The organism is Alteromonas sp. RKMC-009 (assembly GCF_003584565.2).
In the GTDB taxonomy this organism is placed as follows: Bacteria; Pseudomonadota; Gammaproteobacteria; order Enterobacterales; family Alteromonadaceae; genus Alteromonas.
Map to the genome: position 1 here is coordinate 1,499,459 of NZ_CP031010.1, position 230,686 is coordinate 1,730,144.

Here is a 230,686-nt window from a genome sequence, read left to right on the forward strand (position 1 = left end):
TCGCCATTTTCATTTTATTGTGGGCACAGGAGCCGGATTTCCGGCCGCTGGCGAAAATGGAAACCGAAGAGCTTATCGAAACACTGGATTACCTGGATGCCAGTCAAATCGAATACAAGCTGGAAGGTAATACCATATATGTACGCAGCGACGAGTTTCAGGATGTGCGCCTGGGAATGACCCGTCAGGGACTTACCCGTGCGGGAGATGCCGGCACCGATATCATCATGCAGGACATGGGATTCGGTGTATCTCAACGGGTAGAAATGGAGCGTCTTAAACACGCCCGTGAACAACAGATTGCAGCCACAATCGAAGACATGGCAAGCATTCAGAAAGCCCGTGTTTTACTGGCTATGCCAAAAGAAAATGTGTTTGCCCGCCGGGAAAAGAAAGCCAGTGCTACCGTTGTGCTTACGGCCAAACGTGGCAAAGTGATTGCCGGTGAAGAAGTGGATGCGGTGGTGGATATCGTCGCTTCCGCTGTGCAGGGCATGGAGCCGTCACGGGTTACCGTTACAGACAGCAATGGACGTCTGCTGAATTCCGGTTCGCAGGATTCCATGAGCGCACGGGCGCGGAAAGAATATGAAATCGAGCGTCAGCGTGAACAGGAATATCTGGAGAAAATTGACGCCATTCTGATCCCTGTTCTCGGGATCGGTAACTACACGGCGCAGGCTGATATTTCCATGGACTTTACGGCTATGGAGCAAACCCAGCGTACATACAATCCGGACCTTCCTGCTGTACGCAGTGAAATGACGGTAGAATCAAATTCTGTTGGCTCTATCGCCGGCGGTATCCCGGGCGCGCTGAGTAACCAGCCGCCGCTGGAATCTAATATTCCTGAAAACGCCATCGGACAGGATGGTCAGTCAGCGCCGGTTCCCGGACGCAGCAACCGCGAGTCCACGAAAAACTATGAGCTGGATACCACTATCAGCCATACCAAAAAGCAAACCGGTGTGATCAGACGTCTCAGTGTGTCTGTGGCGGTGGATCACGACCGTACCGTTGCGGAAGACGGCAGTGTCACCACCGCACCGAAAAGTCAGGAGCAACTGTTAAATATCCGCCGTCTGCTGCAGGGTGGTATAGGGTTCGACGTCGCCCGCGGAGATTCCCTGGAAGTCGTCAGTGTGCCGTTCACGCGGATGGATGCAGAAGGTGTTGAAGAAGTGCCTTTCTGGGAACGTCCGGAAATCTTACCTATACTTAAACTGGTAGTGGGTGGGTTGATCATCATTGTATTGATTATCTTCGTGATAAGACCCATGTTACGTCGTCTTATCAATCCTGATGAATCGAAAGACACCGACGAGTTTGATGCAGATGAAAGTCTCGACCTGGGTGATGACACTATCAGCATGCTGAGTCAGGATTTCGACGAAGCACAGGTTGGCTTCGCGCCGGACGGCTCACTGATGCTGCCGGATCTGCATAAAGATGAAGATGTTCTTAAAGCCGTGCGTGCGCTGGTGGCCAATGAGCCGGAGCTGTCTGCACAGGTTGTTAAGGGCTGGTTGACACTGGATGATTAAGGTTCAACGTAATGCCTGATGAAATGGCTCAAAGCGAACAAAGTTACGATATCAGTAAGTTAGAAGGGGTGGAGAAAGCCGCTATCCTGTTACTGAGCTTATCGGAAGAAGATGCCGCGCAAATTTTAAAACACCTGGAGCCGAAGCAAGTGCAGAAGCTCGGTGGTGAGATGGCAAAAATCGAAGACATGACACAGCCGAAAATTACGGCGGTGCATAAGCATTTCATCGAAGAAATTCAGAATTACAGTACCATCGGATTCCAGAGCCAGGACTTCGTTAAACGGGCGCTGACTGCGGCATTAGGTGAAGATAAAGCCGCAAACCTGATTGACCAAATCCTCATGGGCAGTGGTGCTAAAGGCCTGGATTCACTCAAATGGATGGATTCCAAACAGGTTGCCAGCATCATCCGGAACGAGCACCCCCAGATCCAGACTATTGTATTGTCTTACCTTGAGCCGGAGCAAAGTGCCGAGATTTTGTCTCAGTTCCCGGAAAAAGTGCGTCTCGATTTGTTGATGCGTATTGCCAACCTGGAAGAAGTGCAGCCGGCGGCACTGCAGGAACTGAACGAGATCATGGAGAAACAGTTTGCCGGTCAGGCTGGTACTCAGGCAGCGAAAATGGGCGGCCTGAAGTCTGCTGCCGATATCATGAACTACCTCGATACCTCCATTGAAGGTCAGTTGATGGATGCTATCCGTGAGCAGGATGAGGAAATGAGCCAGCAGATCCAGGATCTGATGTTCGTCTTCGATAATCTGATTGACGTGGATGAGAGAGGTATTCAGGCCATCCTCCGCGAGGTTAATCAGGATTCACTGCTCAAAGCGATTAAAGGTGCTGACGAAGAGCTTAAAAACAAAATCACCGGTAACATGTCCAAACGTGCTGCTGAAATGCTGCTGGATGATCTCGAAGCACTGGGGCCGGTTCGCTTGTCTGAAGTGGAAACTGCGCAAAAAGAAATTCTGTCTGTTGCCAGACGTCTGGCTGACTCCGGTGAAATTATGCTGGGCGGCGGCGGTGGCGAAGAATTCCTGTGATAAGTGCTTGTGCAGTTAACGGGTGCCAGATTGTATGAATGATAATTCAACACCAGATGACGAATTTAACGAGGCTAAATCCTGGGATTTGCCGTTTTTGTCTGACGAAAAATCAACGCAGGATTTACAACGCACAAATGCGCTGAATCGCCGCAGCGACTGGAAATATGAACCTCCGGAGCCGGAAGAAGAAGAGATCCTGCCTCCTACTGCTGAAGAAATTGAAGCCATCCGTCAGTCAGCCCATGATGAGGGCTACAACGAAGGCAAGCAGACCGGCTTTGAGGAAGGCAAAGCGCAGGGATATACCGAAGGCAAAGAGCAGGGCCATGGTGAAGGTCTGGAGGCCGGCAAAGCCGAAGGTCTGGAGGCCGCTCAGGCTGAAATAGATGCACTGGCTGCAAACTGGACATCTCTTGCAGATAATCTCACTGCGCCGTTATCGCAGGTAAATGATGATACCCGCAAACAACTGGTCAGGCTGGCTGTATCACTGGCAAGGGCAGTGATCCGCACCGAAGTGAAAACCGGTGAAGACGCTATTTTGCAGGCGCTGGCAGAAGGATTAAAAGCCCTGCCGGTGAACGAAACCCATTATCACATCACCATGCACCCCGACGACATACAACTGGTCACAGAGCATTACGGAAAAGACGTAGTGGAACAGAAAGGCTGGCAGTTTATTGAATCACCGGCAATGTCCCGTGGCGGCTGCGATATTACCACCCAACAGAATGCTGTTGATGTGTCTGTAGAGCGCCGCTGCAAAGACATACTTAACAAATTCCTCCTCGACCGGGGGCTTTCAGATGACTAGTCCCTGGGGCAGTTATTTTGAAGATCTTGTCGACCAGATCCCCCAGCCTCCCGTGGTTGCCGCCGGAAAACTGGTTCGTGGTATTGGTCTCACCCTGGAAGCCGTCGGCTGTCAGCTGCCTGTTGGCAGTCAGTGTATGGTGCAGACCATTGAAGGGGAAATTGAAGCTGAAGTCGTCGGTTTCGGCGACGATATTACTTATCTTATGCCCACTGAAGCGGTGCGCGGGATTGTACCCGGCTCAAGGGTGTTGCCGTTAAACCGTGAAAGTGGTCTGGCTGTGGGTATGGGTCTGCTCGGTCGTGTGGTCGACGGTAATGGTCAGCCTCTTGATGGATTAGGACCGGTAAAAACCGACACCCGCGTGCCCACCACCAAACCACCCATCAACCCGCTGACACGCCGGCCAATCTCTGAACCTATGGATGTGGGTGTACGTGCAATTAACGCATTGAACACAGTCGGCGTAGGGCAGCGGATGGGACTCTTTGCCGGATCCGGTGTGGGTAAATCAGTGTTGCTGGGCATGATGACCCGTGGCTGTGAAGCTGATGTGGTGGTCGTGGGTCTTGTGGGAGAACGGGGCCGTGAGGTTAAAGAGTTTATCCACGATATCCTTACTGAAGAGGAACGTCAGCGCGCCGTGGTTGTGGCTGCACCGGCAGACACTTCACCGTTAATGCGCCTGAAAGGCTGTGAAACAGCCGTGACGATTGCTGAGTATTTCCGCGACCAGGGCATGAACGTATTGCTGCTGATTGATTCTCTGACCCGTTATGCCATGGCGCAACGGGAAATCGCGCTCGCCGTAGGCGAACCCCCGGCAACTAAAGGCTATCCGCCCTCTGTGTTTGCACGCTTACCGGCACTGGTTGAGCGTGCCGGTAATGGCAGTGCCGGTCAGGGCTCAATCACTGCTTTCTATACAGTTTTAACCGAAGGCGATGATTTACAGGATCCCATTGCCGATGCGGCAAGGGCTATTCTTGACGGTCACGTGGTGTTGTCACGTACGCTGGCAGACAGTGGCCACTATCCGGCAATTGATATTGAAGTGTCTATCAGCCGGGTGATGCCTATGGTGACCAGTGACGAGCATTTACAGCAGGCGCGGCGTATTCGTCAGGTGTATTCCACGTATAAGCAAAACCGCGATCTTATTTCTATCGGTGCCTATGCGAAAGGCTCTGATCCCCGTATTGATCTCGCTATCCGTGCGGAACCGGCTATTAATGCATTCCTGCAGCAAGGCATGAAAAACGTTCTGCCCTATGATGAGTGTCTGCAGGGCATGTCGGCACTGGCCGGCGGGTTAGGTAAAGGATAACGTCAATGAGTCAGCTTGCACTGGTTGCAAAATTCGAACTGGAAAAAGAGCAGAAAGCTGCGCAGCAGTTTCAGCTTGCTCAACAGCACGTTACTCAACAGCGTCAAAAACTCAGCAATTTGCAACAGTACCGTCTTGATTATGTCCGGCAAATACAGGCAACCGGTAAAGGTGGTGTGGCGGCGAAAGCTTACCATCAGCATTTGTCGTTTGTCGGGAAGCTGGATAAAGCCTGTCAGCAGCAAATGAATGTGATTTCTCAGGCATCACTGGTCGCTGAGCAGCGTAAAAGGGCTTGGCTGGAGCAGCAAAAGCGCCGTAAAGCGGTGGATATGCTCATTGACAAAAAAGCACAGGAAGCACAGCGTATTGAAGCCCGCCGCGAACAGCAAATGCTTGATGAATATGCCTCGCAGAAATTCTTCAGAAATCAATTAACTAAATCTCCATTCTAACTACCTGTGCCCCTGTTGCGGTATGAACAAATCCGGCGGTGCCGTAATTAATGTCTTCTTTAACGTCTGAAACCGGCGACCTGGAACAGGTTTTGCGTAGTTGTTAACGTGAAAGTAACTAACCCGCAAATACCACTGTTTTTTGACAGAAATACGGGGTTTCCGGGAAGAGGATTAAGATTATGATGCAACAAGTTGCCACTCAGCGTTCAGAAATTGCCGCTTTGCCGATAGATATCGATACATCCGCCGGTGTATCGACGTCTGACGGACAGCAACAGGCCTTTGCTGATGTGTTTAACCGCGCTGCCACACCGGCAGAGCAGGCAAGAAAATCCTCTTCTGCCAGTCAGCGTCCTGATAATACTACAGATGCCAAATCCGTGGACAATAAACGCAGTGTCTCCTCCCGTGATTCACAAACAAGCCGTGAGCCCATGGAACGGAATAAAAACCATGTGGCAGACGAACACAAAGTGACTGAATCTGCGCAAACTGCCGCAAAACAATCTGCTAAAGAAAAGGCAGACGTTGAGAAAAGTAATGCATCTGAAAACGGTGACGCAAATGCCGCAGTAGCAGCAGAGGCTGAGTCAGAAACAAACGCGGAAATCGCCGCTTCTGCAGATACGCAGAGTGCCACTGACGAAGCCGGTGATGCCACAGACTGGCTGTCTTTTGTTGATGCCGTGCGGCGTCTGAACGAAGGTGAACTTAACACCGGTGCACAGGTAGAAGGTGATGTCACTCTGGCTACCAGTGTTGAAGCGTTGCCGGAGGAACTGCACCTTGACGCATTGATCAGCGGCGAAGAACTGTTTGCCGGTAATGGCAGTGATGAGCTTGAAGCGCTGATCGCCGGCTTAAAAGAGGCGCAAAAAACGCAATCCGGAACGGGTGAAAGTAATGAAATTGACGGCAATGAGTCATTACAGGCCCTTGCTGAAGCCCTTAACGAAGCTGTGAACGCGCTGATTGCCGCACAGGAAGAGGAAAGCACTGCCGCCGGGGATGCAGAAATCTCAGATGAAGAGGCAATGAAGCTGGCTGCCGCCATGATTGCTGCTATGAATAAGGCGTCAGGCAAAGATGTGAACAAAGCGGCCTCAGAGACTACTGAAAATGCCGGCTTGACTGAAAGTGAACTGGAAGCAGAAGCTGCCTTGCTGGTTTCTCTGATGAAAGCAGAAATGAGCGGCGAATCCGGTGCGGATAATCAACAAAGCGGGAAAGAACAGCAAACACTGAACAGTAGTGCATCTGCAAATGCTGAAGCGGGCATTGTCGCACAAAGTACAGCCGGCGAGTTTGCCAAAATACTGGCGTCATCATCAGAAGAATCACAGACACTGGTGACAGATAACCTGGCTGATAAGGTGGTGGCTATGTTGCCCGATAACGCCAGTGAAGGTCAGAAAGCAGAAGTAAAACAAGGCGTCATCGATGCTGTTAAGCAGTTTCAGGCTCAGTTGCAAAGCGGCAGTGAACAACAATCAGCGCTGGAAGCGATGATTGCCGGTGCCATTGAAGAAGCGGACGTTGCGCCGGTGGAGAATCTTGAGGTCATGCTGCAAACTGAAATGAGACAACTCACTGCCATTACGGGGACCGCTTCGCAACTGGCGCAGGGCACCACAGTGACAGCTCTGGCATCACTTCATTCGGGCTCAGATACTACCGTAGCTGATATTCAGCAGGCCCGCACAGAACGCTCAGCCGCTCAACAGGCCGCTGATGCAGACAAGCCGGTGAATATTCATCAACCGGAAGGTCAGCAGCAACTGGCTGAGAAGGTACGCTGGATGGTCAATGCCAGAAATTCCATGGCGGAAATCCGCCTCGATCCGCCGGAATTGGGTAGCATGCAGGTGCGGGTAAATGTATCCGGTGACGCCGCGACGGTAAACTTTGTCGTACAGTCAGCGCAGGCCAGAGATGCTCTGGCTCAGGCCGAGCCGCGCCTGCGTGAAATGCTGGCAGAGCAGGGAATTAATCTGGGTGAATCTTTTGTCAGTCAGCAACAACAGGGTGGCAACGGTGAAGGCAGTCAGCATGGGGGCGGAAATGGCCAGCTTGCACAGGAAGCCGGCGAAGACACACAAGTAACAGAACAATCGCTTACCCGCCAGGCACAGGGCGGAATTGATGACTATGCTTAACCATGAGCAGACATACGCAATGGTTATTGCCAATTGTCTGTAATTCACCATAATACTCGCCAAAATGGTTAACGGGGAAAGCGCAATGGCTGATGAAGAGTTACAAATCGAAGAAGAAGGTGGCGGCAAGAAAAGTAAGATGATGTTGATCATCATTATTGCTGTGGTATTGATTGGTGGCGGTGCCGGCGCTTATTTCTTTCTGTTTGCCGGTGGTGATGAGCCCGCAGCAGAAGCATTAGCTGAAGGCGAAGAAGGCGCAGCCGCCGAAGGTGAAGGCGAAGCACCGGAAGCTGCTCCCGCATCAGGTTCAGCGGAAGTGGGAACAGCCTTATATGTTGCTTTACCGCAACCCTTATTGTTTCATATTCCGGGCAGTGGCCGTGAGCGTACGGTACAGATTAAAATTCAGTTGCTGGTCAGGGGCACTGATAATGAAGAAACTGCGAAAGTGAATATTCCGCTTATTCAGGGGCGTTTATTGCAAGTCTTCAGCAGCAGTAATGCCGATGATCTGGTCACAGAAGCGGGCAAAATCGAATTGCGGGAGAAAGCCCTTGAAGAAGTACAGTCGGCCATGAAGGAATATACAGGGTCAGAAGTGGTTGAACAGGTATTGTTCACAGGTTTCGTGATGCAATAACGGGTTATCACAGTGAGCGATTTATTATCACAAGACGAAATTGATGCGCTGTTACATGGTGTCGATGATGTCGAAGAAGAAGAGGTATCGGACGCACCCTCCGACAGATCTGCGCTGGAATATGATTTCTCCTCGCAGGACCGGATTGTACGTGGCCGTATGCCCACGCTGGAAATTGTTAACGAGCGTTTTGCCCGGCATTTGCGGGTGAGCTTGTTTAACATGATGCGCCGGTCTGCCGAAGTCTCTATTAACGGCATCCAGATGATCAAATTCGGCGAGTACATTCACACACTGTTTGTACCCACGAGTCTGAACATGGTGCGCTTCCGTCCGCTGAAAGGGACGGGGCTCATTACCATGGAAGCCAGACTGGTGTTTATTCTGGTGGATAACTTCTTCGGTGGTGATGGCCGCTATCACGCGAAAATCGAAGGTCGCGAATTTACGCCTACTGAACGGCGTATTATTCAGATGTTGCTGAAAATTATTTTCGAAGACTACAAAGAAGCCTGGGCGCCGGTCATGGATGTTTCTTTTGAGTATCTGGATTCTGAAGTTAACCCGGCCATGGCTAATATTGTCAGCCCCACGGAAGTGGTAGTTATCAGTTCCTTCCACATAGAACTGGACGGTGGCGGTGGTGATTTTCACGTGTCGTTGCCCTATTCCATGTTGGAACCTATTCGTGAATTACTCGATGCGGGTGTGCAATCTGATAAAGAAGACACCGATTTACGCTGGAGTAAGGCACTGCGTGACGAAATTCTTGACGTAAAAGTGGCATTAACCACGCATATGCTGGATGTGGACGTGCCGCTGCGTCAAATTATGGAATTTAAAGCCGGGGATATCATTCCGGTGGAAATGCCGGAGCACATTACTGTGCTGATTGAAGATCTCCCCACGTTCCGGGCTAAGCTCGGACGCTCCAGAGATGCGCTGGCACTGAAAATTTCCGATAAGATCCCGCGTCCGACGTCGGTGAAATCGGAACTGCAATTATTAACCCGCGGCGGGCGCGTTATTGATAACGACGCTGAGCTGCAAGTACTTGAAGAAGATCTGTAGTGACGATCTTAGTAAGAGGGCAAAGTCATGAGTGATAATGACGGAATGGACGACTGGGCCGCAGCCATGGCCGAGCAGGCTGATGCTGAAGCTGGCGAAGGTGAAGGTGGTGATGACGTTCAGGTTGCTGAGTTAGATGAGCTGACCGATGATGCGCCGATTACTCAGGAAGAGAAAAAGAAACTCGATACCATTTTAGATATTCCTGTGACCATTTCTATGGAAGTGGGACGCAGCCAGATAAGCATCCGTAACCTGCTACAATTGAACCAGGGTTCCGTGGTCGAGCTGGACCGGGTGGCCGGTGAACCACTGGATGTTCTGGTAAATGGCACGTTGATTGCTCATGGAGAGGTAGTAGTGGTCAACGATAAGTTTGGTATTCGGTTAACGGATGTTATCAGTCAAATCGAGAGAATCAAAAAGCTTCGCTAAAACGCTTTCTAAAACAGGGGGTTGCATTCTGCTGCCCCTGTTATTTAGCCATCAGGTCTGTGCTCAAAGCACCCAGTCAATAACTAATCCCACGTCTGTACTGTCAATTTTTCTATCATTGCTGGTGGTTGTCGGCATTATATTTTCCCTCGCCTGGCTTATGCGCCGGTTTAATGTCACTCATGCTGCGAACGGGCAGATGAAAGTGGTTGCCAGCATGATGGCCGGTGCCAAAGAGCGCATTATGGTTATTCAGGTGGGTGACGAGCAGCATCTCATCGGCGTGACTGCTCACAACATCAATCATCTCAGTAAACTGGAAACGCCATTAGCACCTGCCGGAAACGGACAGGAGAGTAACGGTGCCGATTTTCGTCAGAAACTGGTTAAAGCTATGGCTGGCGCCATGAATCCGGCAGTGAAAGGAGAGGGCAATGATAAACAATAAATGGTTGTGCCGTTTTCTGACACTCTGTCCGCTATTATTTCTTCTGGCTCTGCCTGCCAGTGCCCAGCAGGGGATTTCTGCTGTCACTGTGACCACCAATGCGGACGGCACGCAGGATTATTCAATGACGTTGCAGGCATTGTTCATCATGTCTGCGCTGAGCCTTATTCCTGCGTTTATTATGATGATGACGTCATTCACCCGTATTATCGTAGTGTTATCCATTCTCCGTCAGGCCATTGGCCTGCAGCAGTCTCCTTCCAATCAAATCCTTATCGGCGTGAGCCTGTTTCTGTCTATGTTTATCATGACGCCGGTGTTTGAAGAGGTAAACGAGCGCGCCCTGCAACCTTATCTGAACGAGGAGATGACCTCCCGCCAGGCGCTGGAAGAAGCGGCAGAACCCATGCGGGCGTTTATGTTGTCACAAACCCGGGTGAAAGATCTGGAAACCTTTGTCCGTATTGCCGGCGATGAAGATAAGTATGATGAGCCTGCAGATGTGCCGCTGACCATTCTGATCCCGTCATTCGTGACCAGCGAGCTGAAAACCGCATTTCAAATTGGCTTCATGTTGTTTATTCCGTTCCTCATTATTGACCTGGTCGTGGCATCCATTCTTATGGCGATGGGTATGATGATGCTGTCGCCGATGATTGTGTCACTGCCCTTTAAATTAATGCTGTTTGTACTGGTGGATGGCTGGAATCTGATATTCGGCACTCTGGCAACCAGTTTCGGCATGGGCGTTTAGGAGACAACACATGACACCTGAAGTCTTTGTCCAAATTCTCCGTGAATCCATGTTTATGGTTATCCTGCTGGTGTCAGCGGTGATTGTGCCCAGCATGATTGTGGGTCTGATTGTGGCAGTGTTTCAGGCAGCCACATCAATTAACGAACAGACAATGAGTTTCCTGCCAAGGCTTATCGTGACCTTGCTGGCACTGGCGTGGGGAGGTAACTGGCTGGTGGAGCAACTGATGGACTTTACTTTTCATATGGTCAATCAAATCCCTCAGGTCGTCGGGTAAAGGTTACGTTCCGTGAACGTGGATTTATCTACCATTAATCAGTTTCTGGCTGATATGTTGCTGCCGTTTATGCGCATCAGCGGCATGTTTGCAGCCATGATTGGATTAAGTGCCAAATCTATTCCCCAGTCGGTGAGAGCCCTGCTGGCTATCTTTCTGACTCTGGTGATTATGCCGGTCGTTAAACCGGTACCCGTGGACGATTTGGTCGGCGTAGGATCTTTTCTGATGGTTATTCAGCAGTTGCTGATTGGAATCGCCATAGGGTTTATATCTATGATGGTCCTGAACACCTTTGTTCTGGCAGGTCAGATCATCGCCATGCAAACCGGTCTGGGGTTTGCCTCCATTGTCGACCCGGTAAACGGAATTAACGTGCCGGCAGTCGGTCAGTTTTATCTTATTCTGGCGACGTTGCTTTTCTGGACCGTTGACGGCCATCTTGCCATGATCCAGATGATTGTTATCAGCTTTGATGCGTTTCCCATCGGCGAAGCCTGGTGGACAGCAGACCAGTTCCGCGATATTGCAGAATGGGGCGGCTGGATGTTTGTGTCTGCGATTACGTTATCGCTGGCACCTATCGTGTCACTGTTGATCGTGAACCTTGCGTTCGGGGTGATGACCAAGGCATCGCCACAGTTAAATATTTTCAGCATTGGTTTTTCCATTGCGCAAATCATGGGGTTAATCATTATCTGGATTACCCTCGATAACTTTACGTCCCACTTTGCCACCCAGTGGCAACGTGCTCAGCAATTCATGTGCGAGTTGCTGATGATCTGTCCCGTGTGAGGTAGACGATGGCTGACGAACAGGAAAAAACAGAAGACCCCACGGGGAAAAAACTCGACGACGCACGAAAAAAAGGCCAGCTTGCCCGGTCCAGAGAGTTATCTACGACACTGGTTCTGGTGGTCAGTGGTGTCATGTTTCTTGTCATGGGAGGCACCATCGCACAGGCTATTTTCGGCATGATGAAGAACATGTTCCAACTTTCCCGTGATCAAACCTATGACGCAACTCACATGTTTGGTGCCTGGGTTTACGGTTTTTCTGCGGTGGCAGCGCCTGTTTTACTGTACATGGTCGTGGCGATGGCCGCCGGTATTTACGGCTCTATTGCGCTGGGCGGATACAATTTCACCTGGGAATCGGCGTCGCCGAAAATGAATAAACTGAATCCGCTAAACGGTTTTAAGCGCATGTTCGGTATTAATGGCCTTGTGGAGCTGCTTAAGTCCATTGCCAAGTTCTTTGTTATCGGTGCCATGGCGCTGGTGTCGTTAATGTACTTTCAGGATGAAGCACTGCATCTTGATCTTGAGCTGTACCCGAATAATTTGTTCCATGCACTGAATATGCTCGAATGGGCGTTTTTCCTGCTGACACTGGGCATGATCCCCATCGCTATTTTTGATGTGCCGTACCAGCTGTACAAGCACAACAAAGAAATGAAAATGTCAAAGCAGGAGGTGAAAGACGAACGTAAAAATGCCGAGGGTGATCCTCAGGTGAAAGGACGTATTCGTCGCCTTCAATACCAGGCAGCAGCCCGCCGGATGATGCAGGAAGTACCGAAAGCGGATGTGGTTGTGACTAACCCGACGCACTATTCCGTGGCACTTAAATACGATGATAATGGCGGCAGAGCGCCTGTGGTGGTGGCAAAAGGAATTGATGAACTGGCCATGCACATCCGTAAAATTGCCGGTGCCCATGAAGTGCCTGTTGTGCCGTCACCCATGCTGGCAAGGGCTATTTATTATTCCACTGAAGTTGAGCACGAAATTCCCCATAAATTGTTCATGGCGGTGGCACAGGTACTGGCGTATGTGTATCAGTTGCGGGCGTTTAAAGCCGGTAAGGGCAAACGGCCTAAGCCACTTAAGAAAGACTTGCCCATCCCACCTGAACTCAGACGGTAAACCCGTCAGTACTTTTATCCACAACAATGATGGCGTCGCGGCCTGTTTCTTTGGCCTGATATAATGCTTTGTCGATGGCTTCCAGTTCTGCGGCCATCGTATCAGGTCCTGTAACGTATCCTATCCCGCCGGATACCGTAAGCGGGCCCAATGCATAGGGAAGGGCATTTCCGGCCGTTTTCAGGGCAGCTCTGAATTTGTCTGTAGCAGCTTTTGCCTCTGTAATATCCGCATCAGGAAATATAAGTAAAAATTCTTCACCGCCTATTCTGCCTGTAATATCGGTTTTTCTGAAATTGTCTCTGACCAGAGCACCAAAGGTGCGTAATACTTCATCGCCGGCAGCGTGACCAAAATTATCATTTACCTGTTTGAATAAATCGATATCGAGCAGGGCGACAGCTAGTTTTTTGCCGCAGGCCCCGGCAATGTCAGCCTGTTCTTCCAGTAATTTAAAGGTATGCTGGCGGTTTAGCAGAGATGTCAGGCTGTCAGTCATCGCAATCTGTTCCAGTTTATGCTGATACCTGGCGCGCTTTTTCTGCAAAATAACCAGTGCCACGCACAGACTGAAAAGTAAAACGAGCGCTGATATCATAAAGAAGCCCCGCTGGCGCTCTGTTTTTATCCGCAATTCCTGAGCTTTTGTCATCGCTTTGAGGGCGGCATTTTCCTGACTTTTCTTATCAACGTCGAAAAGAGTCTGCAGTTTGAACAACTTTTCAGCACTGATTTCATTCAGGCGTTTTACTTGTTTATTGCGTGCGTCTTCCAGGGTTTGATAGGCCTCGCCGTAGTTGCCTAATGCCGCCTGAATTCTTGATTCCAGTATCCGTGACTCAATCATTTCTTTAGGCGTAGCTGATGCAGAAATCGTTTCTGCGCGGGCCAGTGTGTCCAGTGCGGTGCCGAAGTTGCCGGTATGATAATGGGCGTTTGATAAGCCCCGTAAAATGTCCCCGTAATACTGTTCAGATGGCAGTATTTCCTGAATCGCTGTTAAGTGTTGGTAAATTGCCAGCGCCTCCTGCAAATAGGGAAGGGCATTGTCGTACTGTTCAGCCTGCTGAAACACCGATGCAATAAGACCAGCTATGTGAGCAGGCAGGATTTGAGTCGCGTTCTCCGATGCAATTCTGTGGGCAATGATCAGTTTTGTCAGCGCGGCCTCACGATTTTGTAGTGATTGCTGAATTAATCCTTCCGTTATTAATGCACCGATGTACAGCTGGGTGACAGTATGCTGCTGTGCCCACTCACTGACGACAGCGACATAATGCAGCGCCAGCACCTGGCGCTCTGTTTTTTCGTAAAGTTGCGATTTTTGCAGCAGTAAACGGTGATATAGCAACGGTTCGCCTACTTGAACTACATTTTCAAGCCCCTGTTCCAGAAGAGACTCTGAGCGGCTGAAATCACCCAGTTTCATGTAAAAGTACGACAGCAGATATTGAATGGTGGCAGGCGTATAGTCGGGCAGGACATCATCAAGCATCTCCTCCAGACCAAGTACGGTTTCCTGCGGGTGCTGATGAAAAGACTTAATGACGTGGATAACCGCATCATCGGGCGCAGATACCTGTGCCGGTGCCGCAAAGGTGCAATAAGACATAAATATCAGGCCTGTCGCGGCGACAACAGGAATAATATTGTTCTTAAATGCAATACGTCGCTGTTTTAACGGGTATTCCGGCACTTGTTGTCCTGAGCATGTCTCATCCGGTTTAACTATAGTTCAAAAAACACCGCCGGGCGCACGCAGGCAAACATTTTCAAACTGGCACATTAGTTGAACTGACACTGACAGACACGAAGTAAGCGTCAATTTTCTGTTAGCGAGAGCAAATTTTATGCAGCTATCCGGCTATCTGCAGCGGTTCGACAAAAACCAGATTCAAAATATCACCAGTGGTCTGGGGGCGCCTGTCGTTTTGCTGGCGATCATGGGCATGGTTATTTTGCCCATGCCGCCCTTTCTGCTCGATGTTCTTTTCAGTTTTAACATCGCCCTCAGTCTGGTCATTATTCTTGTGGCTGTATTTACCCAAAAACCGGTGGATTTCGGTATATTTCCCCTGGTTTTGCTGATTGCTACGGTGTTGCGGCTGGCATTGAATGTTGCCTCGACGCGGGTCGTTTTGCTGTATGGTCATGAAGGCGGCGATGCTGCGGGGAAGGTAATCGAAGCCTTCGGAGCCGTGGTTATTGGTGGTAACTATGCGGTGGGTGTGGTGGTATTCGCCATCCTGCTCATTATCAACTTCAAAGTAGTGACAGCCGGTGCCGGCCGTATATCTGAAGTCAGCGCCAGATTTACACTTGATGCCATGCCCGGTAAGCAAATGGCCATTGATGCCGATTTGAATGCCGGCTATATCGATCAGGATGAAGCCCGCAAGCGCCGAGAAGAAATCACCGCAGAAGCAGACTTCTACGGCTCGATGGACGGTGCATCAAAATTCGTTAAAGGTGACGCGGTAGCCGGTTTGTTCATCATGATGATTAATATCGTCGGTGGCTTATTTATCGGCATGATTCAGCATGACTTGTCGTTTGGAAATGCGCTGGAAGTTTACACTATTCTGACAATCGGTGACGGTCTGGTTGCCCAGATCCCATCCCTGTTGTTGTCGGTGGCAACGGCAATTATCGTCACCCGTGAAAACGAAACCCAGGAAATGGGTAAGGAAATCCGGACACAACTGGGTAATCAGCAGGCTCTGTATATTGCCGCAGCGGTGCTGTTTGTCATGGGGATTGTGCCCGGCATGCCCCACGTGGCCTTTCTGGGTTTCTCTGCTATTGCTGCCGGTTATGCATACTGGCAGGGTGTGCAGGCGAAGAAAGCGGCAGAAAAACCGGCTGTGCCGGCCAAAATGGAAGGTGGTGCTGACCAGCCTGCTCCGGAAATTAAAGAGCTGGGTTGGGATGACGTACAGCAAGTTGACACTATCGGCCTTGAAGTTGGTTACCGGCTCATTCCGCTGGTGGATAAATCACAGGGCGGCGAATTGCTTACACGTATAAAAGGTGTGCGGAAGAAACTGTCTCAGGAACTGGGCTTTCTGGTTCCGCCGGTGCACATCCGCGATAATCTGGATCTCGACCCCAATGCCTACACGATCTCCATGCTGGGTGTGACCATCGGAGATGCGCAAATCAGTCATGATGAAGAGCTGGCGATTAACCCCGGGCAGGTGTTCGGTAAGCTGGAAGGACGGGCGACTAAAGACCCCGCTTTCGGACTGGATGCCGTGTGGATACGGCCGAATCAGCGGGAGCATGCGCAAACCCTTGGTTACACAGTAGTGGATGCGGCCACCGTGGTAGCGACACATCTCAGTCAGTTACTCAGCAACAATGCTTACCAGTTACTCGGTCATGAAGAAGTACAACAACTTCTCGATATGCTGGCGAAATCCAGTCCTAAGCTGGTGGAAGGGCTGGTACCGGATATTTTGCAGCTGAGCACCGTTGTAAAAGTACTGCAAACCTTATTGTTCGAAGGCGTTCCCATCCGCGATATGCGTACTATCGTTCAGACCTTATCGGAATACGGACCCCGCAGTCAGGATCCGGATGTGCTGGTATCTGCAGTGCGTATTGCGCTGAAGCGTTTGATTGTGCAGGAAATCAGTCAGGGAGCGAAAGAAGTGCCTGTCATAACTCTGGCACCAGAGTTGGAACAGATGTTGCACCAGTCACTTCAGGCAGGAGGAGAGGACGGCGCCGGCATCGAACCGGGACTGGCAGACCGGCTCCAGCAATCCCTGCAACAGGCCGCACAACAACAAGAACTGAATGGCGAGCCTGCGGTACTGTTGACGTCAGGCATGTTAAGACCTGTGCTGTCACGCTTCCTGAAGTATTCGGTAGCTGGCCTGCATGTGTTGTCTTATCAGGAAATCCCTGATGACAAACAAATCAAAATTGTCAGCTCTGTGGGTCAATAATCTGACGCCGGGTGAGTGAAGAGGTTGAGATGAAAATCAGACGGTTTTTTGGCAAAGATATGCGGGAAGCATTAAGCCAGGTAAAAGCAGAATTGGGCAGTGACGCCGTAATCATGTCGAATCGCAAAGTGGCAGACGGTATTGAGCTGGTCGCCGCTTACGATAAAGAGCCGGAAGCAAAAATAAAACTCAACACCCGCCATGACGCAGGTAAAACAGCTGCACAAAAGGCGACGCCAAGCCTCAGCGAAATTATCGGTGACGATGGTCCGGATACCTTACGGGCGTTACTTGAAAAGCAGGCTGCAGAAAAAGCTGCGGCTGCCGGAAGTGACCGTCAGAATCCTGCAGTTTCTCCTGCACCACAAACATCGTCTGCATTTGCCGCAGATACCCGTGGGGTCAACCCACAACCCGCTGCATCTCATGACGAAGAGGCGTTTTCATTTGCTGATGTATTTTCTGCAAAAGAACAAAGGCCTGCACCGGTATCTCAAATGAATCCCGATTTTAAAGCGGCGGAAAGTCAGCAGTCTGCCGGTGCCCCGGCCAGTGAGCTGGATGCGATAAAAGAGGAACTGGCCTCTCTTCGCAGCGTTTTACAATATCAGGTCGCAGACTTGATGGATGCTAAAAAGCAGCGTCAGCGCCCTGTACACAGTTATCTGACCCAGTGTTTAACCGGTATGGGGCTGAGCGCTTCACTGGCTGAGCAACTGGTGCACTACACCCCTTCTCAATACACCGAGCGGGAAGCGTGGATTTACCTTCTCAACCTTTTGGCTAATCGCCTTAATGTTTCCGGTAATGATATCCTGACCCAAACCGGTGTGGTTGCTCTTGTTGGTCCAACAGGAACAGGCAAAACCACGACTGTTGCTAAATTAGCAGCACGCTATGCGCAAAAATACGGTGCTGATCAGGTGGCTATGATCACTATCGATACCTACCGTATTGCCGCTTATGAACAGCTGGCAACGTATGGCAAAATTATTGGCTGTACCACAAGGAAGGCGCAAAGCAGTGAAGAATTAGCCGAACTTCTCTTCCAGTTACGCCATAAGCGTCTAATATTAATAGACACGGCTGGTTTCAGTCAGCGCGACAGTCGTTTAATTAAGCAACTTGGTCAATTTAATCACGGACAAATGCAACCTGTCCGTAAATACCTGGTTGCGCAGGCAAATACCCAATATCCTGCATTGCAACGCATCATTGAAGCGTATAATTCCGTTAAGCTTGACGGATGTATCTTCACGAAAGTTGATGAATGCTACAGTTTGGGTGAGGTTTTAAGTGTTGCTGTTGAACAGCAATTGCCAGTTAGTTATGTGACCGACGGGCAGCAGGTACCTGAAGATATTAAAGTTGCTGATGCAAAATCTCTCGTATCTGCCGCTGCAAAGCTTTATAAAAAGTACGGTTTGAATCATACTAAGCGTAATCATGAAGTTAATTCAGTTCAGGCAGTATGATCGAAGATCAAGCGAGTAGCTTACGAAAGATGAATCAATCACGCCTCATAAAGGTTATTGCCGTTACCGGCGGCAAAGGTGGTGTTGGTAAAACCAACATTACATTAAACACGGCGATTGCTATGGCCAAGCAAGGTAAGCGGGTCATGGTACTCGATGCCGACTTAGGATTAGCGAACGTTGACGTCATGCTGGGTTTGCGTGTTGAGAAGAACCTTTCTCACGTATTATCCGGTGAATGCACACTTGATGATGTTCTGGTAACCGGACCTCACGGTATTAAAATAGCTCCGGCGACTTCAGGTACTCAGGCAATGACCGAGTTATCGCCTACAGAACATGCCGGATTAATCCGTGCTTTCAGTGAGTTACGGTCGCAGATTGACGTGCTGATTGTAGATACCGCTGCCGGTATTTCCGATATGGTACTGAGTTTCTCCCGTGCCTCGCAGGACATCATGGTAGTGGTTTGTGACGAACCGACTTCTCTGACCGATGCCTATGCACTGATTAAAATATTGAACCGTGAACACGGTGTGTTCCGCTTCAAAATTGTGGCAAACATGGTTCGGGACATTCGTGAAGGGCAGGAATTATTCAGTAAATTATCAAAAGTGACAGGCAGATTCCTGGATGTGGCACTAGAATTGGTGGCAACTGTACCTTTCGACGAAAATATTCGTCGGGCAGTCAGAAAGCAAACCGCTATTGTGGATGCATTTCCCGGTTCTCCTGCGGCCGTCGCGATTAGTCAGTTAGCCACCAAAGCGCTTAACTGGCCGGTACCGGCTCAGCCGGGTGGTCACCTGGAATTTTTCATTGAACAACTGGTGACGAAGCAAGCAGTAGGAAGCCAACGTTGAATAGTAAAGCGGCAGCTTACCAGCAGCAGACCGACAAGTCGCAGCTGGTCGAGCGCCATGCATCCCTTGTAAAACGTATTGCCCATCACCTGATGGCGCGTTTGCCTGCCAGTGTGCTGGTGGATGACCTGATTCAGGCAGGGATGATCGGATTGCTGGAAGCAGCCAGAAATTTCGACGGCTCGAAAGGGGCCAGTTTCGAAACCTTCGCAGGTATCCGTATTCGTGGTGCTATGCTGGATGAAATCCGTAAGGGCGACTGGACACCCCGTTCAGTGCATAAAAATAGCCGTGCTATTACGGAAGCCATAACACAAGTTGAAAGAGAAACTGGCAGAGACGCGCGTGATACAGAAATTGCTGCTAAGCTAAATGTCAGTATTAATGATTATCATCAAATGCTTAACGAGGTGAATGCCGGTAAACTTGTCGGTATTGAAGACCTGGGTGTATCAGAAGATGTAATCAGCACAGAACAGAATAAAGGTAATGATTCACCCCTCGAAGATTTAATGCAGGGGGCGTTTCAAAAGGCGTTGGCACATGCCATCACAACATTACCTGAACGGGAAGCAATTGTACTGTCCCTGTACTATGATGAAGAACTGAATTTACGTGAAATCGGTGAAGTTCTTGAAGTCAGTGAGTCAAGGGTCAGCCAGATTCATAGCCAGGCCATGTTAAAACTAAAAGCCCGAATGCAATCATGGCAGGCAGAAGAATAAAACATACTAATATTAATAACGATTGATAATCCTCACCGGAGGCTATTTTGGACAAGAGTATGAAAATTCTTGTAGTAGACGACTTCTCTACTATGAGACGAATCATAAAGAACCTGCTTAAAGATCTTGGATTTTCCAATATTCAGGAAGCTGACGATGGAAGTACGGCCCTCCCCATGCTCCAGCAAGGCGACTTTGAATTTGTCGTGACCGACTGGAACATGCCAGGTATGCAGGGTATCGACCTGTTACGCGCTATACGTGCTGACGACAAACTCAAGCATTTGCCAGTATTGATGGTGACAGCTGAAGCGAAAAAAGAGCAAATCGTTGCTGCAGCACAGGCAGGTGTAAACGGATATGTTGTGAAGCCTTTCACAGCCGCTACACTTAAGGAAAAACTCGACAAGATTTTTGAGCGTTTAGGTTGATCCAGCCGCTCCCGCCAGAGAAGAGGATTACTGGATGTCTCCTACTAAAAAAGTCCCTATTTCGCTCGAAGAAGCAAAACAACTGGTAGCATATCTTGAGCAGGGTGATGATGAATCCGCCAACGCCCTGCTTGAGGCCGTATCTGCCAAAGAGTCTGTCGAACTTTTTGCTGAAGTTGGCAAACTTACCCGTCAACTTCATGACGCCCTCAACACCTTCCAGTTAGACGAGCGTATTGCTGGTCTGGCTAATGATGATATTCCTGATGCGCAAACGCGTCTCACCTACGTAATTGAAGAAACTGAAAAAGCGGCTAATACTACAATGGACGCTGTTGAGTCCTGTATGCCAATTGCTGAATCTTTATCAGACCGGATCACAACCCTTGAGCCTGAATGGCAAAAGCTTATGACCCGTCAGATTGAGCTCGGTGAATTCAAGAGTTTATGTATGGATATCGACGCCCTGTTTAAGGACATGTCGAAAGATTCTTCTAAACTTAACAGCCTTTTGACCGAAGTATTAATGGCACAGGGTTATCAGGATTTGACAGGCCAGGTTATTCGCAGAGTGATTGACCTGGTGAAAGAAGTCGAAGACAGCCTTGTGAACATGCTGACCGTGTTCGGTGAACGGGATGCACCTGTTAAAGCACAGAGCACCACGAACAAGCCGGACGCTGTTGAAGCGGAAGGGCCAATCATGAACGCTGAGAAGCGGGATGACGTAGTACAAGGCCAGGATGACGTGGATGATCTCCTGTCGAGCCTTGGTTTTTAGGGGAGCGAATGAATGTCGTTTGATGTTGATGAGGATATATTACAGGACTTTCTGGTCGAAGCCGGAGAAATCCTGGAACAATTACAGGAACAGTTAGTTGACCTGGAGAATAATCCGGAAGACGCTGACCTCCTCAACGCGATTTTCCGTGGATATCACACGGTAAAAGGTGGCGCAGGTTTCTTATCTCTGACTGAACTGGTTGAGATTTGTCACGGCGCAGAAAACGTCTTTGACGTAATGCGTAATGGCCAGCGTACACTGACGCCGGAATTAATGGATGTCATTCTGCAAGCGACAGACGTCGTAGTGGAAATGTTTGAGCGGGTAAAAGCCCGTGAGCCACTCGAAGCCGCTGATTCAAATCTTGTTGATGTTCTGCATAAGTTGAGCAAGCCAGAAGCCCCCGGCGAAAATATTTTTGGCGGGGAAACGGCAGCACCGGCAGAAGAAGTGCCGGTAGCAGAAGAACCTGAGCTGATAGTTGAAGAGGTACCGGTTGCACCGGAAGCCGCCGCTGTTGCAGAGCCTGCCGGTGATAACAGCATTGAAGATATCAGCGAAGATGAATTTGAAGCATTACTGGACCAGCTGCATGGTTCCGGTGCGCCCGGCAGACCGTCGGCAGATGCACCTGCAAAGCCAGCTGCACCTGCGCCCGCTCCGGCAGCAGCCGCTGGCGGAGATGGCGAAGATATCACCGATGATGAATTTGAGGCTCTGTTAGACGAGCTTCACGGTAAAGGACAGTTTGGTGGCGATGCCGCACCTGCCGCTACACCGGCGGCCGCAGCACCGGCAGCGGAACAGGCTGCAGCCGGTTCTGACGGTGACGAAATCACCGATGACGAATTTGAAGCTTTGCTTGACCAGTTACACGGTAAAGGTCAGGGACCCGGCATTGCCGGTGGTGTTGAAGTCGACACTCAGGCAACCAAAGCCGTTCAGGCTGCCAAAGCGGAACAGTCTAAACCTGCAGAGCCTGCCAAGCCGGCTCAACCTGCTAAAGCTGCTGCACCTGCTCCGGCCGCAAAAGCGGCTCCGGCTGCGCCAGCCGCACCCGCTGCCCCTTCCAAGCCCGCAGCACCTGCTGCAAAAGCTGCACCTAAGAAAGAAGAAAAAGCCCCGCAGGCAGAAACTACTGTTCGGGTAGACACCAAACGCCTTGACCAGATTATGAATATGGTCGGTGAGTTGGTGCTGGTTCGTAACCGCTTGTTAAGCCTTGGTATCAATACCAATGACGAAGATATGTCGAAGGCTATCGCTAACCTGGATGTGGTGACCGGTGATCTTCAGGGCGCGGTAATGAAAACCCGCATGCAGCCCATTAAGAAAGTCTTCGGTCGTTTCCCCAGGGTTGTCCGCGACCTTGCCCGTAGCCTGAAAAAAGAAATTACCCTTGAGCTTGAAGGGGAAGAAACGGATCTGGATAAAAACCTGGTTGAGGCGCTGGCCGATCCCCTGGTTCACCTGGTGCGTAACTCCGTCGACCATGGAATTGAAATGCCGGATGATCGTGCCAATGCGGGAAAACCGCGCATGGGTACAGTGAAACTGGCAGCATCACAGGAAGGCGATCATATCCTGCTTACTATCACCGATGATGGTAAAGGGATGGATCCGGAAAAGCTGAAAGAAATCGCTATCAGTCGTGGCGTGCTTGATGCTGATGCCGCCGCCCGTATGTCTGATGTGGAAGCGTTTAATCTGATATTCGCGCCGGGCTTCTCTACCAAGACAGAGATCAGTGATATCTCCGGTCGTGGTGTGGGCATGGACGTGGTTAAAACTAAAATCAACCAGCTGAATGGTACCGTAAACATTGATTCTCATCTGGGTAAAGGCACCCGGTTAGAAATCAAAGTACCGTTAACACTGGCAATCCTGCCAACTCTGATGATTGTTGTCGGTCAGCAAACCTTTGCATTGCCATTGGGCGCTGTTAACGAAATTATCAACATGGACATCAAGAAAACCAATACGGTAGATGGTCAGTTGACGATGATCGTCCGCTCTAAGGCTATCCCGTTATTCTTCCTTGGTGAATGGCTTATCCGCGGCCCGAAAAATATCGAGAAAGAAAAAGGCCATGTTGTTGTAGTGCAAATAGGTACACAGCAGGTGGGCTTCGTGGTGGATGCATTGATTGGTCAGGAAGAAGTGGTGATCAAGCCACTGGATGCCTTGTTACAAGGTACACCGGGTATGGCTGGTGCAACCATTACATCGGATGGCGGAATCGCGTTAATTCTTGATATCCCGAGTCTGCTTAAGCGATATGCGCGCAGGTCATAGTCGCAATTAAAGGAACATCATTACTATGGCTTTTAAAGTCCTTGTTGTGGACGATTCGACGTTTTATCGTCGTCGTGTACGCGAAATTCTGGATGAGGACAGAGAACTCGAGGTTGTTGGCGAAGCCAAAAACGGTGAAGAAGCACTGGATATGCTGATGAAGTTGTCACCCGATGTGGTGACAATGGATGTGGAAATGCCGGTTATGGACGGTATTTCCGCTGTAAAAGCGATCATGCAGAAACGCCCTGTACCTATTCTCATGTTTTCATCTCTGACTCATGAAGGTGCTCAGGCAACGCTTGACGCGCTGGAAGCCGGTGCGCTGGATTTTCTGCCAAAGAAATTTGAGGAAATATCTAAAGAGCGTAAAGAGGCCGTGGGCTTACTGCGGACTAAAGTTCGTTTACTGGCCCGGCGTGGTGTCGGCATACGCCGGCCTGTGATTTCACGCAGAGAGCCAGCGGCAAAGCCCGCTCCACCAATGCCTGCCAATGCCCCTAAAGCGACGTTCTTTAAAAGCTCGTCTATCCTCACCGGACGTACTGAAACTGCATCCCAGCCTACTGTTTCTAAAGTTAAGGCATCAGGAAAGCGGTATAAATGTCTGGCCATCGGGGCCTCTACAGGTGGTCCTGTGGCATTGCAAAAAGTGTTGTCAGGGCTGCCGGCTAACTTTCCATATCCGATTTTATTGGTTCAGCATATGCCCGGCACGTTTACTAATGCGTTCGCCCAGCGGCTGAACAATAACTGCGAGATTTCGGTAAAAGAAGCTGAACACGGGGATATTCTTAAACCCGGTTGCGCTTATCTTGCGCCCGGAGGCAAGCAAATGGTAGTAGAGTCTATGTCACTGCCGAATATTGTTCTCCGTGATGCCCATGAACATGAGAAAGATACCTACAAACCCAGTGTGGATATTACACTTAACAGTCTGGTGGATATTTACGGCGGCGATGTACTGAGTATTATTCTGACGGGCATGGGATCTGATGGACGTGAAGGCTGTGAAGCTCTTCACCGTAAAGGCGCCAAAGTGTGGGCGCAGGATCAGGACACCTGTGTGGTATACGGTATGCCACAGGCGGTTGCGAAAGCGAACATCGCAGAAAAAAGCATAGCCATTGATAATATCGCTTCGTGCATACTCACGGAAATGATGCAGAAATAGTTCAGTCAGCAGGAGTTGAAGGTTGAAAATATGGACGATTGCTAACCAGAAAGGCGGGGTAGGGAAGACCACTACCACCGTGACGCTGGGCGGCATTCTGGCGCAACAGGGAAAGCGCGTTCTGCTTATTGATACCGACCCTCATGCATCGCTGAGTTATTATTTTGGTATGGATGCCGAGGAGTTAAATGCTTCTGTTTACGATATTTTTATTAATCATGAACAGATTACTGCCGATAGAGTGCTTGACTGTTTGTGTCCGACAAAATTAGACAGTCTGTATATTTTGCCTGCCTCAATGGCACTTGCCACGCTGGACAGGCAAATGGGTATGCAAAACGGTATGGGGCTTATTCTCAAAAAGGCACTGGATACTGTACGCAACGAATTTGACTATGTGTTGCTGGATTGTCCGCCGGTACTTGGCGTGTTGATGGTTAATGCGCTGGCTGCATGCCATAAAGTCATTGTGCCCGTGCAGACCGAATTTCTGGCATTAAAGGGCCTTGACCGGATGATCCATACACTTGAGATTATGGGCCGTTCGTTAAGAAAAGAATTTGATACATTAATAGTGCCGACTATGTTTGACCGCCGGACGAATGCGGCCATCCAGGCACTACAAAAACTGAATGAAGATTACGGTGATAAGGTTTGGCACGGGATGATTCCTGTGGATACCCGCTTCCGTGATGCCAGCCAGGCGCAGTCGCCTGCGTCTGTTGTCTATCCGAAAGCGCGGGGCGTTTACGCCTACACCAAATTGTTAGATGAACTGGAGCAGTGAGTCAGCTATGAGTAAAAGTACGCCCTTCGCCCGCGAAGATGTGATGCAGGCGTATCTCGACAGCTTGTTACAAAGCCCGGAAGATCCGGCTGAAGTAACGGCTAACACTGCCCGTTTGCTGGAACAGGCCACGGCGGACATTATCGCCAAAGAACCTGTGGTTGCTCCTGTGGCTGAGCCGGTCATAGCGCCGCCAGTAACTGAAGAGGTTACCGACACAGCCGTTGAACAACTGAGCGGGGCAGTACCTCCGCCGGTTAAAACCACGCCTGTGAAAGACATGCTGGAAAATCGTTTTCAGGCACTCTTTTTCGAGGTGGCAGGATTAACACTCGCTGTGCCGCTCATCACTTTAGGTGGCATTCACCGGATTGAAAAAGTGGGTGGACTGATAGGAAAACCCAAATGGTTCAAGGGCGTAATGCTTCATCGTGATCAAAAAATAAACGTTGTCGATACTGCAATGTGGGTTATGCCAGAAAAATACGACCAAAATCTCGCAGAAACGCTAAACTATCAGTATCTTATTATGTTAGGGGACAGTTTGTGGGGCTTAGCCAGCGACAAACTGGTCAACACCGTTACACTGACCAGGGACGAGGTAAAATGGCGCGAGTCAGGAGGCAAGCGTCCATGGTTAGCGGGCATGGTAAAAGAAAAAATGTGTGCGTTAATAGACGTATATCAGTTAATCGCAATGCTAAATAGCGGCTTAGGCAGTAACGACCAGACGCCATAGCCCGGGGAGCCAGGTTCATGAATGACAAGAGCACAACGAATAACGCGCCGGATAACGATCAGGTGCTTCAGTGGGTTACCTATCGCTTAGGTGACGAAACTTACGGTATTAACGTAATGCAGGTTCAGGAAGTCTTACGCTATACCGAAATTGCGCCTGTTCCCGGTGCACCGGATTACGTGTTAGGCATTATCAATCTGCGTGGTAATGTTGTGACGGTTATTGATACCCGCGCCCGCTTTGGCCTTATGCCAACCGATATTACCGACAACACACGGATTGTAATTATCGAATCCGATGAGCAGGTTGTCGGCATCCTGGTAGACAGTGTTGCCGAAGTGGTTTATCTGAAATCATCTGAAATTGATAGTGCACCTAACGTGGGTACTGAAGAGAGCGCCAAGTTCATTCAGGGCGTGAGTAACCGCGATGGTGAATTGCTGATTCTGGTAGATCTTAATAAGCTTCTCAGTGATGACGAGTGGGATGAACTGAGCAGTCTTTAACTTCATACAGCGCCTGCTAATCCGGCGGGCGCTCATCTATGCCTGTATCTTCGCTGTGCTGCCCGGCACAGTGCTATTACCAAAGGGAGAAAACACATCAATATGGACGTGCCGGCACTATCTTTACTCGCTGTTGCTACAGGGTTACTCGCCGTCATTGCTGTTATATGGATGTACTTTTTCTTCAACCGTCAGTTTAAACAACTCGACGATACTGTCCGCTATCAAAAAGAACACATCGATACCCTGCAACTGGAAATTAATGACCTGGAAAACCAGAACGGTGAAATGCAAACCCGTTCAATGGTACAGGGCAAACACATGCGGGAGCTGGCAGATCAATGCACGCAACTCGAAAACCAGTTACGTGAAGTAAAAAGTCAGGACCCGTCCATGCGCTTATACACCCGTGCCGCTGAACTGGTTAAAGCAGGCGCTGACGTCGAAGAGGTAATGCAAGCCTGCGACCTGCCCCGGGCTGAAGCTGAGCTGCTTATCAGCATGCACCGTCAGCGGGGATAAAGCTCACCGGACAGGTAAACGGGTAGCGCTCTTAATTTCGCGTAGTGACAAACTGGAGCGAATGGCAGTCACGCCCGGCAATTTGCGCAAGTAACTCTCAACAAAGTGGCTGTAATCATCTAAGTCCCTCGCGACTACCTGTAACAGAAAGTCAGACTCTCCGGTAGTATTGTGGCAAGCGAGAACATGTTCTGAAGCCAGTATAATCTGTTCAAACTTCATCGTACTGGTTTCATCATGTTCAGATACCGTAAGCTGAACAAATGCAACAACGCCAAGCCCTAATTTTCTCCGGTCCAGATTAGCCTGATAATCACAGATATAACCATCATCCTCTAGACGCTTCAGACGGCGCCAGCATGGACTTTCGCTTAGCGACAGGTGGCTGGCTATTTTGCTGTTTGTTAACCTGCCATCGTGCTGCAACAGGTTTAAAATAGCCTTGTCTGTCTTATCAAGAGGTTTTACGGGCATAGTCTTCTTATTTCGTGGGTTGAATGAGGGTTTTCTTTCCTATTTTGGCGTGTTTCCTTGCATGAAAGCAAGATAATCCCCTTAAGTATCTTTTAATCTGTTGATAAATCATAATTCTGGAGGAACAACAATGAAAGCTGTCGTATTCGAGAAATTTGCACAGATGCCGGTTATTCAAAATGTGGCCGACCCGACGCCGGCGAGCCACGGTGTTGTTATTAAGGTTGAGGCAACCGGTGTGTGTCGCAGCGACTGGCACTGCTGGCAAGGTCATGATACTGACGTGGTTGTTCCGCATGTACCCGGCCATGAGTTTGCCGGTATTGTTGAAGCCGTTGGAAAAGATGTGAAGCGCTTCAAAACCGGTGACCGCGTCACAGTTCCGTTTATCAATGCCTGCGGGAGTTGCCCGGAGTGTCACTCAGGTAATCATCAGGTATGCGGCAATCAAACACAGCCCGGCTTTACTCACTGGGGATCTTTTGCTCAATACACCACGGTTGATCAGGCCGATGTAAATCTTGTGGCATTACCTGAGCATCTTGACTTTGTAACCGCGGCCAGCCTCGGGTGCCGGTTTGTTACATCATTCCGCGCTGTTGTTGATCAGGGCAAAGTTTCTGCAGGACAGTGGGTGGCCGTACATGGTTGCGGTGGTGTTGGTCTGTCCGCAGTAATGATAGCCAGTGCACTGGGCGCAAACGTTATTGCCGTGGACTTGCAGGATGACAAACTGGCCCTGGCGAAACAGGTGGGCGCGGCGGTTACGATCAATGCATCACAAGTGGCCAGCGTGCCCGAAGCAATCAGAGAGATCACGACGGGCGGTGCTCATGTGTCAATGGATGCGCTGGGTCACTCTGTCACTTGTGTCAATTCTGTCCAGTCACTGCGTAAACTGGGTAAACATATTCAGGTTGGCCTGTTAATGGCAGAGCATGCAACACCGGCTATTCCCATGGGCCGTGTGATTGGTGATGAGCTGGAAATCATTGGCAGTCATGGCATGCAGGCTTTCCGGTACGATGCTATGCTTTCTATGATGATGTCCGGGAAACTGAAGCCTGAAAAATTGCTCGGGCGTACCATTTCTCTGACGGAATCTATTGAGGCTCTGACTACGCTGGATACGTCAAACACTGCGGGAGTTACAGTGATTTCATCGTTCTGATTTCTGCATGGTTGGTACGTTAAGCCGTTTAGACGTCCAGCCGTAAAGATGTTGACATCTATCGGGATTCAGCCACAATATCGTTATTATCCGTTAATTGTTGGAGCTGCCATGCCTATTTGTATTCCCGAACAACTTCCCGCGCAGGATGTGTTGTCAGGTGAGAATATCTTCACTATGGACAGCACCCGCGCAGCGACACAGGATATTCGCCCCATGGAAGTGGGGATCCTGAATCTCATGCCCAATAAAATTGAAACGGAAGTGCAAATCTTACGTTTGCTGTCTAACACACCTCTGCAGGTGAACGTGAACCTGATCCGCGTAGACAAATTAGCGCCAAAGCACACGCCTCAATCTCACATGGACGCCTTCTATCACGACTTTTCTGAAATTGCTGATAAGAAATACGACGGTTTAATCGTAACAGGTGCACCGCTGGCTCACTTGCCTTATGAGGAAGTGAAATACTGGGATCAGATGACAGAGATTTTGGAGTGGGCACAACGTAATGTGCAATCCACACTCTATCTGTGCTGGGCTGCTCATGCGGCGATGTATCATTTCTACGGTGTGCAGAGAAAACTCAGAGAAACTAAACTGTCTGGTGTCTTTGAGCATAAAGTGCTCGACCCTTATAACGAGCTGCTGAGAGGTTTCGATCCGGTTTTTTATGCGCCTCATTCCCGTTTCGGGTATATTGACTCCGGCGAATATAACAGTGTTGAAGGTTTGAAGGTCATTACGGAATCTGATGAGGCGGGTGCATACACCATCGCATCTGAAGATAAGCGTATGGTGTTTGTTACCGGGCATCCTGAATACGACCCGGAAACTCTGCATGACGAGTATTTCCGTGATTTACAGGCGGACGCCCATCCGGCAGTGCCGGCTAACTATTTTACGGACGATGACCCCGCAAAAGCGCCTTTAGTTCGCTGGCGCTCCCATGGTAGTCTGCTGTTCAATAACTGGCTGAACTACTATGTTTATCAGACAACACCTTATGATTTGAGTCAGCTGGCTGAGAAACCCCGGCCAAAGAGGTAATAAGTGACATCAGGTACAAAACAACAACTTCTGGATGCAGCGGCAAAGCGCGTTTTGATTCTGGACGGTGCCATGGGTACTATGATCCAGGAGCACAAACTGGAAGAAGCCGATTATCGTGGTGAGGCATTTGCTAACTGGCATTGCGATGTAAAAGGCAATAACGATTTGCTGGCAATTACTCAGCCGGACATTATTTACAATATCCATTGCGCTTATCTTGAAGCCGGTGCAGATATCATTGAAACCAATACGTTCAATGCTACCACCATCGCCATGGCTGACTACGACATGGAAGCGCAGTCGAAAGACATTAACCTTGCTGCTGCTAAGCTGGCCCGTAAAGCCTGTGATGAATTCACTGCAAAAACACCGGATAAGCCCCGGTATGTGGCAGGGGTCCTCGGCCCGACAAACCGCACTGCATCGATTTCACCGGATGTAAATGACCCCGGCAAGCGGAATGTAACCTTTGACGAGCTGGTAGAAGCCTATATCGAGTCCACAGAAGCGCTGTTAGATGGCGGTTCAGATATTATTTTGATAGAAACTATCTTTGATACCCTGAATGCCAAAGCGGCAGCATTCGCGGTAGAAACCGTATTTGAGAAACGCGGTGAGCGCGCACCGGTGATGGTATCAGGTACTATTACCGATGCATCGGGCAGAACCTTGTCAGGACAAACTGCGGAAGCCTTTTACTATTCCATGCGTCATGTATCGCCGGTTTCCATGGGCCTCAACTGTGCATTGGGTCCGGATTTACTGCGTCAGTACGTTGAAGAAATCAGTATTATTTCTGAATGCCTGGTTTCGGCTCACCCCAATGCCGGTTTACCCAATGAGTTTGGTGAATATGATTTGGGGGCAGAAGAAATGGCAGCACACATTAAAGAATGGGCAGAGTCCGGTCTGGTGAATGTGGTAGGTGGTTGTTGCGGCAGCACGCCTGAGCATATCCGTGCCATGGCTGAGGCGGTAAAAGACGTGAAACCACGTACCGTGCCGGTTTTTGAACCTAAAATGCGCCTTTCCGGGCTAGAACCTTTTGTTCACTAAGGTGTTATTGTGACAGCAGAGTTTTCAACCTTTATTAATGTCGGTGAACGGACAAACGTTACCGGATCGGCCGTATTCAAACGCTTAATTTTAAATGCTGAGTACGAGAAAGCCCTCGATGTAGCCCGCCAGCAGGTGGAAAACGGTGCGCAGGTGATAGACATCAACATGGACGAAGCCATGTTAGATTCTGTTGAGGCCATGCGTACGTTTCTGAACCTCATTGCTTCAGAGCCTGATATTTGCCGTGTTCCGATTATGATTGACTCTTCAAAGTGGGAAGTCATTGAAACCGGACTCAAGTGCGTTCAGGGAAAGGCGATTGTGAACTCAATCAGCCTGAAAGAGGGAAAAGAGCAGTTTGTTCATCAGGCTAAACTGATCAAGCGCTACGGTGCCGCAACGGTGGTCATGGCGTTTGATGAAACCGGCCAGGCCGATACCAAAGCGCGCAAAATTGAGATTTGTCAACGCAGCTATAAGGTGCTTACCGAAGAAGTTGGATTCCCGCCGGAAGATATCATTTTCGACCCGAATATTTTTGCTGTCGCGACGGGCATTGAAGAACACAACAATTATGCGGTGGACTTTATCGAAGCCACCCGCGTAATCCGTCAGACCTGTCCTTACGCCCATATCAGTGGTGGACTATCTAATATTTCATTCTCGTTCCGGGGCAATAACCCGGTACGTGAAGCCATGCACTCGGTGTTTTTGTATCATGCTATCCGCGCGGGTATGGATATGGGCATTGTAAATGCCGGTCAGCTGGAAGTGTATGATCAGATCCCTGAAGAACTCCGTGAAGCAGTAGAAGATGTGATCCTGAACCGTCGTGAAGACGGCACTGAGCGTTTGCTGGACATCGCACCCAAATATCAGGGGGATGGCAAAGCCGCGGCGGCAGAAGATCTTTCGTGGCGTGAGCTGCCGGTGAACAAGCGGCTCGAACATGCGCTGGTAAAAGGCACCACCGATTACATCATTGAAGATACTGAAGAAGCACGGCTGGCGGCTGAACGTCCGCTGCACGTGATTGAAGGGCCGTTAATGGACGGCATGAACGTCGTCGGCGACCTGTTCGGTGAAGGTAAAATGTTTCTGCCCCAGGTGGTGAAGTCTGCCCGGGTGATGAAAAAAGCGGTTGCTCACCTGCAACCGTTTATCGAAGCGGAAAAGGACGGCAAGTCATCGAGTAACGGTAAAATCCTGATGGCTACCGTTAAGGGCGACGTGCACGATATCGGCAAGAACATCGTCGGCGTGGTACTGCAATGTAACAATTTCGAAGTAGTAGATTTGGGCGTCATGGTGCCCTGCGCTACGATTTTGCAGGTGGCCAGAGAAGAAAACGTGGATATGATCGGGTTATCCGGTCTGATTACCCCGTCGCTGGACGAAATGGTACACGTGGCCAAAGAAATGGAGCGCCTGGGGTTAGATTTACCACTGCTTATAGGCGGTGCGACGACATCCAAAGCCCATACTGCGGTGAAAATTGAGCAAAACTACAGCCATCCGGTAGCTTATGTACCTAATGCCAGCCGCGCCGTGGGTGTGTGCCAGAAGCTGATTAACCCTGAGTCCCGCAAAGTCTTTGAAAAAGAGCTGTCAGACGAATACGAAAAAGTACGGGCCCAGCATGCCCGGAAACAACCCCGCAGTAAGCCGGTTACGCTGGCAGAAGCGCGGGCTAATGCGTATAAGCCGGACTTCTCTGTTCTGCCTGTAAAGCCTAAAACGCCGGGCGTAACACCTGTGTCCGTCGATTTGGCGACATTAAGAGATTATATCGACTGGACACCGTTCTTTTTGACCTGGTCACTGGCCGGTAAATTCCCCCGCATTCTTGATGATGAAGTGGTGGGTGAGCAGGCAAAAGAGCTGTATGCCGATGCCAATAAAATGCTGGATAAAGTCATTGCTGATGGCAGCCTGCAGGCAAAAGGGGTAATCGGTTTATTCCCTGCTAACCGGGTTGGCGATGATATTGAAATTTATCAGGATGATAACCGCGATGCCGTGCTGGGCGTTTCCCGTCATTTGCGTCAGCAAACATTGAAAGACAAGTTTGCCAACTATTGTCTGGCAGACTTCGTTGCTGAGAAGCAAAGTGGAATTGCTGACTACATCGGTGCGTTCGCTGTTACCGGCGGTATCGGTGAAGACGAGCTGGCTGAGTCCTACAACAAAGCCGGAGACGACTACAACGCCATCATGGTGAAAGCCGTGGCTGACCGTTTGGCAGAAGCGTTTGCTGAATATCTGCACGAGCAGGTGAGAAAAGACTACTGGGGCTTTGCGCCTGATGAGAACTTCGACAACGATGCGCTCATCCGCGAGAAGTACCAGGGGATCCGTCCTGCACCCGGTTATGCAGCCTGTCCTGAGCACACTGAGAAGCAGTTGATTTGGGATTTGCTCGATGCCGAAGCGCATACCACCATGAAGCTGACTGAAAGTTATGCTATGTGGCCGGGAGCAGCAGTATCAGGCTGGTATTTCTCGCACCCTGAATCCAGATATTTCGCTGTGGCAAAAATCCAGCGTGATCAGCTTGAAGATTACGCACAGCGCAAAGGCTGGAGCACAGAAGAAGCTGAAAAATGGTTAGCACCGAATCTGGATGATTAACCCGCCTGACAGCCGGAGTCACTTATGACTGATGAACTGCCTTTCTCACAGGCATGCGAAAATAACAAAGGGCCCATTTCTGCCATTTTGGAAGTGGCCCTGAGTCAATGTAAGCGTGTGCTTGAGGTGGGCAGTGGCACCGGACAGCATGCGGTGCACATTGCACCCTTGTTACCTCACCTGATATGGCAGACCAGTGATCAGCCGCAGTATCACGAAGGGGTACTGAAATGGATAGCTGCGTACCCGTCTGAAAATCTGTTACCGCCGCTTAACCTCACCGTGGGCAAAGACAGGTTGCCGTTTTCTGAATATGACGGTGTTTATTCAGCGAATACTGCTCATATTATGCAGAAAGCCGAAATTAAAATGATGATGCAGAGCCTGTCTGAATCACTGCCGCAAGGCGCAGTATTTTGCCAGTATGGCCCGTTTACAGACAACGGTGCATTCAGCAGCGAAAGTAACAGAGAGTTTCATCAACATCTGATAGCCAGTGGCTATGGCGGTTACCGGGATATACAGGAATTGCAGGCATGGGCGCCGGCACTCACGCTGGAGAAAATTCATGAAATGCCGGCGAATAATTTGTTATTGCAGTGGGTAAAGAACTGAATGCCGGGTCTGCTTAAAAATCATTGAAAAACGGTGCCCCGGCACCGTTTTTTTATGTCGTCAAATCAATTCTTTTTTCTACAATAACAGGCACACCGTTACGCACTGCAGAAATGCGCACTCTTACCCGTTTATCGTCGCCGTTGCCACTGCGATACTGAATTTGCTTGTCTTCTTTCAGGCGGGTGAGATAAAGACTGTCTCTTCCCATTATCCTTACGCCTTTGCCGGCAATAATGTCAGCTTTCACATTATGATAATCAGGGTGGACTTCATAGCTCAGTAGCAGGTTGGCGCGGTTAAAGGCATCATTAGACACTGACAGCGAAACCCGGATAGGGGCCTGTACCGGCGGACTGAAATGCTGCAACATGACCGGATGCAACGCAGGCTTCAGCGGCGGAAACTGAGGAATGTTATTTTCCGTCGGTTCATGGAACTGACAACTTATCGCATCGGCCGCCATTAAGCTGAGAATGGCTGTCAGACAGTAAATTTTTTTGTTCATAGTGAGGGCTCTGATTAAGTAATGAAGGCGTATGTGCGCCGGTCCTGAGCCTGAAAATGCAAAGCATGAACCCGTTGTCAGTGGCAAACTGCTTTGGTTCTGCAAAAGAATTAATTTATTATATTTGTATTGTATAACCTTAAACCAGCAAAGCCGGAGGGTAAAGTGCTACCGGTTAAGCTTTATCGATGAATGATTAACATCCGACGTATTTTCAGCCGTTTCAGAGCGCAACCCGCAGCGGCGGTGGTGGTGGCAGGAACTGACTATCCGTCATACCAGCTGGCGACCAGAATTCAGCAAAATCCTGCGTTTCATCTGGCTTATTTTATGAATGAAGAGCCCTGGCATCACCGCACCTTTATACTGGGTGTTGAACTGCGTTACGCCAGTGAGCTGCTTTCTCTGGTGAAAAAACACGATATAAAAGCCGTGTTTTGTGCCAGTGAAGATGATTATCACAGCTGGCTTTCAGATATGGGAACGGCGCTGACCCAACATCATTGTCAGGTATTGCTGTGCCGCCCGGGTGAAACGCCGCAACTGCCAGCCGTTTAAAGCGTATCTGTCAGTTTCTTTTTGTTGGCATGCTGTCCGTACTCAGGGCGTTCCCAATGCTCTGGCAAGTCCGATAAAGGCTCTGATAAACGGTGCATCAGCATCACTCTTTCTGAACCCCATGTGCAGTGACTTGGCAATACCGTTTTTCCCGGGCCTGACAGTTGTCAGGTTTAAGCTGCCGTCCTGCTCTTCAATCAGCCATTTAGGCAGTGCACCAATGCCCCGGCCGGCACTGATCATTTGCAACATGATTTCAGTGGTTTCAATGGTTTTGTGCTTTTTCACTGTACAGCCTGCAGGCGTCAGAAAGTGGGAGAAGATGTCCAGCCTGGAAGGCTCTACCGGATAGGTCAGTAAGGTTTCTTCTGCCAGCGCTTGTGGCGGTACCCATTCACTGGCTGCCAGCCTGTGTTCGCGGCTCATTACCAGCACCTGCTCATAGCCGAATACCGGTTCGTATTGCAGAGAGGGCAGGTGAAGAGGGTCAGGTGTTAAAAGCAGATCAATATCATAGCCATGCAGCGCCTGCAGGCCTCCGAACGTAAACTTTTGTCGTACGTCTACGTCTACCCCGGGATAATCCGCCAGAAACGGTTTGACGACCTTCAGGAGCCATTGATAGCAGGGATGGCATTCCATTCCGATGCGCAGCACGCCTTGTTTACCCGAGGCGATCTGACGCAACTGCTCTTCCGTGTGCTCAAACTGGGGTAACAGCCGGTGGGCAAGATTAAGTACTGCATTGCCCGCATCCGTCAGTCGCAGTCGTCTGCCATCTTTTTCCCATAGCGGTGCACCGCTGTGCTGTTCCAGCTTTTTCATACTATGACTCAGTGCAGACTGGGTGAGATGCAGATGTCCGGCGGCTTCTGTGAGCGTGCCGTAGTCATGAATAGCAGCAATAATTTTGAGGTGTTGACGGTCTAACATAGCGTGGATGAGTAAATTTCACTGATTTTGCTAAATGTATCACTTAAATTCATAGATTGTGAAAGGCAGCGGTGAAGCTGCCACAATATCCGGCTAATGGTTCACCTTGATTATGACGGGGAAATATCAGTGACTGATACCGCTGTGGCCAGCCGGTCGCTGATCACACTTCGCATCAGACTCGCCAGTTCTCTGAACGTAGCGCGGGCAGGGGAGGTGTTCCGCCAGGCCAGCATGTGTTGACGTACTACCGGCATATCAGCGAGTTCGCATACATGAAGGGCTTCCGGGTTATGCAATTCAGAATGAACATAGAGTCCGGGCATAAAAGCCATTCCCATGCCCATAACAACCATCTGCCGCAAGGTATCCAGACTCGTCCCCTCATAGTCGCGGTCGACATTTGCGCCCAGTTGAGTACAAATTTCCTGTACCTGATAGTGAAAGTGATGCCGGTCTTCCAGTGCCATAATTTTCTGGCCCCGAATTTCTTCCGGTTCAATAAATTGCCTGCCGGACATCGGATGGTCTGCCGGCAAAACAAATTTCAGCGGTTCTATAAACAGTGGCTGAACCTGAATTTGCGAGTCGCGGTTCGACATGGGAGACAAAGTGATATCGAATTCGCCGGTCAGCAGGCCTTGCAGCAACTGTTTGGGGGCTGCTTCGCGGACATAGAATTTCAGCCCGGGACGCAGACGATGAATGTCCGGCAGAATATGGGGCAGCAGATAAGGGCCCAGCGTCGGCGGGATCCCCAACCGGTAGGTTGTGGATTCGCCCTGAGCAAGTGATCGTGCCATCTCACCAAACTGCATCGTCGACTGAAGCACAGCTTCTGCGTATTCAAGTAACGACTTCCCCTGTGCTGATAACAGTGTGCCTGATCGGGAACGTTCGAACAAAATCAGACCCAATGTGTTTTCAAGCGCACTGATCTGGCTGGTTAACGTGGGTTGACTGATCCCTAAAATATTTGCCGCCCTGCGAAAATTGAGGTGTTTTGCGACGGTGACGAAGTACCTGATCTGGTTCAACGATGGAGTTTTGCCGTTGAATAACATGGTGTAGTCCTGCTAACTCGATTAAAATTCGCTGTCTCTGATAGCTTATGGCTATCTCCATTTACTCTATAATTCTATAAAGCTATCAGTCAATCTTAATAGTATCTGAATGTAGCAGTATTTTATTCAATTTAATTTAGGAGTATTAAATGGACCACGTAATCTCTGGCGTAGCTAAATTCCAGCGTGATGTTTATCCTGAGAAAAAGGAAACTTTCCAAAAATTAGCTAACGGTCAGAATCCGGAAGTGTTGTTCATCACTTGTGCCGATTCCCGTATCGATCCTAACCTGGTTACCCAGACAGACCCGGGTGAACTGTTTATCTGTCGTAATGCCGGCAACATTGTACCTCCACACAGCAATCAAACCGGTGGCATGACTGCTTCTATCGAATTTGCTGTTGCTGCTCTGGGCGTAACGCACATTGTTGTATGCGGTCACACAGACTGTGGCGCAATGAAAGGTGCATTGGCCCCTGAGAAACTGGACAGCCTGCCACATGTAAAGGAATGGTTGGGCCATTGCCGTTGTGCCACTGAAGTTGTGAAAGAAAAGCACGGCGAACTGACTGCCGGTCAGCTTGGCGAAGTAACTAAAGAAAACGTGTTACAGCAGTTACAACACCTACGTACTCACCCTGCTGTTGCTGCGAAGCTGGCTACGAAAGCTGTTCAGCTTCATGGTTGGGTTTATGACATTGAAACCGGCATGATCCATTGTTATGACCCTAAAACGGAAACTTTTAAGGAAATGGAACAGGCCTATGCTGAGCGCACTCTGGTAGCAGGCGCATAAGGATAGCCTATGAAACTTGATTTATCGTTCAAAGAAATTAAAAGCGACTTACCTGCCAGTATTGTCGTTTTCTTTGTAGCTCTGCCGTTGTGCCTGGGTATTGCCCTGGCGTCCGGCGCACCGCTATTTTCCGGCGTAATCGCCGGAATCATCGGTGGTATTATCGTCGGTCTGGCCAGTGGTTCACGCCTTGGTGTGAGTGGTCCGGCAGCGGGTCTTGCTGTTATCGTTTTTGATGCCATCGGTACACTGGGAAGCTGGGAGTTATTCCTTTGTGCTGTGGTTCTGGCGGGTGTGTTTCAGCTAATTCTGGGCTTCATGCGTGCCGGATTTGTCGCGTACTTTTTCCCGACGTCAGTTATCACAGGTATGCTTGCCGGTATCGGTTTGCTTATCGTGCTTAAACAATTGCCATACCTGTTCGGCTGGCACTCTGATTTTCTGGGCGAAGAAGCCTTTAATCAGGTTAACGGTGAGAATACGTTCTCTGCCATTGAGCACGCGGTTTCTATGATGTCTCCGGCTGCTATTGCCATTTCGGCAGTGTCTCTTGCGCTGCTGGTGATTTGGGATAAGTACCTTACAAAAGCACATAAAATCTTCCAGCTGATTCAGGGACCGATTGTCGTTGTGTTACTGGGTATCGTAGCTTCAATCATGCTGGCTCAGGCTGGTATGCCTTTGCAGGCTGATCAACTGGTAAGTTTACCGGTTATCGACAGCTTCGAGGCGTTCAAGGCAGAAATGGCGTTTCCGGCGTTTTCGGAGATGCTGAACATTGACGTATTCACCATCGCGCTTGTTATGGCGGCGGTTGCCAGCATCGAAACTCTGCTTTGTGTTGAAGCGACTGACAAACTGGATCCGCAGAAAAATACCACGCCCACAAACCGCGAACTGAAAGCGCAGGGTATTGGTAACATCGTGTCTGGTCTGGTTGGTGGTCTGCCAATCACTCAGGTAATTGTACGCAGTTCTGCGAACATTGCGTTTGGTGGTAAAACGAAAGCTTCAGCCATTCTGCACGGTGTGTTTCTGTTAATTGCTGTATTTGCCGCTGCGTCTATGCTGAATCAGATCCCGCTGGCTTCTCTGGCAGCTATCCTGATTACTGTGGGTTATAAGCTGGCTAAGCCTGCTATGTTCAAAGTCATGTACAAAACGGGTTGGGAGCAGTTCCTGCCGTTTATCATTACCATTGGCGTAATGTTGTTCACTGACTTGCTGACCGGTGTTGTTGTTGGTCTGGGTGTGAGTGTTTTCTTTACGCTTAAACACAGCTACCGCAACTCGTACCAGTTCACTGAAACAGTGAACGAAGACGAAGGTGGCAGCAAAACGCACCACATTGTTATGGCCGAAGAAGTGTCTTTCTTCAACAAACCAAGCATTCTGAAAAAGCTGAACTCGATTCCCGGCAACTCAAAAGTTGTACTGGATTTCTCCAAGAGTAAGTCTGTAGCCTTTGATGTGAAAGAGCTGGTGAAAGACTATCTTAATCAGGCTGACAGTAAAAATATCAAAGTTGAAACGATTCAGTTTCAACAATAGGTAACTTACCTTTCCCAACCTGCCGGTACTTCCGTACCGGCCTTTTAAAAAGGGGCGGCAATTTGGCCCCTTTGCTTTACCTCCGCTAACTGCGCTATCGTTCATCTGACTGCATTATTGATACTTATCTCATGTTGATAGTTTTTATCTATCGCGAGATACGGTGTTTTTCTATAAAGCTATCAGTTAAAACTTTCTTTAGAAAATAATGATAACAATATGTTAATATGAGGTAATTATCATGGATCATGTCATTTCCGGCGTTGCCAAGTTTCAAAAAGAAGTCTTTCCGAAAAACAAAGAAGTTTTTCAGAAACTGGCAAACGGCCAAAATCCTGAAGTCCTGTTCATCACCTGCGCTGATTCGAGAATCGACCCCAACCTCGTGACTCAAACCGGCCCGGGTGACCTCTTTATCTGCCGTAACGCGGGCAATATAGTGCCGCCGCATTCAAATCATACCGGTGGTATGACAGCGTCGATCGAGTTTGCCGTGGCGGCTCTGGGCGTAAGCCACATCATCATTTGCGGACATTCAGACTGCGGTGCAATGAAAGGCGCACTGGCACCTGAAAAGTTAGACGCCCTGCCGCATGTAAAAGACTGGTTGAGTCACTGTCGCTGTGCCACAGAAGTGGTGAAAGAAAAACACGGAAAGCTGACAGCTGATCACCTTGATGAAGTCACTAAAGAAAACGTGTTACAGCAAATACAGCACATCAAAACCCATCCTGCCGTTGCAGCTAAAATTGCCACTAAGCAGGTGCAATTGCATGGCTGGGTGTACGACATAGAGTCAGGCAATGTACTTTGTTATGACGAAAAAGCTGAAGAATTCAGACTGTTACAAGAGGTTTACGGCGGTAAGCCTTTCGGTAAAAAAAACAGCAAGGGGGAATAACCCATGAAAGGCTTATTTAATAATGTACGTGGTGATCTTACCGGCGGGTTAACGGCCGGTATTGTTGCTCTACCTCTCGCGCTGGCGTTAGGTGTTGCGTCGGGCTTAGGTCCGATGGCGGGTTTATACGGCGCGATTGCCGTAGGTTTCTTTGCTGCTTTGCTGGGTGGTACACCATCGCAAATTTCCGGTCCGACAGGTCCGATGGTTGTCGTTCTGGCTGGTCTGTTTGCATCTCTGTCGGGAGACTTAGGCCTCATATTTACCGCTGTTATGCTTGCCGGTTTGTTGCAAATCATAATGGGCTTCACCGGAGTTGGTCAGTATATCCGGCTTGTGCCTTATCCGGTTATTTCCGGTTTTATGTCAGGCATTGGTGCGATCATCATCATCCTGCAACTGGGACGGTTAATGGGTCATGAGCCTCCGGGCGGTACAATGGGCGCATTAATCTATCTGCCTACCGCTCTCGCTGATATCGATTTTGTGACCCTGGGATTGGGCTTGGGCACGCTCATTATTGCCTATAAGTGGCCTGCCAAACTTGGCAAAATTGTACCCGGCGCGCTGGCTGCCCTTATCATCGGTACACTGGTGAGTTTGTCTCTGGAAACCCCCGTATTAGGTGATATTCCTACAGGATTGCCTGAGTTGCACATGCCGGTATTCGATCAGTCGAAGGCGTTGCTGGTGTTCGAGGCTGCCTTCATTCTGGCCATTCTCGGTGCTATCGACTCATTATTGACTTCGCTGGTTGCTGATAACATGACCCGTACACGTCACGACAGTAATAAAGAACTGATCGGGCAGGGTGTGGGTAACACGGTTGCCGGTTTGATTGGTGGTATTGCCGGTGCCGGTGCAACCATGCGTACTGTGGTGAATATCCGCAGCGGTGGTAAAGACCGTTTATCAGGCATGGTTCACGCACTTGTGTTACTGGCTATTGTGCTGGGTCTGAGCCCTCTTGCGGCTAAGATCCCTCATGCTGTTCTGGCTGGTATTCTGGTGAAGGTAGGTCTTGATATTATCGACTGGAGTTATCTGAAGCGTGCCCACACCGGACCTCGCTGGGACTTCGCGTTGATGCTGCTGGTGCTGGGCCTGACTGTTTTTGTCGATTTGATTACGGCAGTGGGTGTGGGTGTTGTTCTGGCTGCCCTGGCCTATGTTAAGCAGGTTGCACAACTGCAGTTAGATGAAGTGAAGAAGATCCCTGACACACTTCAGGATCCGGAAGAAGATGCGCTGCTTAAGCAGACGAAAGGTAAGGTGCAGATTTTCAGTTTCGGTGGTCCTCTGAGCTTTGGTGCTGCCGCAGACTTAGGGCATCATGTCCGCGAAAAAGTCAGTCGTGGTTCAAGTGCCCTGATCCTCGATTTCAGTCGTGTACCAACCATGGATGTTTCCGCTGCCATGGCCGTTGAGACCATTACTTCTGATGCTAAGGCCGCTGGCCGGCAGGTACTGATGTGCGGTGCTGTTGAAGCGGTTAACACGGTACTGAATAATATCAATGCGCATCAAAGCGGTGTGACAGTATGTGCAACACGTAAAGAGGCACTGGCGAAAGCTGTTGAAATGGTGAATCAGCCGGGAAAGGCTGAGGGTAGCGGTTCAGCTACCCAACATCTTGCCAGCGTGTAACTGAATTAATTAACGTTCAGTAATACTGAAAAAGGCTTCCCGGGGGGAAGCCTTTTTAGTTTGTGTCGTCGTCAGACCATGCCGGATATTTATTATCCGGCAAGGCTGCAATTACATGGTGTATCTGGCCCCCAGGAAGATCTGAGTGCCTGTATGGTTGTATTCACGGATAAGGTTTTGTGAACCGTCACCGGTGGTAAACAAACGCTCATATTCATCAGTGAGGTTAATGCCTTCGATGGTAAATGTGAGGTTCTCGTTGTAATTGTAATAAGCAGACAAATCAACGTATGTCGGGCCGGTAGTGGCTTCTTCCGCGTTACCGTTACTGCCGCTGTAATCCGTAATGTAGTCATCACGTTTGTTCAGCGACAGGCGGATACCGTAATCTTCCCGCTCATAATAGAGGGTCGCATTATAGGTATTTTTTGAAAGCCCGGTAATTTCACCTGCTGACACACGGGTATAGTTCATCACCGTGCCTAAACCGTCAAACGGAGCCGGCAGAAAACGGAAAGGCTGCTGATAAATAATCTCAAAACCATTTACCGTAGTGCCTTCACCGTTTACTGGTGAGGTATGTGTATACGGCACAGTACGCGGGTCGAGGGCCAGTGCAGGATCATACTGCGGATCAGAATCAATAAATGGCAGATATACCGCATCAACCAGGCGCTCTTCTGTTGCTGAGGTGATAAACGTTTCTATATCTTTATAGAAGTAGTTAGCTGCCAGTAAAGACTCTTCCGCAAAGTACCATTCAAGTCCCAAATCGACGTTGTTAGACGTGAACGGGTCCAGATACGGGTTACCGGAACTGACAGTACCGTTTACGTAAGAAAATGAAGGATTACCCGGGTTCAGTGAACTGAGGCTCGGACGGGTCATCGTGCGTGATAAACCCAGACGGGCAATGACATCTTCAGTCACCGACAAAGACAGGTTCATCGACGGCAGGAAATTGTCATAGTCGTTCTCAACAGTGACTTCATCCAGCTGAATGTAGCCCGAGGCCGTGGACGTGGTTTTCACATAACGCATACCGAAGTTAGTGCGTAAGCTCATGTCAGCGATATCGTACTCAGAATTAAACTCAAGGTAACCACCCAGCGTTTCTTCGCCAACTTCCCAGCTTTGCTCTGTACGGGGAGTCCAGGTTTTATCCAGCAGCTGAGACTCGATAGCACCAAAGTCAGCCACAATAAAGCGATTCAGTTCTACGTCAAATCCGTTACCAAAGTCGTCGTAAGGGATGAGTTCTGCAAATCCGACCGCCGAGTCCTGATCAGGAAAACCGTTAATTTGCTCTTCACTGTAGGCGACGGTACGGTCGTTCCAGGCCATACCCATTTTGATTTCTACACTGTCATTGGTATAGATAAAGTCGACTTTCGCGGTGTCGTTCTTGCGTTCCACGTCAGTGGCCCGTAAGCGGCCGTCAGATAAATCGTACAGGCTGGCGTCGGTGATATCGTAACCGTAATCCATTACCGGAACATTGGCATTGCCGCTGAAATCAAAACTGAACGTATGGGGTGTCAGGTTCGTCATGTTATAGCGGTACTGTTCAGAACGGGCGTCTGATTTAGCGGTACCGGCCATAGCATTCATTTTCAGTTCATCAGATAAATAGAATTCACCACTCAGCACATACTGGCTGAAGTCGGTTTCTGATAACTGCTGACGACTCTCTACCCGGGATGTCATATTGTCAAAGGTACCGGCAAGAACCTGATTACCGCTTTCATCCACTGTCAGTGACACCGGTGTGATATCACTGAATGTGCTGCGGAACATTTCAAAGTTGTTGTACATGGTACGCTGGTTCTCCAGCGTGGAGTGCAGGGTGTCGAAAGTGATTGTACCTGCATCTCCGACTGCAAATTGTAATGACCCGGTAATGCCCAGACGGTCCTGATTGTTACCGAAGAAATCATAGCGGGGAAGGCGGGGTGTCCATAAACAGTTTACCGGGTCGACAGCTTCGCCGTCAGCCTCACAGGGACCGGTATTGATTGTACCGTTGATGGTTGTATTCCCGGTGTCGGTATAAATGCCACCTCCGTCCCTTACCGGCGTGGTCCAGCGGACGGTGCCGAAACCTTCCTGGCGGACGGTGCGCTGTGATTTGGCAACGGAAAACAGTGCGCCGATGGTGTCGTCAGCAAAGGTGTTGCTGATCATAAAGACCATACGCGGATCGACTTCTTCCGTAACATCGTTATAGCCGGCCTGACCTGACGCAGCTACGTGAAAGCCCGGATTGGAGAAAGGTTTCGCGGAATACAGGTCGACAGTACCAGCAATACCGCCTTCTTCCGTAGATGCAGACGAGGTTTTCTGAATGTCTACCCGGTTAAATAATTCAGAGGCAAAGACGTTGAAGTCAAAAGCACGTCCACCGTTTACACCACCACCGGAATCGGTTCCGTCGGTACTCGACGGGACTTCCATTCCATTTAACGTGGTACGGGTGAAGTCAGGACCTAAGCCGCGCAGCGTAATCTGGCGACCTTCACCCCCTTCGCGGGAAATTGCCACACCCGGTACCCGTTGCAATGACTCTGCAATATTCAGGTCCGGAAATTTACCAATGTCTTCACTAAGTATGGTTTCTTTTGAAGTCACAGCACTGCGTTTTTCAAACAATGCACGGTTCAGCGCGCCACGAAAGCCGCTGACTTCAATGATTTCATAATCTTCTGCTGTGGTATCTTCAGTTTGTACTTCCTGTGCAAATGCCAGGGAAGAAGTAGAACAGCTCAGCGCAACAATCATCGCGCTGAATACAGGGTTTTTACGGAAACGGTTTTTATTCATGGTGTTCCTCTGCTCAGTTCGTCCTGCATTGTTGTAGGGTGCTTAACAGCGGCACGAAATCAACAATGGGTGTCGTAGGGTATGACAGCCATGTTCACACATATTTATAAATGAAAGTGCATGTGTGAACTGGACAGTGTTAAATTTGCCACCGGTGGCAAATTAGGCGTAACGTTACAGACTTGTTAATGATATTGTCAATAAAAATGTGATCGCGATTACAAAATAGTTAACTAATCTTTCACCGCTTCCGCATCCTTCAACGCAGAGAATTTACCGTTCCAGAACTGGTTGCCAATCTGCACATTCTCAAAGTGAATATTTTCTGCATTTTCCAAAATCAGCGGAATGTCAGCCTTTTTGATACGGATATTCCGGAAAGTGACATCGTGAACAGGGGCTGCATCCGGAGCATGGATTTCAAGCACAGTACCCACATTCTCTACGGTCATATCTTCAATGATGATGTCAGTGTAAGTTGCCGGAAAATTACCGTGCAGATTGCTCGGGTAATTAAGCTGGAACCAGAAAAGATGTTTAAACGAGGCAACTTTACTCCCGCGGATCCGTATCATTTCAACACGTCCGCCACGATCTAAGTTGCTTTGAAACGGTAAGCCGAATCTCCTTCGTGGAGGGTATTATTTTCGAAGAAAACCCGTTTGATACCACCGGACATTTCCGACCCCAGACCAATGCCGTCTTCGCCACCAAGATCATTATTTCTTACGACGATATCAGTGCTGGGAATACCTATGTTACGGCCATCCGCATCGCGGCCGGACTTGATTACGATGCCGTCATCACCGGTGCGGAAATGATTGTTTTCTGCCAGTACAAACTGACTGGATTCAATGTCCAGTCCGTCGTTATTGTACAGGTGGCTGTCTACTTTCACCCTGCGAACCGTTGCGTGAGAGGTGTATACCAGATGGTTAACCCAGAAGGGGGAGTTTTTGGCCGTGTAGTCTTCCAGCAGAACACGTTCGGCATGGAAAAACTGGATAAGTGGGGGGCGAAGAAAATGCCCTTCACCGAATTGCCTTTGTTGCACAGGCACACTGTCAAAACCCATTCTTCTCAGCGCATGCATGTCAGTATTTTGCTTTTCGTACCAGTTGATAAAAGCAGAGTTTGCATTGCCGTCTATCGTGCCTTCACCTGTGATAGCCACATCTTCCACATTGGCAGCATAAATCATTGGTGAGTAAGTAAATACTTCCGTTCCTTCCCAGCGTGTTGTCACAACCGGAAGGAAATCAGAGGGCGTAGCTGAAAAGAGTAGTGTGGCGTTTTTCCCGAGATGCAGATTGATTTTACTTTTAAGGTGCAAAGGCCCGTCAACATGCCAGATACCCTCCGGAATATGAACAATTCCACCACCGGCAGCCGCTGCTTTGTCGATAGTTTGCTGGATGGTTTGTCTGGCGGCCTTTCTGATTGAAGGTGAGTCTTCCACAACAAACTGTTTATCCGGAATGTCCGGCAGGCGTATTTGCTGCAAAATTCCGGTCGCAATTTGCCAGTCTTGCTCAGTGGAGGCGCGGGTTGATAGCGGGATCAGAAAACACAGGATCAGGGTAAGGCGGAATATCATGAAAGCTCCGGTATTCCCGAAAGAGTCATGTCACGACTGCGGGAAGTTAATTGGTTTACAAGATTTACAATCAGTTAATAATGCTACCGGTGGCATTTGGTGTCAAAGTATTTAATAAATATTGGTTTCTCAGGAGTGAGGAAGGAGTAAGGAACAAAGTTTGTTGGAGGGCATTAGAGCTTATTTTGCTCCCCCGTGCGGAGGAGCAAGTCAGTCAGCGTGTTACCAGATCTGAACGCGGTCTTCCGGTGCAAGATACAAGGCATCGCCGGGCTGGACGTCGAAAGCTTTATACCAGATATCCAGATTACGTGGCGCCTGTGTACGGTATCGGGCCGGAGAGTGCGGATCAGAGCGGAGCTGGTTGATCAGGCTTTGCTCAGTGCGTTTCTCACGCCATACCTGTGCCCAGGCGAGGAAGAAGCGTTGATCGCCGGTGAAGCCGTCGATGACAGGGGCTTCTTTGCCATTCAGGCTCAGCTTATAGGCTTCATAGGCCATTGACAAACCACCCACATCACCAATGTTCTCACCCATGGTCAGACGACCATTTACATGGTTGCCGGGGATTGGCTCATACTGATCATACTGAGCACCCAACTGGTCAACTTTGGCAGTAAAAGAAGCTAAATCTTCTTCAGTCCACCAGTTGCGCTGAATGCCTTTGGCGTCTGATTTGGCGCCCTGATCGTCGAAACCGTGTCCCATCTCGTGTCCGATAACAGCGCCGATAGCACCATAGTTCACAGCAGGGTCTGCATTCGGATCGAAGAATGGAGGCTGAAGAATGGCAGCAGGGAATACAATCTCATTAAATGACGGATTGTAATACGCGTTGACCGTTTGTGGTGTCATACCCCAACGTTCGCGGTCAGTCGGCTTAAGTTCTGCTTCCACATCTTTAGCGTTAAAGAATTTGCGCAGGTTACGAATGTTTTGAACCAGCTTATCTGAAGATATTTCCAGACCACTTAAATCTACCCATTCGTCCGGATAGCCGATTTTAGGATGGAAAGCCGCCAGTTTTTCTTTCGCTTCTTTCTTCGTTTCTTCACCCATCCAGTCCAGGTTGTCAATGCGCTTGCCCAGCGCTGCGCGCAGGTTTTCAACCAGTTCAGACATTTGCTCTTTCGAAGACTGAGGGAAGTAACGGTCGACATAAATCTTGCCCAGCGCGAAACCCAGAGACTGCGTACCGGACATTTGTGCAACAGCGCGTTTCCAGCGGGCTTCCGGTTCTTCCTGACCATTCAGCTTTTTGTTATAGAATTCAAAAGATGTCTGGTAAATCTCTTCCGGCAGCAGAGAGGCATTTTCACTCAGAGTATGGAAAGTCAGATACGCCTTCCACACAGCAAGATCCGTTTCGTTGATGATGGTAATGACATCTTTAACGGGTTGCGGGGTAGTGATGTTCAGCTCTGGTACTTTCAAGCCACTTTGTGCGAAAAAGGTATCCCAGTTAAAACCCGGATACGCATCGGAAAGAGACGATCTTTCAATCTGGTTTAATGTCAGATCACGATCCCGGCGTTTTTCCCGCGGCCATTGGGCATGAGCAATACGGGTTTCCAGATCCATAATTTGTTGTGCCTGCTGTGCAGCGTCCTGAACACCGGCAAACGACAGCATTTTCTCGATATGAGACAGGTATGCTTCACGAATATCAACAAAGCGTTCCTGATCACTTAAGTAATAGTCCCGGTCAGGCAGACCCAGGCCGCCAACACTGACACTGACCTGATACTCGTTGGGATCAAGACGGTTGTACCACATGCTGCCCAGCAGAGGCGTTGCTGTGCCGTATAACCAGGCATTCCCGAACACCTCTGTCAGTGCCTGACGGTTATCGATGGCCTGAATTTTCGACAATACATCCGAAACAGGCTCAATACCTTTCGCATTTATGCCTTCCACATCCATGTAAGCGGTGTAGAAATCTTTTACCATCTGTTCTTCAGCATTCAGATCTTGCCTGGTCATCAGGTCGTCGATGATGGCTTTAACCTGTTCTTCGCTGCGATCACGCAGGGCATTAAATGCACCGAAGCGGGTTTTATCTGCCGGAAGTTCATAATTTTTATACCAGGTGCCGCTGGCATAGGAAAAGAAGTCGTCGCCGGGTTTTACGGCTTTGTCCATTGCTGTCAGGTCGATGCCGAAGCTGCCCAGTTCCGCACTGCCTTTTTGTACGGCAGACTGTGCCTCTGATGATGAGGCTGTGGTGTTTTGTTCCGGTTTGCTACAGCCGGTTAAACTTAAGGCCGCTGCAATAGTGGCAGCGAGTAATTTATACTTCATTGTCGTTTCTCTTTTTTGTTGTTGCAGCGTCCGGAGTGACCACTGCTGTACTTGTTGTTTTTAGTGTTGTTTGCATCGCTTCATTGAAAGGTAACACAGTGGCTGCCTGTTGAAAGTAACGGGCAATCTGTGGCGTCTCCTGCTGTAAAAATTGTTCTACAGCATGCTGGAAATCAGCATCATACAATTTGTGAAGAGATACACACCAGGTGGGCTCAAAGCCCCGTAAAATCTTGTGTTCGCCCTGTGTGCCGGGGTTGAATAAAGGTATGCCATGCTCAACAGCAAAAGCAATGCCCTGATTGTAACAAGTTTCGAAATGCAGGCCGTCGACCTCTTTCATTGCACCCCAGTAGCGCCCGTAAAGCCCGTTATCGTCATAGAAAAACAGTGCACTGGCTACAGGTTCCTGTTCTTGTGCGGCGACGACCAGCAAAACATTCGATGCCATAGAGCTGAAGATCTGGCGGAAAAAAGCCGGAGTCAGATATCCCGTGTGGCCGGATCGTTTTAAATAAGTTTGCTGATAGCAGCGGATGAAAAATTCAATGTGTTCAGAGGTGAGGGCATCACCGGTAATTCTTGTCAGCGAAACACCGGCCTGTTCAAGTTTCTCCCGTGACTTACGCAGGGCTTTACGCTTTCTCGATGTCAGTGTGGCGGTAAAGTCACTGAACGTCTGATAGCCATAGTTGTACCACTGGAACTGCACGGAATAGCGCCGGGCAAAGCCCTGCTCATACCAGCTCTTGCTATTTTGGTATGGCGAAAAAAGAATGTGAGAAGATGAGCATCCTTGTTCTGACAATGCCTTCAGAGCAGGCACTGCTACTTGCAGAATGTCCCTTTCTTCATACTCAGGAGATATCAGAAGTCTGTTGCCGGTGACCGGTGTAAAAGGCACTGCACTTATCCACTTGGGATAATAATTCAGCCCGTGCTGATCGTAGGCATGTGCCCAGCCGTGGTCAAAAACATATTCCCCGTAACTGTCTTCTTTCAGGTAACCCGGCATCACCGCAACGAGTTTATCACCGTCGCAGACTCTCAAATGATGAGGTTGCCAGCCTGTTTCAGGACCCACGCAGTGACATGCTTCCATGGCAGCAAGAAACGGATATTGCAGAAAAGGACCTGCATCCCGTGCAAGTGCCTGCCACTGTGATGAATCAATGTCTTTAATCGATGAGGTAAAGGATGTGGTATATTTCATTTTTACTTTCGCAGTAAACACGTTTTTAATTCACTGCTGTATCGTGGTTAGTCACTGCATTGTACTGCGACGAACTCTTCCATGAATGCCGGTACATTTACATTAGAGCTAATTTAAACATTCTTCAACATGACAGACCCTGACCGCAAAATCATTATCGACGCGATTACGCGCATGCTGGCACGACGAGAGCACAGCCATGTGGAGGTACTGACAAAACTGACACAGAAAGGTTTCGACGCCGGTTTGTCGTCGGCTATTTTGCAGGAATTCACCGACGCTGATATTCAAAGTAATGCCAGATACGCAGAAATGCGTGTCCGCGCCTGCGCATCGAAAGGTCAGGGGCCGGCCAGAATAAAGCGTGAGCTGGCGCAGCATAAACTCGATGACGCTACCATCGCGTCTGCGATGAGCGAAGCTGACATTGACTGGTTTGAATTAGCCCTGAAGGTAAAAGAGAAGAAATTTGGCGAAGGGCAGGAGCGGGACTTCAAAGCCAGACAAAAGCAAATGCAGTTTCTCAATTACCGGGGCTTTACTCAGGAACACATCCAATACGCCGTAAATGGTGACTAAATTAACCGCGAATGCCTTAACAACGGCGCGTGTTCCATGATATGTTTGCGCCCTGCGGGCCGTATGCCCGATTTAGTGACTTGTGCACCACAATTCCCGGCATCTGACGAGCCATTTTATCAGAGTAAATTTGTGCTCCCGATGTTCACCGTTAACAAGAGTAGGAAGTTAGGATTTCAATGACATTATCAACTGCTGACATACGCCAAAAGTTTATCGATTACTTTAAAAGTCACGGCCACCAGGCAGTGGCGAGTTCCTCATTGGTACCTGCAGATGATCCTACGCTCCTGTTCACCAACGCGGGGATGAACCAGTTCAAAGACGTTTTCCTTGGCGCAGAAAAGCGCAGCTACTCCCGTGCAGTGTCTTCACAACGTTGTGTGCGTGCCGGTGGTAAGCACAATGATCTGGAGAACGTTGGCTATACTGCCCGTCATCACACCTTTTTCGAAATGCTGGGTAACTTCAGTTTTGGCGATTACTTCAAAAAAGACGCCATTTCCTTTGCCTGGAATTTCCTGACTGTTGAGCTTGGATTACCAAAAGAGAAACTGCTGGTAACCGTTTATTCAGAAGACGATGAAGCCTTCGATTTGTGGGAGAACCACATTGGCGTGCCGGCAGAAAAAATCATCCGGATCAACACGTCAGATAACTTCTGGTCGATGGGTGATACCGGCCCCTGCGGTCCCTGTTCTGAAATTTTCTATGACCACGGTGAGCACATCTGGGGTGGTCCTCCGGGAACGCCTGAAGAAGACGGTGACCGGTTTATTGAAATCTGGAACCTGGTTTTCATGCAGTTCAATAAGCAGGCAGACGGCACCATGGAGCCGCTGCCTAAGCCTTCTATCGATACCGGTATGGGCCTTGAGCGTATTTCTGCCATTCTTCAGAATGTGCACAGCAACTATGAAATTGACCTGTTCCAGAACCTGATTAAAGCGACTGCTGACATTACCGGGGCTAAAGATCTGGAAGACAAGTCTTTACGTGTTGTGGCTGACCATATCCGTTCATGCGGCTTCCTGGTATGTGACGGCGTAATGCCGGGCAACGAAGGTCGCGGCTATGTACTGCGCCGTATCATTCGTCGTGCAGTACGTCACGGCTATCAACTTGGCGCGAAAGACATATTCTTCTACAAACTGGTAGCGGCTCTGGTGCAAGAAATGGGTGAGTTCTACCCTGAACTGGCTGATCAGCAACCTGTCATTGAGAAAGTATTGCGGGTTGAAGAAGAGCAATTCAGTAAAACACTGGAACGGGGCATGAACATGCTCAATGACACGTTATCTTCACTGGAAGGCGATACGATTCCCGGTGAAGTGGTGTTCAAACTGTATGACACTTACGGATTCCCGGTTGATTTAACCAACGATGTTGCCCGCGAGCACAATGTAAAAATTGACGAAGCCGGTTTTGAAAAGGCCATGGAAGCTCAGCGTGCCCGTGCTCAGAAAGCCAGTAACTTCGGTGCCAATTATAATGACCTGCTGAAAATTGAACATGAAACAGCATTCACCGGTTATACCGATGTGGAAGGTGAGGCAAACGTTGTCGAACTTATTCATGACAATCAATTTTGCGAATCGCTCACCGACGGACAGGAAGGTATTGTGGTATTAGACCAGACGCCCTTTTATGCCGAGTCCGGTGGTCAGGCCGGCGACCGTGGTGTGCTTAAAGTAGCTAACGGTGAATTTATTGTTACTGATACCCAGAAAATGGGTAATGCATTCGCGCACAAAGGTAAGGTCGTCGGTGAAATACGTAAAGGCGAAAAAGCGGCTGCGGCTATCGACAACAGCAATCGTGAAGCCGTGAAGCAAAATCACAGTGCGACGCACTTGCTGCATGCTGCACTGAGAGAAATCTTAGGTGAGCATGTCACTCAGAAAGGTTCTCTGGTAGAAGCACAACGCCTGCGTTTTGACTTCTCCCATTTTGAGGGCGTGACGGCAGAGCAGTTGCTGACAATTGAAAACCGGGTAAATGAAGAAATTCGCGCTAACCATGCGCTGCAAACTGAATTAATGGAACTGGATGAAGCCAAAGCCTCTGGTGCGATGGCATTGTTCGGTGAGAAGTACGACGAGAAAGTACGCGTTGTCACAATGGGTCCGTTCTCTGTTGAACTTTGCGGTGGTACTCACGTCAAACGTACAGGTGATATTGGTTTATTTAAGATTGTGTCAGAAAGTGGTATCGCATCAGGCGTTCGTCGCATAGAGGCGATAACCGGCGCAACTGCAGTTGAGTTTGTTCAACAACAACAAATTCAATTACAGACCGCAGCCGGATTGCTGAAAACTGACGTATCAGGACTGGTTGACCGTATCGGTGTACTGCAAACGCAAACGAAAGAGCTTGAGAAGGCATTATCAGCGGCGAAGCAAAAACTGGCTTCTCAACAAGGCGCTGATATGCTGGGTCAGACTATAGAAATTAACGGTGTGAAAGTGTTAATTTCTGAACTGGAAGGCGTTGAGTCTAAAGCGTTGCGTGGAATGATGGACGATCTTAAAAACCGAATCGGCGAAGGGATCGTAGTACTAGGTATGGCTGATGGTGCGAAAGTCAGTTTGATAGTTGGTGTGACCAAACAGCTTACCGGCAAAGTGAAAGCAGGCGAATTGGTAAACTTTATTGCCTCACAGGTTGGCGGAAAAGGTGGTGGGAGACCAGACATGGCGCAAGCCGGTGGTAGTCAGCCAGAAAATTTGGCAAGTGCATTGGCTTCGGTTAACGCATATTTGTCAGATAAGCTATAATCCAGATTGTAAGGTAATCAGTGAGTTTTTGGAGTGACACAAAAACACGGAATCACTGACGTTACCGTCGGGTCGTGCCGGCGAGTGACATAAGGTTAAAGGATATTTTCATTTGTAAGGATCAGGAGCAAGCGAATGCTTATTTTGACTCGTCGTGTAGGTGAAACCCTGATGGTCGGTGATGATGTAACGGTTACCGTATTAGGCGTTAAAGGAAATCAGGTACGAATTGGTGTGAATGCGCCGAAAGAAGTATCAGTGCATCGTGAAGAGATTTACATGCGTATACAGGCTGAGAAAGGCGGGCAGCCGGGTAACAGTGTTACCGAATAATCCCGATAGAAAAAGGCCGGTTGAACCGGCCTTTTTTGACTCTGAGGTATGATAGAGCGGGCTTTTTATCCGATTTGTTTAAAATGGCAGCATACGATTCATTTTATTGAAAAAAGGGTTTGACTCCCTCACGAGTATCAGTAAAATGCGCACCACTGTTACGGAGAGGTGGGTGAGTGGCTGAAACCAGTTCCCTGCTAAGGAACCATACCTATTACTGGTATCGAGGGTTCGAATCCCTCCCTCTCCGCCATTGTTCAAGGTTGGACGTGGTGGCCAACAATAAGTTTTAATGCGCGTGTGTAGCTCAGCTGGATAGAGTACCTGGCTACGAACCAGGCGGTCGGAGGTTCGAATCCTTCCACACGCGCCATCTTATAAAAGCACCACCTTTTACGGTAAAACGTAAAAGTACAGTTAAAGCGTGTGTAGCTCAGCTGGATAGAGTACCTGGCTACGAACCAGGCGGTCGGAGGTTCGAATCCTTCCACACGCGCCATACCGGAAAGCCCACCATCAGGTGGGCTTTTTTCGTTTTTCCCCTTTAAACTCTGCCTTAAGTTTTCTTTAAGCTTATGGTGCTATAATCTGCCAACAATTCTCTCAGATTCGGTTTTATGCGAATTCTACTTGTTGAAGATGACAGACCCCTTTCCGATGCCCTTGCGCAATCCCTGCGGGACGCGAATCACGTTGTTGATTGTGTATACAAAGGGAAAGACGGGATAAATACTGCACTGACCGGTCAGAACGACATTACTATTCTGGATCTCGGCTTGCCCGATATGGACGGATTAGAAGTACTCAAATCACTTCGTCATAAATTGCCGCATATGCCTGTCATTATTCTTACCGCCAGGGATAAAGTCTCTGACAAAATTCTCGGACTCGACGCAGGAGCCGATGATTATCTGCCAAAGCCATTTGAAATGGACGAGTTGTTCGCCCGTTTGCGGGTTGTCGAAAGACGTTTGGGAACGGCAACCAGTGCCGTGGTCTCTATTGGCGAAGTACAGCTTAACACGCAAACCCTGGAACTGAGTGTCACCGGACAATCTGTTGCCTTGCCCCGCCGTGAATTAATGCTGCTTAAGGTTCTGATGGAGAACGGTGGCCGCATACAGCCTAAACAAAAACTTGAATCACGGCTCTATGAGTGGGGAGAAGAAGTAGCCAGCAACACGATTGAAGTGCACATACATCATTTGCGGAAAAAGTTACCGGAAAGCTTTATTAAAACCGTACGCGGTGTGGGCTACTGTATTCCTGTGAAGGCTTCCGGCCAGTGAGATCTATTCGCCGCTTTTTGACGGCAGTTCTGGTGAGCTTCCTTATACTGGTTATATTCAGCGCTGCTATTCATGGGTACCGGGCTGCGACCCGCGTGTCGGGCTCTTTTATGGATGAAGAGTTGCAAAGCGTGCTGGGTACAGTGGCTGTCACTAATGGATTAATCACAGACACAAATCATGAGCCGGGCCTGGTCTATCAAATCTGGCAAAATCAGCAGCTTATTGCGCGGTCAGAGAATGCACCGTTAACTGCGCTTGCCTCCGGAGAAGACGGATACAGTGACAGAAATTTTACCGCTAAACGCTGGCGGGTATTAAGGCAAACACTCCCGGGAGACTATGTGGTACTGGTGGCTCAACCTATTCAGCGTCGGGTCGACTTGTCGGAGTCACTAGTTATTTCGGTCATCATGCCCTTTATTTATGCGGTGCCGATCCTTGCTCTGATTATATTTTTATCGGTCAGCAGGGGGCTGCGCCCGCTTAAAGTGTTATCGGAAAAATTGTCCCGCAGGAAAGGGAAGGATCTCTCGACGATTCTGTTACCGCAAGTTCCCGAGGAAATGCAACCTGTTATGAAAACGCTCAACAGCATGTTTTCGCGGTTGCAGGAAGCGTTTGAGCGGGAACAGCAATTTGCTTCAAATGCTGCCCATGAGTTACGTACGCCACTGAGCGTGATGAAAATAAACTTGCACAATGTGGCTCAGGATATGCCGCAGCAATCTTCAAAGCTCACTGCAATCCGGGAAGATACTGACAGAATGATTCATGTGGTCAATCAGATTTTACTGCTAAGCCGGACCAGTCCCGAACTGTTCCACTTGCAACTGGGCAGAGTTGACGCATTCGAAGTCGCGCAAAAAGTCATTACTGATTTGTACTCAAAAGTTGAGTTTAAAGAACAGGAAATTAGCCTTGAAGGAGAAAGTACCCGGATACATTCTACTGAATTTACACTTTACACCCTGCTGTCAAACCTTGTAGCAAATGCGATTTCATACTCTCCTGTGCATGCGGTGATTCAAATTACTGTTCGTCAGCAAGGAAATAGCGCAGAGCTGCTCGTTGAAGATTCTGGTCCGGGGATTGCTGCAGAAGAAAGAGAAAAGGTCCTTGAACGTTTTTACCGGGATCAAAAGCAGGAGGCCCGCCAGACGAACGGGAGCGGTCTGGGATTAGCTATCGTGCGGCAGATTTTAATGTTGCACCAGGGGACGATAGAGCTTGGGACCTCAGGCCTTGGAGGGCTTAAAGTTCGTGTTCAGCTGCCTTTGAATGAGGTATCTCTGTGAGAAAAATGAGATATCCGGCAGGACTAAGCTTCCTGCTTATCCCATGCTTTACCTTTGCAAAGATGCCTGAGGCTGTAATAGAAATCAGAGACAATTTGTTTGTGCCGCAGACCATCGTGATCCCCGCTAATCAGAAAGTAAAGTTGACTTTCATAAATCATGACACCACGCCGGAAGAGATCGACAGCTTCGATTTAAACAGAGAAAAAGTTATTTTCGGGAACAGTAAAGGCACTATCTTTGTCGGGCCTCTGCCGCCCGGCGAATATCAATATTTTGGTGAGTATCACCCGAATACCGCAGTAGGATCTGTTGTAGTCAGCGCAGAAGGAAAGCCAGATGCTAATTAATACTGTCATCCTGTTTATTCGCGATACTTTGCCTATCTTCCTGCTGATCAGCTTTTTGCTCGTACAGCGACAAACAACAGTAAAAGTGATCCTTACCGGCACAATTACCGGTCTTGCGATGGCAATAATGCTGTATATCAATTTGTCAGCATTATCTGAAGTGGCCGACGGTAACGGACTGGAATGGGCAAAAGGTATTGCTCTCATTGTCGCATTTATAGCCTTTTGTCGTTATGTAGTCGCTGAGCCGGTTTCATTATTTTCTGCATGGGCAGTGTTAAGCAGTATCACAATGGTAAATGCCATTCATTTTATTATTTATAGTGTTGCCTACTGGCCATCTCAGCAAGCTGATATGAGTCTGATGATAGGAACGATTATCGGGCTGGGGATCAGTTGCAGTGTCAGCGTATTGCTATTCTTTGTGCTTGAATCCACGCATTCTTACTTCATCAAAATCAGCATGCTGGCTGTTTTCATTGGCGGCCAGGTGGCGAATATAACGGTGATGGCTGAGCAAATTAATTTACTCAACGAGCAGCCAAGAGTGTGGGACACATCATCATGGCTGGCAGATGACAGTGAGTATGGCCATTTCTTTAACGTGCTGGTGGGCTATGAGGCAACACCGGGCCCTGTTTATCTGGCTGTCTACTCTTTTGCGGTCATTGTGCCTTTAATATTGAAACTTTCGTTGCGTGGACGACAAAGACGTAAAGCAACGGGGAGAAGTGTGTAATGCGGTATTATATTTTTCTTCTTTTCAGTCTGCTGATTTCCGGCTCCGCACTGGCTGATAATTTCATCGTGGACAGAGTTTATCATCCTTATGTACTGCCTTTTGAGCGGGAAGTGGAGTGGCGTCTCATGTCCAGACAGAACGACGATGGCAACCTGCTGCAGCAGCGCTATTCCTTCGGTCATGCTTTGTCGGAGCGCACAATTCTTGAGGCATATATTGTCGGTTCCCGGGATGAGCAGGGGGACTTCGGAGCAAGTTCATATGAGCTGGAATTTCGCTGGATGCTGACAGAACAGGGTCAATACTGGGCTGACTGGGGAATGCTGTTTGAAATCGAGAAGGAACTCGCTTCGAATGACTGGTCTGCAAAATCCGGAGTGCTGACTGAAAAGGAATTTGGCCGGTTCAGTCTGACTACCAACGTATTTCTGGTGTATGAATGGGGCGATAATATAGCCAGTGAATTCGAAGGCGAATTTAAAATGAAATACCGGTACCGTTGGATACCGGAAATTCAGCCCGCCATTGAATTCTATGCCGCAGAGGATTATGTGGGCGCAGGGCCGGGTTTCATGGGGATAAAACGTTTCCCGGCCAGCAGACAATTAAAGTGGGAAGTTGCATTTATCACCGGATTCAATGGTGATAGTAAAGACCATACGTTACGGATGGCGCTGGAATATGAATTCTGAATTATTTGACGTTAACCGGGTATTTTTATCTATATTAAGATTGCCTTAAGTTTTCCCCTTCACACTGTACTTAACAAACAAAAGAGTGTCTTTTATGTTAAGTACAAAAACTACTGCAGATGTTTCCGCAACGGAACTGCCTGCAAATAAACGGTATAAGCCGGCATCGTCGCTTTCGGTGTTTGCGGCTACTCAGGGGGCTCTTAACCGTCCGGTGCTCGAACAGCAAGTGGCAGGAGGTTTCCGGGCAGCATTTGGTGCTGAGATAACAGAATTCATGCCATTGCTGGTCGGGGTCGGAAATACAACCCCGTTGGCCGTTGCAGGGATCAGAACAGGACAGTCCCCCTTTTTTGTAGAAACTTATTTGAAAGATAGTTTGCAAGTGTGCCTGGCGCGCAACGGCCTGGTGACACCCCGCCACCGGATTGCGGAAATCGGCAACCTGTTCAGTCCGTCTTCATATCTTACTTTGCCCTTATTACTTATCACAGCACTTGCACTTTTCAGGCGCGACTATGAAGTCCTGGTTTTTACTGCCACTTCTTCTTTGCGAACCCTGATGGCTAAAAGTCATATTCAATTGACAATTCTGGCCTCAGCCAGGCGGGACGCATTGTCCGATGATGACCAGATAAAATGGGGGAATTATTACGATACCTCGCCACAGGTGGTAGCAGTTAGCTTATCTCACATCGTTAGTCAGCTTTTCAGAAATAGCCGGATCCGGACTTTATTTTCGGGGCTTGCTTCACAATGTGCTCAGCTGTCCACTGAAATAGAGGAGGCCCTGTGATTTTAGGTAACTGGTTATCCCGGGCTGAACTTCCCGCTCTGGAGTGGGAAGAGGGCGTAATGACTTACGGAGAACTGGCTGCTGAAGTTGACCGGTTGTCATTCTGGTTCGAATGTCAGCCAGGCGCTCATTTTGCCATTGAGATCAGCAACAGTCCCGAATGGGTCATTCTTGATCTTGCCTGTCAGGCTGCCGGAAAGGTGCTGGTGCCTGTACCTCCCTATTTTTCCCGGCAACAGCGGGCTCATTTATTCGCGGAAGCCGGTATTGAATACTATTTTTCTGCTAGTCCTGTGACGAATCAAACCTTCAGTTTGAAAGAGTGCCCGTTTCAGCGACTATATCTTTATCAAATTGCCGGAAGTAAGACGCCTCTGGTACCTGACGGTACCGGTAAGATTACTTTTACCTCTGGTTCAACCGGAAATCCAAAAGGCGTATGCCTTAGTCACCAGTCGCAAAAAGTGGTGGCTGAAAGTCTTGTCAATGCGACCGGTATCGCTTCGCCCAGGCATTTGTGTTTGCTGCCATTGTCTACTTTGCTGGAAAACATCGCAGGTATCTATGCGCCACTAATGGCAGGAGGCTGTGTTGTGCTTCGTCGTGCTGAATCACTGGGCTTTGAGGGCGTTTCGCTTACATCACCGGAACGCATGCTTCAAAGTATTTCAGAGGCGAAGCCTTCCACACTCATTCTTGTACCTGAGCTCTTGCAGCTTTTGGTCTCAGCGTGTTCTCAGGGCTGGCAACCTCCTGCTTCATTATTATTTATTGCTGTGGGCGGAGCGACTGTACCGGCGGCACTGATTAAGAAAGCCAGAGATTGCAGATTGCCTGTTTATCAGGGATATGGACTGTCTGAGTGTGTATCGGTTAATACGCTTAATACACCAGCTAAAGACAATATTTACAGTGCTGGCACAGCACTTGGCCATAACAGGCTGGTCATTGAAGATGGCGAGATTGTGATCACCGGAACGCTTTTTCTGGGATACGTAAACATGCCGGAGTCTTTTTATCCCACAGCCGTTTACACCGGAGATCTCGCGGTGCAAACAGATGGATTTTTTCAGATCGCCGGCCGCAAAAAGAATGTGTTTATTAATTCTTTCGGCAGAAATATTTCCCCCGAGTGGATTGAGGGAGAACTCATGGCAACAGGTTTATTCAGACTTGTTGTGCTGACGGGGGAAGCCAGACCATATTGCGGTGCACTTTTGCTGCCCTATGAATCCGGTTTGGACAGCAAAATAACCGGCCAGGCAATCGCTGCGGTAAATCAGCATTTACCCGAATACGCCAGGGTAAGAGTTTGGCAATCCGTGCCGGAACTGGCCACAGATAAAACCCTTTTCACGGCAAACCGGAAGCTTAAACGGGATGCTCTGGCGTCAAAATATCAGTCAGTCATCGACACAATGTATGCCGGGAGCGGCCTTATCTCTGAGGAAATTGAAGCATGAATCTGTATCAACGTCTTGAAAATGAAACCCAGAAAGAACGTGCATATCTGGTCAGTTCTCCGGTTATCCGGCGGTGCTTTGCCGGTGATGTGTGCCTGAGCGACTATATTGCCTTTTTAAGTCAGGCATATCATCACGTGAAACATACAGTGCCGCTCCTCATGGCAACAGGCGCAGCTTTACCTGACGACAAAGAGTGGTTGCGGGAAGCTGTTGCGGAATATATTGAGGAGGAAATGGGGCATCAGGAATGGATTCTGAATGATATTGCCGCCTGTGGTGCCGATAAGGAAAAAGTGCGCAACAGCCAGCCTGCCGCAGCTACTGAACTCATGGTTTCCTACGCATGGGATAGTATCCGCAGAAAATCACCTCTTTGTTTTTTTGGTATGGTGTTTGTACTGGAAGGTACCAGTATCGCTCTAGCTGACAACGCTGCGGTATCAATTCAAGAGCAGTTAGATTTGCCCCGGAATGCTTTCAGTTATTTGCGTTCTCATGGTTCGCTGGATCAGGAACATATCGTTTTCTTCAAAAACTTGATGAACAAAATTGAGGATGTCGAAGAGCAGAATATCATTGTTCACAGCGCCAAGATGTTCTTTCAACTCTATGCAAATATCTTTCGCACACTATCTCAAGATACCGCCATTCAAGAGGTTGCATAATGTCTGTTCAATGGCAAAAGCAAGTTTGTTTACTCACAGGCGCATCCGGCGGAATTGGTCAGGCGATAGCTAAAAGGCTGGCTGATTCGGGCGCGCGTCTTATCCTTACCGGCCGTAATGCACAAAAGCTGTCTGAGCTGGCAGAGGCCTTGCCCGGTCAGCACCGGATTTTATGTGTTGATATTACCAGGCCTGATGACAGGGAGAAGATTGCTAACGTATGCCAGGAGATGGGATTAACCCTGCTTATTAACAATGCGGGCGTGTCTTGTGTTGGAGATTTCCACGGTGTACCCGCACAGGCTATTGAAGATGTGATGACTGTTAATCTGCTGGCACCTGTGGCGTTAACGCAAAGACTTTTGCCGGTTCTGCGAAGAAGTGAGGAAGCGCGGGTTGTTAATATAGGGTCGACGTTTGGTTCTGTAGGCTTTCCATATCACAGCATTTACTGCGCTTCAAAATTCGGATTAAGAGGTTGGACAGAATCACTTAGCCGCGAATATCGCGATACCTCCGTCTCTTTTCATTATCTTGCACCCAGAGCAACGAATACTGCAATTAACAACAAAAATGTTGTCGCGATGAATCACGCTCTTGGCAATGAAACTGATGCGCCGGAGGTTGTTGCTGACGCCCTGATGCTTCAGCTGTCTAAATCCAGACGTCGATGGTTTATTGGTTCACCCGAAAAGTGGTTTGCGCGTCTTAACGGAGCGCTGCCTGAGTTGGTAGATTTCGCGTTAGCAAAAAAGTTAACCACAATCCGTCAGTTTGTAAGTTCAGCGAAAGAGGAAAAATGGCTATGAAGATAACTAAATATATAGTTTCAATAGTGGCTGCCAGTTTTATGAATACTGTGCTTGCCAGTGAAGCAATCAGTTTGTCAGACATTCAGCATGAATGGGCTGAAATTAATTACAAGACGAAGGAAGACAAAGATAAAGCATTTAAGAAGTTGATCACAAAAGCAGAGTGGCTGGTAAAACAGTCTCCGGAAAAGGCAGACAGTCATATCTGGCTTGGCATTGTACAGTCGAGTACAGCTGGAGCGGAAGGTGGCCTGGGGGCACTTTCCTACGCAAAGGCAGCCCGTAAAAACCTGGAAGAAGCGCTCAGGCTGGATGAGAATGCGCTGCAAGGTTCTGCACTGACAAGTCTGGGAGTGCTGTATCACAAGGTACCCGGATGGCCCATAGGCTTTGGCAGTAATAAAAAAGCAGAGCAACTTTTGAAAAGGGCGCTTGTGGTCAACCCTGAAGGCATCGATCCAAATTACTTTTATGCAGAATATTTATATGACGAAGGTGACTACATGCAGGCAAAGCACTTCGCCGCAATAGCTTTGCAGGCGCCGGCCAGAGAAGACCGTCCTGTTGCCGATGAGGGCCGCCGGGCAGAAATTGGCCAGTTAATCAGTAAGATTAATAAAAAAATATCTGATTAGTTTTTCAAACACCCCCGCTATGTGCCTGGCTCCCTTGTTCAGGCACATATTTTCATTAATTCTGAATCAACATCTTCATTCAATTTGCGATTGTGCAAATATCGCCCACACTGAATCATAGCACATGTGCAGGTTCGTCCGGCGTTCTGTCTGATTTTCATCGCAAAATGTTGCTTTTGTTAGTGAATATAAGGCCGAAGTCGCATTGTTTCTGCCTGTTTAACATGTTACTTATTCCTAATACTCACATCACAATATAAACAGGTTCTGACATGGCATCAGATTCGTTAGTTAGTTTGCTTGGTGAAGCTGCCACATTAATGTTAACCGGCATGGTATTTGTGTTCGCTTTTCTGGCACTGCTCATCGCCGGTGTTAAGGCCATTGCCTGGTACTGCCGGCGTTATCCCGGCAATGAAGACGTCGCTGTTCCGGTGAGAACGCCATCTGCACCTGCTCAGTCAGCCGTGAGCGGGCAAACCATAGCTGCCATCACAGCAGCCATTCATCAGCACAGAAACAATCAAAAATAGCATCAAAGAGGATTTTTTATGTCTAAGCCACTGGCACTGACAGAACTTGTATTGCGTGATGCCCACCAGTCTTTACTGGCTACCCGCATGCGTCTGGAAGACATGTTACCCATTGCAGGCGAGCTCGATAATGCAGGTTTCTGGTCTGTTGAATCCTGGGGAGGGGCAACGTTTGATGCCTGTATCCGTTATCTGGGTGAGGATCCCTGGGAGCGCATCCGGGCGCTGAAAAAAGCCATGCCGAAAACCCGGCAACAAATGTTGCTCCGTGGGCAGAACTTATTAGGATATCGCCACTATGCTGATGATGTGGTCACCCGTTTTGTTGAACGTGCCCATGAAAATGGCGTGGATGTTTTTCGCATATTTGATGCGATGAACGATGTCCGTAATCTGCAAACCGCCGTGAAGGCTGCCATTGATTGCGGCGCTCACGCGCAGGGTACCATGTCCTATACCATCAGCCCTATGCACACAATCGACGGCTGGGTGGATATGGCGAAGCAGCTCGAAGACATGGGCGTGCATTCTATCTGCATTAAGGACATGGCTGGTTTGCTTAAACCTTACGAGTGCGAAACGCTGGTTACCCGCCTGAAAGAAACCGTGCAGGTGCCTATTGCCATGCAGTGTCACGCCACCACCGGTCTGAGCACAGCTACCTACCAGAAAGCCATTGATGCCGGCATTGACATGCTGGATACCGCTATATCGTCAATGAGTATGACCTACGGTCACAGCGCCACTGAGACTATTGTGTCGGCACTGGAAGGCACAGAAAGAGACACAGGCTTGTCGCTGGAGGGGTTAGAAGACATTGCTGCTTATTTCCGCGACGTGAGAAAGAAATACGCCAAATTCGAGGGCAGCCTTAAGGGTGTCGATGCCCGCATTCTGCTGGCGCAAGTGCCGGGCGGCATGCTCACAAACATGGAAAGCCAGCTGAAAGAGCAGGGCGCCGAAGACAAATTCGATGAGGTACTCAAGGAAATTCCCCGTGTACGTGAAGATCTTGGCTTCATTCCTCTGGTCACACCTACCTCACAAATCGTGGGGACGCAGGCTGTTTTGAACGTACTCACCGGCGAACGTTATAAAAGTATTTCCAAAGAAACGGCGGGTGTACTGAAAGGCGAATATGGCGCAACTGCTGCGCCGGTGAATGCTGAATTGCAGGCCCGTGTGCTTGATGGTGGTGAGCCGGTTACCTGCCGCCCGGCTGATTTGATCAAGCCGGAAATGGAAAGCCTGACTGACGACCTGGCATCATTGGCCAAAGAAAAAGGCTTCCTGTTGGCGGAAGAGCAAGTTGACGACGTACTCACGTACGCCCTGTTCCCGCAAATCGGTCTTAAGTTTTTGCAAAACCGCGGCAACCCGGATGCCTTTGAACTTGCGCCGGGCAAAGAGCCGGAAGTGGCTACAGCGCCTGTTGCTGCTCCAAAAGCAGTGGGGCAACCCTCAAGCTACGATGTGAAAGTAGACGGCAAAGTGTATCACGTGGAAGTGGCTGAATCCGGCACGCTGACCAGTGTTACACCGGCCGCAACAGCGCGCGCACCGGCTCAAAGCAGCGCAGCCGCACCGGCTGGCGGACAGGCAATCAATGCGCCGTTATCCGGCAATGTGTTCAAAATTTTAGTCTCTGAAGGTGATGCTGTGTCCAACGGGGATGTGGTTATTATTCTTGAAGCGATGAAAATGGAAACCGAAATCCGTTCCGCCTTTGACGGAACAGCTGGCCGTATTCTGGTGAAAGAGGGTGACAGTGTTGCCAGTGGTCAGGCGCTGATAGAGTTGAACTGATGGAAAAATTATCAATTTTGTGGGACAGCACTGCACTGGCGCATTTTCAGGGCGGGCAACTGGTAATGATGGCAGTGGGTTTACTGCTTTTATATCTGGCCATCGTGAAAAAATTCGAGCCGCTATTGCTGTTACCCATCGGTTTCGGCGCGCTGTTAACCAATATTCCGCTGGCTGGCTTCAGTGAACCGGGTGGCCTGTTATATTACATCTATGAAGTGGGCATTCATTCCGGCGTGTTCCCGTTACTGATTTTCATGGGTGTGGGAGCGATGACAGACTTTGGCGCACTGATCGCAAATCCCAGAATGTTGCTGCTGGGCGCTGCGGCTCAATTTGGTATTTTTGCCACATTGTTCGGCGCTATTGCCCTTAATTTCATTCCCGGTTTCGATTTCACGTTAAAAGATGCCAGTGCTATTGCCATCATCGGTGGTGCTGACGGACCCACGGCAATCTTTCTGGCTTCCCGTCTTGCCCCTGATTTGCTGGGGGCAATTGCTGTCGCCGCTTATTCTTACATGGCACTGGTTCCTATTATCCAGCCACCTATTATGAAAGCGCTGACCAGTGAAGATGAGCGAAAAATCGAAATGGCGCAGTTACGCCACGTGTCGCAAAAAGAGAAAATCATATTTCCGCTGGCGGTACTCATTCTGACCATTTTATTCCTGCCTTCTGCAACACCACTGGTGGGTATGTTCTGTTTTGGTAACCTCATGCGGGAATGCGGTGTGGTAGACCGGCTGTCAAAAACGGCGCAGAATGAACTTATCAATATTGTGACCATCTTCCTGGGCCTGGCTGTGGGGTCTAAATTATCTGCCGATAAATTTTTAACTGTGGAAACGTTAGGGATCCTCGGCTTAGGTGCGATTGCTTTCGCTATCGGCACTGCCGCCGGTGTATTGATGGCAAAACTTATGAATAAAATGAGCGGTGGCGGAATCAACCCGCTTATCGGCGCTGCCGGGGTGAGCGCTGTACCCATGGCGGCGAGAGTGGTCAATAAAGTGGGTTTGCAGAGTAACCCGCATAATTTCCTGTTAATGCATGCCATGGGGCCAAATGTAGCCGGCGTACTGGGTTCTGCCGTCGCAGCAGGTATTCTGCTGGCGCTGGTGGGTTAATTGTCTTTCCGGGCAACGTTGACCACTCAGGTCAACGTTTGCTGGGGTACCAGTGACTGATAAGCAAGGATCAGCTTTTTGGTCATATCATGTTGAGGCCAGCGGAAGATTGTTTCCGTTTTGCCGGTTTCAACAATCTGTCCGTTTTCCATCACGATGATCCGGTCGGCAATGTGTCTCACAATGCCTAAGTTGTGGGAGATAAAAATAAACGACAACCCCAGCTCTTTTTGCAGGTTCAGGATCAGGTTTACTGTTTGTGAGCGTACTGAAGGGTCCAGTGCAGCAAAAGGTTCGTCTGCGACCAGAATCTTTGGCTGTAATACCATGGCTCTGGCGATGGCTACACGTTGCTGTTGACCGTCAGACAACATGTGGCGGTAAAAGTAGTAGTGATCACGCAGCAATCCCACTTTAACCAGAATATCTTCGATGACTTTCTTGCGTTCTGTTTCATCCAGTTCAGTATTCAGCGATAACGGCTCATCAAGAATACGCCCTACAGGAATGCCGGGGTTCATGGCTTCGCTGCTGTGCTGGAAAATCATGCGGATATCATTGCTGGCGTTATAGCTCTTAGTCGACTTCTTTTTAGCCGCGTTATACATCACGTTGCTGAGGAATATCTCGCCTTCATCGGCAGGCACTGCACCCACCAGCAGCTTGGCCAGCAGGGATTTTCCGGCGCGGTTTTCACCGATGATGGCAATAGTCTCGCCGCGCTTCACACTCAGTTCTATAGGCCCTAAGGCAAACACTTCCGGCTTTTTCAGCCAGCGTTTCTTATCACTGTGGCGGAATGTCAGGCCGCTGACATGCATGATCTCACTCATAACTTCTCCATGTGCAGAGGGAAGTGACAACTGTAAGTGTGGTCATGGATACGACGCACGCCGGGCGTACTGACACAAGCGCGCTGGGCGCGGGGGCAGCGCGGGCCCAGCCGGCAGCCAATGGGAACGTGTTGCAATGAAGGAATGGTGCCGTCCAGTGCCGGCAACACGGACTTAGGCGGTAAGTCATTCCTGAAACTCGGCGCACTGTCCAGCAGTGCTTTTGTGTACGGGTGCAGCGGCCGTTTACGGATATGCTTCATTTTGCCGGATTCAACAGTTTGGCCGCAGTACAGCACTGTCATGGTGTGAGACATACTGGCGATGGCAAGCAAATCGTGGCTGACAAACAATATGGATAATGACTTTGTTTGATTCAGACGTGTCAGTAACTTCAGTACTTTGGTCTTCGTGGTCGTTTCCATGCCACGAGTGGGATCGTCAGCAATTAACAGTCTGGGCTGTGAAATCAGCGCCATAGCAATCATGAACTTCTGACCAATGTCGGTAGGCACCTGGTGGGGATACGCATTCAGATAGTGCTTATGATTTTTAATCCCGACTTTGTGTACGGTACTGATAGCGGTTTTCCGGCGGTCCTGCTTGCGTTGCCAGAACCATTTACCGTTTACCAGTTCATCCGGGATGGCTTCTTCTAACTGCTCACCTAATGTGGTGGAGGGATCCATGGCTGATACCGGATCCTGAAATACCACGCCGATATCCCGGCGCATCAGTTCACGCCGCTCTTTTGCTGACATGGACAACATATTTTTACCATTCCAGCTCATTCTGTCAGCGGTGATACGCCACTGCTGGGGAAGTGAACCGGAAATTGCCTGAACCATCAAACTCTTGCCGGAGCCGGATTCGCCCACCAGCGCGCGGATTTCTCCGCTGTTAACGGTGAGGTTCACTTTGTCTAACGCTTTAACACGGGTATTCCCGTTATCTATCTCAAGCGTCATATTCTTTATATCGAGCATGGGCATTAGTGTGTCAGCCTCCGTCGAAGTGCAGAGCGCAGTCCGTCACCGACAATGTTCACCGCCAGTACCATCAAAAATATCGTCAGGCCGGGAAGACCCACGTTCCAGGGCGCGATATAAGCCACATCCAGTCCGTCTGCCAGAATTACGCCCAGCTCGGGAAGGGGTGGCTGTGCACCGAGGTTCAGAAAACCCAGTGCGGAAATGTCGATGACAGCAATGGATAACGCCAGTGACCCCTGTACCACCAGCATTTCAATCATATTCGGCAACACCGAGTGAAAAAATAACTGCAAAGGCCGGGCGCCATCCAGCCTGGACGCCAGAATGTATTCTTTTTTCATTTCACTGCGCACATAAGAGCGGGTGTGATGGATAAACTGAGGAATAAGTGCCAGCGTAATCGCCCACATACTGTTGACGAGACCAGTACCCAGAATGGCCACGATAATAATGGCTATCAGCAGAGTAGGGATGGCCATCAGCGCATCCAGAGTATGATTTATCACGCTGGAGCGAACACCGCTGGTCATGCCGGCGATGGTGCCAATTGTTACACCTGCCAGCATAGCGATAAGCACGAGCATCAGGCTGGACCCGAAGGTAACCCGGCAGCCGTACATAATGCGTGAAAATACATCTCTGCCCAGTGCATCAGTGCCGAACAGGTGGGAGATGGTACCGTTCGGTTCCCAGCTCGGCGGCACCAGCAGGGCATCGATATTTTGCTGTAACGGGTCGTAAGGCGCTACCAGCGGCGCAAACAGAGACACGAAGAAAAACAGGCCGAGCACAATGAAGCCGGCAAAGGCCACATGACTGCTGCGGAACTCTTCCCAGGTGCGCTGCCAGGGAGAGGGCTGCGATTCTTCCTGATATAAACTAAACCGTGCCACGTTCGTACTTTTCCCTGCTTGGGTCGATAAAGCGATTAAACAAATCAATCATAATAGTGAAACTGATCACCACTGTAGCTACTGCCAGCATACCAACACGCAGTGCCGGATAATCGCGCTGGTAAATGGCCTGAATCAGCCAGTTGCCAATACCCGGCCAGGAAAACAAGGTTTCAACAATCATGGCATTGGTGATGAGCGTTGTAATCTGGATCGCCATCAGTGGCAAAATGGGGAGTAAGGCGTTTCTCAGTATATGGCGGAAAAAGATTTGCCGCTTGGAAAGTCCGCGGGATTCTGCCGCTGCAATGTACGGGCTTTTCAGCACGTCGATCACTGAACGCCTTGTCAGCCGGACCATGGAGGCGGTGGAAACCAGCGCGATAGATACCGTGGGCAGGAGCAGGTGGATGAGTGCATCGCTGAGTGCCAGGCCGCTGTCCACACTGTCTGCAATGATGATGTCGATGAGGATAAAGCCGGTTTGCGGAGGCACATCAAATAACAAGCTCACACGCCCTGATAACGGCACCACACCAAGATTCAGACTGAAAAACAAAATGAAAACCAGCGCTATCCAGAATACCGGAAATGAGTAACTGACCATACTGGCCGAATTAATCAGGTAATCCCGTTTGGTGTAACTGCGTAACCCCGCATAACAGCCAAGAGGCACACCCACAAAAATAGCGATAAAAAGTGCATAGGCACTGAGCTCTATTGTGGCGGGCATGGCGATACCGATTTCCTGCCTTAACGGCAGACCGGATATAAAACTATACCCCCAGTTCCCCTGAAGCAGTTGCTGCACATAATAGATAAATTGAAACAGATAGGGTTTATCGAGCTGAAACTGGCGGATGAGTGCAGCACGCTGTGCCTCATTTTGCGGCGTGATTCCTGTCAGATTCACCAGTACGTCGCCGGGAAACAAATAAGCAAGGGCGAAGGACAATGCCGCCAGCACGAGCATAGTGGTTATAAACAGGGTCGCATAGCGGATCAGAATTTGTATCACAGGGATTTCGTCACTCCGGCAAAACGTACACCACCGTACGGATTAATACTCATGCCCTTCAGATTTTTACGGTAAGCCTGATACCGGTAAGCATGAGCAATAGGCACGATGGGTAATTCATCATACAGCAAGCGGTTCACTTCTTCATAGATTGCTTTGCGCCGCTCCATATTTTGCGTTTGCAGTGCTTCATTAATCAGTGAATCGTATCGTTCGTTACACCACATTGCGCGATTGGTGCCGGACGGGATTGCGCCGCAACTGAGCAAAGGCCGGTAAAAGTTGTCCGGATCACCGTTGTCTGCGGACCAGCCAATCAGCACGCTGTCGTGTAAGCCTTCCCGCAGATGGCGGCGAAACGTGGTCCAGTCATAAGTGACAATATTCACCTGAATATCCACCGCTGACAAATATCGCTGGATCAGCTCAGCCATCTTGGTGGCATTCGGGTTGTAAGCGCGCTCCACCGGCATTGCCCAAATTGTCATGGTAAAGCCCGGTTCAATGCCTGCTTCCGTGAGTAATTTTTTTGCCAGTACCGGATTGTAAGCGGTATCTTCGGCATCACTCTGGAAAGCCCAGCTGGCAGTAGGAAGCAGGGTTTTTGCCCGTGTGGCACTGTCAAAGTACACAGCTTCAAGGAGGGTATTCTTGTCGATAGCCAGTGCCAACGCTTTACGCACGTCCGGATTGTCGAATGGAGGACGGTTGGTATTGAACGCCCAGAAACCGATGTTCAGACCGGGTTTTTCAGATAACTCAAGCTCTTCACGGTTACGGATCACCTCCAATTCTGTCTGGGCCGGGAAGGCAATAGCATCACACTCTCCGGTGATCAGTTTGGCAAGCCTGATTGAGCTCTTCGGCGTGATGTCGTAAATCAGGTGTTCCGTGTTTGACTGGCCTTCCGGCAACGACTGTTCACCCCAGTAATGCTCGTTGCGCAGAAAACGGATATAGTGGTCTTTGCGGTAGCTTTCAAATTTAAAGGGGCCTGTACCAATGGGGTAATAGTCAATCCTTTCCGGCGTGCCACGGCTCAACAGAAAATCAGCATATTCGGCTGATAAAATAACGGAAAAGTCTGTCGCAAGGTTCGCCAGGAAAGAGCTGTCACGCTGTTTTAAGGTGATCTCAATCCGGTAGCCATTGATGCGCTTCACATCTTCAATATTGGCAGCGATGCCGAGACTTTCGAAATAAGGGTAGCGTCCACCGGACACGCGGTGATATGGATTGGCTTCCAGCCGCCAGCGGTTGATGCTGAAAATGACGTCGTCGGCGTTAAAGCTCCGGGTCGGGGTAAAGTAAGGCGTGGTGTGAAATTCCACATCTTTATTTAACTGAAATGTATAGGTAAGTCCGTCATCCGATACCAGCCAGCTGCTGGCCAGGTTTGGCACAATCTGACCGGTTTCAGGATCGAAATCCATAAGCCGGTCGTAAACCTGGTGGGCGGTGGCATCGGCGGTGGTGCTTGATGTATCGGTTTGCGGGTTAAAATTCACCGGATTGCTTTCAGAACAGTAGATGATACCAGACTGGTAAAAAGCAACCTGCTCTGATTTATCGCAGGCCTGAAGCCCTGTCAGCGCGACCAGTATAGTTGCCCACCGAAAACCCCGTCGCACCGTTATGCCTCCACAGATTCCGCTGAAGAATCCAGTAAATTGTATTTCTTTAAATAGCCTCTGAGCTGATGATAAGTCAGACTCAACTTTTCTGCAGTCTTTTTCTGATTAAACTGACTGTCTTCAAGTGCTTGCCTGATCATATCAATTTCAAATTGCTGGGAGCGTTCTTTCAGATCCAACGGATAAACCGGAGCTTGCGCAGCCTCGGGCACCGGCGTAAATACAGCGTCGTTGGGAGGCGGGGGGAGATCAGGTTGAATGCCGTTGATTTCTGATGCCGGCGGGGGAGCGGTAATTCTGTCCTGAGTCTTAATACGGCCTTTTGGTCTGAAGGGGGATTCAAACGGGTCAAGAATGATTTCGTGGACAGGCAGGTGAGGGTTATTGCAGCGGTACACGGCCCTTTCCACCACGTTTTTGAGCTCACGAATGTTACCCGGCCAGTGATAATCGAGTAAGGTGCGGCGGGCTTTCTCTGTAAAACCACTGAATAATTCCATATCCAGCTCCCTTGCCATATTAATGGCAAAGTTTTCAGCCAGTAACAGAATATCTTCTTTCCGTTCTCTCAGCGGTGGAATGGTAATAACGTCAAATGCCAGTCTGTCGAGTAAATCGGCGCGGAATTCGCCGCTTTCCGCCAGTGCAGGTAAATCTTCATTGGTTGCTGCTATCAGACGCACGTCGGTTTTAAGGGTTTTAGTACCGCCCACACGTTCAAATTCACCGTACTCAATGACCCGGAGTAATTTTTCCTGAATCAGACCTGAGGTATTCGCTAACTCATCCAGAAACAAGGTGCCGTTATTGGCGACTTCAAAACGGCCCTCACGGCGTTTGGCTGCACCGGTAAATGCCCCCGCTTCATAACCGAAGAGTTCACTTTCGAGCAGATTTTCATTCAGCGCGGCACAATTCAGCTTAATGTAATTTTGATCCCAGCGCTGAGACAGAAAGTGCAGACGGGCGGCAATAAGTTCTTTACCCGTCCCCCGTTCTCCGATAACCAGCACCGGCTTGTTCAGTGGTGCGATTTGGGAAATTTGTTCCAGTGTTTCCAGAAAGCTGTTGGCCTGACCCAGCAAGTTATCCTGTTGGCGAAATCTACTCATTTAGTCCCTCAATTGTTAGTCATTTAGACCAATAATTAGTGTAGATGAAAAACTTCGCAGAATCGAACATTAATTTAATTCAGAAAAAATGAATAAATTCAGTGGATTAAAAAGTATTGGCTAGTTGGCAAGCATATTGAATAGCTTAAGACAGAGATGCGTATTAACTACGAGCATTAAAATCCATGCACTTTTGCATGATTCCATACGAGCTGGAGGTAATGAATATGGGTATCTTCTCGCGTTTCACCGACATAGTGAACTCAAATATTAATGCATTGCTGGATAAAGCTGAAGATCCGGAAAAAATGGTTCGTCTGATTATTCAGGAAATGGAAGACACACTGGTTGAGGTGCGTTCAGCATCTGCGAAAACCATCGCCAGTAAAAAGGAAATTACTGCACAAATCAGTAAATACGAAGCCGATGCACAGGACTGGCAGGCCAAAGCGGAACTGGCTTTAAGTAAGGACAGAGAAGATCTGGCACGTGCAGCATTACAGGAACGTAAGAAAGCTGCAGAAGCTGCCGTTGCTCTGGGTAAAGAGCTGGCGGTAGTGGAAGAGCAGATTTCGAAACTGCAGGATGAGGTTGGACAGTTACAGGATAAGCTGGCCGATGCAAAAGCCCGTCAAAAAGCGATTATTATGCGCCAGAAAACGGCAAGTTCACGTTTAGAAGTGAAACGTACGCTGGATAGCAGTAAAGTTGATGCTGCTATGGGCCGGTTTGAGCAATATGAGCGCAAAATCGACGACCTGGAGTCTCAGGTAGAAGCGTACGACTTAGGTAAGAAAACGCTGAATGATGAATTTGCCGAGCTGGAAGCCGGCGATAAAATCGACGAAGAATTAGCAGCGTTAAAAGCTAAAATAAAAGAAAATAAAAGCGCAGAATAATGCGCGCCCGGTGGCGGTTTCCTAGCTCACAGGAAGCCGGACAAGCGGCTTTGTGGGCAGTTCTCACTAGAAATCGGAGGTTATGGTTATGGACGAGGGAATACTGGCACTGCTATTGGTACCCTTATTTTTGTTTTTGATATTTGTCGCACCCATCTGGCTTATTCTGCACTATCGCAGTAAGAAGCAAGTCAATCAGGGGTTAAGCGCAGAAGAGTTCGCAACGATCAATGAACTCGCGGAAAAGGCTGAAAAAATGTCTGACCGCATCAAAACATTGGAAGCCATTCTTGATAGTGAAGCGCCTCAGTGGAGAGACAGAGCATGAACCGTCAATTCTACCGTGACACCGAAAATGCCAGAATTGCAGGGGTATGCAGTGGTATAGCAGACTATTTCGGGTTGGAAAGGTGGCTTGTCAGAATTCTGGTTGTGTCTGCTTTTTTCCTGCTGGCCGGTACCTTCGTGTTCATCGGCTACATTGCCTGCTGGTTTATTCTGGAACCGAAACCTGCCAATGTTTCTGCTCAACAGGATGATCCGTTAAGCCGGTTTAAAGGACATCAGGGTAAAGGCTGGACAAACAGCAGTACCGGCGCACAGCAGCACGAGCAATCCGGCAAAGTGTCGGTAAAGACGAAAGTCTGGCAGGCCGGTGAGCCACCGAAGCAGGCAGTGCATGATATCGCCTCGAGGTTCAAAGAATCAGAATTGCGTCTGCGCAAAATGGAAAAATATGTAACCTCCAGAGAGTTTCAGTTAAACCGTGAAATCAGCCAGCTCTGAATAAAGTGACGGCAGAAGCAGACCGGTAGTTAAAGAACTCAAATGAGGGCCGGTGACACATCAGTGTCACCGGCCTTCTTATTTACTTTCACTAATTCAATGGCTTATATTAATTTGTAAAATTAATGTTACATGGGAAGTCTCAGGCTGAATCAGCCTGAGACTTCCACAGTGTCATAAATTCCTTAGACTAAAATGAGTAACAGCAATTAAGGTTTTTTATGGCGAAGTCATCTGCTTATCAGTCCAGACAACCGGACGAAAACGGTGTGATCTCCTGGTCCGGAGAAGAAAACAAGATTTGGTCTGAGCTTTATCAACGTCAGGATTCGTTATTACAGGGCAGAGCCTGTAAACAGTATATGGACGGGCTGGCACTACTGGACCTGCCAGCGCACCGCATACCACAATTAGGTGAGATTGACCGGATCCTGCAAGCAACAACAGGCTGGCAAACCGCGCCGGTACCGGCACTCATAAACTTTTCATCCTTTTTCTCGCTGCTGGCAAATAAGCAATTTCCGGTGGCAACTTTTATCAGAAGCAGGGAAGAATTCGATTACCTGCAGGAACCGGACATTTTTCACGAGGTCTTCGGCCATTGCCCGCTGTTAACCAATCCTTCTTTTGCGCATTTTACCCATACCTACGGCAAGCTGGGTCTGGATGCGTCGAAAGAAGAACGTATCTATCTGGCCCGCCTGTACTGGTTTACCGTTGAATTTGGTCTGGTAAAAACCCCCGCCGGGCAGCGTATTTATGGCGGCGGTATTTTGTCATCGCCGGGTGAAACCCGTTATGCGCTGGAAAGTGATGCCCCTGTGAAAGTGCCTATGAATGCGCTGGATGCCCTGCGTACACCTTACCGCATCGATATTATGCAGCCGCTGTATTATGAGTTGTCCGATTTCGATGATCTTTTTACCCTGGCTGAAAGCGACATCATGCATTTAGTGCGTCAGGCCATGCGGCTTGGCCTCTATGACCCCCTGTTTGAACCTGCGCCCAGACGGGTGAGTTAAACAAATTTAAGCGTTCCAATGTTAGTATTTTGTGATATCCTGTAAATATATATTTACAACAAAAATGATAGAATACTATGCGCTTAGAAATCAGTTGTCAGGACCGTCTTGGGATCACTCAGGACATCCTGGATATCCTGGTGGCTCATGAAATCGATTTACGGGGCATCGAAATCGATGAAGCGGGCAAAATTTTCCTCAATTTCCCTAATCTTGAATTCGAAGATTTTCAGCATCTCATGCCAAAAATCCGGAGGATCAATGGTATTGATGACGTAAAAACCACGCCGTATATGCCCGGCGAGCGGGAGCGGAATCAGCTTTCGGCCATTTTGCGTACTTTACCTGACCCGGTATTTTCCATCGACAACCGCTGTCGTGTCCTTATGTGCAATGAAGCGGTGATCAGTGGTCTTGAATTGCCGTTTTCCGATATTGAGTCCACAGAAATCAGTGAGCTGGTTAAGGGGTTTAACTTTAACCGCTGGATGGAGAGCAAGGACAATGCGGCCACTTCAGTGAAGGTGAAGTTTATCCAGCAGGATTATCTGGCGGATATTTTGCCGGTGATAGTGCCGGATGGTCAGAACAGTGCCATCTTTGCCGGTGCGGTGGTGATCCTTAAATCAGAAATGCGTCTGGGTCAGCAATTTACGGCTTTCCATCAAACTGAAACGGATTCTTTCGATCACTTCATTATCCGGTCGCCGGCTATGGCGAAAGTTGTCAACGATGCCAAGCAAATTGCCGATCTTGATGCGCCGGTGCTGATCTTCGGCGAAACCGGTACAGGGAAGGAAATGATTGCCAAAGCCTGCCATCAGGCAAGCCGGAGAAACAAAGGCGAGTTCCTCGTACTGAATTGCGCTTCGTTACCTGACAGTGTCGCAGAATCTGAGTTATTCGGTTATGCCGCCGGCGCATATAATCAACCGGAGGGTAAAGCAGGCTTATTAGAGCTGGCAGCAGGCGGTACAATTTTGCTGGATGAAATCGCTGATATGTCTCCGCAGTTGCAGGCTAAGTTGCTTCGCGTACTGGAGCACAACGAATTCAGACGTGTTGGTGATGACAAACCCGTAGCGGTCAACGTGCGTTTCATCTGCACTACCGGCCGGGATCTCGGGCAGATGGTGGAAGAGGGCGTGTTCCGCAAAGATTTATACTATCGCCTGAATGTACTGAGCCTGGTCATGCCGTCATTAAAGGAACGCAGACCGGACATATTGCCACTGGCCGAAGCATTCATTATGCAACACAGCAGTAAACTGGGACGCCGGCCGGCCAAGCTGAGCAAATCCTGTGTGGATTTCCTGCAGCAGTACCCCTGGCCGGGAAATGTCAGGCAGTTACAGAACGCCTTATTCCGTGCGCTGTCGTTGCTCGATGGCAATGAAATTTCAAAAGAAGATATTCAGTTGCCTTCCTGTGCCCCCAGTGTCACGTACATCGATGAAAACTTTGACGGCACGCTGGATGAAGAGGTGAAGAAGTTCGAGCGGGATCTGCTTAAACGTTTGTATCCGTCCTACCCGAGTACCCGTCAGCTGGCGAAAAAATTAGGCCTGAGCCATACAGCCATTGCCAACAAGTTGCGTGAATATGGCATTAATAAAGGTACTGTAAAGTTATAGATACGCTCTGTACTGCCCGCTTTACAAAAATCGCGGGGCAGGGGGCTTCACGGGCGGGCATTTTAATAGTCTCCGCCTGTTGTTCAGTTTTATTTACGGCTTTCCTTAGTCAGACCGTCAATGCTATCCGCAGGCCCTGTCTTTTCTGATTGTTAAATTTGGTGTTTATTTATCACATAACTTTTACAAGTGTGAGGAAACACCATGTCACAAGTCGATTACTCTTATAATCCGCTGGGCTCAGACGGTTTCGAATTCGTTGAATATACTGCTGCCGATGAAAAAGGTATTGCGGCCCTTAAAGATCTTTTTTCATCACTGGGTTTTGCTGAGGTAGCCAGCCACCGTTCCAAGCGTGTGTGGTTGTATCGCCAGGGTGATATCAATTTCATTGTTAATGCTGAACCGGCATCTCAGGCTGAAGAGTTTGCCAAATTGCGGGGCCCCAGTGTTTGCGGCATGGCCTTCCGCGTTAAAGATGCAGGAATTGCGATGAAGCACGCACTGGCAAACGGCGCGAAGCAATTCGTGGGCAATCTGGGACCCATGGAACTGAACATTCCTGCCGTTTATGGTATCGGCGAGAGCACGCTTTACTTTGTTGACCGCTACGGTGATGACAGCATTTACGACGTAGATTTCACCTTTTATGACGACTGGCAGGCAAGAATGGAAAAAGCCGGGGCCGGCCTGAGTTTTGTCGATCATCTCACTCACAATGTCCGCAGAGGTAACATGGCGTTGTGGGCCAATTTCTACGAGAACATCGGCAACTTTCGCGAGATCCGGTACTTTGATATAGAAGGCAAACTCACCGGCCTGGTGAGCAAAGCGATGACGTCTCCCTGCGGTAAAATTCGTATTCCTATTAATGAATCGTCTGACGATAAATCACAGATTGAAGAGTTTATCCGTGAATATAACGGCGAAGGTATTCAGCACATCGCATTAGCCACTGACGACATCTATCAGACAGTCAGAGATCTGAAAGCCAGAGGAATGCGCTTTATGGATACGCCGGATACTTACTATGAGGGCGTGGATGCCCGTGTGCAGGGGCATGGTGAAGATTTGAATATGCTCAAAGAATTGCGCATTTTAATCGATGGTGCACCAATGAAAGATGGCATTTTGCTGCAAATTTTTACCGATACAGTCATTGGCCCTGTGTTTTTTGAAATTATCCAGCGCAAGGGCAACGAAGGATTTGGCGAAGGGAATTTCAAAGCGTTATTCGAGTCTATAGAACTCGACCAGATCCGTCGTGGCGTTTTAGACGGCCAGGCGCAGGACGTGAAAGAAAATGCGTAACTGGATCCGGTTTCCGGCTGCGCAGGGGACGCACTCAAAGCAGGCCCACGCCGATTTTCCGGAAGAGGGCATTTATGAACGTGAAATTGGTCGCAGTGGCTTTTTTGGCCCTGCGAGCCATTTACATCATAAACATGCGCCGACCGGTTGGATTGACTGGGAGGGGGATTTACGACCCCGCGCCTTCGACCTGAATAAGTTGCCCCGTGATGCAGAGCAGGGGCCTTTTTCAGCTCCTCTGATCCTCGGCAATGCCCACTGTAAATACCGCTTATGGCATTGCAATACTGCCATGCCGCGCCTTGCCCGTAATGCTGACGGTGACGACTTATTGTTCATACATGAAGGTGAAGGTGAACTGTTCTGTGATTACGGACATCTGCCGGTGACCGCCGGTGACTATGTGCTTATTCCCCGCTCCACGCTATGGCGGCTGGAGCCGGCAAAGCCCATGACCATGTTAATGATTGAAGCGACTAACGAAGCGTATCAGTTGCCGGATAAAGGCATGCTGGGGGGGCAGGCTATTTTCGACCCCGCCGTGCTGGAAATACCGCAAATCAATGACAGGTTTATCGGCCAGCAAGACGAGAATAACTGGCAGGTAGAGGTGAAACGGGGCAATAAGGTGTCTGTGATCACTTATCCGTTTAATCCCCTCGATGCCATTGGCTGGCATGGTGAAGTGTGTGTAGTCAAGCTGAACTGGCGGGACATCAGACCTTTAATGAGTCACCGTTATCACTTGCCACCGTCAGCGCATACCACCTTTGTGGCCCCGCGTTTTGTTGTCTGTACCTTTGTACCACGGCCAATAGAAAGTGACCCCGGCGCTTTGAAGGTGCCGTTTTATCACAATAACGACGATTATGATGAAGTACTGTTCTACCACGAAGGTGACTTTTTCAGCCGTGACAACATTGAAAAAGGCATGGTGACTTTTCATCCGGCAGGGTTCACTCACGGCCCCCATCCAAAAGCCTTTGCAGCCGGTCGTGCCCATAAGAAGAAATTTACTGATGAAGTCGCCGTGATGCTGGATACCCGTGACGCGCTGGAGATGGGGGATGCCGCGCTGGCGACAGAAAATCCGGAGTATGTGAATAGCTGGAAGACACCGGTGAAGGAGAATGAACAATGAAATTTGCGACCTATAAAAATGGCAGCCGTGACGGTCAACTGATGCTGGTTTCAAGGGATTTGACCCGTACTGCTGCGGTACCGGATATCGCACTGACATTGCAACACGCTCTGGACAACTGGGCGCAGGTTGCCGGCGCATTGCAGTCACGATATGAGCAATTAAATGATGGATTAGTTGACAGTGAGGCGTTCAAAGAAGAGCGCTGTGAGTCGCCTCTGCCACGTGCTTATCAGTGGGCTGACGGCAGTGCCTACGTGAATCATGTGGAACTGGTGCGTAAAGCCCGCGGTGCAGAAATGCCGGAGAGCTTCTGGACAGATCCGCTGATGTATCAGGGCGGGTCTGATGACTTCACCGGCCCCCGGGATGACGTTATTTTACCCAGTGATGATTGGGGTATTGACTTTGAAGGGGAGGTGGCGGTTGTCACCGACGATGTGCCAATGGGATGTTGTGAAACTGTCGCGGCTGAACGCATCAGGTTGATTATGTTGGTGAATGATGTGTCACTCAGGGGGCTCATTCCAGGTGAACTGGCTAAGGGATTCGGATTCTTTCAGTCTAAGCCTGCCAGCAGTTTTTCACCGGTGGCGGTAACACCTGACGAACTGGGTAGTGCATGGAACCAGGCACAGGTTTGCCTGCCATTACGCTCAACCTATAACGGCGAGTTATTCGGCATGCCCCATGCGGGCACCGACATGACATTTAACTTCGCGCAACTGGTTGCGCATGCCGCGAAATCGCGTAATCTGGGAGCAGGAGCTATTATTGGCTCAGGTACCGTATCCAATAAACAGGGTACGGACCATGGCAGCGCTGTAAAAGAAGGTGGTGTGGGTTATTCCTGTATTGCCGAAATCAGGATGATTGAAACCATCCGTGACGGCAAGCCATCCACTCCCTTTATGCAGTTTGGCGACAGGATCCGCATAGAGATGCTGGATGAGCAGGGACACAGTATCTTCGGCGCGATCGAACAACAGATTAAACCACTCAGCTAACAAGAAGTGGCAAGCAAAAAAGGGCAAAACATGAGTCTGAAACTTTATGGTTACTGGCGTTCTTCGGCAACCTACCGGGTGCGCATTGCAATGAACCTGAAGGGGTTGGATTACGAATATGTACCGGTTCACCTGGTAAAAGAAGGCGGTGAACAAACTCATGAGGTGTTTAAGCGTCTGAATCCGGCGCAACTGGTACCTGCACTGGTGGATGACGACGAAGATTTCGTACTCAATCAGTCTCTCAGCATCATCGAATATCTGGATGAAAAGTACCCAGATACTTGCCGTCTGATCCCCGAACACGCGCTTGAAAGAGCACGGGTTCGCGGACTGGCCCATGATATTGCTATGGAAATGCAGCCGTTAGGAAACTTACGGGTGCTGAATGCATTACGGGATGATTTCAATGCGGATGATGAAGACATTGCCGCATGGGTGCGTAAGTGGTCAGAAAAAGGCTTTCAGGCAATTGAACGTCGCCTGCAAACACAGGCAGGGAAGTACTGCTTTGATTTTAATGTCACCATGGCTGACGTTTGCCTGGTGCCCCAGGTCTATATTGCTAAGCGGTTTAAACTGGACATGACGCCATTTCCGCTTATCTCCAAAATTGTTGATAACTGTCTGGCGCTGGATGCGTTTGAAAAAGCGAGACCGGAGAATCAGCCGGACTGTCCTGAATAACCATGACATAAAAACAAAAAGCCCGTTGATACTGCCATGTATCAACGGGCTTTTTCGTTTGTGATAACCGGTTACTGACTTTTTATTGGTAACTCTGTGGTGTTTTTCACCTGCTTCAATGCAAAAGTGGAGCTTAAGTGATCGACCAGTGGCAGATGGGTCAGCTTGGTTTTCAAAAGATATTCATACTCTTCAATGCTTTCAACAACCACTTTAAGAAGATAATCCTTCTCACCGCTGGTGGTATGGCATTCTACGATTTCATCGATTGACTGTACCGCCGCTTCGAAATCGGTGAGTGAATCTCCGTCGTGGTTTTTCAACGTCACGAAAATGAAAACCGATACGCCGAGATTCAGCTTTTTGCTGTTCAGCAGCGTCACTTTGCGAAGAATAATTCCTTCTGATTCCATGCGTTTAACACGGCGCCAGCACGGCGTATGTGACAATCCGACCTTTTGACTCAAGTCGGCCATGGAGACAGTGGCATCCTGTTGAAGCACGCGAAGAATTTCGCGGTCAAATTTATCTAATTTCATTAATCAGGCATCTCGTCAGGTGTATGATAATTATTATAACACTCACATAATACTAGGATATATATCCTAGTCTATAGTTCTTGTGAATAACCATATTTCCTCTTGTAAACATAGCTTGAAATTAATGCAAAATCTGTCCTCGTGATGTTCGGATAAGATAGCCGGGTTATCAGTCACGATCAGAAGAAGAAAATCCATGTCAGTTTTTGAACATCCAGAGTTTGACAGTCACGAACATGTGGCATTTTTCCACGATGAAGCTTCGGGCTTAAAAGCGATTATTGCAGTGCATAATACGAATCTCGGTCCGGCATTAGGCGGTTGCAGAATGTGGCCGTATATCAACAGTCATGAAGCGCTGACAGATGTTCTCAGGCTTTCAAAAGGCATGACCTACAAGTCAGCTATGGCCAATCTGAAGCTGGGGGGCGGGAAGTCAGTGATAATCGGCGATCCCCGTAAGCACAAGTCTGAAGAAATGATGCTGGCTATGGGAAGGTTTGTTGATTCTCTGGGCGGCAAGTATTTCACAGCTGAAGATTCCGGTATTGCAGTGACTGATTTGAAAACCATGGCAACGCAGTCGGAATACATCACCGGTGTAAGTGCTAAGTATCATTACAATAATGAGCAGCCTGACGGCAATCCTGCTCCTTCAACAGCTTATGGTGTCTTCACCGGCTTGAAAGCAACAGTGGAACACGCGCTGAAAACAGATTTGAAAGGAGTGCGGGTGGCCATTCAGGGTGTTGGTCACGTGGGTTACCGTCTGGCGCAACATCTTCATGCCCACGGCGCTGAATTGTTTGTCACCGATATTTTCCCGGAAGGAGTTGAACGTGCCGTTTCTGAATTAGGTGCGACGGCGGTGAAGCCGGAAGAACTGTACGGACTGGACGTGGATGTGATTGCACCCTGTGCGCTTGGCGCATCCATTAATGATGAAACGGTGCCGGAAATAAAAGCTAAGGTGATTGCCGGTGCTGCGAACAATCAGCTTGCCAGAGAATCTATGGGAGAAGTTCTTCGTCAAAAGGGCATTGTTTATGCGCCTGACTATGTGATTAATGCCGGTGGTGTGATTGATATTTATCACCAGCGCATGGAGTCATCCAGTGAAGCTATGCGTGAGCACATTGAGCAGATTGGCCTGACGCTGAAAGAAATCTATCAACGTGCTGATTCTGATGAAAAAGCCACCAACATTGTGGCAAATGTCATCGCTGAAGAACGATTTAATCACAAGGCTTGAAACTTCGTCTTCAAATCGTCATAATTCGCCGCTCCTGAGGACAGCCGTCACGGCACAGTATCCGTTTTCAGGAGCACGCAAAGTTCAATGGTGGGCCCTGGTCCTCTCGCAATGATACTCTGTGAACCCGGTCAGGCCCGGAAGGGAGCAGCCGCAGCAGACGACTCATGTGCCGGGATGTGGCTGGGGCCCGCCACCCAATCTCCTCACTCATCTGTTCGTTTCGATTTTGCCTGGTCCAGATACTTTATCGCCTTGTCCACGGCGTGTTCCACATTCATTTCCATTTGTTGCCTTTCACTCTGAGGAAGATAAAACGCCATATCAACTTCAAAGCGGATATACCGTGGCGGTACCTGATTCAGCGCAAGGCAGCAAATATCTGCCAGATAGTCTGATGATTTAGTTTTATCAAGCTCCAGTTCGCTAAGCCGCTGCAAAACAAGGTGCTCATAATAGTTATGGATATCATCATCTAACTTCATAATTTTTCCTTTTTACTGGTAATTACTAAACTTACCCATGTTGTCATGCTTACCTTAACAGGGTGTAAACCTGTTCTGCCAGCACAAAAATGCCCTGAGTCTGGCGCACAGTTCCCTCTACTGTTTATAGTTTGTTTCGTCTAAATGTCGAGAATTATCCGCCACATCAGCATGTTTAGCGGTGCGGCAATCAGTTTGATGTTCACGACAGTCGAACTCTCCTTACCAATAAGGCAGGAATATGAAAAGGAATACCACGCCGGTTTATTACGGCGATTATCTGCAACTGGATAAAATTTTAGGCGCACAGGGCCTGCAAAGTGAAAAGTATGGTGCTGCGGCCCACGATGAAATGCTATTCATCATTGTCCATCAGGTTTATGAACTGTGGTTTAAACAGGTACTGCATGAATTAAATGCGGTCATAGATACCTTCTCTCAGGACAAGGTAAAAGACGAACAACTTATCGAAGTGGTTCACCGTCTGCACCGTATAATTCAAATTCAGCAACTGATGAATGATCAGATATCAGTAATGGGAACCATGACGCCGCAAGATTTCATGTCCTTCCGCGATTACCTCGTGCCTGCTTCGGGTTTTCAGAGTATTCAGTTCAAACGTCTGGAAATATCTCTTGGATTAAAGAGAGAGTTCAGAATCGACTTCGATAAACAGAGCTTTTATAACCGTCTGACAGATCAGGATCGTGCGTTGCTTGAAGCGCTGGAGTCAAAGGACAGTCTGTTTGAACTGATTGACCGCTGGCTAAGCAGGCTACCGCTTCTCAAAAAAGATGAATTCACCTTCTGGCAGCATTATCAGGAAACTGCAGAAGCGCTGTTACTGCAAGACAAAGCCACTATCGAATCGACAGCACCCGATGAAGCATCACGGCGTCAGGAATTACATGACTGGCAGACTACAAGAGATGATTTTGCCGCGCTGTTCAACAATCAAAAATATAATGCGCTCAGAGAGAAGGGGACATTCAGACTCAGCCATGACGGCATGCTGGCAGCCTTGTTTATCAAGCAATATTCTCAGGAGCCTATATTTAATCTCCCATTTCAGGTGATTACCGCATTAACGGAGATTGATGAGAAGCTGACGATATGGCGATACCGCCATGCGATGATGGTTCAGCGTATGATTGGCAGTAAAATAGGAACCGGAGGTTCGTCCGGACACCACTATCTCAAGCGGACTACAGAGTCGAATCGCATTTTTACTGATTTTTTCAACATGGCGTCTTTCTTATTACCTAAGGCAGCGCTTCCTCCATTGCCGGAAAATATCCGGAAGTACTGTGGCTTTTATTTAAGCGAATAGCATTGATTCGTATTACCTGCACGCTTGCTTCATTTTTTGTATAGATAAATTTACGATATGATCAAATATATCGTATTAAGTTATTAAAATGTTACTTGATCGTGACTTCTATTTAACGCTGCAATGAAGAATATTTCCGAAATTTGCTTTTATAAGGATGAATGTTTTACGTAGTTGTATTTTTTAGTGTTTTCATCTCATTAAGTGTGGCTTTAATGTCCTTAAAGATGATTGATTTCCTAATAATGTAAAAATTCAAAAAAAATTTGAACTTTTGGAACTGACCCCCGCAAAGTAAGTTGACCGTCTGATAAGTATGTGGTTATTATCATCGCTGAGGTGTTATACCTTTTAATAATAAGTCGTGAAAAAACGATTTAATAACACACACACTAATTATTTTAGTGGTCCAGGGAGACAATACATGTTTGAAAATACAAGACTGGCGAAGTCAGTGAAGCTTGCTTGTGCCTTCGGTGCAGTAACTGCTGCCTCAATGACCAGCAATGGCGCATTCGCGCAAGAGGAAGCCACGGCAGATGGTGAAAAAGTTGAGAAAATCCAGGTAACTGGTTCTCGTATTCGTCGTACAGACATCGAATCTTCCAGCCCGGTTCAAATTACATCAGACGTTGAAATCAAACTGTCTGGTTTTACCCGTGTTGAAGACCTTCTGAACAGCCTGCCTCAAATCGAAGCTGGTCAAACAGCTTTCCAGGCTAACGGCGCCTCAGGTACTGCATCTGTTGACCTTCGTGGTCTTGGCCCGAGCCGTACTCTGGTACTGGTAAACGGTCGTCGTCTGCAGCCGGGCGGTGTTTATTCTCAGTCTGCTGACATTAACCAGATTCCTGCTGGTCTGGTTAAGCGTGTTGAAGTACTGACTGGTGGTGCATCAACCACTTACGGTGCTGACGCAGTAGCGGGTGTTGTTAACTTTGTAATGGATACTGACTTCGAAGGTTTCGAATTCACTGCCGGTGCACAAGGTTACCAGCACGACAACTCTAATGCCTACATCCAGGGTCTGATGGACGAACGTGACTTCGAATACCCTACAGGAAGCTCTGGTATTGACGGTACGTCATTCAACTACGACCTGGCGATCGGCGGTAGCTTTGACGGTGGTAAAGGCCACGCAGTTGCTTACGCAACTTACCGTCGTGATAATGAATTACGTCAGGAAGCCCGTGATTACTCCTCATGTGCTCTGAACGCTGCTGGTACTGCCTGTGGTGGTTCCGGTAACGCTGAAGTACCTAACTTCTACATCGGTGGCGTAGCTGACGGTGCGTTTGACTGGGATAACTCAGGTTATTATACGCTGGACACTAACAGTGACTTCATTGATTCTGTTGGCAATGCTTATAACTACGCGCCTATCAACCACTTCATGCGTCCGGATGAGCGTTACAGCATCGGTGCTTTCGTTAACTATGAAGTTAATGAGCACTTTAACCCGTACATGGAAACCATGTTCATGCGCGACGTAACGCGTGCACAGATCGCGGAATCAGGTACTTTCTTCGCAGAAACTTACCTTATCGATTACGACAGTGAGTTAATTAATGATTCACAACGTGCTTTCCTGACATCTGAACTGGGTATTACCAGTGGTCAACAGTTTGCGACTTACATCGGTAAGCGTAACACTGAAGGTGGTCCACGTTCTTCTAACCTTGAGCACAACTCTTTGCGCATGGTTGTGGGTACTCGTGGTGCGATCAACGACATGTGGGAATATGATGTGTCTGCACAGTACGGTACTACCGGTTCTTCTGCTGCATACATCAACGACTTCTACCTGGAAAACATCGCTGCAGCACTGTCTCCGGACTGTGATGGCGACTGTATCCCTTACGAAGTATTCACTTATCAGGGCATCACGTCAGAAGCTGCAAGCACCTTAACCGGTACTGCCATCCTGAACGGTGAAACTGCTGAAACTATCGTGAACGGTTACGTAAGCGGTGAGTTCGACTACACACTGCCTACTGCTGATGCGCCAATCGCGGCTGTATTCGGTGCTGAGTACCGTAAAGAAGAGTTCTCACGTACTTCTGACACCGTATTCGCAACCGGTGCACTGGCTGGTCAGGGCGGTCCTACGCCTAGCATCTACGGTTCTTACAGCGTTAAAGAGCTGTTCACAGAATTAAGCGTACCTGTTCTTGAGTCACTGACTTTAGACCTGGGTTACCGTTACTCTGACTACAGCACTTCAGGCGGTACAGATACGTATAAAATCGCCGGTGAATTCCAGGTCAACGATGACTGGATGATCCGTGCTAACTATAACCGTGCGGTTCGTGCACCTAACGTTGCAAACCTGTTTACTCCTCAGGAGCTGGGTCTGTGGTCTGGTGTTGATCCATGTGCCGGTGCAACGCCTGAATACAGCGAAGCACAGTGTGCTCTGACTGGTGTTACAGCTGCGCAGTACGGTAACGTTGTTGCAAGCCCTGCGAGCCAGTATAACGATTACACTGGTGGTAACCCTAACCTTGACCCTGAAGTTGCTGATACTTACGGCTTAGGTGTGGTTGCTAACCCAATCGAAAACCTGAACTTCTCTGTTGATTACTGGTTAATCGAAATGGAAGACGTTATCGGTACAGTTGGTTCTGAGCTGACAGTTCGTCAGTGTGCTCTGACCGGTAGCTCTACTTTCTGTGATAACGTTGTTCGTTCAGGTTCAGGCTCTCTGTGGTTAGGTACTGAAGGCTATGTTTCTGCAACTAACATCAACCTTGCCGGCCGTACATGGGAAGGTATCGACTTAGATGCGAACTATGAGCTGGAAGTGGGTGAAGGCACAATCACTACCCGCTTAATCGGTACATACTTCCTGACCAAGGAATACGATACAATTCCTGGCGTAACTGAAGCGTATGACTGTTCTGGCGAGATCAGCACTGACTGTTTTGCTCAGCCTGAGTGGCGTCACACTCTGACAGTTAGCTACACCACTGGTGACTTCTGGTCTTTACAGGCTAAATGGCGTTACTACGGTGAAGTTAACTACAGCGGTACTACAGATACACTGCTTGCAGACGGCATTTCTGCACAAAGCTACCTTGACCTGAAAGGTACTTTTGATGTGAATGACCACGTTGGCGTATTGATTGGTGTGAACAACGTTCTGGATAAAGAGCCGCCTCTGGTTGGTGGTAGCTTGTCTTCTAACGGTAACGCAGTTGCTGGTTTCTACGACACACTGGGTCGTTTCCTGCACGCTAGCGTAACTGTTCGCTACTAAGATAAAGTTTATCTTTGTAAAAGCCCCGACTTAGTCGGGGCTTTTTTGTTTTTATATCGTTAAAAAAGTGTTATTGGTCGCAATTGACTTGCTTAAAGTACTTGATTTGTGTGTCGCACTGTTACAAAAATAGAGAGGTTGAAGAATCCGGAAAATAAAATAATAAATATAAGCAGGTAGTTACGTGGAAACACTCAATCACGGTCTGAAGGAAATTCAGCTGCTGATGCAACAGCAGCACTACGACAAAGCACTTCATGCTATAAATGAACTCGAGCGGGCATTCGGGCCATCAACTGACACAACATTGTTTCGCGCCAGAATCTGTTTATACACCCACAGGTATGCTGACGCAGAGAAAAGCTACCTTACAATCGGGGTCCCGGCGCTCATTAAATGTAATGAGATCTACAACTTTCTTTTTGTTCTGAAAAAGCTAAAAAAAATACACACAGCTATCAATCATTATGAGCAGTATAAACTTGCAGACCTGTCTCTGAACCTTGCATTACTGTATTGCCAGTTGCTTCATGAAGCTGGCATGGCTGAGTACCTTTTGAAGCATCTGAGAACTGCTACAGTTAAATTTCAACATGATGAACAGTTTTTGATTACCAGTGCTTTCTATCATCGCCTGGCTAATCACCCGTCCCCCTCTTTCGAAGCGTTAGAAGCAAAATCAGGGACTTCAGAGCATTATTTTCTGGAGCTCGCACACGGTTACCTCCATCAACAACAGAACGCAAAAGCAATAGAGGTTTTGCATCAGGGGTTGAATGGTCATCCTCAAAGTATTGCCTTGCACAAGATGCTGGCAGAGACATTACGCACTATCGACCCTGACGGGAATATTTTTGAGGTACTGGATGAGCACATTGCCCGTCTCAATCAAAATAGTGTGCAGGTACTACCACTGGCTTTTCTTAAAGCAGAAATACTCATTACCATCAAATCATTCAGTGAAGCCGGTAAATACCTAGCATCTCTGAGCCAGCGTTATCCCTCGCAACTCAGGCTGATTTATTTGAAATCTGTGGTTGCTTGCCGGCTGGAGAAATATGCTGAAGCCGAGCAATTACTGGATATTTGTATCAATGGCAGCGGTCCTGACAAGCGGCTCTTTATTGATAAGTCTTTTTATCTCATGCGAAGAGGGGATTTTCCCGCTGCAGAGTCGTTTTTGATGAAGGCTGCTAATATTGCGCCATTTGATCAGGAAGTATTGGGGTATCTCAGTGTTTGCTGGCAGCAGAATAAAGCACAACACCGCAACTGGCTGGTTAATCAACATGAGTTCGTGAAGTGCATTCAGGTTAAAGACGATTTCGAACAGCTTGTACAATCAGAGGATGCCTGGCATCAACTCACCGGGTTTCTCAAACAGTTACACTGCAATCAGCAAGACCCTCTGGATCAGAGTGTTAATGGCGGTTCACAAACAACCGGCAATTTGTTCTCGTTAACTGATCCTCTCGTCCTCAATCTCAGGCAGGTTCTCGAAAGGGCTGTTGATCAGTATCTCAAATCCTTGCCAAATGATCCCAATCATCCGTTTTTAAAACGAAAAGGCTCCGGCTTTTGTTGTTCGGGAAGCTGGTCAGTAAGATTACGGGGTGAAGGCTTTCATACCAACCATGTCCATCCGGTAGGCTGGCTTTCAGGTTGCCTGTATGTCGATGTGCCATCGTCACTATTAAATAGCCATGCTATGGAACAAAAAGCGGGCTGGATAAAATTCGGTGTTTCAGAAATTGTGCCGGATGTTGCGCCTGATGCCTCGTACCCGCCGGTGCCGGGCAATCTGATGTTGTTTCCGGCGTATTTCTGGCACGGCACTAATCCGTTTAAGGTGGAGGAAGCAGAGCAGGGGGCTTCACGGTTAACCGTGATTTTTGATATAGAGCCGGTTTACGGTTAGTTGCCGAATAGTTCGCTGTAATGTTTCCAGCGTCCGACGGACCGGTTATGAAGGGGCTGACGGACCTGTTCCATAGAAGCTGTGGTAATAATCCCGTTATCATCTGACCCGCTGTTGCGGGCTGCGGGGTCAAGACCAAGCCATCTGAGCACGGTATCAACGGTGTCCGCCTGATTTGCAACCAGGTCTTCGTAAGACACAGTTAATATGTCCTCTTCATAGTGTGTTTGCCAGTAAGACAGTAATATCTGTTGACGGTCGAGGTAATCCAGCGCAGTTTCTGTCGTCAATGAATAAGACATTGCCGGACCAAAACGGTTAAACAATAAAGATGTCGCAATGTCCTTATGATTACGCCGGGTACATATAAACCGCGCACGGGGAAAGAGGGCTTTAATAAATCCGATTTTTTCAATATTGTCCGGTCGTTTATCAAGCACGGTAGCATTACCGGTTGTTCGTAAAGCATCGAGCCGCTCAAGGTAGGTTCGTCTTATCCGGTCAATAGACTCTGATGTTATTTCAGCAGCAGGTGGAAATCCTCCGCATATCAGAGGCGCGAATTTGAAGAAATGATCAATCTCTCCACCTGAACAGAGAAGAGGGTGAGCTGACAGTTGTTTTTCGAGGAGTGTTGAGCCACTCCTGAAAGGGCCGCAAATAAACACAGGCGACACATCATCCAACTCTGAGACAGGGTTCTGCGGAATCCTGCAATATGTTTTGTGCCAGGCCTGTATGCCGGTCAACCGTTTCCGGTGACATTCTTTTATCGACTGAATATTTAAATGTGACTGGGCCAGGTCGGCATTGTTAGCCTGTACTATTAACCGGGAGGCTGTGTCGTAATGATGTCTGCTGTCAAACCAGCGGGCAACTGCATAAACAAGATCAACGTCATCGTTATCTTTAAATGCGCCCGGAGACACAAAATGGGAAGATACCTGATAGGCAAGCCGGGCAATATCCGCAGACTGATGATCGCCCGGAAATTCAACTAATCTGGCAAGAGCACGCTTTTTATATTCCTGAGTTGAAAGCAACGACTCAAACGTGTCTTTTGCCGCAGGATAGTCTCCGGTTTTCTGTAAATATCCACCGTAGTCAAATAACCCCGCTTTGTAACCGGGGGATAAAGACAGCGCCTTACGGTAATGTTTGAGTGCCGTGAGTTTATCAAGGTAGTGATCTGTATAGACAACCGCGAGCTTAAGATGCACTTCTTCCGGTTGCTCAATATTTTTTTCAAGACACCGTTTGTAGAAGCGAATTGCTTTCCCGTAATCTCCGCAGCCTTCTGCATACCACGCAATATTAAACAAAATATTATGGTTATCGGGATGGCGTTGATTAAAAGTTTCCAGTACTTCAACGGCTTTAAAAATCTCGTTATTGGAAGCATAGGTTTCGGCCAGTTTTTCACTCCACAGAGGATTGTCACCTTCACGCTCTGATTGTTGTTCATAGAAACCTATTGAAAAAACGGAACACGGTTGTGCATTTGCCAGTTCAAAATAAAAGGAAATCCTTTCACGTTCTGTCAGAGAGTGCTCCTCATCTACCATACGCCTTGCTTCATCAAATTGTTGCTTATCAAGCAATTGGCGGAAACTGGAAAGAAGTACAGCTATATTCATCGGGTTCTCTTTTGCTGAAGCGCACTTTCAGGGAATGCGGGTAAATGCATTAAGCAGGGTAACATTTTTCCACGGGAATCCGAATTGGTAAACCTGCTATTTACGTGCGGTGAGTGGTTGAAAATCGGCCATGAATAACCGAAGTTAGCTTGTAGCTTATTTGTAACACTTGAGAAAAAATGCCGGAGTTAAAACAAAAAAACTGCTCTAAACGGCCTCTTTCTCCAGAAAAGTAAGAAAACAGAGCAAAGTTACAATAACTGAATAACGTTTTATTAACGTCAAATCCTGAAACGCTTTAAACACGGGTATTTTGATCGGGGAGGCTGTATTAAGGAAAAAGCGATATCCGACAACATTTATCGCAATTTTACGCCTTTTTATCTACAAAGGAGGGCAAAATATGCCGGTTTTCACAAGTTATTCTGGTAAGACCATTGCAAAATTGGTTATTCAGTAATCGTTCAGTCATTTTAAAATGCGGTGTTAAGACTGTGTTACTTGACTCATTCTATTAATCCGTGTGAGTATTAGAGTTCGTAGTGTTGGCGTTTTACGACAATCACTACCTTCCTTAAAAACATTGATAAAGTTTTTACGCCCCTGGCTCGAACATATTTTTATGTATCGCGCGAGGATTCAAATAAGAAATTTGGTTGGGAACTATGTCCAAGATGAGCAAGAGAACTCTTATTGCTTCTACTGTGATCGGTGCTTTCGCACTAACTGGTAGTGCAGCTGTCTCTGCAGTGGAGCTATCCGATCTTCAAAAAGAAGACGCGAAGATTCAGGCTGCTGCAGCGAAATCTCAAGAAAAAATCAACACGCTGTTCGAACAGTCTCAAGAACTACTTGTTGAATACCGTCAAGTTGTAGATCAAACAGAAAACCTGAAAATCTACAATGACTACATCGCTAGCCTGGTTGCTGACCAGCAACGTGGTATCGATTCTTTGCAACGTCAAATCGACAGCATTGAAGCAACTAAGCAGGGCATCGTTCCTCTTATGTTCCGCATGATCGATAGCCTTGAAAAATTCATCGAGCTGGATACGCCTATCCACCTGGAAGAGCGTCGCGAACGTGTTCAACGTCTTCGTGACCTGATGGCTAACTCTAACGTAACGGTTTCTGAGCAGTTCCGTCAGGTAATTGAAGCCTATCTGGTAGAAGTTGAGTACGGTACGAAGATGTCTTCTTATCAGGGTACTATTGAAGCTGATGGCGCGGAACAGACTGTTGATTTCTTCAACTTGGGTCGTACTGCACTGCTGGCTCTGTCTCTTGACCAGACACATGCCTGGGTATGGAACAACGATGCCCGTTCATGGGAAAAATTAGGTGACGAATACCTGGCCTCTACTGTTAATGCAGTAAAAATGGCTCAGGGAACTATTCCACCTGATCTGATCAAGTTACCAATCAAAGCAGCGGAGTAAGCGTTAATGAAACCAGTATTCAAATCTCTTGTAGCCGCTGCAACATTAGCAGTGGTAGCTTCCGGTGCGCAGGCACAAGAAGCAGTGAGCCTGCAGGATCTACTGGAGCAGGTTAAGCAAAACCGTGTCTCTGAATCTCGCATTAACCAGCAGCGTGAAGCAGAATTCCAATCTGCACGTGCTGATAAGCAAGCATTGCTGAAAAAAGCCCAATCTGACCTGACTGCAGAGCAGAATCGTGGTGACCGTTTAGCACAACAATTCTCTGACAACGAAACTACGTTGAACGACAAAGCTGCTGAGCTGGACCAGGCAACTGGTACACTGGGCGAAATGTTCGGTGTTGTTCGTCAGGCTTCTTCTGAAGCATTCGGACGTATTTCTACGTCTATCGTAAGTGCACAGTATCCTGGCCGTGACGATTTCCTGGCAGAAATGTCAGAAGAATCTAAAGGTCTGCCAAACATCAGTGAACTGGAAGATCTGTGGTTTGCTCTTCAAACTGAAATGACTCAGTCTGGCGAAGTTGTTCGTTTCAACACTGAAGTTGTGAGCCTTGAAGGTGGTTCTTCTGAGCAGGAAGTTGTTCGTGTTGGTGCATTCAACCTGATCAGTGATCAAGGTTACCTGGCTTACGATGCAGAAAACGAAGTTGTTCAGCCTCTGGGTCGTCAACCTGACGGTTACCTGGTTGCGTCTGCAAAAGACCTGGTTAACGCTACTTCTGGCCTTGTAGCTTTCAATGCTGACCCTTCTCAAGGTGCAATCCTTGGTCTGTTGAAGCAAAAAGCGACAATGTCTGAGCGCTACCATGCAGGTGGTGTTGTAGGTTATGTAATCACAGGTATGTTGGTTATCGGTCTGTTAATCGGCGTATTCAAGATGATTCAGCTGGGTGCAGTTGGTGCGAAAATTAAATCGCAACAGAAAAACCCTGGCAATCCTTCTACCAGCAACCCTCTGGGTCGTATCCTGACAGTTTACAAAGAAAACAAAACTGTTGATGCAGAAAGCCTTGAACTGAAACTGGACGAAGCAATTCTGAAAGAATTACCGACTATCGAAAGCGGTATCAACGTAATCAAGATTTTCGCTGCAATCGCACCTCTGCTGGGTCTGTTAGGTACAGTACTTGGTATGATCGCGACGTTCCAGACGATTACATTGTTCGGTACTGGTGACCCTCGTATGATGGCAGGTAGTATCTCGATGGCACTTGTAACTACTGCTCAGGGTATTATCGCGGCTCTGCCTCTGATCCTTACTCACAGCATTGTAGCTTCACGCAGCAAGTCTATCGTTCACATCCTGGACGAGCAAACAGCGGGTATCATCGCTGCTCACTCAGAGTCGGAGAAGGCGTAATATGATTTACCTGATTGGATTATGGGAATCTGTCAGGGATTTTATCGCTACCGGTGGTGACGTACTTTATTTCGTCGCCCTCGCGCTCTTTCTCATGTGGGTACTTATGATTGAGCGCTACTGGTATATGACTTCAGTGTTTCCAAAGGTGAAGAAAGACATCATCGCCAAATGGGACGCTCGTAGTGATACTACCTCTTGGTATGCGCATAGAATCCGTGACGCATGGATTTCTCAGGCGTCAGATGATCTGGACGCCAGGATGCTAATCATTCGCACGTTAGTGGCAATGTGTCCACTAATCGGTCTGCTGGGTACAGTTACCGGTATGATTACAGTATTTGAGACTATGGCAACGCAGGGAACCAGTAATGCACGTTTGATGGCATCTGGTATCTCAATGGCAACAATCCCGACAATGGCGGGTATGGTTGCGGCATTGTCCGGACTATTCATTAGTTCTCGTCTCGAAGCTAAAGCGAAGATGGCAAAAGAAGGCTTAGTTGATAGCCTGCCACATCACTAGAGAGAACGATTATGGCTCGAAAAGTCAGAACCGAAGAGGAAGATGCAGCAATTGATATGACGCCGATGCTCGACATCGTGTTCATCATGCTTATCTTCTTCATCGTTACTACTGTTTTCGTTAAAGAAGCAGGCATTGAAGTTAACAAGCCTGAGGCGAGCCAAGCGTTTCTTCACAAGAATGCCAACATTTTCATCGCTGTAACAGAAGATGGAACTGTATGGCTAGATAAACGTGAAGTCGCTGTGGACACCGTAAGGGCTAATTTAGAGCGATTACTTACAGAGCAGCCAACGGATTATGTATTTATCCAGGCTGACGTCAAAGCCAAGCATGGTATCGTAGTCAAGGTTATGGACCAGGTTAAAGCCGCAGGCATTGACCGTATATCGGTAGCGGCAAGGGGTTAAGATGGTAAGGATAATCGTTTCTATATTATTAGGTGCGTTAGTTGCCTTTGGTCTGTTTGTTGTTATGGCAAAGCTAATTGAGAACTCTGCCAGACCTGCAGACGAGGTACCGGAAGCACCAGTTATTGATATCGTGATGCAGGAGCCGGATGATGAGACGCAAACGCGTACGCGTAAGCCACCTCCGCCTCCGCCGCCACCTCAGCAGCCACCTAAAGTTCAACCTGTTGAACCAGAAGCTGCTGAACCAAACACAGATGGTTTCAGTCTGGCAATTCCGTCAGTTGATACCGGTGGTGTTGGTGTAGATATTGGCGGTGTTGGTGCGATGCAACGCGATGGTGACGCTACACCAATCGTACGTATCGATCCTAAGTATCCACCTGATGCTGCCCGTGATGGCCGTGAAGGTTGGGTAAAACTGCAGTTCACTATTAATGAACAGGGTGGTGTTGATGACATCAGTGTTATCGATGCAGATCCCAAGCGTATCTTCGACCGTGAAGCGCGTCGCGCGCTGAGCAAGTGGAAGTACAAGCCAAAAATTGTTGACGGTAAAGCGGTTAAGCAAGAAGGCATGTTCGTTCAACTGGACTTTAAACTGGAGCAATGATCATGAAACTACGTACATTTAAAATGTCCGCCGTTGCTTTGGTCATGGGTATTGGTGCTGCGATTGCAGCGCCAATGGCCGCAGCGCAGGAATCCGCACCAGCGGCTAAACCTGCAGCGGCTAAACCTTCTGGCCCTGTGCTGTGTCCTGGCTATGTCAAGGGTAAAACTACTCTTGTCGGCGAGCGTACCGGTAAGAAAGTTCAGGCTGCTTTTGAAGCCTACAATGAAGACCGTGTTCAGGAAGCTATCGATATCCTTAAAGAAGTGGATCCAAGTGACGACTTCGATAAGGCATACGTAAACCGCTTCCTGGGTAACCTGATTGCGTCTCAGGAAGGTAAGGGTGCAGAAGCATTCGGTTACCTTCAGTCAGCAGTACAAACTAAAGTACTGAATGACTTGGAGCACGCAGGCACGCTGAAGTTACTTGGTGACTTAAGCATGCAGGAACAAAAGTTCGATGAAGCTGTTAAGTACTATGACAAGTGGATGGACTTTACCTGTAAAGAAGATGCTCAGGTTTACACACGTAAAGCACAAGCATTGTATGAGCAGAAGAAGTTTAGCCAGGTTGCAGCAACTGCTGACAAAGCTATCAAACTGAATTCTGAAGCTGGCAAGCCAGATAAGAACCCTTATCTGTTGAAACTTTCTGCTTTCTTTGAAGACAAAAAGTATCCTGAAACAGTAAGTGTTGCTGAAGTGCTTGTTAACATGTTCCCTGAGAATCCAACTTACTGGGTTCAGTTGGGCAGCTTCTACATGATGGTTGAACGTTTTGATAAAGCTGTACAAACGCTGGATATCGCTTACACGGCGGGTTATCTTGAGAAAGACAGCCAAATCAAACAGCTTGCTTCCCTGTATGCAAATGCGGGTAATCCACATAAGTCTGCTGAACTTCTGTCTAAGTATGTTAAGAGCGGCCTGCTGAAGAAAGATGCGGAGATGTATGCAAACATCGCTAACTCTTATCATCAGGCGAAGGACTATAAAGATGCGGCCAGTTATTACGGCAAAGCTGCAGAAGTCGATAGCGATCCTGAATATTATCGTAAGCAGGGTACTTTGTTACTCGTAGCTGAAGATTATAAAGGTGCTATCAAAGCTCTGAACAATGCTCTGGAACGTGGTGCTGAAGATCCCGCTAAGATTCACTTCTCATTAATGGAAGCGAACTTCTATATCGGTAACTATAAAGCAGCTTACGATCACATTCAGATTGCTAAGAAAGATAAGTCTTTACGCAGAAATGCGATGGCGTGGGAACCTTATATTAAAGATAAGGCTAAAAACCGCGGCATTAAGATTTAATGCTTAATTAGAATTAAAAAACCCTGCGACAGCAGGGTTTTTTGTTTTCAGTACTTCTCATTTTAATTTTTATATCAGGCTCAGAACCTGATTTCACACCTGACCTCCGTCATGCCCTGAAGACAGTAGTTTTTCACACCGGTGTCTCAGATCATTAACCATCTCTTTCTTACCTTGTAAGCCCATGCGGTACGCTAACTGTTTCAAAGAGTCCCCTGCAGATAACCTGCGAAGTATTGCAGCTAATTCAACATCAGAGTCGGAATGGGCTTTATCAGTCAGTTGGGTTAAATAATTCAGCGAGGAATAAAGATGATCGATACTCCGGCTGCCTTCAACGAACTGGCGAATCCTTAATAAATGGCGCTTACGCAGAAGTGGGGGGAGCTCACCGTTTTCTTCCAGTGCCAAAAGCAGGTCAATGGCTTCTGCTGCCCTCTGAGAGACCGGATTGACGACCAGTGCACTAGGCAATCCTGATGCTTTGTCCGGTTTATTACCCCGTTTTACAATGGTATAACCATTAGTTGTCCAGAATCTCAGTAACTTGTCATCAGCGCCAAAAGATGAAGTGATCAAATCAGCACCTTCAGTCTGGCAGGTGAAAACAATTTGCTTTAGTAATTTTGACCCGAGACCTTTTGACTGCCAGTCAGGACTTACCGCAATGCGGTTAATCCGCCTGATTGTCATGGATGCAAAATTTTCATCAGTGCTCATCAAAGCCAGACTCTGCGCCGTCAGATGGCCTTTTACGCGACGTTTTCCTTCTGCAATATGCTCAGTGAGGGTTTCCGGCGCAATGCCGCCTTCATGCTCTACTACTGCGGCAGCAATAATCTTGCCCTTCACAATTAGCAGGTGAAAGTTGTTTTGAGGAGAGTCTGTCAGTCTTAACATGTCATCGGGACTACTCTGGTAATGCGCAGCAGTGAGCATTTCCAGAACCTGACGGAGTGTTGACGGTTCCATGTCTCTTGCCGGCAGGACAAAGTGCTCCGGTGAAAAAGGCTCCCGCGGGTCGCCCGGTTCTTCACGGCACAGGGCTTGTCTGAATGTCAGCTTCGATACCAGAGCTTCCAGTTGGTCGCCACCGCGCCAGCGTACAGGCTCTGACAGCTTTCTCACCGGAATATTGTGAGGCTCGAGAAACTTGGTTCTGAATCCTTGTCCACTGCCTTCGTAACCCTCTGTGGTAGAGCTTAAAATAACAAACGCAGGTGTTGATAATAAACGCTGTAGCAGCGGCAGTGGCAGCGCTGCTGCTTCGTCTATGACAAGAACATCAATGTTATCTTCGGACAACCGGGGGCTGTCCGTAGCCATCCACTGCGCTTTGTTTCCGCTTTCGCATTCCGAGGACGCGAGTAATCCTGAGACAGAGGCTTGCGAATACGCTGTAACAGCTACATTTAACTCCAGTTTCAGAAAGTGGGCGATAATTTTACCGGATAAAAATGACTTTCCTCTGCCTCTGGCTGCCTCAATACAAACACACTTGTAAGTGCTGCAGTCATCCTGCGTGATCTTGTCAAACACCTTCTGCTGGGTAGCGGTCAGTCTGTCAGACTCAGATATGCGGGAAACTTCCACAGCCTGCGGGGAGGGCAAGTACACGCTGTCCCGGCTGACCATGCCCGTCTCCGGAGTGTCTGTTAAAGGGCGCAGAATCTTATCTATATATACACTGCTATTCAGTGTTTGTCCGTAGCTTAAAAAATAGGGGCGGGTAACCGACGGATGAGAGTGCCAGGTATCTGATGGCGGTGTCAGAAGTATTAGTGTTCCGGATACTTTTACTGTACCGGCCAGAGCCGTCAGCACAGATGGCCTGAATTGCTCAGAGAAGTCGATGATGACAATGTCATACTCACTGCCTAAACACTGCCGGTACAAATTGAGTGGCGTGGTCTTCGCTATCCTGGTCTTTGCTATATCAGCAAGCCTGGCGTTAAGTTCGCCGGCAATGCAAAAAGAAATATCTTCAGGCAGTGATGAGAGTATGTCTTCAACTGTGGTGGCATGGTGATGCTTATCGCCATGGATCACTAGTCTTTGCCGGTGATAATCGCTGGTATTACAAAACAAGGGTGCTGTAAGCCAGTCAGTCACAGTTGTCTGAGCCATTTGATATCATTTCACGTATAATCCAGCCGCTATTTTATCTATTGTTTACGAGGAATTCGAATGCGCTTTTTATCCCGCCGGCTTGTCATGCCCAATGATCTTAACTACGCCAATGCTTTATTTGGTGGCCGGGCGATGGAATGGATTGACGAGGAAGCGGCAATTTTCGCGATTTGTCAGCTGGAAACAAATTGTCTGGTCACTAAGCATATTGGTGAAATCACGTTTGAATCCCCGGCATTACAGGGCGATATCGTGGAGTTTGGTCTGGAAACTAAATCGGTGGGGCGTACGTCGATTACGGTAACATGTCTGGTGAGAAACAAAGCGACCAAGAAAACCATATGTCTCGCTGATGATATTGTTTTTGTAACTCTCGATCCGGATTCCCGTACTCCGACGCCCCATGGTAAAACGATGGAGATATTGAAAGCACAAACAGAGGCTGAAATCCGCAGCCTGAATCTGAATGCAGAATAAACGGTTAAAGCCGCCTGCTCACAAGTTCTGATGCGGGTAAGCGGCACTGATCATAGATATCAGGCCGCTGAAACCCGCCAGCTCGTCACGATCTCTTCCAGCATCTCACTTTGCACCTTAGTCAGCGTATCCTGACTGTATTCAGGTGTTTCCTGTGAATTCAGCAGATTGAATGCGATGGTATGACACAGTGTGATCTGACCCGTCAGGCTGTCAGAATTTCCATTTTCGTCGTTGCTGCACAGTTTCCACAATTGCTGATTCACTGCACTGTTAAAACCCCATCTCAGTAACATTAATGATGTGGCACCATACAGGCAAACGCCGTATTCATCATTGATACGGTTAAAGAAAACGTCAAATGAAGCGCTTTCATCCCAGTGAGTGACTGCGCCGTCGGAAAACAGACATTCGTCGTGAAAAATTAGAAACAGGGATAACGTGCCAAACAGTAAAAGCTGTTTGACCTGCTCAGTTTGGTCTTCGTTTAAGCGGTTGAAACCGAACAGGCGCTGAAAGATAGTCAGGCTCAGCAGCATCGCATCAGTGAGCAGGTTAACTTTTTCAAACCGGCATTGAGAGGTTAGCAACTGCTGCGCTGCGAAAATTACAGCAAGATTCCGGATATTGCCTAGCCCGAGATTCCGGCCGATTGCCTGTTCAAGATTTTTGGGTACAGAGCCATAAACCGCTCTGCTGGCCTTGCTCATAACGTGGGCCTGAAAAATTGGATCTTTTTCAATCAGTGAGACCACATCTGCCAGCGTCATTGTTTCACAGTCCATATTCAGCAGAGTCTGAATTGAATTGGGCAGGGGAGGCAGGTTCTCCACCACATTAATGAGATTACCGTTACCTTTTTGAAAACGCAGGCGGTTGCCAAGCTGGCGTAGCTGTCCTGCACTGATCCCGGCATGTTCCTTAAAACTGCGCTCAAAGGATCGGCGGTCAGAGAAGCCAAGGTGGGCGGCGGTGTCTTCCGTTTTTTCGCCACTGAGTAACCGGTGACATGACTGGTCATGAATGTACTCTTTGAGTAATGCGCTGAAAGAAATGGACTCTTGCCTTAACTGGCGACGAAACGCGGACTCCGTTTGACCTAGTTGCGTTGCTACCCATTCCGAACGGATCCTTGCCGGGCTCGGGGCTTTGAGAAATGCTTCTTTAACCTGCTGCTTTAACGGCAAATCATTGCTGGTGTCGAGGTTTCCCGCCAGCATTTTTTTAATCGACTGAGAATAGTAAAATGATGCCTGTTTACACCATTTATTATCGAAAACAAGGCATACAACAACTCCCTCATGTCTGATATCACCGCTGCTGACCGGCCTTAATAAGCTGACCGGTTGTTCGCCGGATGGCGGTAAGGTGACCGTTGTGAAGTCGAATTTTCTGCCGGCCAGGTGACGGCACAAAGCGAGGAGGAAATAACAGCGGAATTCGGTAAGAACAGGATGTGATGATGGCTGAAACCGGAGACAGGTTTCATTTCCGTCAGTTTTTACTGTCAGTGCCGCACTGTTACCCAGAATATAGTGGTAGTGTTTTCCCAGTACATGGAGTGCGTCATCAATATGCTTACTGGCCGTGAGATACACCACCAGATTACTCATTTTGTTGAAATCAAAATAGCCAATCAGGGAGCGGCCAATTGTCTCATATTCGTTGGCAGGACAAAGAGAGTGAAGAATAGACGCCAGTCCGTCATCGTCCATTTTCTCATTTTCTATTTGTGTGACGCTTTCGAGCATCGTTGTGTCATATTCGTTATCAAGTCCGTTATCCCTTCTCAGACTCAATAAAGCGCGGATGACTGCCGACCAGAAAAAACCGTGATACTGCACGTTTGCTCCCTATACCGGATCCCTTCAGTCAAGGATATAAGAATTACCTGTGGCTTGACAGAAAAAGGGTGAATTTTGTGTTGGTACAAATTTGTACCGGATTTCGTTCAGAAGTGTCCTTTTTTACTTGCGGGCCTCTCCCTATCATTACAACCGTCGACTCATTGGTGGAAACGTCACTTCCACAGAGTAGATTCGCCAAACCTGTCGTGAGGCAGGGACGGAAAGCCACGGGTCTTATACCGCCATAAGACAGCCGGGTTGCAGTGAAGTTGTTTAACTATTTTCAGGCACACACTGCTCAAGGAACATAAATGAAATTTAGCATCAAAACTGCAGCCCTGCTAACCGGCTTCTGTGCGGCATTCACGGCTAACGCCAACATTATCAGCAGCTACGATATCGACTTCGCTGCCCAGACTCTGACTGCACATCAACAAAGCGGCACGTCTAACTACGGAACCTGGACAAACAATGGCAGTGTACTGAACCTGCGCGAAAACAGCTGGTTCACACTGAACCTGGATGATGCTTTCGGGATCCAGAGCCTGGATTTAGATAATTCTGCTTCAGATATTTTGTTGTCATTTGAATTTCGTATGACGCCGGGCAACAACAATACTAATGCAAACCCTTACTCTGAGATTGGCGGGATCTGGCTGGCAGATTTCTCTGCCGGTGAACAGAATAACGATGCCAGCCGCACGTTTGCTCTGGGTGGCACACAGAATTTCGGTCTGGATGACTTTACTTATACCAACGAACCAGCCTGGGAAACCTTCTCTATTACTCTGGATGATTACATGTCAGGACTTATTACCGACATCGTATTCATTAACGATTGTGATGCAGCCAGTGGTTGTGGAGATATGAAGGTTCGCTTCCGGAATGCCTCTATTACAGAAGTCAGTGAGCCAACCGCCATGTCACTGATCCTTCTGGGAATAGGGTTTATGGGATGGCGCACAAGACGCCAGAATCAGAAGGTCGCCTGATCTTCATTGCCCGCCACGTCACATCGCGGGCTTTTTTATTGCTTTTTCGGGGCTGCCGGCAACTTGACTAAGTCACTGAAGTTGTTAGACTGCCCTCGCTTAATTTGCGGACTCCGCAATAAGCATTAGGCCAAGGGGTGCCGTCTTTACGGCTGAGATCCATTCCATGGGAACCCTTAAACCTGATCCGGATAATACCGGCGTAGGGATGGTGATAAAAGCAATCTGAAAACCTCAATACCTGCCGTAAAGCCGGATCTTTTTGATGATTAAAGAGATCCTAATGAAAAAAAACGCAATTCTTCTCGCACTACTTGCACTTCCTGCCTTTGCTGATGACACTGCAGACATCGAACGTATTACCGTCAGTGGTGATTTCCGCACAGCGACTCTCGATCAACTCAGTGCCAGCGCTTCTGTGTTATCAGGCAACCGCCTGGACAGCCGTCAGGCTACCTATATTGACAATGTATTAAGTATTGCGCCGAATGTGAATTTTGCGGCCGGAGCATCCCGTGGACGTTTTATTCAGATCCGGGGGATTGGTGAGCGCAGCCAGTTTGCTGAACCGATTAATCCTTCAGTCAGTTTCCTGGTCGACGATTTTGATTTCTCCGGTCTTGCTGCAGCAGGTGTACTTTTTGATACACAGCAGGTAGAAGTTTACCGCGGACCACAGGCGACAGTATTCGGAACCGGTGCTCTGGCCGGTGCGGTTAAGATTGTCAGCAATGCTCCTTCAGAAGAGAGTGAGAGTCATTTTGAATTGTCTGTGGGAAACAAATCTTTCTTCCGCGCTGAAGGTGCTCATGGCGGACAAGCGTCTGATTCTCTGGCCTGGCGTGCAGCGTTTGTGCACAACAGCAGTGACGGTTTTATTGAAAATGACTTTTTGGGTGCCGACGATACCAACGGGATTCATGAGAATGCAGTAAGGCTGGGAACACTGTGGGATGTGACTGACAAAACATCCGTTGCGGTGGATTTCCGCTGGTACGATATCAATAACGGTTACGATGCTTTCTCACTGGATAACAACCGCCACACGTTGTCGGATGAACCCGGCTTTGATGAGCAGGAAACCAAAGCGGTCAGTGCACATATCAATCATGAAACCGCCGGTGGTTTGCTGGAAATCATTGCGACTATGGCCGGTCATGATATCGCTTACGGCTACGACGAAGACTGGACCTACACTGGTTTTCACCCCTGGGGCTATACATCCTTTGATGCATATTACCGGGATGTTTCCCAACAATCTGCCGAGGTGCGTTTTACTTCTGCTGAAGATAAAAAAATCTTCAATGACACCACGACCTGGGTTATCGGTGGCCGCATCAATCAGAGTGAACAGGATTTACTGCGCCAGTATACCTATGCTGACGGCGACTTTATCAGTACCTTCGAACCGCAGACAACAGCGGTTTACGGTCAGCTTGATACTCAGCTGACTCCGTCTTTATTGCTGACGTCCGCCCTGCGTGTTGAAAATTACGCCTATGATTATGCTGATAATGCGCAGGTGGTGTACGACGATGACACGACCATGACCGGCGGCAAACTGGCACTGACCTGGGATATGGGAGGGGACTACCTGTATGCCAGCGTATCCAGAGGTTACAAAGGTGCCGGCATTAACTATGATGAACAGGTCAGCCGGGAGCGCCGTTTCTTTGATGCGGAATACAACTGGAACTATGAAGCAGGCTACAAAGGCAAACTGTTTGTTCCTGAGTTGACTGCCCGCGCAGCAGTTTTCTTCATGGAACGGGAAGATACCCAAATCAGCGATTTTGATGTTCAGGAACGTGAAGACGGTTCTGCCGCCTTTATCGATATCACGGCGAATGCCGATGTGGGCACAAATAAAGGGGCAGAACTGGAGCTTTCCTGGCAGGCAACGTCATCCTGGACAGTGCAGGCCAGCGCGGGTTACCTCAGTGCCACCTTTGAAGGTTACGAGACTGCCGACGGTGAATATGTCAGTAAGCAGCGTCAGGCTCAGGCACCTAAATATACAGCGAACCTGTTCAGTGAGTTGTGGCTGACTGATTCTCTGGTATGGCGCGCTGATATGGACTTTAAAGACGAATACCGCTTCTCTGATGGCCATGATGAAACAGCACCGGCCACAACGTTGTACAACACTGATATTACCTGGGTAAAAGGCATGTTGCGCACCACACTGTGGGTAAAGAACGTGTTTGATAAAACCTGGTACACCCGCGGTTTCGGTGGATTCAGTAACGATCCCCGTGATTACTATGAGTTTGCTGAACCTTATTATCAGTTGGGTGATGGCAGACAGTTCGGCGTCACAGCCCGTTTTCAATTTTAAGGAATCTCTATGCAGGTCATGGTTGAGCTATCTCTGTATCCTCTGGTGAATGAGTACATTCCACCCATAAAGTCGTTTATTGACAGACTGAACAGTTACGACACCCTTGATGTGACGACCTGTTCTACCAGTACACAGGTCACCGGCGAGTATGCCGACGTTATGGCGGTACTGGGAAAAGAAATGCAGCGCACCCATGAAGAAGTCGGGCAGGCCATTTTTGTGGCCAAGTTTCTGAACTTCGATGTGATGCAGGCCCGTAAGGATCAGGATGACTGATTTCATCCCGCATTTCTTTGAACAGATAGCCGCGACATCACTGGCCGAGTGGGTTGCTGTAGTGCTGGCACTGGCCTATGTCTGGCTGGCTGCCAGGCAAAACCGCTGGTGCTGGCTGTGTGCATTTATCAGTACGGCTATTTATACCTGGCTCTTCTGGCAGGTTACACTGCCATTTCAGGCCATCCTGAATCTGTATTACATGATGATGGCCGGATACGGGTATTATCAGTGGAACCGTCAGGCTGCCGGCGACGACCGGGTGCATTCCTGGCCATGGTATACCCATGCCATGCTGGTGCCGGGACTTCTCCTGATCGCCTGGGGCTTATCCTTCTGGGCACAGGGGCAGTTCAACAGCGAACACCTGCTACTCGATGCAAGTATACAGGTGGTCAGTGTGGTGACTACCGTGATGGTGGCCCATAAGGTTTTACAGAACTGGTTGTACTGGATAGTAATCAATCTGGCTTCAGCTTACCTTTACGCCCAAAGCGGCCTGATGTTGTCGGCGTGTCTGTTTCTGGGATATGTCGGATTTGCCGTATTTGGTTATGCACAATGGCTGAAACAATGGAAGATGCAGGAACATGACGCCCGCGCTTATCGTTAAAGCGTTAGCAGAGCCGTTGAAGCTTAGCGGTAATGCAATCTGTGAATCACGGCAGGGCGGGGATGTGAATCGTCTGTTCAATATCACTGACGGTGAGCGTGAGTTCGCTGTTAAGTGGTCTGCCGGTGAGAGTTTTACCGGTGTAAACAAACATGCTCAGTTTACGCTTCAGCATAGCCTGTTCCGTCAGGGCATTGCGCCTGAACCTGTGTGGCTGAGTCCTGACTGCACGCTGTGGGCAGAACGCTGGGTCACCACGGATGCGGAACCGGCGAACAACGCAAACAGTGAAGACAGTATCATCCTGCTCGCCTTTGCGTTACACACCATTCACTGCACAGCTATTGACGCGCCACCTCTGTGTCTTGAGCCCAGACTGGTGCGCTATTTTGAAAGTGCAGATCTTGAGAGCAGTCATCCCCTGGCTGAAGCATTGAGAAACGTGATTGATTCCGGTGATGCACAGCAGCCGCCTGCTGAACAGGCGGTGCTTTGTCACAACGATCTGTCTTTGCCGCACATTGTGAGAACCGGAGCCGGTGGCGCTAAACCCGTTATCGTAGACTGGGAATATGCTGCCAGCGGCAATCGTTATTTTGATGTGGCATCCTGTGCTGCGATTAATCAGTTAAATGACGAAGCCGCTTTGCGCTTGTATAAACACTACGCCGCTTTAAGCGGGGCCGCTGAAGAGAAGGTCATCTTTGCCTGTGAACAGCAACGCCGGGTGGTGAATGTCACTGCTGCACTCTGGCAGGCAGCACTGGAAACCACTAACCGGCAGAAGGTGAGTGAACCGGAGTAACAGCCATGCTGTGCGCTTTTTGTGCGTATTGTGCGAATGCCAGGCAAAGGCACTGGTTTTGCTGTTTTTTTGCCACAAAAAGGCTTTACCTTTGTTAATGCATACGTATAATGCACAGCGCGCTAGGGGTGTAGTTCGAATTGGTAGAACAGCGGTCTCCAAAACCGATGGTTGGGGGTTCGAGTCCCTCCACCCCTGCCACTTTTCCTCTGAGTAAGTTATAGTGTTCCTACTTTCTTCCACTCAAAAGTAAATCCATTTTCATGACGTCCGGTTTAAATCCTTATCAAATTGCTGTTCTTCAGGAAATGGGTATCTGTGTATGGCAATCTCAGGCTGTATCACAGACTCAGGCAACATCTGCTGCCGGTAACAGTCACACTGCTGAACTAACGCCTTCCGGCGCTGCCGTTCCATCTCAGTCTTCTGTTCAACCCGCCGCAAGTGGTCAGGCACGCATTGCGCAGCTTCGTTCCATGCTGGGGAATAAACAGGATAAAAAACCATCTGCCCCGGAAAAAGTGCAGGACGATGAAGCAAAACCGGCATCACCGGCGGTTGAAACCATTGATCCCCGCAGCTTCGGAGCTGCCGGACAGGACATATTACAGGCGTTGTCTCTTTTTTACGATGCAAAGTCTGTTCGCTGGCAATTTGGTTCAGAGTTGTCCCTGAAAAATAATATTCTTTCATTACCTTATAAAACTGCGCCATCAGACGCTGCGGAAAAGCGCCGTCTGTGGCAGGTCATTTGTGCCGGTCAGTAAGTGATGCCGTCGTTCACACTCCAGCCACTTTCTGACACTCTGATCAATGACGCCCATGCTATTCATCAGCAGGCCACTTATAATCCCTGGTCCTTATCTACCTTTGCGGACTGTCTTACACCGCCCTATGCAGGTTTGGCAGCACTTAACAGTGAGCTTAAGCTCACCGGTTACGCCGTGATATTACTGGTTGCCGGCGAAGCCACGTTAATGGACATTGCAGTTGCTGTTTCTGACCGGGGGCAGGGGGCCGGAAAACAGTTATTAGACGGTGTGATTGCATGGTGCCGGCAACAACAGGCTGAGTCACTGTGGCTCGAGGTAAGAGCCGGAAACCTCAAAGCCATTTCACTGTACGAAAAAGCCGGTTTTGAAGACATTGAAGTGCGTAAAAATTACTACCCTTGTGATGGCGGTAAAGAAGACGCGCGGATAATGCGTATGTTGCTGGTATAGGGCGTCAGCGATTATACCCGGCGGTTGTATCCTACAGAGTAAACCATCTCCCGGTGAGAAAAATAATCTGAAATCTCATCCAAAATCCTCTCTTCACGTATAATTAACAAAAGTGTGTTTTGTTCAATTAGCAGGTGAATATGATGGCTGACAGCAATAAAAAAGCCCGTGAACATGAACGGGAAATCACGCTGGCGGAAGAAGACTTTCGTCATGACGAAGAAGAATTCGACTCCGTCGCCGGGGAAGAGGATCCCGGGGCTGCATTAGAAGAGCTGGTGGAATACGATAAATCCATACCGGAGAAGAAAAAGTAAGACCTCCGGAGTACAAACTTTCTGCCTGCCGGTGCAAATGCGCCGGCGGATTTGCACCGTAGAGAAAAGGGCGGCAATTTTTCTCAATTCTGGTATCATGCGCGCCAATTTTTGAAATTCAAGGTGGCGCCGCCCGCAAGCTCTGAACCCGCGTCTACCCTCACACAGTGACAGATCAGAATATCCATGAGTAACCTAACCAGCGAAATCAGCAAACGCCGTACGTTTGCGATTATCAGTCACCCCGATGCGGGTAAAACTACCATTACTGAAAAGGTCCTTTTGTTCGGACAAGCTTTGCAAAAAGCCGGTACCGTGAAAGGGAAGAAGTCCGGTCAGCATGCCAAATCTGACTGGATGGAAATGGAAAAAGAGCGGGGGATCTCAGTTACGACCTCGGTCATGCAGTTCCCTTACTGTGAAAATCTGGTGAACCTGCTGGATACGCCGGGACACGAAGACTTCTCTGAAGATACCTACCGCACACTGACTGCCGTTGACTCCTGTCTGATGGTTATCGATGCGGCAAAAGGTGTTGAGGATCGTACCCGTAAGCTGATGGAAGTTACCCGTCTGCGCGATACGCCTATTATTACCTTCATGAACAAGCTCGACCGCGATATCCGCGACCCGCTGGAGTTGCTTGATGAAGTTGAAAACGAGCTGAAAATCCTGTGTGCGCCGGTGACCTGGCCAATCGGTTGTGGAAAAGAATTTAAAGGTGTTTATCACCTGCACCGTGATGAAGTGATTTTGTACAAATCCGGTCTGGGTCACATGATTCAGGATGTACGCATTATCAAAGGTCTGGATAATCCGGAACTTGAAACTGCTATTGGCAGCGGTTTGCTGGAAACATTGAAAGACGAACTGGAGCTGGTTCAGGGGGCGTCTAACGAGTTTGATCAGGAACTGTTCCTTGAAGGCGAACTGACACCGGTATTTTTTGGTACAGCACTGGGTAACTTTGGTGTTGACCATATGCTGGATGGTCTGGTTGAGTGGGCACCTGCGCCGCAGGGACGCCAGACAGAAGACGGTGAAATCAGTGCTGATGCGCCTGAGTTCAGTGGTTTCGTGTTTAAGATCCAGGCGAATATGGATCCTAAACACCGCGACCGTATTGCGTTCTGCCGCATCGTTTCGGGGAAATACGAGAAGGGCATGAAAATGCGTCATTCACGGATTAATAAAGACGTCCGTATTTCTGACGCGCTGACCTTCCTGGCCGGTGACCGGGAACTGCTGGAAGAAGCCTATGCCGGTGACATTATTGGTTTGCACAATCACGGGACTATCCGCATCGGTGATACGTTCACGTCCGGCAATAATTTCCGCTTTACCGGTATTCCTAACTTTGCGCCGGAACTGTTTAAGCGTATCCGCCTGAAAGATCCTCTGAAGCAAAAGCAATTGCTTAAGGGACTGATCCAGTTATCTGAAGAAGGGGCTGTGCAGGTTTTCCGTCCTCTGATCAACAATGACCTGATCGTCGGTGCGGTAGGTGTACTGCAGTTTGATGTGGTTGTGGCCCGCTTAAAAGCGGAATATAACGTAGATGCAATCTACGAACATATCAGTGTGAGCACAGCACGCTGGGTGTACAGTAAAGATGCGAAGAAGCTGGATGAGTTCCGCCGTAAAGCTGAACAAAACCTGGCGCTGGATGGCGGTGACAACCTTGCCTACATTGCACCCACTATGGTGAATCTGCAACTGGCTAAAGAGCGTTACCCGGATATCGAATTCAAAGAAACCCGCGAACATTAAGAACAGACAGAAGACGAAGAAACGATGAACATACATGCTTTATTAGTCAGCCGTTTTAGCGAAGCACTGGAAAAATTAGGTGCTGAAAATGCGCCGGTGCCTGTGGCACGCAGTTCGCGGCCTGAATTTGGTGAATATCAGTTCAACGGTGCGATGGCACTGGCGAAACAATTAAGACAAAAGCCCCGTGACATTGCGGAGAAAATTGTTGAGCTTGTTAACCTGGATGACGTTGCCAGTAAGCTGGAAGTGGCAGGTCCCGGTTTTATTAATGTGCATCTCAGCGATTCCTGGCTGGCGAATCAGTGTGAACTGGCACTGCATGATCCGCGGATGGGCGTGGCAAAAGACAGCCAGCAGACCATTGTGGTGGATTACTCTTCCCCGAACCTTGCTAAAGAAATGCACGTGGGCCATCTGCGTACCACTATCATTGGTGATGCGGTAGTTAAAGTGCTGGAATTCCTTGGTCATAAGGTTATCCGCCAGAACCACATGGGCGACTGGGGGACACAGTTCGGCATGTTGCTGGCACACCTTTCAGACAAGCTGGAAAGTGAGGTAGCGGAAACTGCACTGTCTGATCTGGAAGACTTCTACCGTGAAGCGAAAGTGCGTTTCGACGAAGAAGAGGGCTTCGCAGACCGTGCCCGTGAATACGTGGTGAAATTACAGGGTGGCGACGAGCAGTGCCTCACGCTGTGGAAACAGTTCATTGATGTATCCGTTCAGCACAGCGAAGAAGTGTATAACAAACTGAATGTCAGTCTGACCCGTGACGATATTATGGGTGAGTCTGCCTATAATGATGATCTGGCAAATGTCATCCGTGACCTGAAAGAAAAAGGCATTGCGGTAGAAGATCAGGGCGCGCAGGTTGTGTTTATTCCTGAACTGGCGGACAAAGAAGGGAATCCGGCGGTGTATATTGTGCAAAAATCCGGTGGAGGCTACCTGTATTCCACTACCGATCTTGCAGCCATGCGCTACCGCAGCGGCAAACTGAATGCTGACCGTACGCTTATTCTTACTGACGCCCGCCAGGCGCTGCACTTTAAGCAAACTGAAATTGTGGGCCGTAAGGCCGGTTTCATGAAAGCAGAACAGACTTATGAGCATTGTCCTTTCGGTATGATGCTTGGCAGTGACGGCAAGCCATTTAAAACCCGTACCGGTGGCACGGTGAAACTGGTTGAGTTACTTGACGAAGCGGTAGAGCGCGCCGGCAAACTCATCAGCGAGCGGGACAACGACCTGTCAGAAGCTGAACTGGCTGAAGTGGCCCGTAAAGTGGGTATTGGTGCGGTTAAGTACGCTGACTTAAGTAAAAATCGTACCACAGATTACGTGTTTAACTGGGACACCATGCTGAGCTTTGAAGGTAATACAGCGCCTTATCTGCAATATGCGTTTACCCGCGTGAAAAGTATTTTCCGTAAATCCGGTATTGCGGTGGCAGATTTGAAAGGTGCAATGACCTTTACCGAAAAGCAGGAGCATGCACTGGCTGTGCTGTTACTGCAATTTGAAGAAGTGATTGGTCTGGTATCCCGTGAAGCAACGCCTCACGTGCTGTGTACTTACCTGTACGATGTGGCAAGCGCATTCATGAGTTTCTACGAAGCCTGCCCGATCCTGAAAGACGGTATTGATGAAGCGGTGCGTAACAGCCGGCTTGAACTCGCCGCGCTGGTGGCCAATACACTGGAACAGGGCCTCAGCCTGCTGGGTATCGAAACACTGGAAAAAATGTAAGTTTATCAGGCAGTACTGATATCAGAGAAACCGGCAGTCGCTTTTAGCGCCTGCCGGTTTTTTGTTTCCGGTCAAATTTGTACGCCGCATCAGGCAAACTGCTCAGTGAGCCAGTTTATGAAGGTGCTGATTCGTTTAGGCATATGGCGTCTTGATGTGTAAACCACCGAAAGAGGCAGGGGCGGGCAGGTAAAATCATCCAGAATTGTTACAAGTTCGCCACTGGCCAGGTACTGCTTAACCCCGTGATGAGGAACCTGAATGATTCCCAGTCCCGCCAGGCAGGAGGTCAGGTAGGCGTCTGTAGTGGCCACCGATACCCGGCTTGTCATCGCTACCTGATAGTTATGCCCGTTGTGGAAATAATCAAAGGAATCCGCCGCAGGGCGCATATCTGGTGAGTAGCCCACCACGAAATGCTTGCTCAGAGCCCTGTCATATTTGCATTTAAAAGCGCCGTACTTTCTGACGCAGGCATTGCTCAGTGATATTGAAGATAACGGGCATATTCTGAATATCTCATCGGGTCTGGCCCGGTTCAGCTTGCCCGGCTCAAGTGCTTATGCAGTGATGAAAGGTGGCGTGGAAGTACTGACACGGTATCTGGCAAAAGAACTGGGCGGTCGCGGGATCAGCGTAAACACCATCGCGCCGGGTGCCATTGCCACAGATTTTGCCGGCGGAACGGTAAGAGATAACGCGGAAGTGAATCAGTTTGTCAGCAGCGTGACAGCAAAAGGCAGAGTAGGAGAAGCTTCAGATATCGGCCCGGCAATCGCCAAAATACTCAGTGATGATTGTGCATGGATGACCGGTCAGCGCGTGGAACTTTCCGGCGGCATGTTTTTGTAAAATCACCAAATTTGTTTGTTTTTATACCGTCCGGTAAAGGCTTCAAGGCATTTGCCGGACACATCCCTTCGCCGTAACCGGTCATAACCACTGAAAATCTGGTGAAATTCGCCTGATTCCCGGCGCGCCCACTATCAAAATCCCGCCAGATTCGGTACTATCCGCCGTCCTGTTTTTTAATTTATCTCCTGGCGAAATCATGTTTGAAGTAAATCCTGTCAAAAATGCCATAGCAGATATCCGGGTGCGCTCTGAAGCACTTAGGGGGTATCTTTGACTTCGATACGAAGTCTGAACGTTTAGAAGAAGTTAACCGTGAGCTTGAAAGCCCGGACGTCTGGAATGAGCCTGAGCGCGCACAAGCCTTAGGGAAAGAAAAAGTAGCCCTGGAGCAGGTGGTTGAAACCATTCAGAAGCTCGAACAGGGTGCTGAAGACGTTGAAGGCTTACTGGAACTGGCCATCGAAGCGGAAGATGAAGAAACCTTCGAAGAAGCGAAATCTGAACTTAATTCGCTCGTTGAAGCGTTGGAAGTACTCGAATTCCGCCGTATGTTTGCAGGTCCTAACGATGCCTGCGATGCGTATATCGATTTGCAGGCGGGCTCCGGTGGTACGGAAGCTCAGGACTGGGCCAATATGCTTCTGCGTATGTATTTGCGCTGGGGTGAAGCACACGGCTTCAAAACAGAAATTATCGAACTGTCAGAAGGCGAAGTGGCTGGTATCAAGAGTGCCACGATCCGTTTTGAAGGCGAGTATGCGTTTGGCTGGCTGAGAACGGAAACCGGTGTACACCGCCTGGTGCGTAAGTCACCGTTTGACTCCGGAAACCGCCGTCACACGTCGTTCTCTTCTGCGTTCGTCTATCCTGAAATTGATGACAATATCGAAATCGATATCGATCCGTCTGATTTACGTATTGATACTTACCGCGCCTCCGGTGCCGGTGGTCAGCACGTTAACAGAACGGACTCGGCGGTTCGTATTACCCACGAACCCACGGGCATCGTAGTGCAGTGTCAGAATGACCGCTCACAGCACAAGAATAAAGATCAGGCAATGAAGCAACTGAAAGCCAAACTTTATGAGTTTGAGCTGCAGAAGCAGAATGCTGAAAAGCAGGCGTTGGAAGATAACAAGTCTGATATCGGCTGGGGCAGCCAGATCCGCTCTTACGTGCTGGACGATTCCCGCATTAAAGATTTACGTACAGGTGTAGAAACCCGTAATACGCAAGCCGTCCTCGACGGTGATTTAGATAAATTCCTGCAAGCCAGTTTGAAATCTGGCCTGTAAATTACACTTAAAAGTGAACAGGTTATGACCGACCAACAACTCGACGAAAATAAACTCATTGCCGAGCGCCGGGCTAAATTGAGCGCGATTCGGGAAAACTGCCGTGCCAATGGTTTCCCTAACGACTTCCGCCGCGAAAACTACGCTGAGGAACTGCAGGCGCAGTTCGGTGAAGTGGATAAAGAAGCGCTGGCGGAACAGGGCAATAAGGTTTCCGTTGCCGGCCGTATTATGGCCAAGCGCGGTCCGTTTCTGCTGCTGCAGGATATGACCGGTCGTATTCAGGCTTACGCCGACAAAGAAACACAAAAAGAAATTAAAGCGAAATTCGGTAGTCTGGACATCGGTGACATCATCGGTGTAGCCGGCGACCTGCACAAGTCAGGTAAAGGTGACCTGTACGTGAACATGGAAAACTGGCAACTGCTGACCAAATCACTGCGTCCGCTGCCAGAGAAATTCCATGGTCTGAGCGATCAGGAAACCAAATACCGTCAGCGTTATGTGGATCTGATCACCAGTGAACATACCCGCCGCAACTTCAAAATCCGCAGTGCCCTGATTAACGGCATCCGTCAGTACCTGACCGAGCGTGATTTTATGGAAGTGGAAACGCCAATGCTGCAGGTCATTCCCGGCGGTGCAACGGCCAAGCCTTTCGTGACTCACCACAATGCGCTGGACATCGACATGTACCTGCGTATCGCACCGGAACTGTACCTGAAGCGTCTGGTTGTGGGTGGCTTCGAGCGGGTATTCGAAATCAACCGTAACTTCCGTAATGAAGGTTTGTCGACCCGTCACAATCCTGAGTTCACCATGCTGGAATTCTACATGGCGTACTCTGATTACAATGACCTGATGAACCTGACTGAAGACATGCTGCGCAAGCTGGCTCAGGACATTCTTGGCACGACAGAACTGGTTAATACTACCCGTGACAGCGAAGGCGAAGTGACGTCTGAAACCCGCTATGATTTCGGTAAGCCTTTCGATCGTCTGAGCATGGGCGAGGCTATCCTGAAATACTGGCCAGAAGCCAACGAGGCTGCTATCCGCGACCCGGAAGCGCACCTTGATGAAATGAAAGCCATGGCGAAACAGCTGCACATTAAAGAGCCTGAAGTAGACGGGATCTGGGGTGCAGGTAAGTACCTGTGTGAAATCTTTGAAGCGACAGCTGAAGAGAAACTCATCCAGCCCACCTTCATCACTGAGTATCCGTGGGAAGTGTCTCCGCTGGCCCGTCGTAACGACGATAACCCGTTCATCACAGATCGCTTCGAGTTCTTCGTAGGCGGCCGTGAACTGGCTAACGGTTTCAGCGAACTTAACGATCCTGAAGATCAGGAAGCCCGTTTCCGTAAGCAGGTTGAAGAAAAAGATGCCGGGGATGATGAAGCCATGCACTTCGATGAAGATTACATCCGTGCACTGGAATATGGTCTGCCGCCAACAGCGGGTCAGGGGATCGGTATCGACCGTCTGGCTATGTTGTTCACTGACAGCCCGACAATCAAAGACGTTATCCTGTTCCCGCACATGAAGCCGGAAGTACAGGAATAAATCTCTATTCTGCTTGCTAAAAAACGGTATGCGCGAAAGCCCATACCGTTTTTTTATGTCTTTGATTCAATCGCTTTACTCCGGCCTGTCGTATCACTCGTAACAAGGCGTATTTAAGAACACTTTTGCAGGAGCCGGATATGACAGGGAAAGAGAAAAACGAAGACGAGCGTCATGTTGACTCGCCGCTTACGAAGGAAGAAGAGCAGGATGTGCGTGATCACCAGAGTCTGAGCTCAGTTTCTCTGTATGCGGTGATTCACCGTGAGGGGCTTGAAGAGCTTGAGCGGCCGGGTATGTCGCTGTGGTGGTCCGGCGTGGCCGCCGGCATTGGCATATCAACCTCAGTACTTGCAGAGGGCATTCTGCATACGGTGTTTGAAGGTTCAGACTATCAGTTTGCGCTGGAGAACTTCGGGTATACCGTGGGCTTTGTCCTTGTGATCATGGGCCGGCTGCAACTGTTTACTGAAAATACTCTCACTGTCATTTTACCGCTGCTTAACCACCGCTCTCTCACCATGCTTGGCTGTACCGCAAGGTTGTGGGCTATCGTGTTTGCCGCCAACATGGCGGGTACTCTACTGGCCGCGACGTTAATGTATCAGTTACATACCGTGCCGGTGGAATACATTGAGGGGATGAACGCTATTTCAAGACATTATGTGGAGCTGGAATTCGGGCAGGCCTTTTCCTACGGGGTCATTTCAGGCTTCATTATCGCCGGTATTGTCTGGATGAAACCGTCGGTGCAGAGTGCCGCTTTCTTCGTCATCGTTATGTTTACTTATCTCATTGCTATGGGGAATTTCACCCACGTGATTGCCGGGTCTACGGAATTGTTCCTGCTTGCGATGCAGGGGGAAGTCACACTATATCAACTCTGCTCACTGATTTTTGCTACGCTGCTGGGGAATATTGCCGGTGGGACAGGGTTATTTGCCATGCTGGCTCACGGGCAGGTCGCCCATGAAATCGATTAAGCCGGAAAACGGTCTGTCAGTGCATCAAACAAAGACTGATGAGCGGGAACCGGGATGTGATGCGCTGCAGCTTTCTGTAACAGGTATCCGGTAATCGCACCGGTTTCCAGCGGACGGCCATGAGCAGCGTCCTGGTGCATACTGGAGTAGTTGGCTGCCGTGGCCCCGGCAACCCGCAATACACGGTTTTTCAGAAAGTCTGCACTTTCCTTGTAACCGCAAGCCTCCATGACCAAGCTGGTTTCGCGACATAACGATGAAATCACTGCGTCATATGCCGGCTCTGTAAGTTGCCCGTTGCGGATGTTATGCAGTGCCGTGAGCGGATTAATCACCAGATTGACAGACAGCTTCTGCCAGAGAGCGAGAGCAATATTGTCGCAGCGTGTTACCGGCGGAAATGCCTGCCCGAGGATTCGAAACACTTTTTCATCCGCACTGTCATTCCTGTTTTGTCCTGTTGCCGGGCCTGCCAGCGTTTCACCAAAACCGGTATGGCGCACAGCGTTCTGCTGACGCAGAGCGCCGTGGCTGGTGGTTGCCTGATAAAGTCTTACAGAAGGCAAAACAGAACGAAAGATCTCATCTCCCCCCATACCGTTTTGCAGCAGCAAGGCCGGCGTATTATTCGTAAAAACGTGAGACCACTGTATCAACGCTTCTTTCAGTTGATAAACCTTCACAGGAATAACAATCAGATCGAACAGAATATCCACCGGGCTGTCCGAAGTAATGATGGTGTCAGGCAAGGAAACCGTGCTGTCATTTTGCAATGTCACCGTCTTAACGGTGGTCTGTTGCGCACCAGAGCGGGGCTGTCTCACTGCACGGGTGACATCAAAGCCGGCTTCCAGTGCCTTTGCAGCAAAGAGTGAACCTACAGCGCCGCTGCCTATAACACAGAGCCTGACTGACATTACCGGCTCTTTATTTCCGGCAGGGTGAAAGATGGCCAGGGCAGTGACCGGTTGTCCGGCTGTTCCGCAAGCCAGCCGGAAAATGCCTCAGAGACAAAGCGCGAGCCTTCCTCAGGCGTACAGGTGATGCTGAAATCCTCACCGTTATAGCAAAAGTGTAATTGCCACGCGTGCAGATAGACACGGTCAGCCTCTTGGCCGCCATATAACGTGTCACCCAGAATAGGCGCACCCAGACTTTTCATGGCAACTCGTATCTGATGGGTTTTCCCGGTAAGCGGTTTAACCAGCGCAATGCGTCCGGTTTCAGCACGGTGATAACTGAAGAACTGGGTGACAGCCGGATTTTCGCGGGTTTTCATCAGCACATGCTGTCCACGGCGCCGGTTTTTCATATCACCGGCTATGGTGCCCTGTTTCTTCGCCGGTTTTCCCGACAGGATGGCCAGATAATATTTTTGTATGTCACGACCGGCAAACAGCCCGCTTAACTGTGCGGCTGCAGAAGCATTGCGGGCGATCAACAGACAGCCCGAAGTTACAGTATCGAGACGGTGACATAAGTAAAGTTGCTGTTCACCGGTGAGTGCCCGGACAGCATGTATCACGCCCAGCGCGTCATCGTGCATAGGCATGCCGACGGGTTTATGAATGACATAGAAGTCGGGATGTTCAAAACACATCCCGACAGAGGTAGCGGGGCTATCCACGGATCAGGTTCAGTGCGGTATCGTAATCAAGTTCGTCAATGGCATCACGCAGGGTTTGCTGTAATGCCGGATCCGGCGTGGTGGCGGCCAGCCAGCTGTCCAGCTGATCCTGTGCAATAAATTCACTTTGTTCCAGCGCCTGAATAAAGGCAGCAGGCGCCTGACCGGTTTGCGGAGCAGAAGCCGGGGATTCAGCGGTACCGGTGGTGGCTACAGCAGGCTCACTGTCCTGTTGACCGGCTGCCGGCGCATTCATAGCGGCTTCTGCGGCTTGCAGGTCGTCAAGCAAGGCCGGATTAGCCTGTAATGTTGCGATAGCGTCCAGGGTAACAACCACTGTTTGCTTGAGGGCAGGGAGGGAAGCCGGCACCGTTTCCTGCGCTTTAAGCTCGTTTTCTGTTTCTTTACAGGTCAGGTGAAGCTGGTTAATCCCCAGATTACTCGATACCCCTTTGATGGTATGAATATACACTCTGGCTTCCTGCCAGTCACAGTTATCGAGTAAAGTTTGAAGTTTATCTGAGGCGTGCTGGTATTCGTCGGCAAACTTTTGCAAAAGTCGCAGAAACAGCGTTTTATTCCCACTTAACTGAGAAAGGCCAAATTCGAGATTGATTATCTTTTCGGCAGAATCCATACAGTCTCTCCAGGTGTTTACACCAGTGTATTTCATTAATAAATAAATTGATACAAAGGGGTTAAGGAGACCTGGGCTTTCTGAGCCAAATTCTGGTAGTCTCAGTAACAATCTGTATTCTGTTCCGGCACAACGGGGCAGACCTGTTTAAGACGGATTGTCTTAACAGTGACGAACTTACAATGAAAAAAGGAAGCCTGATGGCGTTATCTCTGGCCACAAAAGTTTTAGTGTGTGCGAGCGTTGCAGTGTCATTAAGCGGATGTCAGTCTCAGAAGCCTGCTGAGCAGACAACCGTTGCGGTGCAGGAGCAGCAAGTCCATATCCCCTACGAAAAATATACGCTGGATAACGGCCTGACCGTTATTTTGCATGAGGACCATTCTGATCCACTGGTACACGTGGATGTGACGTATCACGTAGGCAGTGCGCGGGAAGATGTCGGTAAGTCCGGCTTTGCCCATTTCTTCGAACATATGATGTTCCAGGGCTCAGAGCATGTTGCTGATGAAGAACACTTCAGGATCATCACTGAAGCCGGCGGAACCCTGAACGGAACCACCAATACAGACCGGACCAATTACTTTGAAAGTGTACCGGCTAATCAGCTTGAAAAAGTACTGTGGCTTGAAGCCGACCGCATGGGCTTTTTGCTGCCGGCGGTAAATCAGACCAAGTTTGAGAACCAGCGCGATACCGTGAAAAATGAGCGGGCGCAGCGGGTGGATAATCAACCTTACGGATTGCGGTCTGAGAAAAATGGTGAAGCCCTGTATCCGGCAGGCCATCCTTATTCCTGGTCCACCATCGGTTATGTGGAAGATCTCGACCGGGTTGATGTAAACGATCTGAAAGCCTTCTTTAAGCGCTGGTATGGTCCTAACAATGCCGTGCTGACCATTGGTGGCGACATAGATGTCGCGCAGACCAGAGCGTGGGTGGAAAAGTATTTTGGCCCGGTGCCCCGTGGTCCTGAGGTGGCAGATCCTGAGCCACAGCCGGTAACCCTGAAGGAAGACCGGTACGTGACGGTAGAAGACAAAGTGCATCTGCCTTTACTGCAAATCACGTTTCCTACGGTTTACGCCAGGCACCCTGATGAAGCGCCTCTTGATGTACTCGCTGACATTCTCGGCGGCGGTAAAACATCGCTGTTCTATAAAAACCTGGTGAAAGAAGGCGTTGCGGTTCAGGCGGGTGTTTCTCACCCCTGTCGTGAACTGGCCTGCGAGTTTCAGTTACTGGCACTGGCGAATCCGCAGAAGGTAGAAAAGCTTGCTACGCTGAAGACGCTGGTTGATGAGACACTGACAGAGTTTGAAACCCGCGGCGTTAATGAAGATGATCTTCAGCGCACCAAAGGCGGGATTGAAGCATCAACCATTTTCGGTCTGCAAAGTGTATCGGGTAAAGTCAGTGCCCTGTCCGGCGGGGAAACCTTTTACGGCCAACCTGACCTGGTTCAGGCTGATCTTGACCGTTACCGTAACGTGACAGCAGAAGATGTTATGCGGGTTTACCGTCAGTACATTAAAGGCAAGCATGCTGTGACCGTGTCTGTGGTACCTCAGGGGCATCCGGAAATGGCGGCTGCCCCGCAAAACTTCACGCTTCCGCCCCGTGATATTCCCGGACCTGACGAGTCTGCCGGTGACGTGGTGACGGCGGAAATTAAAGATTCGTTTGACCGGACAGTGGTTCCGGAAGCGGGTCCTGCGCCGACGGTGCATGTGCCTGAATTCTGGAAAACTAAATTAGCGCCGGGTATCGATATGCTTGGTGTAACCAGCGCTGAAACGCCAACGGTGACACTGACGCTGAATCTGGAAGGCGGCATGCTGCTCGACCCGCAGGATAAGGCCGGTCTGGCTTATCTCACGGCTGCGATGATGAATGAATCAACGGAAAATTATTCCAACGAAGCGTTATCAAATGAACTGGCGAAACTGGGCAGTTCGGTGAGCTTCAGCGCGTCAGGCCGTTACACCCAGGTGTCAGTATCGTCGCTGACAAAGTATCTGGATGAAACCATGGCACTGGTGCAGGAAAAGCTGTTTCATCCTGCATTCAATGAAGAAGATTTCAACCGGCTGAAAGCCCGCATGGCGCAGAGTCTGCAGCAAAGTATGCGTAATCCGGATTACCTGGCAAACCGTGCAAAAGAAAAAGTGTTATACGGAGAAGAAAACCGGGTAAGCCTGCCGGCTTCCGGTACCCTTGAAACACTGGCTAATATCGAACTGGCCGACATCAAAGACTTCTACAGCAAGTATTACACGCCGTCCCATGCCACCATTGTGGCAGTCAGTGATTTAACTCAGGTCCAGATGGCTTCTGCTTTATCTTTCCTGTCAACGTGGCAGCCTGCGGACTACACCATTCCTGTGTTCAGCGACTTTCCTGAGTATGATAAAACGCAGATCTTCGTGGTAGATAATCCTCAGGCCGTACAGTCGGTGGTATATCTGGTGAAACGGGCGCTGACCTTTGATGCAACCGGCGATTACTTTTTAGCACGACTGATGAATTTCCCGCTGGGCGGAGCATTTAACAGCCGTATTAACCTTAATTTGCGGGAAGATAAGGGATACACCTACGGCGCGTCCACGTCTTTCATTGGCGGTAAAACCTTAGGCTGGTTTGAAGCCCATGCAAATGTGACGGCGGTGAATACCGCTGACTCCATCAAAGAAATGATGAAGGAAATTAAGCTGTACAGAGAGCAGGGCATGACGGAAGAAGAACTCCGCTTCATGCAGAACGCCTTTACGCTCAGCGATGCGCTGGAATACGAAACACCGAGCAGCAAGGTAGCATTTCTGCGTCAACTGCTGGCCTACGATCTGGCAGATGATTACCGTGAAACCCAGACCAGCCTTATCAGGAATATGACAACGGACAGGTTGAATGCTGTGGCGCAGCGGGAATTGAATTTGGACGAGATGCAAATTATTGTGGTAGGGGATGCTGAGGCACTGGCGCCACAGCTTGCTACACTGGATTTGCCCGTTGTCCCGCTGTCACTGAATTAATTTTTATTGAAATTTGAGGGTTACGCCCCACATCGTGGTGCTGACCCTCCTCTATGGATGAATACATTGACCTCATCAGAGCCAACTTTCTCCCGTCGCCTTGCGGCGATGAACGCGACTGCGTTTTCAAGTGCACTAAAAGACATTAAACATGGCGTCGAACGTGAAGGCCTCCGTATACAGTCCAATGGCCGGCTGGCGGAAACAGCCCATCCTCAGGCTCTGGGTTCGGCACTGACCCACGAGTGTATCACTACCGACTTTTCTGAAGCCTTGCTGGAATTTATTACGCCGCCGGTGGCAGACAGTCAGGTAACAGAAACCCAGTTAAGGGATATCCACAAATTCGCCAGTGAAAATATGAACGGCGAAATGTTGTGGCCCATGAGCATGCCGTGTTTCATTGATGATGAAAATAAAATTCAGCTGGCTTATTACGGTGAATCTAACGTTGCACAAATGAAGCGCGTGTACCGTATGGGACTTAAAAATCGCTATGGCAGTATGATGCAGGCGATTTCCGGTGTGCATTTTAACTTTTCATTGCCGGATACATTCTGGCAGGCGTGGGCAGAACTGAACGGTGTAGAATACTCTCAGGATCAGGTTTCTGCTGATTATTTCTCGCTGATCCGTAATTACCGCCGTTTTTGCTGGTTACTGCCGTATCTGTACGGGGCATCGCCGGCGCTGTGTCAGTCCTTCCTGAAAGGGAAGCCGACGACGCTGAATTTTGAAAAAGTCGGTAAAGGCACGGTTTATCTGCCTTATGCGACCTCTTTGCGTATGAGCGATCTGGGTTACACCAACTCAGAGCAGTCAGCTTTACAAATTTGCTATAACCACATCGATACCTATGTGGAAAAGCTTCGTAGTGCCATGTACACGCCGTCCTCACGGTTTGGCCAGTTTGCCGCCGGAGAGGGCGGGCATTTTCAGCAGTTATCTAAGAATATTCTGCAGATAGAAAATGAACTGTATTCGCCTATTCGTCCCAAGCAGCCCACGCGCTCCATGGAAAAACCTACCGATGCCCTTGTGCGCCGCGGCGTTAACTATGTGGAAGTGCGGGTACTGGACGTGAATCCTTTCTCGCCTGTGGGCATTGACAAAGGCCAGATGGATTTCCTCGATGTCTTCATGCTTTCATGCCTGCTGACAGACAGCCCTGAAATGACGGCAGAGGAGCTCACCGTTTGCCGGGAGAATATGGATAAAGTGGTCCTTGAAGGACGTAATCCTGACCTGATGCTGGAAAACAAAGACGGCAGTGTTGCATTTCGCGAATGGTGTGAAGGGCTGTTTGCTGTATTTGAGCAAACCGCAAAAGTGCTTGATAACGCCAACGGAACATCGGCATACAGCGATGCTGTCAAAGCTGAGTGGCAAAAAGTACTTAATGCTGATGAAACGCCATCCAGTAAAATTCTGGCAACGTTGCTTGAAAATGATATGGATAACGGTGTACTGGGGCTTAATCTGGCCAGACAGTACGCGGAAGCATTTAAAGGCTATGAATATCTGCACTATGATTTGAAAACATTTGAAAAAATGGCCGCTGATTCACTGGCTGCGCAGCACGCTGTTGAGGCGACGGATGAAGTACCTTTTGCAGATTTTATTGCCGGTTATTTCGCAGAACCGATGGCTACACGGGACAGCTGAAGCCTGAATTGACCTTGCCGGGGATAAAAAAATGCCTGGCAAGGGGGCCAGGCATAAGAATGTTCCAGGGAAACACACACATTTATTACCAGAACACTTATTAAGACAGCGGGCAGTGAGAAAGTTCAACAATTCACAACGATTTTTTGCAGGTGCCGGAATTGTACTGCTTTTAAGTGGTATTACCGGTTGTGCCACGTCGCCTCCGCAGGACACCAGTAACATTTGCGAAATCTTCTACGAGAAAGAAGACTGGTATGATGCGGCCGCTGATGCCCGCGATAAATGGGGCGTGCCAATCCATGTTCCCATGGCAATCATGTATCAGGAAAGCTCATTCCGGCATGATGCACTGCCACCAAAAGATTATGTATTTTTTGGTCTTATTCCATGGGGCCGGGTCAGTTCCGCTTACGGATATTCTCAGGCGAAAACGGTTACCTGGTCTGACTATGTCAACGAAACCGGCAACAGCTGGGCGGACCGGGATGATTTTGATGACGCCATGGATTTCATGGGCTGGTTTATTTCCAAGTCGTACAAAATTAATGGTGTATCAAAGTGGGACGGTTATGCCCAGTACCTGAATTACCATGAAGGGTGGGGCGGGTATAAACGTCGTACCTACAACAGTAAGCCCTGGCTGAAAAAGGTGGCTGGTACGGTTAAAGCACGCTCATTGCGTTATGCTACCCAGTTAAAAACCTGCGAAGAAGACTTGCAGAAAAGCTGGTTTTGGAAACTGTTCACATAATGATGATGTGATTGCGTAAAGGGCTGGCATTATTGGTGTGAAAGTACCGGACGCGGCAGTTTTTTCCTTACGAAGGATTCAATACGAAGTTTACTGAGAGAGAAAAGAAGTAGGCAGGCGCACCACACACCTGCCTACAATCGACGCTAAGCCAAGACCGTTAATCACCCAACGTCGAACAGGCAGGAACAATATAGTGTAAATGATAATGATTTGCAATAGCGTTTTGTGAATTAAATCCTATTTTTTTAAAAGCCTCTTTTTGATCTGCATCACGGGTCTTATTTGCATCGACTGTTCCCATTGATTCAGATCACAGATTTACCTGCCGCAGCCATGCACACTAGCACTGTAAAAAGTTATCAATGTTAGGGAGTAATCTGATGTGGCTGACCATGCTTAAAGACCCTGTAGTATGGGGTTCACTTCTGGGTATTTTTATTGTTGTTTTGATGATGTGTTATTACACATGGCTGTTTATGCACAACAGCGCGGGACCGGATAAATAGTTTGTTATTGTTTACTGAGGCCCGGATCAAGGGTTTCGATAAGCACCAGTAACGCGCCTTGCCCGCCATACTCCAGGGGAGCCTGGTGAAACGCTTTGACATGGGGGTGTTGAACCAGGTAGTGAGGCAAGGCGTTTTTTAGTACGCCGGAACCGATGCCATGCACAATGGCTACACAATCAATAAGCTCCTTGCGCGCGGTGTAAATGAGTGCGGATAATTCCAGTTTTACGTTTTCGCGGTTCAGACCGTGTAAATCCAGTACAAGCTCAGGATAGAAATCTCCCCGCCGTAATCGCTTCAAACTGTGTGTCGGTTCATTTTCGCGGCAATACCGCATGGGACCCTGATGGGGCAGGCTGGCCTGATAGACATCTGAAAACGCAAAACTGGCATCCAGCAGCTTTTGCTGACGGCTGTCCGGGCGGGTGGCGGAATGCAGTCGCTTCGCCGGCACATGACGGCGTTTATGCACAATTTTGTCCTGTGACAGCGGCTTTATACCACTTACCGCTTCCCGGAATAATGACATGTCATTGTCGTCGTCTTCCGGTTTCCACTGATCAGCCAACCATTTTCTCCTGTCTGTTTTAGCCTGTGTTCATCTGCACGTCTGTTATCGCGCAATTTGTGTTGGGTGTCATTGCGAGTTTCGGTATGATACCAGCTTTATTTCTGGCGATGTACCACACTCCATGACCGATAAGATTTATTTAGACGAAGCCATCCGTGAACTGCACACCATGCTGGACATGGTGAGATGGTCTGTGAGCCGTTTTAACGATGCGCACCTGTACTACGGGCATGGCACTGATAACAGCTGGGATGAAGCTGTTTGCCTTGTGATGCATGCATTGCATCTGCCTCAGGATATTACATCGCAAACCGGTGACGGCTTATTTTCAGCCCGTCTTACCACTTCAGAAAAAGAGAAAGTTGCAGATTTAGTCTTAAAGCGGGTACAAACACGCATGCCATTGCCGTATATTACCCGTGAGGCATGGTTCTGCGACATGCCATTTTACGTTGACGAAAGAGTGTTGATCCCCCGTTCACCGTTTGCCGAATTGATCAAAGATCGCTTTTCCGCTTATCTGTCATCTGAGCCGGCCAGTATTCTGGACATGTGCACAGGTGGGGGTTGTATTGCTATTGCGCTGGCCCATACATTTCCTGAAGCCCAGGTGGATGCCGTGGATATTTCCCACGACGCCCTGGAAGTGGCAGATTTCAATATTCAGGAACATCAGTTAGGCGACCGTGTTTTCCCTATTCATTCAGACTTATTTACCAGTCTGGAAGGCCAGCGGTACGACTTAATCGTGTCGAACCCGCCTTATGTCGATGAAGAAGACATGAATGATTTGCCGGACGAATATCAGCATGAGCCTGAATTAGCCCTGGCGGCAGGAGAAGATGGTCTGGATCTGGTTGAGCAGATGCTGAAGCAGGCACCGGTGTATTTAAAAGAAAATGGCTGGATGCTGGTGGAAGTCGGCAACAGTCAGGTGCATATGGCTGAACGTTTTGCCGGGTTAAACGTGGAATGGGTAGCACTTCAACACGGCGGACACGGTATTTTTGCCGTCTCCCGTGCGTCTTTGGTTTCATATCTTAACGGGAAGGAAAGTTAATACAGATGTCTGGTAATAGCTTTGGAAAATTATTCACTGTCACCACATTCGGTGAAAGCCACGGGATTGCAATAGGTGGCGTGGTTGATGGCTGTCCTCCGGGACTGGAAATCTCAGAAGCCGATCTGCAAGTAGATTTAGATCGCAGAAAACCCGGCACTTCCCGTTACACCACCGCCCGCCGGGAAGGTGATGAGGTACAAATTTTATCGGGTGTGTTTGAAGGTAAAACCACCGGTACCAGCATTGGCCTGTTGATCCAAAATACCGATCAGCGCAGTGGTGACTATTCCAATATCAAAGACCGTTTCCGTCCCGGTCATGCGGATTACACCTATCATCAAAAATACGGCATGCGGGATTACCGTGGTGGTGGCCGCTCTTCTGCCCGTGAAACGGCTATTCGTGTTGCGGCAGGCGGTATTGCCAAGAAATTCCTGAAAGAAAGTTGCGGCATCGAAATTCATGGCTATCTTTCCCAGCTTGGACCGGTCAAAGTAGAGACCGTTGATCACAGCGTGACGAATACCAATCCGTTTTTCTGTCCTGACGAAAGTAAGCTGGACGAATTAGACCAGTACATGCGTGACCTGAAAAAATCAGGCGACTCTATCGGTGCGAAAGTCTCGGTAGTGGCGACGGGAATGCCTGTCGGATTGGGTGAGCCGGTTTTCGACCGCCTCGATGCTGACATTGCCAGTGCCATGATGGGCATTAACGCGGTGAAAGGCGTTGAGATTGGCGATGGTTTCGGTGTGATTGAACAGAAGGGCAGTGAGCACCGCGATACACTGACACCGGACGGCTTCAGCAGCAACCACGCCGGTGGTGTGCTGGGTGGTATTTCCAGTGGCCAGGATCTGGTTGTGCACATGGCGCTTAAGCCAACGTCCAGTATTTCAGTGCCCGGTAAAACCATTGATGTGGACGGCAACGAAATCGATATCGTGACGAAAGGTCGTCATGACCCGTGCGTAGGTATCCGTGCTGTGCCCATTGCTGAAGCAATGCTGGCGATTGTGTTAATGGATCACGTGCTGCGCCACCGCGCACAGAATGCCGGTATCATGTCCGGCACACCTGTCATTCCGGGCAACTCTGCGAAATAAGCGCCTCTCTTTGAACAATTCCAATCTGTGGTGCGTGTTATGAATGCTCATTCGCGCACCAATATCATTCTGCTAGCTGTTACCTACTGGTTGTATTTTGGTCAGCTTGGTGTACTCACACCCTATTTAGGCATTTTTCTTGATGGCCGCGGGTTTACCTCGTCAGACATCGGCGAATTGTGGGCAGTGATTACTTTATCCCGAATTGTCGGTCCGTCTCTGTGGGCCAGTGTGGCAGACAAAACCGGTAAAGCGGTAAATGTTGTCCGCCTCGGTTGCCTGTTGTCTGTGGTGTGTTTTACATCTGTATTCTGGTTTAGCAGTTTCTGGGGCCTCACGCTGGCCTTCGGATTAATGATGATGTTCTGGACGGCGGTGTTGCCTCAACTTGAGGTGATCACCATTCAGTCGGTAAAACCCACCAGGATAAGTTATGGCCAGGTTCGCCTGTGGGGCAGTATCGGTTTTATAGTACTTACAGTGTCCACAGGAAAAGCGCTGGATATCTTTTCCTCAGAAGCGCCGGTGTATGCCAGTTTATTTGTGCTGACCGGGTTGTTTCTGGCTTCTCTGTTTATTCGTCAGCCGGACAAAGTGCCGTCTAAGGATGAAGAAACCGGTACGCTGTGGCAAATTGCCCGCAACAGAACCTTTTTGTTATTTCTAGCCTCCGCCGCTCTATTGCAGGTAAGTTTTGGCGCTTATTACGGGTTCTTCGCTTTGTACATGCGGGATCTCGATTACAGCGGTCAGCAAACCGGTATGCTCATCGCCATTGGCGTTGTGGCTGAAATCGGCATTTTCCTTATCGCCCGCAGACTGATTGCCAGAGTGGGTGTGTGGCAATTGTTATTGTGGTGTATGGTGTTAACAGCAGGCAGATGGTACGCACTGGCGGCGTGGGCAGAGCATGGCGTGGTTGTGGTGATAAGTCAGCTTATTCATGCGCTCAGCTTTGGCCTGGCGCATGTTACTGCTATGCACTTTATCACGCACTTTTTTCCGTCCCGTTTCCAGAGTCGCGGTCAGGCCCTGTACGTCAGTATTGCTTTCGGTATGGGCGGAGCGCTGGGCAACTATGTGGCAGGTCAGTTGTGGGACCAGGGTGTTCATGCTTATGAAACCTTTGCCTTTGCGGCCGGAGCGGCGTTTCTGGGGGCTGTTTGCTTGCTGTTCTGCCATCGTCCGACAATTAATACACAGGGCGCATCCTAGCGTTCCTGTGCTTTTTTGCCACTATCCCCGTTGATGACAATTTGTTGCATTTAAAATAGCCATACAGGTTGAAATAAGTCTGTAAATCCCTCAGTGTAGATTGCACCTGGCGGTGAAATTTGTGTCATTCTGACTCTGATCATCGCCGTATTTTCTGGCAAGGGAGTGCATATGAAAAGGTTTTTTGTTTTACTGCTGGCTTTCGCAGCGTGGGGCGTTTGTGCACAGGATTTTGACAGTGCAAAACTGGACAAATACTTCGCGTTACTGGAAAAAGAAGACAAGGCGATGCTGAGTGTGGCGATTGTTGATGGCGGTGAGCCGGTTTATCAACGCTCCATTGGCTTTGCTGATGTCGCCTCTGGCCGTAAAGCCGGAGCGGATACGCAGTATCGCGTGGGCTCGATCACCAAAGTGTTTACCGCAGTGATGATTTTTCAATTAATTGAAGAAGAAAAACTGAGCCTTGATACACCCCTCTCCACATTCTTTCCTGATATTAAAAATGCCGGTGCTATCACTATCGGCATGTTGCTGAGTCATCGCAGCGGCCTGCACAATTTCACAAATTTACCGGCATACCGCACATACATGACATCTCCCCGGAGTAAGGCTGAGATGCTGTCTGTATTTGAAGCGCTGGAAGCTGATTTCCCGCCTGGTACAGACACACGTTATTCCAATACTGGTTATGTTTTGCTGGGGTACATCATTGAAGAGCTCGGAAACGACAGCTATGCCAGCCAGCTGCAAAGCCGTATTGTGAAAAAGGCGGGATTAAAGCGTACGGCATACGGTGATGCCATTGACGTTGAGCAGGGGCAGGCTAATTCGTATTACTATGACGGTGGCTGGCAGCCGGCTACCGAAACCAACATGAGTGTGCCCCATGGTGCCGGTGCAGTTATTTCCACGCCCACAGACGTAGCGACGTTCCTGACGGCATTGTTTGAAGGCAAATTAGTATCATCGTCATCACTGGCTATGATGAAGAGGGTGCAGAAAGGATTGGGTCACGGCTTGTTTCCGTTTCCTTTCTACGAAAGAACTTTGTGGGGCCATAATGGCAGCATTGACGGCTTTGCTTCCCAGTCCGGCTATTTTGAGATGGGGAACGTAGCGTTTGCCTTAACTGCAAACGGCGTGAACTACACCCTGAATGAGATCAGTGTTGCGGTGCTGAGTATTTACTTCGGACTGCCCTATGAGTTACCGGATTTTTCAAAAGAACCTGTGACGCTAAGTGAGTCGCAACTGTCCGGCTATGAAGGCACATACAGCTCGGATGCTATTCCTCTTAAAATCACGCTGACGGTCAAAGACGGGATATTAATGGCGCAAGCCACAGGCCAGAATGCCTTTCCGCTGACAGCGTTTTCGCCAACGGAGTTTCAGTTTGAGCCTGCCGGTATTGTGATGATGTTCAAATCATCCGGTAAAGAAAATGAGAAGCCCGCCTTTGACTTATTGCAGGGGGGCGGGAAATATCCATTCGTCAGAGAGTAAGGTTCGCCGGGTATCTGCAGATTAAGTGCAGCAGGCAGACATTCATCAGCCTGCTGCTGGTGCTCATCAGGCGGCGTTAGCCGGGCGGGTGCAGCTGGCAATCACCTCAGCGCCTTCCGGTCCGTCCTGTTCTAAAAATACATCAAATTTCCACAGGCGGAATAAATGCCGCATGACTTCCTCTTTCGATTCTGCCAGCGGAATACCCCGTTGCGGAATGTACCGCAGCGTCAGGGAGCGGTCGCCCCGGACATCTACGTTGTATACCTGAATATTGGGTTCCAGGTTACTCAGGTTGTACTGGGCGGACAATTTCTCACGGATCTTTAAATATCCCTGCTCATCGTGAATGGCGCTGACACTGACAAAATTATCGCGCGCATCATCTTCAATGGCGAACAGCTTAAAGTCCCGTATGAGCTTGGGAGACAAAAACTGGCTGATGAAACTCTCATCTTTGAAGTTATGCATGGCAAAATGCACAGTTTCAAGCCAGTCTTTTCCTGCAACATCCGGTAAGTAGTATTTATCCTCCGCCGTGGGGTTCTGGCACACACGTTTGATGTCCATGAACATATTGAAACCCAGGGCATAAGGGTTAATACCGGAATAGTAAGGACTGTTATATTCAGGCTGCATCACCACGCCGCTGTGGCTGTGCAGAAATTCCATCATAAAGCGGTCAGTGACCAGTCCTTCATCGTACATCTGATTCAGAATATGATAGTGCCAGAAGCAAGCCCAGCCTTCGTTCATTACCTGAGTCTGTTTTTGCGGATAAAAATACTGGGAGACTTTTCGGACAATTCTCACCAGTTCCCGCTGCCAGGGCTCAAGCAGGGGGGCATTTTTCTCTATAAAATAAAGCAGGTTTTCCTGAGGTTCTGACGGAAAACGCTTTTGTTTCGGTTTTTCACTGGCGTTAGCATCGGGCAGGGTACGCCACAGTTCATTTACCTGAGATTGCAGATATTTCTCCCGCTGCTCCTGTCTGGCCTGTTCTTCCTGCATGGATATTTTTTGCGGGCGTTTGTACCTGTCTACACCGTAATTCATCAGGGCGTGGCAGGAGTCCAGAATACTCTCTACTTCATCGGTGCCATAGCGTTGCTCGCATTTGGCGATGTAGTTTTTGGCAAACACCAGATAATCGATAATAGAGCTGGCATCCGTCCACGTCTGGAACAGATAGTTGCCTTTAAAAAAGGAGTTATGACCATAACAGGCATGGGCCATGACCAGTGCCTGCATGGTGATGGTGTTTTCTTCCATCAAATACGCAATGCACGGGTCGGAATTGATAACAATTTCGTAGGCCAGTCCCATCTGGCCGCGACGATAATTTTGCTCGGTTTGAATGAATTTTTTGCCAAAAGACCAGTGTGCATAATTAATGGGCATACCAATACTGGCATAGGCATCCATCATTTGCTCAGCAGTAATAACTTCAATTTGATTCGGGTAAGTATCCAGTTTGAAATTTTTGGCGATGCGATCGATGTGGCTTTCGTACTGCTCTAGCATATCGAAAGTCCAGTCCGGACCGTCACTCAAAGGGGTCTTAGCCCGCTTCGTCGTTTTTGCCATACTATCCTCCCGGGGCTGCTTCCTGTTCCGACTTTTTAAAGAGTTCGCGGAATACAGGGAAAATATCGCTGACACTTTGAATGTGTTTACAGACAAAATTATCGCAACTGTTCTCGACCTGCTGGTATTCCCGCCACAGGCTCTGATGTTGCCGCTCTGTTATTTCGATATAAGCAAAATAGCGGGTTGCCGGTAGCAACTCCTTCATGAGTATTTGTTTGCATTGCGGCGAATCATCGGCCCAGTTATCACCATCCGATGCCTGTGCAGCATAGATATTCCAGTCGCTCTCTGTATACCGCTCTTTGATGATTTCATCCATAAGCTTCAGCGCGCTGGACACAATGGTACCGCCGGTTTCCTGTGAGTAGAAAAACTCCTGTTCGTCGACTTCTTTAGCCTGAGTGTGATGACGGATGTACACCACTTCAACGTTCTCATAGGTACGGGTAAGAAACAGGTACAGCAAAATGTAAAACCGTTTTGCCATATCCTTGGTTGCCTGATCCATTGAGCCGGATACATCCATCAGGCAAAACATTACCGCTTTGCTGGTGGGCACCGGGCGCCGGTCATAGTTTTTGAAGCGTAAATCAAACGTATCAATAAATGGCACTCTGGCAATTTTTTGTTTCAACGCTGATATTTCTTTTTCAAGCTCCATGATGGCCAGCGCATTGTCATGCTTGTCAGCTTTCATGGCTTCAAGTTGTGCTTCTTTCTCGCGGATTTTCTTCCGGTCACTGCCGGTCAGCGCGATACGCCTTGCAACTGACCCTTTCAGCGAACGGACAATGTCGAGGTTACTGGGGACACCATCAGTCTGATAGCCGGCACGGTAGGTTTCGTACTGTACCACCTTATCAAATTGATTTTTTTTGAGGTTGGGAAGGGCGAGATCGTCAAATAACAAATCAAGGTATTCATCTTTGGAAATTGAGAATACAAATTCGTCCTGGCCTTCGCCACTGTCACTGGCATCACCTTCGCCCTGTCCTTGTCCGCCGCCCCCGCCGGGAGGACGTTCAATTTTGTCCCCGGCCGTGAACTGATCGTTGCCGGGGTGAACGATGGTGCGCTGGCCGCCCTGGCCGGTATGAAATACCGGCTCTTTGATGTCACGAGCGGGAATACTGATCTGCTCGCCGGTCTCCAAATCGGTGACTGAACGCTGGCCGACCGCATCGGATACCGCCCGCTTTATTTGCTGCTTGTAGCGGCGTAAAAAGCGTTGACGGTTTACCGTGCTCTTTCCCTTACTGTTTAATCTTCGGTCGATAAAATGCGCCATAGATACCTACTATTTGGTTGCAACAACAATGCGTGAGTCTGGTTTGCCTGAAGCGACAAATCAGGACGCTTTGCGTACCCGCAGATACCATTCGCACAGCAATCTGACTTGTTTGGAGGTATAGCCTTTCTCCACCATACGGTTAACGAAGTCATCATGTTTTTTCTTATCTTCAGTGGAGCCTTTAGTGTTAAAAGAAATCACTGGCAATAAGTCTTCTGTGTTGGAGAACATTTTCTTCTCAATCACAGTGCGTAGTTTTTCATAGCTCGTCCAGGCTGGATTTTTGCCCCCGTTATTAGCACGGGCCCGCAACACAAAGTTGACAATTTCGTTGCGGAAATCCTTAGGGTTACTGATACCCGCCGGCTTTTCTGTTTTTTCCAGTTCGGCATTCAGTGAGCTGCGGTCAAACAGTTGACCGGTTTCCGGATCGCGGTATTCCTGATCCTGAATCCAGAAGTCAGCATAAGTGACATAACGGTCAAACAGGTTCTGGCCGTATTCAGAATAGGACTCCAGATAGGCTGTCTGAATTTCTTTGCCGATGAATTCCACATAGCGGGGAATAAGATAGCCCTTCAGATATTCGCGGTATCTGTCCGCCGTATCCTGAGGGAACTGCTCACGCTCAATTTGCCGCTCAAGCACATAGAACAGGTGTACCGGGTTTGCTGCCACTTCCTGATGGTCGAAATTGAACACACGGGATAAAATCTTAAAGGCGAAACGGGTAGAGAGCCCTTCCATACCTTCATCTACGCCGGCGTAATCACGGTATTCCTGATAAGACTTAGCTTTCGGATCGGTATCTTTCAGGCTTTCACCATCGTAAACCCGCATTTTAGAGTAGACACTGGAGTTTTCAGGCTCTTTAAGACGGGACAATACTGTGAACTGTGCCAGACACTCCAGCGTGTCCGGAGCACAGGGCGCACCGCTGAGCTCACTGCTATCGAGCAGCTTGCGGTATATCCGCATCTCTTCTGATACCCGTAAACAGTAGGGCACTTTTACAATGTATACGCGGTCGAGAAATGCCTCGTTGTTCTTGTTATTGCGGAAAGACTGCCACTCGGATTCGTTGGAGTGAGCAAGGATCAGGCCGTCAAAGGGCAGGGCAGAAAACCCTTCAGTCGGGTTATAGTTGCCTTCTTGTGTGGCCGTCAGTAGCGGGTGCAGCACCTTAATTGGCGCTTTAAACATTTCAACGAATTCCATCAGGCCCTGGTTAGCCTTACACAGTGAACCGGAATAGCTGTAAGCGTCCGGGTCGTTCTGTGCGAATTGTTCCAGACGGCGGATATCCACTTTGCCCACCAGTGATGAGATATCCTGATTGTTTTCGTCACCGGGTTCTGTTTTAGCAATACCCACCTGATCGAGCACAGACGGATAAACCCGCACTACTTTGAATTTAGAAATATCGCCACCAAATTCATGCAACCGCTTACGGGCCCAGGGTGACATAATGGTTTTGAGATAGCGTTTTGGAATGCCGTATTCTTTTTCCAGAATATTGCCATCTTCGGCAAGGTCGAACAGTGAAAACGGATGGTCGTTGGTCGGTGAGCCCTTGAGCATGTAAATCGGTACTTTTTGCATCAGCTCTTTAAGCCGTTCAGCAAGAGAGGATTTACCGCCCCCGACGGGACCAAGCAGATATAAGATTTGTTTCTTTTCTTCCAGGCCCTGAGCAGCATGCTTCAGATAAGAGACAATTTGCTCTATCGCTTCTTCCATACCGTAAAACTCATGGAAGGCCGGATAGCGTGCAATGACCCTGTTCGAAAAAATGCGGCTGAGTGCCGGGTCAGTAGAGGTGTCGACCATTTCAGGCTCGCCTATTGCCTGTAACAACCTTTCTGCGGAGTTCGCATAGGCTGTCGGGTCGCTTTTACAGATATCCAGAAATTCCTGGATGGTGAATTCTTCTTGTTGGCGCTCTTCGTAACGTTGCTGGTAATGCTCGAAAATACCCATAGATTTCCCCAAAAAACGGATTCCCGTCTTTACAGCTTAGTCCTCTTTGGCAACTTTAAAAGGAAATTTTCAGGATATTTGGTAATAAACGCTCAATAATTAGTCTAATAAAAGAATGAACCTTTTCGAATAGATTTTGTCTTTTATGCCAGTCAGTTGACGTTAAATTTGTGTAACAAAAAACCCGCAAGCGATTGCGGGTTTTTTCTTTAGATTCAGCTTTCGCTCAGTAATTACTTCGCGAAGTTTTCGTTCGCGAATTCCCAGTTAACCAGTTTCCAGAAGTTTTCCAGATACTTAGGACGGGCATTGCGGTAGTCGATGTAGTAAGCGTGTTCCCACAGGTCAACTGTTAAAAGAGGTGTTACACCTTCTTCAGTAATTGGCGTACCTGCGTTGCTGGTGTTTACGATGTCCAGAGAGCCATCAGCAGTTTTCACTAACCAGGTCCAGCTTGAACCGAAGTTATTTACTGCTTTGTCATCGAATGCAGCCTGGAAGTCTTCGAATGAGCCCCATTTTGCTTTAATCGCTTCAGCAACAGAACCTGTGGCTTCGCCGCCACCATTTGGGCTCAGGCAGTGCCAGTAGAACGTGTGGTTCCAAATTTGAGCAGCGTTATTGAAAACACCGCCTTCTGAAGTTTTGATGATTTCTTCTAAATCTTTGCTTTCCAGGTCTGTGCCTTCCACTAAACCGTTCAGTTTAGTTACGTAGGTGGCGTGGTGCTTACCGTAGTGGTATTCCAGCGTCTCTGCTGAAATGTGCGGTTCAAGTGCATTTTTTTCGTACGGCAGTGGTGGTAGTTCAAACGCCATTTGAATTCTCCATTCTTTTCAATGTATTAACGTCGATATTCCCACTTTGTTCACAACATGGGCGCGGGAAAACGACAACGGTCAAAGCTGTATACAGATATAAGGGTAGATTTTGATAACTCAATGACAAATTTATGCATTTTTAGTGGTGCAATGCAAAAAAATCATCATCTGATTTGCCAAAAAATAGTGATATCCACTGGTAAGGTTAACAGGCCATTTCAGATCACATTAATGAAAAGATAGTCATGCTATGACAGAAAAACCGCTCTCAGCCCTTGAATCCGGCGCTAAGATACCCATAATGCACTGAAAGTATCTCCCACCACCAGAGAGGATCGGATGGAAAACAGTACCGAATCAACCGTAGACAGAATTAAGCAGCAAATTGGCGAAAACCCAATTCTTTTATACATGAAGGGTTCTCCTAAACTGCCTAGTTGTGGTTTTTCTGCACAAGCCGTTCAGGCGCTGATGTCATGTGGTGAACCATTTGCATATGTGGATATTCTGCAAAATCCGGATATCCGTGCGGAATTACCTAAATACGCTAACTGGCCAACTTTCCCACAGCTATGGGTAGATGGCGAACTGGTTGGCGGTTGTGACATTATTATCGAAATGTTCCAGCAAAATGAATTACAACCTTTGATCAAAGACACTGCTGCAAAGTATAAAACTGAAGAAGAATAATCCGGTTTTCAGAGTCTGAAAAAAGTAAAAAAATACCCGGCATTTGCCGGGTTTTTTGTGTCAGAAAAACACAATACGGTCGAAAGGGAGATAACCAAAAATTGTATGTAAATTAGCCGGATCGGGCTGATTTTCACTGCGCTTAAACCCCGCCAATATTGTAATAGACAGGTCAGAAATCAAAATCCTCCATCACTTTAAAAAATATTTTTAATTTGGCTAAAAAGGTTTGTTTTCTATGGGTTTGCGGTCTATAAGTTCCCCAACTAACGCGGTAAAAGTTAGTGTGTGTATTATTAAAAATAAAAAAATTCCGGCTAAATTGACACGTCATATTCAGTGCTGATTCAGCCGGGGAAAAATCGCAAAATCCAGGAAACCACTATGAAAACGTCAATGTCAAAACTGACAAAAAATGTGCGTACTGCACTGGCAGCTTCTGCTGCTGTAAGTATGCTGGCCTCTGTGAATGCTTATGCGCAGGAAAGTGAAGAAGCTGCAGCGAAAGATGTTGAAAAAATCGCTGTTGTCGGTACCCGTGCCGCTCCCCGTTCAGTCGGCGACTCTCCTGTTCCGGTAGATATCATCTCCAGTGATGAGTTCCAGAACCAGGGCGCAACGGACATGGTATCGATGATGCAAACCGTCGTACCTTCTTTCAACGTAAATGACCAGCCTATCAACGATGCGTCAACACTGGTTCGTCCGGCTAACCTGCGTGGTATGGCTTCAGACCACACTCTGGTGCTGGTAAACGGCAAGCGTCGTCACCGCTCTGCAGTCATTACCTTCCTGGGTGGTGGTTTGTCTGACGGTGCACAGGGTCCAGATATTTCTGTTATTCCTTCATCTGCTCTGAAACAGGTAGAAGTTCTGCGTGACGGTGCTGCTGCACAGTACGGTTCTGATGCGATTGCCGGTGTTGTTAACTTCGTACTCAAAGACGCTGATGAAGGCGGCATGTTCGAAGCCCGTTACGGTTCATACTATGAAGGTGACGGTGACATGATGCAGGTTTCCGGTAATATCGGTTTACCGTTAAGCGAGAACGGTTTTATTAACCTGTCTGCTGAATACCGTACTTCTGATCCAACGTCACGCAGTGTGCAGCGCGATGACGCAGCTGCGCTGATAGCTGCCGGAAACACATTTGTTGAAGATCCTGCACAAGTTTGGGGTAGCCCTGAGATCAAAGACGACATCAAAGTTTTCGCAAACTTAGGTCTGGAACTGAGCGACAATGCCGAAGCCTACATGTTCGGTAACTACGCTGAGCGTGAAGTAGAAGGTGGTTTCTACTACCGTAACCCGCATAATCGTAGCGGTGTTAACGACGGTGGTACAGATGCTGACGGCAACCAGTTACTGCTGGTTGGTGATCTGACCGGCGATATGTCCGGTAACTGCCCGACTGACATTCTGGTCGGTGACAATGTATTGCAGAACCCGCGTTATATTGAAGAAGTAGCAAACAATCCTGATTGTTTTGCATTCAACGAAATGTTCCCGGGCGGTTTCACGCCGCGCTTCGGCGGTACTGTTCAGGATATGTCACTGGTATTCGGTACCCGTGGTGAATTGGCTAACGAAATCGGTTATGACGTCAGCTTGAACCTGGGTCAGAACGAAATTGATTTTGCGATTTCAAATACCATCAACCCGTCTATGGGTCCGGAAACACCTACGTCATTCAAGCCGGGTACGTATGTACAGTCTGAACAGACTCTGGATATTGATCTGACTAAGCCAATCGAAGTGGGTCTGAATGAGCCGCTGTACCTGGCAGGTGGTTTCCAGTACCGTCATGAAAGCTACGAAGCGAAAGCCGGAGACATTGCGTCTTACACTATCGGCCCGCTGGCTTCTCAGGGCTTCGGTATCGGTTCAAACGGTTTCCCCGGTCTGTCTAACAAGAGTCAGGGTGAAGCGTCACGTCACAACATCGCATTCTACCTGGACGCAGAATTATATCTGACTGACGACTTCCTGGTTGCAGCAGCGGTGCGTTATGAAGACTTCTCGGACTTCGGTAATACCACGAAAGGTAAACTGTCTGCCCGTTATCAGCTGACTGACAGCATTGCATTCCGTGGTGCGTACTCAACAGGCTTTAAAGCACCAACGATTGGTCAGAGCACAGTACGTAACGTAACCACGGCATTCGGTTCAAGTGGCCAGCTGGAAGATCAGGCTACATTGCCTCCTACAGATCCTATCTCTGTTCAGAAAGGCGGTACGCCGCTGACGCCTGAAGAGTCTGTATCCATGAGCTTCGGTGTGGTTGCTGAGTTTGATAACGGTCTGTTCCTGACTGCTGACTACTACAACATTGAAGTGACTGACCGTATCAGTACAACATCTGCTATCGCATTAACAGAAGAAGACATTGCTGCGCTGCTGGCCCAAGGCGTTTCTGATGCATCAAGCTTCTCTGCGGTGAAGTTCTTCACCAACGACTTCGATACCACTACTGAAGGTCTTGACGTTGTTGCTAACTACAGTCAGGACATGTTCGGCGGCGAGACTAAGTACTCTCTGGCATACAACTGGACTTCGACCACTGTAGACCAGGCGTCTGAGAACATCACACCAGAGCGTGTACGTATGCTTGAAGACAACCTGCCGGCAACCCGCTGGAGCTTCACTGCTAACCACACCAATGGTGACTGGCGCGTACTGGGTCGTGTGAACTACTACGGCAGCATCTTTGAAGATCACCTGGATTCAGGCTTACCAATCGATAACATCGGTTCTGAGCTGTCTCTGGATGTTGAAGTGGGTTACAGTGTAAGCGAAAACCTGCAACTGGTTGTCGGTGCGAAGAATGCGCTGGATGAATATCCGGACCGCAATACGCAGTATGACAATGAGATTGCCGGTGCAGCTTATCCGGTTACCTCTCCGCTGGGTATCAACGGTGGCTTCTACTACGTTCGCGGTATTTATACCTTCTAAGCGTAGCAAAGGGTTATAAAAAGGGGGCATCTGCCCCCTTTGTACCCTACTTAAGTATAAAAAATAATGCATGACTTCATGAGCAAAAAACTGGCATCATAGAGCGACTTGTAACGGTTTAGCTACATTGCCTGTAAAGAGATTATGTCCAACAAATCGACTATCGCCGCCACTTTTATAAAATACCGCACAAAGATGATGCGGGCGGTGAGTGCTATTGTCAGTTCGGATGATATTGAAGACATCGTGCAGGAAGCCTTCATTAAAAGTTATGAGGCTGAATTAAAACAGGAAATCCGCTATGAGCGGACCTACATGCTGAAAACGGCCAGAAATCTCGCGCTTAATCATGTGAACAGTGCGGCGAGCCAGTTAAACCAGCCGGTAGATGATATGGATATGCTTCCTCACGATTTAGTGGGTTACAGCCTTGAGAAGCATGTCGAAAGTAAAGAGCGCTTTATTCATTTTTGCAGAGCAACAGAATCCTTGTCGCCTGAAGTGAAGCGGGTGTTTTTATTAAAGAAAGTCTATGGCATGAGCCAGCGGGATATTGCAGATCTGACGGACCTGAGCGAAAGTACCGTCGAAAAACATGTAGCCAAAGGGCTATTGCAATGTTCACGTTTTCTGGCAGCCAGTGCCGGTACCGGTGCTAAAGGTACAACAGGGCAGACAAGATCAGGACAAACAAGTAGTTAAGCCATGAGTAATGTGAGCAAATTCACCAGTAAGGATGACATACACGAGGAAGCTTGCCTTTGGGTAAGCCGTATTGATCGTGGCTTAACCAGCGAAGAAACAGACACGCTCAGGGACTGGCTGAATGCCAGTCAGAGTCACCGCCGTATTTTATTTGACGTGGCGCGTGTCTGGGATGATTTAAGCGTGCTGAATGAATTAAAAGGCATGTTCCCCCTGCGTCCGCAGATTAAAGGGGAAACGGGCAAAGCCAGAAAAGTACTTCGCCAGGCACGCTGGAGCGTGGCAGCCGGTTTTCTGCTTATGGCAGCGGCCGCTGCCATGATGGTTGATTCTTACTGGCTGGGTCAGAATGACACCGGCTATCATCTGGCGCAACGTATTGGAACGGCCATTGGCGAACAGAAAACACTGACCTTAAATGATGGCTCAGTGGTGCACATGAACACTAACTCGGCTATTCAGATTAACTTTGACGGCGAGCGCCGCCTTATTGATTTAATTAAGGGCGAGGCACATTTCACTGTGGCTCACGACGCTTCCAGACCATTTACCGTAACAGCCGGCATAAATACGGTTACAGCCATTGGTACTGCTTTTAATATGCAGTACACAAACAACGAAGCATTTGAGCTGGTGGTGACAGAAGGTAAAGTGCTGGTGCAGGACAAACAAAATTCTGTGAGCCGGGAAGAAATTGCAGAAATGATTCAGAAAGGCAATGCATTTGGCAATCTGAAACTGCTCACTGCCGGCGAAAAAGCCAATGTCGACGGCGAACTCAGCGACCTTAAAAATCTCGATACCGATGCAATGGAACAGGACCTGGCCTGGCAACAGGGTATGATTGTGTTTAAAGGCGAGGCGCTGGAAGATGCTTTACGTGAAATTGAACGTTACACCGCTGTTGATTTTACCATTGAAGGTGAAGCGCTGAAGCAGAAGCGGGTTGCCGGATATTTCAAAGTGGGCGACATCAGTGGCTTATTGTCGGCGTTGAAGAACAGCTTCCACATTGAACATAAACGTGTTGACGCGATGACCATTCAGTTGTCTGAACAACAGGGATAACACAATTTACACTGCCCGCTAAGACGGGCAGTGTTGTATTTAACGCTTTGACTGTCATATGAATATTCCGGAGAAATAATACCGGGTCCGCCGTTTAACCCTATATTTCCGCTTTATACTCTTTATTCCCACTTTTCCTGCTGTTTCCATATTGTGTAAAAGCACAGAATTCTGTAGCGTTGCGTATAAAGGAAGTGATCCGGCAAGGCGGGAAAATATTTAACTGAGCGGTTTGATGTTTTCGCCGCTATTATTGTATCGGGTTCTGGTTTTACTATTATTAACGAATAAAAGAAAAGTAGTTGTGTTGCTAAACGTCCTGTTTACTCACAAAAATAACAATAAAACGGGCTGAAAACGGGCCCCCCGGTATGGGTGGCGGTTTTTTTTACAACACAGATATAGTCGACAGTCAGATTTTCATGCGCAAAACACTTCTTCGCTTATCGCTAATCCGCGTGTTGACTGCTGCAAGCTTTTGCGCAGCCAGTTATACCGCGCCTGTGTTTGCGCAGCAAAAAATCGATTTTGATATTCCCCCTCAAAGTGCAGACGCTGCTCTCACTGAATTTGCCAAACAGGCAAATACCACATTACTTTTCCCCTACGAACTGGCAGAGAAAGTCCGCGCCAATGGACTTACCGGCTCGTTTACTTTGCAGGAAGGGTTATTGCAGCTGCTCCGCGGCACCGCACTTGCTGTACAGATTGACGCAACCGGCATGTTAACGGTGAAAGCGGTCAACGAGCTGAAAACACCGCCACCGCGCCCGCCACGCCCCAGAGTCAATGACGATATTGGTTTTTCTATTGAACGGATTGCTATTGTGGGCACCCGCAGTGCGCCACGTTCAGTTGTTGAATCTCCGGTACCTTTAGACATTATTGCCGGAGATGCACTGCAGGCGCAGGGCAGCACAGATGTATTAACCATGCTGGCCGGCGTGGTGCCGTCGCTGAATGTTAACGACCAGCCCATTAACGATGCCGCCAGTCTTGTCCGCCCGGCAAACCTGCGGGGAATGGCGGCTGATCACACGCTGGTATTGTTGAATGGCAAACGCAGACACCGTTCTGCAGTGATCACATTTTTAGGCGGCGGGCTGTCAGACGGCGCTCAGGGACCGGATATTTCAGTGCTGCCGGCAGGCGCCATGCGTCAGGTGGAAGTACTGCGCGACGGCGCTGCTGCGCAATATGGCTCTGATGCGATCGCCGGTGTTATCAACTTTGTACTGGATAACCGCCGTGAGGGCGGGTATGTCGCCGGCAAAACCGGACAGTATTACGAAGGTGACGGAGAAAGCGTGCAGTTGCAGGCGAATACCGGTCTGGCACTGGGTGACGGTTTTTTTAACATTACGGCAGAATATCAGCAGCAGAATGCGACCAGCCGGTCTGTGCAGCGCTCTGATGCACTGGCACTGACCGAAGCCGGCAATCCCTATGTTACTGACCCCTCGCAAATCTGGGGCGCGCTGGATGTGGGCAGTGATATGAAACTGGCTTTTAATGCCGGCGTGCCTTTGGATGATCACACTGAATTGTATTTTTTCGGCACCGCGGCACGGCGTGCTGTAGATGGCGGCTTCTATTACCGCCATCCGCATACCCGGCTGGGTGTGTTCAGTGATCCGGAGTCGTCAGAGAATAAACTGTTAGTTGCCGATAAAGACGGCATAGGACAGGGGATAGCCTGCCCGGATATTTTCATTACCGGCGCAAATGTGCTGGACAATCCTGCTTATCAGCTGATTGCGGATAATACTACGCCTACAGGGGCAAACTGTTTTGCATTTAATGAGTGGTTCCCGGGTGGTTTTACTCCCCGCTTCGGGGGCGTGATCAAAGACGGGTCTTTATTCGCAGGGGTTCGGGGCGAACTGAACAAGCACTGGCTATTTGATCTCAGTGGCAGCGTCGGATACTCCAATGTGCGTTTTCGACTGGAAAACACGGTCAACCCGTCCCTGGGCGATGCGTCTCCTTTGTCCTTTTCCCCCGGCGCAGTAAGCCAGGTCGAGCGGACGGTAAATCTTGATTTTTCCCGCTTCTATGATGGCTGGACGTCCAAACCGGCCAGCGTGGCTGTCGGCTTCGAATGGCGTCGGGAAACCTACGGTCAAATCGCCGGCGATGAGGCATCGTGGGTGGAAGGGCCTTTTGCCAACGACGCTTCCCGCAACGATTCCGCCGGCTTCAGTGTGGGGTCCAATGGCTTTCCCGGCTATCAGCCTATGTCTGCGGGCCACTGGAGTCGTCACAACTGGGCCATGTATGCAGATCTGGAGTTACATCTGACTGAAGATTTGCAGGTAGCAACGGCGTTGCGTGGAGAGCATTTTTCAGATTTCGGCTCAACGCTGGACGGCAAGATTAATCTGCGGTATGTCCTCAACGATGTGATTTCTTTTCGCAGCTCGCTGAGTACCGGTTTTAAAGCGCCTACGGTAGGGCAGAGCAACGTCATTAATATTACCACTGCCTATGCCTCTTCCGGTCTGGAAGATCAGGCAACCCTGCCGCCTACCCATCCTATTTCCGTGCAACTGGGAGCAGAACCTCTGACGCCGGAAGAGTCTGTGAACGGTAGTGTGGGCTTTGTCGCTTTTTGGGATGAAGATTTTTACCTCACGCTGGACTATTTCAATATCCGTCTGCAGGACAGAATAAGTACAACATCTGCCATCCCTCTTACTGACAGTGATATCGACCTGCTGTTAAGTCAGGGTAACCGTGAAGCGGATAATTTTAATGCGATAAAGTTTTTTGCCAATGATTTCGATACCGAAACACAGGGTATAGATGTAGTAGTGAATTACCGTTTTGATGTCGCCGGTATTACCCATGCGCTTACTACCTCGATGAACTGGACTGACACCAAAGTGAAGCGGTTATCAGCATTCCCGCAACGAAACCGTGACGGTGAAGTGGTACTGGTACCCAGTCTTACCCCACAGCGGGTCAGAATGCTGGAAGATAACCTGCCAGCTGTCCGGGTAACCAGCACGTTAAAACAGCACTGGCAGGCCTGGTCACTGTTGTGGCGCCTGAAATATTATGGTGGTTTTTATGAGGATCATGTAGACGCCGCAGCAGACATGGACATTAACAGTGGCAGTATGATTACGCTGGATACAGAAATGAGCTGGCATTATTCAGAAAATCTGACCTTCGCGTTAGGCGCATCTAATCTGTTTAATACGTATCCGGACCGGAATCCATACAGTGAGGTCGTCGGCGCGTTGTATCCGCCTACAGCGCCGTCCGGCATCAATGGTGGTTTTTATTATCTGCAGTCGCGATACGACTTTTAAGAAAGAAAGGGAAGAATAAACGTCAGAGAAGTGTGACTATGAGGATCAGCACACTTCTTTGAAAAGAGATTCATCGACAATGGTCGAATCGATAATTTGCTGGGCCATCTGAATGCATTTTCCGCACTGGTTTCCCAGTTCCAAATGCTGACGCAGTTCACGGATGTTACCCACACCGTCCTGTTCCACTGCATTCATGATGTCTTTATCCGTCACGCCGTAACACATACAAACGAACATACAACAAACCTTATTAACTTCAACGTGAATGATAATAGTTGTTATTTGTATAATTAGCAATACTTCTGCAACAATCTTTCGATTAATCTTTAGTCTACATTAAGAAAACAAAGGGATTTATTTTTGATTTAGGCCTGAAAAACCTTGGCTTTCAGATAACTGCACCTATATTGGTTATGCCTGCGGGCAAACAGATAATATTTAAAAGATTAATGGAGCGAACAATGAGCGTACTGGTAGGCCGTCCGGCCCCTGACTTTACTGCAGCAGCTGTTTTAGGAAGTGGTGAAATTGTAGATTCTTTCACGTTAAGTGAAGCTATCAAAGGTAAGAAAGCCGTTGTGTTCTTTTACCCTCTGGACTTCACTTTCGTATGTCCTTCTGAGCTGATCGCATTTGATAAGCGTTATGAAGAATTCCAGAAGCGCGGCGTGGAAGTGATCGGTGTTTCTATCGATTCTCAGTTCTCACACAATGCGTGGAGAAATACACCGGTAAATCAGGGCGGTATTGGTCCGGTTAAGTACACTCTGGTTGCTGACGTTAAGCACGAAATTTGTCAGGCCTACGATGTGGAACATCCTGAAGCGGGTGTTGCTTTCCGTGGTTCATTCCTGATTGATGCTGAAGGTAACGTACGTCACCAGGTCGTTAACGATCTGCCTCTGGGCCGCAACATTGATGAGATGCTGCGTATGGTTGACGCGCTGACGTTCAATGAAGAGCACGGTGAAGTATGTCCTGCTGGCTGGACTGAAGGTAAAGCGGGTATGGATGCATCTCCTGCCGGTGTTGCTAAATACCTGTCTGAAGAAGCAGACAAGCTGTAAGCAAAGCCTGAAATACCGGAAAACGCCGCACGGAGCACTGCTCCTGCGGCGTTTTTTTATTTCTGCTGTGGCGTTATCACTTAACGCTGTGAGCGGGAAAGTGTATCTCCCAAATCTTCCAGCGTTTCTCCTCTTGTCTCGGGGAAAAAGGTAATCACACAGATAAGCTGGCAGGCCATCATAACCGTAAAGAACGCAAACAGAGCGGATGCTGAAAACTGGCTCAGCAACCAGGGCATCAGCAGGGCAATCAGCGCTGCGAACACCCAGTGAGTACTGCTGCCCAGGGCCTGACCTTTGGCGCGGACGCTATTAGGAAATATCTCTGAAATAAACACCCATATAACAGCACCCTGGCCCATGGCATGAGAAGCAATGAATAAAAATATCAGACCCACCACGAGTATTCCCTGCCATTGCAACCAGAACGCGCAGGTGAGCAGGCTCAGAGACACCAGATAGCCCAGTGAGCCGGCAAACAGCAATTGTCGTCTGCCCATTTTATCAATCAGTGCCAGTCCGGCGAGGGTAAACACCAGGTTTACCAGACCAATGCCTGCACTGGATAACAAAGCCGAAGAAGCATCCAGGCCGGCCAGTGAGAATATTCTGGGTGCAAAGTAGATAACAAAATTAATGCCTGACAACTGATTAAACATCGCCACCAGAAAAGCCAGCAACACCGGTAAACGGTAGGCAGCATTAAACAGTGACGGACTGCGATGATTCTGAACATCCCGCTTTACCGCAGCCAGCACAGCATCCGGGTCAGTTTCACCGGCGCGGAGCAAAATATCACGGCTCTGTTTTTCATCATTCCGGTGCAGAAGCAGCCAGCGCGGGCTTTCCGGTACATTAAGTACTAATAACAGATAAATCATTGCCGGAATGGCTTCTATACCCAGCATCCACCGCCAGTCGAGGCTGAACCAGGCGGAGAGTATAAAATTTGAAAGAAAGGCGATGAGAATACCAAACACAATCTGGAACTGATAGGTGGCTACCATACGGCCCCGTTTCTGCGCCGGCGCAATCTCAGCAATGTAGGCGGGCACCGCAATGGACGACACACCGACCCCAAACCCGCCAATAAAGCGCATAATGCTGAAAAACACAGGATCGGTTGCCAGTGCTGAGCCTATGGCTGACACCACATACAAAATGCCAATGCCAACAAGTACTGGTTTGCGTCCAAACTTATCGCAGGGAATATTGGCGGTGAGGGCGCCGGCAACGGTACCCCACAGGGCAGAAGACATGACCAGCAATCCGTGAGTCAGATCTGAGGTTTGCCATAAAGCCTGAATGGGTTGATCAGCGCCGGAAATAACAGCGGTATCAAACCCGAAAAGAAAACCGGCGAAGGCGACGGTCAGGGTCCAGAGGACAACGGGATGTTTCATAACGTACACGACTTAAACGATTCAGTTATTCTCAGTGTACGTTACAATTTGTTAACAAGGAAGAGGCGGCGTCAAATAGAAACAGGATAACTGTCCCTGTGACCGGTCATTCCGCAGGCGCGACTGGCCAGCCACCTAAATGTTTGTAGCGGTTCACAATGTAGCAAAACAGTTCTGCTGTCCGCTCTGCATCGTAAAGGGCACTGTGTGCTTCACTCTGGTCAAATGCAATCCCGGCTTCGCGGCATGCCTTAACCAGTACCGTCTGACCAACGGCTAACCCTGCCAGTGTCGTTGTATCGAAAGACACAAACGGGTGAAACGGAGTGCGCTTAATGTTACTGCGGGCAATCGCGGCATTCACAAAGCTCTGATCAAAGGTGGCATTATGGGCCACAATCACTGAGCGTTGACAATCTGCATCTTTTTGCAGTTTGCGGATTTGCTTACATACGTCTTTCATGACATCGGCTTCATCCAGTGCGCCCCTTAACGGACAATGAGGATCGATACCATTAAACTCCAGTGCAGCCGGCTCCAGGTTCGCGCCCTCGAAGGGATTGACATGGTGATGCACGGTTTTGTCGGGGTGCAAATCACCTTGTTCATCCATACGCAAAGTGACAGCAGCGATTTCCAGCAGTGCATCAGTTGTAGCATTAAAACCGGCAGTTTCCACATCAATAATGACAGGAAAATAACCACGGAAACGGTGCTTTAACAAATTCGCGTTTTCAGACATAGAACGAAGAAGCCTCTGAATAAACAAGTGCATGGGCAAAGGAAAAGTGGATTATCGCAAGATAAGCCGTATGTATCTACCTTTGTTACCTGTGAGGGAAGGGGATTATACTGACCATTGTGCTAAACTTTTTTCGCAGGGCGGCGATAAAGAAAGAGCCACCTCTTTTCTCTTTGTTTCAGGGCATATTATGTTTCGACAGGCTTTATTGTGTTTTTTGCTGATAAGTGCACCGGGTTACGGCGCAATGCGCCAGTATTCTGCGACTGTGGAATCCTCTGACTGGCAATTGAAAGATGAAAGCCGTCTGCAGTGCACTTTATCTCATGCAGTGCCCGGTTACGGCGATGCCGAGTTCTCCAGCGTAGCGTCGAAGCAACTGAATATGGAATTCGAACTGGACATGCAACTGCTGCCGAAGAAATTTGGCGTAGCCGCCGTTTATTCCGTCCCTCCTTCCTGGATGCCCGGCGCAGCACCTAAAAATATCGCTGATATGACCCTGCGAACCCAGTACAACGGCGACCTGCCTGAGCAGGCTGCCTGGACAATGCTCAGTGAACTGGAAAAGGGCTACTGGCCGACTATCTACTATCAGGACTGGTACAACGAATACGACAAAGTGGCTGTTGCCCTGAATGCCAGCAACTTCACACCGGTATACCGCAACTTCGTGAAGTGCGTGTCACAACTGTTGCCCTACAGTTTTGATGATATTGCGTACACTGTGCTGTCTTACGAGAAAAACAGTGTGGATTTAACCAAATACTCAGAAAAGCGTCTGAACATGATTGGGGAATATCTGAAAGAAGACAGCGGACTCGAACTGGTGCTACTGGACGGTTATACCGACAGCTATGGCGGACGCTGGAGCAATGAGCAGTTATCTGTCCGCCGAGCTAATCAGGTGAAAGAGTACTTTACAGCCATGGGGGTGGATGCCTCCCGTATCGAAGTCACTGGCCACGGCGAGAAGCGTCACATCTCGCCCAATGACAACAGTGACGCCCGTGCGCTCAACCGTCGCGTTGTGGTGCGGTTGTCCAGGGGATAGGCGTCGGGTTATTTTCCGCTGTGTTGTAAATAGCTTTTTACCGGCGGGACCTGATCGGTAAAAACGCCATCAACCGCCAGCGGCCCTGTCAGCAGTCCGAGGATCTGTTCTGCTGTCATACCTGTTGGCAGTGCATCAATTCTGAATGTATAAGGGTGAATAATCAGCCCTTCTTTTTTCGCAGTTGCCAGCCAGGAAGCAGGGACAACTTTACCTTGCTGCATTGCCTGCATGTCCAGTAACTGTGGTAACCAGGGACCAATGCCATCAGCATATTTTGCGATATCATGCATGCCCTGTTCAGTCAGAAGTGCCTGGTAATCAGTGGGAGACTCACCCCAGCTGTTGTCAGCCAGCAATAAGACTACCTTGCCTTTAAAACCCAGCTCGTCGCGCAGACGCTTAACTTCAGCAAAATCAAAACACTGTACATAAATATTGGCATTCCCGCCATTGAGGTCATAGCGCGCCAGTGTATCAAGCAGAAGTTGGCTGATATCTGTGCCTTCTTTTTTATGCCAGGCTGGCGACTTGATTTCAGTATAAAAGCCAATGTTGCTGTTAAATTCGCGGTTTAACTCACTGATGAGTTCTATATGTTCATCTAACGTAGCAATGGTAAACAGCGCTTTACTGCCATGATAGCGATTGGCAAACACTTGTTTTCCAGCGGTATCCGACCGTTCTTTTACTTGAAGAGTGCGCAATTCCGCTAACGTGAAATCCAGTGCATACCAACGGCCATCTTCACGGGCGCGGTCAGGAAACTTCGCGGCCACATTGGTTACTGTATCCAGATGAATATCATGAAGTACAACCAGTTCACCATCTTTGGTGGCTACCACGTCCTGTTCGATGAAATCCGGTTGCTGGGCGAACGCCAGTGTTGCGGCTTCCAGCGTATGCTCGGGAAGATAGCCAGATGCACCTCTGTGAGCAATGATATCGAATGCAGCGGCACTGGTACTCAAACACAGCGTAGAAAAGGTGAAAGAGAGCAAAGTGTTTTTTAACACAAACAGATCCTTTATTGGTGAACGACACAGGTAACGACAGCAAAAGAAAAGCATACAGGATGTTTTTGCCGGAACCAAAACCTCTATTCTGGCGGGGAAAGAAGACATTTGTGTGACGTAGATCTGTAAAGGCGGAAGGTATGGTTAAAATGGTCAGTGAGGAAAGAGAACAGGGCGGCTCAGTAAATTCTGCGCCGCCCTGACATATGTTCAGAAGCGCTTAAACGGGGGACGACTGCCCTGTTTTTGACTTTGCTGTTCCGTTTCCAGCAGTTCAAACTGAGCGACATCGTATACAGGCATCGTTGTTGTGATGCGACGGTACGGAGGCTTACCCCGCATGATGACCTCTTTCACTTCCACATATTCTTTAGGTTCGCCACCTGCCAACTCAAGTTGAGCCACATCATGTACCGGCAGGCTGACTATTTTGCGTTTAAACGGTGGTTTACCGGCATAATCCACAACCTGGATATCAATCATTTCATTATTTCGTGTTTCGCCGGCAGCCGCTCCGGTAAACAGGGCCGGTAAAACACATAAGCTCAGCAGAGAGAGGGTTCTTTTCATAACAGTGTCCTTTTATTTGCATTAAAATGGTGCTTTATTCCATTGTATGGCTGAATAAAAATGAAACAATACTATCTGGAGATAGCTTTATTCTATCAGTCATGAAGTTTGAACAATGGTTAGCTATCAAATGTGGAGGATTTCACTGCATTTTTATCTTTTTGTGCTTTTTGGTGGTGCAATTTAGCTGGATGTGCACTTTTTTGGTTTGTTAAATAGACACTGAGAGGTACGGGACAATGACAAATCAGTAACTTACCGGAATGGCGTTTAAGTTGCTGTAACTGTACAGGTATCGTCAGCAGGGCCGGAACAGTTATGAAGTACATCATTTTATGGGTAGCAGCAATGCTGCTTACAACTGCGGTAGTTGCCAGTGAACAGGCGGTGCCACTTGACCAGAGTGCTGGCGGTACACTGTATCTTGAAGCGACGCTTGAATCGGCAGTCACAGCTTCATTTCTTCTCGACACCGGCTCCGGCTTGCTGACCTTAAATAAAGCAACTTTTGAGGCGTTAACCAAAGGCCGGAAGCTTGAACAAACGGGGAAATCGGCAGCCAGACTGGCGAACGGAAAAATTCTCACTGTGTCGCAGTATCAGCTCAGTTCAATCCGTATCGGACAGGCTTGCGAACTGGGTCCGGTAGAAGTTGCCGTGATGCCCGGAGGAAACAATATTCTGGGTATCAATACACTGCTTAAAGCGGCACCTATGACCATCACGGCTGAATCCGTCACCCTGTCCGGTTGCCGCTGATAAATCAGACTTCTGTTTTTTCCTTAAACTCACACAAGTCTTCAATAATACAGGAACCACAACGTGGTTTGCGGGCGATGCAGGTGTAGCGGCCGTGAAGGATCAGCCAGTGGTGAACGTCGACCTTAAATTCAGCAGGCACGACTTTTAACAGCTTTTCTTCCACTTTGTCCACGTTCTTGCCCATGGCAAATTTAGTGCGGTTTGATACCCGGAAGATGTGAGTGTCCACAGCAATGGTGGGCCAGCCGAATGCTGTATTCAGTACTACATTCGCCGTTTTACGGCCAACGCCCGGCAAAGCTTCCAGCGCCTCCCGGCTTTCCGGTACCTCGCCATTGTGCTTTTCAACAATGATCTGGCTGAGCTTGTGCACGTTTTCGGCTTTGGCATTGTAGAGGCCAATAGTTTTGATGTATTCCTTTAAACTATCTACGCCCAAATCTGCGATAGCCTGCGGCGTATTGGCCACGGGAAACAATTTGGCCGTCGCCTTATTCACACCCACATCGGTTGCCTGTGCGGATAAGGTCACTGCGACCAGCAATTCAAAGGGTGTAGTGAAGTTCAATTCAGTCGTGGGATGAGGATTAGCGTCTCTCAGCCGGGTCAGAATTTCCTTTCTTTTAGTATTATTCATAGCAAAACTTAACTTTCAGCAGTTACCCTGATTCGGGTGACGGTTTTGGCTTCCGGAACCTTTTTGGCAGCCATCCGCGCGTCGATAACATTTTTAAGAGCAATGAGCAGACCCATGCCAATGAATGCGCCCGGCGGCAAAATAGCGAGCAGGAAAGGCTGGTCTGTATCAAACAAAGTAATGGTCCAGTTGGTCGCTATGCTGCCAAAAAGACGGTCGGCTCCGCTTAGCAGGGTACCGGAACCCAGCGCTTCGCGCATGGCGCCTAGTAACATCAGCACAGCAGTAAACCCTGCACCCATCATCAGGCCGTCAAGGGCTGCCGGCAGGACCGGATTCTTCGAGGCAAAGGCTTCAGCCCGGCCAATGATGGCGCAATTTGTCACAATTAACGGAATAAAAATGCCCAGTGTTAAATAGAGTTCGTAAGTAAAGGCGTTCATCAGTAGCTGAACAACGGTTACAAAACCTGCAATTACCATCACGAACACCGGGATCCGGATTTCGTTCCTGACAATATTTCGTACCAGACTCACGGTAATATTTGAACCAACCAGCACCAATGTGGTTGCCAGCCCCAGGCCAAGCCCGTTAATAACTGTTGCGGTGACCGCAAGAAGGGGGCATAAACCCAGAAGCTGAACCAGTGCCGGATTATTTTTCCATAAACCTTCGATGGTCAGATTTTTCCACTCACTCATTCTGAACCTCCGGGTTGCTTAGCCATGCAATTAACTGGCAGGGCAAATAAAGACTCACGGTTTGCTTCCACATACAACAGGGCCCGTTTTACTGCACCTGTAACGGCACGGGGAGTAATCGTTGCGCCGGTAAACTGGTCAAATTTGCCACCGTCTTTTTTTACCTGCCATTTGTTCAGCGCCGAATCATCGAAGGACTCACCGTTGAAAGACGTTATCCAGTCACTGACTGACAATTCAATTTTGTCACCCAGCCCTGGAGTTTCCTGATGTCTCACAGTCCGCACGCCGGTTACCGTCATGTCATCAGTGACACCGATAACAATGGCAATATCCCCACTGTAACCGTCCGGTGCCACAGCTTCAATAGCAAGGGCGGCGGGCTCTCCGTTTAACCGTGCACGGTAAACGTGGCGTAAAGTGCCCGGCTTACCAAGCAGCGGATCAGTGACGGCGGTGCAATCTGCATACAGTTCATTATCATAAAGCGACTGGGGTACCACTGCGTTCAGCAAAGACATCAATTTTTGCTGTTCCTGCTCTGCAATGCGCGACTCAGTGCCGAAAAAAGTAGTGGCAATTAAACCGGTGGTCACAATGGCAAAAGCGCCCAGCATCACGCCATTTTTCACAATACTGTTCATCATGCTTTACCCCGCGGATGGCCGTAGGTGCGCGGACGGGTGTAATAATCGATTAGCGGCACAGCCATGTTCATGATAATGACCGCAAAGGCGACCGCATCAGGATACCCGCCAAACGTACGGATAATCACAATCCAGAATCCGATGAGCGCGCCAAATACTATCCGACCTCTTGCTGTGGTGGAGGCGGAAACCGGATCAGTGGCAATGAAAAACGCACCGAATAATACGCTGCCGTTGATAAGGTGAAACACCGGTGACGCGTAGATATCCTGATTGAGCAGATGAAGAAATAAAGCGCACAGGGCAACGCTGGCGATCATGCTGCCGGGAATGTGCCAGCTGATAACCTTCAGACGCCACAGCGCCAGCCCGCCAAGGGCCCAGGCTGCGCTTACCCAGGACCAGCCTGCGGCACCGCTGTCAAAAAGGCCGCCATCGTAAATTGGCGATGCCAGTAACTCAGAGTGAGTTGAAGAACGGGTCAGGCCGGTTTTCAACTGATCCAACGGCGTCGCAGATGTCATGCCGTCAGCCACATCCCTGATTTGAGTAACATCCAGACCGGTTTGCGTATAACCGGTAAAAATCAGGCTCAATGTATCTGCAAAGGATAATGCTGCCGCTCTTACGCCTTCCGGTGGCAGCCACTGAGTCATTGCCGCAGGGAAAGATACCAGCAGCACGACATAAGCCACCATCGCCGGATTGAACAGGTTATAGCCCAATCCGCCGTAAAGCTGTTTCACGATTGCTATGGCGAAAAAAGTGCCGGTGACGGTCATCCACCAGGGCAGAGTAGGAGGGATACTGACTGCCAGCAGGCAGGCTGTGAGTACGGCACTGTAATCAGACAGATTGCGTTTAACCTGTTTGTTACGCAGAGACAAAATCGCGGCTTCTGTTGCCAGTGCTGTAGCAACAGCAAGGAACGCCTGAATGACGACGCCCCAGCCAAAGAATACAACCTGACAAGCAATACCCGGCAACATGGCGTACAGCACCAGGCGCATGACCTGACTGGTATCACGCTTTGCGCGTAAGTGAGGGGAACTGGCAAGATTTAGTTTCATTTAGTCATTATTCCCGTTGTCTCTGGCGGCTTTTTTCGCTTTTGCTTTTGCAACCGCAGCAGCAATACGGGCTTTCTTTTCATCCGCAGGATCTGCTTTTTTTTGTACTGTGTCTGAATCAGCCTGTGCATCTGTTTGCTTGTCAGCGTCGGGTTTATCAGTCGTTTCCTGAGCCCCTGCTCCGGTTTTTGCATCCTGTTCCGGTGCGCCATCATTGTCTTTTGCCGCCTTTTTCGCTTTTGCTTTGGCAACAGCGGCTGCGATACGCGCTTTTCTGGCTTCTTCAGCAGACGGTGCTGCAGGGGAGGATTGGGTTGCTTCAGGTTCTTTTTGTGCCGGTTCTGTTTGTACCGGCGGTTTTTCGCTGTTGTCGTCTGCAGACTGTTGCGCTTCTCTGGCCGCCTTTTTGGCTTTAGCTCTGGCTATGGCTGCTGCAACTGCAGCTTTCTTATTGTCAGTTTCGCCTTCCGGTGCAGGAGCGGCGTCAGCGGGATCAGCAGGAGGCGTTGCATTTTGAGCTGCTTTCTTAGCTTTCGCTCTGGCTATGGCTGCTGCAACTGCGGCTTTCTTATTGTCAGTTTCGCCTTCCGGTGCAGGAGCGGCGTCAGCGGAATCAGCAGGAGGCGTTGCATTTTGAGCTGCTTTCTTAGCTTTCGCCCGGGCGATGGCTGCTGCGACTGCGGCCTTCTTATCAGTTGCAGCAGGAGTTTCGTCCTGTGAAGCGGGGGCCGTTTCCGGTTGCGCTTCTGCTTTTTGTGCTGCCGCTTTGCGGGCTTTGGCACGTGCCAGTGCGGCCGCTACTTTATCTTTGGGTGCTGTATCGCTGCTTGGCGAGGCAGGAGCGTCAGTTACCGGTTGTGCGGCAGCTGCCAGCCTTGCTTCTTTGGCTTTACGATGCTTCGCTTCCCGCTCTTCTTTTTCCCGTTCAAGACGGGCCTTGCGGGCTTCGAAACGTTCTTTGGCTTTGTCTGCTTTCGCTTTTTCGTCAAGCTCCAGGCGAATGTCAGCTTTGGCTTTACGGTAATAATGAACCAGCGGTATTTCACTGGGGCATACATAAGCGCAGGCACCGCATTCGATACAATCAAACAGATTATATTCCTGTGCCTTATCGTATTCTTTCGCTTTACTGTGCCAGTACAATTGCTGCGGAAGCAATGTTGCCGGACAGGCATCAGCACAGGCACTGCAACGGATACAGGCGCGTTCGTCGTCACCGTTGGTGAGTTCACCTGTAGCCGGTACCAACAGACAGTTGGTGGTTTTTACCACTGGTACCGCGGCGTCATTTAAGGTAAAGCCCATCATCGGGCCGCCCATGATGACCTGTGGCGTTGTCTGCTTTTCACCGAGGTAACCCGCCTGAGACAACACGTGATTCACCGGTGTCCCAAGGCGAACACGATAGTTTCCGGGGCGTTTAACTGCCTGACCTGTGACAGTGACGATCCTTTCGATCAGGGGTTTACCTTCAATAACGGCTTGAGCAACTGCAAAGCAGGTACCCACATTGAACATGGTCACACCCACATCAAGAGGTAATCCTTTGCGGGGCACTTCACGGCCGGTAACGACCTGAATAAGTTGTTTTTCACCGCCGGCAGGATACTTTGTCTCTACTGTTGCCACACGGATGTGGGGCAGGGTTTCAACCTGTTTTGATAAAACCCTGATGGCTTCTGGTTTGTTGTCTTCAATGGCGATCACCACGCATTTGGGTGACAGCAGGTGTACAAGAATTTCAATACCGGCCATGATGCCGTCAGCGTGCTCACGCATCAGCCTGTCGTCTGACGTGATGTAAGGCTCGCATTCCACGCCGTTGATGATCAGAAACTCAACTGGCTTGTTGGTATTCACCTTAATGTGGCTGGGAAAGCCGGCGCCTCCCATACCTGAAATTCCTGCATCACATAACCTTTCAGTCAGTAACACCTTTTCTTCTTTTACATAGTCGGGGCAGGGAGAAAGAGGATACCAGGTATCATGGCCATCGGCTTTCAGCGTCACACAAAGTTCATCCAAACCACTGGGATGAGCGGTAACATGCTGCGATATGCTGGCTATGGTACCGGAGGTGGGCGCATGGACAGGCACAGAAAAAGGCTGGCTGGACTGAGTCAGTGGCTGACCTTTGAGAACCTTATCGCCGGGGCGCACCAGTAACGTGCCTTCTGTACCAATATGCTGGCGTACCGGCACGACGTATTCCTTTGCCAGCGGCAGATCCACTATTTGAGTCTGATTCGAAAGCCCTTTATGACCTTCAGGATGTACGCCACCGGGAAAGCTGCTGAGCTGACCCTTATCCAGCCGGGCCAGAACATCTTCATAAACAGGAAACATCACGATTACGACACCATCTTAATTGGAATATCGCCTTTGGGCGTTTTATCAAAATCCCATTTCCATGACGCCGTTGTGGTTTCAACGGGCACCATGTCGATACAGTCAACAGGGCAGGGGTCCACGCAGAGATCACAACCCGTACATTCCTGAGTCAGCACCGTGTGCATATGTTTTGCAGCGCCCAGAATGGCATCTACCGGACATGCCTGAATACATTTGGTACAGCCGATACATTCATCTTCGCGGATGAAGGCGACTTTTTTCACGTCTTCTTCACCGTGGGCTGAATCGAGGGGTTTGGCTTCTTTACCGGTCAGGTCGGCAAGTTTTTTAATCGTGGACTCGCCGCCGGGCGGACATTTATTAATGTCATCACCGTTCGCAATTGCTTCTGCATAGGGGCGGCAACCCGGATAACCACACTGACCACATTGCGTTTGCGGTAAGATTTCATCGATTTGCTCAACCAGAGGGTCGGCTTCAACTTTAAAGCGGATACTGGCGTAGCCTAAAAGCAGGCCGAATGCGACGGCAAGTACGCCGATGGCGATAAGTGCTACTGATATCGTCATTATAATTTCACCAGACCGCTGAAACCCATAAATGCCAGCGACATAAGGCCGGCGGTAACCATGGCAATAGAAGCGCCTTTAAAAGCCACCGGAACATCTGCTGCGGCCAGACGTTCACGCATTGCAGCGAATAAAATAAGCACAAGAGAAAAACCAACAGAAGCACCGAAGCCGTAAATCAGGCTCTCAATGAGATTATGTTGCTCTGTCAGGTTTAGCAGCGCAACACCCAAAACCGCGCAGTTGGTAGTGATAAGAGGCAGAAATATTCCGAGTAGCCGGTATAAGGTCGGGCTGGTCTTGTGCACGACCATTTCAGTGAACTGTACCACGACGGCAATCACCAGGATGAATGCCAGTGTACGCAGATAACCGATGCCCAGGGGCACAAGCAGCCACGTTTCGACCAGATAACTGGTGACAGATGCCAGTGTTAAAACAAAGGATGTCGCCATGGCCATGCCAATGGCCGTTTCAAGTTTTCCGGACACGCCCATAAAGGGGCATAAACCCAGAAACTTAACCAGCACGAAATTGTTAACGAGTACTGTACCCACAAGGAGTAACAAAAAATCTGTCATAGTAAAAGCAGTGAACGCATATTGGACATTAGAAAATTTAAAAAACAGCAGTGTCTGTCACGTTGCGTATTATCGCTTTTTGTCGCGCGATTAACAACTTAATACAAATGAGAATAATTTAAAGAAATGAATTTCTGCGATGAAACAAAGAGGAGAAATAAGAGTGGCTCCCCGCCCCGTCCTTACTGGGAACTATTAACGTTCCATTCATCCAATTTCGCCGCAAACTCCCGCCATCATTGAGAAAGGCGGCATAAGGACAATTTCTTCTAATAGTTCCCCTGTACCAAAGTTGCCCTAACCCTGCTGCTGGGGCAAAACGACAATACAGACATGAAAACAGATAAAACGCAGTATCTTCAACCGCGGACGGACATTACATTTCGATGTGATGCCTGTCAACACGTCTGGGATGCAGAGCCGGACGAAGTAAAAGAGGATAGCGGATTATCTCATCCTTACCGGTATTTTGCTGATTGTCCGGAGTGTGATTCCCGTTCTCAGCAAATACCCTGGCAGCGCGGTTTATTCTCCAGCTATGTAAAAAGCACTGGCCCTAAAACGCTGGAAGGTAAAGCGGCATCAGCTGCAAACCTTGATGGCCACCCAACGCCTGAAGAGGCAATGCGAACCCGCTTCAATGCGCTAAAGCACGGCGCAGCCGCCAAGCAGGCAATGTACTTTCCGGCTAAACCCGGTAAATACGATGCCTGTAAAACCTGCACGATTGATTTTGAATATTGCGCCAGTCAGGTTGCCTGTGCCCGCCGCACAGAACTGTTTATGCGCCATCTCATTGCGATAGAAACCAATGACCCCAGAGTGCTGCGCGAACATCACGCCATTACTCAGGCCAATCTGGCCACGCTGATGGATGACATGTTGCTCAGCGTGATCAGCAAAGGGGTATTGTTAGAATCTCCAGCTTATGCATTCGATAAAGACGGTAACTTCCATTTAGCGCAGTACATTGATGATGAAACCGGCCAACGCCGCACCATCATGGATGCCAAAGCCAACCCGCTGCTGAAACATATTTTTGATCTGATGAGTAAAAACAACCTGTCGCTTTCTGACCTCGGCATGACACCAAAAGTACAGGAAGAAAACGAAATTCAGATGGGCCGGTTACAGCAGGATGACAAACAGAAGGCTGATTTGCTCAGTTTCCAGGAGTCTCAGGCAAAGAGTCTGGAGAATTTGCAGCAGATGCTGAAGAACTCACAGGATGCACTGAAGAAAGATCCTATCCTAATCGAACACCAGCAAGCGAACGGCGATGGCTGAACGGGTTACAGCCAAAGAGCGGCGCAGACTGCAAAATTTGGCAGAAACGGAAATTCTGCGATACCAACATGACCATGCCCTGTGGCACAAACACGTTCATGATGTGACACTCGACCCCATGCAGGTACTGAAGTGTCTGGAGATGGACAAACACCAGAATACTGTAGACAACAGCTGCCGCCGTACCGGTAAAACAGCAGTGAAAGAAATGTGGATACAGAAGTATCTGGCGTGCAACCCTGATCAGGAACTGGGCATCGTTGCCCCTAAAGAGGCGCAGAGTCTGGTAAACCTCGGGTATCACCTCGACGCAATCCGCCGTTCCGACATTCTCAGTAATTTCATTGAATACCGTAACGGCCGTAAACAGATGAGCGACACGTATTACCGTTTCGCTAACCGCAGTATTGCGCGGGGTTACGGTATCTTCAGCCAGATAGACGGTGGTGACTTAACGATTGCCAGTATTGAGGAAGTGGACGACCTTGATCAGGAGCGTCTGAATTCCCGTTTCTTACTTACCATGGGGTCAACACGCCGGCTGGGTGCGGATGAAGATGCCAAGAATGATCCGATAATCCGGATTACCGGTGTATTCAAAGGTGCATCAGTACTGTCTAATTTGCTTGAAACGAAAAAGTATCATCTTCTGCCTACAGTAGACTGTCATCTGGGAGTCCAGCTGGGCATTCTGAATGGCAAGTTTATCGACGACATGAAAGTGCAACTTTCTCCGGAAGAGTACATTCGCCAGCTGCTCTGCATTAATACATCTTCCACTAACCTTATCTGGGAAAAATACATTCGTGCCGCCATTCAGACCGGTGCAAAAGTGAATGTTGAAATGGTGGTCCCCGAGCCCGGCAGCCGTTACAAAAAACGCGGCCTGCTCAGTTTCGGCTATGATGCCGCCGGTCACGGTGAATCGGCCAACGCATCGAAGCATGCTTTTATCGTGTCAGAACAGGTTGGAAACTACGTTGTGATCCTGTTCGCCAAAACGTGGGCACCCGGTACCGATGACACCGTTGTGAAAAATGACCTGCTGGCGTTCTGGCGTTACTTCCGTCCGGATTACGCTATCGGGGATGCTTACGGACTGGGTATGCTTACCCAGCTGAATCACGACTTATTTGCCGAAGGGCTGACAGATATCAATATCCGTGCAGTGAATGATGGTGAGTCAAACGCCAGTGCGTGGAATGAATGGGCCTTTGCTCCTCTGCGTTTTGAAGGGTCAATGAAACACAACATGGCGCAGGCGCTGCGGGCTATATTTCATCATCTTCATGCAGTGATCCCTTACGTCGACCATTTAAACCCAACCGGACTGGATGCCGAAAGCCTGGCGGTCAGCGATATGCAAACTTTCATTAAGCAGCTGTCGAACATTCGTCCTGAAGAAACAACAAAAAGCTATTCCAGCTACGTTATGGTGCTGAAGAAAATAGGCGATGACTTGTTTGATGCGGCCATGGCCAGCATCTGGGGTCTGGCCACGCGGGGTAACCCCAAGCCGGCCACAGTGGTTGCCACCACTTCACGTACCCGCGACGAACTGCTGGGCACTCAAATGTATATTGCGGGGAATTAACACATGGGCATATTCAGTAAAATTTCTGGCATGCTGGGCCGTCATCCGTCCGGTGATGCGGTGGTATCACCTGAAAATGACCAGGCAAAAGAAAATGACACACGGGGCGGTACCACCGTTGACTCCGGTAATTACCTGCGCCGTATGTACGATGAGTTGTTTATCTCTCCGGAATATAAATCGTCAGTACTGAATATCCGGTTGATGGACAAACAGGATGGCCGTGTAAAGAAAATTCACAAGCGCATGGCCCGCGATGCCACAAAGGGCGGTATTCGTCTGCAGTGGAAAGGTGCAGAGAATAAGCGGATTGCCAAATTGTTCAAGCAGTGGCAAAAGCGGCTGGGGCTGGATAATGCACAAAAACTGCAGTCTGATGCACGGGGTGCAGTCATGGAAGGCCAGCTGGCGCTGCAATGGGTGATTAATAATCGCCGTGAGGTGACACTGGGTTTACGGATGCCGGGTGAAACTATGTATCCGGATACCGATGCCACAGGCCAGTTCAAAAGTACCCGTTCTGCGTATAAGCAACTGGATCCTGTCGGCGGGCATCAGGTCATTGCCGAATTTGCTTTCTGGCAGATTTCTATGGTCCGGCTGGACCCTGATAACTACGATGATTACGGCGCACCTGGCCGCCCGTATCTGGATGCGTCCCGCAAGTCATGGAAGCAGCTCACCATGACAGAAGATGATTTGGTTATCCGCCGCCGCACCCGCGCTCCCCAGCGCTTCAGTCATGTACTGGAAGGTGCCAAGGACGAAGAACTACAGAAATACAAAAATGAACAGGAAGCCGGCAAGGGCTTAATCACTACTGATTTTTATTCGAATTACAAAGGTGGCGTAAACGCACTGGGCGGTGATGCCCAGTTAGATGCCATTGCCGATGTGGTGCATCTGCTTGATACATTCTTTGCCGGTGCACCCGCGCCAAAAGGCCTGTTCGGTTACTCGGAAGGGCTGAACCGTGACATTCTTGAAGACCTGAAAAAAGACTATTTTGAAGAAATAGACGGTCTGCAGGACACATTATCCCAGGCATATTACGAAGGGTTCCGTTTGCAGCTGCTTCTGAACGGGATTAATCCGGATGCCTATGATTTTCAGGTGCAGTTCTCAGAACGTAAAACGGAAACCCGCAATCAGAAAGCGGATCTGGCACTGAAGTATCAGGCCATGGGCGTACCTGACTCGCTCATCTGGGAAACGGCGGGCCTTGAATCAGCAAACGTGATAGACCGCATCAAAGCCCAGAAAGCCAGCAAAGACCCGTACCCCGGCGAACAGGACGATGATGATGGTACCGTCACCAATGACGGTACCAAACAACGTGTCAGTATTACTCCGGGAAATCAGCCCAAAGGGGAATCGGCCACCCATGTGTCAAACTCTTAAGCCACTGGAAGACAGAATTATTATTTCTGACGATGCCAGAGAAAATGATTCCATTATTGAAGTGACAGACAAACGGCCGTCGAACATTGCCACTGTTCTTGCCGTGGGCCCGGGGCGTGTTCTGAAAAACGGCCGCCGTGCTCCGGTGGGGGTAAGCGTGGGTGATAAAATCTTCATCAGCTGCTACGCCGGATACCGCTACGAACTGGACAGCGGCACAGTACGCATTATCCATGAAGCTGATGTGCAGGCGGTGTTATGAGCGAACTGTCACGTAAAAAAGCAACCATCCGCCGCGCTCAGGCCCTCGCTCTGGCGGCTTACTTCGCACTGGACAAAGAAACCCTGTCCGCGCAGCAGGAACACTATGAAAGCAGCTTGTCTGAAATACTCACCGTACTGGCCTTTCATACAGACAGCTCAGGCATTGTGAGGTTACAGCAGTTGCAGGCGCTGCGCCGTGATGTGGAATCGGTACTGGATAACCTTGCCAGATTACAAACCTCGTTACTGAACAGCAGTATTCAGCAGGGTGCGGAAATAGGTACCCGTGCTTTCCAATCGTATAAAACTGTCGAAGCGGCTGTGGATATCAGCCAGCGCACTACACGGTATGTTCAGCAGTTTACCGGCGCTGACGGGCTGCAACTGTCTGATCGTCTCTGGATTGTTAACGACAGCAATAAAACTGCAGTGGTACGCGCTATCAACCGTGCCGTTATTCAGGGGCATTCTGCCAGTGAAGCAGCAGCGCAGCTGATCGCCAGTGGTGAAGTGCCGGCGGCGCAGATGCAAAATAAAGTGCAACAGGGCAGCGAACAAAACATTGGCAATGTACTGAAGGCGCAGGCAAAGGATCCTGACGCGGCTTACTGGCAGGCCAGACGGTTGTTCCGTACTGAAATCAACCGTGCACACGGCATGGCTTATCAGAACAGCCTGGCAGATGATGACGATGTGATCGGCACACGCTTTATGCTCAGCCCCAATCACCCCCGTGTCGATATTTGTGATATGCATGCCACAGTGAACCGGTATGGCCTTGGCCGTGGCGTATATCCTAAAGGAAAAAGCCCGTGGCCGGCACACCCCAATACCTTAAGTTATGAAGAGGCGGTTTTCGAAGACGAAGTGTCAGAGGAAGACCGTTCGGGGAAAGAAGACCGCATCAGCTGGCTGGCTAATCAGCCCGGCAATATTCGGGTGGGCGTGCTGGGCGTGTACAAAAATAACCTGCTGCAGTCCGGTGTACTCAAAGAAACCATGATTAATTCAAAAGTCAGAGCGTTGAAAAAGCGCTTCGGATAACCTTTTGCCCTAACCCTGCTGTTACCCCCTTGCCACACTGCTGACAGGTATTGTTAGAAGAGTGTGGACATGAGCCAACACAACAATCGTCGAATCCAATTGGAAGCACCTGCGGAAACCCGCACGGTGCGCTTTCTTGCCTCTGCAGTCTCGGTGGATGCCGAACGGCAGAGCAGTGTCGTTACGGTTACCCGCACCGGTCAGTTTTTTGACCCCCGGTACGGCCAGTTTGAAATTACCCCCGTGATGCTACAAAGCATGGTGGATAACTTCAATAAAGGCGTATTCGGTCAGGACATCTCAATTGACCGTGCGCACAATCCGGCTGACGGCGCGGCAGGTACCATCACACGCTTATTCCTGGACAGGAACAAACTGCGTGCAGAGGTGGCGTGGACACCCTTTGGTCACGACCTGATCAAGCAAAAAGGGTATCGCTATCTGTCGGCAGAATTCATGGAGAATTTTGTCACCAATGAACACCCGTTCACTGAGCACGGGCCAACCCTGTTGGGTGCTGGCTTAGTTGTTCGTCCCTGTGTCAAAAACCTAGACCGGGTTGAACTCTCTGAAGGCGATGCTGCATTTACCGGCATGCAGCTTATCAGTGAGCAGCTCGCTACCGAACTATCCGAGGAATCAAACGTGAAAGAATTAATCAAATTGTTCACCACTGCGCTGCAGAATAAGAAACTCAGCGAAGCGGCTATTAATAAGTGGGTTGCTACTGCAACAAATGCCCTTGAAACGGTTTCTGATGAAACCCAGCAAAGGCAACTGATGGCACAACTGCAGGAAACGGCGTTATCGCTGGCAGAATCTGCGCCTGAAACGGTACCGGTTATTAATTTGAGTGCGCCATCTGCCGGCTTATCGAAAGATGACGTTGTTGCATTGATGCAGCAAATGAAAACGGAAGAGGCCAAAGCACTCAGCGAAGCGCAGCAGAAGAAAGATGCGAACATTAAACTGTTCAGCGATCACATTACTGCCACCAAAGCGCTGTCTGAAGAAACCAAAGCCAAATTGCTGAAAGCGGCAGACCTTATCACCGGTGATATGACTGAAGGCCAGGTGAAAGCCATGGCAAACCAGCAAATTACCCTGGGTGAAGAACTGGACTCACAAACCAAACTGGCAGGTATGGGCTTTACCGGTGCACATGGCCCGATGGGTTCAGTCATGCTGGCATCCGGTCACAACGCAAATGCAATGAAGCTGGCACAGGATGTCCGTAAACAGTTAAAACTGACATCTGCATTTGCAAACGGGGCAATCCGTTTGTCTGATTCTGTTGACCCGTTCGTGGATAACGTACTGACATTGTTTGATGGTCAGTATAACCAGCAACTGATGCGTGAACACAAAGTGCTCTCCGGCGAAGAAGGCAGCATGAGTGACACATCTTTACCGTATGCCTTCCGCCGTGAAGTAATTCGTGAAGCGCTGCACGACTTAAACATTCTGCAGCTGGTTGCCACTACCACTGACCCGTCTGCCCAGACAACCACCCAGATCCCTTACGAAGAGCGTAAAGCGTTCAATGGCCGTACTGATGGCCTGGTATTTGAACGCGGCGGTATTCCTAAGGCCGGCGTAAGTCAGAAAATGGACACCGCGTACGTGAACGCCATGAAGATTGCGTTCAACGTGTCTAACGAAATGATGCACTTTACCCGCGTTTCCGGTGTGAACTGGGATGCATGGGGCCGCCATGTGGCAACCTGTTCACGTATTCTGCGTGAAATTGTGGTGCGCCGTCTGGCTAACGAAATGCTGCGTATGTCTGACAGCTTCAATGCAGGCACTGTCACCAGCGAGAACATTGCGTCACAACTGGATGGTTCAACCAGCCAGATTAAAACGGCCCAGTTCCCTGTTGTCCGTCCGCATCAGGTTTATGACCTTCAGGGTACGGCAGTGGGTTCTGCTTCTAATCCGCTGGTACTTACTGTTGACGGTGCGAACATTGCGCCATTCGACGGTACCGGTAAGCAGGCAACCGGCACTTACTATGTGATCACTAACGCCAACTTGGGTTACATCACACTGGTTGATGAAACCGGTGCAGCGGTCACACCAAATGCCTCTGCCGCCACGCTCAGCTACAGCTATGCAACCAATGTCAGCAAGTTTGATATTGACCTGCCGTCTGACACCAAGCTGGAAGCGCACTTAAACGGCCTGTTACGTAAAATTGGCAGCCGCAAGGCCACCATGAAAGACGACCGTTACATTACGCCGAACTTCCTGCTGATGAGCAACACCCTGAACGACACCTGCACTAACGCTGACCAGTTCGTGGTGAGCCTGAAGCGTGACGGTGCAGACACCAACAGCATGGGTGACCTTGAAAAAGTGAAAGGCTTGCCATCATGGGCCACTAACGCCCCGGGCATCGACTTAGGCGATGAGCGTATTCTGATGGGTGAGCGCGGAACGTCTCACTACGTAGTAGCCAAAGCATTTGCGATTGGTGAAATGCAGGAAGGGCGCGACCCGGTAACCGGTGAAATGAACGGTACCAAAGAAGCATACGGTGAAGAATACAACGCGATTCATACACCCAAGCCGCTGGCGAACCGTTACACCTCTGTACTGGTTTATTCAGCAACGGGCCGTTAATCCGGTTCACTTACCCCAAAAGGGCAGGCATTTGCCTGCCCTTTTTCATGGAGCGCATTATGCAAAAGCTATTTACCAACAACACTGACAAAATTGTTTTTGAAAGCGGTGTACTTATTCCCCCGGGTGAAAGTCGTCCTGTAACGGTTATTCCCTCTTCATCAAAGAAAAAATTCGACCCTGTTCCCATTTTGGACAGACCTGTAAATGCATTAGAGAATAGTCTGGCTGGTTTAACATTGGACCAGCTTAATCAGGTGAAGGGCGCGGAAGAAAGTGGCGCAAACCGTAAAACGGCCCTGACTCTGATTAGTCAGGAAATCGAAAAACGGGAATATGACGCGGAATTAAGTGATTTCGCCAGAGAACTGTCTTCAGTGACCAATCTGGACGAATTATTACTTGCAGTTGCTGACGATGAAGCCAAGGTAGCCATGGTGGAACAGGAACTACAATCCCGCGCAGAGAAAACTAAAGATGACAATAAGTAGAACCACACTGATTACAGCGGTGACGGATGCTTTGTCGGGCAGCGCTAAGCTGCTCGACTTCACCAGCGACAGCAGTTTTGCCGATACCATGATTGATAACGCACTGGATGCACTGGCGAAGCTGGCCCCTAACACCGGTATCGATACTATTACGTTGCAACCCAATGTGCTGACGTATGCCGCCCCGGCAGATGCCTGGGCATACAAGTCTTCACCGTGGGGGACAGAACAGAATGTAGCGCCGTGGGAATCGGGGTTTGTGTCCAGACTGCCCAACGTGGAAATGAACAACGGCAACCTGTATTTCAGTTTTGCCCCGACCGCCAAAATGCTGGCCAGCCTCGGCAGCAGCTTCACTTATTATTACTACGCCACTTATGCCTACGATGGCACCACCATTACGGTTGAGCCACGCAAACAGGGATTATTGTTACTGCTTTGCCAGATGGAGTGCATGAAAGCGCTGATGATCCGTGAAGCCGGTACACAGGTGACAGCGAAAACATCAAACGGCCGCATTCAGTTCGGCAGCCCGAAAAAGGCTTACGACATTCTGGATAGTGAAGCCAGCGCACTGGCCCGTTCGCTATGAATGAAGTGGTGCTGCAGCTGAACACCCGTGCTCTGCTGAATTATTTGCAGAAGAGCATGGGAGATATCGACGCTACTGCAGCGAAGATATTACGCCGTGGTACCAATGAAGGGGTACGTGAAGCAAAGCGTGCTGCGCCTAAAGCAGAGTCAACGCTGACAAATTCAATAAACGGTAAACAGGTTTCTTTAAGTCATCAGCAAATCGTTGCCGGCGCTCATTACTCAGCGTATGTGGAAAAAGGTACGAAGAAAGGTGGCTGGGTACCGGAACAAACACTGATGGACTGGCTGAATGTAAAGAACATCACACCCGCCGACAGTGAAATGAGCATGGAAGAACTGGTGTACCTGATCCAGACAAAAATTTTCTATCACGGCACACAGGCTCAGCCTTTCATGAAACCAGCAGCAGAACATGTACGAAAAATACTGCCGGCCACTGCAGTTCGTGTTTTGAAAAATGACTTAGATATTCGGAATGCTAAAAGATGAAGCCATCTGACAACCTCAACAAGATAAAAGCCGATCTGCAATCACTGGTACCGACTGCGTATATCACCCGCAGCTATGAAGAACTGAACACCCGCGAAAATGACTCACGCCCGATTTATGCGGTGGTGTCTGCCGGCTTTCCCCGTTTCGGTGACTGGTTGCGCACTAACGACCGCAACCATAAATTTATGATCATCGCCCAGCAATGGGTCAATGACACCGTAACCGGTGAAGAGCGGGAAGAAATGGAATTCGCCATGCTGGATATCATCACCACGCTGGTTCAGCAGGACGGTGTATCCGGCGATGAAACCAATATTGAAATTACTGAAGCCCACACATCCAGACAGATGGATCCTAATCATGCCTGGGTAGTGGCAGAACTGCAATTTAACGACCTGTAAGAATTTGCCCTAACCCTGCTGAACACCTGTTGCGACACTGGCCCAATCAAAAAAGGGGGCCAGTATGCCTGTTATCAAAAATTCCACATCCAAACCGGTACGCAGTGCCGGTGTCGATTTTAAACCCGGTGAAAACAAGTTTGCTGACGGTGCGCTAACACCTGCTCAACTGGCGCAAGTGAATGCTGCGCCGGCACTGGAAATTATTGCGGTACCAGCGGATGAAAAAGCCGCGCTGCCACAGAAATCACAGGAGTCCAAAGCATGAGTGCGACTTTCCAGAAGTACAAAGTAAAACGTCTGCTGCTTACCATGGCCGTGTTTGCGTCCGGTCAGAGCTTAACGGTAGGTGAAGATTACATCGCTGCGGGCCAGACGCCGGTTCATATTCAAACCAAGAATGCCACCCTGACCCTCAATGTCGATACCCTCGACCGCGAACTGGACGATGCCACACTGGGTTATAAGCCTCAGATGCTGGTTGGCCAGCACTTCGAAATCTCTACGGAAATTGAAGTGGCCGGTGCCGGTACCGCAGGCAATGCGCCGGTATATGGCGGCATGTTCAAAACGGCAGCTTTCGGTGAAACGCTGAATGCCGGTACGGATGCCACTTACGAACAGCTGGACGATGATAGCTGGCCGGATGCCACGTTCTACTTTTTCCATGCTGGCCGGAATCACAAATTGCTGGGTGCCCAGGCTAACATCAGTTGGTCGCTGGCGAACGGTGCAGTGCCTACCTATACGCTGACCATCAAAGGCATTTATGGCGGGGTACTGGCGGCAACCATGCCAACACCGTCATTCAATCAGATCACGCCGGTGAAAGTGGGCAGTCAGTACACCACGTTCATGCTGGACGGCACAGAATACGCCATGATCAATTACTCCTGTGACCAGTCGATGGAAGTGAATTACACCGACATTCCGGGCTATGAAGGCATCAGTATTGATGACATCAAGCCGGAAGGCTCTATCGAAATTCTGGCGCCGGAACATGGTGATTTCGATCCGTTTGCGCTGGTTACCAGCGAAGCACAAACATTCATGCCGGTGTCGTGTGTGCACGGCGGTACTGCCGGCAACATCGTCACGTTCTCAAACCCCCAAATTCAAATCCTTGGCGTCAGTTACGGTGAATTTGAAGGTAAACGCACCTTCATTCTGCCCTACGGCGGCATTGGTAAAAACACAGTTACGGTGGCCTGATGAAACTGCAAATAGTCAAAAAAGAAAGTGTGGTATGGCCGGTGACTGTGAATGTTCCGGCTGATGGCGGCGGTACCGAGCAACACAAGTTTTTTGCCCGCTTTAAGCGCCTGTCAGAAGAGGAATTCGACAGCGTGTCAAAAGGCGGTCAGAACCTGCTGCTTAAGAAAGTGGTGATGGAAGTAGGTGACACGGAAAAGGACATGGAAGTCGTCTCCGCTGCTGATCACAAAGAGCTGCTGGCAGACACCAATTATCGCGTTGGCCTTTACAACGCTTACCTGCGGATGGATGCCGGGGTAGAGGAAAAAAACTAACAGAGGCCGCCCTGTTCTGGGTCGGCCCTTCTGTAACCAGCAAGGACAAAGACGAATACATTGCGCAGCTGCGTGACGGCTACGGCATGACAGAGGCGCAAATTAAGGAGCACCTGCAACAAGATGATGACTTTCAGGATCGCACACTTGAACTGCTTCCGGAAAACCAGGCTGCTTTTTATTGGTTTCTGGATGTTGATGACCTCTGGATTTTTTCCGAAGGCATTCGTGTGGCGCTGGATATCCGCGCCGTTCTGGCAGATGCAGAAGCTATCGAACGCCGTTACACCAAACAAGATTACGTGAAGCTGCGGCAACTAAGCCGCCATGTAGTCGCTACTCTGGCAGAGCGATACCGTGAGCAAAAGTGATTTAGACATCATGATCAACCTGCTGGCAAATACCAAAGGTATGCGCAAAGAGTATCAGCAGGCCATTACCGAGCAGGTTGCCCTGAATAAAGAACTGACCCGTGGTCAGTCTGCATCAGCAGGACAGGCTGCGGCATTCACGCTGGTTGAAGCCAGCGTGAAGAAACTGGACAACCATGTTCAGCAGCTGGTGAACCAACAGAACCGGCTGAACAAAGAAATCAATGAATCCCGTCAGCAATCCACCACAGCCACAGCCGGCATTACTCAGTATGAAAATGCTTTGCAGGAAGTGGAACGCGAGCTGCGGCAGGTTATTGCACACCAGAACAACCTGAACAGCACCTTACGCAACACTGAGGTTAGCGGCAGAGCGGCCAGCCGGAATATTAAAGATATTGAAACCAGCAGCCGCGGCTTAGGTGATGCCGTTCGCCCTCTGGCTGGCTATATGGCCGGTGTGTTCGGCGTGTTTGCCGCCACCAACGCTGCCGTGAACATCAAAGACACGCTGGCAGATTACCAGCAGTTCCGTACCCGGCTGCAGTACTTAAGCGAAGATACCCGCGACTACGCAAACAGCATGGCATTTCTGACGACTCTGGCTGAAGAACACGGTAAATCAGTACTTACCATGGGTGAAAGCTACGCGTCACTGGCGGCTCTTCGTAAAGGTGACATCATCGACCAGCAGCAACAGCAGCAGCTGATGACTGGCCTGAGTAACGCACAAAGCGCACTGGGCGTATCGACCGACCAGCTGGGCAACCTGATGTACGGTTTAGGGCAGGCATTGTCCCAGCCTAATATTCAGGCTCAGGAATTTAATCAGGTCATGGAACCGTTACCGGGCCTGATGCAGGCGATGACCCGTGCGGCCGGACTGCAAGGGCAAACATATCGGGATCTGGTACTGGCCGGTAAAGTGACCAGCGCCATGTTCCGTGACGACTTGATTAAAGCGCTGGGTGAGTATGACGGCGCGGCCAAAGCGAATATCAACAATATTACCGCACAGGAAAACGCCCTTGAGAACCTGCGCGTTCAGACCATCGCTGCCTTTGAAGAGCCCATAAACAACGTATACGGCACGCTGCTTGAAACCACGGCAGATGCAATGACATTTGTTCGGGACAATGCAGAAACACTCACCTCTGCAATCGAAACACTGACAACCGTGGGCCTGATCCGGGGCGTGGCTGCTGTTACCAATTACACGACAAGTCTGGGTAAAGAAGCTATTGCGAAAAACGCCAGCGCACAGGCTACGTTAATCGCAGCCAAACGGCAGCATGAGTACAACCTTTCTGTACAGGCAGGCGCTCAGCGCTCACTGGCAGTAGCCACATCTGATACAGCCAGAGCTGCAGCACTGACACGCCTGGCAAAAGCTAATCAGGCGGTGGTGGCCAGCCAGACGGCAGTGAATGTGGCCACAGCGCAATACGCAGTGGTTGGCAGAGCTGCTACAGCAGTAGCCCGCGGACTATGGGCCGCTATTGGCGGTATTCCGGGACTTATTCTGCTGGGGGCTTACGCGGTATATGAATTTGCCAGCAGCACTGATGAAGCCACATCCAAAACCGGTGACTTAAAAACAGAAACTAAGGATTTAGCATCAGAGATTAACGACCTGATAGCCAAATATAAGCAGCTGGATGATGCCGGCAAAAATATCGAACTGAAGAAACTGGATGCGCAGGAACTCTCTGCGCGTCAGAAAGTACTCGAGTTAGAAAACAAAATTCGTGAAACACGGGATAAGTATTACCAGCCTGGTACCGTCCGGTATCAGGAACCGGCTGAACTGGTTGCTTTGAGAAAGTCACAGGCCGAATTTCAAAAACTTGCCGACGACACGGCAAAGAAAAAAGCAGAACTGTTCAATATTGATTTATCCAGTGTCCAGTGGGTGAAACCAGACCCTGTTGTTGAAGTAAACAGTGAGCTGGAGAAGTTGCTGGCTAATCTGGAAAAACAACGTGCTCTGTATGGCGAAACGAGCGAAGCGGCAAAAGTTGCTTATGAAACCACCTATGGTTCATTAAAAAGCTTAACAGCAGAAGAGAAAGCACAGCTTATTCTGGCCGCATCAAAACTTGATGCGAAAAAAGCTGAAGCAGATGCCAATCGCACTCTGCAGGCGGAAGTAGACAAACTGCTTGAGAAACACCACGAAGAATTGGAACTTTACGGCGATACCAGCCGGGAAGCACAGGTGCGTTACGACATCGAATACGGTGCTTTGAAGAACGTAAACGATGAGCTGAAGAAAAAACTGATCCTGCAGGCGCAGGAACTGGACAACCTCGCAGAAGCAAAAACGATGCAAAGCAAGGTTGAACGTATTGCCGCCGCCACGCAAACCCCGACCCAGCGTGAGAACAGTACTTATCAGGAAAACATTATCACGCTGGAAACCTACCGTGATTCTCTGCCGGAAACAGACCTGACCAAACGACAGGAAATAAACCAGCTGATTGAAGCAGAGCAACGCCGGCATGATCAGGTTCTCCGTGAAATTGAAGACAGCCGGAAAACTGACTTCGACATGATGTGGCAGGAATCTTTCGATCGCTTCGCAGCCGGTGTCGGGCAGGCAACAGTTTCTGCACTTGATGACTCTGAGAATTTAGGTGATGGCCTGAAGAATGTCATTACTGCGGTGGGTAAACAGTCTCTGGCCACACTGGTTGAAATAGGTGTGAAAGAGGCAGGGAATTTCGCTATGCGGGCCTTGCTACGTAAAAGCGATCTGGCTGACGATGCAGCCACGCAAACAGCAGGTAATGCCCTTGCAGTGACTACGGGGGTTACCACCGCTGCCGCGCTGACGGCAGCATGGACTCCCGCTGCTGCAATGGTATCGCTGGCAACAATGGGAGCCAATGCCGCTGCCGCCAGTGCCGGTATTACCAGCACTATGGCATTAACAAAAGGGTTGGGTTACGCAGGCATGTTCGACAATGGTGGCCGCATTCCTGCCGGCCAGTTCGGTATCGCCGGTGAGTTTGGTCCGGAAATCGTCAGGGGCCCTGCGTATGTTACCAGCCGCAAAGATACCGCTTCTATGCTCAGTTCTGCGCAGTCGCAAACCAGCGCGGGCAGCACAGTCGTTAATTATACAGATAACTCCGTTACCAACATTTCCGGCGGCAACACTGATGAAGTTGTTGAGAAAGTACGCCCCATGCTTAAAGCACAGAAAGAAGAAACATTAGCTGAAGTCGGTATGCAACTTAAGCGCGGCCGTGGTGTTGTGTATGACGGACTGAGGGCTTCACGATGAGCAGTATTCCGGTTTTTCCCCGCCATATTTTGCCGGGTTCCCTCAAATTTCGCATTCAGCCTAACAGCCATGTGACAACCGGCCCCAACAGAATGAGTGAAGTGTGGGTACGCCCCGGAGCAATCTGGACGTTCTCGGCTACATTCACCAAAATTCGCTATACACCGGCCCGTGAGCTGGACACATTCATAGACAACCTCGACGGTTCAGCCGGCCAGTTCATGATGTGGGATTCCACGCACCGTCAACTGGGCGAGTGGGGCGGCACACCGGTGGTAAATGGAAACAATCAGTCCGGTACCGTGCTGACCATTCGCAATGCTGAGCCAAACAGCCTGATTGCCCCTGCCGGTGACCGTTTTCAACTGGATAACTATCTGTACAAACTGATGGAAGATGCGGTTGCAGACAGCAGCGGTAATTGCACACTGCGGTTCAGGCCGCAGCTGTTTACTGAGCCGACAGACGGCACAAGCCTTATCGTCACCGACCCCATGTGCAAAATGATGCTGCCGGATAACGCGCAGGGTCCGAATTTCGCCAGCCGCAAACTCATCCTGACTGATTTCACCATCAGCGGTTACACGAGTTTACGCCGATGAGTACCCGTGTTCTTGATCCGCAAATGGAAAGCCTGCTGGAAGGCGAAGAGAAAAAAGCCTGCCTGATGGGTTCGATTGTCTGGCCGTCCGGTGTGGTCCGCTTTCACAACGGCATAGGCACTCTGCGCTGGGATGGTGAAGCATGGTACGGCGTAGGCGAATGGGGAAACATCGACAATATCCGTGAAGGTACGCCGGGCGCCATGACACTGAATCTGCGAACGGCTGATGCCGCACAGGTGGAAGAGGCATTGCGGGAAGATGCCGGCGGCGGCGAAGTGCGCATTTATCTCGGTGCGTTTAACGACGATTTTCAACTGGCCGCTGTGCAGCTGATGTACATCGGCGAAGTAAACCGTACCCCGGTGAAGTACACAGCGCCCCCTACCATTTCTGTTGAAGTTGTCAGTATTTCCAGCCGCTGGAACATGCCCAAGCGGTACACCAATTACAACTCTGCATCACAACGCGCCCGTCATCCGCAGGACAGCTTTTTTGATGATGTGGAAAACGTAGCGAAGGGCCCGCTTTCTTCTTACAGCGGCAGCAACACTATCACTACCGGACGTTCATCTGCAGGGGGGCGCAGCAGCGCTGGCGGTGGCGGCGGATCAGGACTTGCGAAAAAATGAAGAGACTCACTACCTGGACACAGCAACTTACGCAATTTATTACCGGCAAAAAGCATCAGCCCTTTGAATGGGGTGTCAATGACTGCTGTTTGTTTGCCGCTGATGCAGTACTGGCCATCACGGGAGAGGATCCAGCCATTCAGTTCCGGAACCGTTACAGCACCCGCCTCGGCGCGGCCCGTGTGCTTAAAAATGAAGGACACGACAACATAGAAAGCGCGATTACGGCGATGCTGGGCGAACCGGTACCGAGACTCAGTGTGCGCCGTGGCGATGTGGTACTGGTGGATCTTAACGGCGATATGACCGCCGGCATTATGTTTGGTCAGGTGCTGGCTCCTGGTGAGCAGGGTATTGCTACCGTGTCACCGCTGGATATCACTACGGTCTGGAGGGTTGGCTGATGCCTACGGTCATTATTGGTGTAGCGGCAGCCATCGCTGCAAGTGCAGTTGTTACCTCTGTAGTGTATGCCATTGCCATCGGGGTTGCTGTAGCCGTAGCTGCGAATTCCATGATTCCCGATATACCGTCTTCAATGGGCGGCGTGGATACATCTAACCAGAACCTGCGCACAGAAAGTAACCCGCCACGACTGATGATTGTCGGCGAGGCGGTGACCAGCGGCCCTATCACGAAATATGAAAAGCTCATCGTTAACGAAACCGAGTTTCACCTGTTCGTTACCCCGCTGGCCGACCATCCCTGTGAAAGTGTTGAGTTGTACCAACTGGACGGAGTGGAACGCACCAGCTGGATTGGCTCCGGTTACCGGCTGATTTACGAACTGGGCAATCAAACTGAGCCGAATACCATTCTGTCGCAGGAAATGGTCACTGTTGATGAAAACTTTGTCGGCTTCGGGATCACCTATGTGTATCACCGCTACGAAATAAACCCCGACATTTTCCCCAACGGTGTGCAGGACGTTAAATTCAAAGTAAAAGGCATTGCGGTTTATGATCCCCGCAAAGATTCCACCGTTGGCGGTAGCGGTACCCATCGTGCAAACGACGAAACCACATGGGAATGGAGCGACAATGCAGCGCTGGTTAACCTGCACTGGAAGCGTTTCGGTGGCGATTACGAAATTCCGGTGGAAATGTTCGATATCCAGAATCTGGCATACGAAGCGGGTTTGTGTGACGAGGAAGTCACCTTCACTGATGCACAGGGCACTGAACACACAGAGAAGCGCTGGACGTGTAACGGTATTATCGACCTGAACCAGGGCCAGCGTCTGGTTGAAGAGGAACTGCTGAAAAGTTGTGGTGGCCGCTGGGTTGAAGCCGGCGGTAAATTCTGGCTGCTGACAGCTGCTTATCGTGGCCCTGCCACAGTAACGCTCACAGATGACGACCTGAAAGACGACATCAGCCGCGAACCGTACACCGCCATGGAAGATCGCTGTAATGCGGTAACGGCAACGTTCATTAATCCTAAGGCGTTTTATCAGCAGACAACCTGTACCGAAATTAGCAGCACGTATTATGAAACCGTGCGTGATAAGCGCTATTTGCTGCATAAGCGTGAGCTGGGTTACACAAACTCTGACACAATGTGCCAGCGCCTGAACCGTATCTTCATGGAGCAGGTCGGGGCAGGTGACACCCTGAAAATTGTGGTCGGCTGGCGCGGAATTAAATGTCCGCCCGGCACTGTGGTATCGCCGGATTTCAAGGAAGCCGGAATCAGTGGCAAGGAATATGAGGTTATTGATTACGACCTCGACCCGAACGAATTTCTGTGGACACTGACACTGAAAGAAACCGGTGCAGCACTGTATGACGATTCCGTTATTCCGGCAGAAAAAGACTTACTGCCCAATACCACAATCGACAACACGCTGATTTCTGAACCGTACAATGTCCAGTACACAGAAACCCCCGCTGACAGTTTCCGGCAGGGTGTATTGACTTGGCAACATGAAACCCCGTTAAGCCTGCGCCGGTTCTCTGTGGAAATCACCCGTGTTCCGGACGATGGCTTCAGCCGCAAGTACTACCCGACAGACCCGGAGCAGAATATAACCAACCTGCCAATTGGCACGTATCAGGTAGCTGTGCGGGCGCAAAACCGGTTTGAGAAAAGCAGCGACCCGGTTTACAGAACGTTTGCAGTTAACAGCACTGCCACACCATCCGGTGTAACCACACAGGTTCTGACCGGTAAGGTCATTGTGACCGGCCCGCCACTTCCGCACGATGGTGCTACGTATGACTGGCGGTATGCCTTCGATGGCGTGTGGGGTTCGTCGTACGATGGTGGCCGCAATGTTTCTCTGACCATCACCAATACGCCGCAGGGCGGCACTGTCACAGTGTGGTACAGGCTTATCGACGGTGAACGGGCCGACCCGAACTGGACCAGCTTTCAGATTGGCGGGTTGCTGAGCGAAACCATTTACACATGGATCCGCTACGCAGATGACGAGCAGGGGAACGGCATTTCCGCTGACCCGACCAATAAGCAGTACATCGGCTTTGCCTATAACAAACCGGTACCGACCCCATCTGAAACCCCGACAGATTACACGTGGGGTTTGATGACAACGCAGGGTATTCCGGGAGACCCCGGCGCGGACGGTGTAACCACATACACGTGGATCCGCTATGCAGACAATGCCGCCGGCACTATCGGATTCAGTAATACACCACTGGGCACGACACAGTACATAGGTATTGCGCACAACAAAACCACTGCAACGGAATCGACAGACCCTGAAGATTATGTGTGGGCACACTTTAAAGGTGATCCCGGTCCTCAAGGTGTGGCCGGTGCCCCCGGTGCTGATGGACAAACTACCTACACATGGATTAAGTACGCAGATAATGCCAGTGGTGGCGGGCTAAGCAATGACCCTACCGGCAAAGCGTACATAGGCTTTGCGTACAATAAAAACACGCCGTCTGAATCATCGAACGCCGCAGATTACACATGGGCGAAAGTGAAAGGCGATCAGGGCGATACCGGTGTGGCCGGTGCACCTGGTGCTGACGGCCAAACCACTTACACGTGGATTAAATACAGCGCCAATGCTGACGGAACCGGTCTGACCGACGACCCGCAAAGCAACACGGCTTATATTGGTATCGCCGTGAATAAACTGGTTGCCGCAGAGTCCAGTAATAAAGCCGATTACGTATGGTCAAAGTGGAAAGGTGATCAGGGTCCGCAGGGTGTGCCGGGTGCTCCGGGTGCCGATGGCCAGACGACTTATACATGGATTAAATATGCTGATGATGCTAGCGGTACCGGATTAAGCAATGACCCGTCCGGTAAAGAATTCATCGGATTTGCCTACAACAAAACCACGCAAACTGAATCAACGTCACCCGGGGATTATGTCTGGTCGCGTATGACCGGTCAGGGTGTGCCAGGCGCTCCGGGTGCCGATGGCCAGACGACTTATACATGGATTAAGTATGCTGCCAATTCAGATGGCACATCCGGCTTTAATGACGCCCCGCAGTCCAATACAACGCACATCGGTATCGCCGTTAATAAAACCACTGCCAGCGAATCTACCAATCCGGCAGATTATGTCTGGTCTCGGTTCAAAGGTGATACAGGCCCGCAAGGTAATACGGGTGCGAAAGGGGATACAGGTTCACCTGGCGCAGACGGACAGGACGGCGTAGCTGCGCCGAACGTCATTCCGACAAGAGGGTTGATATGGCATTTCCGGAACAGCAATAACGGCGGCTGGGTGCCTTATAATTCAAGCTTCGGCTACGGAGTCGACACATTAATCGTAAACGGAACATCCAGCTCTCCCTACATCGTAAGGAATTCAATAGGGCCTTTTGCAGGCCGCGACAGCTATGCAATAGTAGTTAAAGTGCGCTGTCTGGATACGGATATATCCAGTACAACAGCAAGGCTATATTACACCCGCTCCGGCGACACTGGTTACACGTCAGACAGGCGCAAATTTATTACTCAGAAATATGTTCAGAACGAATACACTTACCTGATTTTTGACATGCGCGATGATGCCACATTCACTGCTGCCGATATCATCGGACTGCGTGTTGACCCCGGCAGCGGTGAACACGACTGGGAATTTGATCAGATATGGGTTGGTTACACCGGCGCCGCTGACGAAACAGATTACGAAGACAGCCGTATCAGCAATGATGCTCTGCAAGCCGGTACTGTTCTGTATTACAACGACCAGCGCAGCTCTTCAGTAGGCTGGAGCGATGGCAGTCAGAATAGTGGCGGTAACGCATATTCTGTGACATCCAGCTACACCGGTGATGCCTATGTTCATGTTTTATCTGCCGACTCAGAAGGCGGGCATTTCATATCAATGAATGGTATTCAGGCCGGTAACGGACTTTCCGGCGCAGACGATGAACTGCGCTGGTATACACGTAAAGTGGCTGTGACTGCGGGTAGTAACACACTCAGACTATACCGGTTGAACTCGGATGGCGGTTCATTCTATGCCGTGGTAGTTACTAACACCCAGATATTCGATCCTGAAGCGTTTTTGTCATCACGTGATGCCTATCTAAACAACCGGATCGGCGCTGTACGACCCGACAGTTACTACAAAAATTCCAACACAACTAAGAGCGATGTTGGTTTACCCAATGTTGATAACGTATCGCAGTCGACAATTATTGCAGGTGCGAACGCAGCTGCGCTTCAAAATGAATTATTGCGCAATCCATCGGGGCTGGGTGTTAACTTCTTTCCGGCCATGTATGTAAATCCGCTTGATGGAGTGCCGTTCGGGAGTAAAAGCGGCACAGCAACAGTAGGTAGCACAACATACAACTACGATCAGCCATCCGGCGGTTCTGTACTCAGTATCGACGCCTATGGCAGTGACGCATGGGTGAATTTGTCTGTTTCAGGCTACAACATAAAAATACCGGCTGGAAAAAAATGGATAGTGAGTGCGTGGATTAGTAATCGTTCTGCCACCGAGGGGTCAAGGAATGGTCAATTCTATTTCGGTCACCCTAATGATTCAGGCGGCACGTCACACATGGCAGGGTCGTTTCAGTTAAAAGACGATTCTAACTACCAGTGGCATCGCTATTCTGCGGTTATCGATATGACCAGCTCAACAAATGGCCGCAATGATGCGAAGGAGGTGTATTTCCGCATCGACAACGATGCAGGGTCTGGAACAAAATGGCGCTTCGACCAGATTATGATTGAAATCGCAAAGGACGGAGATACTGACTTTATTCCGAGCCCTTATACGCTGCCGCCGGGAATGCCTGTCCTATCATCCCGAAACCTGCCCACTGCCACATCAATGGGTTATGCGGCGGTAACCACAACTGTCAACCTTTCAAGCAGCGTGGATAGTGGTAATTCATCAAAAGCCCGGATTGATATTTCTGCGCACTCAGTGAATGCCAGTGGCGGCAGCATCAGCTACAACTCAGGTTCGATATCTAACCTGTCGCAGGGCACTTATCACTACGTCTATTGTGATGACCCTTACGGCGTGGGCGGTAATGTGTCGTACAGCGCGACCACATCAACAGCGAATCTTGCACAGGATGGGCGTTATGTACTGGGCCGCATCAAAACATATTCAACAGGCGGTGGTACAACAGCGCCTGATATGGGGGATTGTCCGCATGCTGATACATGGCTGACCGACACCCTGCAGGCGAAAGATGTTCAGGTAGGTGATGTGATTGATGCTGCTGTCGATGGCAAGCCGCAAAAGGGTGTTGTCATTGCGGTAAAAGCGGAAGTTGAGGACTGCGTAACGCTCACTACCGAGTCAGGTAACACAAAAACCGTATCCCTGCTGACGCCTGTTGATATGCGCTATGGCAACTCTTTGCTGGCTGTGAATATCAGATTAGGCGATGAAATGCTGGCAGAACAGCCGGATGGTTCTCTGGTATGGGAGCAGGTGATATCAAAAGTGATTATCCCGCAACAGCCGGTAATGCACATATCTCTGGGCGGCAAGAACTTTCTGGGCGGTGCAGACCCGTCACGCCGCCTGGTAACTCACAACTTAAACAAACCTTAGGAACGAACATGTCAGATTTACAATGGCAGGCTGTATCGAAAACCGGTTATGCATGGGCAAACACCGGTGACCGGCTGATTCAGATTTTAAACGGTGCCAGTGCCAACGAACTGGTACGTGTGATAGTGCTTGAGAAACCGACCGATGATGATTTGGACGGTGATATTGACCACATCCACACCCTGGTCACCGCATCTATTGTCGACGAGCTCACCGGCGAACCCGTGGTAATTAATAATGCACCTGTGCAGGTAAACTTTAACGCCAGCGTGAATCTGGATGAAATGGAAGATGCAGACGCTGAAGTCCCCGTGTTCGTAGCCAGTGCAGTCGAAGATGCGGTTTACAAAGCGCTGCGCCGAAAACAAACGCTGATTGCCAAGAATGCAATTTAATATATTGCCCTAACCCTGCCACACACCGCCCGCCAGAATAAGTAAACTCTGGCGGGTACTACGCCCGCCGCGGTCAGGACAAACTGACGAAAAACGCGGGGGCGCGGATGTCATACAAAACTCACATATCAAAAAGTGGACGGGCTGTAGAGATACAGACCGTGATGTCTGTCGTTGTGAATGCAGTAGACGGACAGCCGCTGACGATTCAGCAACTGAACATCCGCACTCCGGGCAGACCACTGCCACGGGATTTCACCTGCTCTGCAACTGTCGTTAGCGACCAGGCTTATGTCTGTCTCGGTGCCGGGCACACAAAAAAAGCTAACCCCCGGGAAATATACCGCGCTATCGATGAAGCGCTGGCGCAGCTAGGTGTTACAAAAATCATTTACGACCACGAAGGTAAAAGCGTAAAGCGCAACGTTCGTGGTGCGAACAAACTATCAGTGCCGCCGGTCAGCGCGGTTGTGTAGGAAGGAATTACCATGCCCTCAGCTCAGAAAATACAGCGGTCGACGGCCCAGATTAACGCGATAAACGAAACTGCAACAGTCGTTAAACAGACCCTCGCTGATGCCATAGCGGCATGCTTGGCAGGTGATGTGGCGGTGGGTAATAGTGTTGAATGGCGTGAATATCATGCTAATACTGGGGTTGGCGGGAATACTGGGCCTCTTATAGATGCTGGCAGCCCCGAAAACAGGCCGGATGAAATGCCTGGCTACATTTCGTGGGTTGGCGATCAAGGGCTATACATTGAAAGCCTATTTCCCAGCGGCGCAGTTATGCCGGAGCATTTTGGTTGGGTTCAGGCTACGGGCAACACGTATTTAGTAGATGATTCAGAATTCCTTAACAACGCGGATTTTGTCGCACGAACGCTTAATAAATCCTGTGACTTTGGTGACTTCAATCGAAATTACTATCTACTTAATCCATTTTTATTCAATAACGGCACAACAATAAAGGCCAATGGTGCTAAATTCTGGCGAAACCCAATGTTTAACGGGGGCGGCGAAGCGCTAGGGGCAACGTTTAGAAATGAAAATCAGGTGCTCGGCAATACGCAGATGACAATGCTTGGATTTTTTCGGTTTGCCGATTTGAACGATGGCACATCAGGAAAGACCCGCCCAGGCAAGCATATTGGGCTGGATGGTACTGGCTGTGATGGCTTTAGTTACGAAAAAGTGCAATTCGACGAATCCCATACGTTTAGCACTTCAATATCGTGCAACAACGTCACGTTGATGAATACGATCCTAAACCACCAGGATGGGGCGGCGGGTGGTGACGACGGTATTCATATACGCGGTGGTAAGCGTGGTTATATTGGCACAGTAACCGGCGTATCTGGTGATGACTGTGTTGCATTCACAGATGAAGGGGATGGGCGTGGCGCGGATATAGAGGATTGGACTGTCTCTTCTATTAACGCGGATTCCCGTTCTGCTGCGCTTTTTAAAGTGTGGATAGACCCTGCGGGCACTCATAGTATAAAAAATATCGAGGTACTGAATATTTCTGGCAAAGCTGGGTATAACGGGAAAGGTATCAAATTAGAAAACGCTACTGCGGATCGTACGTTAATGTCCGGAATATCGTTTAAGGGGCGGAAGCTGGATTGTTCACAAGTTACGGATAATGGCATTGCAGTTATTAACGGGGAGTCCATTTCATTTGGTGGATTCAGGATAACAGAATCTTTAGCCGCAGCCGTGCGGATCACAGATTGCTATGATGTGCAGATGGATAACGTCTACATCCGAGACTGCAAACACGATAGAAACGTGCATGTAGAGAATAGTCAGAATATACGCATAAATAAAGGAACGGACTACAACGCCCGAGGGTGTGGGATTATCGCATTTGAGTCTACAAACGTTACCGTAGACGGTAGAACCCTCCGAGCATTCGGCTCTGCTGCGTATCGGGCTTGGTATTCCGGCAACGCCGTTGCTGTGGGTGAGCGTAGACTCAGCAGTGGGAAGGCTTACGAGGCGTCTACAGCTGGAACTACTGGGGCAACTGCTCCAACGCATACCAGCGGTACTGTCTCCGATGGCGGTGTAAACTGGTTGTATCTGGGGACTGCAACTAACTGGGGCGCAGGCTCGGTTAAATCTATCGGGGATATAGTAGTACGAAATGGGCGCATCTACAGCGCAGCGACTTCTGGCACTACTGGGGCAACTGCTCCAACTCACAAAACGGGCACAGCATCAGATGGCGGTGTTGATTGGTCGTTTGTAGATTTATACGCAGGGGTTAGTCTGCGGAGTGCTACGCGCAGCAAGGTTATAAACTGCGACATCGAAAACGGCGCATCCACTTCCGTTGAGGAACGCTGGTCAGCAGTTAAAAACTCCATCGTTAATAACTCCATTCCATTGGGCGAGGTCTTAACAGTTAGCGCAGGCACCGTTAATAGGGATAATGTCGCATGATCTACCCCCTAAAGAAAACCCAGAAACTCACAGTCAACGTTAGCTATCCCCACGTTGGCATCATCACATATGCTGACGATACAACGCTAATGTATGCCGCCAGCAACGAACCTAGCGGGCCGGTCGCGGTCGCGTATGATGATAACTGGATGCAGTCGGAAAGCGGTTCTGTGTTTTTTAGCAATGAAGACACACTGATGCGCAATGACTCAACGCCGGTAGAGGTGCTGACCGGCATTACTATCAATGCGACATCAACAACGTTCAGTAATATGCCAAAGGGCATTAAATCTATCCAGATGGATGCCGCGTTGCTCGACTTCACGCTGGCCGGTATCAGTGCAATTGAATCGGCATCCGGACGCAGTCTGGCGCTGGCAGGGTTTGCGAATGAGGCGGAAGCGTTTACAGACCCGAACGTTACATATATGGCGCTGCGGGAAGCGATGGAGCAGTGCCGGTTCACCATGTCCACAGACACTGACATTATGATTCTGGAGGGGCGTTCGAACCGTCAGGCCTTATCGTGGACACCGAATAAAACTGCAAACCTGCCGCTGCTGGATGGCAAGCTGGACACTTCAGATCCCCGTTTCGAGAGATTTGAAATCATCAGCGGTGAAGATTCTATGATTTCCTCTGCAGACGATTCACGCATGCGAAGAGGTAACCAGCTGGTCGCTGAACTGGGCAGCCTGAAGGTTGATTCTTTGTCAGGTGTCGAAATCTCCGTAGTGGCGTTTATTTACGGTGATGAAAAAGGCATTGTTCTTACCACATCAGAGAAAGTGGCGCTGGCAAAGGCGTCAGTCGTGAAAAGGCGGTACCGTGGCTCTGTGATGTAGCACATTGCCCTAACCCTGCATCATCAATTATCACACGATACCCGAAACTAATTCGGGTATTGCTTCATGCCAAATTCAGACAACAATCAATCGCCGTTCGAACATGGATGGCTTTATCACAACATCGGCACGTTAGTACTGGCCCTGATGATGTTTCTGATGAATTTCGTGTTCAACGACATGCAAAGTAACGATTCACAGCTGAATACCGAAGTGAAGAACCTGAACATTCAGGTGGCTGAACTGAAAGCGGTAATAACGCCGGTGATCACCAGTTTCAATCTGGCCAACCAGAAACGCTATACCAGCGACGATGCCGCCCGCGACCAGGCACGGTGGCAGCAGCAGATTGACGAAATGAAGAAAGAACTGCGCGAGAACAAAACCACTGTTCAGCAAATCAACGACCGGTTGTTTCGTGTCGAGGCAAAGTTTTGAAACTCTGGTTAAACCGTCTGAGTACGGACAATCAGGGCACACCGGGTCATCTTTTCCTGGGGCCATGGACGGCCCATACTTTGGAATTACCGTGGCGCGATAATCAACCGAATATTAGTTGCATCCCTGCAGGTGAATACCCCATCCGGTTAGTTAAAACCCGCAAACCCATTGGCGGTCGATCGCATTTGTACCTGATTGAAAATGTACCGGGCAGAACAAGTATTTTATTTCACGCCGGCACATTCGCCGGCAATAAAGACGAAGGTTTTAAAACCTCTGTGCTGGGCTGTGTTCTCACAGGCTACCGCACAGGCAGTTATCAGAATCAACGCGCCATTTTCGATACCCGCCGCGCCGTGGGAGACATGCTGGCGATACTGGGCGGCAAGCCCTCAACGCTTATCATCACGAACGGCTGGGAGAAAACACATGATTGAATGGTTAGGCGATACACTAATGGCTGTCGTCACAGGCGGCGCCACAGGCATTCTGGGCAGTGCCGTGCAAAGTTATTCCAACTATAAGAACAAGCAGTTGGAGGCAGAGCAGGAGAATCGCCGGCTGGAACACGATGCGAAGATGGTGCAGCTGGAGTCTCAGGCGCAAATCAACATCAGTCAGCAGGAAGCGGCAGCGCAGGCAGAGCAGAGTGCGTTTGTGATGCAAACGGCCAGCTACGGCCACGATGCACGAAGCTATATGCCGGATACCGGTGCGCCGGCATGGATTATTGCCGCGCTGGGTGTGGTTGATGTACTCAGGGGGCTGATACGTCCGGGCCTGACGGCTTATTTTGCGGTGGCTGTGTCGTTTATCTTATTCGAGGCAAACGGCCTGTTGTCTGATATCGACGGGATCACGGCAACAGAACGGCTGGCCACCACAACCAATATCTGGGCCACACTGCTCTATGTGGCCACAACTATCTTTTTCTGGTGGTTTGGTCAGCGCCCGCCTAAACGAAATTAATTGATATTGGCTAACAGGGCGAAATGGATGTCGTCTTTAGTCAGCTGGTCCGGAGTTTTACCGCTTTCTTCCAGCATGGCGAGTGTTTCGAGTTTAGTCTCTTTGTCGAGTTTGGATTGCAGATCATGTTCTGCAGCGACATCCAACATCAGGTAAATGACATCTGTTTTCTGTTTGGCCGTGAATGCTTTGATTTTCTCGGCCATTGCGGAAAACGAAACAGAAGATTTCCCTTGTTTCATTTCACCAATAATAAGGCCTTTGTCCGATTGGAAAGCGAAATCTACACCTTCTGTTTTTTCATTTTTCTGAATAATCCCTTTCTTATCCTCACTACCCAACATTTTGTAGGTACCGTACTGGCCACGTGTATATGCGGTGAAATCTAACTCATTCATTGAAAAATAACGGACATTACAACCGGACAGCATTTTATCAATCTCTGCAATAGCAAACGGGATAGGACCGGTCAGCATTTCAACATGGCTATATTCAATGGTCTTATTCTTAAATGTGAAGGTTGCCGGTTCAGAGAGAACCACAGCCATTTGATTTCTTTCAAAATTGAGGCATAACCATGCATCGTAATGCGCATCCTGTGCATGAATTCGCAGCATATTTTCGAACTCTTCTGCGCTTGTGTAGTGGTCGAGCATAAACGGTGTGCCATGACCGCCCAGTAACCAGCTCAGATTCACATGCTCAGTACGCATGATCATCGTGAGAATATCGGTTCCCGGAGGCTCATTATTCAGCATTCGACTGGATGTCCCGCCTGAAATCCCCAAAGACTTTGCCCATGGAGTCATTTTTCTATCGGCAAGCATCCACTTCAAACGGTCTGAAAAATCACTTTTGTTGTCAGATTGCATAAGTTAATAACTAAATAGACTAATAAAATTCAATATAAGTATTTAAAAATCCAAATTTGGATCTTAATATCACTACGAACGATACGTTGTAGTGATGTTACCCCAAATACGGAGTTTTTACAGTGAAAAAGCGTAATACAAAATCCCCGAAAGTGCCTGTTACATGCAGAGTACCAGCGGAAGTACACCAAAGAGTGGCTGAGATAGCGACAAGAGATAACCGCACAATTTCACAAGTGATGGACATGTGTGTGGCGGCAGGGCTGGAAGCGGTGGAACAGCGAGTCATTCAACCAGCAGTGCAGGGCGCGTGATGGTTGTTATCAAGCTACGCCACAACAGCGAATTGGTTAAATTCAGTGGTGAAGATTTCACGTTTTTCTTTAACGGTGGTTGGGCTCATGGCACTTCGGTCGCGCTTTCAAGTAGTGACCACACAGGCGAGGAACGTTGTTCTTTGAATTTGCTGGTTGAAAAGAAAGTTGTGCTGAGCAAATCGCTTAAACCCAGTGAGTTTCGCCACATTTACGCAGTGTTAAAACCGGAGACAAACGATGAACTGAACATATTAAACAGAGCAGAAGTGAAAACCGCTGACACGGACCAGGTGCCAGCGGCAGGAACTAACAATGCAGCAATCGTATAGGAACGAAACAATGCAAAGTCAAAGGAATTATAACGCTGTTTTACATTCAGCGCACCTGTTGCTGAAAAGCAAACCGCAGGCCGCAGAGGAATTTGCTTATCACCTTGGCAAAACGGCCAACTCTGTCCGCAATGAATTAAACCCCAACCTGCCGAACCACAAACTGGGTGTTGTCGATGCACTGGAAATGATGAATGTGGCCGGCGTGTACAGCCTGCTTTATCAGATGGCAGCAGCATGCGGTTTTGCAGTGGTACCGGTGCAATATCTCAATATCAGCGACGACAGCCGTTTGCTGGACAACTTCTGTAAATGGCAGGCCGCTGTTGGCAACACCTGTCAGAGCATCTTTGAAGCCATCGAAGACGACATGATCACCCCCCACGAACTGAACAACATCACGAAGGCCGGCAACCAGAAAATGGTGCAGTGGTTCAACGTTCAGCATGCACTGGAAGCGGAGGCGAAGAAACACCATGCAAAACGCACATAGCTTTGAAAAACAAAACGTCGATGTGAATGCATCAATGACTGAAATCGGCCATATGTCACCTGCACAGGCACAGTTAATCATTCAGAAGCTGAAAGCTGAACGCCGCATCCTGTCTACACTGGCCAGTTGCTTAATCAGCCTGCATTTCAAAAAGCTGGGCGATAAGAAACAGCGCAGTCTGGAACACCTGGTTCGCATTCAGGCCAACATGGCCGGATTAGAGGTGCCGGACAATGAATGAAGATATCCCTGCAGCGTTGAAACGCAGCGGCATAAAACGCGTTTCCACTAACCGCAGTGCCGGTGAAGACATCGTGCTGAAACCCGGAGTACTGGGGTTGTTCTTCGGTGACGAACTGGCAGAAGCCCTGTTAAAGCGGCAGCAGAAAAAGGAGCGGGCACATGGCTGAAGTAAAAAGTTTCACCAAAGAAGAAGAGCGCAGCCTGTTTTCTACTCTGCGCAAATTCAAATGCATCGAAGCTGAGCGTGATCTGAACTGGATGCTGCTGATGCGTTACACCGCCCGCCGTGTGGAAACCGTTCACCTGATGGACATTCAGCATGCAATGGATGCCCTGGAAAGCGGTTATCTGGATATTGAAAGCCACATGCAAAAAGGCGGTAAAGCCGGCAATGCCAGAGGCCTGAACAAATCACAGGAAATTTATCTGGTAGAACCTGCACGTAAGGCCCTGGAAGCGCTGCTGCGCATCAACCGCAAAATGAAAGCAACCTTTGCCGGTAAGTCTGTGAACGATGAAGCACTGATTTTAAGCCGCAGACGCCAGCGTATGAGCAAACGGGCATATCAGCAGCGCATGACGTACTGGTGCAATCTGGCCGGTATTAAAAAAGCTACGCCGCACTGGTTACGGCACACATGGGCAGTTCGCCGGTTACAGAACGCCACGAACGGGGCAGCGCTGCGCGAAGTGCAGGAAGTGCTGGGCCATCGTCATATCACCACCACGCAGGTTTACACCCAGCCAAGCAGGGACGACCTGAAGCGCACCATGCAGGAAGCCTCATTATGATTTTTATCCGCAAAAGTTTTTCTCCGTTGCACAAAGCCATCAAAGAGCAGAAGCAACGTTTACTGGCCGACAAGGCCCGCCGTGAAAAAGAAGATGCTGAACGGAACAAGGCTGTAAGCAATGGATGATTTCACCACGCTGAATCAGGAGCAGCTGGCAACACTGGAATACACCATCGCCATGCTGCGTGATGAACTGAAATCACAGATTGCCAGAGAGCTGCTTTCCAGACAGTCCGATTTGTCACATTTCGGTTTGGGTTCACAGCAGTTCAGTGACCTGGTGATCACCTTAATGCCAACACTTGAACGTTTGGCGGAATATCTGATTTCGCACCTTGTGCTTGAACTGCTTGTAGATATCGCCGTCAGTCAGCCGTCACGGCCAGACCAATAAAAAAGAATTTTCAGAGGTTACAACATGCTGACGTTAGATCAGTTACGTGAACGTATTGCTTTACCAGACCTTGCCGGACGGCTGGGAATGGTGCGCTGCAGTCAGAACGGTGATGTTCAGCTGTGGCGCAGAAAGGACGCTGAGCGCCCCGAGATATCCATAAACCTGATGCACGCATTCTGGCGTGATGCCAGGGGGCAGGGCGGCGGCCATGTGCTTGACCTGGTGATGTGGGCAATGGATCAGGATTACCCTACGGCGAACCGTACCTTGCACAACATGTATTACCTGCATTATCTGCCGCTGCGTGAGGATGAAGAGGAAGATACCAGTGATACAGACAAGCTGCTGTACATTGCTAATAAAAATGCAGAGCAGGCCGGCAATGCTTATAAATATCTGAACAGTGAACGTGGTATTCCGGATCATGTGATTAAAGCCGGCATTGAAAACCGTTCACTGGGCTGGACTAACTATATCAATCCGAAAGTGGCTGCCGGTGAGCCGCACCACGGCGGCGAAGCCGTCAGTTTTAATACTTTTCATCCCCATACCAAAATGCTGGCCGCCGTTGACTACCGGTACTATGACGCCGAATTAAACGGGGGCATGAAAACCAAGTCTCTCGGACAGAAAAACGGTGTGTTCTGGATGCTGGATCCCCGTGCATTGCGTGAAGCGCAAACCGTCTATGTAGTGGAAGGGCCGCTGGATGCATTAAGCATTGAAGCTGCATTCTGGGGCAACCCTACAGTGTGCGCCATTGCGCTGCGCGGTACGCAGGTGCAGGTTAACTGGCAGTTGTTTCGTGGCAAAACCATCATGAGCTGCTACGACAAAGATGAACCCAAGGAAGATAAGCGCAACCCGAACGGCCCTTATCGTTGTTACTCTGCAGAGGCAGAATGGCGCATTCATGAAGGTTGTCTGGCGGCAGGCGTGGCATGTTTCTTTGTTGACCGCAGCGAGTGGGAATACGGGCAGGATGCTAACGATATCTGGAAAGAACACAAAAGCCGCCTGAAGTTTACCCGCAAAGAATCATGGCTCATTCCGGGTCTGGCCGGCAGAGATAACGATGACGACCAGCAGCAACGGGCAAAGCCACGTATTTATCTGCCGCATCACGATCAGCAGCAATACTGGCGCTTCCGTGTAAAGCCGGATTTTATTTCCTTCATCAAAATTTCAACTAATGATGAGGGTGAACAAAAGGAAAGCTATGAAGATGTAGCCGGCTACCGCGTGGCCGGTATCAGTAAAGTAGAGATTGCCAGTGCTGCCGCCACCATGAGCGGTGAAGATGACAATGCCCCCCGGGTGCAGTTCGTGGCGCTTATCCAGAACCCGCGCCATAAAGCAGAGCTGCAGCGCAAGGTGATGGAAGACGAGCAGCTGCACAACCTCGACACATGGCGCAAACTCGGACCCATTTTCAACGCCAAGATGTTCTCCCGAATGCTGAACATCTTTGAACGTACCATCGGCATCGGTTCTGTTAACGCTGCCAACTTCGTCGGGCTGTGTTACCTGAAGGGTAAGCCGGTTGTGAATGAAGGCAAAGACTGCTTCTTTACCGAACCAAAGCAGCAGTGCCCTTATTCAGATTTCGCCTTTCCACGTGGTATGCGCGGTCATGCGGCACAGGTCATTGAAGCGTATCAGACAACCTTCACCGATAACGCCGCAGCGCGGGCCCTAATCTGGGTAATTGGTGCTCAGTTGAAACTGTTTCTCGGATTCTGGCCACACCTGATAGTACAGGCCGGTAAATCGTCTGGTAAAACCACACTGGTAAAGCGTATTGAACGCAGTACCGGTATGAAAATGCTGTCCGGCCAGAGCATGGGTACTGAATACCGGTTAATGACCAGCGTGTCCGGTACCAGCCATCCTATCGGCTGGGAAGAGCTGTCGGCCCGTAAAGCTGAAATTATCCACCGTGCAGTGAGTCTGCTGCAGGAATCATACAACTACACCGAAACCACACGGGGCAGTGCGCAAACACCGTTCCTGATTGCAGCGCCTGTACTGCTGGCCGGTGAGGATGTGCCCGTAGAATCACTGACCGGTAAAACAGTGCGTACAGACCTGAGCAACCGCAAAGGGCCGCTGATGCCCGAGAACCTGCCCAAGTTTCCTATGTACGAATGGATGCAATGGCTGGCGCAGCTTAACAAGGCTACCGTCCAGCAGGTGTTCTCTGTATGTCTGGAGAAATGCAAAGTGTACTGCCGTTCCCGCGACAACGACCGCGGGGCAGAGCGCATGGTAAACAACTACGCAGCGCTGATGACTGCATGGCGGCTGGCCCGCAGTTTTGCCGGCATCGAAGACTTCACTGAAGAATTCGAACGTGACCTGATCACCGAAATGAACGCCCATATTGCAGACACCAACAACGACCGCGACCCGTGGATATGGATTGTTGAAATCATCATGGATGAAATCGCTGCAGGCCGTTACCCGTTCCCGTATTGCTTCGAAAAACAGACCGACTTTTCCAGTAACGATGCTGACTTCCTGTGCATCCGTGTGCCGCAGATGATGGCGCACCTGTCCACCTCAGTGGCCCTGCGGGAGAAGTACAACAACATGCCGGTTAAAACCCCGCGTGTGCTTAAGCAGCAGCTGGAGCAGGCTGGCTGCATTGAAGCAGACGGCAAGGTACGGGGAATCGATGGCAGACGCGTTGCCAACATGCAGCGCCTCGACCTCAAAAAGCTGGAGCAGTACGGGATCACCGTTACCGTTCCTGAAAACACACGTGCAGAGAGAAGTGAATTGCTATGAACGCCACGTATTTCAACAAAACCTATCCAGTGGGCACACAGTTCCGGTACTACCCGGTGAAGGGCAATTACACCTTCGTCATTGTGCGCACCACATCACAAGCATGGGATATCCCGAGTAGCCGCCATGCCGTTGTAAAAGTATCCGGACGCAGCGGGGGTGTCTGCGTCTCTCACCTAAAACAGGAATGACACAATGAAAGATTTAGCGCGAGCAAAGCCACCGTACATGGACCTGATTAATTTTGTGGTGTACTTCAGGTCAGCTAGTAACGAATTATTAGCTCATTATCTCGGTGTTCCTGAAACAGAAGTGGCTCATGTCATAGATAGTTATGAGGAACCTAAGGTTGTAATCAAAAATGAAGAAGGTAATTGGACTTTCGATATCAATGTTCTTAATCAAGAAACTGAATTTTCGGAAGGCCTGCGGCCGCTATGGGTAAATAGTAGTGCCCTGATACAGGATTTTCCATTTACCTACCAAGCTGCTTTAGCTGCAAATCGTGCGCACTCGTCTGCGATAAATAAGTTCCCATTGTGGCCTCAAAACCCCTTTCAGGCGCTCGCAATAGTGGGTGAGGAATTCGGTGAACTTCAGAAAGCGGTACTCCAATACAGTGCGGAACCTGAAAAGGGAGTCACTTTAGAAGACATTGAAATTGAAGCGGGCCAGTTAATGGCCATGACGTTACGATTCTTCAATGGTTTGGCTTCATATCGTTATCAGAATTCAGATGGTACTTCTGAATTAGATAACGCCGCGAAAATTGAAAAGTATCTGTCGGAGAGTAAATAGCATGCTCGCATTCTTACCCAACTTCGGAAAAATGCCGGTACCGGCAGAAAAGAACGTTAGCGTTATTTTAAATAACGAAGCGTTTCATGAAGGCCCGGCCAGTGATTTTGACTGGTCAGGCGAAAAACCTACCTCTGTACAAGGCTGGCGCGAAATGATGCCTGGCGAAACGCTGCACAGCGAACACCGCCTGGCGCATCGTCGTGGTAACCATAAGCTGGTAAAGCATCCGGGAGTCAACGCATGAACGCACTCATTGGATTATTTGGCCTGCTGATTGTTACCAGCGTCGACTTTGAACAGGCGCCGCTTTATGCCTTCATCATCCTGCTTTTATTCGTGCTGCTGGTAATTGAACGCAGAGCCCGCCGGAACGAATGCAGCAAACTTTGGAGGGAAGTACACCGTGGCAACTAAAGGTGTTAATTCCGTGACCCTCGTGGGCAACTTAGGTTCAGACCCGCAACTGCGTTACACACAACGCAACGTGGCCGTGTGCAATATCTCACTGGCCACTTCAGAAGTGTACAAAGACCAGAATGGCAAGAAGGTTGAGGAAACCGAATGGCACAAAGTGGTGGTGTGGGGAAAAAAAGCTGAAGTCGTAGCCCAGTTCCGTGCCAGCGGCGATCAACTCTATGTGCGCGGTAAGAACAAAACCCGCAAATGGACCGACGAAAACGGACAAGATCACTACGTGACCGAAGTTATCGTTGACCAAAACGGAGACATTCAACTGCTCGGTGGCAAAAACCCACAGAGCGTGTAACTAACGCCCGCGGACCAGGCGGGCTTAATTAAACAAAACAAGGAACTAACAATGACAGACTATAACCCTTTTCGCCTGGTAGGTTCATTACGTAGCCATACCACCAGTTCGTCTAACACCATGCCTAAACGGGACAAGGCTGACCGCGAGAAAGCCCTGAAAACCCGTCATGACATCGAAGATTACCGGTTGGCTAAGGAGTGCGGTATCAGCCTCGAGGAGCTGCGCTCATGAGCTCTGAAAAAACCACCGTCAATGTGAGCATAGAACTGTGTATAGGCCTGTATGGCGTATGCATTATCGGCCTGCTGGGTGACGAGTACGACTGGGTAGATCAGGACATACTGAACTGGGACCCTGAAAACTGGCTCGACCGCCTGCCAGAACACCCACAGCCTGTTCAAGGTGTTTACACCATCGATGCCAGTGTGGCTTACCTGGAAGATATTGATGAATGCGAATATGAAATTGTTGCAACCAGCTGGGATGGAATCGAAACCGCCAGCGCCGGTGAAGAAAGCCTGTGTACAGCAGAATCGCGGGTTGCGTAACAACGAAATTGATATTGCGCTGGAAGTGCTTTGCCGGTTGGCGAAGCCCGGCCAGTGTCTGAATACACGTGAAATCGCAGAAGTATGCGGCTGCTCGCAAGTGACCATTTCACAAATTATGCGCGAAGCATTAAAGAAAGCCCGCATCCGGGCAGAACGACTGCAGCTGCGCGATTACTTGGAGTGAGGATGCTGTTTATGACATTAGATTGCCCAACATGTAACGAATTAACCGACTTTACCTTTGTGGGTGAGGACCCGAACACCGGCGCAGAACTTTACGAGTGCATGGTGTGTGAAGAACGTGTCGAACTGCATGGACCTGAGCAGTTCGACACGATGATTAATCAGTAACAACTAACAGGAACTACCAATGACCGAACCAACAGCAAAATTTAAGACCATTATCGAGTTTCACGGCATGCTTCTTACCGTGATCACCTATGAAAATACAGATTATATTCCGCTAAAACCAATAGTAGAAATGCTAGGCCTGCAGTGGAAATCGGCCAGAGAAGCAGCCATTTCTGGCGATAATCGCGAATTGTATGGCTGTTGCGAGTTAAAAGAGCCAGTTTTTAATAGTTTCGACACCCTTAAGGGTGCGAAAAACACGATGTTCATTCTGCTTGAATCGTGTGAGATGTATCTTGCGAGAGTAAACACTACCAGAGTTCGTGCTAACGGTAACGAAACTGTGGCTGATAACTTGCTGGCCCTGCAGAAAGAATGGCGCAAGGCACTGCACGACTACGAAACCAAGGGTATTGCTTTCAAAGCGAGCAAAGGCAGTGACCTGGTCAAGCTGGATAAAATCAAAGACCCTCACATCAGAGCCGAATATGCGCGAGACATCAACGAACGCTATGGAATGAATATTCCCATTGGCCGCCAGACCGTTATGGATGTGTGAGGGAATATCTATGTCAGACGAACTAAATACAACACTAACCGTCCACGGCTACCATCCGCAGCACGGTGCACTGGTCTCTGCCGCCGAAGTTGAAAAGCTGATGGAGCCGATCATTACTGAGACATCCAGCCTTAAGGATTCATTTCTCGAACAACTGGAGTTCACTAAAAGCATGGGCGAGAAAGTCAAGGCTATGCAACAGGAATTGGGCCGACTTGAAGGTGAGAATAAACGCAGCAATGAGCTACTAAGTGAATGCTGGAATATGGTGGGGAATGATATTGATTTCGAGCACGGAGGATTCTCAACAATCTGCGAACATGTTAATGCGCAGCGTGAAGCCCTGGCAGCAGCAGAGCAGCGTGTGAAGGAGTTGGAGAAAGCCTGCTTAAACCCAAAGGTTACAGACTTGATCAGATGCGGGATAGGCGGGAATTATGGCGGCGACTGTTACGACAAGGCGATAGCTGAAATTTATGAACCCGTGATCCAACTCCGCGCAAAGGTAGGTGAATAATGTTCAAATTCACATGCGAGATATGCAACAAGCAGGTAAAGCGGGGTAGAAAGTTCGATTGCAATATGTTCGAAATGGATAGCGATAGCACTGGGAACGGTCATATTTGCTTTGATGAAATCTGCTTTAGTTGCGCTAAGAAAATCGAGAATAAAATCGAAACGATGAGACGTAAAGGACGGATTGTCAATGAATGAAACTAAGTGGTTAATTCTCCTCGGTGTGGTGATATTTGCATCTTGGGATCTCTATACTGTGCCTGAAGGAAACCTCACAATTGGTAACTGGGCGGCGGTATTTATTGTGCTTGGCGTGGTAACGTGGTTGTTAGCTATTACAGCCGTGAGTTGGAAGGTAACCACAGTCATCATGGGATTTGTTTTCAGTAAGCGGAAGGGCAAGTGATGGATATTCAACGATTGCGTAATTTAACTACCGGCATTCTTCACACAGACATTGGACATGTCTATGAAGATATTGAGGCTGTCACCGGTAAAAATGGCTTGATGACTCACATGATACCGAACATGTTGAAGGCTATAGAGCCCTGGCTAAAAGAAAATGTTACAGATGAACGTTACTGGAACAAAGTTTTCGATACTGAGCATCAGGGCGAATACTCGTTACCTCAGCCCTCTGAAAGTGAACGTGATTTAATGATTCAGCGGTTTCAGGCCATGCCGGATCCGTTATTAAGTCAATTTACGTAACCAATACCTATCATTGAAACCCTGGGAACGAAAAACTGATTCGCTCCAAACTCCCAGCCCGCTGAAGCGGGCTTTTTGTTGCGCTCTCTACTTTATAGAATTATTGTTAACGGGAATTTTATGGAGTAGAGCTTTATGGATGAAAAAATAAAACAGGAAGTCAGGCGTAATGAAGAAATCTTAGATAAGGACACTATTCATTATCCTGAAGTTGCAGTTGCCACAGGATGGCTGGCGTTAATTATATGTTGGACTGTCTCTTTTTTTGCTTTGCCGGATAATCCGTTTATCGGAGATCACGAGTTTGTAATGTACCTTGGAGCCATCCAATGGTTTGTAACTGGAATATTTGTTTCCGTGGTTCTCGCAGGATTAGGGAAAATTGTCACTGCAATTAATTTAGCTAAATAAATGAAAAGGAATTCATAATGAAATCAGTCTGTATAATTTTTCTCTCCCTCGTAATTTTTGCGTGTGCCTCTTCTGGTACCAAAGTTGACCAGAATTATGTGAGTCAAATAGAAAAGGGTGTCACTACTGAAGCTGATGTTGTTGCAAGGCTCGGTCAGCCCATGGGCGTGGCGTTAAGTTCTAACGGAGAAAAGATTTTAACGTACATGCATGTGTCGTCGCATGCTACGCCCGAAAGCTTTATTCCTATCGCAGGTATATTTATTGGCGGAGCCAAATCTGAAGCGACAATATTCACTGTAACCATTAATAAAGAAACTGGAATTGTCAAAGATTGGAACTATTCTCAGAGCAATAACACTGTAAAAACTGGATTGGCCAACAGAGACTGACAGCCGGCTTTTATATTTTAGTGTAAACAGCCTCATATTTAATAAACCAAGCCCCTCAATTGAGGGGCTTTTCTTATTTCACGTAAGGTGAAACTATCTGTTCGCACTGGTCAATTAAGCAGTGCAACCCCAGCGAGTGGTCTGCGCCGGTTTCTTCCATCATGATCAACATGGCACGAATAGAAGCCAGAAGTGCTGCAACGGTGATTATATCCTTATTCATAACTACTCCATTTATTATTAGATAACGGCATCCACCGGAGTCCATATTATCAGCAGTTCATCGGGTAATATGTGAATCCAAATCCACATTCAATAATAAATAGTTATATGTGGGCGAACTAATGTTTATTTTTTAGTTACTTGCCCGACCAGGTACTTGGTAAAGGTGTTCATAGTTTCATAGCGCACTTTACCTTTGCACACTAAACACCAGTTCCTCACCGTCTTCCATTTCAATCCGTCGATGGCCGACTGCTTGTTGTTCTCTATTGCAACTACCGTTTCCCTGCTTAAGCAAACTGCATCGGCGATCTGCTGCTGGGTAAAGCCAGCTTCGAGACGCAGTTTACGTAGCTGCCTGCCATCAAATGAAGGTGGAAGGCTTAACATGTCATCCTCTGAAGAAGGGCTCATTGCCCGTGCGTTTGTACTGCGAATACTAGCAGGCCGTTCAATATGGGGGCGTATATGCCTTTTCAGAATGCCGGGGTCGGAGGTAAATGTTTTTGACATCAGACATTTTCAGTAATTTATCAGTTATTTTTGCTGCAAATTATTGTTATACGGTTTGTTTTTGGTTATTTCGCTTTTTATTTGTGTCAATTTTGGTGTTTGGTTTGTCAAATTTCATGTCAATTTTGTCCATTTTCGGTTTTTGCGGTTTCCGGCCCTTTTATTCCTTTTTATTATTTTTCTTTAAGAAAGAATTAGTTAGAGAGAGATCTAAAAAATACAGAAAAAGGGGGAATGTCCATTTTCATTTTGGCAACTGGTCTGAGTTGTCCAAAATGAAAATCGAAATTTCGCGTTTTTGGACAAAGTTGGACATGCACAATCCCTTTACTTATGCGGGCTGCAGGGGTAAAAGAGGGTAAATGTCCAAAATAAAGCGGGAAATGCCCCCCTGGGATCTTTTTTATGAAAACGCTGGTTAAAGATTGGCTGCAGTTCAAACTGATGAACGAAGGTAAGTCTGCAGAGACGACAAAAAAGTACGAATATTACCTCTCTCTGCTGGAAGAGTTCTGTGAAGTCACCGGAGCCAACCCGCTGGCCATCACTATCCGGCAGCTGGAGATGTTCGTAGGCCACTTCCTGCATAATAAGAACCTGAAGCCCAGCTCACGGCGAACCGCTGTGGCCGCAGTAAAAGGTTTCTACAAATGGCTGCATAAAGATGAGCACATTACGCAGGATCCCGCATGCAATCTTCCTTACCCGACTTCTGATAAGAAAATCCCTGTGGCCATGGGCCTGAAGAACTTCGAGAAGCTGCTGCAGCAGTGCGACCTTGATACATTCTTAGGTGTGCGTGATGCCGCAATCATCGCCCTGCTTGGCGGCTGTGGATTCCGTGTAGCCGGTATTTCGGGCCTGAATCAAAGCAACATCGTGAAATATGACTATCTGGATACAGAGCGCCTGGCTATCCGGGTGTTTGAGAAAGGTAAAAAGGAACGGATGGTACCGGTGCCCCTTGAAGCCCAGATATATCTGCGCGTTTATATTGGCCATCCGGAATTAAAAGACATCAACCGGACACTGGCCAATGGTGATCAGGTGCTGTTCGTCAGTGTGCAGAACCGTAAAGTAAATGAATGGGATTATTACGGTGAGAACCGTCGCATGGGCATCCGCTCTATTCAGAAGATGATAGAGCAGCGTGGTGAAAAGGCTGGTGTGCCTGCCAATCAGTGCCATCCTCACGCCCTGCGGCATCTTACCGGTACTGAGTATGCAGAAGATGACCTCGATCTGATTACCCGGCAGATGCTGCTTGGCCACACAGACCCGAACGCTACCGCTATTTACACACAGATGGCCATGCGCAAGCTGACTGAGCAGATTGATAAAGCCAACCCGCTTGGAAAGGTGAGTTCAGCAGCCGGAGCCCTGATATCACAGCTGCGCTAATAGCGTGATATCTCCGGAAAGATGTCTATTCAGGCATTATTTGAATCGTGGAAAACAAATAGTCTGTACCGCCTATGTTCAATATATCTATGTTTAAAGGGGTGCGTAGCAGCCCCTGAAACTCACCTTTAAAACGGACAATAGCATACAGGTTCGTGGAACTCAGTATTGCGCCTTATATACAAATAGCGCAACAACTCAAAGCGACACACAAGTAATACAGTACCCACAGAGCAGCTTATTTAATAAATAGCGCAATAAAATATAAAAATATTCATCTATCTCATTGCTACTGTTCAAATAAAGCACACAGTATGGTTATCCTTTAGTATGATTAGAGGGGTGGGGGCTCGGCAGACAGCTATTGCACCATCAGCAGGATAGGGTGGGTACCAGCATATCTGCACAGGTTTCAAACTCGCTATTTAGGCAAACACTATGACTAAAAAACTGTGCCCCAGCCATGAACTGAAAATGGCTGAACTTGAACAGTTAAATCTGCCCAAATTGTGGCGGGATATCGCCAAAGCGACCGGACCAGACATATTTTTGAAAATCTGGCGTATTGTCAGCGCCCCTGAATATCAATGGAAAGCCAATTCCATTTACGTACCTTCCATAAACCGTTACTACGAGTTTCAGCGCATCCAGATAACCAAAACCCTGCTGATGCAGAAAAAATCGAAACATGATGTCGTTAAGGCTCTAAATACGCACGGAATTAAAACTTCTTTAAGCACAGTCGAGCGTATTGCGAAAAAGCACAATTTAAAGTTTCCTGACTCTGATGAAATTGAAATAGATGAAGTATCAGGCACTAATTACCAGATGAGTTTGTTTTAGAGAAAAGCATCCCATGCGTGACTTTAATTTCACTTTAATTTTTATCACGGCAATTTTGTCAGTTGAAGGTTTATACCTCAAACGCAAAATAGTAAGCAGAAGGGTCTTGTATGCATGAATCAAAACATTGCTGTGAAGAGTATGGCGTGGATGTAACGACTATTGAGGATGAAAGTTCGGGACATAAAGTCCGTTTATGCCCGAAGTGTGGAACAAAAACGAAACAACCATTCAGATACACGGATTATCGAAAAGAGCTGTTTACCATCTTCACCAGAGGGCATAGACAATGATTGAATTAAAGGCGTGCGGATGGTGTGGCTCACCGGCACATAAATACTTTAGTCATTTACACGAAAACAGAGTTACTTGCTCAAACAAAGAGTGTGCTGTTAGAGGGATTTCTTTTACCAGAGATAAATGGCAAGCAGAGCGCCCCGCAGAAGCCAAAATCAAGGCTAAGGGGGTTCGGGAGGCGATAGAAGCCGCCTACAGTGACAATGTTGCAGATACAAAAGGTGAATACTACGTCATTAGCTATTTTGAGGGATACGCCAACAAACTGGAGAAAGGCGATGTTTGAACATTTGTCAGATAAATTAAGGCTTATTCTCGCCATAATCATTGCGGTATCCTCGCTTTCGGTGGGAGTTAAGTATTTGTATGACGCTTTACAGTGCGATGGTACGGCAGTTCGCGGGGCTGTCTGGGTTGAATGTGTGGAGAATAAAAAGTGAAATATCTAATTGTCATTTCTATTCTGTTAGTCGCGTTCAGTTTGGTTGAAGCGCTGTATTACGCTTTTAAGCCTCATAGTGATGTCAAGCGACATGATTGAAATTATCCTGTACGAATCGTTCCCGCTAAACGAAATCCCATTTCTGATTGTCAGCGCTAAAACTGGTGTCTCGTATGAGAACCAAGTGGGCGGGCATTCCTGTGCCCATGTTAGCTATGAGGGTTTTCTTGTGCCCTTTGCTGATATTGCACCAAGATTTGATGATTGCGAATTGGGTTGTGGTGATATAAATCCTGATAACCCTGGGACGCAGAGGTTCGCGGCAAACCAGATCGCAAAGGCTATTTTGGATTACAACGACAGCGGCGACTGGAAGCTGAAATTTGATTTTGATTACTCGCGGTTATCAGAATTGAAAGAGGACTGGTGGCCGGTTGTCATCACCGGCACTATTGGTAATACCCGTTTCGATAAGCATCCGGCAATTTATACAAGGATGCAGAATTGTGACTGAATTAATGGTTAGTGATGAGTTTATCAGGGATTACATAACTTATAATGCGGAAGTAATTATTTACCAGCAGGGGAAATGTGTATTGCTAATTGATGGCAGGTATTACTGCGGAAGTTCTGCAGAACGCTGCATTTCAATGTATGACGACTGGCTTTACAGAAATGAATGTTATTTCTTACCTGTGGTCATTGGTGGTATTCCCTTGCCAGTGCTTTCTGAAAACGCGGTATTTTATGCAATAGCTTCAGTTTTACTTATTTTTGTTACGACAATGGCATATATGACATGGGGATTTTTCTTTCGCTGAACTAAATTCCCTGCCCCTGATAATCCCAGCGTTCAACCTCTTCCGGCCGTGCATACTTCAGCGCCCAGTGGTCGTGGATTTCAAACACACCGTTGCGGAATACACCGCGACAGAAAATAACCGGTGACTTCAAATAGAATATCACCTGGGTTTCTTCCTCTGGTAAACAAAAATCACTATCCTCTGTCATAGGAACTCTCAGGAACTATAAAAATGACCACTTGTGTAATATACGCCCGTGTCTCTACGGTCAAGCAGGCGGAAAAAGAACTTCCCGTACAAAGCCAAATCGACAAATGTAAAAAACACGCAGTCTCACTGGGTGCCGACATTAAGAAAGTTTTCACGGATGAAGGTATTTCCGGCACCTCTGATAACCGTCCAGCTTTCCAGCAGGCAATTACTTACTGTGAAAACTTCGATGTGGATTACTTTATCTGCTGGAGTACATCCCGTTTTGCCCGTAACGCACTTGAAGCAAAGCTCAACAAGCGACGATTAGCAAACAGTAATACGAAGATAGCCTATGTGTCACAAAACATCGATGAGGGCGATTCTGGCTTCATTTACGAAGGTATTCTGGAACTGTTTGACGAATATTATTCCCGTCAGGTGTCGCAGGACACAAAACGCTCAATGATAGCCAATGCCCAGAAAGGGTACTTTAACGGCGGCTTTGTCACATTCGGGTACCAGCAGGAACCTGTGGCCGGCCAGAAAAAGAAAACCAGACTAATTCCCAATCCATTAGAAACGGGTACGGTAAACCGGATATTCGAATTGAAGCTGGCCAGCTACGGTGGAAAACAGATTGCCGAACTGATGAATGCTGAAGGGCGCCTGAATCGTGGTAAGAAATGGAACAAAACAACCATACTGGAGCTGCTGCGCAATGAAAGGGTAGTGGGTAAGGTGGCATTCGGTAAAAAAGGCCGTAACGGGTCACTGCCGCGCTCAGAATGGATTGTCGTGGATAGCCATGAACCGATCGTAAGCACTGAAACATTCGATGCTGTCCAGACGATGATGGACAAGCAAACAAACACTGCCGTTCGTGAAGAGGGTTCCGCAAAGAGCACCAGGTTCTTTACCGGTATCCTTAAATGCGGCAAGTGTGGTCAGTCAATGAAAATTGAACGGGCCAAAGGTGCAACCAAAGTTTATTACTACTACAACTGTGGTACTAAAAAGGCCGGACTGGGCTGTGAGAACAGGAGAATCAATTCAGCAATATTCGACCCCTGGATGGTAGACGTTATTTGCTCTGAAGTGCTTACAGAGCGAAATCTGAAAGACTTACTACTGCAGTTGAACGATTTATGTGGATCCTGGGCAAAGAAAAAACGTGAACGGTGCACCGATTTGATTCAGCAAATCAGAGAAATGGAAAGACGTAACTCGCGTTTGTACGAAATGCTGGAAGATGCATCAGGAGTTTATAACCTGCAGGATTTAGCACCGCGTCTTCGCTCAAATAACGAAGCAATCAGAAAATTGAATACTGAACTGGCAATTGCTGAAACGGAAAAACCACCAACACTGGAAATCACAGAAAGAGATCTGTCTGAATTGAGTGAACTGCTGGTAGATATAATTAAAACGAGTAGCAATCCGGGAAAGGTGAGGGAGTTTTTCAAAACGTTCCTACACTCAGTAGAAGTGCAAGATGATGAAATTAAAGTGAAATATCGACCTGAAGCCTTACTCTCTGCGCATTCTGGAATAGTTCCCAGTAGAGAAGAGTGGCTCCCCCTCCCCGACTCGAACGGGGGACCTGCGGATTAACAGTCCGTCGCTCTAACCAACTGAGCTAAGGGGGAACCGGATTTGTCGAAAGTTGGCTCCCCCTCCCCGACTCGAACGGGGGACCTGCGGATTAACAGTCCGTCGCTCTAACCAACTGAGCTAAGGGGGACCGGCTTTCAACGGAGGCGAATATTAATGACGTATGTTGTCACTGTCAACAAACGTTTTAAGGTTTTTATTCCGTTCGCTCAAAAAATAGCTTTTTTCAGATTTACGAGCCAAAAATTGCTCAAAGCGCTTAAAAAATGCACTTGTTTACTCCAGGTACAGACAGGTTGTTGAAAAATAAGTCAGATTTTTGACTATGCCTGAAATCGAATAAACACAAATAAAGCTTATAACTAAAAAGTTAGCCGAGTAATTTAAAGGGTATTAAAAAGGCTTTGACTACTGTATTAAAGTACAGTTATTAATGTAACGGTAACGTGCATCAGCCAATCATAAGGTTAGTCTTCACTTACAAAAAAATCGGCGGGATCCCGGAAAATACACGTGAATACTGGCCTTTACGCACTTATCCACTAAATCTGTGGATAACTATGTTGATAGGTGGGGGGATCGTTGGAATTTGCAGCAATAAATCAGTTTGATTCGTTGATGTGATGGCATGAGTTTGTTTGATTTATTTATTAAATTCAACTGCTTGTATTGTTTGATCGTGCCCGGTGGATAATATGATCTGCATTGGTCACACATTAACACACTTGTGTGTTAATTCGCTAACAGCGGTTAATAAGGCAACAGGATTTTGACGATCTTTTTTAGTGTTAACGGATAATTAACATAGTTCGCCGGATCCGCACAGGGATTAAAAGGGTTTTCCCACGCCGGTTATATGACACAAGCTGTCAAATAGCTGTCATCCCACTGTCATTTAAAATTGTGGAAAATCATAGGTGTTTTTCATTTATAAAAGACGAACTTTTGACGGCTTAGTGACTGACAAGGCGATAAACCAAAATCTGTCAAATAAAAAAATAAAAATATTTCTTAAAAAAGAATAAAGGATAAGACGGGTGTTCACCGTGGCGGATAGTCGTGCAACCGGGCAGTCACTCAAGTAGACTAAGCCCGTTTTATTTCCCATCGTCACTTCATGGCGAATCAGTAAAGAGACCGACGTGACCGAATCAAAAAATAACACGCGCGCTTCCAGTTTAACGCAAGGTAATGTAGCTACTATATTAAAGCGAATGACCGTACCGATGATCATGGGCATGGTTATGATGATGAGCTTTGGCCTTGTTGATACGTTCTTCGTCAGTTTACTGGGCACTGAACCTCTGGCAGCCATCAGTTTTACGTTTCCGGTTACCTTTACGGTTATCAGTTTAAATATCGGCCTCGGGATTGGAACGTCAGCCATTATTGGTAAGTTGCAGGGTAGCGGGAGTTATTCTGAGTCCAGGGAGTATGCAACCAGCTCGATAACCTTGTCCTTCGTGATGGTGGGTTTGCTTGCCGTTGCGGGGTATTTTTTGATTGACCCGATATTTAAAGCACTGAACGCCAGTGAAACATTGATGCCCTACATTCATGACTATATGTCATTGTGGTACTTATCAAGTGTGTTTCTGGCGCTTCCCATGGTGGGGAACAGTGTGTTGCGGGCATGTGGCGATACACGCACTCCCAGCATCATCATGGCCGTTGGCGGCGCATTGAATGCAGCCCTTGATCCCATTTTTATTTTTGGCTGGGGACCGGTACCGGCGATGGGGATTCAGGGAGCGGCACTGGCGACGTTCCTCGCCTGGGTGGCGGGAGCCAGTTATATCATCTGGTTGCTGGCAGTGAAACGAAACCTGATGGTACCCCGTTTATTGACCATTACGGAACTGCGCAGGAGCTGTGCGCCCATCCTGAAAATTGGTCTGCCGGCTGCAGGGGCGAATATGCTTACACCTGTCGCCGGTGGCGTGATGACCGCAGTAGTGGCGAATTATGGTGCGGAGGCCGTGGCTGCATGGGGAGTCGGGAACCGGCTTGAGTCCATTGCGTCTATCGTTATTCTGGCATTGTCCATGACCCTGCCGCCCATTATTTCGCAAAATGTGGGAGCCGGTTTGTATCAACGGGTTGAAGAAGCTTACCGGTTAACGGTGAAATTTGTTATTGGCTGGCAACTTGTCGTGTTCGCTATCATGTGGTTGCTTTCCGGCTGGATAGCCCAAATGTTTGCTGAGGAAGCTGAAGTGGCCTGGCTCATTCATCTGTTCCTGATGATAGTTCCGCTGGGCTACGGGATGCAGGGCATTGTGATTTTAACGAATTCGTCTTTGAATGCCATGCACAAGCCAATGGCAGCGTTGATCCTGAGTGTCATCCGGCTGTTTGTTTTTTACGTACCTGTATCCTATGTGGCAAGTTTGTTCTTTGGTTTGAAAGGCTTGTTCTGGGGCGTCGTCATTGCCAATTTGTGTATGGCGACCATCTCTTATGTTTATTTTAATCGGGCGCTGTCTGAGCATCGCCGGCAACCGGGAGAAGAAGTAGCACAATGAGTAAAGGTTTCGAACTGGAATCCAAATATCAACCGGCAGGGGATCAGCCAAAAGCCATAGAAGCTCTGGTTGACGGGCTGGAAAGCGGTCTTGCCAGTCAGACATTGCTGGGGGTTACCGGCTCCGGTAAGACCTTCACCATGGCGAACATTATTAAGCAGGTGCAGCGTCCGACATTGATTATGGCGCACAATAAAACCCTGGCGGCCCAGCTTTATGGTGAAATGAAAGAGTTCTTTCCGAACAATGCGGTGGAATATTTCGTTTCCTATTACGACTATTATCAGCCTGAAGCGTACGTTCCCAGTACCGATACTTTTATAGAGAAAGATGCGTCAATCAACGACCACATTGAACAAATGCGGTTGTCAGCGACGAAGGCACTGATGGAGCGGCGCGATGTTGTTATCGTGGCCAGCGTGTCTGCCATTTATGGTTTGGGTGATCCTGAGTCCTACATGAAAATGCTGTTGCATTTGCGCCAGGGCGACACTATGGATCAGCGGGATATTCTGCGCCGTCTTGCCGAACTGCAATATAAGCGTAATGACCTGGCCTTCGAGCGGGGCACATTCCGTGTACGGGGAGACGTGATTGATATCTTCCCTGCGGATTCAGAGAAGCAGGCCGTGCGGGTAGAATTGTTCGACAGTGAGATTGATAAAATCAGCCTGTTTGACCCGTTGACCGGTGCGGTGGATAAATCGGTGATCCGTGCCACGGTGTTTCCTAAAACCCACTATGTCACACCCAGAGAAAAAATTCTGGCTGCCATTGAAGAGATTAAAGTTGAACTGAAAGATCGCAAGGCGCAGCTACAGGAGAGTAATAAGTTACTCGAAGACCAGCGGATTTCCCAGCGCACCCAGTTTGATATCGAAATGATGCTGGAGTTGGGCTACTGCTCCGGCATTGAGAACTACTCACGCTATCTCTCCGGCAGAGCGCCGGGTGAGCCGCCCCCGACACTGCTGGACTACTTTCCTGCTGACGGCCTGATGTTTATTGATGAATCACACGTTACTGTGTCGCAAATCGGGGCGATGTACAAAGGCGACCGGTCGCGGAAGGAAACGCTGGTGGAATACGGCTTCCGGTTACCATCGGCACTGGATAACCGGCCTCTGAAGTTTGAGGAGTTCGAGCAGATCTCTCCCCAGACGATATATGTTTCCGCGACGCCGGGTGAATATGAGCTGAAAAAATCTGACGGCGAAATTGTGGAGCAGGTGGTACGTCCCACTGGCTTGCTCGACCCGGAAATTGAAGTACGTCCGGTGGCGACGCAAGTCGATGATGTACTGTCTGAAATTCAGAAAAGGGTTGCCGTAGACGAGCGGGTGTTAATTACAACGCTGACCAAGCGCATGGCCGAAGATTTAAGCGAATATCTGAATGAACATGGCGTGAAAGTGCGTTATTTGCATTCCGATATTGATACCGTTGAACGTATTGAAATTATCCGCGATCTCCGTCTGGGTAAGTTCGATGTGCTGGTGGGCATTAACCTGCTCAGGGAAGGTCTGGATATGCCTGAGGTATCGCTGGTTGCGATTCTTGATGCGGATAAAGAGGGCTTTCTCCGCGCTGAGCGCTCACTGATCCAGACCATTGGCCGTGCAGCCCGTCACGTTAATGGCCGCGCCATCATGTACGCAGACGTGATCACTAAGTCGATGAAAAAGGCCATTGATGAAACTAACCGGCGCAGGGAGAAACAGGAAGCCCACAATAAGGCCAACGGTGTAGTCCCTCAACGGTTAAACAAACCCATTACGGACATTATGGACTTAGGTGACAGTGCCCATCCTGCTTCCGGCAAAGTGAAACTGCGTAAAGTTGCCGAGAAGAAAAAAGAAATGCAGGCTGCCAGTGCCACGGAACTTATGGCGCAAATTGCTGATCTTGAGAAGAAAATGTTTGAGTTTGCCCGTGAGCTTGAATTTGAAAAAGCCGCGTCAGTGCGTGATGACATCGAAACATTACGTAAGCAGGTCGTCGCCGTGTCTTAAGGGGTTTGTCAGATATATCAGAAGCGTCCTTCGGGGCGCTTTTTTTGTTTCAGTTTAATTAAATCGTTAATTCCGGTGAATAAACTTACAATTTGCCGTTGTAATCGGGCAAACAGTTACCTATTATGATTCTAAAGTATTTATAACTATACCTATAATTTCACGGATTGCGCCATGTTGAATCGTTTACAAGAATCAGATATTAAGCTGTTACGGGTGTTTTATGCGGTTGCGAGTTGTAATGGATTTACTGCCGCTGAGCCGGTGTTACGTATGCAACGCCCTAATATCAGTGCTGCGATTAAAAAGTTAGAAGAACGTCTGGATCTGGTGCTTTGTCACCGGGGCCGTGGCGGTTTTCAGATGACAAAAGAAGGTGAAGTAGTTTTCCAGGAAACCAAACGAATCTTCAATGCATTCGATAACTTTGTTTTTAACTTGAAATCGCTTCACGACGATTACTCCGGTCACATTACCCTGGTAATGATGGCAGGCCTGCCGCTTTCCATGCATCTTGCAGTCAGTAAGGCTGTTAAGAGCACCATGAAGAAATTTGATGATATCCATGTCAATATTCAAACCCGTCTGTACAACGAAGTAGAGCACGTTGCGTTATCCGGTGAGTGTCACCTCGTGATTTCTACTTACGACATGGTGAAACCCGAATCTGTAACGTTCCATCCGGTTGGCATTTCCTGCAAGGGCCGCCTGTACTGCTCACCGACACATCCGCTGGCAAAATTCCGCGATGTGTCACTGCCGGAAGACGTGAAAATTGGTGAGTATCCGGCTATCGGCATATCCGGTCTGTCATCTGCCAATTATATTGAAGATGATCAGCGTCTGGCTATTCAGACGTTCTCCGATTCTTTCGAGGCGGCGCTCTCTGCCATTATGACCGGTGAATACATTGGTTTGCTGCCGGACTATATTGCTAAAGAGCAGGGCGCAAGTTTAGGACTGGTGCCTATTGCTAAAGGCAGTCTGTTTAACTTTAACCACGAACTGTTTGTGATGAACGGTAAAAATACCCGCCTGAATCCGGTACTCCGCCACTGTATCAAAGAGCTGACTTACTTTATTTCAGAAAGTCAGAAGTAACAGGCATCATGCCGGTCAGATTGAATTGAAAAGGCCCCGCAATATTGCGGGGCCTTCTTCTTTCATTTCAGGACAACATTACTCATAGGTGAGAGGGTCCACAGCACCGTTATCACGAAACGCTTCCAGCCGCTCCTGACAAGCACCGCAACCACCGCAGGCATGTTCTCTGCCGTTATAGCAGGTCCACGTTTTACCGTAATCCAGTCCCATTTTAAGACCATCGGTGAGTATGGCTGTTTTGCTTACTTTTAGATAAGGGGTGACAATTTCAACCGCTTCATAATTCGCAATGGCGCACACGTCATTCATCTTCTCAACGAATTCAGGGCGGCAGTCCGGGTAAATAGCGTGATCACCCGAGTGAGCACCGTAATACACTTTGGTGGCATTTTCGCTGACCGCATAACCCACAGCCAGTGACAACAGGATCATATTTCTGTTCGGCACCACGGTGGTTTTCATTGACGGCTCTTCATAATGTCCTTCCGGCACATCAATGTCATCAGTCAGTGCCGAGCCGCCAACCAGTGAATTAATGACAGAAATATCCACCACTTTATGAGGCACATTCAGCTCAGTACACACGGCCGCAGCATAATCGAGTTCTTTTTTATGCCGCTGACCGTAGTTAAATGACAGGGCATAAGGTTTTTTCCCGTCAGCGATGGCTTTGTGCAGTACGGTGAAAGAATCCATACCGCCGGAATAGATAACAATGACTTTTTCAGACATAAGTTCGTTTTTTTCGCGAAAAGATGCCAGAATTTTATGTGATTCTTGGTAAAATCCCAAGCCGAATCAACAACAGGTACACCACATTGCATCACACCCGTCTTAAAATTAATGAAATGTTCGAAACGATTCAGGGCGAAGGCGTAAAAACCGGCGTTCCGTCAGTGTTTGTGCGTTTACAAGGGTGTCCGGTGGGTTGTCCCTGGTGTGATACCAAACATACATGGACGCTGGACGAGGCGTTTTTGACAACATCAGATGAAGTCCTGTCGAAAACTCAGGAGAGTGAAGCGTGGTTCAGTATTGAAGATGAAGCGTTACTGACCTTATTTAAAGAAAACGGATATCAGGCCAAACACATCGTGATCACCGGCGGTGAGCCGTGTATGTATGATTTGCGTCCGCTCACCTCACTGCTGCATGCGCGGGGGTACACCACGCAGATAGAAACCAGTGGTACCTTCGAGGTACTGTGCCATGAAGACACCTGGGTTACGGTATCGCCTAAAGTCGACATGAAAGGCGGCATGCCGGTGCTGACTCAGGCGCTGGAGCGGGCGGATGAAATTAAGCATCCTGTGGCTATGCAAAAGCATATTGATGAGCTGGATAGTCTGCTGGCACGGCTGGACGGAAAGCTACCGGCAAATATTTGTCTGCAACCTATCAGTCAGCAGCAACGTGCGACGGATCTTGCTATCGCCACCTGTATTGCGCGAAACTGGCGCTTATCGTTACAAACACATAAATATATCGGCATTGAATAGATTTATGCTGTCTGTTCAGGCACGACACTAAGGATTTTAACGATGGGAAAATGGTTGTTTCCGGTTCTTCTGCTCTTAAGTGCGAATGTGCATGCTGCACTATGGTCGATAACCTATCCGCGGCCTATAGATGAGCGCGATTTGCGCAATGAATATCCGCTGGCTTTACTTACCCTGGCGCTGGAAAAGACAGGCGTAAAATACAGTTTACTGCCGTCAGACCGGATCATGCTGCAAGGGAAAGCACTGCGTCAGCTGCGGGAAAACCGCGAAGTGAACGTAGTCTGGAGTATGACAGACGCCCAGCGTGAAAAAGACCTGTTACCAGTGCGCATCCCGCTGGCGAAAGGACTGATTGGCTGGCGCGTATTTCTGATCAATGAAATGAACCGCAGCCGCTTTCCACAAGCGCTGAGCAAATCTGCCTTGCTTAAACTGGTGCCTATTTCCGGTGAAGAGTGGCCGGATACCAAAATTTTGCAGGCAAACGGGTTTAACGTGTTCACCGTGCCGGCGTATGGTGATGCAGCGGAAGTACTGGAAACGAACAAGGCTGACTTCTTCCCCCGTTCAGTGATGGAAGCGCTGAATGAGCTTGAGAAGGGGAATTTGTCTTCAGACATCGTACTGGAAAGCAATACAGCGATTTACTATCCCACGGCGTTGTATTTTTTCGTAAATAAAGGCAATACCACACTGGCACGGCTTATCGAGACGGGTCTGCAGATGGCAATTGAAGATGGTTCTTTCGACGCTTTGTTTTTGTCTACCTATGAAGATACGCTGAATGCACTGGAGCTCGAAAAGCGCACCACGATAGAGCTGGATAACCCGCTTTTACCACCTTTGACACCTGTGCAAAACGAAGCCCTGTGGTATAAGCCCGCCAGTATTGATGCCACCATCGATGCTACGGAAGAGAATCCCTGAAATCTGGTGAAGCTGGCGGTCAACGCGCCGGCTTTATTAGCAGAGCTTGTTACTAGCTGATACAAAAAAGCCCGGATTCACCGGGCTTTTGCATTTTTAACTCATGAATCAGTGGCTTTTGCCTGAGTGCACGTCTTTCATCGAACGACCTGACGGGTCAGCATTGTTCTTGAAGCTTGCATCCCACTCAAGTGCCTCTACGGTACTACAGGCGATGGACTTACCACCCGGTACACAGCGCGCAGCACTTTCCTGCGGGAAGTAGCCTTCAAAGATAGTGCGGTAGTAATAACCTTCTTTGGTATCAGGTGTGTTCACCGGGAAGCGGAATTCTGCTGTCGCCAGTTGCTGATCAGACACTTCTGTTTCTACGAAGTCACGGATAGAGTCGATCCAGGAATAACCTACACCGTCACCGAACTGTTCTTTCTGACGCCACAGTACTTCTGGTGGCAGCGTTTTGCCATCGTCGAAAGCTTTACGCAGGATCCATTTCTCCATGCGGCCATCAACACACATTTTGTCCTGCGGGTTCAGGCGCATTGCTACGTCCATGAAGTTCTTGTCGAGGAATGGCACACGGGCTTCAACACCCCAGGCGCTGGTAGCTTTGTTGGCACGGGCACAATCGAACATGTGCAGACGATCCAGTTTACGTACTGTTTCTTCGTGCAGTTCTTTTGCGTTCGGCGCTTTATGGAAGTACAGATAACCACCAAAAATTTCGTCAGAGCCTTCACCGGACAATACCATTTTGATACCCATTGCTTTGATCTTACGGGTCATCAGGTACATTGGCGTTGCCGCACGGATGGTGGTGGTATCGTAGGTTTCCAGATGATAGATAACGTCACGAATCGCATCCAGACCTTCCTGAATCGTGAAGTGGATTTCGTGGTGAACAGTACCAATCATATCAGCAACCTGTTTAGCTGCTTTTAAGTCCGGTGCACCTTCAAGGCCAACTGCGAAGCTGTGCAGGCGTGGCCACCAGGCGTCAGACTTGTCTTCGTCTTCAACACGCTTGGCAACATACTGAGCCGCAACGGCAGAAACCAGCGATGAATCCAGACCACCGGACAGCAGCACTGCGTAAGGTACGTCAGACATCATGTGCGACTTAACGGCTTTTTCAAAAGCCACTTTCAGGTCGTCCAGATTCGTTTCGTTATCTTTTACTGCATCGTAGCTCATCCAGTCGCGCTTGTAGTACTTAGTCAGCTCGCCGGTTTTGCTCCACAGGTAATGACCCGGAGGGAATTCACTGATGGTTTTACAGATAGGCGCCAGCGCCTTCATTTCTGACGCAACATAGAAGTTGCCATGTTCGTCGTAACCGGTATACAGCGGGATAATGCCGATGTGGTCACGGGCAATCAGGTACGCATCCTGAGACTCGTCGTACAGGATAAAAGCAAACATGCCCTCAAGCTCATCGATAAACTCAATGCCTTTCTGCTCGTACAAAGGAAGGATTACTTCGCAGTCCGAGCGGGTTTTGAAATCATAAGGCGTTGCCAGATCTTTGGCGAGTTGCTTGTGGTTATAGATCTCACCGTTAACGGCCAGGATCTTATTATTATCCTGGCTGATGAGCGGCTGTGCACCAGTGTCTACATCGACGATGGCCAACCGTTCATGGCACAGGATGGTATTGTCATTATTCCAGATACCCGACCAGTCAGGGCCGCGGTGACGCAGCAACTTTGTATAATCCAGCGCTTGGGTTCTGAGTTCAGACACATCGGTTTTGATATCAAGGATACCGAAAATACCACACATAAAACGGGTTCTCTCTTGTCACTTGTTGAAAAAAAGGATTGTTTATTCTGTCGGGTCGCTTAACGCGGCCGCGGGTGAGACTTTATTGTTTTTGAAGGGTGCAAACTCCGCGTCTGTTGAATGTGCCAGTATGAGAGAAAAAAGCAAGGAATAACTTGCCGGAAACTCAAATTATCCGTTATTCAGGGCGGGTAGTGGCGGTTTTCGCGGAATATTGAAAGAAATGTTGCAATACGGGAGGCTAAAAAATCAACAGGCTGCCCGGAGGCAGCCTGTTTGCGTAAATGCTTAGCGCTGGAATTCGCTGGCTGCATTCCATTTCGGCCAGCTGTCAGCATTGGCCACATCGGTACCCACTTCAAACAGCATTTGCGTGTCCTGGGCGATGCCTGATAAATCCCACTCCTTGCGGAATTCATCACAAACCTGGTGATAACAACCGGTTACGATGACATTCATGCGTTTGCGGTAGGTAGCCGTTTCAGCATCCCAGGGTTCGTCTCCGCCTTCTGCGTACAGAGCCGGTACGCCTTTCTTGGCGAAGCTGAAGTGATCAGAACGGTAGTAAGAGCCGGCTTCCGGACGGTCTTCCTGTGTCAGATAACGGCCCTGACGGGTTGCTGCTTTTTCCAGATAGGTTTCCATTTCTGATTTACCCATACCGACAACACTGACATTTTTCGTTTTACCCAACACGTTCATGGCATCCATGTTGATGTTTGCAACGGTTTTCTCCAGCGGGATTACAGGATGATCAGCATAGTATTTTGAACCCAGCAGACCTTGCTCTTCAGCCGTCACAATCAGAAACGTTACTGAGCGGGCAGGGCGGGGCGTCAGTTCACCGAATGCTTTCGCCATCACAATAGCGGCTGCTGAACCGGTGGCATTGTCATGGGCACCATTGTAAATCTGATCACCTTTCAGGCTTTCATCTTTACCCAGGTGATCCCAGTGAGCAGTGTAAATGACGTGTTCATCAGGCTTTGTAGCGCCGGGAAGGGTGGCAATCACGTTATGGCTGACAGATTTCTGAAAGGTGTTCTTCACTGTCACAGAAGCGGTTAAGCCCATGTCTTTGTGATAGGGACCCTGCAAGGCTGCCTTTTTCTCAGTATCGAAATCCAGGCCTGCGTCAGCAAAGACTTTCTTTGCCGCATCCAGTGTGAGCCAGCCTTCTACAGCAACCCGGCTGGCGCCGCCATCCTGAGATACCAGGCCGTATTGAGGGCCACTCCAGCTGTTGGCAACCACTGACCAGCCGTAAGAAGCTGGTGCTGTTTCATGCACAATAATCGCACCGGCAGCACCCTGACGGCTGGCTTCTTCATATTTGTAACTCCAGCGGCCGTAGTAGGTCATGGTCGTGCCCTGGAACTTACCGGACTGAGGATTTTCGAAACCCGGGTCATTCACCAGAATCACCACAGTTTTGCCTTCTACATCCAGACCTTCATAGTCATTCCAGTCATATTCCGGTGCATTAACACCATAGCCGACGAAGACGAGTTCGGAGTCTTTCAGATCGATAACTGATTGTTCCCGTTTAGAACCGGCAACCATGTCTTCTTTATAACGGAACGTGTTATCACCAATGGTCATCGTCATGTCGGGATCGGCAGTGATTTCCATTAAATCCACAGGTTGCAGGTAGCTGTCACCGTTACCCGGTGCTAACCCGGCGGCTTTGAATTCTGAAACCAGAAAGTCCAGTGTTTTCTGCTCACCCGGAGTGGTGGGAAGACGGCCTTCAAATTCATCAGAGGCCAGTGTTTGCAACGGTCCGCTGATGTCTTCAGCAGTGATCCCTGCGTATACGCTGTCAAAATTGGCCGTGCTGCCAGCCTGCGCGGTATCCGCCGGTGCGGGTTGATCGCTGCTGCAGGCAGAAAGTCCTGCTGCAGAGATTCCGACCAGCGCCGGTACCATAAATGGCAAAAGAATTTTTTTCATTGTTAGTCTCTGTTTGCTCTACAATAACCTCCCAGTATAGAGAATCAATCACACCGAACCAATACATCGCTTATGAATTCCACCGCAGAGAGTTGGTCATCTGCCATAAATCGTTCCAATCTTGCTTTTTCTGTCCGTGAGCTGTTAACCCGCACCGGCCTCGACGGTGAAACAGAATTTCCGTCAGCGGCTGTTTTGAATGACGTTGTCCGCCGGCATCACCCCGTGAACTGGCCGGGTCCTGAATTTAAGGGGCAGTCTTCTTTTCCGCTTTCTGAACAACGTTATTATGAACAGATCATCTTTGAAGATAATGTTGTGCCCACCAGGGAAAACAGCTGGCATGACTTATTCAATGCATTGATCTGGTTGCAGTTTCCACGTACGAAGCGATGTCTGAATAATCTGCATATGCAGGATATCAGACGTTTCGGCGTTAGCCCCCGTACACCGGCAAGAAATCGTATTACTCATTTTGATGAATGTGGTGTTGTGATTGCTGTACCGGACGATATGAAGGTTCAGGCTGAACCTTTACTCAATGCACTGGCGATGCATAACTGGCAACAGGTTCTGGTTGAGCACAGAGACAAATGGGGTCAGTTATTGTTTCCGGTGATATTCGGCCATGCCAATCTTGAAATGTTATTGAACCCGTTTACCGGCCTGACGGGTAAATGGATGGCGGTCACAGTGCCCCCGGGATTTGCTTCTATGTCATTCGAACAACAATGCAGGGAGACGGATTGCGCAATAGAGCAGAAAATCGCTTCCTGTGATGTCTTTCAGAGTAAAGGCATGCTTCATCCTTTACCGTTACTGGGCGTGCCCGGCTGGTACCCGGTGCAGGACCGGCAGTTCTACGCTAACACGGATTATTTTCGGGCTGTATCCTCTAAAAAGCAACTGCAGATGCCACTGATTTAGTACTGTCCGGCGGGTTAAAGCGTACCTGCAGTGCTTTCAACCCGCCAGTACAAGGTTACAGCAATACGAAAACCAGCCAGATTCCGTAAATGATGGTGACAGGAGCGGCTGCAACCATCCAGGCTTTTTTGTTGCTGAAACTTGTCCACTGACCAATTGCCACCGCGGTGAGATAAATTGACCATAGCATATCGAGCCGGAACTGACCGATATTGTAAAACGCTGAGTCCGGTGTCAGTCCAAATATCCATGTAAAGGTAAGCGGGCTGAGACTGGCCGGGTCTATTTCGTGGGTGCTGGCCATCACCAGTACCAGCAGTGCCGCAAAACTGGTAAGCAGAGAGGGAAGTGCGGTCCACCATGTCATTCCGTACCAGTCGGTAAAACCCTGCACTGATTTTTCATCATTGCGGGCCATGAATGTGAGGTATCCGGCATAGATGGCATTCAGGATTATGACGCCAAGGAATACGCTGACAATCGTGCTCCACATCACGAATCCCTGAGTCATCCGTTCTGTAAATGCCTCTTTTTCTGCCGGACTCACGTCACCCAGTTGCATGTCTGCAATAAAGTTTCTGTACCAGTCGAAATCAATGGTCTGGAAATACAGATAAACCGGAACAAGGCTCATACTCATTAAGATGAAAAACGGAACCCATGACCAGTTGTCAGTGGTAGCCAGCTTTCTGAAAACGCCGTTCGGGCGAAAGAAAGTCTCGCTGATGGCCTGAAAGGGATTGGATATTTCCTGCATAATTACTCCTTTATTTGCGTACAGATGCCATTTTTTCCTTAATTAACAATGCTGGCACAGGGAATTTTCTTTGTTACCTTAGAGAAAAATGCTGCCTTTGTATACTGACCCTGTACAGAAATATTCTGTCGCATTTTTTTGCTTGAAGAGTGTAATAAAGTTGATTCAAAGTAGACTAGGTTTACTTCTCTTCCGGTAAACGGATAACGGAATTAATAATATCAACAAAGGAAACGCGATGATTGAAATCAGTCAACTGGCGAAAAAATTCACCATCGAAAACCCGAAAAAATTGAGTGAACAGGAGAAAAAGGATCCCCGGCTGAAAGGGAAATTTTTCCATTCTGTGCAGGATGTGTCGCTAAATTGTGCTTCCGGTGAAGTACTCGGGCTACTCGGGCCTAACGGTGCCGGCAAAACCACCACATTACGTATGCTATCAACAGCGCTGAAGCCCGATACAGGAAGCATCACCATTAATGGTGTTGATGTACTTAAAAAGCCGGTGCTGGCACGCCAGAAAATCGGTTTTTTATCCGGCTCAACCGGCCTGTATGGTCGTCTTACCGGCAGAGAGAATATTGCCTATTTCGGCCAGCTTCACAATATGTCGAAAACCCGTATTGAAGAAAGAATTCAGTCGCTGGCCGATTTGTTGGATTTGCACAGTTTCCTGGACAGACGGTGTGAGAATTTTTCTACCGGCATGAAACAAAAAACGGCAATTGCCCGGGCGGTGATTCATAGTCCGGAAGTAGTCATTCTGGATGAACCCACCACGGGACTGGATATCATGGCCGCGCAGACAGTACTGAATTTTATCCGTGGTCTGAAAGAGCAGGGGATCCCGGTGATTTTCTCCACTCATCACTTAGAGGAAGTCTCGGAACTGTGCGATCGGGTGACCATCGTCAATCATGGACGTACGGTATTTAATGATGATATCGCCACTTTCAGAGCGCTGTCGCCGGGCTCAATGAGCAGTGCATTTTTATCAGCTTTAAGGACGGAGGCGTAATATGTGGTTAGTATTTTTAAAAGAAATTAAAGAGTTAGTACGGGACAGAAAAACACTGTTTTTTATGATTGCTCTGCCTTTGCTGGTGTTCCCGGCTATTTTCGGGGTGGTAACATTTGTGTCTTCAAAGGCCATATCAGATGCTCAGTCTGAAGTGCTTGATTATGCCATCCGTGGTGCAGAATACGCGCCTGAACTGGTATCAAAAATTGCGGAGTCAAAAGACTTTAATCTGGTAACGTTACCGGAAAACGAAAACATAGAAAGCTGGGTTAAGAGTGAACAGGCTGATTTCGTGCTTGAGATCCCGGAAAACTATAATGACGATATTCTCTCCGGCGGACAGATTACCCTTAAGGTTTACTTAAATGATGCTGGTCTCAATTTAGTCCTCTCACGCCTGCAGGCTATTGTAAACGACATTTCAGAACGCAATCAGCAGACTGCTTTTGCACAACTGGGTCTCATTGAAAGTCAGCAGACAGCGCTCATTGAGCCTATGGTTATTGAAAAAGTAGATGTGGCTGACCAGCGGGAAAACTGGGGTGAGAAGATAGGCGGTTTTATTCCCTATATTATTTTTATGTTGTGCCTGCAGGGGGCCATGATACCGGCAACAGATTTAGGCGCCGGGGAAAAAGAAAGAGGTACCCTGGAAACACTGCTCATATCGCCTGTACCCCGCCATCATCTGGTGATGGGGAAATTTTTTGCCATTGCCCTTGCCGGGGTGACCTCAGCCATGGTCACGGTAGCAAGTATGGCTGTATGGGGCATTGTCCTGAGTCAGGGCATGGCCATACAACTGGTGGCTGAATTTATGGGGGCCATCAGCGGCACGGACTTTTTACTGATTTTCTTCATGCTTATTCCCGTGGTGGCAATTTTCTCATCCATTCTTTTAAGTTTGTCTATTTATGCCAGAAGCTTCAAAGAAGCGCAGGGCTATATGACACCGCTGGTGATGTTTACCATCGTGCCGGTGATCATGGCAATGTTACCCGGTGTCGAGTTGAAAGGTGGCTGGGCATGGGTTCCGCTGACGAATGTGGCGCTGGCGATAAAAGAGCTTATTAAAGGCACAATGGATTATGTGCAGTTGATAGCCATTTTCGGTTCCACCGCACTCATTGCAGCGGCGCTTATCGGTTTTTGTGTTTACTGGTTCAACAAAGAAAAAGTGTTGTTCAGATAATCAGATAAATTGTTACCGGCAATAAAAAGCCCCGTTCACCATTGTGAACGGGGCTTTTTGCTATTCAAACCGTTATCAGAAATACGTCATGTTCAATAACACCAGCACAATGGTGCTGTATGTGATGGAAATGGGTAGTCCGATTTTGATGAAATGTGAGAAACGATAATTCGCCGCATTAAATACCAGCAGGTTAGTCTGGTAGCCGTAGGGCGAAATAAAGCTCGCACTGGCAGCAAATGCAACAGCAAGAGCGAATGGCATCAACGGGGCACCGATAAGTCCGGCAACGCCATAGGCGAAGGGGAACATCAGGGCTGCCGCAGCATTGTTGGTCACAAATTCTGTTAACACCAGGGTAGCCAGATAGACCGTACACAGGGCGACAAACCAGTTTGTATCAGAAAGGTACGGCATCAGAAAATCAGTACTCAAACTGATAACCCCGGCATTTTCCAACGCACTGGCCAGACTGAGGGCTCCGACAATAACTACAATCAGATTCAGTGGCAGATTACGTTTTATCTCTCCGTTACTGGTGACTTTCGCACCAACCAGTACGGCAGCAAAGAACAGCAATCCGATACCAAGGTTTAATGTATCCGTCGCTGACAAAGCCACCACCAGTAAGAAACCACCCATAGTGATCCATTCCTGCCAGTTGGTCAGTGGTCTGGAGATTTTCTGCTCAGACAGTATGAAGAAATTCTTCGACAGGTTCTGTCTGGTCTGGAAATCCGGACCGGTTGCCAGTAACAGGAAATCACCGGCTTGCAGCTTAATTTCCCCCAGTTTACCGGAAAGCTGCTCACCATCACGGCGAATAGCCACAACGGCGGCATCAAACAAAGCCCTGAAGCCCAGCGCTTTAATCGTTTGTCCGATAATCTGCGCACGGTTAGAGATGATCACTTCCGTGAGGTTTTCCCGCAGTATGCCGTCAGCTTCAGCGAACATGGTTAAGCCTTTAATGTGGCTTAAGCTGTCCAGCTTCTGTACATTGCCGGAAAAAATCAGCTTATCACCCTGATGGATAATAAGTTCCGGTGAAACAGGGCTGATAAGTTGTCCGTCCCGCACAATTTCTACCAGAAAAAGCTCAGGCAGGTTCCGCAGATGGTTTTCCTCGACGGTTTTGCCAATCAACTCAGAGCCGGGCTCCACTTCTGCTTCCACAATGTAAGCGCGGTAGTCGGTTTTCTTATTGGCGATATCCGGCAATAAGGTCGATAACACAAACATCAGGAAACCACAGCTTAATCCGGCAGCCAGACCATAGAGTGTGAAATCCCAGAATGCGAAACCCGGATGACCGTGTTCCTGCAAAAATGAGTCTACGATCAGGTTCGTTGACGTACCAATCAGCGTGACTGTGCCACCTAAAATGGCCGAGTAAGACAACGGAATTAACAGGCGCGATGCCGGGTGATACTGGTTTTGTTTTACCGGCCCGATCAGGCTGGCCACAATCGCGGTGTTGTTCAGCAGGGCTGACGAGAAAAACGACAGACCGAACAACCGCCAGTAGGAAACAGTAAAACTGGGCGTGATGAGCTTACGTCCTATTTGCTTAATCAATGCTGTTTTATCAATAGCACTGCTGACAAGCAGTAAAAGGACCAGTGTGATCAGGCCTTTATTGGTTAAGTTATTGAGGATCTCATCGAAGGTGATTTGTTGGGATACGAGTAAAATAAGCATCGCCACCGCGAAAATGGTGGAAGGACGCATATTCGACGCAACTAGTGCAAAAATGGTGCTGAAGAAAACCCCCAGCACCATCAATTGGTTGACATCCATATAAACCGTTCCGGCTCGTTACAGTTTACTGATGTCGAGCGCGTTCCAGTGTGGGAAGTGCTTGCGAACCAATTCGTTGAATTCCAGCTCAAAAGCAGAGAACTCAGGCGTTTTGTGTTGCTTGTCTTCGGCCAACTGGTCGATGATCATACCTGCACCAACGGTTCCGTTAGTCAGGCGGTCAATTACAATGAAAGCACCGGTCGCACGGTTGCGCTCGTAGCTGTCACAGGCAACTGGCTGAGTAAATTTCAGGTCAACTACGCCAATTTCGTTCAGATTAAGATGCGCACCCGGCTTCTGTTCCATGGTGTTTACATCAATCTGATACTCTACTTCTGATACAGAACCTGAAGTCGATTTGGTCGCAAATTTAAACAGATACTGTTTATGCGGCATCATCGGCTCTTCAGACATCCATACCAGGTGAGATTTAAACTGGCTGGACAGCAGCGGCAAATTGTCAGACTTAACAATCATGTCACCACGGGAGATATCGATTTCATCTTCCAGTGTTAACGTAACGGCCTGTGGTACGTAAGCACGCTCCTGATCGCCTTCAAACGTTACGATAGATTTGACTTTTGAAGTCTTCATGGAAGGCAGGGCAGTGATTTCGTCACCGGGCGCAACCTGACCGGATACCACGGTACCGGCAAAACCACGGAAGTCCAGGTTAGGACGGTTTACATACTGAACCGGGAAGCGGAAATCTTCTTTATTGTCATCGTTACCGATTTCAATGGTTTCCAGCATTTCCATCAGCGGCTTGCCAGTATACCAGGGCGATTGTTCGCTGCGGTTTACCACGTTGTCACCTTCAAGAGCTGACAGCGGGATGAACTGAATATCAGGAATGTTCAGGTTTTCAGAGAACTTCAGGAAGTCCGCTTTGATGTCTTCAAATACTTTCTCGCTGAAGCCCATCAGATCCATTTTGTTCACTGCAACGATAACGTGCTTGATACCCAAAAGGCTTGCGAGGAACGAGTGACGGCGGGTCTGAGTTTTTACTCCGGCGCGGGCGTCAACCATCAGGATGGCCAGGTCACAGGTAGACGCACCGGTAACCATGTTACGGGTGTACTGTTCGTGTCCCGGAGTATCCGCAATGATGAACTTACGCTTATCGGTAGAGAAATAGCGGTACGCTACGTCGATAGTGATACCTTGCTCACGCTCAGACTGCAGACCGTCAACCAGCAGCGCCAGGTCAACTTTGTCACCGGTGGTGCCGCTCTTTTTGCTGTCTTTTGTAATAGCAGCGAGCTGATCTTCATAAATCATTTTTGAGTCATGAAGCAAACGGCCAATCAGCGTACTTTTTCCATCGTCTACGCTACCGCAGGTCAGAAAGCGCAGCAGGTCTTTCTTTTCGTGCTGTTCCAGGTAGCCCAGAACGTCTTCTTTCAATAATTCGTTATCTACATTCATTGCTTATGCGCTCACTAAGAAATAAGGGTTCAACACAGATTCTTTCTGGTTATATGTCAGGTCAGGGGCATCCTCGGCCAGCGGGTTTGCGCCATCCAGCACAGTGACTTTCGCACCCGCCGCAGTGGCAACCGCGTGGGCTGCGCCGGTATCCCATTCAGATGTCGGACCTAAACGGGGATAGAGGTGGGCTTCGCCAGAAGCGACAAGGCACAGTTTCAATGAACTGCCCATGGCAACCAGTTCCGCTTCACCGCCGAGGTCTTCCAGCAGTTTCTGGATTTCAGGGCTCTGGTGAGAACGACTGCCAACCACTTTCCAGACTTCACCGTCTGCGTGTTTCTTCGCGGAAATTGGAGTGAATTCGCCATTGGACTCCATCCACGCACCCTGACCATCAATACCCACGTAAGAGCGTTTCAGGGCAGGCGCGTAAACCACACCCATCACAGGCTTACCGTTATCGATAAGCGCGATGTTCACTGTAAACTCACCATTTTTCTTGATGAATTCTTTAGTGCCGTCCAGAGGGTCAACCAGCCAGTATTTATCCCAGCCACGACGCTCATCCCAGGGAATATCCGCAGATTCTTCTGACAGGATTGGCAGGTGAGATACTGCTTCCAGGCCGGCAACAATCACTTTGTGTGCGGCAAGGTCCGCTTCTGTCAGCGGGCTGGTATCTTCTTTTTCATAAATAGCGAAATCTTTTTCGTAGATTTCCATGATTTTGTCACCAGCTTGTTTGCTGATGGCGAGAATTTTTTCTGCTAATGGATCAGGTAATGCCATTACACAAGTCCTTTTTCTTCAAGCATGGCGTACAAACGTTCCGCAGTTTGTTCTGCCGGTTCGTCTTTATACGTCAGGTGGATCTCCGGGTTCACCGGTGCTTCATACGTGGAAGAGATTCCGGTGAAATGTTTGATTTCACCTGCACGGGCTTTCTTGTAAAGCCCTTTTGGATCCCGTGATTCACACACGTCCAGCGGGGTATCGATAAACACTTCCACAAACTCACCTTCTTCAAGCAGATTGCGGCAATAGTCGCGGTCAGCCTGAAATGGCGAGATAAATGCGGTGAGTACAATCACACCGGAATCGACAAACAATTTAGCCACTTCACTGACACGGCGGATGTTTTCAACGCGGTCTTCATCACTGAAGCCCAAATCGCCACATAGACCGTGGCGTACATTATCGCCATCCAGCAGATAAGTGTGTTTGCCCTGTTCCTGGAATTTTTGTTCCAGCAGGTTCGAAATGGTGGATTTACCGGAACCGCTGAAGCCTGTCAGCCACAGTACACGAGGCGTCTGACCAAGGCTTTCGGCACGGGTCTTTTTATTGACCTCGTACTTGTGCCATACGATATCCGTCGACATCAGAAGTATCCTTCCATTTTCTTCTTCTCCATAGAACCGGAGCTGTCGTGGTCGATAACACGGCCCTGACGCTCAGAAGTCTTGGTCAGCAGCATCTCCTGAATAACTTCAGGCAGGGTCGCTGCAGTAGACTCAACGGCACCGGTCAGCGGATAACAGCCTAAGGTACGGAAACGTACTGAACGCATTTCCGGTGTTTCACCCTCTTCCAGAGGCATACGGTCGTCATCAACCATAATCAATACACCATCACGCTCTACTACAGGACGAGGTTTCGCCAGGTACAGAGAAGGAATATCGATGTTTTCCAGGTAGATGTATTGCCAGATATCCAGCTCAGTCCAGTTAGACATAGGGAATACACGGATGCTTTCGCCTTTGTTTACTGATGAGTTGTAGATGTTCCACAGCTCAGGACGCTGGTTTTTCGGATCCCAGCGGTGGTTGCTGTCACGGAATGAGTACACACGCTCTTTCGCACGTGATTTTTCTTCGTCACGGCGGGCACCACCGAATGCAGCATCAAACTTATACTTGTTCAGTGCCTGCTTCAAAGAAGCGGTTTTCATGATGTCTGTGTGCTTTGCACTACCGTGGCTGAACGGACCAACACCGGCATCAACACCTTCCTGGTTGATATGCACTAACAGATCAAAGCCATGTTTTTCCGCTTGCTGGTCACGGAACTCTATCATTTCGTGGAATTTCCACGTGGTATCAACGTGTAACAAAGGGAAGGGGATTTTGCCAGGCGCGAAGGCTTTGCGGGCAAGGTGTAACAGCACTGAGGAATCCTTTCCGACAGAATATAACATGACCGGATTATCAAATTCCGCAGCAACTTCGCGGAAAATGTGGATGCTCTCGGCTTCGAGTTGTTTCAAATGGGTAATAGACGGTATATCAAGTGTCATTTTCGAGTCCGATAGTTAAGGTTATATGCTAAACGATTATATATATAGAACCCTAACATATTTAGATCACAAAGTAGTAATTCCGATTTGCTATACGAAATAGCCGTTTTATTACCTTGAAACGAATTTGTCATAACAAAAAGCCGCTTATAAAAAGCGGCTTTCCGGTTGCGTATTAACGGTGTAATTTCTGCCTAAGCTAGACGTGCTTTGAGGCCTGAAGCTTTTCATTAAAGCTGTCGAAAACCTCAGTAACTCCTTCCCGGGGGGAACCGCTCTTACTGAGCACAATGATAGTTAAGCTGGATAAAATAAAGCCCGGTACGATTTCATACATCCAACTGCTTAAACTTTGTCCGTCAATGGTGAAAGGCAGGTAAATCCAGAGCAATACAGTGACGGCGCCCACAATCATACCGCCCAGTGCTGCACGGCGGGTCATATCACGCTTAAACAGGCTGAACAGCACCAGCGGGCCGAATGCCGCACCGAAACCTGCCCAGGCATTACTGACCAGCGAGAGAATCGTGCTGTCACGGTCGTAGGCAAGGTAAATAGCCACTAATGCAACAATAACAACGGAAATCCGCCCGGCAAGTACCAGCTCTTTATCTGACGCATCACGTCGCAGGAACGCTTTGTAGAAATCGCTGGTGAGGGAACTGGATGTCACCAGTAACTGTGATGAGATGGTACTCATGATTGCGGCAAGAATAGCTGCCAGCAGAAAACCACCCACAAGAGGATGGAACAGTAACTGAGATAAATAGATGAATATGGTTTCAGGATCGATGCTATTACCGTTTTGCGTCACGTAAGCCAGTCCGAACAGGCCTGTCATTAACGCACCGATAATGGAAACGATCATCCAGCTCATACCAATGTTACGGGCAGTGGGCACATCTTTGACTGAACGGATAGCCATGAAACGCACAATGATGTGAGGCTGTCCGAAGTAACCAAAACCCCATGCCATCAGTGACAGAATACCTATCAGTGAAAGTGCTTCACCACTTTTGGCGTCGGTAAAGGCGTCAAATAACGCAGGATCGATGGATTTAACTGCATCTACCGCTTCGCCCGGACCGCCTAACTGCATCACGACGACTACCGGTACCATCACCAGAGACACAAACATAATACAGCCCTGGACGAAGTCAGTAATACTCACTGCCATAAAGCCGCCGAACAGGGTATAAGCCACAACCACACCGGTAGTGACATACAGTCCGGTTTCATAGCTCAGACCAAAGGATGATTCGAACAGTTTACCCCCTGCAACCACGCCGGATGACGTATAAAGGGTAAAGAATATGACAATCACCACCGAGGCAATAACACGGAGCAACCGTGAGTTGTCTGCGAAACGGTTTTCGAAATAGTCGGGGAGGGTAACAGCGTTGTTAGCAATTTCTGTGTATAAGCGCAGGCGCGGGGCAACGAGTATATAGTTGGCGAAAGCGCCGATGGTGAGACCAAGCGCAATCCAGCCTGCGGAGATTCCGGAAACATACATGGCGCCCGGCAGGCCCATCAGCATCCATCCGCTCATATCAGACGCACCGGCAGACAGTGCGGTTACCGCCGGGCCTAATTGTCTTCCGCCCAGCATGTAACCTTCCACGTCACTATTGGTCTGGCGGTAAGAGAAAAGTCCGATGCCGAGCATGGCCGCAAAATAAATGCCCAGAGAAATCAGCGTACCTGTTTCCATATTATTCCTTCCTGTTTTTTCTTTTATGCTAACAGGAAGTAGATACAGTCTCTATGGCAGTCTGGTTTATCTGTCTTTACAATCGGGCAATTAACTTTGCACCTGACCGGTTTGCGTGAAATTCACACAAGCCGGCAGATTATGCAGAAAAGCTGATGCTGCTTTTTACTTTTTCCACCAGCGGATTCAGATCAGCACCTTTATCGCCTACCACCATAATGCTGGCGTTTTGCAGAGACCAGCTTTCGCCGTGATACTTTTCATCGGCGAAGGCAGGCGGCACCGGATTACTGTCATTATGGGGCATAACAAACACCGACATTTTCCCCTGGTCTGTGTTTAAAATCAGGTGCAAGGTTTGCTGGCGGTTAAGATGGCAGTAGTTGGCCACAGCCACATCACCGATAGACTGTGAAAATGTACCGCCGAAACCGGCCAGTTTCGCATTGACCTGCTGCATGTTAACCTCAATGCCGGAATGGGGTGTTTCAATTTCAGCGTAGCGCATGTGTGCCAGAGCTTCTGTGCCGATATCTGCAGGCGCCTGATTGAATACCATGGTGCCGGTAACACCGGCCATAAATGCCACGGAAGCAGCCATGGCAATAAACCACCGGCTACGGCGCTTATGGCGGTTGAATTCACCGGTAGCCTGTTGCCAGATGAGCTTATGCGCCAGATCGTCGGGTACAGGCACCTTGACTGCCTGGAGCAATTTACCGTCAAGTTGCTGAAGTGACGATTTCAAAGCGGCTTTGTCGCTGTCGCCTTTAATGGCGGCCAGCATGTCTTTGTCTGTCGTATTGGGATCGGCATAAATACGACGGCGGAATTCTAAATCATCCATTATGGCGACCTCTCTGTTGTGCTGAATCACTCTCCAGCATGTCTCTGAGTTGATTACGGGCGCGGAATAACCGCGTCATCACGGTATTTTTATTCAGCGACAGTTGTTCTGCTATTTCCTCACCGGAATAGCCGAAGATAAGCTGCAGGATCAATGGCTCCCGGTAATCTGCCGGTAATCTGGCAATGAGTATCCGGAGTTCTTCTGTGTCATCCCCGTTTCCGGCATGAAATGCTTCGTCAGCCACCGGCACATCATCAATGTCCACCGTCTCGAGCTGTTTGCGTTCAAATCGTCTGGCATTCTCCCGCCTGACAATGGTGATAAGCCAGGACTTAGCTGACTTCTCATCCTTCAAACTGTCCAGTGAGCGCCATGCCCGCAGGAAGGTTTCCTGAACAATATCTTCAGCTACCGCCGGGTCGCGGGTGAGCCAGTACGCATAGCGATAAATATCGCCATGAAATGCGTGAACCAGTGCTTCGTAACGTTGTTGTTTTTCTTTCATGACAGTTAAGACCTGTCGCATGTCAGAAAACTTTCAGTGTGAGAGAATATTTTTAGCCTGGCAGGACAGAGAGAAGCAGGCAACCTTAATGGTTGCCTGTTTATCGTGGTTGCTTTTTTACAAAGATTGTTGCTGTTCAACCCAGCGGTTAATCTTTTCTTCCAGTACTGACAAGGGCACCGGACCGTCTTTTAACACTTCATCGTGGAAGCCCGCATAAGTGAATTTATCACCCAGCGCCTCTTGCGCCTTACTACGCAGTTCCATGATTTTCAGTTTGCCAATCATATACGCAGTGGCCTGGCCCGGCATGGCGATGTATCTCTCAATTGCTTTAACCACGTCAGGTTCAGGGTTGGGGGTGTTTTCCAGTAAGTACTGAATCGCTTCTTCCCGTGACCACTGTTTAGCATGCATGCCCGTGTCTACCACCAGACGGCATGCGCGCCAGAGCTCCATAGCAAGGCGGCCGAAATCTGAATAGGGATCTTCATAAAAGCCCATATCTTTCGCCAGCTCTTCCGTATAAAGGCCCCAGCCCTCGGTATAGGCTGTGGCACTCAGGTACTTTTGAAATTCAGGAATACCATCAAGCTCCTGAGCAATAGCCCGCTGCATGTGGTGACCCGGGATCCCTTCATGATAGGCCAGTGCTTCCAGCTGATAGGTGGGCATGGCGTCCATGGTGTAAAGGTTGGCGTAATAGATACCGGGGCGGCTGCCATCCTGTGAAGGGCTTTGATAGAACGCCTTACCGGCAGATTGTTCGCGGAAGGGTTCAACACGTTTTACTATCATGTCTGCTTTCGGAATTAAGCCGAAATAATCCGGTAGCGCTTTTCGCATTTCGTCAACTGCCTGCGTGGCCGCCTGCAAGTATTCTTCACGGCCCTCATCCGTGTCCGGGTAATAAAACTGAGGATCGGTGCGCATGAATTCGAAAAATGCCTGTAACGACCCGTCGAAACCGACCTTGTCTTTGATGGCTTCCATAGCTTTGTGGATTCGTTCTACATTATCCAGCCCGATCTGATGTATTTCTTCAGCGTTAAGATCTGTCGTCGTGAACCAGGCGAGGCGGTTTGCATACCATTTGTCACCGTCGGGCAGGCGCCACACGCCGTCACCTTCCGGTGAAAGGGTTTTCTGGTGAGCGAAAGCGGCCATAATCGCTTCATAAGCCGGCTTAACAGAGGTAACCAGAGCCGCTTTGGCTTCGCCCAGCAGGGTCTGTTTTTCAACATCATCAATGGGCAGCGCGTTTACCTTGTTCTGAAAATCTTCCCAAATGGTCGAAGGTGTTTCTGAAGTATCGAAAGGCGCGCCGGTAATGACATTTTGCGCGGCGGCAATCATCTGGTCGTAGGCCCATTTCGGCGGATACACGCCGGCTTTTTCACGCAGTGCCATCTGCTCTATAACCTGATCGAAATATTCATCTACCTTATCCAGACGGGAAATGTAGGCTTTAGCGTCAGACACATCACTGACGCGATGAATATTGATCAAAAAACTTGGTACGCTGGTGTGCGCCGCACGGAATTGATGAACAATATAAGTATGGTGTCTGAATTCATCGTTAGCGAGGTCACGCTCTATGCCCATACGGTAAAGGCGTAAACTGAGCTTTTCCTGCTCAGTGAGCGTTTCAGGGTTAAAGCTGTCCAGTTCTTCAAGACGATTTTTCTTAATGGCGATGGTCTGCTCTTTATGCTCTTCGCTTAGATCATTCCATTCGCCGTAATTCCATTTTTTCCCGAGCCGGCTTTGAAATTCCGGTGAGCGCTTCAAATCTTCTTCAAACGTCCGTTCAAAAAACGCGTTCAAACGCTCAGATTCGCTTTGATTGGCTATGGTGCCGGCTGGTGGCTCCGGTTGCGCTGGTGCAGCCGTTTCCGGTGCCGGTGAACAGGCCGTCAACGCTGCAACAAGCAGCGCCAGCGGCGTAAATTTAAATGATGAAAGTGTTTTCAAACTGAGTCTCCCGGTAAATATTGTGCTTGTACGGAAGACGCAGAGATCAGGATGACTGGCCTTCCGGATACAGAGGTGGCAGCGCTGAATTGCTCTGCTTCGTGTTCTGTTGCCTGATGGCCTGAATACTCTGTAACAGTGCCTTTCTATCCCATTGTCGTGGCTTATCGCTATATTGACTCGATAACATGGCATCAATTTGCGGTTGAAGACCGGATTTTCTGAGATAAACGTTTGCCGGCACGGCGGGACTATGTTGTTTGCCAGCCAGAAATGCCCACTGTCTGAGCGCTTTTTGTACCTCTCCCGGTGCACCGGACTGAATGACGTTTTGCAGCGTATTAAACGCCTGCTTTTCGTCATTGCCTGCAGAGCCGCGAACATCTGATGGCTTTTCACCTTGCATCACCGGACGACGTCTGAAGTAAATAACAGTAATAATCCAGCCGGCAAGCGTCACTATCCACAATGCAGAGACAATCCACAGCAGGGTATCGTTACTTTCTGCCGGTGCAGATTGCGGCACCGTTCCTTGAACACCTTGCGGTATATCCGGCTGTACAGCGGGGGCGGGCAGGGCTGTATTATCAGATTGCGCCTGAGTAAGCGGTGCAGGCTGAACTGGCGTTGCCGTTGCTGAAGCCGGTGCTACGGTAATTTTCTTCGCCGGTAACCGGGCGGTTTCCGTTTTTCCGGTCAGCACATTAAACCAGGGCACAGTTACCTCAGGTAAAATGAAGTCGCCGGCCTGAGTGGGGATCATCGCCAGTGTCTCGACCCGCTGGGCGATGAGGGTATTGTTTTTGTTTACGGTAGCCGTACTGGCCTGGTCAGGGTAGAGCTTGAATCCGGGCGGATACATCTGAGGTAGTTCAGGTAACTGCTCTTCCACTACACCCATTGCTGTCAGGGTGATAGTGCGGGTAACCGGTTCACCTACTGTAAAAGACGATTGTTGCGGCCACTCTTCGTTCAGTGACACATATTCGCTGGGTAACCAGTGGTAATCAATATCAGCAGGAACGGGCTTAACGTGAATAGTAATATCCGGACCAAGGCGGTTGATTTGCTTCGTGCGGTTGAAGAAACCAAAGCGGGTATTCGGATCCTGAGCCAGTACTTCGCCGGCGAATACCGGTCCCTTAATAGTAAATTCGCCTGAGCTTTGCGGCACAATTGCAAATGTGCGCTCAATAACCTGATACCGCTTACCGTTCACAATATCAGAATATTGCTTGTCGTCACCTAACTGCTGAATTTGCGCATCTTTAAGTTCCGGTGCTTGCAGGCTGCCACGTTCAATATTTGACGCCAGATATAATTTGGCAGTGTAAAGTAACTGCTGGTGAAGATAGACCTCACTGGTGTCCACATCCGTCGTTAAATAATAATCTCTGGCGGGTTCATCCTGACCGGCCTGTACCGGAATCACGTTTACCGTCAAAGGTTTTGTTTGCTTTCCTTCTACAGTCAGCGCAGGGATCGTAAAGTTACCTTCACCACGGGGAAAC

225 protein-coding genes, 6 tRNA genes, 1 other RNA gene and 2 riboswitches (2 of these 234 cut by a window edge) are annotated in these 230,686 nt (G+C 49.0%); of the genes, 170 read left to right on the plus strand and 62 right to left on the minus strand.

From position 1 onward, the window contains the following. From fliF to flhB, 14 genes are all read left to right on the plus strand, one after another. On the plus strand, nt 1–1,544 hold the 3' portion of the coding sequence (gene fliF, locus DS731_RS06500) for a flagellar basal-body MS-ring/collar protein FliF (protein WP_119500564.1). It extends 160 nt beyond the left edge of the window; the window shows 1,544 of its 1,704 coding nt (coding positions 161–1,704); its start codon lies beyond the left edge, outside the window; its stop codon occupies nt 1,542–1,544. Between the two features lie 11 nt (nt 1,545–1,555). After that, a complete protein-coding gene (gene fliG, locus DS731_RS06505; RefSeq protein ID WP_119500565.1) occupies nt 1,556–2,593 on the plus strand; it encodes a flagellar motor switch protein FliG in 1,038 nt (345 codons plus the stop codon). 34 nt (nt 2,594–2,627) lie between these two features. Next, a complete protein-coding gene (fliH, locus tag DS731_RS06510; RefSeq protein ID WP_119500566.1) occupies nt 2,628–3,410 on the plus strand; it encodes a flagellar assembly protein FliH in 783 nt (260 codons plus the stop codon). Beyond that, the gene (gene fliI, locus DS731_RS06515; RefSeq protein WP_119500567.1) at nt 3,403–4,737 is read left to right on the plus strand and encodes a flagellar protein export ATPase FliI; all 1,335 of its coding nucleotides are present in this window, start codon (nt 3,403–3,405) and stop codon (nt 4,735–4,737) included. The genes fliH and fliI overlap by 8 nt, the downstream gene beginning before the upstream one ends. 5 nt (nt 4,738–4,742) lie before the next feature. Then, nucleotides 4,743–5,192, plus strand: coding sequence for a flagellar export protein FliJ (gene fliJ / locus DS731_RS06520; protein WP_181013656.1), 450 nt, complete (start codon nt 4,743–4,745; stop codon nt 5,190–5,192). A 182-nt stretch (nt 5,193–5,374) separates the two neighbouring features. After that, complete coding sequence (locus DS731_RS06525) at nt 5,375–7,351, plus strand: flagellar hook-length control protein FliK (protein ID WP_119500569.1); 1,977 nt, start codon at nt 5,375–5,377, stop codon at nt 7,349–7,351. An 85-nt stretch (nt 7,352–7,436) separates the two neighbouring features. After that, nucleotides 7,437–7,994 carry a flagellar basal body-associated protein FliL gene (gene fliL / locus DS731_RS06530; RefSeq protein ID WP_119500570.1) on the plus strand — a complete coding sequence of 186 codons (558 nt, stop codon included), beginning with the start codon at nt 7,437–7,439 and terminating at the stop codon, nt 7,992–7,994. Nucleotides 7,995–8,006: 12 nt separating this feature from the next. Beyond that, entirely contained in the window at nt 8,007–9,065 is a 1,059-nt protein-coding gene (fliM, locus tag DS731_RS06535; RefSeq protein WP_119500571.1) for a flagellar motor switch protein FliM, read from the plus strand. A 27-nt stretch (nt 9,066–9,092) separates the two neighbouring features. Continuing rightward, on the plus strand, nt 9,093–9,500 hold the full coding sequence (gene fliN / locus DS731_RS06540) for a flagellar motor switch protein FliN (RefSeq protein ID WP_119500572.1): 408 nt from the start codon (nt 9,093–9,095) through the stop codon (nt 9,498–9,500). A gap of 28 nt (nt 9,501–9,528) precedes the next feature. Further along, a complete protein-coding gene (gene fliO / locus DS731_RS06545) occupies nt 9,529–9,948 on the plus strand; it encodes a flagellar biosynthetic protein FliO (protein ID WP_119503332.1) in 420 nt (139 codons plus the stop codon). After that, nucleotides 9,935–10,702 carry a flagellar type III secretion system pore protein FliP gene (gene fliP / locus DS731_RS06550; protein ID WP_119500573.1) on the plus strand — a complete coding sequence of 256 codons (768 nt, stop codon included), beginning with the start codon at nt 9,935–9,937 and terminating at the stop codon, nt 10,700–10,702. Before fliO ends, fliP begins: the two co-directional genes overlap by 14 nt. Before the next feature lie 10 nt (nt 10,703–10,712). Further along, entirely contained in the window at nt 10,713–10,982 is a 270-nt protein-coding gene (gene fliQ / locus DS731_RS06555) for a flagellar biosynthesis protein FliQ (RefSeq protein ID WP_119500574.1), read from the plus strand. Between the two features lie 12 nt (nt 10,983–10,994). After that, a complete protein-coding gene (gene fliR / locus DS731_RS06560; RefSeq protein ID WP_119500575.1) occupies nt 10,995–11,777 on the plus strand; it encodes a flagellar biosynthetic protein FliR in 783 nt (260 codons plus the stop codon). Between the two features lie 8 nt (nt 11,778–11,785). Next, complete coding sequence (gene flhB, locus DS731_RS06565; protein WP_119500576.1) at nt 11,786–12,910, plus strand: flagellar biosynthesis protein FlhB; 1,125 nt, start codon at nt 11,786–11,788, stop codon at nt 12,908–12,910. On the opposite strand, the gene DS731_RS06570 is transcribed toward flhB, so the two are convergent. Next, nucleotides 12,900–14,606, minus strand: coding sequence for a sensor domain-containing diguanylate cyclase (locus DS731_RS06570; RefSeq protein WP_119500577.1), 1,707 nt, complete (start codon nt 14,604–14,606; stop codon nt 12,900–12,902). The two genes, flhB and DS731_RS06570, sit on opposite strands and share 11 nt — an antisense overlap. Before the next feature lie 154 nt (nt 14,607–14,760). Between DS731_RS06570 and flhA the strand changes: the two genes are divergently transcribed. The 12 genes from flhA to DS731_RS06630 all read left to right on the plus strand — a co-directional run bounded on the left by flhA (nt 14,761) and on the right by DS731_RS06630 (nt 27,164). Next, complete coding sequence (gene flhA, locus DS731_RS06575; protein WP_119500578.1) at nt 14,761–16,863, plus strand: flagellar biosynthesis protein FlhA; 2,103 nt, start codon at nt 14,761–14,763, stop codon at nt 16,861–16,863. 29 nt (nt 16,864–16,892) lie between these two features. Then, nucleotides 16,893–18,338, plus strand: coding sequence for a flagellar biosynthesis protein FlhF (gene flhF, locus DS731_RS06580; protein ID WP_119500579.1), 1,446 nt, complete (start codon nt 16,893–16,895; stop codon nt 18,336–18,338). Further along, on the plus strand, nt 18,335–19,201 hold the full coding sequence (locus DS731_RS06585; RefSeq protein ID WP_119500580.1) for a MinD/ParA family protein: 867 nt from the start codon (nt 18,335–18,337) through the stop codon (nt 19,199–19,201). Before flhF ends, DS731_RS06585 begins: the two co-directional genes overlap by 4 nt. Further along, entirely contained in the window at nt 19,198–19,926 is a 729-nt protein-coding gene (locus DS731_RS06590; RefSeq protein WP_119500581.1) for an RNA polymerase sigma factor FliA, read from the plus strand. Before DS731_RS06585 ends, DS731_RS06590 begins: the two co-directional genes overlap by 4 nt. Nucleotides 19,927–19,973: 47 nt before the next feature. Continuing rightward, nucleotides 19,974–20,357: a chemotaxis response regulator CheY gene (gene cheY, locus DS731_RS06595; protein WP_119500582.1), complete on the plus strand. Its 384-nt coding sequence runs from the start codon at nt 19,974–19,976 to the stop codon at nt 20,355–20,357. Nucleotides 20,358–20,391: 34 nt separating this feature from the next. Continuing rightward, nucleotides 20,392–21,138 (plus strand): protein phosphatase CheZ, encoded by a 747-nt coding sequence (locus tag DS731_RS06600; RefSeq protein ID WP_119500583.1) that lies wholly within the window; start codon nt 20,392–20,394, stop codon nt 21,136–21,138. A 12-nt stretch (nt 21,139–21,150) separates the two neighbouring features. After that, on the plus strand, nt 21,151–23,436 hold the full coding sequence (locus DS731_RS06605; RefSeq protein WP_119500584.1) for a chemotaxis protein CheA: 2,286 nt from the start codon (nt 21,151–21,153) through the stop codon (nt 23,434–23,436). Nucleotides 23,437–23,461: 25 nt separating this feature from the next. Further along, on the plus strand, nt 23,462–24,610 hold the full coding sequence (locus tag DS731_RS06610) for a protein-glutamate methylesterase/protein-glutamine glutaminase (RefSeq protein WP_119500585.1): 1,149 nt from the start codon (nt 23,462–23,464) through the stop codon (nt 24,608–24,610). 22 nt (nt 24,611–24,632) lie between these two features. Further along, the gene (locus DS731_RS06615; RefSeq protein ID WP_119500586.1) at nt 24,633–25,397 is read left to right on the plus strand and encodes a ParA family protein; all 765 of its coding nucleotides are present in this window, start codon (nt 24,633–24,635) and stop codon (nt 25,395–25,397) included. A 7-nt stretch (nt 25,398–25,404) separates the two neighbouring features. After that, nucleotides 25,405–26,136 carry a chemotaxis protein CheW gene (locus DS731_RS06620; protein ID WP_119503333.1) on the plus strand — a complete coding sequence of 244 codons (732 nt, stop codon included), beginning with the start codon at nt 25,405–25,407 and terminating at the stop codon, nt 26,134–26,136. Between the two features lie 17 nt (nt 26,137–26,153). Next, entirely contained in the window at nt 26,154–26,642 is a 489-nt protein-coding gene (locus tag DS731_RS06625; protein ID WP_119500587.1) for a chemotaxis protein CheW, read from the plus strand. 102 nt (nt 26,643–26,744) lie between these two features. Next, nucleotides 26,745–27,164 carry a DUF2802 domain-containing protein gene (locus DS731_RS06630; protein ID WP_232373500.1) on the plus strand — a complete coding sequence of 140 codons (420 nt, stop codon included), beginning with the start codon at nt 26,745–26,747 and terminating at the stop codon, nt 27,162–27,164. A 3-nt stretch (nt 27,165–27,167) separates the two neighbouring features. Here DS731_RS06630 and DS731_RS06635 read toward each other — a convergent pair whose 3' ends face one another. After that, nucleotides 27,168–27,638: an Lrp/AsnC family transcriptional regulator gene (locus DS731_RS06635; protein WP_119500588.1), complete on the minus strand. Its 471-nt coding sequence runs from the start codon at nt 27,636–27,638 to the stop codon at nt 27,168–27,170. 130 nt (nt 27,639–27,768) lie between these two features. Here DS731_RS06635 and DS731_RS06640 point away from each other — a divergent pair, with 130 nt between their 5' ends. The 5 genes from DS731_RS06640 (at nt 27,769) to DS731_RS06660 (ending at nt 34,167) form a co-directional block, all read left to right on the plus strand. Beyond that, nucleotides 27,769–28,809 carry a zinc-dependent alcohol dehydrogenase family protein gene (locus DS731_RS06640; RefSeq protein ID WP_119500589.1) on the plus strand — a complete coding sequence of 347 codons (1,041 nt, stop codon included), beginning with the start codon at nt 27,769–27,771 and terminating at the stop codon, nt 28,807–28,809. 111 nt (nt 28,810–28,920) lie between these two features. Continuing rightward, nucleotides 28,921–29,859, plus strand: a complete 939-nt coding sequence (gene metA, locus DS731_RS06645; RefSeq protein WP_119503335.1) for a homoserine O-acetyltransferase MetA — start codon at nt 28,921–28,923, stop codon at nt 29,857–29,859. A 3-nt stretch (nt 29,860–29,862) separates the two neighbouring features. Further along, complete coding sequence (locus DS731_RS06650) at nt 29,863–30,918, plus strand: homocysteine S-methyltransferase family protein (protein WP_119500590.1); 1,056 nt, start codon at nt 29,863–29,865, stop codon at nt 30,916–30,918. 9 nt (nt 30,919–30,927) lie between these two features. Continuing rightward, the gene (gene metH / locus DS731_RS06655) at nt 30,928–33,552 is read left to right on the plus strand and encodes a methionine synthase (protein ID WP_119500591.1); all 2,625 of its coding nucleotides are present in this window, start codon (nt 30,928–30,930) and stop codon (nt 33,550–33,552) included. Nucleotides 33,553–33,576: 24 nt separating this feature from the next. Then, a complete protein-coding gene (locus DS731_RS06660) occupies nt 33,577–34,167 on the plus strand; it encodes a DUF938 domain-containing protein (RefSeq protein ID WP_119500592.1) in 591 nt (196 codons plus the stop codon). Between the two features lie 52 nt (nt 34,168–34,219). Here DS731_RS06660 and DS731_RS06665 read toward each other — a convergent pair whose 3' ends face one another. Next, nucleotides 34,220–34,675 (minus strand): hypothetical protein, encoded by a 456-nt coding sequence (locus tag DS731_RS06665; protein WP_119500593.1) that lies wholly within the window; start codon nt 34,673–34,675, stop codon nt 34,220–34,222. Nucleotides 34,676–34,867: 192 nt separating this feature from the next. Between DS731_RS06665 and DS731_RS06670 the strand changes: the two genes are divergently transcribed. Beyond that, complete coding sequence (locus DS731_RS06670; RefSeq protein WP_119500594.1) at nt 34,868–35,233, plus strand: hypothetical protein; 366 nt, start codon at nt 34,868–34,870, stop codon at nt 35,231–35,233. Nucleotides 35,234–35,275: 42 nt separating this feature from the next. Here DS731_RS06670 and DS731_RS06675 read toward each other — a convergent pair whose 3' ends face one another. Continuing rightward, entirely contained in the window at nt 35,276–36,166 is an 891-nt protein-coding gene (locus DS731_RS06675; protein WP_119500595.1) for a LysR family transcriptional regulator, read from the minus strand. A 110-nt stretch (nt 36,167–36,276) separates the two neighbouring features. Further along, nucleotides 36,277–37,230 carry a hydrogen peroxide-inducible genes activator gene (locus DS731_RS06680; RefSeq protein ID WP_119500596.1) on the minus strand — a complete coding sequence of 318 codons (954 nt, stop codon included), beginning with the start codon at nt 37,228–37,230 and terminating at the stop codon, nt 36,277–36,279. A 149-nt stretch (nt 37,231–37,379) separates the two neighbouring features. Between DS731_RS06680 and DS731_RS06685 the strand changes: the two genes are divergently transcribed. From DS731_RS06685 to DS731_RS06700, 4 genes are all read left to right on the plus strand, one after another. Next, a complete protein-coding gene (locus DS731_RS06685; RefSeq protein WP_119500597.1) occupies nt 37,380–38,027 on the plus strand; it encodes a carbonic anhydrase in 648 nt (215 codons plus the stop codon). Nucleotides 38,028–38,036: 9 nt separating this feature from the next. Beyond that, entirely contained in the window at nt 38,037–39,578 is a 1,542-nt protein-coding gene (locus tag DS731_RS06690; protein ID WP_119500598.1) for a SulP family inorganic anion transporter, read from the plus strand. A 241-nt stretch (nt 39,579–39,819) separates the two neighbouring features. Further along, entirely contained in the window at nt 39,820–40,479 is a 660-nt protein-coding gene (locus DS731_RS06695; protein ID WP_119500599.1) for a carbonic anhydrase, read from the plus strand. Between the two features lie 3 nt (nt 40,480–40,482). Then, complete coding sequence (locus tag DS731_RS06700; protein ID WP_119500600.1) at nt 40,483–42,126, plus strand: SulP family inorganic anion transporter; 1,644 nt, start codon at nt 40,483–40,485, stop codon at nt 42,124–42,126. Between the two features lie 111 nt (nt 42,127–42,237). Here the strand turns inward: DS731_RS06700 and DS731_RS06705 are convergent, their stop codons facing one another. The 5 genes from DS731_RS06705 to DS731_RS06720 form a co-directional block, all read right to left on the minus strand. Then, nucleotides 42,238–44,946 carry a TonB-dependent receptor gene (locus tag DS731_RS06705; protein WP_119500601.1) on the minus strand — a complete coding sequence of 903 codons (2,709 nt, stop codon included), beginning with the start codon at nt 44,944–44,946 and terminating at the stop codon, nt 42,238–42,240. A gap of 233 nt (nt 44,947–45,179) precedes the next feature. Further along, nucleotides 45,180–45,521 carry a hypothetical protein gene (locus tag DS731_RS22225; protein WP_232373501.1) on the minus strand — a complete coding sequence of 114 codons (342 nt, stop codon included), beginning with the start codon at nt 45,519–45,521 and terminating at the stop codon, nt 45,180–45,182. A 20-nt stretch (nt 45,522–45,541) separates the two neighbouring features. Continuing rightward, entirely contained in the window at nt 45,542–46,543 is a 1,002-nt protein-coding gene (locus DS731_RS06710; RefSeq protein ID WP_232373502.1) for a glycoside hydrolase family 28 protein, read from the minus strand. A gap of 222 nt (nt 46,544–46,765) precedes the next feature. After that, nucleotides 46,766–48,844: a M13 family metallopeptidase gene (locus DS731_RS06715; RefSeq protein ID WP_119500602.1), complete on the minus strand. Its 2,079-nt coding sequence runs from the start codon at nt 48,842–48,844 to the stop codon at nt 46,766–46,768. Then, nucleotides 48,834–50,057, minus strand: a complete 1,224-nt coding sequence (locus DS731_RS06720) for a GNAT family N-acetyltransferase (RefSeq protein ID WP_119503336.1) — start codon at nt 50,055–50,057, stop codon at nt 48,834–48,836. Before DS731_RS06720 ends, DS731_RS06715 begins: the two co-directional genes overlap by 11 nt. 129 nt (nt 50,058–50,186) lie before the next feature. Here DS731_RS06720 and DS731_RS06725 point away from each other — a divergent pair, with 129 nt between their 5' ends. The 19 genes from DS731_RS06725 to DS731_RS06815 all read left to right on the plus strand — a co-directional run bounded on the left by DS731_RS06725 (nt 50,187) and on the right by DS731_RS06815 (nt 65,960). Further along, nucleotides 50,187–50,636 carry a regulatory protein RecX gene (locus tag DS731_RS06725; protein WP_119500603.1) on the plus strand — a complete coding sequence of 150 codons (450 nt, stop codon included), beginning with the start codon at nt 50,187–50,189 and terminating at the stop codon, nt 50,634–50,636. 179 nt (nt 50,637–50,815) lie between these two features. Further along, complete coding sequence (alaS, locus tag DS731_RS06730; protein ID WP_119500604.1) at nt 50,816–53,413, plus strand: alanine--tRNA ligase; 2,598 nt, start codon at nt 50,816–50,818, stop codon at nt 53,411–53,413. 135 nt (nt 53,414–53,548) lie between these two features. Continuing rightward, nucleotides 53,549–53,746 carry a carbon storage regulator CsrA gene (gene csrA / locus DS731_RS06735; RefSeq protein ID WP_119500605.1) on the plus strand — a complete coding sequence of 66 codons (198 nt, stop codon included), beginning with the start codon at nt 53,549–53,551 and terminating at the stop codon, nt 53,744–53,746. A 162-nt stretch (nt 53,747–53,908) separates the two neighbouring features. Then, a tRNA-Ser gene (locus DS731_RS06740) sits at nt 53,909–53,999 on the plus strand. 43 nt (nt 54,000–54,042) lie between these two features. Next, nucleotides 54,043–54,119, plus strand: a tRNA-Arg gene (locus DS731_RS06745). A 49-nt stretch (nt 54,120–54,168) separates the two neighbouring features. Then, a tRNA-Arg gene (locus DS731_RS06750) sits at nt 54,169–54,245 on the plus strand. 118 nt (nt 54,246–54,363) lie between these two features. Then, a complete protein-coding gene (locus DS731_RS06755) occupies nt 54,364–55,035 on the plus strand; it encodes a response regulator transcription factor (protein WP_119500606.1) in 672 nt (223 codons plus the stop codon). Next, complete coding sequence (locus tag DS731_RS06760) at nt 55,032–56,333, plus strand: ATP-binding protein (RefSeq protein ID WP_119500607.1); 1,302 nt, start codon at nt 55,032–55,034, stop codon at nt 56,331–56,333. The genes DS731_RS06755 and DS731_RS06760 overlap by 4 nt, the downstream gene beginning before the upstream one ends. Nucleotides 56,334–56,338: 5 nt before the next feature. Beyond that, nucleotides 56,339–56,683 (plus strand): cupredoxin domain-containing protein, encoded by a 345-nt coding sequence (locus DS731_RS06765; RefSeq protein WP_119503337.1) that lies wholly within the window; start codon nt 56,339–56,341, stop codon nt 56,681–56,683. Then, nucleotides 56,673–57,422 carry a hypothetical protein gene (locus tag DS731_RS06770; RefSeq protein WP_119500608.1) on the plus strand — a complete coding sequence of 250 codons (750 nt, stop codon included), beginning with the start codon at nt 56,673–56,675 and terminating at the stop codon, nt 57,420–57,422. The genes DS731_RS06765 and DS731_RS06770 overlap by 11 nt, the downstream gene beginning before the upstream one ends. Then, entirely contained in the window at nt 57,422–58,117 is a 696-nt protein-coding gene (locus DS731_RS06775) for a hypothetical protein (RefSeq protein WP_119500609.1), read from the plus strand. Before DS731_RS06770 ends, DS731_RS06775 begins: the two co-directional genes overlap by 1 nt. Before the next feature lie 94 nt (nt 58,118–58,211). After that, nucleotides 58,212–58,913 (plus strand): thermostable hemolysin, encoded by a 702-nt coding sequence (locus DS731_RS06780; protein ID WP_119500610.1) that lies wholly within the window; start codon nt 58,212–58,214, stop codon nt 58,911–58,913. After that, nucleotides 58,910–60,376 (plus strand): AMP-binding protein, encoded by a 1,467-nt coding sequence (locus DS731_RS06785; protein WP_119500611.1) that lies wholly within the window; start codon nt 58,910–58,912, stop codon nt 60,374–60,376. The genes DS731_RS06780 and DS731_RS06785 overlap by 4 nt, the downstream gene beginning before the upstream one ends. Next, nucleotides 60,373–61,044 carry a TenA family transcriptional regulator gene (locus DS731_RS06790; RefSeq protein WP_119500612.1) on the plus strand — a complete coding sequence of 224 codons (672 nt, stop codon included), beginning with the start codon at nt 60,373–60,375 and terminating at the stop codon, nt 61,042–61,044. The genes DS731_RS06785 and DS731_RS06790 overlap by 4 nt, the downstream gene beginning before the upstream one ends. Continuing rightward, nucleotides 61,044–61,853: an SDR family oxidoreductase gene (locus DS731_RS06795; protein WP_119500613.1), complete on the plus strand. Its 810-nt coding sequence runs from the start codon at nt 61,044–61,046 to the stop codon at nt 61,851–61,853. The genes DS731_RS06790 and DS731_RS06795 overlap by 1 nt, the downstream gene beginning before the upstream one ends. A gap of 41 nt (nt 61,854–61,894) precedes the next feature. Continuing rightward, complete coding sequence (locus DS731_RS06800) at nt 61,895–62,491, plus strand: tetratricopeptide repeat protein (RefSeq protein ID WP_232373542.1); 597 nt, start codon at nt 61,895–61,897, stop codon at nt 62,489–62,491. Nucleotides 62,492–62,763: 272 nt separating this feature from the next. Further along, nucleotides 62,764–63,024 carry an OadG family protein gene (locus DS731_RS06805; RefSeq protein ID WP_119500615.1) on the plus strand — a complete coding sequence of 87 codons (261 nt, stop codon included), beginning with the start codon at nt 62,764–62,766 and terminating at the stop codon, nt 63,022–63,024. A gap of 18 nt (nt 63,025–63,042) precedes the next feature. Beyond that, nucleotides 63,043–64,830: a sodium-extruding oxaloacetate decarboxylase subunit alpha gene (oadA, locus tag DS731_RS06810; RefSeq protein ID WP_119500616.1), complete on the plus strand. Its 1,788-nt coding sequence runs from the start codon at nt 63,043–63,045 to the stop codon at nt 64,828–64,830. After that, entirely contained in the window at nt 64,830–65,960 is a 1,131-nt protein-coding gene (locus DS731_RS06815; RefSeq protein WP_119500617.1) for a sodium ion-translocating decarboxylase subunit beta, read from the plus strand. The genes oadA and DS731_RS06815 overlap by 1 nt, the downstream gene beginning before the upstream one ends. Before the next feature lie 26 nt (nt 65,961–65,986). On the opposite strand, the gene DS731_RS06820 is transcribed toward DS731_RS06815, so the two are convergent. The 6 genes from DS731_RS06820 to pspF are packed head-to-tail and all read right to left on the minus strand — an operon-like array spanning nt 65,987 to nt 72,442. Further along, a complete protein-coding gene (locus DS731_RS06820) occupies nt 65,987–66,793 on the minus strand; it encodes an ATP-binding cassette domain-containing protein (protein WP_119500618.1) in 807 nt (268 codons plus the stop codon). Further along, on the minus strand, nt 66,790–67,785 hold the full coding sequence (locus DS731_RS06825; protein ID WP_119500619.1) for a peptide ABC transporter ATP-binding protein: 996 nt from the start codon (nt 67,783–67,785) through the stop codon (nt 66,790–66,792). The genes DS731_RS06820 and DS731_RS06825 overlap by 4 nt, the downstream gene beginning before the upstream one ends. Beyond that, a complete protein-coding gene (locus tag DS731_RS06830; RefSeq protein ID WP_119500620.1) occupies nt 67,785–68,678 on the minus strand; it encodes an ABC transporter permease subunit in 894 nt (297 codons plus the stop codon). The genes DS731_RS06825 and DS731_RS06830 overlap by 1 nt, the downstream gene beginning before the upstream one ends. Next, entirely contained in the window at nt 68,665–69,696 is a 1,032-nt protein-coding gene (locus tag DS731_RS06835; protein WP_119500621.1) for an ABC transporter permease, read from the minus strand. The genes DS731_RS06830 and DS731_RS06835 overlap by 14 nt, the downstream gene beginning before the upstream one ends. Further along, nucleotides 69,693–71,327: an ABC transporter substrate-binding protein gene (locus DS731_RS06840; protein ID WP_181013657.1), complete on the minus strand. Its 1,635-nt coding sequence runs from the start codon at nt 71,325–71,327 to the stop codon at nt 69,693–69,695. Before DS731_RS06840 ends, DS731_RS06835 begins: the two co-directional genes overlap by 4 nt. Before the next feature lie 2 nt (nt 71,328–71,329). Next, on the minus strand, nt 71,330–72,442 hold the full coding sequence (gene pspF, locus DS731_RS06845; protein ID WP_119500623.1) for a phage shock protein operon transcriptional activator: 1,113 nt from the start codon (nt 72,440–72,442) through the stop codon (nt 71,330–71,332). A gap of 227 nt (nt 72,443–72,669) precedes the next feature. Between pspF and pspA the strand changes: the two genes are divergently transcribed. The 9 genes from pspA to maiA all read left to right on the plus strand — a co-directional run bounded on the left by pspA (nt 72,670) and on the right by maiA (nt 80,929). Further along, a complete protein-coding gene (pspA, locus tag DS731_RS06850) occupies nt 72,670–73,341 on the plus strand; it encodes a phage shock protein PspA (protein WP_119500624.1) in 672 nt (223 codons plus the stop codon). Between the two features lie 88 nt (nt 73,342–73,429). Further along, a complete protein-coding gene (pspB, locus tag DS731_RS06855; RefSeq protein WP_119500625.1) occupies nt 73,430–73,669 on the plus strand; it encodes an envelope stress response membrane protein PspB in 240 nt (79 codons plus the stop codon). Beyond that, entirely contained in the window at nt 73,666–74,127 is a 462-nt protein-coding gene (pspC, locus tag DS731_RS06860) for an envelope stress response membrane protein PspC (protein ID WP_119500626.1), read from the plus strand. The genes pspB and pspC overlap by 4 nt, the downstream gene beginning before the upstream one ends. 221 nt (nt 74,128–74,348) lie before the next feature. Further along, nucleotides 74,349–75,149, plus strand: coding sequence for a phenylalanine 4-monooxygenase (phhA, locus tag DS731_RS06865; protein WP_119500627.1), 801 nt, complete (start codon nt 74,349–74,351; stop codon nt 75,147–75,149). Between the two features lie 77 nt (nt 75,150–75,226). Next, on the plus strand, nt 75,227–76,783 hold the full coding sequence (gene tyrR, locus DS731_RS06870) for a transcriptional regulator TyrR (RefSeq protein ID WP_119500628.1): 1,557 nt from the start codon (nt 75,227–75,229) through the stop codon (nt 76,781–76,783). Between the two features lie 204 nt (nt 76,784–76,987). Beyond that, complete coding sequence (gene hppD, locus DS731_RS06875; RefSeq protein WP_119500629.1) at nt 76,988–78,094, plus strand: 4-hydroxyphenylpyruvate dioxygenase; 1,107 nt, start codon at nt 76,988–76,990, stop codon at nt 78,092–78,094. Continuing rightward, nucleotides 78,087–79,235 carry a homogentisate 1,2-dioxygenase gene (locus tag DS731_RS06880; protein WP_119500630.1) on the plus strand — a complete coding sequence of 383 codons (1,149 nt, stop codon included), beginning with the start codon at nt 78,087–78,089 and terminating at the stop codon, nt 79,233–79,235. Before hppD ends, DS731_RS06880 begins: the two co-directional genes overlap by 8 nt. Next, nucleotides 79,232–80,242: a fumarylacetoacetate hydrolase family protein gene (locus DS731_RS06885; protein WP_119500631.1), complete on the plus strand. Its 1,011-nt coding sequence runs from the start codon at nt 79,232–79,234 to the stop codon at nt 80,240–80,242. The genes DS731_RS06880 and DS731_RS06885 overlap by 4 nt, the downstream gene beginning before the upstream one ends. Nucleotides 80,243–80,272: 30 nt before the next feature. Next, entirely contained in the window at nt 80,273–80,929 is a 657-nt protein-coding gene (maiA, locus tag DS731_RS06890; RefSeq protein ID WP_119500632.1) for a maleylacetoacetate isomerase, read from the plus strand. Nucleotides 80,930–81,000: 71 nt separating this feature from the next. Here the strand turns inward: maiA and DS731_RS06895 are convergent, their stop codons facing one another. Beyond that, nucleotides 81,001–81,468, minus strand: coding sequence for an Lrp/AsnC family transcriptional regulator (locus DS731_RS06895; protein WP_119500633.1), 468 nt, complete (start codon nt 81,466–81,468; stop codon nt 81,001–81,003). A gap of 196 nt (nt 81,469–81,664) precedes the next feature. On the opposite strand from DS731_RS06895, the gene DS731_RS06900 reads away from it, so the two are divergent. Continuing rightward, entirely contained in the window at nt 81,665–82,720 is a 1,056-nt protein-coding gene (locus tag DS731_RS06900) for a Glu/Leu/Phe/Val dehydrogenase dimerization domain-containing protein (protein WP_119500634.1), read from the plus strand. Nucleotides 82,721–82,815: 95 nt separating this feature from the next. After that, an RNA gene (ffs, locus tag DS731_RS06905) (signal recognition particle sRNA small type) lies at nt 82,816–82,912 on the plus strand. Nucleotides 82,913–82,926: 14 nt separating this feature from the next. On the opposite strand, the gene DS731_RS06910 is transcribed toward ffs, so the two are convergent. Continuing rightward, on the minus strand, nt 82,927–83,205 hold the full coding sequence (locus DS731_RS06910; RefSeq protein ID WP_119500635.1) for a late competence development ComFB family protein: 279 nt from the start codon (nt 83,203–83,205) through the stop codon (nt 82,927–82,929). A 241-nt stretch (nt 83,206–83,446) separates the two neighbouring features. Between DS731_RS06910 and DS731_RS06915 the strand changes: the two genes are divergently transcribed. From DS731_RS06915 to DS731_RS06925, 3 genes are all read left to right on the plus strand, one after another. Continuing rightward, nucleotides 83,447–84,535: a tryptophan 2,3-dioxygenase family protein gene (locus DS731_RS06915; RefSeq protein WP_119500636.1), complete on the plus strand. Its 1,089-nt coding sequence runs from the start codon at nt 83,447–83,449 to the stop codon at nt 84,533–84,535. Between the two features lie 424 nt (nt 84,536–84,959). Further along, nucleotides 84,960–87,794 carry a TonB-dependent receptor domain-containing protein gene (locus DS731_RS06920; RefSeq protein WP_119500637.1) on the plus strand — a complete coding sequence of 945 codons (2,835 nt, stop codon included), beginning with the start codon at nt 84,960–84,962 and terminating at the stop codon, nt 87,792–87,794. A gap of 184 nt (nt 87,795–87,978) precedes the next feature. Beyond that, complete coding sequence (locus tag DS731_RS06925; protein ID WP_119500638.1) at nt 87,979–89,712, plus strand: putative 2OG-Fe(II) oxygenase; 1,734 nt, start codon at nt 87,979–87,981, stop codon at nt 89,710–89,712. On the opposite strand, the gene DS731_RS06930 is transcribed toward DS731_RS06925, so the two are convergent. Continuing rightward, on the minus strand, nt 89,709–91,349 hold the full coding sequence (locus tag DS731_RS06930) for a tetratricopeptide repeat-containing sulfotransferase family protein (protein ID WP_119500639.1): 1,641 nt from the start codon (nt 91,347–91,349) through the stop codon (nt 89,709–89,711). The two genes, DS731_RS06925 and DS731_RS06930, sit on opposite strands and share 4 nt — an antisense overlap. Nucleotides 91,350–92,023: 674 nt before the next feature. Here DS731_RS06930 and DS731_RS06935 point away from each other — a divergent pair. From DS731_RS06935 to DS731_RS06960, 6 genes are read left to right on the plus strand one after another with little or no spacing between them, the layout of a single operon-like run. After that, complete coding sequence (locus DS731_RS06935) at nt 92,024–92,788, plus strand: DUF3450 domain-containing protein (RefSeq protein WP_119503338.1); 765 nt, start codon at nt 92,024–92,026, stop codon at nt 92,786–92,788. A 6-nt stretch (nt 92,789–92,794) separates the two neighbouring features. Beyond that, entirely contained in the window at nt 92,795–94,153 is a 1,359-nt protein-coding gene (locus tag DS731_RS06940) for a MotA/TolQ/ExbB proton channel family protein (protein WP_119500640.1), read from the plus strand. A 1-nt stretch (nt 94,154) separates the two neighbouring features. Then, entirely contained in the window at nt 94,155–94,679 is a 525-nt protein-coding gene (locus DS731_RS06945; RefSeq protein ID WP_119500641.1) for a MotA/TolQ/ExbB proton channel family protein, read from the plus strand. Nucleotides 94,680–94,690: 11 nt separating this feature from the next. Next, nucleotides 94,691–95,089, plus strand: a complete 399-nt coding sequence (locus DS731_RS06950) for an ExbD/TolR family protein (RefSeq protein WP_119500642.1) — start codon at nt 94,691–94,693, stop codon at nt 95,087–95,089. Between the two features lies 1 nt (nt 95,090). Further along, nucleotides 95,091–95,702, plus strand: coding sequence for an energy transducer TonB (locus DS731_RS06955; protein ID WP_119500643.1), 612 nt, complete (start codon nt 95,091–95,093; stop codon nt 95,700–95,702). A 2-nt stretch (nt 95,703–95,704) separates the two neighbouring features. Then, nucleotides 95,705–97,018, plus strand: coding sequence for a tetratricopeptide repeat protein (locus DS731_RS06960; RefSeq protein WP_119503339.1), 1,314 nt, complete (start codon nt 95,705–95,707; stop codon nt 97,016–97,018). Between the two features lie 93 nt (nt 97,019–97,111). On the opposite strand, the gene DS731_RS06965 is transcribed toward DS731_RS06960, so the two are convergent. Then, nucleotides 97,112–99,145 (minus strand): GNAT family N-acetyltransferase, encoded by a 2,034-nt coding sequence (locus DS731_RS06965; protein ID WP_119500644.1) that lies wholly within the window; start codon nt 99,143–99,145, stop codon nt 97,112–97,114. A 60-nt stretch (nt 99,146–99,205) separates the two neighbouring features. Between DS731_RS06965 and DS731_RS06970 the strand changes: the two genes are divergently transcribed. Next, complete coding sequence (locus DS731_RS06970; protein ID WP_119500645.1) at nt 99,206–99,625, plus strand: acyl-CoA thioesterase; 420 nt, start codon at nt 99,206–99,208, stop codon at nt 99,623–99,625. Between the two features lie 59 nt (nt 99,626–99,684). On the opposite strand, the gene DS731_RS06975 is transcribed toward DS731_RS06970, so the two are convergent. After that, on the minus strand, nt 99,685–101,469 hold the full coding sequence (locus DS731_RS06975; RefSeq protein WP_119500646.1) for a helix-turn-helix domain-containing protein: 1,785 nt from the start codon (nt 101,467–101,469) through the stop codon (nt 99,685–99,687). A gap of 187 nt (nt 101,470–101,656) precedes the next feature. Continuing rightward, nucleotides 101,657–101,738, plus strand: a riboswitch (cyclic di-GMP riboswitch). 45 nt (nt 101,739–101,783) lie between these two features. On the opposite strand from DS731_RS06975, the gene DS731_RS06980 reads away from it, so the two are divergent. From DS731_RS06980 to argS, 11 genes are all read left to right on the plus strand, one after another. After that, entirely contained in the window at nt 101,784–102,464 is a 681-nt protein-coding gene (locus DS731_RS06980; protein ID WP_119500647.1) for a hypothetical protein, read from the plus strand. A 123-nt stretch (nt 102,465–102,587) separates the two neighbouring features. Then, nucleotides 102,588–102,690, plus strand: a riboswitch (TPP riboswitch). 57 nt (nt 102,691–102,747) lie between these two features. Then, nucleotides 102,748–104,802, plus strand: a complete 2,055-nt coding sequence (locus DS731_RS06985; protein WP_119503340.1) for a TonB-dependent receptor — start codon at nt 102,748–102,750, stop codon at nt 104,800–104,802. A gap of 9 nt (nt 104,803–104,811) precedes the next feature. After that, nucleotides 104,812–105,081 carry a hypothetical protein gene (locus DS731_RS06990; protein ID WP_119500648.1) on the plus strand — a complete coding sequence of 90 codons (270 nt, stop codon included), beginning with the start codon at nt 104,812–104,814 and terminating at the stop codon, nt 105,079–105,081. After that, the gene (pnuC, locus tag DS731_RS06995; RefSeq protein WP_119500649.1) at nt 105,074–105,694 is read left to right on the plus strand and encodes a nicotinamide riboside transporter PnuC; all 621 of its coding nucleotides are present in this window, start codon (nt 105,074–105,076) and stop codon (nt 105,692–105,694) included. The genes DS731_RS06990 and pnuC overlap by 8 nt, the downstream gene beginning before the upstream one ends. After that, nucleotides 105,672–106,499 (plus strand): phosphotransferase, encoded by an 828-nt coding sequence (locus DS731_RS07000; RefSeq protein WP_119500650.1) that lies wholly within the window; start codon nt 105,672–105,674, stop codon nt 106,497–106,499. The genes pnuC and DS731_RS07000 overlap by 23 nt, the downstream gene beginning before the upstream one ends. Nucleotides 106,500–106,623: 124 nt before the next feature. Continuing rightward, nucleotides 106,624–106,700 (plus strand) — tRNA-Trp (locus DS731_RS07005). Between the two features lie 62 nt (nt 106,701–106,762). Further along, complete coding sequence (locus tag DS731_RS07010; RefSeq protein WP_119500651.1) at nt 106,763–107,266, plus strand: hypothetical protein; 504 nt, start codon at nt 106,763–106,765, stop codon at nt 107,264–107,266. Nucleotides 107,267–107,269: 3 nt separating this feature from the next. Continuing rightward, nucleotides 107,270–107,722 carry a ribosomal protein S18-alanine N-acetyltransferase gene (gene rimI / locus DS731_RS07015; protein ID WP_119503341.1) on the plus strand — a complete coding sequence of 151 codons (453 nt, stop codon included), beginning with the start codon at nt 107,270–107,272 and terminating at the stop codon, nt 107,720–107,722. 140 nt (nt 107,723–107,862) lie between these two features. Next, nucleotides 107,863–108,039: a hypothetical protein gene (locus DS731_RS21885; RefSeq protein ID WP_161599114.1), complete on the plus strand. Its 177-nt coding sequence runs from the start codon at nt 107,863–107,865 to the stop codon at nt 108,037–108,039. A gap of 186 nt (nt 108,040–108,225) precedes the next feature. Further along, nucleotides 108,226–109,809 (plus strand): peptide chain release factor 3, encoded by a 1,584-nt coding sequence (prfC, locus tag DS731_RS07020; RefSeq protein WP_119500652.1) that lies wholly within the window; start codon nt 108,226–108,228, stop codon nt 109,807–109,809. Between the two features lie 24 nt (nt 109,810–109,833). Then, the gene (gene argS, locus DS731_RS07025; protein ID WP_119500653.1) at nt 109,834–111,564 is read left to right on the plus strand and encodes an arginine--tRNA ligase; all 1,731 of its coding nucleotides are present in this window, start codon (nt 109,834–109,836) and stop codon (nt 111,562–111,564) included. 89 nt (nt 111,565–111,653) lie between these two features. On the opposite strand, the gene DS731_RS07030 is transcribed toward argS, so the two are convergent. Then, nucleotides 111,654–111,974, minus strand: coding sequence for a LysR substrate-binding domain-containing protein (locus DS731_RS07030; protein WP_150154255.1), 321 nt, complete (start codon nt 111,972–111,974; stop codon nt 111,654–111,656). Nucleotides 111,975–112,005: 31 nt separating this feature from the next. Between DS731_RS07030 and DS731_RS07035 the strand changes: the two genes are divergently transcribed. The 4 genes from DS731_RS07035 (at nt 112,006) to DS731_RS07050 (ending at nt 116,263) form a co-directional block, all read left to right on the plus strand. Beyond that, on the plus strand, nt 112,006–112,416 hold the full coding sequence (locus DS731_RS07035; RefSeq protein WP_232373503.1) for an SDR family oxidoreductase: 411 nt from the start codon (nt 112,006–112,008) through the stop codon (nt 112,414–112,416). 199 nt (nt 112,417–112,615) lie between these two features. After that, a protein-coding gene (prfB, locus tag DS731_RS07040) for a peptide chain release factor 2 (protein ID WP_119500656.1) occupies nt 112,616–113,714 on the plus strand; the annotation gives its coding sequence in 2 pieces (ribosomal slippage) (nt 112,616–112,690 and nt 112,692–113,714; 1,098 coding nt in all). 24 nt (nt 113,715–113,738) lie between these two features. After that, the gene (gene lysS, locus DS731_RS07045) at nt 113,739–115,280 is read left to right on the plus strand and encodes a lysine--tRNA ligase (RefSeq protein WP_119500657.1); all 1,542 of its coding nucleotides are present in this window, start codon (nt 113,739–113,741) and stop codon (nt 115,278–115,280) included. A 140-nt stretch (nt 115,281–115,420) separates the two neighbouring features. After that, the gene (locus DS731_RS07050; RefSeq protein ID WP_119500658.1) at nt 115,421–116,263 is read left to right on the plus strand and encodes a formate/nitrite transporter family protein; all 843 of its coding nucleotides are present in this window, start codon (nt 115,421–115,423) and stop codon (nt 116,261–116,263) included. Here DS731_RS07050 and DS731_RS07055 read toward each other — a convergent pair. From DS731_RS07055 to DS731_RS07065, 3 genes are read right to left on the minus strand one after another with little or no spacing between them, the layout of a single operon-like run. Next, complete coding sequence (locus DS731_RS07055) at nt 116,260–117,180, minus strand: ketopantoate reductase family protein (RefSeq protein ID WP_119500659.1); 921 nt, start codon at nt 117,178–117,180, stop codon at nt 116,260–116,262. The two genes, DS731_RS07050 and DS731_RS07055, sit on opposite strands and share 4 nt — an antisense overlap. Beyond that, the gene (locus DS731_RS07060; RefSeq protein WP_232373504.1) at nt 117,180–117,890 is read right to left on the minus strand and encodes a TIGR01621 family pseudouridine synthase; all 711 of its coding nucleotides are present in this window, start codon (nt 117,888–117,890) and stop codon (nt 117,180–117,182) included. Before DS731_RS07060 ends, DS731_RS07055 begins: the two co-directional genes overlap by 1 nt. After that, nucleotides 117,883–118,527: an Hpt domain-containing protein gene (locus tag DS731_RS07065; RefSeq protein ID WP_161599115.1), complete on the minus strand. Its 645-nt coding sequence runs from the start codon at nt 118,525–118,527 to the stop codon at nt 117,883–117,885. Before DS731_RS07065 ends, DS731_RS07060 begins: the two co-directional genes overlap by 8 nt. 200 nt (nt 118,528–118,727) lie before the next feature. Here DS731_RS07065 and DS731_RS07070 point away from each other — a divergent pair, with 200 nt between their 5' ends. The 4 genes from DS731_RS07070 to DS731_RS07085 all read left to right on the plus strand — a co-directional run bounded on the left by DS731_RS07070 (nt 118,728) and on the right by DS731_RS07085 (nt 124,487). Then, complete coding sequence (locus tag DS731_RS07070) at nt 118,728–121,559, plus strand: M16 family metallopeptidase (RefSeq protein ID WP_119500662.1); 2,832 nt, start codon at nt 118,728–118,730, stop codon at nt 121,557–121,559. 66 nt (nt 121,560–121,625) lie between these two features. Further along, nucleotides 121,626–123,224: a glutamate--cysteine ligase gene (gshA, locus tag DS731_RS07075; protein ID WP_442858442.1), complete on the plus strand. Its 1,599-nt coding sequence runs from the start codon at nt 121,626–121,628 to the stop codon at nt 123,222–123,224. A gap of 160 nt (nt 123,225–123,384) precedes the next feature. Next, entirely contained in the window at nt 123,385–123,978 is a 594-nt protein-coding gene (locus DS731_RS07080) for a transglycosylase SLT domain-containing protein (RefSeq protein ID WP_181013666.1), read from the plus strand. 395 nt (nt 123,979–124,373) lie between these two features. After that, nucleotides 124,374–124,487 carry a DUF3149 domain-containing protein gene (locus DS731_RS07085; protein WP_442858453.1) on the plus strand — a complete coding sequence of 38 codons (114 nt, stop codon included), beginning with the start codon at nt 124,374–124,376 and terminating at the stop codon, nt 124,485–124,487. 4 nt (nt 124,488–124,491) lie between these two features. Here DS731_RS07085 and smrB read toward each other — a convergent pair whose 3' ends face one another. Continuing rightward, entirely contained in the window at nt 124,492–125,058 is a 567-nt protein-coding gene (smrB, locus tag DS731_RS07090) for an endonuclease SmrB (protein WP_232373506.1), read from the minus strand. Between the two features lie 124 nt (nt 125,059–125,182). Here smrB and prmB point away from each other — a divergent pair, with 124 nt between their 5' ends. From prmB to DS731_RS07110, 4 genes are all read left to right on the plus strand, one after another. Next, the gene (gene prmB, locus DS731_RS07095) at nt 125,183–126,121 is read left to right on the plus strand and encodes a 50S ribosomal protein L3 N(5)-glutamine methyltransferase (protein WP_119500664.1); all 939 of its coding nucleotides are present in this window, start codon (nt 125,183–125,185) and stop codon (nt 126,119–126,121) included. Nucleotides 126,122–126,126: 5 nt separating this feature from the next. Continuing rightward, entirely contained in the window at nt 126,127–127,230 is a 1,104-nt protein-coding gene (aroC, locus tag DS731_RS07100; RefSeq protein ID WP_119500665.1) for a chorismate synthase, read from the plus strand. A gap of 39 nt (nt 127,231–127,269) precedes the next feature. Continuing rightward, the gene (locus DS731_RS07105; RefSeq protein WP_119500666.1) at nt 127,270–128,445 is read left to right on the plus strand and encodes an MFS transporter; all 1,176 of its coding nucleotides are present in this window, start codon (nt 127,270–127,272) and stop codon (nt 128,443–128,445) included. A gap of 171 nt (nt 128,446–128,616) precedes the next feature. Continuing rightward, entirely contained in the window at nt 128,617–129,951 is a 1,335-nt protein-coding gene (locus DS731_RS07110) for a serine hydrolase domain-containing protein (protein WP_119500667.1), read from the plus strand. 66 nt (nt 129,952–130,017) lie between these two features. On the opposite strand, the gene DS731_RS07115 is transcribed toward DS731_RS07110, so the two are convergent. The 4 genes from DS731_RS07115 to sodB form a co-directional block, all read right to left on the minus strand. Next, nucleotides 130,018–131,538 carry a SpoVR family protein gene (locus DS731_RS07115; protein WP_119500668.1) on the minus strand — a complete coding sequence of 507 codons (1,521 nt, stop codon included), beginning with the start codon at nt 131,536–131,538 and terminating at the stop codon, nt 130,018–130,020. Between the two features lies 1 nt (nt 131,539). Continuing rightward, nucleotides 131,540–132,829, minus strand: a complete 1,290-nt coding sequence (locus DS731_RS07120) for a YeaH/YhbH family protein (RefSeq protein ID WP_119500669.1) — start codon at nt 132,827–132,829, stop codon at nt 131,540–131,542. A 60-nt stretch (nt 132,830–132,889) separates the two neighbouring features. Further along, nucleotides 132,890–134,812, minus strand: coding sequence for a PrkA family serine protein kinase (locus DS731_RS07125; RefSeq protein WP_119500670.1), 1,923 nt, complete (start codon nt 134,810–134,812; stop codon nt 132,890–132,892). 233 nt (nt 134,813–135,045) lie between these two features. Further along, complete coding sequence (sodB, locus tag DS731_RS07130) at nt 135,046–135,630, minus strand: superoxide dismutase [Fe] (protein ID WP_119500671.1); 585 nt, start codon at nt 135,628–135,630, stop codon at nt 135,046–135,048. A 342-nt stretch (nt 135,631–135,972) separates the two neighbouring features. Between sodB and DS731_RS07135 the strand changes: the two genes are divergently transcribed. The 5 genes from DS731_RS07135 to DS731_RS07155 all read left to right on the plus strand — a co-directional run bounded on the left by DS731_RS07135 (nt 135,973) and on the right by DS731_RS07155 (nt 144,368). Next, complete coding sequence (locus tag DS731_RS07135; protein WP_119500672.1) at nt 135,973–136,323, plus strand: Grx4 family monothiol glutaredoxin; 351 nt, start codon at nt 135,973–135,975, stop codon at nt 136,321–136,323. A gap of 384 nt (nt 136,324–136,707) precedes the next feature. After that, nucleotides 136,708–139,278: a TonB-dependent receptor plug domain-containing protein gene (locus DS731_RS07140; protein ID WP_119500673.1), complete on the plus strand. Its 2,571-nt coding sequence runs from the start codon at nt 136,708–136,710 to the stop codon at nt 139,276–139,278. Between the two features lie 144 nt (nt 139,279–139,422). Further along, nucleotides 139,423–139,980 carry an RNA polymerase sigma factor gene (locus DS731_RS07145; protein WP_119500674.1) on the plus strand — a complete coding sequence of 186 codons (558 nt, stop codon included), beginning with the start codon at nt 139,423–139,425 and terminating at the stop codon, nt 139,978–139,980. Between the two features lie 3 nt (nt 139,981–139,983). Beyond that, nucleotides 139,984–141,051, plus strand: coding sequence for a FecR family protein (locus DS731_RS07150; protein WP_119500675.1), 1,068 nt, complete (start codon nt 139,984–139,986; stop codon nt 141,049–141,051). A 422-nt stretch (nt 141,052–141,473) separates the two neighbouring features. Continuing rightward, entirely contained in the window at nt 141,474–144,368 is a 2,895-nt protein-coding gene (locus DS731_RS07155) for a TonB-dependent receptor plug domain-containing protein (protein ID WP_119503345.1), read from the plus strand. Nucleotides 144,369–144,413: 45 nt separating this feature from the next. Here DS731_RS07155 and DS731_RS07160 read toward each other — a convergent pair whose 3' ends face one another. Next, nucleotides 144,414–144,608, minus strand: coding sequence for a (2Fe-2S)-binding protein (locus DS731_RS07160; RefSeq protein WP_119500676.1), 195 nt, complete (start codon nt 144,606–144,608; stop codon nt 144,414–144,416). 224 nt (nt 144,609–144,832) lie between these two features. On the opposite strand from DS731_RS07160, the gene DS731_RS07165 reads away from it, so the two are divergent. Further along, nucleotides 144,833–145,438 carry a peroxiredoxin gene (locus DS731_RS07165; protein WP_119500677.1) on the plus strand — a complete coding sequence of 202 codons (606 nt, stop codon included), beginning with the start codon at nt 144,833–144,835 and terminating at the stop codon, nt 145,436–145,438. Between the two features lie 80 nt (nt 145,439–145,518). Here the strand turns inward: DS731_RS07165 and DS731_RS07170 are convergent, their stop codons facing one another. Both DS731_RS07170 and rnt read right to left on the minus strand, forming a co-directional pair. After that, nucleotides 145,519–146,841, minus strand: a complete 1,323-nt coding sequence (locus DS731_RS07170) for a sugar porter family MFS transporter (RefSeq protein ID WP_119500678.1) — start codon at nt 146,839–146,841, stop codon at nt 145,519–145,521. A 106-nt stretch (nt 146,842–146,947) separates the two neighbouring features. Then, on the minus strand, nt 146,948–147,583 hold the full coding sequence (rnt, locus tag DS731_RS07175) for a ribonuclease T (protein WP_119500679.1): 636 nt from the start codon (nt 147,581–147,583) through the stop codon (nt 146,948–146,950). Nucleotides 147,584–147,773: 190 nt separating this feature from the next. Here rnt and DS731_RS07180 point away from each other — a divergent pair, with 190 nt between their 5' ends. Next, nucleotides 147,774–148,637: a flagellar protein MotY gene (locus DS731_RS07180; RefSeq protein WP_119503346.1), complete on the plus strand. Its 864-nt coding sequence runs from the start codon at nt 147,774–147,776 to the stop codon at nt 148,635–148,637. 8 nt (nt 148,638–148,645) lie between these two features. Here the strand turns inward: DS731_RS07180 and glpQ are convergent, their stop codons facing one another. Continuing rightward, entirely contained in the window at nt 148,646–149,659 is a 1,014-nt protein-coding gene (gene glpQ, locus DS731_RS07185) for a glycerophosphodiester phosphodiesterase (RefSeq protein ID WP_232373544.1), read from the minus strand. Between the two features lie 204 nt (nt 149,660–149,863). Beyond that, nucleotides 149,864–150,223 carry a hypothetical protein gene (locus DS731_RS07190; protein ID WP_119500681.1) on the minus strand — a complete coding sequence of 120 codons (360 nt, stop codon included), beginning with the start codon at nt 150,221–150,223 and terminating at the stop codon, nt 149,864–149,866. A gap of 318 nt (nt 150,224–150,541) precedes the next feature. Here DS731_RS07190 and DS731_RS07195 point away from each other — a divergent pair, with 318 nt between their 5' ends. Beyond that, entirely contained in the window at nt 150,542–150,982 is a 441-nt protein-coding gene (locus DS731_RS07195; protein WP_119500682.1) for an aspartyl protease family protein, read from the plus strand. A 4-nt stretch (nt 150,983–150,986) separates the two neighbouring features. On the opposite strand, the gene nth is transcribed toward DS731_RS07195, so the two are convergent. From nth to rsxA, 7 genes are read right to left on the minus strand one after another with little or no spacing between them, the layout of a single operon-like run. Continuing rightward, nucleotides 150,987–151,622, minus strand: a complete 636-nt coding sequence (gene nth, locus DS731_RS07200) for an endonuclease III (protein WP_119500683.1) — start codon at nt 151,620–151,622, stop codon at nt 150,987–150,989. A gap of 8 nt (nt 151,623–151,630) precedes the next feature. Beyond that, nucleotides 151,631–152,323, minus strand: a complete 693-nt coding sequence (locus DS731_RS07205; RefSeq protein WP_119500684.1) for an electron transport complex subunit E — start codon at nt 152,321–152,323, stop codon at nt 151,631–151,633. Beyond that, on the minus strand, nt 152,320–152,970 hold the full coding sequence (gene rsxG, locus DS731_RS07210; protein WP_119500685.1) for an electron transport complex subunit RsxG: 651 nt from the start codon (nt 152,968–152,970) through the stop codon (nt 152,320–152,322). The genes DS731_RS07205 and rsxG overlap by 4 nt, the downstream gene beginning before the upstream one ends. Further along, a complete protein-coding gene (rsxD, locus tag DS731_RS07215; protein ID WP_119500686.1) occupies nt 152,967–154,040 on the minus strand; it encodes an electron transport complex subunit RsxD in 1,074 nt (357 codons plus the stop codon). The genes rsxG and rsxD overlap by 4 nt, the downstream gene beginning before the upstream one ends. Further along, complete coding sequence (gene rsxC / locus DS731_RS07220) at nt 154,041–156,386, minus strand: electron transport complex subunit RsxC (protein WP_119500687.1); 2,346 nt, start codon at nt 156,384–156,386, stop codon at nt 154,041–154,043. Between the two features lie 5 nt (nt 156,387–156,391). After that, nucleotides 156,392–156,961, minus strand: coding sequence for an electron transport complex subunit RsxB (rsxB, locus tag DS731_RS07225; protein ID WP_119500688.1), 570 nt, complete (start codon nt 156,959–156,961; stop codon nt 156,392–156,394). After that, nucleotides 156,961–157,542 carry an electron transport complex subunit RsxA gene (gene rsxA / locus DS731_RS07230; protein WP_119500689.1) on the minus strand — a complete coding sequence of 194 codons (582 nt, stop codon included), beginning with the start codon at nt 157,540–157,542 and terminating at the stop codon, nt 156,961–156,963. The genes rsxB and rsxA overlap by 1 nt, the downstream gene beginning before the upstream one ends. Nucleotides 157,543–157,875: 333 nt before the next feature. Here rsxA and DS731_RS07235 point away from each other — a divergent pair, with 333 nt between their 5' ends. From DS731_RS07235 to DS731_RS07360, 26 genes are all read left to right on the plus strand, one after another. Beyond that, the gene (locus tag DS731_RS07235; protein ID WP_119500690.1) at nt 157,876–158,829 is read left to right on the plus strand and encodes a hypothetical protein; all 954 of its coding nucleotides are present in this window, start codon (nt 157,876–157,878) and stop codon (nt 158,827–158,829) included. Beyond that, nucleotides 158,822–160,423 carry a hypothetical protein gene (locus DS731_RS07240; RefSeq protein WP_119500691.1) on the plus strand — a complete coding sequence of 534 codons (1,602 nt, stop codon included), beginning with the start codon at nt 158,822–158,824 and terminating at the stop codon, nt 160,421–160,423. Before DS731_RS07235 ends, DS731_RS07240 begins: the two co-directional genes overlap by 8 nt. A gap of 3 nt (nt 160,424–160,426) precedes the next feature. Further along, nucleotides 160,427–161,824 carry a portal protein gene (locus DS731_RS07245; RefSeq protein WP_119500692.1) on the plus strand — a complete coding sequence of 466 codons (1,398 nt, stop codon included), beginning with the start codon at nt 160,427–160,429 and terminating at the stop codon, nt 161,822–161,824. Next, a complete protein-coding gene (locus DS731_RS07250; RefSeq protein ID WP_161599116.1) occupies nt 161,808–162,086 on the plus strand; it encodes a GroES family chaperonin in 279 nt (92 codons plus the stop codon). The genes DS731_RS07245 and DS731_RS07250 overlap by 17 nt, the downstream gene beginning before the upstream one ends. Beyond that, nucleotides 162,083–163,132: a hypothetical protein gene (locus DS731_RS07255; protein WP_119500694.1), complete on the plus strand. Its 1,050-nt coding sequence runs from the start codon at nt 162,083–162,085 to the stop codon at nt 163,130–163,132. Before DS731_RS07250 ends, DS731_RS07255 begins: the two co-directional genes overlap by 4 nt. Before the next feature lie 69 nt (nt 163,133–163,201). Then, nucleotides 163,202–165,757: a phage protease gene (locus DS731_RS07260; RefSeq protein ID WP_119500695.1), complete on the plus strand. Its 2,556-nt coding sequence runs from the start codon at nt 163,202–163,204 to the stop codon at nt 165,755–165,757. 59 nt (nt 165,758–165,816) lie between these two features. Beyond that, entirely contained in the window at nt 165,817–166,248 is a 432-nt protein-coding gene (locus DS731_RS07265) for a hypothetical protein (RefSeq protein ID WP_150154257.1), read from the plus strand. Beyond that, entirely contained in the window at nt 166,235–166,840 is a 606-nt protein-coding gene (locus tag DS731_RS07270) for a hypothetical protein (protein WP_119500697.1), read from the plus strand. The genes DS731_RS07265 and DS731_RS07270 overlap by 14 nt, the downstream gene beginning before the upstream one ends. Continuing rightward, the gene (locus tag DS731_RS07275; RefSeq protein WP_119500698.1) at nt 166,837–167,334 is read left to right on the plus strand and encodes an HK97-gp10 family putative phage morphogenesis protein; all 498 of its coding nucleotides are present in this window, start codon (nt 166,837–166,839) and stop codon (nt 167,332–167,334) included. Before DS731_RS07270 ends, DS731_RS07275 begins: the two co-directional genes overlap by 4 nt. Then, nucleotides 167,331–167,738 (plus strand): hypothetical protein, encoded by a 408-nt coding sequence (locus DS731_RS07280; protein WP_119500699.1) that lies wholly within the window; start codon nt 167,331–167,333, stop codon nt 167,736–167,738. Before DS731_RS07275 ends, DS731_RS07280 begins: the two co-directional genes overlap by 4 nt. A gap of 64 nt (nt 167,739–167,802) precedes the next feature. Next, nucleotides 167,803–168,006, plus strand: coding sequence for a hypothetical protein (locus DS731_RS07285; protein WP_119500700.1), 204 nt, complete (start codon nt 167,803–167,805; stop codon nt 168,004–168,006). After that, nucleotides 168,003–168,950 carry a hypothetical protein gene (locus tag DS731_RS07290; protein ID WP_119500701.1) on the plus strand — a complete coding sequence of 316 codons (948 nt, stop codon included), beginning with the start codon at nt 168,003–168,005 and terminating at the stop codon, nt 168,948–168,950. The genes DS731_RS07285 and DS731_RS07290 overlap by 4 nt, the downstream gene beginning before the upstream one ends. Further along, entirely contained in the window at nt 168,950–169,267 is a 318-nt protein-coding gene (locus tag DS731_RS07295; protein WP_119500702.1) for a hypothetical protein, read from the plus strand. The genes DS731_RS07290 and DS731_RS07295 overlap by 1 nt, the downstream gene beginning before the upstream one ends. 86 nt (nt 169,268–169,353) lie before the next feature. Beyond that, a complete protein-coding gene (locus DS731_RS07300; RefSeq protein WP_119500703.1) occupies nt 169,354–169,638 on the plus strand; it encodes a DUF1799 domain-containing protein in 285 nt (94 codons plus the stop codon). Continuing rightward, on the plus strand, nt 169,625–172,927 hold the full coding sequence (locus DS731_RS07305; RefSeq protein ID WP_119500704.1) for a tape measure protein: 3,303 nt from the start codon (nt 169,625–169,627) through the stop codon (nt 172,925–172,927). The genes DS731_RS07300 and DS731_RS07305 overlap by 14 nt, the downstream gene beginning before the upstream one ends. Beyond that, nucleotides 172,924–173,529 carry a hypothetical protein gene (locus DS731_RS07310; RefSeq protein WP_119500705.1) on the plus strand — a complete coding sequence of 202 codons (606 nt, stop codon included), beginning with the start codon at nt 172,924–172,926 and terminating at the stop codon, nt 173,527–173,529. The genes DS731_RS07305 and DS731_RS07310 overlap by 4 nt, the downstream gene beginning before the upstream one ends. Further along, nucleotides 173,526–174,161, plus strand: coding sequence for a hypothetical protein (locus tag DS731_RS07315; protein WP_119500706.1), 636 nt, complete (start codon nt 173,526–173,528; stop codon nt 174,159–174,161). Before DS731_RS07310 ends, DS731_RS07315 begins: the two co-directional genes overlap by 4 nt. Next, on the plus strand, nt 174,158–174,565 hold the full coding sequence (locus DS731_RS07320) for a DUF6950 family protein (RefSeq protein ID WP_119500707.1): 408 nt from the start codon (nt 174,158–174,160) through the stop codon (nt 174,563–174,565). Before DS731_RS07315 ends, DS731_RS07320 begins: the two co-directional genes overlap by 4 nt. Then, on the plus strand, nt 174,565–180,177 hold the full coding sequence (locus tag DS731_RS07325; protein ID WP_119500708.1) for a collagen-like triple helix repeat-containing protein: 5,613 nt from the start codon (nt 174,565–174,567) through the stop codon (nt 180,175–180,177). The genes DS731_RS07320 and DS731_RS07325 overlap by 1 nt, the downstream gene beginning before the upstream one ends. Before the next feature lie 8 nt (nt 180,178–180,185). Beyond that, nucleotides 180,186–180,572: a hypothetical protein gene (locus DS731_RS07330; protein WP_119500709.1), complete on the plus strand. Its 387-nt coding sequence runs from the start codon at nt 180,186–180,188 to the stop codon at nt 180,570–180,572. 107 nt (nt 180,573–180,679) lie between these two features. Next, complete coding sequence (locus tag DS731_RS07335) at nt 180,680–181,048, plus strand: hypothetical protein (protein ID WP_119500710.1); 369 nt, start codon at nt 180,680–180,682, stop codon at nt 181,046–181,048. 12 nt (nt 181,049–181,060) lie between these two features. Further along, complete coding sequence (locus DS731_RS07340) at nt 181,061–183,022, plus strand: right-handed parallel beta-helix repeat-containing protein (RefSeq protein WP_119500711.1); 1,962 nt, start codon at nt 181,061–181,063, stop codon at nt 183,020–183,022. Next, complete coding sequence (locus DS731_RS07345; RefSeq protein ID WP_119500712.1) at nt 183,019–183,867, plus strand: hypothetical protein; 849 nt, start codon at nt 183,019–183,021, stop codon at nt 183,865–183,867. The genes DS731_RS07340 and DS731_RS07345 overlap by 4 nt, the downstream gene beginning before the upstream one ends. A 66-nt stretch (nt 183,868–183,933) precedes the next feature. Continuing rightward, nucleotides 183,934–184,305, plus strand: coding sequence for a hypothetical protein (locus tag DS731_RS07350; protein WP_119500713.1), 372 nt, complete (start codon nt 183,934–183,936; stop codon nt 184,303–184,305). Then, a complete protein-coding gene (locus DS731_RS07355) occupies nt 184,302–184,745 on the plus strand; it encodes a DUF5675 family protein (RefSeq protein ID WP_119500714.1) in 444 nt (147 codons plus the stop codon). The genes DS731_RS07350 and DS731_RS07355 overlap by 4 nt, the downstream gene beginning before the upstream one ends. Beyond that, complete coding sequence (locus DS731_RS07360; RefSeq protein ID WP_119500715.1) at nt 184,738–185,277, plus strand: hypothetical protein; 540 nt, start codon at nt 184,738–184,740, stop codon at nt 185,275–185,277. The genes DS731_RS07355 and DS731_RS07360 overlap by 8 nt, the downstream gene beginning before the upstream one ends. Here the strand turns inward: DS731_RS07360 and DS731_RS07365 are convergent. Then, entirely contained in the window at nt 185,274–186,035 is a 762-nt protein-coding gene (locus tag DS731_RS07365) for a hypothetical protein (RefSeq protein WP_119500716.1), read from the minus strand. The genes DS731_RS07360 and DS731_RS07365 overlap by 4 nt on opposite strands. Before the next feature lie 236 nt (nt 186,036–186,271). On the opposite strand from DS731_RS07365, the gene DS731_RS07370 reads away from it, so the two are divergent. The 23 genes from DS731_RS07370 (at nt 186,272) to DS731_RS07465 (ending at nt 196,573) form a co-directional block, all read left to right on the plus strand. Continuing rightward, a complete protein-coding gene (locus tag DS731_RS07370) occupies nt 186,272–186,463 on the plus strand; it encodes a hypothetical protein (protein WP_119500717.1) in 192 nt (63 codons plus the stop codon). Continuing rightward, nucleotides 186,463–186,795: a hypothetical protein gene (locus DS731_RS07375; protein WP_119500718.1), complete on the plus strand. Its 333-nt coding sequence runs from the start codon at nt 186,463–186,465 to the stop codon at nt 186,793–186,795. The genes DS731_RS07370 and DS731_RS07375 overlap by 1 nt, the downstream gene beginning before the upstream one ends. A 10-nt stretch (nt 186,796–186,805) precedes the next feature. Next, nucleotides 186,806–187,288, plus strand: a complete 483-nt coding sequence (locus DS731_RS07380) for a phage regulatory CII family protein (protein WP_119500719.1) — start codon at nt 186,806–186,808, stop codon at nt 187,286–187,288. Further along, nucleotides 187,272–187,529 (plus strand): hypothetical protein, encoded by a 258-nt coding sequence (locus DS731_RS07385; protein WP_119500720.1) that lies wholly within the window; start codon nt 187,272–187,274, stop codon nt 187,527–187,529. The genes DS731_RS07380 and DS731_RS07385 overlap by 17 nt, the downstream gene beginning before the upstream one ends. Continuing rightward, nucleotides 187,522–187,698, plus strand: a complete 177-nt coding sequence (locus DS731_RS21890) for a hypothetical protein (RefSeq protein ID WP_161599118.1) — start codon at nt 187,522–187,524, stop codon at nt 187,696–187,698. The genes DS731_RS07385 and DS731_RS21890 overlap by 8 nt, the downstream gene beginning before the upstream one ends. Continuing rightward, the gene (locus DS731_RS07390) at nt 187,691–188,323 is read left to right on the plus strand and encodes a tyrosine-type recombinase/integrase (protein ID WP_119500721.1); all 633 of its coding nucleotides are present in this window, start codon (nt 187,691–187,693) and stop codon (nt 188,321–188,323) included. Before DS731_RS21890 ends, DS731_RS07390 begins: the two co-directional genes overlap by 8 nt. Further along, nucleotides 188,320–188,451, plus strand: a complete 132-nt coding sequence (locus tag DS731_RS22340) for a hypothetical protein (RefSeq protein WP_269748662.1) — start codon at nt 188,320–188,322, stop codon at nt 188,449–188,451. The genes DS731_RS07390 and DS731_RS22340 overlap by 4 nt, the downstream gene beginning before the upstream one ends. Continuing rightward, complete coding sequence (locus tag DS731_RS07395) at nt 188,444–188,719, plus strand: hypothetical protein (protein WP_119500722.1); 276 nt, start codon at nt 188,444–188,446, stop codon at nt 188,717–188,719. Before DS731_RS22340 ends, DS731_RS07395 begins: the two co-directional genes overlap by 8 nt. Before the next feature lie 24 nt (nt 188,720–188,743). Further along, complete coding sequence (locus DS731_RS07400) at nt 188,744–191,512, plus strand: toprim domain-containing protein (RefSeq protein WP_119500723.1); 2,769 nt, start codon at nt 188,744–188,746, stop codon at nt 191,510–191,512. Nucleotides 191,513–191,707: 195 nt separating this feature from the next. Next, nucleotides 191,708–192,310, plus strand: a complete 603-nt coding sequence (locus DS731_RS07405; RefSeq protein ID WP_119500724.1) for a hypothetical protein — start codon at nt 191,708–191,710, stop codon at nt 192,308–192,310. 1 nt (nt 192,311) lies between these two features. Next, on the plus strand, nt 192,312–192,557 hold the full coding sequence (locus tag DS731_RS07410; protein ID WP_119500725.1) for a hypothetical protein: 246 nt from the start codon (nt 192,312–192,314) through the stop codon (nt 192,555–192,557). Further along, nucleotides 192,554–192,727 carry a hypothetical protein gene (locus DS731_RS21895; protein WP_161599119.1) on the plus strand — a complete coding sequence of 58 codons (174 nt, stop codon included), beginning with the start codon at nt 192,554–192,556 and terminating at the stop codon, nt 192,725–192,727. Before DS731_RS07410 ends, DS731_RS21895 begins: the two co-directional genes overlap by 4 nt. Continuing rightward, the gene (locus DS731_RS07415) at nt 192,717–193,079 is read left to right on the plus strand and encodes a single-stranded DNA-binding protein (protein WP_161599120.1); all 363 of its coding nucleotides are present in this window, start codon (nt 192,717–192,719) and stop codon (nt 193,077–193,079) included. The genes DS731_RS21895 and DS731_RS07415 overlap by 11 nt, the downstream gene beginning before the upstream one ends. A gap of 51 nt (nt 193,080–193,130) precedes the next feature. Further along, nucleotides 193,131–193,313 carry a hypothetical protein gene (locus DS731_RS07420; protein WP_119500727.1) on the plus strand — a complete coding sequence of 61 codons (183 nt, stop codon included), beginning with the start codon at nt 193,131–193,133 and terminating at the stop codon, nt 193,311–193,313. Next, on the plus strand, nt 193,310–193,630 hold the full coding sequence (locus tag DS731_RS07425; RefSeq protein ID WP_119500728.1) for a hypothetical protein: 321 nt from the start codon (nt 193,310–193,312) through the stop codon (nt 193,628–193,630). The genes DS731_RS07420 and DS731_RS07425 overlap by 4 nt, the downstream gene beginning before the upstream one ends. Beyond that, a complete protein-coding gene (locus DS731_RS07430) occupies nt 193,623–193,817 on the plus strand; it encodes a sigma factor-like helix-turn-helix DNA-binding protein (RefSeq protein ID WP_119500729.1) in 195 nt (64 codons plus the stop codon). Before DS731_RS07425 ends, DS731_RS07430 begins: the two co-directional genes overlap by 8 nt. An 11-nt stretch (nt 193,818–193,828) precedes the next feature. Beyond that, nucleotides 193,829–193,984, plus strand: coding sequence for a hypothetical protein (locus DS731_RS21900; protein ID WP_161599121.1), 156 nt, complete (start codon nt 193,829–193,831; stop codon nt 193,982–193,984). 19 nt (nt 193,985–194,003) lie between these two features. Then, the gene (locus DS731_RS07435) at nt 194,004–194,543 is read left to right on the plus strand and encodes a phage antirepressor N-terminal domain-containing protein (protein ID WP_119500730.1); all 540 of its coding nucleotides are present in this window, start codon (nt 194,004–194,006) and stop codon (nt 194,541–194,543) included. Between the two features lie 10 nt (nt 194,544–194,553). After that, nucleotides 194,554–195,060 (plus strand): hypothetical protein, encoded by a 507-nt coding sequence (locus tag DS731_RS07440; protein ID WP_119500731.1) that lies wholly within the window; start codon nt 194,554–194,556, stop codon nt 195,058–195,060. Between the two features lie 189 nt (nt 195,061–195,249). Continuing rightward, nucleotides 195,250–195,465 (plus strand): hypothetical protein, encoded by a 216-nt coding sequence (locus tag DS731_RS07450; protein WP_119500733.1) that lies wholly within the window; start codon nt 195,250–195,252, stop codon nt 195,463–195,465. Then, entirely contained in the window at nt 195,465–195,770 is a 306-nt protein-coding gene (locus tag DS731_RS07455) for a DUF7736 domain-containing protein (RefSeq protein WP_119500734.1), read from the plus strand. Before DS731_RS07450 ends, DS731_RS07455 begins: the two co-directional genes overlap by 1 nt. Before the next feature lie 135 nt (nt 195,771–195,905). Further along, nucleotides 195,906–196,181 carry a hypothetical protein gene (locus DS731_RS07460; RefSeq protein ID WP_119500735.1) on the plus strand — a complete coding sequence of 92 codons (276 nt, stop codon included), beginning with the start codon at nt 195,906–195,908 and terminating at the stop codon, nt 196,179–196,181. A gap of 17 nt (nt 196,182–196,198) precedes the next feature. Continuing rightward, complete coding sequence (locus DS731_RS07465; protein ID WP_119500736.1) at nt 196,199–196,573, plus strand: hypothetical protein; 375 nt, start codon at nt 196,199–196,201, stop codon at nt 196,571–196,573. A gap of 73 nt (nt 196,574–196,646) precedes the next feature. Here the strand turns inward: DS731_RS07465 and DS731_RS21905 are convergent, their stop codons facing one another. Both DS731_RS21905 and DS731_RS07470 read right to left on the minus strand, forming a co-directional pair. Beyond that, nucleotides 196,647–196,796 (minus strand): hypothetical protein, encoded by a 150-nt coding sequence (locus tag DS731_RS21905; protein WP_161599122.1) that lies wholly within the window; start codon nt 196,794–196,796, stop codon nt 196,647–196,649. 125 nt (nt 196,797–196,921) lie between these two features. Beyond that, nucleotides 196,922–197,308 carry a helix-turn-helix domain-containing protein gene (locus DS731_RS07470; RefSeq protein WP_232373507.1) on the minus strand — a complete coding sequence of 129 codons (387 nt, stop codon included), beginning with the start codon at nt 197,306–197,308 and terminating at the stop codon, nt 196,922–196,924. Nucleotides 197,309–197,713: 405 nt separating this feature from the next. On the opposite strand from DS731_RS07470, the gene DS731_RS07475 reads away from it, so the two are divergent. From DS731_RS07475 to DS731_RS07495, 5 genes are all read left to right on the plus strand, one after another. After that, entirely contained in the window at nt 197,714–198,709 is a 996-nt protein-coding gene (locus tag DS731_RS07475) for a tyrosine-type recombinase/integrase (protein WP_119500737.1), read from the plus strand. Nucleotides 198,710–199,147: 438 nt separating this feature from the next. Continuing rightward, a complete protein-coding gene (locus tag DS731_RS07480; protein WP_119500738.1) occupies nt 199,148–199,552 on the plus strand; it encodes a hypothetical protein in 405 nt (134 codons plus the stop codon). A gap of 289 nt (nt 199,553–199,841) precedes the next feature. Beyond that, the gene (locus tag DS731_RS07485; RefSeq protein WP_119500739.1) at nt 199,842–200,135 is read left to right on the plus strand and encodes a hypothetical protein; all 294 of its coding nucleotides are present in this window, start codon (nt 199,842–199,844) and stop codon (nt 200,133–200,135) included. Nucleotides 200,136–200,382: 247 nt separating this feature from the next. After that, complete coding sequence (locus tag DS731_RS07490; RefSeq protein ID WP_150154261.1) at nt 200,383–200,805, plus strand: DUF6210 family protein; 423 nt, start codon at nt 200,383–200,385, stop codon at nt 200,803–200,805. Beyond that, nucleotides 200,798–201,112, plus strand: a complete 315-nt coding sequence (locus tag DS731_RS07495) for a hypothetical protein (RefSeq protein WP_119500741.1) — start codon at nt 200,798–200,800, stop codon at nt 201,110–201,112. The genes DS731_RS07490 and DS731_RS07495 overlap by 8 nt, the downstream gene beginning before the upstream one ends. 1 nt (nt 201,113) lies before the next feature. Here the strand turns inward: DS731_RS07495 and DS731_RS07500 are convergent, their stop codons facing one another. Continuing rightward, complete coding sequence (locus DS731_RS07500) at nt 201,114–201,302, minus strand: hypothetical protein (RefSeq protein ID WP_119500742.1); 189 nt, start codon at nt 201,300–201,302, stop codon at nt 201,114–201,116. A gap of 23 nt (nt 201,303–201,325) precedes the next feature. Between DS731_RS07500 and DS731_RS22420 the strand changes: the two genes are divergently transcribed. Next, nucleotides 201,326–202,897, plus strand: coding sequence for a recombinase family protein (locus DS731_RS22420; protein WP_442858454.1), 1,572 nt, complete (start codon nt 201,326–201,328; stop codon nt 202,895–202,897). Here the strand turns inward: DS731_RS22420 and DS731_RS07515 are convergent. Together DS731_RS07515 and DS731_RS07520 are read right to left on the minus strand one after the other, a co-directional pair. After that, nucleotides 202,856–202,932 (minus strand) — tRNA-Asn (locus DS731_RS07515). The two genes, DS731_RS22420 and DS731_RS07515, sit on opposite strands and share 42 nt — an antisense overlap. A gap of 18 nt (nt 202,933–202,950) precedes the next feature. Continuing rightward, nucleotides 202,951–203,027, minus strand: a tRNA-Asn gene (locus DS731_RS07520). Between the two features lie 1,117 nt (nt 203,028–204,144). Between DS731_RS07520 and DS731_RS07525 the strand changes: the two genes are divergently transcribed. From DS731_RS07525 to DS731_RS07535, 3 genes are all read left to right on the plus strand, one after another. Continuing rightward, nucleotides 204,145–205,422 (plus strand): MATE family efflux transporter, encoded by a 1,278-nt coding sequence (locus DS731_RS07525; protein WP_442858455.1) that lies wholly within the window; start codon nt 204,145–204,147, stop codon nt 205,420–205,422. Continuing rightward, nucleotides 205,419–207,434: an excinuclease ABC subunit UvrB gene (uvrB, locus tag DS731_RS07530; protein WP_119500743.1), complete on the plus strand. Its 2,016-nt coding sequence runs from the start codon at nt 205,419–205,421 to the stop codon at nt 207,432–207,434. Before DS731_RS07525 ends, uvrB begins: the two co-directional genes overlap by 4 nt. 174 nt (nt 207,435–207,608) lie before the next feature. Further along, nucleotides 207,609–208,535 (plus strand): LysR family transcriptional regulator, encoded by a 927-nt coding sequence (locus tag DS731_RS07535; protein ID WP_119500744.1) that lies wholly within the window; start codon nt 207,609–207,611, stop codon nt 208,533–208,535. Nucleotides 208,536–208,613: 78 nt separating this feature from the next. Here the strand turns inward: DS731_RS07535 and queC are convergent, their stop codons facing one another. Further along, nucleotides 208,614–209,270 carry a 7-cyano-7-deazaguanine synthase QueC gene (gene queC / locus DS731_RS07540; RefSeq protein WP_119500745.1) on the minus strand — a complete coding sequence of 219 codons (657 nt, stop codon included), beginning with the start codon at nt 209,268–209,270 and terminating at the stop codon, nt 208,614–208,616. Between the two features lie 116 nt (nt 209,271–209,386). Between queC and queE the strand changes: the two genes are divergently transcribed. Then, nucleotides 209,387–210,037, plus strand: a complete 651-nt coding sequence (queE, locus tag DS731_RS07545; RefSeq protein WP_232373546.1) for a 7-carboxy-7-deazaguanine synthase QueE — start codon at nt 209,387–209,389, stop codon at nt 210,035–210,037. 42 nt (nt 210,038–210,079) lie between these two features. Continuing rightward, nucleotides 210,080–210,967 (plus strand): amino acid ABC transporter substrate-binding protein, encoded by an 888-nt coding sequence (locus DS731_RS07550; protein WP_119500747.1) that lies wholly within the window; start codon nt 210,080–210,082, stop codon nt 210,965–210,967. Between the two features lie 108 nt (nt 210,968–211,075). On the opposite strand, the gene asnB is transcribed toward DS731_RS07550, so the two are convergent. Together asnB and DS731_RS07560 are read right to left on the minus strand one after the other, a co-directional pair. Continuing rightward, nucleotides 211,076–212,749 (minus strand): asparagine synthase B, encoded by a 1,674-nt coding sequence (asnB, locus tag DS731_RS07555; RefSeq protein ID WP_119500748.1) that lies wholly within the window; start codon nt 212,747–212,749, stop codon nt 211,076–211,078. A 288-nt stretch (nt 212,750–213,037) separates the two neighbouring features. Beyond that, the gene (locus DS731_RS07560) at nt 213,038–214,702 is read right to left on the minus strand and encodes a M28 family metallopeptidase (protein ID WP_119500749.1); all 1,665 of its coding nucleotides are present in this window, start codon (nt 214,700–214,702) and stop codon (nt 213,038–213,040) included. A gap of 72 nt (nt 214,703–214,774) precedes the next feature. Here DS731_RS07560 and DS731_RS07565 point away from each other — a divergent pair, with 72 nt between their 5' ends. Further along, nucleotides 214,775–215,629, plus strand: coding sequence for a DUF3025 domain-containing protein (locus DS731_RS07565; protein ID WP_119500750.1), 855 nt, complete (start codon nt 214,775–214,777; stop codon nt 215,627–215,629). Between the two features lie 55 nt (nt 215,630–215,684). Here DS731_RS07565 and DS731_RS07570 read toward each other — a convergent pair whose 3' ends face one another. After that, nucleotides 215,685–216,386, minus strand: a complete 702-nt coding sequence (locus DS731_RS07570) for a YIP1 family protein (RefSeq protein WP_119500751.1) — start codon at nt 216,384–216,386, stop codon at nt 215,685–215,687. A 238-nt stretch (nt 216,387–216,624) separates the two neighbouring features. Here DS731_RS07570 and DS731_RS07575 point away from each other — a divergent pair, with 238 nt between their 5' ends. Both DS731_RS07575 and DS731_RS07580 read left to right on the plus strand, forming a co-directional pair. After that, nucleotides 216,625–217,404 (plus strand): ABC transporter ATP-binding protein, encoded by a 780-nt coding sequence (locus DS731_RS07575; RefSeq protein WP_119500752.1) that lies wholly within the window; start codon nt 216,625–216,627, stop codon nt 217,402–217,404. Nucleotide 217,405: 1 nt separating this feature from the next. Further along, complete coding sequence (locus DS731_RS07580; protein WP_119500753.1) at nt 217,406–218,599, plus strand: ABC transporter permease; 1,194 nt, start codon at nt 217,406–217,408, stop codon at nt 218,597–218,599. A gap of 75 nt (nt 218,600–218,674) precedes the next feature. On the opposite strand, the gene DS731_RS07585 is transcribed toward DS731_RS07580, so the two are convergent. From DS731_RS07585 to DS731_RS22230, 10 genes are all read right to left on the minus strand, one after another. Further along, complete coding sequence (locus DS731_RS07585) at nt 218,675–220,399, minus strand: SLC13 family permease (protein WP_119500754.1); 1,725 nt, start codon at nt 220,397–220,399, stop codon at nt 218,675–218,677. A gap of 18 nt (nt 220,400–220,417) precedes the next feature. After that, nucleotides 220,418–221,833: a sulfate adenylyltransferase subunit CysN gene (cysN, locus tag DS731_RS07590; RefSeq protein WP_119500755.1), complete on the minus strand. Its 1,416-nt coding sequence runs from the start codon at nt 221,831–221,833 to the stop codon at nt 220,418–220,420. A 3-nt stretch (nt 221,834–221,836) separates the two neighbouring features. After that, entirely contained in the window at nt 221,837–222,625 is a 789-nt protein-coding gene (gene cysQ, locus DS731_RS07595; RefSeq protein ID WP_119500756.1) for a 3'(2'),5'-bisphosphate nucleotidase CysQ, read from the minus strand. Beyond that, nucleotides 222,625–223,218: an adenylyl-sulfate kinase gene (cysC, locus tag DS731_RS07600; RefSeq protein ID WP_119500757.1), complete on the minus strand. Its 594-nt coding sequence runs from the start codon at nt 223,216–223,218 to the stop codon at nt 222,625–222,627. The genes cysQ and cysC overlap by 1 nt, the downstream gene beginning before the upstream one ends. Further along, complete coding sequence (gene cysD / locus DS731_RS07605) at nt 223,218–224,132, minus strand: sulfate adenylyltransferase subunit CysD (RefSeq protein WP_119500758.1); 915 nt, start codon at nt 224,130–224,132, stop codon at nt 223,218–223,220. Before cysD ends, cysC begins: the two co-directional genes overlap by 1 nt. Before the next feature lie 199 nt (nt 224,133–224,331). Further along, complete coding sequence (gene putP / locus DS731_RS07610) at nt 224,332–225,846, minus strand: sodium/proline symporter PutP (protein ID WP_119500759.1); 1,515 nt, start codon at nt 225,844–225,846, stop codon at nt 224,332–224,334. A 139-nt stretch (nt 225,847–225,985) separates the two neighbouring features. Beyond that, the gene (locus DS731_RS07615; RefSeq protein WP_119500760.1) at nt 225,986–226,693 is read right to left on the minus strand and encodes a DUF3379 family protein; all 708 of its coding nucleotides are present in this window, start codon (nt 226,691–226,693) and stop codon (nt 225,986–225,988) included. Next, nucleotides 226,686–227,201: a sigma-70 family RNA polymerase sigma factor gene (locus DS731_RS07620; protein WP_232373508.1), complete on the minus strand. Its 516-nt coding sequence runs from the start codon at nt 227,199–227,201 to the stop codon at nt 226,686–226,688. The genes DS731_RS07615 and DS731_RS07620 overlap by 8 nt, the downstream gene beginning before the upstream one ends. A 117-nt stretch (nt 227,202–227,318) precedes the next feature. Continuing rightward, on the minus strand, nt 227,319–229,175 hold the full coding sequence (locus DS731_RS07625) for a DUF885 domain-containing protein (RefSeq protein ID WP_232373509.1): 1,857 nt from the start codon (nt 229,173–229,175) through the stop codon (nt 227,319–227,321). Between the two features lie 46 nt (nt 229,176–229,221). Further along, nucleotides 229,222–230,686, minus strand: the 3' portion of a protein-coding gene (locus tag DS731_RS22230; protein WP_119500763.1) for a BatD family protein. Its footprint extends 275 nt past the window's final position; 1,465 of the gene's 1,740 nt are visible here — the last part of the coding sequence; its start codon lies off the right edge, out of view — the gene reads right to left on this strand; the stop codon is at nt 229,222–229,224.

Coding starts and splice junctions, on each gene's coding strand:
- fliG (WP_119500565.1), top strand. CDS start 1,556: ATGCCTGATGAAATGGCTCAAAGCGAACAAAGTTACGATATCAGTAAG.
- fliH (WP_119500566.1), top strand. CDS start 2,628: ATGAATGATAATTCAACACCAGATGACGAATTTAACGAGGCTAAATCC.
- fliI (WP_119500567.1), top strand. CDS start 3,403: ATGACTAGTCCCTGGGGCAGTTATTTTGAAGATCTTGTCGACCAGATC.
- fliJ (WP_181013656.1), top strand. CDS start 4,743: ATGAGTCAGCTTGCACTGGTTGCAAAATTCGAACTGGAAAAAGAGCAG.
- DS731_RS06525 (WP_119500569.1), top strand. CDS start 5,375: ATGATGCAACAAGTTGCCACTCAGCGTTCAGAAATTGCCGCTTTGCCG.
- fliL (WP_119500570.1), top strand. CDS start 7,437: ATGGCTGATGAAGAGTTACAAATCGAAGAAGAAGGTGGCGGCAAGAAA.
- fliN (WP_119500572.1), top strand. CDS start 9,093: ATGAGTGATAATGACGGAATGGACGACTGGGCCGCAGCCATGGCCGAG.
- fliP (WP_119500573.1), top strand. CDS start 9,935: ATGATAAACAATAAATGGTTGTGCCGTTTTCTGACACTCTGTCCGCTA.
- fliQ (WP_119500574.1), top strand. CDS start 10,713: ATGACACCTGAAGTCTTTGTCCAAATTCTCCGTGAATCCATGTTTATG.
- flhB (WP_119500576.1), top strand. CDS start 11,786: ATGGCTGACGAACAGGAAAAAACAGAAGACCCCACGGGGAAAAAACTC.
- flhA (WP_119500578.1), top strand. CDS start 14,761: ATGCAGCTATCCGGCTATCTGCAGCGGTTCGACAAAAACCAGATTCAA.
- flhF (WP_119500579.1), top strand. CDS start 16,893: ATGAAAATCAGACGGTTTTTTGGCAAAGATATGCGGGAAGCATTAAGC.
- DS731_RS06585 (WP_119500580.1), top strand. CDS start 18,335: ATGATCGAAGATCAAGCGAGTAGCTTACGAAAGATGAATCAATCACGC.
- DS731_RS06600 (WP_119500583.1), top strand. CDS start 20,392: ATGTCTCCTACTAAAAAAGTCCCTATTTCGCTCGAAGAAGCAAAACAA.
- DS731_RS06605 (WP_119500584.1), top strand. CDS start 21,151: ATGTCGTTTGATGTTGATGAGGATATATTACAGGACTTTCTGGTCGAA.
- DS731_RS06610 (WP_119500585.1), top strand. CDS start 23,462: ATGGCTTTTAAAGTCCTTGTTGTGGACGATTCGACGTTTTATCGTCGT.
- DS731_RS06620 (WP_119503333.1), top strand. CDS start 25,405: ATGAGTAAAAGTACGCCCTTCGCCCGCGAAGATGTGATGCAGGCGTAT.
- DS731_RS06625 (WP_119500587.1), top strand. CDS start 26,154: ATGAATGACAAGAGCACAACGAATAACGCGCCGGATAACGATCAGGTG.
- DS731_RS06630 (WP_232373500.1), top strand. CDS start 26,745: ATGGACGTGCCGGCACTATCTTTACTCGCTGTTGCTACAGGGTTACTC.
- DS731_RS06635 (WP_119500588.1), bottom strand. CDS start 27,638: ATGCCCGTAAAACCTCTTGATAAGACAGACAAGGCTATTTTAAACCTG.
- DS731_RS06640 (WP_119500589.1), top strand. CDS start 27,769: ATGAAAGCTGTCGTATTCGAGAAATTTGCACAGATGCCGGTTATTCAA.
- metA (WP_119503335.1), top strand. CDS start 28,921: ATGCCTATTTGTATTCCCGAACAACTTCCCGCGCAGGATGTGTTGTCA.
- DS731_RS06660 (WP_119500592.1), top strand. CDS start 33,577: ATGACTGATGAACTGCCTTTCTCACAGGCATGCGAAAATAACAAAGGG.
- DS731_RS06665 (WP_119500593.1), bottom strand. CDS start 34,675: ATGAACAAAAAAATTTACTGTCTGACAGCCATTCTCAGCTTAATGGCG.
- DS731_RS06670 (WP_119500594.1), top strand. CDS start 34,868: ATGATTAACATCCGACGTATTTTCAGCCGTTTCAGAGCGCAACCCGCA.
- DS731_RS06675 (WP_119500595.1), bottom strand. CDS start 36,166: ATGTTAGACCGTCAACACCTCAAAATTATTGCTGCTATTCATGACTAC.
- DS731_RS06680 (WP_119500596.1), bottom strand. CDS start 37,230: ATGTTATTCAACGGCAAAACTCCATCGTTGAACCAGATCAGGTACTTC.
- DS731_RS06685 (WP_119500597.1), top strand. CDS start 37,380: ATGGACCACGTAATCTCTGGCGTAGCTAAATTCCAGCGTGATGTTTAT.
- DS731_RS06690 (WP_119500598.1), top strand. CDS start 38,037: ATGAAACTTGATTTATCGTTCAAAGAAATTAAAAGCGACTTACCTGCC.
- DS731_RS06695 (WP_119500599.1), top strand. CDS start 39,820: ATGGATCATGTCATTTCCGGCGTTGCCAAGTTTCAAAAAGAAGTCTTT.
- DS731_RS06700 (WP_119500600.1), top strand. CDS start 40,483: ATGAAAGGCTTATTTAATAATGTACGTGGTGATCTTACCGGCGGGTTA.
- DS731_RS06705 (WP_119500601.1), bottom strand. CDS start 44,946: ATGAATAAAAACCGTTTCCGTAAAAACCCTGTATTCAGCGCGATGATT.
- DS731_RS22225 (WP_232373501.1), bottom strand. CDS start 45,521: ATGATACGGATCCGCGGGAGTAAAGTTGCCTCGTTTAAACATCTTTTC.
- DS731_RS06710 (WP_232373502.1), bottom strand. CDS start 46,543: ATGATATTCCGCCTTACCCTGATCCTGTGTTTTCTGATCCCGCTATCA.
- DS731_RS06715 (WP_119500602.1), bottom strand. CDS start 48,844: ATGAAGTATAAATTACTCGCTGCCACTATTGCAGCGGCCTTAAGTTTA.
- DS731_RS06720 (WP_119503336.1), bottom strand. CDS start 50,057: ATGAAATATACCACATCCTTTACCTCATCGATTAAAGACATTGATTCA.
- DS731_RS06725 (WP_119500603.1), top strand. CDS start 50,187: ATGACAGACCCTGACCGCAAAATCATTATCGACGCGATTACGCGCATG.
- alaS (WP_119500604.1), top strand. CDS start 50,816: ATGACATTATCAACTGCTGACATACGCCAAAAGTTTATCGATTACTTT.
- csrA (WP_119500605.1), top strand. CDS start 53,549: ATGCTTATTTTGACTCGTCGTGTAGGTGAAACCCTGATGGTCGGTGAT.
- DS731_RS06755 (WP_119500606.1), top strand. CDS start 54,364: ATGCGAATTCTACTTGTTGAAGATGACAGACCCCTTTCCGATGCCCTT.
- DS731_RS06765 (WP_119503337.1), top strand. CDS start 56,339: ATGAGATATCCGGCAGGACTAAGCTTCCTGCTTATCCCATGCTTTACC.
- DS731_RS06770 (WP_119500608.1), top strand. CDS start 56,673: ATGCTAATTAATACTGTCATCCTGTTTATTCGCGATACTTTGCCTATC.
- DS731_RS06775 (WP_119500609.1), top strand. CDS start 57,422: ATGCGGTATTATATTTTTCTTCTTTTCAGTCTGCTGATTTCCGGCTCC.
- DS731_RS06780 (WP_119500610.1), top strand. CDS start 58,212: ATGTTAAGTACAAAAACTACTGCAGATGTTTCCGCAACGGAACTGCCT.
- DS731_RS06790 (WP_119500612.1), top strand. CDS start 60,373: ATGAATCTGTATCAACGTCTTGAAAATGAAACCCAGAAAGAACGTGCA.
- DS731_RS06795 (WP_119500613.1), top strand. CDS start 61,044: ATGTCTGTTCAATGGCAAAAGCAAGTTTGTTTACTCACAGGCGCATCC.
- DS731_RS06800 (WP_232373542.1), top strand. CDS start 61,895: ATGAATACTGTGCTTGCCAGTGAAGCAATCAGTTTGTCAGACATTCAG.
- DS731_RS06805 (WP_119500615.1), top strand. CDS start 62,764: ATGGCATCAGATTCGTTAGTTAGTTTGCTTGGTGAAGCTGCCACATTA.
- oadA (WP_119500616.1), top strand. CDS start 63,043: ATGTCTAAGCCACTGGCACTGACAGAACTTGTATTGCGTGATGCCCAC.
- DS731_RS06815 (WP_119500617.1), top strand. CDS start 64,830: ATGGAAAAATTATCAATTTTGTGGGACAGCACTGCACTGGCGCATTTT.
- DS731_RS06820 (WP_119500618.1), bottom strand. CDS start 66,793: ATGAGTGAGATCATGCATGTCAGCGGCCTGACATTCCGCCACAGTGAT.
- DS731_RS06825 (WP_119500619.1), bottom strand. CDS start 67,785: ATGCCCATGCTCGATATAAAGAATATGACGCTTGAGATAGATAACGGG.
- pspF (WP_119500623.1), bottom strand. CDS start 72,442: ATGAGTAGATTTCGCCAACAGGATAACTTGCTGGGTCAGGCCAACAGC.
- pspA (WP_119500624.1), top strand. CDS start 72,670: ATGGGTATCTTCTCGCGTTTCACCGACATAGTGAACTCAAATATTAAT.
- pspB (WP_119500625.1), top strand. CDS start 73,430: ATGGACGAGGGAATACTGGCACTGCTATTGGTACCCTTATTTTTGTTT.
- pspC (WP_119500626.1), top strand. CDS start 73,666: ATGAACCGTCAATTCTACCGTGACACCGAAAATGCCAGAATTGCAGGG.
- phhA (WP_119500627.1), top strand. CDS start 74,349: ATGGCGAAGTCATCTGCTTATCAGTCCAGACAACCGGACGAAAACGGT.
- tyrR (WP_119500628.1), top strand. CDS start 75,227: ATGCGCTTAGAAATCAGTTGTCAGGACCGTCTTGGGATCACTCAGGAC.
- hppD (WP_119500629.1), top strand. CDS start 76,988: ATGTCACAAGTCGATTACTCTTATAATCCGCTGGGCTCAGACGGTTTC.
- DS731_RS06880 (WP_119500630.1), top strand. CDS start 78,087: ATGCGTAACTGGATCCGGTTTCCGGCTGCGCAGGGGACGCACTCAAAG.
- DS731_RS06885 (WP_119500631.1), top strand. CDS start 79,232: ATGAAATTTGCGACCTATAAAAATGGCAGCCGTGACGGTCAACTGATG.
- maiA (WP_119500632.1), top strand. CDS start 80,273: ATGAGTCTGAAACTTTATGGTTACTGGCGTTCTTCGGCAACCTACCGG.
- DS731_RS06895 (WP_119500633.1), bottom strand. CDS start 81,468: ATGAAATTAGATAAATTTGACCGCGAAATTCTTCGCGTGCTTCAACAG.
- DS731_RS06900 (WP_119500634.1), top strand. CDS start 81,665: ATGTCAGTTTTTGAACATCCAGAGTTTGACAGTCACGAACATGTGGCA.
- DS731_RS06910 (WP_119500635.1), bottom strand. CDS start 83,205: ATGAAGTTAGATGATGATATCCATAACTATTATGAGCACCTTGTTTTG.
- DS731_RS06915 (WP_119500636.1), top strand. CDS start 83,447: ATGAAAAGGAATACCACGCCGGTTTATTACGGCGATTATCTGCAACTG.
- DS731_RS06920 (WP_119500637.1), top strand. CDS start 84,960: ATGTTTGAAAATACAAGACTGGCGAAGTCAGTGAAGCTTGCTTGTGCC.
- DS731_RS06930 (WP_119500639.1), bottom strand. CDS start 91,349: ATGAATATAGCTGTACTTCTTTCCAGTTTCCGCCAATTGCTTGATAAG.
- DS731_RS06935 (WP_119503338.1), top strand. CDS start 92,024: ATGAGCAAGAGAACTCTTATTGCTTCTACTGTGATCGGTGCTTTCGCA.
- DS731_RS06940 (WP_119500640.1), top strand. CDS start 92,795: ATGAAACCAGTATTCAAATCTCTTGTAGCCGCTGCAACATTAGCAGTG.
- DS731_RS06945 (WP_119500641.1), top strand. CDS start 94,155: ATGATTTACCTGATTGGATTATGGGAATCTGTCAGGGATTTTATCGCT.
- DS731_RS06950 (WP_119500642.1), top strand. CDS start 94,691: ATGGCTCGAAAAGTCAGAACCGAAGAGGAAGATGCAGCAATTGATATG.
- DS731_RS06955 (WP_119500643.1), top strand. CDS start 95,091: ATGGTAAGGATAATCGTTTCTATATTATTAGGTGCGTTAGTTGCCTTT.
- DS731_RS06960 (WP_119503339.1), top strand. CDS start 95,705: ATGAAACTACGTACATTTAAAATGTCCGCCGTTGCTTTGGTCATGGGT.
- DS731_RS06965 (WP_119500644.1), bottom strand. CDS start 99,145: ATGGCTCAGACAACTGTGACTGACTGGCTTACAGCACCCTTGTTTTGT.
- DS731_RS06970 (WP_119500645.1), top strand. CDS start 99,206: ATGCGCTTTTTATCCCGCCGGCTTGTCATGCCCAATGATCTTAACTAC.
- DS731_RS06980 (WP_119500647.1), top strand. CDS start 101,784: ATGAAATTTAGCATCAAAACTGCAGCCCTGCTAACCGGCTTCTGTGCG.
- DS731_RS06985 (WP_119503340.1), top strand. CDS start 102,748: ATGAAAAAAAACGCAATTCTTCTCGCACTACTTGCACTTCCTGCCTTT.
- DS731_RS06990 (WP_119500648.1), top strand. CDS start 104,812: ATGCAGGTCATGGTTGAGCTATCTCTGTATCCTCTGGTGAATGAGTAC.
- pnuC (WP_119500649.1), top strand. CDS start 105,074: ATGACTGATTTCATCCCGCATTTCTTTGAACAGATAGCCGCGACATCA.
- DS731_RS07000 (WP_119500650.1), top strand. CDS start 105,672: ATGACGCCCGCGCTTATCGTTAAAGCGTTAGCAGAGCCGTTGAAGCTT.
- DS731_RS07010 (WP_119500651.1), top strand. CDS start 106,763: ATGACGTCCGGTTTAAATCCTTATCAAATTGCTGTTCTTCAGGAAATG.
- rimI (WP_119503341.1), top strand. CDS start 107,270: ATGCCGTCGTTCACACTCCAGCCACTTTCTGACACTCTGATCAATGAC.
- DS731_RS21885 (WP_161599114.1), top strand. CDS start 107,863: ATGATGGCTGACAGCAATAAAAAAGCCCGTGAACATGAACGGGAAATC.
- prfC (WP_119500652.1), top strand. CDS start 108,226: ATGAGTAACCTAACCAGCGAAATCAGCAAACGCCGTACGTTTGCGATT.
- argS (WP_119500653.1), top strand. CDS start 109,834: ATGAACATACATGCTTTATTAGTCAGCCGTTTTAGCGAAGCACTGGAA.
- lysS (WP_119500657.1), top strand. CDS start 113,739: ATGACCGACCAACAACTCGACGAAAATAAACTCATTGCCGAGCGCCGG.
- DS731_RS07050 (WP_119500658.1), top strand. CDS start 115,421: ATGACAGGGAAAGAGAAAAACGAAGACGAGCGTCATGTTGACTCGCCG.
- DS731_RS07055 (WP_119500659.1), bottom strand. CDS start 117,180: ATGTCAGTCAGGCTCTGTGTTATAGGCAGCGGCGCTGTAGGTTCACTC.
- DS731_RS07065 (WP_161599115.1), bottom strand. CDS start 118,527: ATGGATTCTGCCGAAAAGATAATCAATCTCGAATTTGGCCTTTCTCAG.
- DS731_RS07070 (WP_119500662.1), top strand. CDS start 118,728: ATGGCGTTATCTCTGGCCACAAAAGTTTTAGTGTGTGCGAGCGTTGCA.
- DS731_RS07085 (WP_442858453.1), top strand. CDS start 124,374: ATGCTTAAAGACCCTGTAGTATGGGGTTCACTTCTGGGTATTTTTATT.
- prmB (WP_119500664.1), top strand. CDS start 125,183: ATGACCGATAAGATTTATTTAGACGAAGCCATCCGTGAACTGCACACC.
- aroC (WP_119500665.1), top strand. CDS start 126,127: ATGTCTGGTAATAGCTTTGGAAAATTATTCACTGTCACCACATTCGGT.
- DS731_RS07105 (WP_119500666.1), top strand. CDS start 127,270: ATGAATGCTCATTCGCGCACCAATATCATTCTGCTAGCTGTTACCTAC.
- DS731_RS07110 (WP_119500667.1), top strand. CDS start 128,617: ATGAAAAGGTTTTTTGTTTTACTGCTGGCTTTCGCAGCGTGGGGCGTT.
- DS731_RS07115 (WP_119500668.1), bottom strand. CDS start 131,538: ATGGCAAAAACGACGAAGCGGGCTAAGACCCCTTTGAGTGACGGTCCG.
- DS731_RS07120 (WP_119500669.1), bottom strand. CDS start 132,829: ATGGCGCATTTTATCGACCGAAGATTAAACAGTAAGGGAAAGAGCACG.
- DS731_RS07125 (WP_119500670.1), bottom strand. CDS start 134,812: ATGGGTATTTTCGAGCATTACCAGCAACGTTACGAAGAGCGCCAACAA.
- sodB (WP_119500671.1), bottom strand. CDS start 135,630: ATGGCGTTTGAACTACCACCACTGCCGTACGAAAAAAATGCACTTGAA.
- DS731_RS07135 (WP_119500672.1), top strand. CDS start 135,973: ATGGAAAACAGTACCGAATCAACCGTAGACAGAATTAAGCAGCAAATT.
- DS731_RS07140 (WP_119500673.1), top strand. CDS start 136,708: ATGAAAACGTCAATGTCAAAACTGACAAAAAATGTGCGTACTGCACTG.
- DS731_RS07145 (WP_119500674.1), top strand. CDS start 139,423: ATGTCCAACAAATCGACTATCGCCGCCACTTTTATAAAATACCGCACA.
- DS731_RS07150 (WP_119500675.1), top strand. CDS start 139,984: ATGAGTAATGTGAGCAAATTCACCAGTAAGGATGACATACACGAGGAA.
- DS731_RS07155 (WP_119503345.1), top strand. CDS start 141,474: ATGCGCAAAACACTTCTTCGCTTATCGCTAATCCGCGTGTTGACTGCT.
- DS731_RS07160 (WP_119500676.1), bottom strand. CDS start 144,608: ATGTTCGTTTGTATGTGTTACGGCGTGACGGATAAAGACATCATGAAT.
- DS731_RS07165 (WP_119500677.1), top strand. CDS start 144,833: ATGAGCGTACTGGTAGGCCGTCCGGCCCCTGACTTTACTGCAGCAGCT.
- DS731_RS07170 (WP_119500678.1), bottom strand. CDS start 146,841: ATGAAACATCCCGTTGTCCTCTGGACCCTGACCGTCGCCTTCGCCGGT.
- rnt (WP_119500679.1), bottom strand. CDS start 147,583: ATGTCTGAAAACGCGAATTTGTTAAAGCACCGTTTCCGTGGTTATTTT.
- DS731_RS07180 (WP_119503346.1), top strand. CDS start 147,774: ATGTTTCGACAGGCTTTATTGTGTTTTTTGCTGATAAGTGCACCGGGT.
- DS731_RS07190 (WP_119500681.1), bottom strand. CDS start 150,223: ATGAAAAGAACCCTCTCTCTGCTGAGCTTATGTGTTTTACCGGCCCTG.
- DS731_RS07195 (WP_119500682.1), top strand. CDS start 150,542: ATGAAGTACATCATTTTATGGGTAGCAGCAATGCTGCTTACAACTGCG.
- nth (WP_119500683.1), bottom strand. CDS start 151,622: ATGAATAATACTAAAAGAAAGGAAATTCTGACCCGGCTGAGAGACGCT.
- DS731_RS07205 (WP_119500684.1), bottom strand. CDS start 152,323: ATGAGTGAGTGGAAAAATCTGACCATCGAAGGTTTATGGAAAAATAAT.
- rsxG (WP_119500685.1), bottom strand. CDS start 152,970: ATGATGAACAGTATTGTGAAAAATGGCGTGATGCTGGGCGCTTTTGCC.
- rsxD (WP_119500686.1), bottom strand. CDS start 154,040: ATGAAACTAAATCTTGCCAGTTCCCCTCACTTACGCGCAAAGCGTGAT.
- rsxC (WP_119500687.1), bottom strand. CDS start 156,386: ATGTTTCCTGTTTATGAAGATGTTCTGGCCCGGCTGGATAAGGGTCAG.
- rsxB (WP_119500688.1), bottom strand. CDS start 156,961: ATGACGATATCAGTAGCACTTATCGCCATCGGCGTACTTGCCGTCGCA.
- rsxA (WP_119500689.1), bottom strand. CDS start 157,542: ATGACAGATTTTTTGTTACTCCTTGTGGGTACAGTACTCGTTAACAAT.
- DS731_RS07235 (WP_119500690.1), top strand. CDS start 157,876: ATGAAAACAGATAAAACGCAGTATCTTCAACCGCGGACGGACATTACA.
- DS731_RS07240 (WP_119500691.1), top strand. CDS start 158,822: ATGGCTGAACGGGTTACAGCCAAAGAGCGGCGCAGACTGCAAAATTTG.
- DS731_RS07245 (WP_119500692.1), top strand. CDS start 160,427: ATGGGCATATTCAGTAAAATTTCTGGCATGCTGGGCCGTCATCCGTCC.
- DS731_RS07250 (WP_161599116.1), top strand. CDS start 161,808: ATGTGTCAAACTCTTAAGCCACTGGAAGACAGAATTATTATTTCTGAC.
- DS731_RS07255 (WP_119500694.1), top strand. CDS start 162,083: ATGAGCGAACTGTCACGTAAAAAAGCAACCATCCGCCGCGCTCAGGCC.
- DS731_RS07260 (WP_119500695.1), top strand. CDS start 163,202: ATGAGCCAACACAACAATCGTCGAATCCAATTGGAAGCACCTGCGGAA.
- DS731_RS07265 (WP_150154257.1), top strand. CDS start 165,817: ATGCAAAAGCTATTTACCAACAACACTGACAAAATTGTTTTTGAAAGC.
- DS731_RS07270 (WP_119500697.1), top strand. CDS start 166,235: ATGACAATAAGTAGAACCACACTGATTACAGCGGTGACGGATGCTTTG.
- DS731_RS07275 (WP_119500698.1), top strand. CDS start 166,837: ATGAATGAAGTGGTGCTGCAGCTGAACACCCGTGCTCTGCTGAATTAT.
- DS731_RS07280 (WP_119500699.1), top strand. CDS start 167,331: ATGAAGCCATCTGACAACCTCAACAAGATAAAAGCCGATCTGCAATCA.
- DS731_RS07285 (WP_119500700.1), top strand. CDS start 167,803: ATGCCTGTTATCAAAAATTCCACATCCAAACCGGTACGCAGTGCCGGT.
- DS731_RS07290 (WP_119500701.1), top strand. CDS start 168,003: ATGAGTGCGACTTTCCAGAAGTACAAAGTAAAACGTCTGCTGCTTACC.
- DS731_RS07295 (WP_119500702.1), top strand. CDS start 168,950: ATGAAACTGCAAATAGTCAAAAAAGAAAGTGTGGTATGGCCGGTGACT.
- DS731_RS07300 (WP_119500703.1), top strand. CDS start 169,354: ATGACAGAGGCGCAAATTAAGGAGCACCTGCAACAAGATGATGACTTT.
- DS731_RS07310 (WP_119500705.1), top strand. CDS start 172,924: ATGAGCAGTATTCCGGTTTTTCCCCGCCATATTTTGCCGGGTTCCCTC.
- DS731_RS07315 (WP_119500706.1), top strand. CDS start 173,526: ATGAGTACCCGTGTTCTTGATCCGCAAATGGAAAGCCTGCTGGAAGGC.
- DS731_RS07320 (WP_119500707.1), top strand. CDS start 174,158: ATGAAGAGACTCACTACCTGGACACAGCAACTTACGCAATTTATTACC.
- DS731_RS07325 (WP_119500708.1), top strand. CDS start 174,565: ATGCCTACGGTCATTATTGGTGTAGCGGCAGCCATCGCTGCAAGTGCA.
- DS731_RS07330 (WP_119500709.1), top strand. CDS start 180,186: ATGTCAGATTTACAATGGCAGGCTGTATCGAAAACCGGTTATGCATGG.
- DS731_RS07335 (WP_119500710.1), top strand. CDS start 180,680: ATGTCATACAAAACTCACATATCAAAAAGTGGACGGGCTGTAGAGATA.
- DS731_RS07340 (WP_119500711.1), top strand. CDS start 181,061: ATGCCCTCAGCTCAGAAAATACAGCGGTCGACGGCCCAGATTAACGCG.
- DS731_RS07345 (WP_119500712.1), top strand. CDS start 183,019: ATGATCTACCCCCTAAAGAAAACCCAGAAACTCACAGTCAACGTTAGC.
- DS731_RS07350 (WP_119500713.1), top strand. CDS start 183,934: ATGCCAAATTCAGACAACAATCAATCGCCGTTCGAACATGGATGGCTT.
- DS731_RS07360 (WP_119500715.1), top strand. CDS start 184,738: ATGATTGAATGGTTAGGCGATACACTAATGGCTGTCGTCACAGGCGGC.
- DS731_RS07365 (WP_119500716.1), bottom strand. CDS start 186,035: ATGCTGAATAATGAGCCTCCGGGAACCGATATTCTCACGATGATCATG.
- DS731_RS07375 (WP_119500718.1), top strand. CDS start 186,463: ATGGTTGTTATCAAGCTACGCCACAACAGCGAATTGGTTAAATTCAGT.
- DS731_RS07380 (WP_119500719.1), top strand. CDS start 186,806: ATGCAAAGTCAAAGGAATTATAACGCTGTTTTACATTCAGCGCACCTG.
- DS731_RS07385 (WP_119500720.1), top strand. CDS start 187,272: ATGCAAAACGCACATAGCTTTGAAAAACAAAACGTCGATGTGAATGCA.
- DS731_RS21890 (WP_161599118.1), top strand. CDS start 187,522: ATGAATGAAGATATCCCTGCAGCGTTGAAACGCAGCGGCATAAAACGC.
- DS731_RS07390 (WP_119500721.1), top strand. CDS start 187,691: ATGGCTGAAGTAAAAAGTTTCACCAAAGAAGAAGAGCGCAGCCTGTTT.
- DS731_RS22340 (WP_269748662.1), top strand. CDS start 188,320: ATGATTTTTATCCGCAAAAGTTTTTCTCCGTTGCACAAAGCCATCAAA.
- DS731_RS07395 (WP_119500722.1), top strand. CDS start 188,444: ATGGATGATTTCACCACGCTGAATCAGGAGCAGCTGGCAACACTGGAA.
- DS731_RS07400 (WP_119500723.1), top strand. CDS start 188,744: ATGCTGACGTTAGATCAGTTACGTGAACGTATTGCTTTACCAGACCTT.
- DS731_RS07405 (WP_119500724.1), top strand. CDS start 191,708: ATGAAAGATTTAGCGCGAGCAAAGCCACCGTACATGGACCTGATTAAT.
- DS731_RS07410 (WP_119500725.1), top strand. CDS start 192,312: ATGCTCGCATTCTTACCCAACTTCGGAAAAATGCCGGTACCGGCAGAA.
- DS731_RS21895 (WP_161599119.1), top strand. CDS start 192,554: ATGAACGCACTCATTGGATTATTTGGCCTGCTGATTGTTACCAGCGTC.
- DS731_RS07420 (WP_119500727.1), top strand. CDS start 193,131: ATGACAGACTATAACCCTTTTCGCCTGGTAGGTTCATTACGTAGCCAT.
- DS731_RS07425 (WP_119500728.1), top strand. CDS start 193,310: ATGAGCTCTGAAAAAACCACCGTCAATGTGAGCATAGAACTGTGTATA.
- DS731_RS21900 (WP_161599121.1), top strand. CDS start 193,829: ATGACATTAGATTGCCCAACATGTAACGAATTAACCGACTTTACCTTT.
- DS731_RS07435 (WP_119500730.1), top strand. CDS start 194,004: ATGACCGAACCAACAGCAAAATTTAAGACCATTATCGAGTTTCACGGC.
- DS731_RS07440 (WP_119500731.1), top strand. CDS start 194,554: ATGTCAGACGAACTAAATACAACACTAACCGTCCACGGCTACCATCCG.
- DS731_RS07450 (WP_119500733.1), top strand. CDS start 195,250: ATGAATGAAACTAAGTGGTTAATTCTCCTCGGTGTGGTGATATTTGCA.
- DS731_RS07455 (WP_119500734.1), top strand. CDS start 195,465: ATGGATATTCAACGATTGCGTAATTTAACTACCGGCATTCTTCACACA.
- DS731_RS07460 (WP_119500735.1), top strand. CDS start 195,906: ATGGATGAAAAAATAAAACAGGAAGTCAGGCGTAATGAAGAAATCTTA.
- DS731_RS07465 (WP_119500736.1), top strand. CDS start 196,199: ATGAAATCAGTCTGTATAATTTTTCTCTCCCTCGTAATTTTTGCGTGT.
- DS731_RS21905 (WP_161599122.1), bottom strand. CDS start 196,796: ATGAATAAGGATATAATCACCGTTGCAGCACTTCTGGCTTCTATTCGT.
- DS731_RS07470 (WP_232373507.1), bottom strand. CDS start 197,308: ATGTCAAAAACATTTACCTCCGACCCCGGCATTCTGAAAAGGCATATA.
- DS731_RS07475 (WP_119500737.1), top strand. CDS start 197,714: ATGAAAACGCTGGTTAAAGATTGGCTGCAGTTCAAACTGATGAACGAA.
- DS731_RS07480 (WP_119500738.1), top strand. CDS start 199,148: ATGACTAAAAAACTGTGCCCCAGCCATGAACTGAAAATGGCTGAACTT.
- DS731_RS07485 (WP_119500739.1), top strand. CDS start 199,842: ATGATTGAATTAAAGGCGTGCGGATGGTGTGGCTCACCGGCACATAAA.
- DS731_RS07490 (WP_150154261.1), top strand. CDS start 200,383: ATGATTGAAATTATCCTGTACGAATCGTTCCCGCTAAACGAAATCCCA.
- DS731_RS07500 (WP_119500742.1), bottom strand. CDS start 201,302: ATGACAGAGGATAGTGATTTTTGTTTACCAGAGGAAGAAACCCAGGTG.
- DS731_RS22420 (WP_442858454.1), top strand. CDS start 201,326: ATGACCACTTGTGTAATATACGCCCGTGTCTCTACGGTCAAGCAGGCG.
- DS731_RS07525 (WP_442858455.1), top strand. CDS start 204,145: ATGATGAGCTTTGGCCTTGTTGATACGTTCTTCGTCAGTTTACTGGGC.
- uvrB (WP_119500743.1), top strand. CDS start 205,419: ATGAGTAAAGGTTTCGAACTGGAATCCAAATATCAACCGGCAGGGGAT.
- DS731_RS07535 (WP_119500744.1), top strand. CDS start 207,609: ATGTTGAATCGTTTACAAGAATCAGATATTAAGCTGTTACGGGTGTTT.
- queC (WP_119500745.1), bottom strand. CDS start 209,270: ATGTCTGAAAAAGTCATTGTTATCTATTCCGGCGGTATGGATTCTTTC.
- queE (WP_232373546.1), top strand. CDS start 209,387: ATGTTCGAAACGATTCAGGGCGAAGGCGTAAAAACCGGCGTTCCGTCA.
- DS731_RS07550 (WP_119500747.1), top strand. CDS start 210,080: ATGGGAAAATGGTTGTTTCCGGTTCTTCTGCTCTTAAGTGCGAATGTG.
- asnB (WP_119500748.1), bottom strand. CDS start 212,749: ATGTGTGGTATTTTCGGTATCCTTGATATCAAAACCGATGTGTCTGAA.
- DS731_RS07560 (WP_119500749.1), bottom strand. CDS start 214,702: ATGAAAAAAATTCTTTTGCCATTTATGGTACCGGCGCTGGTCGGAATC.
- DS731_RS07565 (WP_119500750.1), top strand. CDS start 214,775: ATGAATTCCACCGCAGAGAGTTGGTCATCTGCCATAAATCGTTCCAAT.
- DS731_RS07570 (WP_119500751.1), bottom strand. CDS start 216,386: ATGCAGGAAATATCCAATCCCTTTCAGGCCATCAGCGAGACTTTCTTT.
- DS731_RS07575 (WP_119500752.1), top strand. CDS start 216,625: ATGATTGAAATCAGTCAACTGGCGAAAAAATTCACCATCGAAAACCCG.
- DS731_RS07580 (WP_119500753.1), top strand. CDS start 217,406: ATGTGGTTAGTATTTTTAAAAGAAATTAAAGAGTTAGTACGGGACAGA.
- DS731_RS07585 (WP_119500754.1), bottom strand. CDS start 220,399: ATGGATGTCAACCAATTGATGGTGCTGGGGGTTTTCTTCAGCACCATT.
- cysN (WP_119500755.1), bottom strand. CDS start 221,833: ATGAATGTAGATAACGAATTATTGAAAGAAGACGTTCTGGGCTACCTG.
- cysQ (WP_119500756.1), bottom strand. CDS start 222,625: ATGGCATTACCTGATCCATTAGCAGAAAAAATTCTCGCCATCAGCAAA.
- cysC (WP_119500757.1), bottom strand. CDS start 223,218: ATGTCGACGGATATCGTATGGCACAAGTACGAGGTCAATAAAAAGACC.
- cysD (WP_119500758.1), bottom strand. CDS start 224,132: ATGACACTTGATATACCGTCTATTACCCATTTGAAACAACTCGAAGCC.
- putP (WP_119500759.1), bottom strand. CDS start 225,846: ATGGAAACAGGTACGCTGATTTCTCTGGGCATTTATTTTGCGGCCATG.
- DS731_RS07615 (WP_119500760.1), bottom strand. CDS start 226,693: ATGGATGATTTAGAATTCCGCCGTCGTATTTATGCCGATCCCAATACG.
- DS731_RS07620 (WP_232373508.1), bottom strand. CDS start 227,201: ATGAAAGAAAAACAACAACGTTACGAAGCACTGGTTCACGCATTTCAT.